This is a genomic window from Flavobacterium gossypii (assembly GCF_014138495.1).
GTDB classification, from domain to species: domain Bacteria; phylum Bacteroidota; class Bacteroidia; order Flavobacteriales; family Flavobacteriaceae; genus Flavobacterium; species Flavobacterium endophyticum.
Genome location: NZ_JACJIS010000001.1, coordinates 1092681 through 1257781, shown reverse-complemented (window position 1 = coordinate 1257781; position 165101 = coordinate 1092681). Strand labels below are relative to the sequence as shown.

The window sequence follows — 165101 nt, the reverse complement described above, 5'->3', positions numbered from 1 at the left end:
CACCGTCGTGTGCGCCAGGCTCCTCGCAGGACGTATGGTACAGGTTTACGGCTACCGAGCAGACGATGGCCATATCCGTTTCCAGGGCCACGACGGGCTGGACGATGTACTTTGCCATGGAAATCTACGAGGACAGCTGCACGGGCAACCGATTCAAGTGCATTACCTCGGACATGAATTCCGTGGGCTACTATAATACCGATTTTGTGGTGGGCAGGACCTACTACGTGCGCGTGCTGAATGCTTCCGCGACCATCCATACGCTGGGCTTCAACATCTGCCTTCAGGCCTTGCCGAAGCCGGCGAACGATACCTGCGCGAATGCCGCGCTGCTGGCACCTAATAGTACCTGCACGAATACCTTCGGCACGTTCAGCGGTGCCTTGCAGGACGGGGCAGCACCGTCGTGTGCGCCAGGCTCCTCGCAGGATGTCTGGTATAAATTTACGGCTACAGGACAGACCATGTCGGTCAATATTGCCAGAATTTCGACGGGCTGGACGATGTATTTCGCTCTAGAGATTTATGAAGAAAGCTGTACTGGAAACCGACTCCAATGTACTCCATACAATACGGATGGTATAAGCTATTCAAGTAGTAATTTTGTTGTCGGCAGGACGTATTATGTACGTGTACTGAATGCTTCGGCGACCATCCATACGCTTTCTTTTGCTATTTGCTTGATCGGACCGCCCCCGGTGGCTTGCACGCCTTCTGTGGCAATCAATGCTTCGGCCACTTCGATCTGCCAAGGACAAAGTGTTGTCTTTACGGCAACACCTACCAATGGCGGTACTGCGCCGTCCTATCAGTGGAAAGTCAACGGAAATAATGTCGGGACAAACAGTCCGTCTTACACTAGTACGACATTGGCAAACGGAAGCAGTGTTACTTGTGTAATGACAAGCAACGCTTCTTGTGCCTCTCCATTAACTGGCACGAGCAATGCTGTTGTGATGAATGTTTCTGCTCCAGTTGTTCCTGCTTTTACGCAAGTAGCGCCAATTTGTTCAGGGGGATCCTTTACGCTGCCAGCCACTTCTAATAACGGAATTACGGGAACATGGAGTCCTGGCATGAACACAGCCGCAACGACAACCTATACCTTTACGCCAAACACGGGACAGTGTGCTTCGACAGCAACAATGACGGTTACGGTGACTTCGATAAATACGGCGACCTCTGTTCAAGGTAGTACCATTACGGCAGCTGCAACCGGAGCTGCGTATCAATGGATTAATTGTGCGAATAACCAGCCAATAAATGGAGCAACAAATGCTTCTTATACAGCAAGCGGAAATGGTTCTTATGCAGTAATCGTGACTCAAAACGGATGTTCTGCAACGTCAAACTGTGTTCAGATAACCAATCTGGACGTGGACACATTTGAACAAAACAGATTGAAAATTTATCCAAACCCGGCTACTCATCAATTGTTTATCCAATTGAACGAAGCTACCGAAATTGTAATTGTAGACATGACAGGAAAAACAATCCAGCAGGAATCTCTGAAAGCTGGGAATAATGCAGTCGATGTAAGTTCGCTAGCTTCTGGAATGTATTTTATAAAATCGGTATCGGGAGCCAATGCGAAATTTGTGAAGAAATAAAATAGTTTTATCGCTTACTAAAAAAGCCTCTTTTCGAAAGATTAGGGGCTTTTTGTTTATAACTGCGGCAATAAAATTTGTTAAACTAAAAGCCTGCTGCCATAGGGTTGTCACCTGAGGTACTTTATTTTGTGTACTAATCGCAAATACAACTACCAATGGAAAAATTAAATTTAACACAGCAGTACAAGACGTACTTCACCTCTAAAACAACGCCTGAAATTGTTGAGATCGAACCGGCACAATTCCTTTCCTTGACAGGAAAGGGCGATCCTTCAGAAAAATCTTTTTCAGAAAAGATACAAGCGCTTTATACAGTTGCCTATGCCATCAAGTTTATGTGCAAGCAATTGGACAAAGATTTCACGGTTTCAAAATTAGAAGGTTTATGGTGGTATGACGAGAATAGGTATGGAAATGTTTCTATGGAGGAAGCACCCAAGGTAATTGCCAGAAGCGAGTGGGAATATCGGTTATTGATAAGAATGCCCGACTATGTAACCGAGAATGATGTGAATAGGGGAATTGAAACTGCTTTCGCAAAAAAGAAACTAGAGCTTGTAAAAGAAATCGAATTTTTCCGAATGAACGAGTGTAAATCCGTTCAGATGCTTCATGTAGGCCCGTTTTCAAAAGAAGTAGAAACATTGCAGGAAATGAAGAAAGTTATAGAAGAAAACGGATTCCAAAAAAACGGACTGCATCACGAAATATATTTATCCGATTTTAATAGGACAGCTCCAGACAAGCTAAAGACTATTTTAAGGGAACCGGTGAAATAAGATGTTGCTTTAAAGTATATCCAATGTCAGTAAAATAAAAACCCTGAGAGTGTTAACTTTCAGGGCTTTTGTAAAATACGGGTTCTCTTATTTCTCTGATAAATCCTTGATGATTTTTAAGGCGGCATCCCACATGGCACCGTGATTTTGGACATATTTTTTTGCTATCGGGCCAGACTCAACGTTTAATACAAAATCTCCATTATCAGCTTTTGTCAATGTATAGTTCTCTTTATAATCTCCTATTTCTGCATTGGGCGCAGGATTAACTTCATCGTACATTTGAACTTGAAGGTATTCCATCGGATCATGTTCTTTCACAATTCCGTAAGCACCAATATTACCCTCTAGGTCGGTCCAAACTACATCAGAACCTACTTTCCAATCGGTCTTTACCAATGCTCCACCGCCAAATGCTATTCCCCATTGGTCGTTTGGATGAAGTAAAATATCCCATATAGTTTCAGGCTTGGCTTTAATAACAACCGATTTCTTGATGACTTCTGTTTCTACAAAAGCAGGAAGCGCCTCGTTGACGAAGTAGTTCCAACCGCCAGTAAAGCTTTCGACTCTGAAGTTTGGATTTTCTTGAGGGAAGCTCTCAAGTCCTTCATGAGTTAGCCTTAGCCTAGTCCTGTTTTCTGCTTCGCTAAAAAGCTCCCATGTCAGCACTGAATATCCTTTGTATTCGGGATACCTCCATGAATAACTGATTTTGTTAGGAGGATCGCTTACCAATACTTCACATTCGTGAAGGTACTGTACCTTTTCATCTCCTCCGGTAAACTGAAATTTGAATCCTTTTTCGGGCTTAAATTCTTCAAAATCAAAATACCATTCCTTCATCTGGTCTCGGTTGGTGATGGCATCCCATACCTTTTGGATTGGCGCGTTATACGTACGCTCTAAAACAAGTGGTTTTGTTTCCATAATTTATTTGTTTTTAAGATGATTTTTGTCTTGCGGCAGATCAGTATCGTCTTGACGTTCAAGGTAAGTACCAAGGGCATCGAGTTTCTTGTTCCAAAATTCCCTATAACGATTCAGCCATATATCTACTTCTTGCAACTTGTGCAGGTCTGTCTTGCAGTAGCGTTCCCTTCCTGTCTGCTTGATAATAATCAATCCGCATTCTGTTAGTATTTTGATGTGTTTTGAAATGGCCGGACGGCTGATGTCAAAATGACCAGCAACACTATTAAGGTTCATAGACTGATTGCTTAGTAAATCGATAATTTCTCTTCTTGTCGGATCGGCAATTGCCTGAAACACATCTCTTCTTAATTCCATATAAGTTACCATTTGGTTACAAATATATATGATACCATTTGGTTACGCAAATTTTAAATGAATTTTTTAGTGAAATTGTACAAAGAATTTATGGTTCGAATTAAGTAGCGTAATAGCACAAAATGATACCTATTTTGAATTTTTATTTCGTAAAATAATTAGGCAGGGTGAATTTGCTCGTAAAAAACAGACCATTTTTTCGAAAATTTGACGCTTTTAAGCTGTTTTTTACCCCTAAAAAGAGGGCAGCAAAAAACAGTTACACCAAAAAAGTGACCAGTTACGCCCGTATTTGACCACTTATTACTTCTCGCTATTAAATCTCAAACAAACTTCTAACCTTTGTTCCGTAGATGAGCAATCAAAGATTTATAACCTATTTGCACTCATAGATTGTTTCATTTTAAGCTAGCCCCAGCTACTTTCTAAACTTGTCCTGCTTAATTGTTGAGGAGAAAACTCAATGCTTATAAATAGTTGTTTTTTGATGATCCAATCATTGAAAATTACTTCAACGCGCTAGAGTTGTGTTTTAGTTATTATTATAAAAACAATATGAAAAATATGATAAATAAAAGTGAGCCGAAGATGTATCTGAAGGATAACTGTCCTGCATCTGTGCTGTATTTGTGGTAGAAACGCACATGGCCACTTCAGGTAGCGGCGGCAGGAATATCGATACGGTTTTAGGGGTAAAATTTTGGTGTCGAGCCTGCCGCAACGCGCCTAACAGATTTAGAAAGATAATTATAAAATCGTTTACAAAGGCAAAAAAATATGAAGATGAAGACAATGACAATCAGGAGCCTACTTTTTTTCTCGCTATTCTTTAACACGAAGGCGATTGCACAGACAGTAAATACGGGAGAGATGTCAATCCTACCAGGAACCGTAGTTTCAACCCGGTTTGATTTTGGCAATACGCCAACTGCAACGTTTACAAACGATGGAGAATTTTACGTATTCGGCAACTTCAATAACGACGGCCTCGTAAGCTTTACTCCCGGACAGAGAGGCTATACGATATTCCAAGGCAATGCAGCACAGTCTATTTCAGGAAGTGCTCCGAGTGATTATTTTAAGTTCTACGACGTACTTTTTAATAACGAATCGCCACAGCCTGCTTTCCAGCTTTCCGCAGATATCAGTATCACAGGAAATTCGGATTTCCTGAATGGAATTGTCAGGATTAATGAGACTGAGGGACTTGTAGTGTATGAAAATAATGCAACCCATTCTAATACAGACAATGACGGCCACGTCGACGGGTATGTACAGAAAAATGGCAATGAGGAGTTCACATATCCTATAGGGAATTCTAGTTTTTTCAGGCCCGCTAAGATTCTTCCGACAGCTCCAAATGCTGCCACCGATGCTTTTACGGGAAAATATTTCCTTGAAAACTCCAATCCACTTTATCCGCATGCCAGCAAGGTCGGAAACCTAGAACTGATCGATGACAAGGAATATTGGACACTAGATAAGACAGAGGGAAATACGGAAATCATGCTCACGCTGTCTTGGGATCAGGCAACCACGCCAGGATTTATATGGCAGGATCTCGACCCGTCGTCTCCAGAAGCAATGGAGAAACTCACTATCGCCCGCTGGGATGAAGAAAAGAGACTTTGGGTAGACGAGGGTGGCATTGTCGAAATCGGTGCTGGCGGAATACAAACAGGAACCGTGACGTCTTTTTTTGCTACTCAGGAGTCAGTCCCGTGGCGTTATAAGGGTTTCCTATAGACGAGACCATGGTTCCTGTGCCTTGCGTGAATCCAGCAGGACCGTATTCTACGTCGAACAGGGTTCCGCTGCCAGTCCAAGAAATTTGGGCTGTAGTAAAGGTCAGGTTTCCGGCACCGAGATTGGTAGGCGGTCGGCAGGACGGAGGCGCCACCACCACAAAGGTATAATCTTCGGCCTCTCCGCTTCCGTTTGCGGCAAAAAAGCTGCACGGATTGTTCGGGTTGTTGCTGTTTCTGTCGGCCAGCACTCTCATGCGGTAACTGCCGATCGGAGTTCCTGCAGGCACGGTGATGCTTCCTGTAGTTGAGGCAGCAAGTGCGGTCGTATTGAATACTCTTTCGCCGGTATCAAAAATCATATTGTTATTCCAGTCGATCCAGATAGCAAGGCCCAAGGTCGCGCTGTTGTAGACCGCGCTGAAATTGACTGATGCACCTTCGTATTGGCTGACTGTCATAGCCGTGTGGTTGGCATATCCGCTCGTGCCTTGGCCCGTATTTAGGTTGCTGATGTTGCTGCCGCCGCCCGTAGTAGAAAAATCCTTGATATAGCTGGTTGCTACTGTGGCAACAGGAAGGCAGTACCCTGTATAGAATCGGAACGGCCCAACCCACGTACTTTTGCCATTAACACCGCAGTCCATGCGTACATAATAGTGATACGATGTCTCAGGGGTCAGCCCTGTGGTATTGTATGGATTTCCTACAGACGAGATCATGGTTCCTGTGCCTTGCGCGAACCCAGCAGGGCCATATTCAATGTCAAACACGGTTCCGCTGCCAGTCCAAGACAGCTGGGCTGTCGTAAAGGTCAGGTTTCCGGCACCGAGATTGGTAGGCGGTCGGCAGGACGGAGCTGCGACTATCTCAAAGGTATAATCTTCTGCTTCTCCTCTTCCGAGAGTAGCGAAGTTGCAAGGATCAGCCGGGTTAGTGTTATTACCATCTATGCGGATTCTCATTCGGTAGTTTCCGACCGGAGTTCCGGCAGGAACAGTAATAGTTCCTGTTGCTGCGGCACCGCTAGCCGTAGTATTGAATACTCTTTCGCCTGTATCAAACAGCATATTGTTGTTCCAGTCGATCCAGATTGCAAATCCGCAACCGCTGGTATAGGCCGCACTAAAGCTTACCGATGCGTTTTCGAAGTAGCTTACCTTCTGGGCGGCATAGTTGGAATAGCCTCCGGCCCCTAAGGTTGTGCCTGTATTGTTGATGTTGGTATAGCCTCCTGTTGTAGTGAAGCGGTTGATAAAGTAGCCTGTTGTAGTCGTGGATGGAAGGCAGTACCCGGTATAGAAGCGGAACGGACCGGCCCATGGGCTCTTGTCTCCGGTTCCGCAGTTACTGCGTATATAAAATTGATACCACGTGTCAGGAGTCAGTCCCGAAGCATTGTAAGTATTTCCGACAGACGTAGCCATGGTTCCCGTACCTTGTGTAAATCCGGAAGGGCCGTATTCTACGTCAAACGAGGTTCCTTCGCTTGTCCAAGTAAGCTGTGCTGCGGTTAGGGTCACGTTACTGGCACCCAAAGCTGTTGCAGGCAGGCAGCTAGGAGGAGCGATTACCTCAAAGGTATAGTCCTCGGCCTCTCCGCTTGTGTTTGCGGCATTGAAACTGCACGGATTGCTTGGAACGGCAGTGTTGTAATCGGCTAGCACTCTCATGCGGTAGTTTCCGACAGGAGTTCCTGCAGGAATCGTGATGGTTCCGGTGTGCGAGGCAGCAACTGCGGTAGTAGCAGACATCATTTCGGCAGGCTCAAATGTCTCGTTGTTATTCCAGTCAATCCAAATGGCAAGACCGAAGTTCCCACCGCTGTAGACCGTACTGAAATTGATTGTTCCGCCTGAGCTCTGGCTCACTTTCTTGTCAGTATGGTTGGCATATCCTCCGGTTCCTATGCCAGTATTGGCATTGTAGATGTTGGGAAAGCCGCCCGTAGTACTAAAATCTTTGATAAATCTGATTGTTGAAGAGGCTGCAGGCGTACAGTAGACGAGGGAGCCTGCGTCAGCATCTGGATTTGAATTGGCAAGCAGTACTGGACTCGTGCAAGCGAAGGACAGCAACGCTAGCCATCGCTTTACTCGGGGCAGGCCCCGATACGGAAAAGTAATTTTTTTCATGATTTAAGTATTAAATTGGTTAAAGTTAATAGGCACTATCCAGCGCTATGGGTTTTTGACTTTTTGCTTTAGTAGTCTATTCGTGTATTAAATAGTTGACACTAAATAAGATGTACTCTTTTTGCAAGAAGTTTTAACCAGACAAATATTGGTGTTTGAAACAAAAAAGACAACCGAGAAGTAATAAGTGGTCAAATACAGGCGTAACTGGTCACTTTTTTGGTGTAACTGTTTTTTTGGATACTAAAAAAGCCATCAGATTTGGTGTCTGATGGCTGCTTTTTTTGTCGTAAAGCAAAAAAAATATGCTTGTAGTTAATTTTTGATCTTGAGAAAGACGTTAAAGTCGTCTTGCTTTCTTTTGGAGACAGGCAATAATACGCCACCAGCCATCTCGCAGTAGCTTCCGTCTCTTTTTACGATTCTGAGCAGGTGCTGGATATTGACGATATAGGAGTGGTGTATCCTAAAAAAGAGCAAGGGATCTGCGACGCTCTCAAAATACTGCAAGTTTTTGCTTGAGATGTATTTCTTGCCTTCTGTAGTAGTATGTAGGATAGTATATTTGTTATCGGCTTCAATGTATACGATATCACTGTTTCTTACTAAATCAACAGCATCCATAGAAGGTATGGCCAAATAGTCTTTGTTTTCTGTCACGAGCGATTGGAAATCGCTGGACATGTTTTTTTGGAAATCAAAATACTGTTTCTGCTCGATGTTTTTTATGGCTTTGTTTACGGATAATATAACATCTTCGATCAGGATCGGCTTTAGGATATAATCAACGGCATTGTATTTAAATGCTTTTATGGCATATTCGTCATAAGAGGTGACGAAAATGACCTGTGCCTTGATGTTTTCTATTTTGTCAAGAATATCAAAAGCGTCGCCTTCATTAAGCCGGATATCTAAAAAGATAATGTCTGGCTGTTTGCTGTTAATTTCTGAAACGGCTTGGGCTACAGTAGTCGCCTGGCCGATGACCTCGACATTGCGACAGTAGGTAGTAACAAAATGCTGTAGGATAGCACTGTTATTGACCTCGTCATCTACTATCAGCGCTCTATAAATGTTCATGTCGTACGAAATTAGGTTCTAATAAAAAGCTGGGCAATTGTTTTTTTAAAATTAAAAAAATTTAACAGATGTCAAACATTAAATCAATTTATTTTCAAGCGTATAACAACCTTGGTTCCTGACGGCACTCCTTCTTTTTCTAGGTCGATGATTTCTAGGCTTACGGAGTCTTTATAGGAATCGTTCATTATCTTGATGCGTTCATTTACGATGGCAGTTGCCCAAGACTTGTGCGTTTCTTTTTTGTTTTGGGTCAACAGTGCGGCGGCGGCCCTGCCAATACCATTATCTTCTACGGTCACTATAAGGTAGTGGTCTTGAATCGCAAAGTTAAGAGCCAGCGTGCGGTCTTTTTTTCGGGATAATCCGTGGAGGATTGCGTTTTCGACAAAGGGCTGTATTAACATCCCGGGCAATGCTATGTCGGAAGTATTCTTGATGCTCTCTTCAACGACTATCGAATAGTCTAATTCATCATTCAATTGCATTTTATTGAGCAGCAGGTAATTGGTAATGTAGTCTATTTCGTCTTTCAGCGTCACTAGCTCCTGTTTTGACATGTCTAATGTCAGCCTGAGCAGTTTTGAAAAGGCACCAAAGTATTTGTTGACTTCTCTTTCGCCTTTTAATATCAAGACGCTTTGCATGTTGTTGAGGATGTTAAAGACAAAGTGGGGGTTCATCTGGGCTTTTAGCGCGCTCGCTTTGAGTTCGATGATTTCTTTTTCTCTTTCGAAAATTCTTTTCTGCTTCTTGCTGCGCCTGATAAACAGATAGATAACAAGAGCCAAGACAGAAAGCAGGGCCAAGCCCATAAAAAGAGGGGTCTTGTAAAATAGCTGTTCTACATGCAGGCGAATTTTGATTTCGTTGGCAGTTTCTATTCCTTTGGCATCTTTTCCTTTTACGCGCAGCACATAATTGCCAGGCGGCAAGCTGGGAAGTTCTATAGAGCCTGAGGTTCCGGCATCGATCCATTCTTCCCTGAGTTCTTCGATCTTATATAAATAGGTGTTCTTTTCAATAAAAAACAGTTCGTTAATAGAAAAGATAGCCGAAAAGTAATTCTTGTTATAGGGAAGGCTGATGGTCTGTTGGTCAAGATTTAGATAATCTGTTATGTTTTTATTTTTGTCTTTTGAAAAATAGGAGGAGCTGTATAAGAAAAGAGTATGGGGGTGTTTGGAACTGATTTCTATTTTTTCGGGATTGAATTCTACAATACCATTGAGGCCTCCGAAATAAAAGGAATTATTGTTTTTCTTATAGGAAGATCTTACATTAAATTCATTCTCACTGAGTCCGTCTTCCTTATAATATACTGTAAAAAAGGCTTTCTGCTTGTCGAATCGTGACAATCCGTAATAGGTAGAAAACCACAGCGCGTCCTTGCTTTCTATTATGCCGCAGACGATGTTGTTGGAAAGCCCGTCTGATTGGGTCAGGTTTTTGAATCGTTTGGTTTTAGGATCTAAGAAAACAATCCCTTTGCCATCAGTACCCATCCATAAATTGCCTTTTTCGTCTTCGTGCAGTACCAGCAGGTTTTTATAATCAAAAGACGGATTTAGGGTATGGTAGTTGATAAAATCCTTGCCTTTTTCTTTCACGAACAGCCCTTGTCGGGTCGCGATCCATTTTTTTTCGTTTCTTGCTTCTGTAAAGCCGAATACAGAAGTGTTCCCCAAGAAATAGCCATCTTCTACATAAGGACTTGTTTTTCCGGTCTTTTTATCGAAAACAAATAGGCCCTGATTTGTTCCTAGCCAAAAGGCATCGGATGATTTTTCTTTTAGGCACTGAATCGCCAAGCCGTCTGTCTGTTCGAATCGTTTTTTTGTATGCGTATTCAGATTCACTCTTTTGATCCAGTTGTATCCTTCTGTAGCCCATAAGATAGAATCATTTTTTTCTAAAAACAAAATATCATAGACTCCGTTTTTTTCGCCCTTGACTACAACTTCTTTAGCTTTTTTGTGTCCGTTCTCTTGCGTATAAAGACCTTCGTAGGTTCCGATGTAGAGGTTGTTTTTTGAATCCGCCACGATGCCTCTGGTACTGAGCTGCCTGTTGTTGAATTGCAAGATTCTTTCGAAATGGCTCGGTGTCACCAATAGCTTGTATAGCTCATCATAAGTCGATATCCATATAAAATTAGGATGGTGCTTGTTGGAAGCTATGGAAATGGGCTTTTTGAAGTGCAGGGTATCGATAGTGCGAATCTCATTCGTATTCTTATCAATCTCGTTGACGAAGAGATTGGAGTCGTCTGCAATAAAAAGCTTAGAATCGGCAATGAGCGTATTGTTACTCCAATCGCAATTGCCTAGATAACAGTCTCCTTCGCCATACGAATAATTGAACAGCTGCAGGTCTAATCCTTTTAAGTAGATATACTTATAGGCAGTTGTGTTGTATTTATAATAGCCGCTGCTGTTTTTTGCCGCAATTTTACCATTTTCAAAAAGAGCAAAATCATAATTGATGTCTTTGTCTATGGCTTTAAGGTCGCCAAAAAAGTGCAATCCTTTGGCATCGATATAAAAAAGACGGAATCCTGATTTGGCGATGATCCTGCCATCGTCTAAGATCTTCATTATATCAAAGCTTTCTTGTTTGTTTTCTAATATAGGATGGGTCACCTGAGTCACTTGTCGGTCAGGAGCTATTTTGATTAAAAACCGTGATCCATTGCTGATCCATAAGTTGTTTGCCTTGTCTTTGGCAATAGAAGATTTGACTCTTAAGCCCTCTGTTGGATATTGGATGCATTCTACTTCAAGCTTGTCTGGCGTTATAAGGTAAGCCTTGTTCAGTTCGGCAGCCCAAATCGTATTGTTGGAGTCTTGTATCCAGGCATGGCTTGAAATATAAAAGCTATCATAGTAGTTGTTTTTATCTTTATGAAAGCGGTACCGAAGCTTATTCTTTCCGTCAAACCTATAGAAATCGCCATCACGATTGGTAGCATACCAGACAAATCTGTTGTTATCAACAAATGGGGCGCTGCTTAAAAGATAGGTGTTGTCTTTGTCTCTGATCTGCGCTTCCTTTAAAGCAAGTTCCTGTCCAAAACCTTGGATGAAGTACAGCAACGCTACTATTAAGATTCGGACGCGCATAAATATAAATTATGAAGCCAAAATAGTTATTTTTAGGTAAATAAATACATTTAGAAGGTTTGAGAGATAAAAAAGGATTCAATCCTATAATTTTTTCTGGTCTATTCCATAATTGGTAAAAAAGGTACCAGCTGATATAGTACCGATAGAACATAAAAAACCCCGCTAAAGGCGGGGTTTTAAGGTTAAAAACTATAGTAATCTATCAAAAATTAGTTCTTTTTAAGAGCCAGTTTTTTAGTAACCGACTTATTCTGATAATCTATTTTTACATAATAAATACCTTCTGCAAAACTATCAATTGATAAATCCGATTTTGATAAAGAAGGTTTGAAAGTAGTGATTACTCTTCCAAGATTATCTGTAATTGTGATAGTATCAGCCGTTACACTTCCGGTTTCGACAGTAAATTGTCCGTAACTTGGATTCGGATAAATGGTAACGTTATTTTGAGCAAATTGCTCATCAATACCAAGAGGATTTCTGCATGTAATCGATTTTAGTCTGACAGAATTTTGAGAACCACAGTTTGCATTGGTGTGTACATAATAACGGATAACACCTACATTGCTGCCAGATGACCAGTTCAGTGGAGTAGGTCCGCTAGCCAAAATTGTCATTCCATTATCATCTGTGATAGTAATATAATCCGTTGCTACTGAGCTTGAGAAGGTATATTGCTGACCAAAATTGATATAAACTTTTGCATACTCTCCCGCATAGCCTTCAGAAATGATCTCAGCAGTTCCCATACAGCCAATCTGCACAGCTTCTACAGGATGAGGTCCGTATACAGCACCATTACAACCAACAGCAGGAATCGCATCAAAACTTCCGCCATAAACCCAGTCTCCTTTTGTAGAACCACAATTAGCGCGTACCCAATAAGCATAATTCGTTGCAGGGCTCAGTCCGCTCACAACCGTTGAAGTGTAGTTGTTAGAAACTGTATGCGTAGGAGTGGTATTGTAATTAGGAACAGTATTGCTGTTTACAACATACAAATCATATCCTGCAGAAGGTGTTGGAACTGGAGGTGTCCAGCTGATTAGAGCAGAGTTTGACGTTACGTTAGATGCCGAAACATTGGTTGGCAGACCGCAACCTCCAATCGGAGTGCTGCTGCACGTAACCGATTTTACTCTGATAGCATCTTGAGCCCCGCAGTTTGCATTGCTATGTACATAAAAACGGATAGACCCCAAATTGGTTCCTGATGCCCAGCTTAGTGGCGTAGTTCCACTTGCATACACTGTCATTCCAGAGGCATCCGTGATCGTGATATAATCCGTTGCTATTGAACTTGAAAAGACATAATACTGACTGAAATTGATATACATTTTTGTAAACTGACCGGCAAGACCTTCAGCAACTATTTCAGGGCTTCCAGTACAAGCGATCTGAAGGGTATCTACTGGATAAGATCCGTATATAGCACCATTACAACCAACAGCAGGAATAACATCAAAACTTCCGCCATACACCCAGTTTCCTCTTGTTGAACCGCAATTCGCTCGTACCCAATAGTTGTAATTTGTTGCAGCACTCAGTCCGCTGATAAGTCTTGAGTTAGTAGAAGATAGGTGCGTAGGAGTAGTATTTGCCGTAGGAGCAGTATTACTTTGCACAACATACAAATCATATCCCATAGGTGTCGGAGTCGGAGCCGTCCAGTTAATTCGACATGAGTTTGATGTCACGTCAGTTACTGAAAGATCGGTTGGCGCACCGCAACCTGCAGGAGCAGCGACACATTTAATAGAACGTATTCTCGATGTGTTCGCAGTTCCACAGTTTGCATTGGTGTTCAAGTGGTATCTCACAACTCCCGAAGTAGAACCTGAACTCCAGTTTAAAGGCGTTACTCCGCTAGCCAAAACTACCGTTCCTGCGGCATTTGTAATCGTAATGTAATCTGTAGCAACCGAACTTGTAAACGTGTACTGCTTGTTGTCCATTACATTGATATTGGAATATTCCCCTGCCCAGGCATCAGTAACTATTTGTTCATTAGCTCCTGTACACGCTGGCGTGAAAGTCGCATTAGGATACAATCCGTTGATAGCGCCGTTACAGTTCAGGGCAGCAATGGTCGTAAAATTCCCGCCAGATACCCATGCGCTTTTTGTAGCACCACAATTAGATCTAATCCAATAATAGTAAGTTGTAGCCGCTGTCAATCCGCTTAGAACGCCCACACCTGCAGTAGTACTTGTAACAGTAGCAACAGTATTAGCATTAGGAGCGGTATTTGCAGTAACGATGTAAAGATCATATGAAGCAGGCGCAGTTGCAGGCGCAGTCCAGTTCAATCGGCTTGAATTTGATGTTATGTTTGTAACCGATAAAGCAGTTGGTACACCACAATTTCCTACTGGAGCATCAACACACTTAATAGAACGTGTTCTTATTGCGTTCGCAGTTCCGCAGCTTGCATTGGTATTCAAGTGATATCTCACAACTCCTGTAGTAGAACCCGAAGTCCAGTTTAAAGGTGTTACTCCGCTTGCCAAAACTGTGGTTCCCTCGGCATTTGTAATCGTAATATAATCGGTAGCAATTGAACTCGTAAATGTATATAGCTTATTTGCCACTACGTTTACATTTGAATATTCTCCTGCCCAAGAGTCAGTAGCTATTTGTTCATTAGCTCCTGTACACGCTGGTGTGAAAGTTGCATCAGGATACAATCCATTGATAGCACCGTTGCAGTTTAGGGCAACAAGGGTCGTAAAATTCCCACCAGATACCCATGCACTTTTTGCAGTACCACAATTAGATCTGATCCAATAATAGTAAGTTGTAGCAGCTGCCAATCCGTTAAGAGTGCCCACACCTGCAGTAGTACTTGTAACAGTAGCAGCAGTATTGTCATTCGGAGCTGTATTTGCAGTAACGATGTAAATATCGTATGAAGCAGGAGCAGTTGCAGGTGCCGTCCAGTTCAATCGGCTAGAATTTGAGGTTATGTTAGTAACCGATAAAGCGCTAGGTGCACCACAAGTTGGAGTAGCGGCACATTGGATATAACGCTGTCTGTTGATGTTCTGTGTACCACAGCTTGAATTAGTATGTATGTAATATCTGATGACACCAGATGTTGAACCTGAATTCCAAACCAGTGGAGAAGGACCGGTAGCCAACGCTACATTTCCAACCGGATTCGAAATAGTGATAAAATCACCTACTTTCGAACTTGAAAAAGTATAGTCTTTGTTAGCCGTTACATTGATATTGGAATATTCACCCGCATAGGCGTCGTTAACAACCAATTCAGTAGATCCGGTGCACGCTGGAGTAAATGTGGCTTGTGGATGAAGATCTCCACTGGTACATCCTCCTACAACACCACCGCATTTAATTGATTTGATTCTTGGTGAAGCCTCAGTACCACAGGAAGAATTACTATGCAGATAATATCTGATGCTTGCCCAATTCGAGTTGTTAACCCATACAAATGGTGTTTGTCCCGAAGCATAAATGGTAGCTCCGGTAGGATCGGTAATAGTGATAAAGTCTGTCGATACAGAACTGCTAAATGTGTATTGCTGATTGCTGCTTACAGAAACATTTGTATATTCTCCTGCATGAGCATCGGTAGCGATTTGCTGCACAGTTCCGTTACAGGTTACATTGACAGTAGCTTGAGGATACAGTCCGTAAGGAGCGCCGTTACAGCCAGCACCAGCAGGATTGGTCCTGAAAGAACCGCCAGGAACCCAAATTCCACCATTGGCAACACATCTAGTTCGTACCCAATAATAATGTGTTGTATTGGCGGCTAATCCCGACACTTGAGCTTCTCTAGAACCTGCTGCCTGTACAGTTGGAGTTGTATTTTCAACAGGAGCAACTCCCGTAGTGTTCACATAAACATCATAGGACGTAATCTGCCCTATAATTTGAGCGTTCCAACTCACTTTACAAGAGTTCGACGTGATATTCGAAACCGAAAGTGTATTAGGAGAATCACAAGAATTGTCTATTGTTGTAGTCTTTAAAACTAGATCTGTTGTTATAAACGGATTAGTTTCGCACTGTGCATTGGTGTGAACGTAAAAACGAATCGTTTGAGGATAAGGTGGTGTAAAGCTTACTCCATTCGAACCATTTAATCCGCTTGCAAATATCTGTGAACCGTTAGCATCGGTAATCGTAATATACTCTGTAGGACGGTCACTTTTGAAAGTGTATCGGGTAGCCGTTGAAAATGTATTCACCCGGAAGTATTCACCCGGATGGGTATTGCCACTGATGATGCGTTCATTGTTGTCATGAATGGGGGTGTATGCTTGTGACGAAGATGGACCTCCGTTAGTGCATTGCGCACTGATCTTCTGGATAAAGCATATAAGTGCCAGAAGGTACAGAAAAGTAATTTTTGTTCTCATAGTTTGTATTTAAGGTTTGCTTTTTAATTTTTAAATGCTAAAGTAAACCGACATGATTTTGATGGCGAGGCAATCTAATTTCATTATTTACAGTTTAATCGCATGCAATAATAAATCAAAGAAAAAATATAATTTCAGCTAATGAATAAGCGAAGCTTTTTTGGATATAAGCGTAGCGAATTAGAGTAAAATCGTTTTTATGAGAAAAAGAATTTTACAATTTTGGAGGTACAAGTATTATTTTAGCATTGAGTAGATACGGATTATGGTTTTCAAACATTCATCAATACTTGATGATTTGGATATTATTTCAAAGGATTTTTTACGATAGAACTCGAAAAAATACAACATAAAAAAAAGACGATTTAGTTTGATCAAACTAGATCGTCTCTTGTGGTGGAGAAGATGGGATTCGAACCCACTACCTCTTGGCTGCCAGCCAAGCGCTCTAGCCAAGTGAGCTACATCCCCAAAGCTGAGGCAAATTAAGGCAATTAATTTTCAAAAAGCAAATGCCTTGGAGTGAATTTATTTCTCAAAACCGTAACTTTACGGACAAATTTTTTTTTATGACAACAGAAAGGCAAAACGGTTCGCTCTATACCACTATCGAAAATAAAATAGCAACCGTTGAATTTGGACATCCGGCCAGCAATTCTTTTCCTAGCGAGCTGCTGCAGCGACTGACAAAAGAACTCAATGATTTAAGCAATAATCAACAAGTCAATCTGATAATTCTTAAAAGCGAAGGCGAAGGCGCTTTTTGTGCCGGAGCTTCTTTTGATGAGCTGCTGGCTGTTTCCAATTTAATTGAAGGAACGAGCTTTTTTTCAGGCTTCGCCAACGTAATAAATGCGATGCGAAAATGTTCCAAGCTGATTGTCGGACGTATTCATGGTAAAGCTGTAGGAGGAGGTGTAGGACTTGCTTCAGCTTGCGATTATGCATTTGCAACTGTAGACAGCGCCATAAAACTTTCAGAATTGGCAATAGGTATCGGGCCATTCGTCATCGAGCCAGCCGTTTCCAGAAAAATAGGAAAGAGCGCTTTAGGCGAAATGACTTTAGCCGCTCATGAATGGAAAAACGCCTATTGGGCTCAAGAAAAAGGTTTGTATGCCAAAGTTTTTGAGACTAGAGAAGAACTGGATAAGGGACTCGAAATTTTTGCTTCAAAATTAGCGTCCTACAACCCTGAAGCATTATCAGAAATGAAAAAAGTACTTTGGGAAGGAACTGAAAATTGGGATACGCTTCTCTATGAAAGAGCTTCAATTTCAGGCAAGTTGGTTTTGTCAGATTTTAGCAGAAATGCCCTGAACCAATTCAAAAAGTAACTAAATTTGCATCTAAATAAAATAGAATGAGCAAAATCAGAATTACCAAGCAATTCAGTTTCGAAACGGGACATGCGCTTTATGGCTACGACGGAAAATGTAAAAACGTGCACGGACATAGCTATAAATTATCGGTAACCGTTATCGGAACTCCAATTTCAGACAATACAAACGTGAAATTTGGAATGGTGATTGATTTTTCGGACTTGAAAAAGATTGTCCGCGAAGAAGTTGTAGATGTTTTTGACCACGCTACTGTCTTTAATAAAAATACGCCCCATATCGAACTGGCCGAGGAACTCAAAAGCCGCGACCACCACGTCATTTTAGTAGATTATCAGCCGACAAGCGAAAATATGGTGATTGATTTCGCCGCGAAAATCAAAAGCAGGCTGCCCGAAAACATTACATTGCATTCCTTGAGGCTTCAAGAAACAGAAACCTCATTTGCAGAATGGTTCCAAAGCGATAATTAATTGTGCTGGAAGCAAATCTTTGTAATAAATCTTCTTCAAACGTATGAATCTGAATAAGTTAAATAAATACGATAAGGCCTATCTTCGTATCGCAAAAGAATGGAGCCGGCTGTCGTATTGCAAAAGAAAACAAGTTGGCGCAATTATTGTGAAAGACAGGATGATTATTTCTGACGGATACAATGGAACGCCATCCGGATTTGAAAATTCCTGCGAAGGTGCCGATGGCTTGACATTATGGTATGTGCTTCATGCCGAAGCCAATGCGATTCTGAAAGTGGCCGGTTCGACACAATCTTGCGAAGGTGCTACATTATATATTACGTTGTCGCCTTGCAAGGAATGCAGCAAATTGATTCACCAATCAGGAATAAAACGCGTCGTTTATCAAGAAGGTTATAAAGACGATTCAGGAATACAATTTTTAAAAGATGCAGGCGTTGAGGTAGTTCATATCTCCGAAACCGAAATGAATGAAAAACAATAAGATATATTTGCCTTTTATCATTTTTGCCGCTCTGGCGATTGGAGTGGTCTTGGGAGGAATGCTTAATTTTCCGTCCCAAGGCGTAGCGTTTTCCAAAGCCAATCCTAAAAATAAACTCAACAAGCTCCTCGATTTTATTGATCGAGAATATGTCGATAATGTCAATACCGATTCGATTGTCGATTTGACCGTAACAGGTATCTTGGACAGGCTGGATCCGCACTCTGTCTACATAGCGAAAAACGAATTTGAGCAGGTTTCGCAAAGCATGAAAGGCGATTTTGTAGGCATTGGCGTCAATTTTTATATGTATAATGATACTGTTGCTGTAATAAAACCTGTCGAAGGTGGGCCTTCTGAAAGAGCCGGAATCAAATCGGGCGATAGGATTCTTTTTGCCAACAACTATAAGCTCTTTGGAAGAAAAATCACCAACGATACGCTCTTTTCCAAACTAAAAGGAAGCGTGGGTTCTGATGTAGAGCTGACGATTTACAGGAAAAACGAAAACAAAAAGCTGAAGGTAAAAGTGAAGCGCGATATCGTTCCGATAAAAAGCGTTGATATTGCCGTAATGGTAAATCCTTCTGTCGGTTATATAAAAGTGAATCGTTTTGCCGAAACTACTTATGATGAGTTCGAAACCGGACTTTTAAACCTCAAAAGGCAAGGAGCTAAGACACTTATTGTGGACGTACGCGATAATGGAGGTGGCTATTTAGACAAGGCGATCGATATTGCGGATGACTTTTTGAAAGACGATGCCTTGATCGTATTCACGAAAAATAAAAAAGGAAGAATCGACAAGACCTATGCTACAAGCGATGGCAGTTTTGAAAACGGAAAAGTATATATCCTGATCAACGAAAACAGTGCTTCTGCCAGCGAAATTCTTGCAGGCGCCATTCAAGATAATGACCGCGGACTAATTGTTGGAAGACGTTCTTTCGGAAAAGGACTTGTACAGCGCGAAATGCCTTTGGGCGACGGATCTGCCGTACGTTTGACCGTGGCGAGATACTATACTCCAACCGGACGCTCGATCCAAAAATCCTACGAAAAAGGAAGCGAAGAATACTTTAAGGAATTTGAAAAACGCTTCGAATCCGGAGAATTATATAAGTCGGATAGCATTAAGGTAGCCGATACCCTAAAATTCAAAACGCCAAAAGGGCGCATTGTATATGGCGGCGGCGGAATCGTTCCGGATATTTTCGTGCCTTTAGAAGTAGAACATGGCGAAGAAAGCATCGCTTATATGATGCAGTCGGGTTTGGTAGGTTATTTTGCCTTTGAAGAATTGGATAAGAAACGCGATGATTTTAAAGGCTTGAGCTTTGAGCAATTCCAAGCAAAAATGCATAATTCCGATGCTTATTTCAATACATTTCAGAAATATTTGATTAAAAACGGCGTGCTTTTGGACTTGAAACATACCAAAAATCTTGTAAAACGCTACCTGGCTGCCGAGTTTGCACGACAATTGTATGGCGACGATAAATATTATGAAATCGTCTTGAAGGAAGATGCCATGATTAAGGCCGTTTTGGAAAGAAAATAATTTCATCAAACAAAATAAAAAAGCATCCGTTATGGATGCTTTTTCTGTTTATATAAATCATAAATTTATTTTCGAATACTGTCGTGTACTTGCGAATGATTGCCGTTATTCCATAATGTCAAGATATCGGTAGCTACTGAAGCTCCGCTTCCTGCCGCAATAGACAATTGGCTTCTGAGTCCTGCCAAGGTCCCAGCCACATAAATTCCTTCTGCAACTAGATGATCTTCGTTTTTTAACTGGATTCGGTTCTTTTCTACAATTGCTTTTTTGTGCGGTATTACATAGTCCATTAAGCCCTCAATCGCAAAAGTATTGGTAGCGTTAATCGCGACTACGATGATTTTTGTCTGGTAAGAATTTTTGTTGGTCGTAACCGTAAAGTTTGGATATTCGCCTTCCACGCTCATGACTTTTTCATTTTCAATCTGCGCCACATGAGGATAAAGCGATGCCAGTTGCGCTTTGCTTTCTTCCAATAATTCCGAGCCTAATTTCCCTGCCGCAATTCCGTAAGCATTATTAAAAACAGCATCTTGAAGATTTGATGCTTTTTGGTGCGTAAAAATTCCGATTTTTTTATCTGCCGCAAAAGCTTTGTTTCTCGCAGAGCCCAAAACCAAGGCGCATGACATTCCTGAAACACCGCCTCCAATGATTAAAACGTCAAACATAAACTATTTGTCTTTTGTTTTTTCTTCAATCATTTTTGACATCCTGAATATCAAAAGGATAAAGATAGCGCAGAAAGAAGCTGCAATTCCAATCAATCCAACTACGCTGTCTCCTTCGAATAAGTGGTCGAAATCTAGGATCGTGATGTTGAAAATGATTAATGCTAACGCTAAAAATATTAATATATAAGTAAAAATTTTCATTATAAGAAGGGGTTGTCTAATTATGAATTGTGAAATTAATAAAATCTATTTTAGATGAAAAGTCCTTTAACATTGGCGCCAAATAATTTAACAGCAATAGCCAGCAAAATCACGCCGAAAATTTTTCGGATAACGCCAAGGCCGTTTTCGCCAAGCAGTTTCTCGATTTTTGAAGACGACTTTAAGACGGCGAAAACTACGATTATATTTATGATTATGGCAACAATTATGTTTATTTTTTCATACTCCGCTCTCAAGGAAAGAATAGTAGTCATCGTTCCAGCTCCGGCAATTAAGGGAAAGGCAATCGGAACGATAGAAGCGGTGCTGGGATTGTCTTCTTTATAAAGACGGATTCCTAAAATCATTTCTAAAGCCAGGAAAAACAATACGAAAGAACCCGCCACAGCAAATGAACTTGCGTTGATGCCGATCAGTTTCAAGATTTCCTCGCCTACAAAAAGAAAAGCAATCATAATAACACAGGCTACGATTGAAGCTTTTTCAGATTGAATATGTCCTACTTTGGAACGCAAATCGACAATAATCGGAATGCTTCCGACAATATCGATAACAGCGAACAAAACCATGCTAACAGTAAAAATCTCTTTCCAATCGAATCCCATAACGATACTTTTTGAAGCTGCAAAATTATTTTATTTAAAATGGAAATACGCTAACGATAAGTTAATTTTTTGTTGGTATTATATTCTGAAAATTAGACACTTAAAAGTTTAACATCAAATCTAAAGTCTAAAATCTGAAATCTGAAATCCAAATTGTATCTTTGCAACATGTTTCAATTAGGAAAAACCATTGTCTCTGAAGACATACTAGAAAAAGAATTTGTGTGCAACCTTTCGGCTTGCAAAGGGGCTTGCTGTGTTGATGGCGATGCCGGCGCACCTTTAAATGAAGAAGAGACAAAAATTTTAGAAGCTATTTACCCTAAAGTAAAGCCATTTCTTCGCAAAGAAGGAATTGCAGCAATCGAAGCGCAAGGCACTTGGGTAAAAGGCACGGATGGCGATTTGGAAACGCCGCTAATTGATAATAAAGATTGCGCCTATGTGATCTTTGACGGAAAAACCGCGCTTTGCGGTATCGAACAAGCCTATAATCAAGGTATTGTAGATTGGAAAAAACCAGTTTCTTGCCACTTATATCCGATAAGGATCAAGGATTTCACCGAGTTTGCCGCTGTCAATTATGATAAATGGGAAATCTGTGACGATGCTTGCTCTTTGGGTAAAGAATTAGAAGTGCCCGTTTACAAATTCGTGAAAGAAGCGTTGATTCGCCGCTTTGGAGAAGACTGGTATATGGAGCTCGAAAAGGTCGCTCAAGAACTTAAAAATCAATAAGTTTTTTTAATCTCAAATTTTAAATTTTCGGATGTGTCAGTTCCTATATTCTATAGGAGTTTACAGTGTTTTTTACTTTCTAATTGCTTGTTTTTCAGTTAATTGAAAAAATGTAAAAAAGTAAGAATTAAATTACCTCTTGTTAAAAACTATGTCCAATTGTGGATAAGTTTGACTTTCATTTACCAATACAAATGACAATCTTTGTAGTGTAAAGAAATCAAAGAATAATTTCCTATAAAACAATAAACGTCAAGATAGTATGGTAGCGATAGAACCAATTTTACAAGAAAACAAGAATAGATTTGTCATTTTTCCTATCAAACACCACGATATTTGGGAATGGTATAAAAAAATGGAAGCTAGTTTTTGGACAGCTGAAGAAATTGATTTGTCACAAGATTTAAATGACTGGAATAACAAGCTTAATAATGAAGAGAAATATTTCATCAAGCATATTCTAGCTTTTTTTGCCGCATCTGACGGGATTGTAAATGAAAATCTTGCCGAAAACTTCGTGAACGAAGTGCAATATGCAGAAGCAAAATTTTTCTACGGGTTTCAGATTATGATGGAGAACATTCATAGCGAAACTTATTCGCTTCTGATTGATACTTACGTTAAAGATGAAGCCGAAAAAGACGAATTATTCAATGCTTTGGAAGTTTTTCCAGCCATACGAAAAAAAGCAGACTGGGCTCTAAAATGGATAGAATCTGACTCATTTGCTGAAAGGTTAATCGCTTTTGCAGCTGTTGAAGGAATCTTTTTCTCAGGCGCTTTTTGCTCGATTTACTGGTTGAAAAAACGCGGTTTAATGCCAGGTTTGACATTCTCAAACGAATTAATCTCTCGCGATGAAGGTGTTCACTGTGACTTTGCAGTGCATTTGCACAACCACCACTTGGTCAATAAAGTTTCAAAAGCCAGAATCAGAGAGATAATTGTTGAGGCATTAAACATTGAAAGAGAATTCATTACCGAATCGCTTCCTGTAAGTTTGATCGGAATGAATGCGGGACTAATGACACAATATCTGGAGTTTGTAACTGACAGGTTATTAGTAGAATTAGGATGTGAAAGAGAATACGGAACGGCAAATCCTTTCGATTTCATGGACATGATTTCGCTTCAAGGAAAAACTAACTTCTTTGAAAAGAAAGTGTCAGAATACCAAAAAGCTGGAGTTTTAAACAGCGGAACAGGGAACGACAGCGAATCGCAAAAAATTAGTTTCGACGCCGATTTCTAGATACTTAGAAGCCAGACACCCTTTTGTCCTTTAAACCATTTTCTGGATGATGCAGACTATTTTCTTTTTGAGAAAATAATTCTTCTTTCATCAAGACCAAGAATCCATTTCGATGGATTTTCTTAACCTTTTTAATAATCCCGAATGGTCTTCCATTCCCTAACCAAATTTGTAAACTTATGTATGTAGTAAAAAGAGATGGCCACAGAGAGCCGGTAATGTTTGATAAGATTACGGATAGAATTAAAAAATTATGCTACGGCTTGAACGATCTTGTTGATCCGGTAAAAGTAGCAATGCGCGTTATCGAAGGGTTGTATGATGGTGTTACAACTTCAGAATTAGATAATCTCGCAGCAGAAACAGCAGCTTCTATGACGATTGCCCATCCGGATTATGCCCAATTGGCAGCAAGGATTGCAATTTCGAACCTGCACAAAAATACCACAAAATCGTTCTCAGAAACGATGAAAGAAATGTTTTTCTATGTAAATCCAAGAACCAATCAAGAAGCGCCTCTGCTTTCGGAAGAAGTGTATAACGTAATCCAAGAAAATGCGGCTTTCCTTGATTCTCACGTGATTTATAATAGAGATTTCAACTACGATTATTTCGGTTTCAAGACTTTGGAACGTTCGTATCTGTTGAAAATAAACGGAAAGATTGTAGAAAGACCACAGCATATGCTAATGCGTGTTGCTGTCGGAATTCACTTAAATGACTTGGATGCGGTGTTAGAAACCTACGACCTGATGTCGAAAAAATTCTTTACGCACGCGACTCCTACATTATTCAATGCTGGAACTCCAAAACCTCAAATGTCTTCTTGTTTCCTTTTGGCAATGCAGGACGACAGTATCGACGGGATCTACGATACGTTGAAACAAACCGCAAAAATCTCGCAATCGGCAGGAGGAATTGGTTTGTCAATTCACAACGTTCGTGCGACAGGATCATATATCCGCGGGACTAACGGAACATCAAACGGAATCGTTCCGATGTTGCGTGTCTTCAATGACACGGCTCGTTATGTAGACCAAGGCGGCGGAAAACGTAAAGGAAGCTTTGCGATTTATATCGAAACTTGGCATGCCGATATCTTTGAATTCCTAGATCTGAAAAAGAATACAGGAAAAGAAGAAATGCGTGCGCGTGACTTGTTTTTCGCTATGTGGACATCAGATTTGTTCATGAAACGTGTTCAGGAAGATTCTACTTGGACATTGATGTGTCCAAACGAATGCCCAGGATTGTATGATATTTATGGTGACGAATTCGAAGCACTATATACATCTTACGAAGCGCAAGGCAAAGGAAGAAAAACCATCAAAGCAAGAGAATTATGGGAGAAAATCTTGGAATCTCAAATCGAGACAGGAACACCATACATGCTTTATAAAGACGCAGCAAACCGCAAATCAAACCAAAAAAATCTTGGAACGATTCGTTCGTCTAACTTGTGTACCGAAATCATGGAGTACACTTCAAAAGACGAAATTGCAGTTTGTAACTTGGCATCCTTATCATTGCCAATGTTCGTTGAAAACGGAAAGTTTAACCATGACTTGCTTTACAGCGTAACAAAACGCGTGACAAGAAACTTGAACAAAGTAATCGATAGAAACTATTACCCAGTTCAAGAAGCAGAAAACTCAAACCTACGTCACCGTCCAGTTGGATTGGGAGTTCAAGGTTTGGCAGATGCTTTCATCTTGTTGAGAATGCCTTTCACGTCGGATGAGGCTAAAAAATTAAACCAAGAAATCTTTGAAACGCTTTATTTCGCTGCAGTAACTGCTTCGATGGAAATGGCGAAAGAAGAAGGTCCATATTCAACTTTTGAAGGTTCTCCAATTTCTCAAGGTGAATTCCAATACAATCTTTGGGGATTAAAAGACGAAGAATTGTCTGGTCGTTGGGATTGGGCTTCTTTGAGAAAAGAAGTGATGGAAAACGGTGTGAGAAACTCTTTATTAGTAGCTCCGATGCCGACAGCTTCTACTTCTCAAATCCTTGGAAACAATGAAGCTTTCGAGCCTTATACTTCAAACATCTACACAAGACGTGTTCTTTCTGGCGAGTTTATCGTCGTGAACAAACACTTGTTGGAAGATTTAGTGAAATTAGGACTTTGGAACGAAGACTTGAAACAAGAAATCATGCGTCATAACGGATCAGTACAAAATATTGATGCGATCCCACAAGATTTGAAAGAACTTTACAAAACAGTTTGGGAAATGTCTATGAAAGACATTATCGACATGTCACGCCAAAGAGGTTATTTCATTGACCAATCACAGTCGTTGAACTTGTTTATGCAAGATGCAAACTATGCAAAACTGACTTCGATGCATTTCTACGCTTGGCAATCTGGATTAAAAACCGGAATGTATTATTTGAGAACTAAATCTGCAGTAGACGCAATTAAGTTTACATTGAATAATGATAAAAAAGCAGAGCCTGTAGCAGTTGAAGCTGTTGCAGAACCAGCAATTGCTGTTGATGAATTCAGAGCAATGCTAGAACGTTCTAAAAATGCAGAACCAGACGATTGCGAAATGTGCGGTTCATAATAATAGCATAAAATACCATTTCAAGAAAACAGCCGTCATTTGATGGCTGTTTTTTATAGCAATAGTTTTAGTCTTAGTATATTTGCTTGCAAAATTAAGAGCGCTTGAGTACTTTATATTTCAGAGATCGGGAAAATGTAAATTTAGAAGATGTTGTTTTCGAAGCATCTGTGTCTGAACAGATCGGTCAGTTTCTAAAAGAACATCAGTTTTCTGAAATCTTGCACCATTATGAGCTTCCTGTTGCCAATAAAATATTCTTGTACGGAAAGACCGGATGTGGCAAGACCATGACGGCAAAGGCTATAGCAAAAGAATTGGACAAGAAGATTTTTATAGTGAATCTGTCGACTATCGTATCTTCAAAGTTAGGAGAGACGGCAAAAAACATTCATAATATCTTCAAAGAATCCAATCACGAAAGCTCAGTGCTGTTTTTTGATGAATTTGATTCCTTAGGACAGATCAGGGATTATGACAACAAGGACAGCAGCGAAATGAAGCGTGTCGTGAATGCCCTATTGCAATTGATTGATAATTTTCCAAAGAATTCGATATTGATTGCGGCAACCAATCAAATCCAGATGATTGACGAAGCACTGCTTCGAAGATTTGAGCTCAAGCTGGAGTTCATATCGCCATCCGACCAAGTTTTAGACGGCTATTACGACAAGTTATTGTCGAAGTTTCCAATAAAATATCAAAATGTAGAAAGAAAGTATGCTATTTCTTTTTCCGAAGCTAAAGACTTCCTCTTTAGTCAGGTGAAAAACAATATTATTCTAGACGAAATGTCGAAACTTTCCTAATCAAAACAAATTATTTACTTTAATCTCAAACAAAATGTCAAAAGAAAAAAAAGGAGTTTATACAGGAATCATAGAAAAAGATGAAAACGGAAATTATTTCTGCGGACCGTACCTTCTAGATTACCAATACACCGAAGCCAATTTTAAGATTGGAGACGAAGTAAATATCAAGTCGATAATTGAAAATCCTAGCGATAAGACGTATCAGCAATATCCAAAGAAATCTAAGAATTTCTTTTTGTCGAACTTAAAAGAATAATTTCAAAAAATGGACTATAGAACTTCAAGGCAATTTACGTTGGATAATGATTTGTATGCAAGCCAAGGTACTCGTCTAGCAAATTATATTATAGACTATGTCTGTCAGCTGGTATTGCTGTTCGGCCTTGTGATAGTGCTGACGATTATCGCCCTTATTACTGGAAACGATGGTATCCTTGCGCGAATTGAAAGCATGAATATGATCGAAGAATATGCTTTAGGAGCTGTGACTGCACTAATCTACTATAATATATTCGAAATCTTTTTTTCAAGAACGATAGGAAAATTTATCACAAAAACAGTTGTTGTTGATATTTACGGCGAAAAGCCAGACAGCCAAGAAATATTAGTACGCTCGCTCTGCAGGCTGATTCCTTTTGACGCTTTTTCTTTTTTGGGAGCTCCAAACAAAGGCTGGCACGACAGTATTTCCAAAACCTATGTCGTAAACAAAGAACTATTAGAAAAGAAAAAAGAACTGTTTTATTCTTTAGATGAAATAGGAAATAATACCAACGAATTATGATGAACTGGGAACAGCTTTTATCCCTGAAAAGACAAGGCGATAAAGGAAAAAGATTGCGCAAAGAGCAAGACGATACGCGTTTGGGCTTTGAAGTTGATTACGATAGGATTATATTTTCTTCAGCATTCAGAAGCCTTCAAGATAAGACGCAGGTAATTCCGCTTTCAAAAACAGATTTCGTGCATACAAGACTTACGCATAGCTTAGAAGTGTCTGTTGTCGGACGCTCTATCGGTAGGCTTGTCGGAAAAAAAATTATCGAAAAATACCCGCATCTGCGAGAAGTTCATGGCTATCAGCCGAATGATTTCGGAGCTATAGTTGCTGCGGCTTCATTGGCTCATGATATTGGCAATCCGCCATTTGGCCATTCGGGTGAAAAAGCAATCGGCGAATATTTCAAGATTGGAAATGGCAAACAATTCAAAGACCAGCTTTCTGAAAAAGAATGGCAAGATTTGATTGATTTTGAAGGCAACGCCAACGGTTTTTCACTATTGACGGCATCTCGCCCAGGTATTGAAGGCGGGCTTAGAATTTCGTATGCTACTTTGGGAGCTTTTATGAAATACCCAAAAGAATCTTTGCCTAAAAAGCCGACAAGTCATATTTCTGATAAAAAATACGGCTTCTTCCAGACTGATAAGGAATTCTTCTCTGAAGTCGCCAATGAGTTGGGATTGATTCCTAATAAATCAGGAAACGATATTGGTTTCGAAAGACATCCGTTGGCCTTTTTGGTCGAAGCAGCCGACGATATCTGCTATACGATTATTGATTTTGAAGACGGAATTAACCTCGGATTGGTTTCGGAAGATTTTGCGCTAGAATATCTTATCAAGCTAGTCAAAGACAGTATCGATACCAAAAAATTCAATGCGTTGATTACTAAAGAAGACAGGATAAGCTATCTGAGAGCTTTGGCAATTGGAAGCTTGATCAATGATGTCGTGCAAGTTTTTATCGAAAACGAAGAGCAGATCCTGCAAGGAAAATTCCATTATGCTTTGACAGAAAAAAGCAAGTATACGGCCCAGATGAACGATATTATCAGCTTGAGCGTGAAAAACATTTATCAAAGCAGGGAAGTCATTGAGAAAGAATTAGTAGGATATCAAATTATCCAGACGTTATTGGATAAATTCATCACAGCTTTTAACAATAAATTCCATGACCAAGCCTCGAATTACGACAAATTGCTGTTAAAGATGCTTCCGGAAAAATTCCACAACGAAAAGGACAACCTTTATAAAAGGCTATTGCATATCTGCCACTACGTATCGCTTCTGACGGATGGAAACGCGCTCGAATTGTTCAACACGATAAACGGAAGAAAGAAGCTATAATAAGCCTAGAAGCTGTAAATCAGCCCGACGCCAAGCATCTGCTTGAATTGTACTTTTGGCCCAACAATAACCTGCTCGCCATTGATTTCTTCTTTGGCCTTGATGTCGTGATCGTAAATTAAGTGGGTATTGATGTTTGCACGTACGTATTTGTTGACGATAAAATCCAGCTGTACTTGCCAGTCCACGTCAATATTTCCGAAATTATTGATGTAATCAGTATAAAGATTCAGCTTGTTTTCAAAATTTATATTCTTGAAAAGCTCTTTTTTATAACCGCTGGTAAAAAGGAAACCAAGCTTTGTTCGGGAGTTTTTTCCTTCGGAAATCATTGCCCCGGTCACTTCATCATAAACGGCTTTATCAACCCCGAATGCTCCTTGATCAGCCAATCTTTGATCCAAAACCAAAGTGTTTTTTAAGGTAAGTGGCGAAATATACAATTGCAGGTTTTTCTTTTTGTTATTGTATTCGGCTCCGACCCCAAGGAAAGTGTAGGCTGGAGCAAAAGGTTTCGAAATCGCCAGATCTGTATTTGGATACGCATAACCACTTGTGAATTGCGTGTTGAAATTGAATTTCGCACTATGAAACCAATTCGAAGTAGTATCTCTTCTGTAACCAAAAGTGGAATTGAATTGGAAAGCATCGTCAGTTTTTCTTAATTCGACACCATCTTGCTTGCTAACGCCATAACGGACAATCAATTCGTTAAGCCATTTTACATTTCCGTTTTCATATTTTCGGGTAAACGTACCTTTTAAAAGTCCTGAAATAGCGCTGTTTCCACCCGCACTCCAATTGACAAAAGCAATTTCGTTTAAGTCAAATCCTATGACATTTTTCTTTTCCCAGTGCGTCACTTTTTTGACTATTGCTGAATCTAGCTTTTTGGATTGGATAGTATCTACCGACTGAGCGATAGAATTGATAGAAAAAAGTAAGAATAACCCTAAGGTTAGTGAAGATAATCTCATAACAGGCGCATTAAATTTAAGGAATATGCAAAAATCAGTAATTTTGGCAGTTTTCAAAAATTATTTGCAGGTTTTTTGAATCTATTTTACTAAAACGTTGTAGTTGGTCAATCGTTCCATGCTCGATAAATTCATCAGGAATTCCTAAAATTTGTATCCTTTTTGTATAGTTGTGGAATGCGGCAAATTCTGTTATAGCACTTCCGAAACCGCCCTTTGCCACTCCATCTTCGAGGGTGATAATAGTTTCGTATTTCTTAAAGATAGCATGCAGAAGCTCTTCATCTAAAGGCTTGACAAAAGCGAAATCATAATGAGAAAAATCTTCAGGATTCACTATGCCAGCCAAAGCAGGGATGACGTTATTGCCGATAAATCCGTTAGAAAGTATGGCGATTTTCTTCCCTTCTTTCAATAATCTACCTTTTCCGATGGCAATTTTTTCAAAAGGTCTTTTCCAATCTACGATGACGCCACGGCCTCTAGGATAACGAATAGCAATCGGATGATTCAATCCTAACTGTGCCGTATATAAAATATTTCGCAAGCCGATTTCATTCATCGGCGAATAGATAATCAGGTTCGGAATACAGCGTAAGTAAGCCAGATCAAAAACACCATGATGCGTAGCTCCGTCTTCACCGACTAATCCCGCTCGGTCCAAGCAAAAAATGACAGGAAGATTTTGAAGTGCCACATCGTGGATGACCTGATCATAAGCTCGCTGCAAAAACGTTGAATAAATATTGCAATAAACAATCATTCCCTGTGTTGCCATTCCTGCTGCCAAAGTCACGGCATGCTGTTCTGCAATTCCTACATCAAATGCGCGCTTCGGAAAAGCATCCATCATAAACTTAAGCGAACTTCCCGAAGGCATGGCAGGCGTAATACCAACAATTTTCTCGTTCTTTTTAGCCAATTCCAATAAAGTCAGTCCAAAGACATCTTGAAATTTAGGAGGCAGGTTTTCTTCTGATTTTAAGATAATCTCTCCCGTCAGTTTGTCAAATTTGCCAGGAGCATGGTATTTTACCTGATCTTTTTCGGCCTGTTCCAAACCCTTGCCTTTAGTAGTAATGATATGTAGGAATTTAGGGCCTTTTATACTTTTAAGCCTTTTTAATTCTTTAATAACCGCAAAAATATCATGTCCGTCGATGGGTCCTGAATAATCAAAATTCAACGACTTTATCATGTTGTTTTCACGGGGATTTTTTCCTTGTTTTACAGCTGTCAGGTAGTTTTTTAAAGCACCTACGCTCGGGTCAATTCCGATGGCGTTATCGTTTAAGATGACTAATAAATTGGCATCAGTTACGCCAGCATGGTTTAATCCTTCAAAAGCCATTCCTGAAGCAATCGAGGCATCGCCCACAACAGCAATATGGTTTTTGGCACCATCACCGTTTAAGTTGGAAGCAATCGCCATTCCTAAGGCGGCAGAGATTGCCGTAGAAGAATGTCCCACGCCAAAAGTATCATAAATACTTTCGCTTCTTTTTGGAAAGCCAGAAATGCCACCCCATTGCCTGTTTGTATCAAAATTATCTTTTCTGCCGGTAAGAATTTTATGTCCGTACGCTTGATGTCCGACATCCCATACCAATAAATCGTCAGGCGTATTAAAAACATAATGAAGCGCAATCGTCAATTCAATAACGCCCAGACTGGCGCCCAGATGTCCTTCCTTGACAGAAACGATATCGATTATAAAATCACGTAGTTCTCTGGCGAGAGTAGGTAATTCCGATTCTGCCAGCTTTCTTAGATCTTCAGGAGAATTTATATTTTGAAGGATGGTTTTGCTCATTTCTAGATTAAAAATCAAATTTACGATATTGTTTTCTATTTTTGGGCTATGGAAAATACCTACACCGACGAATATTTCATGAAAAAAGCGCTACAAGAAGCGGAGATTGCTTTTGAAAAAGGCGAAATTCCTGTGGGAGCGATTATTGTCGTTGAGAATCGCGTCATTGCGAGGAGCCATAATCTTACGGAAATGTTGAACGATGTTACGGCTCATGCCGAAATGCAGTCGATTACAGCCGCTGCTAATTTTTTGGGAGGGAAATATCTTAAAAACTGTACGCTCTATGTTACCTTGGAACCTTGCCAGATGTGTGCTGGAGCCTTGTATTGGAGCCAGATTTCAAAAATTGTTTTCGGTGCCAGAGACGAACAAAGAGGATTTATGGCTTTGGGCACAAAACTGCATCCAAAAACAATCGTAGAATATGGCGTTTTGGAAGCAGAAGCTTCTAGTTTGATGAAGCGTTTTTTTCTGGAAAAACGTAAATAGTCCTCTGTTTTAAGAAGAAAATCAAAACGTAATTTTTCTTACTAAAAATTTAAAAAATTAATCCTATATTTATTACAATAAAGACGAGCCATATTCAGTTATGGTGAAATGTCACTAAGGACAAAACCTACGTTCAACTTCTAATCAATCATTTTATGAAAACTGGAAAATTAATGCTGTTGGTTTCAGTATTTTTTTTGTTAAATGCATGTAAAAAATCTTCGCCTGAAGATTTTGATTCTGATTTTTCGCTTTATCGTGATTATGTTACCAGTTTTTCATCGGGAATGATTTCCGCCAATTCTGATATTCAGGTCGGACTGGCATTCTCGAAAGCAGAATGGAAACCAAATCAAGAATTGGACGAGGATATCTTTGATATTTCTCCTAGTGTCGACGGAAAAGTAGTCGTACTGCCGAATAATATTTTGGCTTTTCAGCCGAAGAAAAAGCTTAAGCAGAACGAGCAATACCAAGTAACCTTACATCTTGATAAGCTTATTGAAGTCCCAAAAGAACTTGCTGACTTTAAATTTACGGTGAAGACTATCGAGCAGGATTTTAAAATAGAAACCCAAGACTTGCAATCCTATACAAAAGACACACAATTCTTAAATGTACTTCTGAAAACTGCCGATAACATGGACTTGGCTACAGCCAAAAAACTTGTTTCAGCCCAGCAGAACGGAAAAGAACTTCCGATAAAATTTAATGAATCGGTCAAATCGGCAACAGAATTTTCTTTTGTCATCGACCAGATTCAAAGAGGAACAGAAGACAGCAAGATTATCATCAAATGGGATGGGAGCAATGCTGATATAAACCAAAAAGGAGAGAAAGAATTTGCGATTCCAGGCAAAAATAACTTTACAATTGTTGATGTAAAAATTGGCGATGAAAACAATCAGTCGGTTCATATTAATTTTTCAGATCCTTTAAAGAAAAGCCAAGATTTTAGCGGTCTCGTGGCGCTCGAAACAGCCAATAATCTACGTTATGCTGTTGATGGCAATGTCTTGAAAGTTTTTTCAGATGTTGCGTTAGATGGCAAATTACTGCTAGAGGTTTTCCAAGGAATTGAAAATACTGACGGCTTTAAGATGAAGAAAAGTTATGCTGCAAAAATCACCTTTGAACAAATCAAGCCAGAAGTGCGATTCGTAAAAAGCGGTACGATTCTGCCAAGTTCCAATAACTTAAAAGTAAATTTTGAAGCCGCGAACTTGAAAAAAGTAGATGTAAAAGTATTCCGCATTTTTGAAAATAACGTACTTCAGTTCTTGCAAGACAACGAATTGAATGGCAATTACGATTTAAGAAAAGTAGCTCTTCCAGTCGCTAAAAAAACATTGGAATTAACGACCAACAAACTAGCCAATTATAAAAAATGGAATACCTATTCTTTGGACTTGTCTACGTTAATCAAGCCAGAGCAGGGTGCTATTTATCGCGTAGAGTTTTCCATCAAAAAAGCCTATTCTCTATATACTTGCGATACTCCTACGGAAGAAGAACCAGCGGAAGAAGAAGACCAAGAACCAGAAGATTTTTCTACGTATGATTCTTATGATTATGACTATTATGACTATGATTATGACTGGAACGAAAGAGAAAATCCGTGCCATAAGTCCTACTATTCTAACAATAAAGTAGCTACAAACATATTGGCTACCGATTTGGGTGTCATCGTAAAACGAGGCGAAAACGGTTCCTATTTCTTTGCAGTGAATAATATCGTAACGACAGAGCCGGTTTCAGGAGCAACGGTAGACTTATACAATTACCAGAAGCAAAAATTAGCTTCTTACAGTACGAATGGTGAAGGTGTTGTCAACTTCAGTATCGATAAAAAAGCCTTTTTTGCCATTATCAAAAAAGATAAAAATACAACCTATGTCAAGCTAGACGATGGAAATTCCCAGTCCGTCAGCAATTTTAATGTTGATGGCGAAGCACTTCAAAAAGGACTGAAAGGTTTTATTTATGGAGAACGAGGCGTTTGGCGTCCAGGTGATACGATCTATTTATCGTTCCTTCTGAATGATAATTCTAGCCGATTGCCAAATACCCATCCGATCAAGCTGAAATTGTCTGATCCGAATGGAAAAGTAGTATATCAAAAAGTCCAAAAATATTCGGATAAGAACCACTATAAATTTGCTTTCAAGACGCAGCCAAATGCACCGACAGGCAATTATGAAGCAGTTATTTCTGTTGGCGGTGCTCGTTTCTATAAATCTGTAAAGATTGAAACCATCAAGCCAAACCGATTGAGAATCAAAAATGGTTTTGAAGGGAAAATGCTTTCGGCCTTTCATAAAAATGATGCTAGGGTAGATGTAGCATGGTTGCACGGTGCCATTGCAAAAGACTTGAAATTAGAAATGCAGGCGAAATTTACGCAACAGCCAACAACATTCAAAAATTACAGCAAGTATGTTTTTGATGATCCTTCCCGTAAGTTTTCTACAGAAGAGGTAAATATCTATTCTGGAAAAATTGATGAAACAGGAAAAGCCAATGTAAGCATCCAGCCAAGATTGCAATCACAAGCACCTGGAATGTTGAAAGCTGCTTTCATCACAAAAGTCTATGAAAATGGAGGTGATTTTAGTACCGATGTAATTACAGCGACCTATTCTCCGTTTCAAACCTATGTTGGAGTTAAAGCTCCAGAACCAAACAAATATGGCATGCTGGAAACTGGAAAAAGTAATGCTTTTGATGTGGTTACGGTAGATGAAAACGGAAGGCCTAAAGCAGTCAGAAATTTAGAAGTAAGAGTCTATAAAGTAGAATGGCGCTGGTGGTGGGATGCTACTGATGATTTGTCAAACTACAGTAGTTCGACAACCAATACGCCTTTTTATTCTCAAGTAGTAAATACCGATGGTTCAGGAAAAGCCCGTTTTCAATTCAAGACAAACGAGGACGAATGGGGACGTTATCTCGTTAGGGTAACAGATCCGAACGGCGGACATTCTGCTGGAGAAACCGTAATGATAGACTGGCCAATCTGGTCTGGAAAAACAAGAAATTCAACTGGAGCCGAGGCAAAAATGCTAGTCTTTTCTTCCAATAAGGAAAAATACAACGTGGGCGAAAAAGCTATCGTTTCGTTCCCGTCGAGTGAAGGAGGACGTGCCTTGATTTCTCTTGAAAACGGCTCTCAGGTAGTGCAAACCTTATGGGCTGAAACTAAAAAAGGAGAAACGCAGGTAGAAATTCCGATTACCGCTAAAATGACTCCGAATGTATACATTCACATCACGTTATTGCAACCGCATGCTTCAACGAAAAATGATTCGCCGATTCGCTTGTACGGAATTATTCCGATAGAAGTAGTCGATAAAAATACGGTTCTAGAACCACTGATAGCCATGCCGAATGTTCTAAAGCCAGAACAGAAAACAACAATAAAAGTAAGCGAGAAAAACGGCAATGCCATGACCTATACAATTGCGATTGTAGATGAAGGCTTGCTAGATCTGACGCGATTCAAGACACCGAATGCTTGGAATAGTTTCTATTCTCGCGAAGCCTTGGGCGTAAAAACGTGGGATATTTATGATGATGTAATTGGGGCTTATGGCGGTAAAGTAAACCAGATTTTTAGTATTGGTGGTGATGAAGATTTAGGCGGTGGAGCAGCTAAAAAAGCCAACCGATTTAAGCCAGTCGTGATTTACCTCGGACCATTTGCGTTAGCTAAAGGACAGACAAAAGCCCATGAAATTACCCTTCCAAAATATGTCGGATCTGTTAGGACGATGGTAGTAGCTGGTGATGCCAAAACCAGCGCTTATGGTAGCGTTGAGAAAGCAACTCCAGTCAGAAATCCTTTGATGATTTTGGCATCATTGCCAAGAAAGGTTTCTCCAGGAGAAAAAGTAACCTTGCCGGTGACGGTATTTGCGATGGAAAAACATGTCAAAAATGTTTCCTTGCAGTTGAAAACGAATAACGGTTTTCGTGTAATCGGAGCTTCAAAACAAGCGATGTCTTTTGCGCAGCCTGATGAAAAAATAGCCTACTTTGATTTGGAAGTAGGAGATCTGACGGGCATCGGAAAAGTAACTGTTGTTGCCACTTCTGGAAAAGAAAAAGCAAGTTTTGATGTCGAATTGGATATCTTGAACCCAAATCCGGTAACGCAAGATTATAAAGAACTGGTATTGGAACCGAATAGCTCAGGGACAATTAATTGGAATGCTTTTGGGGTTGCAGGAACAAACACGGCTAAGCTTGAAGTTTCAGCATTCCCATCTATGGATTTCAACAAGCGTCTGGATTACTTGATTCAATATCCGCACGGATGTCTAGAACAGACAACGTCTAGCGTTTTCCCACAATTGTATTTGGCCGACATTGCTGATGTCGACGCGACTCGTAAAGCCAAAATCCAAAAGAATATAACAGCAGGAATTCAGAAATTAGCGCAATTTCAGTTGGCAAATGGAGGTTTTGCCTACTGGCAAGGAAATCAAACTCCTGACGATTGGAGCACGACTTATGTGGGACACTTTTTGATTGAAGCGGAAAGAAAAGGCTATGCGCTTCCGGCAAATCTAAAAAAACAATGGATTGCCTATCAATCGAAAACAGCCAAACAATGGCGTTATAATGAAGGATACCACAATGACTTTCCACAATCGTATCGATTGTATGCCTTGGCCTTGGCAGGTTCTCCAGATTTGTCTTCGATGAACCGATTGAGAGAAACTTCCGGTATTTCAAATGAAACCAAATTAAGGCTGGCAGCGACTTATGCCTTGGCTGGACAGAAAAATGTTGGAATGACATTGCTAAGCCAAAGCAGCATAGACGAAGAAACACAATACGGTTATTACTATTATTATGGCTCGAGCGAAAGAAACCGCGCGATGGCATTAGAAACATTATTGTTGTTAGGACGAAAAGGCGAAGCATTTACGATGGCGAACAAATTGGCAAAACAAATGTCATCAAACCAATGGATGTCAACACAGACTACGGCCTATTGCTTGTATGCTATGTCGAAATTCGCACAGCAAAATGGAACGAAAGGCATTGACGTAAGCTTCACAAGCAAAGGCAAATCACAAGCTATTAAGACCGCAAAAACATTTGCCGACAGAACATTACAGGTTTCAGGCAGCGGAAATTCCGTAACAGTTAAGAACAACAAGAACACGACGCTTTATGTAAAAGTGATCACTAGTGGTATTCTTCCGATCGGACAGGAACAAACCGAGCAAAGAGGACTTGCTACCGATATTGTTTTCCGCGATAGAAAAGGAAATGCCATTAATGTAGCTTCTTTGGCACAGGGCACTGAATTTGTTGCTGAAGTCACAGTTTCCAATACCAAAGGCGAATCTGTCGAGAATGTTGCATTGACGCAGATCATTCCGTCAGGCTGGGAAATCGTCAATACGCGTTTCACAGATTATGGAAGTTTTGCCGACAACAAGGTCGATTATACAGACATTCGCGATGACCGTACGAATTTCTATTTTACGTTGAAATCGAATGAAACGAAAACGTTCAAGATTCTTCTGAATGCCTCATATCTCGGGAAATATTATCTTCCGGGCGTGCAATGCGAAGCCATGTATGACAACTCTTATTATGCGAGAACGCGAGGACAATGGGTCAATGTCGTAAAATAAATTTCCGCTCAATAAAATGTTTTTGGAAGGGGAATTATATAATGAAGTAAGAATTGAAGAGTAAAATAAAAGCGTTTCTGAAACGCATTATTGATAAAATAAAACGCAATCCGAAGAAATCCATTTTTTTCGGATTGCTTTTAATTGCCTATTATTTCTGCTTGCCAAGAACGCTTTTCGAGCAACCTTATTCAACGGTTATCGAAAGCGAAGAAGGCGAACTCTTAGGTGCTAAAATAGCTCGGGACGGACAATGGAGATTTCCGGCTCAAGATTCCATACCCGAAAAATTCAAAAAATGTATTGTCTATTTTGAAGACGAGCATTTCTACCAGCATCCCGGATTCAATCCTGTCGCTATGGTAAAAGCCGTAAAGCAAAATCACGAAGCAGGAAAAGTGGTGCGTGGCGGAAGTACGCTGACACAGCAAGTCATCCGACTTTCCAGAGACGGAAAAAAACGAAGCTATTTTGAAAAACTCATCGAATTGGTTTTGGCGACGCGTTTGGAATTTCGCTATTCCAAAGAAAAAATCATTGAATTGTATGCCGCGCATGCTCCTTATGGTGGTAATGTCGTGGGTTTAGAAATGGCTTCTTGGCGTTATTTTGGCGTACAGCCGCACCAATTATCTTGGGCTGAAACTGCAACTTTGGCGGTACTTCCAAATGCTCCAAGTTTGATTTATCCTGGTAAAAATCAGCAACGACTTTTGAATAAGCGCAATGGGCTGCTCAAAAAACTATATGAGGAAAAAGTAATTGATAAGACGACTTACGAACTTTCTATATTGGAAGACTTGCCACAAAAACCCTATGATTTGCCACAAATTGCACCGCATTTGCTACAGAATGTCGCCAAGAAGGAAGAAGGGCAACGAATCAAGACAACAGTCAAATTTGCGTTGCAAAATAGGGTAAATCAAATCGCAGGACAATATTACAATCAATACCGACAGTCTGAAATTTACAATCTTGCGATTATTATTGTAGATGTAGAAACAAGAAATATTATCAGTTATGTCGGGAATTCGCCGACGGATAAAGATCATCAAAAAGATGTCGATATTATTACAGCACCAAGAAGTACGGGAAGCATCTTAAAGCCATTTTTATACGCTTCTATGCTCGATGCTGGTGAAATATTGCCGAATACCTTGGTTCCGGATATTCCAACGCAGATAGCGGGTTATAGCCCTAAAAATTTCGACTTGACGTATGACGGAGCTGTTCCAGCCCATCGCGCCTTGTCGCGGTCGCTGAATATTCCGTCGGTTTTAATGCTGAGAGACCATGGCGTTTATCGATTTTATGACCAATTGCAGCAGTTTAAATTGCGGGATATTAACAAACACCCGAACCATTACGGACTTTCGCTGATTCTCGGCGGCGCAGAAAGCAATCTTTGGGATTTGACAAAAACCTACGCAGGACTGACTTCTACCGTGAATTATTTTACGACACATTCTGCAAAATATCGTACCAATGAATTTACAGAATTGAATTGGACGCTAGGAAAGGAAATGGATTTTGGAAAAGAATCGTATGACAAGAAAAATTTAGGAGCAGGATCTATTTGGCTGACTTATAATGCCATGAAAGAAGTCAATAGACCAGAAGGAGACGAAGCTTGGAAGTTCTACGATTCTTCATTAGAAATCGCCTGGAAAACAGGTACAAGTTTCGGAAATCGTGACGGCTGGGCCATCGGCACTAATTCGAGATATGTCGTAGGCGTGTGGGTTGGAAATGCTTCCGGAGAAGGAAGACCCTCTTTGACTGGCGTTGGAAGTGCGGCGCCTATTTTGTTTGACGTATTTAATCTATTGCCACGAAAAAAATGGTTCGCAACTCCGTATGATGATTTGGAAGAAGCCGAAGTCTGCCAATTGAGCGGTCATATTGCTGGAGAAAACTGTCCTAAAATCAAACAATGGATTCCGCTAAAAAGCAAGCAGACTACCGTTTGTCCATATCATAAAATGATACATTTGGATGCTTCGCAACAGTTTCAGGTGAATAGCAATTGCGAGGATGTAGACAAGATGGTGACGAAGCCTTGGTTTGTTTTGCCTCCCGTAATGGAGCTGTATTACAAGACCAAACATATTGATTATGTTTCATTGCCGCCGTTTCGAGCAGATTGCTTAGGAGCATCGTCCTATACGATGGATTTTATTTATCCGAAAGAAAACGGAAAGGTTTATCTGACCAAAAATTTTAATGGAGAAATACAGCCGTTTGTGTTGAAAGTGGCACATTCTGACGAAAGAGCAAAACTATTCTGGTATCTGAATGATACGTTTTTAGGAACCACGCAGACGTTTCACGAGATGTCTGTAGAAGCAAAAACCGGAAAATATTATATTACAGTGACAGATGAAGCAGGCAATGAAATCAGCAGAAGAATCGAGATTGTAAAAGAATAATCTACTTAAAAGAAACAAAAAAACCGCCAATCTCACGAAAGGCGGTTTTTTATTTAATCTCTAATTTCATTTCCATGTTTGTCATAGAAATGGTATTCTAAAAACGTGTAAGCGTCACGAGGTATTATTTTCACCCATTTTTTATGTTCAAAAAACCATTTTGAACGTAATGATGGAAAACCTTTAGTAAGGTATGCTGCCACAAAAGGATGTGCATTAAGCACTACTTTTTTATGGGCTTTCAATAGTCGTTCGACATCTGAAGAAATCTTATCGACAATCAGGATTGGAGCTTCAATTTCCCCATTTTCATTGTTGGGATCTTCTTCTCTGGTCTTGATATTTACTTCAGGTCGTACTCTTTGCCGCGTAATCTGGATCAATCCAAATTTGCTAGGTGGCAAGATTTTGTGTTTGGCTTTATCATCGCTCATTTCTTCTCTCAAGAAATCGTAAAGGACTTTACGGTTTTCTGGATTGGACATATCAATAAAATCGACAACGATGATGCCGCCCATATCTCTCAGGCGGAGTTGTCTTGCCACTTCTGCAGCGGCGATGAGGTTTACTTCCAGGGCAGTATCTTCTTGATTCGAAGCTTTGTTTGAACGGTTTCCGCTATTGACGTCGATGACGTGCAACGCTTCAGTATGCTCAATTATCAAATAAGCTCCTTTGCTCATCGATACTGTTTTTCCGAAGGAAGTCTTGATCTGTCTCTCTATGTTATATTTTTCGAAGATAGGCGTGTCTTTTGATTGATAAAACTTCACTATTGATTGTTTTGAAGGTGCAATTTCTTGCAGATAATCCTTCGTTTCGTTGTACAACTCTTCATCATCAATGTGAATACCGGTAAAGGTATCATTAAATACGTCTCTTAAAATTGAAGAAGCTCTGTTGAGCTCTCCTAATATTTTTGACGGATGATGAGCAGTTGGTAATTTTTTACACATTGCAGTCCATCTGCTGAGCAGATTTTGCAAATCTTTGTCTAGTTCGGCTACTTTTTTGCCTTCTGCTACTGTTCTCACAATAACACCGAATCCTTTTGGACGGATTGATTGTACTAAGCGTTTAAGACGATCTTTTTCTTCTTTGGATTCTATTTTTTGTGATATAGAAACTCTATCAGAAAAAGGAACGAGAACAATAAATCGACCGGCAAGAGAAAGCTCAGAGCTAATTCTTGGGCCTTTTGTCGATATAGGTTCTTTGACGACTTGTACTAAAATGGACTGGTTGGCACTAATTACATCAGTGATAACGCCATCTTTGTCAATCTCTTTTTCAAAAGGAAAGCTTTTTAGGGAGAAATCTTTTATTTTACCTGCGCTTACAAGTTTGATGAATTTCAATTGGGAAGCTAAATTTGGGCCTAAATCGTGATAATGTAAAAAGGCATCTTTTTCAAAGCCTACATTTACAAAAGCAGCGTTTAATCCCGCAACGGGCTTTCTGATTTTGGCAATAAAAATATCGCCAACCTGAAAGTTGCTTTTTTCTTCTTCCTTGTGTAATTCAACTAGTTTTCCATCTTTTAATAAGGCAAAATCTACGGCTTCCGAACCAGATCGGATGATCAGTTCTTTATTCACACTGTAAATTTTTATCTGTTTTTTCAGAAAATAGAATATAGAAAGAAGAGTATAGATTTAAAAACCTAAAAATCTAAAATCTAAGATCTAAAATCTTATTTACAGATGGATTAAACAATTATTTAACAGGTATTGTACCCGGAGAAAATAGTCTTGAGAAGAAAAAACCAAGGGTTAAGAAGCTTAGCCCTTGTCTTTGTTCTATTCTTTTAATCAGTCTATTTTCAAATTTCAATGAACTATTGTAAATATTCTTAAAAAAGAAAAAAGTAGTCAGACTACTTTTTCTTCTTGTGACGGTTAGCTCTCGCTCTCTTTTTACGTTTGTGAGTCGCTACCTTATGTCTTTTTCTCTTTTTACCACTTGGCATATTTTGAAAATTTAGTGATTAATAAATTAGTTTACTTTTGCTTCAGTATTCGTTTTAACTCCTTCAACAAAAACCTTTGCTGGTTTGAATGCAGGAATATTGTGTGCAGGAATTTTAATTGTAGTGTTTTTTGAGATATTTCTACCTGTTTTTTCAGCTCTTGTTTTGATGATGAAACTACCAAAACCTCTTAAGTAAACATTATCACCAGTTTCCAAAGAGTTTTTTACTTCGTCCATAAAAGACTCAACTGTTGCTTGAACGTCTCCTTTTTCAAGACCTAATTTTTCTGAAATTTTCGCAACGATATCTGCTTTCGTCATTTTCTTTCTTATTTTAAATTTATTGTGTAAAATTTTGAGGTTGCAAATATATGAATTAAAAAAACAATATTTCAACCATAAACGATTAAAATTTAATAACATAAACTTTTACTTTTGCTAACCAATTTTATCTGATGAATTTTTCTAACTCGTTAATCCAATGGTATTTACAGAATAAGCGTGATTTGCCTTGGCGAAACACGGTCAATCCATATCATATTTGGCTGTCGGAAATTATGCTCCAGCAGACCCGTGTTGCGCAAGGATTGCCTTATTTTTTATCATTTACCGCTTCATTTCCAACTGTTTTTGATTTGGCCAATGCTGATGAAGAGCAGGTGTTAAAACTTTGGCAAGGATTAGGCTACTATTCTAGAGCCAGAAACCTTCATAATACCGCAAAATATGTGGCTTTTGAATTGGGCGGAATTTTTCCGGATAACTATAAGGATTTGCTACAGTTAAAAGGAGTAGGAGAGTATACTGCAGCCGCTATCGCTTCTTTTTCGTATAATGAAGTAGTTCCTGTTGTCGATGGAAATGTTTTCAGAGTCTTGTCAAGATATTTTGATATTGAAACAGATATCGCTTCCAGCGGAGCGAAAAAAGAATTTACGGAATTGGCCGCTGCATTGATTCCGAAAGACAAACCGGCGCTATTTAACCAAGCGATTATGGAATTTGGCGCATTGCAATGCGTTCCTAAAAATCCAGACTGCGAAATATGCGTCTTGAATTCAGGCTGCCTGGCTTTGCAGAAGCATAAAGTAAATCAGCTTCCGGTTAAGTTGAAAAAGACAAAAGTGAGAAATCGCTATTTTAATTATTTGGTTTTTTCTGACGATAACGAGCAGTATGTTTTACGAAAAAGAACCGAAAAAGGGATATGGCATAATTTATATGAGTTTCCTCTTATTGAAACCGAATCTGAAATCGATTTTGATGAAATTTCAAAATTGATTTCTGAGGAATATGGCTCAAAATTTGAAATCTTGTCAATAAAGCCGTTAAATAATGAGAGTATCTTGCATAAATTATCACATCAGCATTTGTATATACGTTTTTTAAAGGTGAAAATTCAAGGTATGGCTGAAAATGCAATATCTTATGAATCAATGATTTCTTTTCCATTTCCGATAGTAATTCACAATTTTATTGAAAAAGATTTGCTTTGATAAGCCAAATTTGATAGAAATTATTATATTTGAAGGTTTCTACTAACTCCCCACGAAAAATGAATGGTACGTTAAATAAAGTGATTTTGATAGGACATTTAGGCGATGATGTCAAAATGCACTATTTTGAAGGCGGTAACTGCATCGGCAGATTTCCCCTTGCAACAAATGAGATTTACATAAACAAGCAAACTAACGAAAAGATTGCTTCTACCGAATGGCATAATCTCGTTGTTCGTAACAAAGCCGCCGAAATCTGCGAAAAATATCTGTCAAAAGGAGACAAGATATATGTTGAAGGAAGGATAAAATCCCGTCAATGGCAGACTGAAGAAGGCATTACAAAATACACCACAGAAATTCAGGTAACTGAATTTACTTTCTTGACCACAAAGAAAGATATTGATGCTGGAAAACAAGGATCTTCAGTTGATGTAAAATCTGCTAATTTTGATTCAAGCTCCCAAGAAGAAGATCTTCAATACTAATAATGTTTAGGAAAAGTATAGCACTTTTAATTTCTGGATTTATTGTCGTTTCGGTATTTAGCTGCCAAAACGATACAGTTCCAAAGCCTGCTGGCCAGTTGAGGCTGGAATATCCTATGGCTGAATACGTGCATTTTGAAAATAATTGCCCTTTTACATTTGATATGAACGAGGATGCTGTTATTTCAGATAAGGGAACTTGTAATTTTACGATCAGTTATCCTAAAATGAAAGCTACCATTTATCTGACGTACAAGCCTGTAAAAAATGATATCGAAGCGCATTTAAGAGATGCTCAGACTCTAACTTACAAGCATACAATTAAGGCAGATGATATTATGGAGCAGCCTTTCATAAATGAAAAGAATAAAGTGTATGGTATGTTTTATAAGGTAGGAGGCAATGCGGCTACTAACGCGCTGTTTTATGCTACTGACAGTACCAGGCATTTTGTGACGGGTTCGGTATATTTTTATGCAAAGCCCAACTTTGATTCGATAATGCCTGCTTCGAGTTATGTCAAGAATGACATGCAGGTCTTAATGGAAACCTTACGATGGAAACAATAAAAAAAGAGAACCAAATCGGTTCTCTTTTTATTTGTATATAGGCTAAGACTTAAGCGCTTTTTGCTTTTTTCTCATCAGCTGAGCAAGATTTTTTTCCTGAGCAGCATCCGCCAGCTTTTGCATCTTTTGATTTCTCATCGTGGCAAGAAGCTTTTTTGTCGTCTTTTTTCTTTTTCTCTTTTTCCTTTTCTTTCTCTTTGTAAAGCATTGCTTTATCTCCAGACGATTTTACGTTTGAAACTTTATAGGTTTCACCGCCTGCAACAGCTTCTACTGTTTCTACTAATGTTTCTGGGGTCTGTTTTGCCGCGTCATAAGCTACGGTTGCTGTTTTTTTCTCGAAGTCGACTTTAGCCTCTTGCACTCCGTCAAGGCTGGCCAGTTTTTTCTCGATTGTTTTTGAGCATCCTACAGCACAAGACATACCATCAATTTGGAAGCTTGCGGTCTGAAGATTGGCAGCAGTTGTTTTTTCAGCTGTTGAATCTTTTGCAGTTTCTGTTGGTTCTCCAGCTTCTGTTGCTTTTGGCTCGTTCTTGCAGCTAACGAACATGATTCCAGAGAGTGCAAGGACTAATAATGATTTTGAGAAATTCATAGTATTGTATTTAAAATTTGAATTAACAATTCCTTTGACTTATAAAGGTTTACAAAATTAATAAAAAAAGAAACCTGAAATTCATTAAAATAGCAGAATTTTGGGCAACAAAATAATAGCTATGAAAGCAATCCAGTCCAAATGGTTTTTCTTGATTTTTCTTTCCTTGATTTGGGGAAGCTCTTTTATTCTTATAAAAAGAGGTTTGGTTGGATTGACGCCTTTTCAATTGGGGTCGCTGCGTATGATTTTTGCTGCTGTTTTTTTGCTGTCTGTTGGCTTTAGAAGCCTAAAGAATATCAAACAGCATCAATGGAAATATATCGCTTTGACTGCCATGATGGGGACATTTTTTCCAGCTTATCTTTTTTCCATCGCTCAGACGCAGATTGACAGTTCGATCAGTGCTATCTTAAATTCGTTGACACCATTGGGGACTCTTGTTTTAGGTGCCTTGGTTTTTGGACTGAGTTTTCAAAGGAGGCAAGTTTTCGGCGTGATAATTGGTTTGCTTGGAAGCGCTTTGCTGATCTTAAACGGTGCAGTCAATCATCCCGGACAGAATTATTGGTTTGCTACTTTGGCAATCTGCGGTGCAATCTGTTATGCTATTAATGTAAACTTGATTAAAAAATATCTTTCAGATCTGAATCCGTTAAGTATTACGGTCGGTAATTTTACGGTTCTGCTGATTCCGGCTTTTATTATTTTGTGTTGTTCGAATTTCTTTGAAGTGGCGCATCTTCCGAACGTAAGAACATCAATGCTTTTTGTCGGAGTCTTGGCTATTTTTGGGACCTGTGTTGCGAATGTGATTTATTTTAAGCTAATACAGATTTCATCGCCAATTTTTGCTTCTTCAGTTACGTATATGCTGCCTGTAGTGGCTTGCGTTTGGGGAATTTTAGATGGTGAGAGCCTGACTTTGGTTCAAGCTTTGGGTGCTTTTATTGTCTTAATCGGTGTTTATCTGTCGGCTAGGAAATAGCTAAATAAAAAAAGGCTGTCAGAAATGACAGCCTTTACTTTTTATGATCGAGTTTGATTATTTGAAATCTGTTTCAGAAACACCTTCGTTGATTTTTACATCAGAAGCTGTTAATTCGATTTCGATACCAACGTTCAAAACTGTTTTGAAAGGAACTTTCACGCCTTTTACATCTTTGTAGTCAGAGAATGTAACTACTTGTGTCATTTGCTGTCCTTGTGCTTCTTCAACGTTTGATTCTGCAATTTTCAATCCTGTTTTTACATCGTAGAAAAGCGTCTTTTTGCCGTCTTTGATCGCATAAGCATCTTTTCCATCAATTGATTCGATTCCAGATAATGTGATTCCTGGTTTTGAAGCCAAAGTCAATTCTGGGAAAGGTGCAGCGTAGAATTTAGCATCAGCAATTTTAGCCGCATCGTAGTCTTGTTTTTGACCTTGAGCAGACTCGTATCCTTTTGTTCCGTCAAAAACTTCTTTGCTCAATGTTTGTCCCATGCCTGTAACTTCGTCAGCTTTTTTACCGCTAGCAGAAGATTTTCTAGTCATAGTTACTGCAATTCCTTGAACATTTCCAGTTAAAGTAGAGAATACAGTTTTTACCGCTTTTGCGTTTTTATCACCACCGATAGCTTTGATATAGTTTTCAAAAACTGTTTTAGCAGTTACTCCAGCAGGAACTTCTTTTTTTGCAACTGGTTTTTCTATTGGGTTTCCGAATTTGTCAAAATAGAACATCGGGATTCCTAATTTTTCAAGACCTGGCAATACTTCGCTTCCTTTTCCTGTAATTACAACTCTTGTGTTGTCGGCAAGGAAGTATTTATTTGCTACTCTCATGATATCATCTGCAGTTACAGCATTGATGTTTTTGATATAGTTTTCGTAGAAATCAGCTGGAAGACCTTGTGTTTTAGTCAATAAAGCATAACGTGCTACAGTTCCAGGTTTTTGGATTTGCATTACAAAATTTCCAACATAACCCGCTTTTACGTTTTTCAACATATCTGGAGCTACTTTCTCCGTTCTGATTCTTTTTAATTCTTTGAAGAATTCAACTACGGCACTGTCTGTTACAGCATTTCTAACTTGAGTATTCGATTTGAATTTTCCAACATATTTGTCACCGCGAATGCTAGAGCGAGCACCGTAAGTCCATCCGTGAGCCTCTCTCAAGTTCATGTTAAGGTAGCTGTTGAAATCTCCTCCGATAACTTGGTTTGCCAAAAGAACTGCGAAATAATCTTTATCAGTCATTTTAAGGTTAGAAACATTTACCAAAGCAATTTCTGATTGAACTGCATTAGGCATGTCTACAAAGTTGATTTGAGTGTATTGAACGTCTTTTGGATCTGAGTAAATCACTGCAGGAGCGCTTGCTTTTTTCCATGAACCGAAATATTTTTCAACTGCTTTCTTAACGTCTTTGAATTTTACATCTCCAATAACAACTAGGTATGCATTTGCAGGCACGTAGTAGGTATTGTAGTTTAAGATAGCGTCGTTTAAAGTTACTTTGTTGATTCCTTCTTCTGTAAGGTATTCTCCGTTTGGATGGTTTTTTCCATATACCAAAACGTCCTCAACTCTTGAAGCTACAGCTTGAACGCTTTTCTCTTGCGTTTTAAGACCTTCAATAAGTTTTGCTTTTTCTTTGTCGAATTCTTCTTGAGTGAAAACAGAGTTTAGGGCTCCGTCGGCCATCAATTCAAGGATTCTGTCAGAATATTTAGAAAGCCCAGAAGCATAAGCTCCGTTAGAGCTGAATCCGATGTTCGCTCCTAAAAAGTCAACTTCTTCGTTGAAAACGTCTTTAGACATTTTTTTAGTACCGCTTCCGATCAATGCGCTTGTGATATCAGCAACTCCTTTTTTGTCGCCTTCTGCATAAGGAGCATTGTCTAATGTCAGGTTATAAGAAACTCTTGGAAGCTTGTTGTTTTCGACAACCATTACTTTCAATCCGTTTTTCAATTCAAAAGTCTCAGGCTTCCCGATATTGATAACTGGAGCTGGACCTGGTTTTGGCTGTGGTCTGTCTTGTGCTTGCATAATTACTGTTAAAAACAAGCTTGATAAAATGAATATTGTTTTTTTCATGATGTATATCTTAGTTTTGAGCTTTGTCTTTTGCTGGTACGTAATCCAAAATCAATCTTTGGTTTGGGTTCAAGTATTTTTTTGCAACGTCTCTGATTTCTTCACGAGTGATAGAGCGGTAGATTTCGTTCTCTGTGTTGATCAAGTTGATGTCGCCATAAAGCAAATAGTATGTAGCTAGATTTTCGGCAATTCCTTCAACAGAAGAGTTGCTGTTTACATATTGATTCTCAAATTTGTTTTGCAGTTTTTGGAAATCTTTCTCAGAAATCAATTCAGTCTGAAGTTTTGTAACTTCCTCATCAATTTCTTTTGTAAGACTTTCAAGCGTAGCATCTCCCATTGGCAAACCGTAGATGAAGTAAACGCCGTAGTCTTCTTGGCTATAGTTGAATGCGCCAATTTCTAGAGCCATTTTCTTTTGGTCAACGATTTTTTTGTACAATCTAGAGCTTTTTCCATCGCTCAAGATAGAAGAAATCATGTCCAAAACTTTCGCATCACGAGTTTTCATTGAAGGCGTTCTGTAAGCAGTTACCAACATCGGAAGCTGAATGTTCGGATCTTCGTAAGTTGCTTTGATAGGTTGAGTGATCGGGTCTTCCGTAAAAGTTTGTTTTGTAAGATCAGTTTTTCCTTTTGGAATTGAACCGAAATATTGTTTTACCCATTTAATTGTTTGAGCATAATCAATATCACCTGCCACAACAAGAACTGCGTTATTAGGAACGTAGAATTTTTTGTTGAAAGCTTGGAATTCTTCTAAAGTAGCTGCATCAAGGTGTTCCATAGAGCCGATTGGAGCCCAACGGTAAGGGTGTTTCTTGAACATGTTTTGTTTTACAGCTGTAAAAAGATTTCCGTATGGCTGATTGTCAACACGAAGTCTTTTTTCTTCCTTAACAACTTCATTCTGAGTGTCAACGCCAATCTGGTTGATTACAGGGTGCATTAATCTTTCAGATTCCATCCACAATCCTAGTTCAAGGCTGTTTGAAGGGAAAATTTCATAGTAGTACGTTCTGTCGTCAGAAGTATTTGCGTTATTGGTACCACCGTTTCCTGAAACGATTTTGAACCATTCTCCACGACCGATATTTTTTGTTCCTTCAAATAAAAGGTGTTCAAAAAAGTGAGCAAAACCAGTTCTTTCAGGGTTTTCATCTTTTGCACCCACGTGATACATTACAGACGTAATTACAACTGGAGCTGATTTGTCTTGATGCAAGATAACATGAAGACCATTTTCTAGTGTATATTCTTCAAAAGCTACTTTTTGAGCTGAAGCGACACTTCCGAGCATGAGAACTGAACCCAAAGCCATTAATGATTTTTTCATAACGATTAATAATTTGTTATTGATTTTGACATTTGTATGTCAAATGTGTGTTTTGTTACGCCAAATGTAACTTTTTTTCAAGATTTTTTTAAGAAAAGATAACTTTTTAACGGGACTAAATCCGTACTTTTCAGGATTATCCTTCAAAAGCGCTTCTTTTGAGGCTAAAAGGCTGTCTTTTTGGAGGTTGAAATTTTTTTCTCTGTGAGAATTGCAGGATTAATATTTAATTGTATATTTGCATCCTTAAAAATTAACTAAACATCATTGTTATGTACGCAATCGTAGAGATAGCAGGGCAACAATTTAAAGTAAGCAAAGACTTAAAGGTTTATGTTCACCGTTTGGCTGACAAAGAAGGAGATGCAATTTCTTTTGCAAAAGTTCTTTTGTTGGATGATAACGGAACAATCACTTTAGGCGCCCCGGCTGTAGAAGGTGCTTCTGTAGAAGCCAAAGTGTTACAACACTTAAAAGGAGATAAAGTAATCGTTTTCAAAAAGAAAAGAAGAAAAGGTTACAAAAAGAGAAACGGACACCGTCAGTACTTGACTCAAATCCAAATCTCTGGAATTACTGCTCCAGGTGCAAAAAAAGCTGCTGCTAAAAAAGAAGCTGCTCCTGCAACTGAAGAAACAGTAGAAGCTCCAAAGAAAAAAGTTGCTAAGGCTAAAAAAGAAGAAACTCAAGAATAATTAACATTTAAAACTAATACGTCATGGCTCATAAGAAAGGTGTCGGTAGTTCCAAGAATGGTAGAGAATCAGAATCGAAACGTTTAGGTGTTAAGATTTATGGTGGTCAAGCTGCAATCGCTGGGAACATCATCGTTAGACAAAGAGGTTCTAAACACAATCCAGGAGAAAACGTTTACATGGGTAAAGATCATACTTTACATGCAAAAGTTGATGGAGTTGTTAAGTTCCAAAAGAAATCAGATAACAAATCTTTCGTTTCTGTTGTTCCATTTGAAGCATAAGAACAAGATTTTTTGATATTAAAAAGCCCATTCGAAAGAATGGGCTTTTTTTTGTTCTTTTTTATTCGACTTTAGCTTTCTCTAAAGTATTATTATAGCCTTCTTTCATATCTTCTTTGGCCTTTTTTGCTCCTTCTTTAATATCTTCAGAAGTTTCTTTTATGCCATCTTTTGTAGCTTCCCAAGCACTTTTCGCTTTGTCTACAGCCGCTTGAGCTATTCTTTCGGCTTCTTTATCGCCTTTTGCTTTTGCTTCGGCTAACTTCTTTTCGGCTTCATCCAGATTCGCTTTTGCTTTTTCGCTCAATTCGAGATCCAGATTGCTTTTGGTTGTCGTTGTTGTTACGGTTGTATTGCCATCACCATCTGTAGTTGTAACAGTTTCTTCTTTTTTGCAGGATGTAGCGAGTAACATACTGCCTATCGCTACCGTAAAAATTAGTTTTTTCATAAGGTTATAATTTAGTTTTTTATAAAAATAACAAAAAAACGATAAGATAAAATAAATTTCACGAAATTCTTATTGGCCTAAGAATAGATAATCCTGAAAGGAACTATGTTTATTGCTCGGTTTTCAATCATCAACTTTAAATCTTCGCTCAAGAAATACCATTCTTCTTCATTATAATATTCCTTGTCTTTTCGTTCAAGATATATGTCGATGGTAGGCGTGTAGCCCACGTTGCTGTCTAAGCTCGTCTGTATGCCGTTTTTTACATCGACTCTAGTAATGGCATCGCCAAAATGATTCTTGCAAAGAATGATGATGTCTTGACGTGTTACGACTCTTTGATTGGAGACTAAATTTTCTCGATACGCATAGATTTTCTCCGAATTCGAAAGTTCGTCTTTTCCGCCTTGGGTAGTGGATAAGAACATAATGTTGTCTCTTTCAAAATCAGAACCTTTATGTGAAACCAATCTTGAAAACGTATTGATTTTATTAGCACTTTCTCCGTTTGTCGTCCAATATTTGGCAAATAAGGTGCCTTTATTGGTATTGCTCGCTGTATTCAGGATTAAGTAAGGATTGTTGATATTCTGCATACCAACCTGCGACATCTTATTCCTAAAACGCGAAATGATTTGGTTGATTTCTTTCAGGTTATTGTCCGTAAAATCGTGGCCAAGCCTAGAAAAAGCTGCCGCTTCATCGCGAATCAAATCAATTAAATAGTTGATTTCTTCAGTCGCGTTTCTTTCGTCAAAACGAGCTATTCCACCAAATCTGAGATACGCATAATCATTGTCGCCTTTTTCATCATCATTTTTGATTACATCGAATTCCTTGTTCTTGTCGTCTGCCACTGAAAAAAGTTCTAGAAAAAACTCCTCATTCAGATGTAAAGGATAAATGTTCAGCAGGCTTTTGATGTTTCCTTGAACTTCATTTAGTTTTTTATTGATGACCGGAAAGCAGTTATTGGCACAAAAAACTTCAGAAAGTATGTCTTTTCCGATTACGTTAGGAAACTCGATACGAATCCATATCAGCTTTTCATCGGCCATAACTTTCAAATCTTCTGCAGGGATAAAACTGCTGAGTTCTGATGGGATGGAATAGTGACTGTCGCCGATATTGATGATGTCTTTTATCGTGATGAAATTCTTTCTGTAATAATCATTCGTGTGTTCTTGAGTCCTTTCAATATGATAAAATTCTTCCTGAATCAATTCACCATAATTGTTGTCATACTTTTCGTCATTATTGTATCCTTGGACCGTCATTAGCTGATGGTCGCCCAAATACCATTTTGCTCTTGGCAGGAAGTGGAAAAAAGTATTGCGGTCATGAATGTTTTTCAAATAAAAATAAAACATCAGGTCTTTGATTATTCCGTCACCTTGATGTTTCAGTCCAAGCCAAATGGTTCCGTGAGGAGCAGGCTTTATATAATTATTGCTGCTTACAGTTTCCCTGAATTGCTCCTTTACGACCTGTTGTACGCCGTTTGGAAGTATGACATAATTGAGCTTATTGCGGTTTAATTTTACAGGTTTTGTAGGCCCGAAAAAATAATTTTTGATTATATTTTCGGTAGGATTATAAGGATTTGCTTCCTTTTTTTGGAAATAAAACTGATGGTAATCGTTTAAAGTTACTTCATTTTCTACAGGATAAGCTCTTACAATGGCGCGTGCCGGAGTAGCTTTTGCCGAAGCTGTCGGAGTCAAGATGTCTACCAAACGCTCGGTAATTCTTCTTCGGCTAGAAAAAACTTCATTGGAAATTTTCTCCAATTCTTTGGCGCAGACATCAAAAAGCAGGTTAACGATCGGGTCAAAGACGTTTTCCAGCTCCACATCGGAATAGCCCCATTGTTTGGCAGCGCGCTTGAGTAATCGGTCCTTAATTTGGTCTTTTGATAATTGGTTCATCGATGCTTTTTATTTAAATGAAAACGGCGCTAAAAAATAGGAGCTTTTATAATAGTACGGCTGGTTTGTTTTTTTGATTACGCCATAAACTACAATGTCCAAGCGTTTTTTTACGCGGATGTTGGCTTCATAGCTTACGGTGTCTTCGCTTACGCCTAAAGTTACGTCGGTAACAATAAGGCGCTTTTCGTATTTTTTTACTTTTTCATGAACAGATTCTTTGATCATGTCTTTCAGCTGATTGGCATTCGCCAAAAGATTGAAATCGGTTTCCCAGATAACAGTTCCAAACTCGTCATCATATTTGTATTCTCCGAAAATCGTTGTAATGATCAGGGAAATATATTGCGCCAGAGATTCTTCGATAGTGACTTTCCTCAAATCTTCGCCGCTTGATAATCGCTTGAAATCAATTGGAATCTTGTAGAATAGGTCTTTCATTTTCTATCGTAAATTTAATTTCTCCTTCTTCATTCAATGTGACTTTGAGCGTGTCGCCTTTTTTGATTTCGTTGGAAATAATCATGCGTGAAAGCGGTCTTTTCAGCTGATTTCGGATTGTTCCTTTGATTGGTCGTGCTCCGTATTCTGGCGTGAAGCCCATCAAGGCAATCTGTTCTTTGTCTTTTTCGTCGATATGCAGCGTGATGTCCAATTTTTCTAGTAATTGCAACAATTCTTTCTTTAAGTGAATGTCAAAAATCCTCGAAACGCTTTTTCTGCTGATTGGCGCAAACGGAATGATTTCGGTTAGACGTCCTAAAAATTCAGGCCTGAAATACCCGGTCATCAATTGAATCAGATCATTTGATTTTGGAATGATCTCTTTTTCAAACGATTTGACGATAAAATCAGAACCGATATTTGACGTGAAAAGAATCACCGAATTCGAAAAATCACCTTCTTTGCCCAATCTGTCGTGCAATTTTCCCTCATCCAAAATTTGAAGAAAGACGTCAAAAACAGACTTATGTGCTTTTTCAATTTCGTCAAAAAGTACAATGGAATAGGGCTTTTGTCTGATTTTATTAACCAAAAGTCCGCCTTCTTCATAGCCTACATAGCCAGGAGGCGCACCATATAAAAGTGCAGCAGAATGTTCTTCTTTGAACTCTGACATGTCCAAACGAATGATCGCATTTTCATCTCCGAAAAGGAAATCAGCCAGCGATTTTGCCAATTCTGTTTTTCCAGTCCCTGTTGGTCCAAGGAAGAAAAAAGAGCCGATTGGTTGCCCAGGCTTGGTCAATCCTGAACGGGATTCTAATATGGCATCTGAAACTACTTTTACGGCATGATCTTGGCCGATAACTCTCTTTTTTAAGGTGTTTTCTATGTCAAGCAGGCGTTCGCGTTCATCGGATTTTACTTTTCCTGCTGGAATTCCTGTAATGCCTGATACGACGTGCGACAGGTGAGAAGAAGAAACAATATTTTCTTCGTCATTCAATCGTTCCATATTGGCCAAAAGCCCTTCTAGGTGCGCGATTTTTTGTTCGTTTGCAACGGATGAAAAGTTTTCTTCGCTGTCGCTGAAAAGCTTTCCGGTCTTATTTTGGATATCGGAATGGAGCCACAGAATCTTTTCTTCTCTCTCTAATTCTTCAATGATATCGTTAATTGCCTCAAGCTGTTTTTTTAGCTCTGGCAGTTCTTTTTTGATGGTTTCTTTGGCAACTTTTAAAGAAGACATCGTCCTGTCGATTAAGTCTAAAGCCGAATCGGGGAGGGATTTTTCTTTTAGATAGCGTTTTGAAAGTCGAATGGATTCTTTCAAGCCTTCTTCGTCTATGCTAAAATCGTGATGCGTCTGGTAATGAGAAATCACGTTCTTTATCATTCTCAAAGCCAGATCTTGATTCGGTTCATGGACTTCCAGCGTTTCAAATCTTCTGGAAAGCGCATCATCCTTGCCTAACGATTTTCTGAATTTTTCTGTAGTTGTAGCTCCGATAAACGTAATGTCGCCTTTGGAAAGTTCTGATTTGATGATGCTTCCGATTCCATTTCCTTGATTGGAGTCGAATAATTCGTGAATGTCATCGATGAAAAGTATCGGCTTTTCGTAGTTTTTTACTTCATTGAAAATCTTCTGAAGGCGGTCTTCCACTTCTCCTTTGTAGGAAGCGCCGGCAAATAAAGGACCGATGTTGATTTCAAAAACATTGGCGTTGTTAAAGGCGGCCAATATAGTCTTATCGGCAATTTTTCCGCAGAAACCTTCAATGAGTGTTGATTTCCCGACACCAGATTCGCCGATTACGATTACGTGTGGCTTTAATTTTCGGTTTAGGATTTCTGTAATTGTTTTCAATTCTTCATCGCGGCCGATCATCGGAATTGATTCTTTCGACTTATAATGTTTTATTTTGTCCGTACAATATTTGTCTAATGTGGACGAATTTCCTGTTGGATTGATTTTTGTTTTTTCAGAATTGGACTGCGTGTTTGCAGTTCCGGAACCATAAAGTGATGACAAATCTGTCGGAGTCAACGGCAAGGATTTTAGCTGGTCGTGCGAAAAGCCAACGCCTGGAGTCACCAATGCTTTTAGAATAGGCACAAAACTGATTTCATCGCCTGATTTTTTTGCAATTTCTTCTGCTTCGGCAAGAATGGCATTCATGCCGCTGTCTGGAGCCGGATCGTCGCTTGGCTTTGAAGCTTTTGCGTATTCACTGATTCGGATATCAGCCCATTCGTCAAGATAGAAAACATCAATTCCTTTAGAATCAAGCTCTCTCATAAAGTTGAACTGAGGATTCAAAAGTGCCTTTAGCAAATGTGCCGGAGAATATTTTTGATTGAAATTGTCTTTAGCGTATTGCTTTGCAATGTGGATTGCCTGCAAGATGTCTTCTGTGATCATAATTCTCGAATTTAGTTAGTTCTTCTCAATTGTTGTGTCAATCGCAGATCACGGAGTAATTCTTTGTTTTCTTCTTCGTATTCTTTCAATTGTTTGTTCAGCAAATCGATTTCTTTTTTAGAATCGTTGACTTGCAACAGAAGCTTTTTGGTTTTTACCAAATCATTGATGGTTATGATTACATTGTCGTATAGCTTCAGGCTTTGGTCAGAATCAGCAGGAATTTTTTCCTTTAGATCTACCAGCTCAAAGCTGATGTTCTGTTCGATAAACTGAAAGCTTTCAGGAGCCTTGTCCAGCGAATCAATCAACACGCCGATATGCTCGATCTTGTCGGAAAATTGTTTTTGGAAGTTAAACTCGGTCAGGATTCGGTCGTTTTCGCTTTTTAAGACCTCATTTTCTTTTAGAGGCAATTTGTAGTTAAAAAATATCGCAAAAAACAATACTCCGGTCGTGATGATAAACATCAGCAGGAACAGTAGGAATGCGGAAGTTCGTTCTTTTCTATTTAAGATATCCATTGTTGGTGTAGATTTTTGGGTTGGTTTATTCTGCTAAAAAAGTTGGCGCTGAGTTTGGCGGATTGTTGTCTTTGTCGTCGTTGCCGAAAAAGCTAACTCTTTCGTTTCTGACAATGTTTTCATTAACAAAAATTCCGGCATCGCGTTTTTTGCCGATATAATCTAGCTGGTTTAAGATATTGAACAGGTAATCTATTTTTGAAATAAAATTATTCACTTGGTGTACGGTTGGCTCAATATCATACGCTTTGTATTTGGTATTGATAGTTTCTGAAAAAAGCCTTTCATAATCCCCGCTGGAAATTTCTGTCCATTCTGAAAAATAGTTGAAAAGCATTTCTTTTCCATCTCCAGAAAAAGAGTCAAAGCTGTTCTTGATGATTCGTGCCAGGCTTACTGTGTTTTCTAGGACTTCCATCGGTTTCATGGAGAAGTTTTCCCATTTGCTTCTGGTGATATTCTGCGCTACGTAGCTCAGGATTTTTTCGCACGCTTCAAAAACCATGTTCGCGATTAAGTTTTCGTCTTCTGTACTGTTCCTAAATCTGATTTTTTGAGAAATCTGAACGGCATTGAACTCCATCTGTTTGAAGAACGATTCGTAATTCTCAAACAAGGTAATCAATGTCGGATGGCTGTTGACCGTCAAGCTAGGCGGAATATAATCCGTCAAGATTTCATAACTGTTGGCCGAAGTCTTGAATTTCGCCAACGGAAATTGCAAAGCGCCGATATTATTTTGGTTTACTTCGCTTTCGATAACGCTTGTCAGGAAATAGCGCGACATCGCATTCGGAAAACGCGGCGGTACTTCCTCCATGTTCTGCTCGCCGGTCGGTATTCTTTGAAATGGATCAACATTCAGCAAAAGAAAGTAATTGTTTTCTTTTAGGTCAAAATCTTTCAATTCGATTTTCTCATTGAACTCTCCTGTATAATCGGTGATTTCAATTCTTCCTCCTCCAGGTGTCACTGCTTTGATAAGCTTGATGCTTACGCTCAGTTCATTATGCGCATCTATAGAGATCGAATATTGGAAAGGCCGTGTCAGGTTGGTAGACATCAAGCCATAATTCAGTTCGTTTACGCCTAAATTTCGCGCATCTCGGACCAAATCTTCAATATTGTCCTGCAAGGTGATGAAGTGATTTTTGTTTATTTTCATTCCATCAATCCAGTTTACTGGAAAGTGTTTAATATTTTCAGCCATAATTAAAAAATTATATTCGTTGACAAATTATCGTTGCTCCGTCTTTGATGTTGTTGGTGTCTATTGCTAAATCAGGATCGATGTAATCGGATGAGCTGAACCATTTTGGTTTGGTGTAGAAATACCATCCATACGGCTGGTTTTTGTCGTCCAGATAACGGACTTGGCTGTTAGGATTCTTCTCGTTGTAATCGTTTATGAAATAATAAAACAGTTTTCCGAAGTCAAAAGCACGTGGCGCTTTTACTTTGAAATTTATAATTGTTGAATCATTTGCTTTTTTCGTGAATACTAAATTTACGATAATTATATTTCTCATTTCAGAAATTTGCGGCGCAGGATATTTCGTATTTACAGGATAGAACCATCTTTTGTGAAGCTTTGCCGGAATCGAAATAGCGGTTTTGAAAAGCGTAAAACAAAATGTTGGAACCAAAAAGAACAACATCGTCCCAAGATAATAGTACATGTAAACTAACTCTTGGAAATGTCCTATAAGCATGATTACAAAGGCTTCCAAGAAAATTCCGGAAACAATGGCTATGAAGATTTCTTTATAGAGTTCTTTGGCTTCGAATTGCTTGAAATACAAATAGAAAAAAGTTAAATGTACGGCTCCAGCAATCAGCAGGTATACTTGAAATGAGATGAATCGGATATTAACTGTCGTGTCTTTTAAATTGAATAAAATCGCGCCGAAAATCAGCAGCATTAATCCTTGGCAAATAATATAGATGAAGAAGCTTTTTTTCTCTTGTCTGAATTTTGGCGTTTTCATGCCAATAAACATGCTGATAATCATCGCTATTGCAATGGCTAAAAAGATATAGACAAGCGTTTCGCCCCCGCCAATTTGATTTAGATATTTTCTCATATTACTGTTGATATTCCTAGTCTTGATTTATAAATTGTGTCATCCATTGCAAATAGCTCGTCTTCTGAATTTAATTGGATTTCAAAAGAATATTGTACTTGAAACGGAAGAAAAAGGTTAAAGAACGTGGTTAAAAAATTTTCTAGAACTTGATCATTGAAATAATTAGGGAGGTTGTCGGGATTCGTTAAAGGTCCGATAGTGAAATTATATTTCTTTAGAAAAATTTCCTGATTGCTCTGCAAGGTTGTCGTGATTCCCATAATCATCTCTCCCGAATCTTCTACGACATCATGGCCGTTTTCCAGTTGGATATTTTTAGACGTATACGAAATCTTTTCGCCCAATATTTTTTCAAGAATTGCAGTAATATCAGAGATATTCTGTCCAGAATTTCCTTTGAGCTTCATCAAAGCGTAAAACATTTTTACGGTCAAGAGATCGGGAATGTTTTTTTCGACGCCAAGAATCATCCTGATAATATCGGCAATTCCGTTCGTGCTTAGTTTTGAAAAGAAATCGGACTCGTATCGTTCAATCTGGTGTCGGAATCGGAATAGCTCATTTTCTAGAGGATTATAGAAATGGCGGGCTTCTTTTTCTTCCTTTTTACGGATTTTAAATTCTTGCGAAGCATCATTTCTTTGATCACGATTTCTGTAATTGTGCGTGATGCTTTCAGGCAGGATATCATAGAATCCATCACGACTGATATCGATGTTCAAGATGTCTGAATCATTTACATCAGTAGTAATATTCATCGTATCCTTGCTGAATTTCCTGTAAAAAACGCCACTCGGCTTAAGAACCACATCTAGGTCGTCGGTCCTGTTTTTTAAAAGCGTATCAAATAACAGCTCAACCCTTAAGTCAAAAGGCGTCAAGTTTCTGTAATTTTCAACAAAAAAGCGATTTTTTATCATACCCCAATTATTGTTTAAATCTGCCGGCGGCTACGAAATTTTTTTTCCAAAAAGCTTTTTTTAAGCTTGAGATTTCAACTCCTCCAACTTGATTTGCCGCAAAAAACTTGTTGTTTTTAAGATAAATTCCAACATGGGAGATTATTTTTTCTTCAGTAATTCTGAAGAAAACCAGATCTCCTTCGCGCAATTTTTCGTTAGACTTAAACAATTCAATCCTATTGTCCATGCTCATTTCTGAAGCGGTTCTCGGAAGGTCTTTTTTATACACATACGTATAAAGCTCTTGCATTAAAGCGGAGCAATCGATTCCGTTTCGCGTTTCTCCTCCATAAACATATTTTGTGCCTTCCCAGCTTTTTATAAAATTATATAGTTTCTCATTTAATATTTCTGTTTCGCTGACTTCTAATTTTTTTGCGAAATATTTTTTGTCCTCATTGCTCAAAACAGTATTGTAAGTATGTTTGTTGCCAGCTCCTTTTTTTGTGCTTCCAGCTTGCGAAGCCACAAAATCATCGGTGATAGCAAAGTCTTTTTTAGGCAGACAAGAAACAAAACATATAGGCATAAGGCTTAAAAAAACAATCTTTTTAAACATAATTAACGGCGGTTTAGTTCAGAAACTTTACTAAAATAGCTAAATAATCTTTTGTGCTTTTGAAGGGGGAAGCTGATTATTTAAACCTAAAAATTTTGGGAACTAATTTATACATTTAGGATTTAAAATCCTTTTCTATGATGTTAAATTAATACTTTTTACCCACAAAACTCACAATTAACATTTGGATAAAGCGAATTTAACAAAATATTATCATTAATTATGAAGGTAGTAAAATCAAGCATTGACGGTTTAAATATATGTTAATTCATTGTCACTTTAACAATAATTTTTTTGATAAAGTATTTTAACATGAAAAACGAAAGGAAATTTTTATAAATTTGGAATAAGACAAATTTCGCTTATTTATCGCCCCCAGCAGTTTATAATTTACCAATATTATAAAATGAATAAGAGTAATCAAATAAAAACCCACTTTGATGGAAAAATTATATTGTTCTTCATTATAATTTTTGTCATTTCTTGTGGCTTACTGGCCTTCAAAATAAACAACAAAGCGATTTGTACTGTTAAAGAGTTTAAGATTGATGCTCCAACCTTTAAAGCGGGGGAGCTCATTACCTTTTCAGATAATACGCCTAACTCGTATGAGTGGAGGTGGTATTTTGGCGACGGAAGTAAAATCTCGTACCGCTCAAAAGTCGCGCATTCCTTTTCCAAACCCGGAAAATATACTGTAAAGCTTTTAATCAATAACAATTGTACTATTGAAAAAACAATCACAATTCTTCCGAAAAATGATGTGATTGATGAAAGTCTATTGCCTAAATTTTATGCCCCAAAAGTAGTGTATGAAGGAGAAAAAGTGCAATTCAAAGACTCTACTTCACATGCTAAATCGTGGGAATGGAGATTTGGAGACGGAATCAAAATTGATGCAATTGACCAGAATCCTACTTATGTATATAGAATTCCAGGTGAAAAAATAGTTTCGTTAGTCGTTAATGGCGACATAAAATACGTAAAGCAGGTAAAAATAACAGTACTGCCTGCCAAAAAAGAAGTAAAAGATGTTGTTTCTGAAAGATTAGAAAGAAGAAGCAATTCTAGAGCAGATATCGTTGGCGATTATTTCAAGCAATTGCCCGATGCTCCAAAACGCAGTCCGGAACTTGCCGGGTTGAATGAAGAAAAGTTTAAAGCAATACTTTTAGGCATCAGCGAAGACAAGCTTTCTTTTGAAAACGTAAAAAGATATTTCTGTGAAGACGACCTGCCGCTAGTCAAGCTACGCAATGGCAAGACGATTTCTTTAAAAGATTTAGATGAAGCAATCAGAGACAGGAATATCAATATTAAAAAAATCGAATTGCAAAAAGACCAAGATGGTTGTGTGACTATAATCAACTTGAACTACAGATATAAGACAATTTTTTAAAGCTCTTTTTCTATACTAACATTAACATTTAATACTAGACAGCATGGCGAATTCATTTTCAAACAGTTATGGAATTGGGGGTAACGAAGTCAGACAAGAAGGTCAGGAAAGTATCCTTGAAATCCCTCAAAATAAAACTTTAATCGCTCAGAAATTAACACCTAATACGCCTGTACGGCCAGAAATTGTTACAGGATTAAAAAATATGGACGAAGTTTTCGAACACTTTGACCCAAAAATCAACGTGGCTTTTGAAGATGACGAGGGAAGAATTACCCGCGAAGAATTAGGATTTAAAAATATTGGCGATTTTTCAATCAATGGACTCATTGCACAAAGTCCGTTTTTGGCTGACTTAAAAACTAAAAATGAGCAATACCAAAAAATGATCAAACAGCTTAAGACCAACAAAGTCCTAAAGCTGGCGCTTCAAGATCCAGAAGCTAGACAATCAATCATCGAAACAATCGAAGCATTAATAAAAGAAATCGAACAAACTGATAAATAAGTAAGCCATGGCAAATCAAGAAAACACTAAAGCAACGAATAATACATTGGCGAGTCAGGAACGTTCAACGAGAACTCTGGAGCAAAATGTTGAATCTTTTATACAGTACGGAGGCTTTGACCTTCTGGAGGGCGCCATCGAAGGCGTACAAAACTTAAATCCAGAAAGAAAGGCACGTAAAAATATTTTCTTAAGCGAAAGCAGCAAAAAAGCCGAGCGCCAAGCGTTGAAAACAGTCTTGAAACTTTGGGCTGATTCTTTAAAAACGACAGACAATTTATTAGACTTGGTTTCTGAAAGCACTAAAAAATCAGAACTTGCAGAACAAGCCTTAAAGAAAAATCTTTCTATCGCTGTTGCTGAATCCAAAGAATTAGAAGAAAACTACAGAACAATCTCTCTTTTCTATAAAAATACAGAAGAAAGCAAAGTCAAAAATATTTCCATCATGAACGCTGAGCTGGATCAGTTAAAAGATCTTGACAATTCGCGTTTCATCGATAACATCCAAGAAGAATTGGTAAATGGCTTTGACCGTTTAGATTTGCGTCAGAATTACTCGCTTTTGGTTATTCCAGGTTATTTGGGATCCAACAAAGTGATTGAAAAATGGGCCAAAATTGCCTATGACAATAAAGTAATGTTGATTACAGATTTCCAACATTTAGACGAACCGGATGATGTAATGGAAATGTTCGAATCGGCAAACCTAACAGGAGGTGATACCTACCGTTCCAATGTCATGATGGCGTGCAACTGGCTTGTGGGTCGTGGCAAACATGATGAGATTGAAGAAGCCGATCACTTATACATTCCACCTTCCACGGCTTTGGCAGGAAAAGTTTATAATACTTTGATGTCGCAAGTAACGGCCGGTAAAAAATACGGAGGAATCAACGAAGTTGACGGTGTTAAGTTTGACTTGAAGAAAAGCGAAATTGCCAATCTTGAAAACTTGGGATTGATTCCGATGGTAAACGAATACGGAAAAGTAATGGCTTTTTCTGGAAAGACGCTTTTCAACGGAGACAACCTTGGACTTCAGACGTATTCTGTAGTGCGTGTTTTTGACTATGTGACGAAAGTTTTGATGGATTTCTTAAACCGTAGAGCTTTTGAAAACTTCAATGCAAAAACCAGAAAAGAAATCTTGAATCAGATCGTGAAATTCTTAGACAATGTTGCGGGACCAGATAAGTTGATTGAAGATTTTGAAATCAAAAGGTTTGAGCAAGACCCAAATCAAAAAGACAGAATCTTTTTGGATATCCGATTGAAACCGTATTTCCCGGCTAAAAATTTCCTTATTAAAATGGACGGCCAAAAAGGCGATGACGGAAACGATTGGGATACTGAATATGCAGAATCAAAATAATATAGCAAATTTCAAAATAACAATTTTATAATATTAATATACAAGGTATTGCAGATTAATTTTTGATAATTTAACGTCGAATTAATTGTATTTGTATCAAAAAAATGCTATCTTAGAATACCAAAATATAAAAGTAAAATAGAATAGAAAATCCCCCCAACTTCTATCACAATTAATAAATTTTAATCTTTAAATTTTTTTATTATGTCATTCAAATCAAAACTAAAAGTTGGCGGAAAGGAATTAAACATTTTGAACGCTTCGTATGATTTGCATCAAGAAGTAGATGCTAGTGGTCGCCCATCATCTGTTACCAGAGGGGGAACAATCAATTTAACTGTCGAATCAACTGGAGATTCATTCTTTTTTGAATGGATGACCAATAACTTCGAAAGAAAAGACGGATCAATCCAGTATGTAAAGCGTGATACTGACGCTAAACTTAAAGAAATGAACTTCAAGGAAGGATATCTGGTAAAATACAGAGAATCTTTCGATGCTCAAGATGGTAATCCATTGACCGAGACTTTCACAATTTCTGCAAAAGAAATTTCAATGGGCGGCGGTGAGCACATTAATGAATGGGTTTAATTCAATTAGAATTACTTTAAAGTTTTTAATGATGAAGGGTTTGTAATACTGCATTCCCTTTATCATTATATCTTACTATTTGCAGTTTTTTTAATTATTTAAATCTATCTACTTATGTCATTTTTAGCAAAGCTTGAAATTGACGGAGAGGTGTTGAATGTCTTAGAATTTCAATGCACTCTTGGTCAAGATACTGATAAAAGCGGTAAGCCATCTGCCGATCCGGCCGGTGGAAAGATCCGAATTGTTGTAGAATCTACAAAAAGCACAATGCTGTTTGATTGGATGGTTAGTAATTCGCAGACCAAAAATGGAAAATTGACCTTTTACAGGCGAGATGCTATTTCAAAAATGCGCGAGCTCCAATTCAAAGAAGCCTATTGCATCCGATATGATGAACTTTTCATTGCCTATAATACGATGTCTATGAAAATAGAGATCGTAATTTCGGCTAAAGAAATAAACATGAACGGTTCACAATTTGCCAGAAACTGGCCATTGAAATTCTAAAATAAAGTTTTATGGACGAACTTAATACTAAATTTTTTATAGGGTTGAGTTGGCATTTCGGCGGAGGTCCAAAATCTTATTTCAGCGGTACGGCCGGCGTTGGCGTTAGTCGAAGATTTGGCCCGGTTGAACCAGGTATCAATATTGCTATCAATGCCTATAATGGAGGTATTGGTACGCGCTCCGACAGCAATGCCATGAATTTTGACACTGTCTTGACAGGCAAGATTACGGCTGGTGGAGGACATGCAAACCCAATGTCTGTGTATCCTTTGCATATGGAGAGCGGAACCGGAATGGAAGATACCTATAGATATTCGGCGACACTCGGAACCAGCTTGATACTAAACAATAATAACAGAAACCAGCAGGTCGGTTTTTTGCAATTAAGAGCCAGTGATTTTGGATTCCAATTTTATAATGATTTTGGAGGCTTCAAAAAAATAGGCATTGCAGACGGACATGATCGTTGGTGGACAGGAGGCGGAAAAGTCATTGTCGGAAACAACAGAAGCAGCTACCAAATGATAGTAGCTAGCGACGTTTTTACGGCTGATACCGATTCTGAAAATATTCTGGATTCTGAAGCTGCAGATCGTAGCCTTAAAGAATTTGAGCAAAGACATATCGGAAACAGCGGATTTGAAAAATTCTCTGATAAAGCATTCAATTATACTCCGACCTCGGCTTCAGAAGTGGGTCAGGAATTTTTAAATGCAAAAAGAGGCGGAGTCGCTTGGAATCCGAATGCCCATTCTTTTGATTTAAACCAAGGAAGGACTTCTTTTCATGCCAGAACGCCGCAAGGTAGTTTCGGAATCAATGGTCTTGGACAAAGCCATATGTATTCGCAAGACTTGATCCACCGATTTATTAACTTTCATCTGATTCCATCCGAAAGGCCAAATTATTGGGAAGTACAGACCGGACCAAATATAAACACAGGATTTTGATGAAAAAAAAAATAGGAATCATGTTGCTGGCAGTCGCATTTTTCTCTTGTTCAAAAAGCATGTATACCAAACAAGACTACCGTTTGTTTGAAGAAAATTTTCTTCTTTCCCCAAATACGCCCCTACGGACTGATGGGGTTTACGTTTTAGAATCTGTTTGGAATAAAGACACAGGAGAGCGAAAAGCTGACGAACATATTTTCTATAAATTTTATAATACAGGACAAGCAAATCTTACGGTTGACTTGGATAAGTCGATAAATACAAGTCAAGAATATCTTGAAAGCATTAAGAAGCATATTGCTTCTACAAATAAAGGTGGATTCAAGACACATTTGGAAGGATATTATCATTTAGAAGGAAATAAAATTGTAATCGAACGCATCACAGTTCCTAGAGATGTGGCCGTTTACAGCTATGGTTATGTAGAAAATGGGAAGCTGGTAATTGTTACCGAAACCATCGAAGGTAAAGGCAAGCTAAATAATAAATATTTTACAGATTTTTATAAGGCAACCTATGTGTTTCTTCCACTGGAAAAATCAGAGCTTGAAAACTTGAAGCCAGGTTGGTAAAAATTATAAACTATGAAGATTAGAAAAATATATACACTCCTATTTTTTTTGTTGATTATGCAATCGTATGGTCAAGAAAAAAAATATGTCGTTTCTGATTTTGATAATGCTTATCTTCAAGAAATAAAAGCGGAAAATTCAGAACTCACTGCGAGAATCAAAACCTTTCCCCAAGAAATTCAAGACCTAAATAAAAAAGTAGCGCAGGCCATCCGAAATAATGATGACGCCAAAGCCTTAGAGCTCGCAATCGAGATGGATAAAAAATTTCCAAAAAATGCCGATATAAAAAATTTCATCGGCAAGCTGCAAGCCAAAGCACTGAAATATGATGAAGCCTTAGTCTTTTTTGACGAAGCTTTACTGATAAATCCAGACAATAAATGGTTTTATATAAACAAAGCCACAGCCTTGGCAGAAAATAATAAAAGCCAAGAAGCCATGAAAACCATCGAAAAGTTGAATTCTAAATTCCCGAACTGGAGCATTGGCTATAATTTCAAAGCCTCTCTGTTTCGCGATATGAATCAGCAAAATGAAGCCTTAAAAGCATACGATCTTGCCATAATTTCAGAACCCAAAAGCGCCCAGATATTTACAAATAGAGGTGACTTTTTGTTAGAACTAAGCAAAGAAGAACAAGCAATTGCCGATTATAAAAAAGCATTAGAAATCCAGCCTGATTATGCCAGAGCCCAAGAGAAGCTGAAATCGATTTCAAAGACAGTTTCTGAAAAGAAATAACACAAGTTTAAAAAAGTAGCATCATGCCAATCAGTACCCAGATAAAAATAGAAATTGCAGGAGAAACTCTTACCCGTTTTTCAAAATTAGTGATTGACCAAAAAGTACACACACACCACAGGTTTTCGCTATTGCAACCGTTGCCTAAGGAATTTGTAGGCGAAGCCATCGACAAAGCCCAAAACTATATTGGACAGTCTATAAAGATCATGATCAGTCCGTCAAATATGATGACAGCTTCGCCATTGACCTTCAACGGTATTATCACAGAAGCACAGATGGTTAGAACAGCTGGAGCTTCGGGAGGCATAATTATCAATGGATACAGCCCGACTATTTTATTAGAAGGAACACCAAATATCAAATCGTATACAGATAAATCACTTTCTGATATCGTTCAAGAGGTATTGAGCGGTTATTCTGCAGATAGCTTGAAACCTGCTGTTTCTGTTCAAAAAGACGCTACTTTGCCGTACACTGTCCAATATTCTGAAAGCGACTTTTCGTTTTTATGCAGGATTGCACAGAAAAAAGGACAATGGTTCTATTTCAATGGCGAAGAACTGGTTTTTGGCAAGCCGAAATCCAAAGATTTTACTTTAGAATACGGAAGGACATTGCATTCGTTCAATATCGAAATGCGAGCAAAGTCGCTCGGATTTGAATATCTAGGTTATGATCCTTCAAATGGAGAAGTCCAAACTGCAAGCTCGTCCGAAGTCAACTATGAGCCAAAAGGCTACTCGAAATCTGTATTTGAATCCTCAAAAAAACTATTCCCAAATACTTCAACGATGCTGTATTCGCATTCTTTGGAAGAAGGAAATTCTAAAACACATCTGACCGACCGTGTCACAACCCAATTGCAATCTCGATCTGCAGACTTAGTGACTGCTAAAGGAGATTCTGATGAAACCGGACTTCGAATAGGCGATGTCATTAATATCAAAGAACCTGCTTTTTCATTGACGGGCAACCTGTCTGACGGATTGCAGGAGCAAAATTTCGGAAGCTATATTATTACTGATATCATGCACATTTGCGATGAATCGGGCAATTATCATAATAGCTTTGATGCCGTTCCAGATTCCGTCGCTTCGCCGCCTTATGGGAACGTACACAGTTTTCCGGTCGCCGAATCACAACCTGCAACGGTAATTTCAAACGATGATCCTGCTGGTCTTGGACGAGTACAAGTCGCTTTTGCATGGCAGAAAATTTCAGGCACAAATACGCCTTGGATTCGAATGACAAACCCGCATTCTGGCGGAGGAAAGGGATTTTATTTTATCCCTGAAGTCGGAGAAGAAGTACTCGTGGCTTTTGAAAGCGGCAATGCTGAAAAGCCTTTTGTATTAGGAGCAATGTATAATGGAGCCGCCTTGAGCGAATACCATACCTCTGGAAATGATAAAAAAGTAATCCAGACCCGATCGGGCACAAAAGTAATCATGAACGATGCCGAAGGAAGTATTTTTATTGAAGATCCGAGTGGCAATACGTGGTTGATGGATGGCAAAGGCAACATCAACGTGAATGCTCCCAAAAATATGACATTTACCATTGGAGAAAACTTTAATATTTCTGTAGGAAAAGATATGATTACGAATATTGGAGAAAACAGGACTACCAACGTTACTATGAAAGACCGACTGCAAGCCCAAGAAGCTTTCGAGACAATCAACGAAAACAAGACGGTCAAAGTAAACGGCGATCTGAAAGAAAATACCGGAACGACAACACACAAGGCAGAACAAGGAGATATATTTTTCCAAAGCGCAGGCGTTGCCAAGGTGCTCGGAGCTATAGATGCCAAAGTAAATAAAGGCTAATTCGGCAAAAAAATGAAACTAATACGACCTTCTTTTTTCGTTTTACTGCTGCTGTTGGCCTGCAGTAGTTCCTGCAAAGAAAATAACGCAAAAAACACAAATACAGCTAACACAAATAAAGATCATAGCACAAAAATAATGGATATAGAAAAATTTTACTGGGAAGAAAACATCAATAGTCCATTAGGGTATCCGATTGAAGTCTACAAAGGAGGCCTCGAAGCAGAAGACGGAAGCTACGTAAGCCTAAGTCTTGGTCCAGACGCAGGCAATTGGGGCGAACTCGGAAGCGGTATGAGCTCTGGAGAAAAACCAGTTCCTAATCGACTTAATGTGACTTGGATTTCTTATGCAGAAAATGTTTTTTACGATATCGATACTGAAATTGACCATGACAAAATGGTGAAGTTGTTCAAAGAAGGTTATGAAGAAAATAATAAAAAGTGGGGCAGGAAAAAAGAAAATTATAGAACCATAATCGTAGGTTTTGCTCCTGGCGGAGTTGCTGTCATTTGGCTGGCTGGCGCTGCAAAACAAGTAGAAATTGGCAGGTATCAAGCGTCTAAAATCAAAATTTCTCAAGAAGAAATAAGCAAGCTTGACGACCATGATAAGCTTCTTTTTGATGAAGCCAATGTCAAAAGGATTATGTCGAAAGAAAGCTTTGTCCCATTGGAAGTCCAAAAAGCAAACCAAAATAAACCGATCCCTTTTGGATTATGGGACACCTACAGAAAAACATACGATTGGAAAATTGATTTTGTTGTCGATAACGGAGGAAAGGTAGCCGATTTTAGCTATATTTTGTTTAATGGTGAACGCGATGAAATTTTTCCTGAAAACCTTCCTGAAAAATCAGTTGCAAAAAGAGCCATTCCAAAACAGTTAAGTCTTGGCTGGCACGATCAAGCTGGACAGCTTTACGGCGGTTCTCTCGATTTTAATGAAAAAGAAATTTTCAATGCATTTGCATCTATTTATGAAAGCGACCCGAATGCAAAAGCAACCTTGGTGCTTACCGTAAATAAGACAAATACGTATGTAACTGTAGCGTTAAAAACCGACGATAAGACAATACCATTAAAAGAAAACAACATCAATATTTTTAAATCTCGTAAAAAATAGATTGAAAATTTTGGACTGCTACAATTAATAGAATGACCATGGGTAAAAGTTTTGTATATAACACTGGTGAATCAAAAGCTCCTGAAGAAGAGCTGGAACTGACTTTTGGTGTCTTTATCGATGGAACATTGAACAACAAGACAAACACAGAGCTTAGAAGAAAATATAGGAATGGCGGTGTTGAAAATTTAACCGACGACCAGATTTCTGAGTCCGTAAAAAGAGACGAAGAAGCCTACAAAAAGCTAATGAAAAGAGGCGTGCCTGCAAATCCTACCGAATATGAACAATATTTGATTGGCTCCCATAGAACCTACATGGATAAGATGGGAACTGATAACAGCTATAGCAACGATTACACCAACGTAGCCCGGATGTGGAAATATTGCGACAAGGAATATCGTATTTATGTCGAAGGTATGGGGACAGATGACAAGCAGAAAGACAGCCAAGATGGTTTTGCCTTCGGAGCTGGATTGACGGGAGTCAGAGCCAAAGTAAGAAAGGCCTGCGAAATCATGTCCAACAAGATTAATGAAGAAAAAAGAAAAGGGAATAACCGAAATAAAGTTCTGACCAAAATAACCATAGATGCGTTTGGTTTCAGCCGTGGTGCAGCTTCTGCCCGAAATTTTGTCCATGAAGTAAATGTCAAAAAAGAATACGAGCCAAAACCGTTTAGTATGCCTGATGGCTATTATCCAATTAACCCGTATTCAGAAGGCATGCCGGTCAGAAAATACAGAAGAACTATAGGCGATGCAGACGGCTTGGAAATAAATTCTGAAATTCTGGTGGAAGGAAAACTTCCAAGAATGGGGCATTTGGGATACAGCATTCTTAAAAATACCGACATAACCCCCGAAGAACTAGAAGACATTACACTCGTTGTAAGATTTGTAGGTATTTATGACACGGTTTCTTCCTACGGAGAATCTGGAGGAAGGCTAGGCGAATACGACGTCAATGGCGAGCTGAAAGACGACGGTTTTTTTAAGAAAGCGGCCACAGAGGTAGTTTCAACTCATTTCGATGACGATGTAGAAGAACTGCAATTGAATAACTTAGGCTATTTTCAAAAAATGGTGCATTTTACGGCAAAAGACGAACATCGAAAAAATTTCTCGCTGACAAGAATCCGCCAAATTAAAGATAGGGCGATTGAAAAGAACCTTCCTGGTGTGCATTGCGACATCGGTGGCGCTTATGAAACAGAAACAGAATATAAAGACGAAATAGAAACGTCCAACCACAAGCCGCTTTGGCAGCTCAAGAGTTATATGAACGAGCTGATTGCCGGAGGCTGGTTTAAGGATGATCAGATAGAAATAAACAATAAGTTTTGGAATTTCATGACGAGCGGCCTTGTGTATAGAAAGCTAAGCGGAACGCGCTATCTTAAAAAAGAATACAGTTATTTGCCGTTGCATTTTATGGAAGAATTCGGCAAGGAGATAATGAAGACGAAAGAAAAAAGCAATGCCCTGATCGATGATTTGACAATTCAATATAGTGTGGAAGGCCATCCGCTGTTAGTAAGCGCAAAATCCTATATGGAAGGCTATATGAAAGATGAAATTCCAGAATGGGATTTCGTAAGCGATGAAGAACTGGCAAAAAGAAAACAGGACAGAATCAATAGAGAAAATCTCGAGAAGATGCTCGAAGAAATGGAAAAGAACAAAATCTATCAAGAACAAAATTCGTCTGGATTTGATGGACAAAGACAATATTGGCCTACAATGCCTCCAGGATTAGGAGAAGACCCACAGCCACAACTAGAACAAGACGAAAATATACGAACAACTACTTTAGAAGAAGTTGTAGTAACAGCCTATCATCCTCAGACGCTTTTGAGAAAATTGCGAAATGAATATTTCCATTGGTCGGCATCCAGAGATTGGTTTGGAATGGAGCCTAATAACGACAGAAAGCGAAGAGAACATTAAAAGATTTAAAGTCAATGATTTCTATAGTCCACGGATTAAAAGAATACCACCTCCAGCCAAAGGTTGGAGCTCGATATAGTTACCGATTTGAAACCATAGTAGATGATTTTTCGATTGAAAAACGTCCTATACAAAAATCGTATATCAGGGACGTACAGATTATGCCGATTGGAAAAGCAGAATATTTGGATGTTTATCAGATTTTTACAGCTAAAATCTCGATAAAAAGCAATGTAGCCGTAGCCGATGAATATTTGATAAAACAGATTGGATACGCTTTCGACGAAATTGAAGCCGGCGTTGATTATACTGGAAAGATTGTTCGTATTTTTAATAAGGCAGAACTAAGTTCCCGATGGCAAAAGACCAGCCGAGAGCTCGAAAAAGAATACGAAGGAAGCTTTATACAAAGCTATTTTAGTGAGATTGCTATGATTCTGAAAGACGAAGTCAAGCTGATTGAATTTTTGTCAAGCTATAAGATGTTCGGACTTTATTTTCATGGTTTATTTGGGAACTATCTTTTATGGGAAATGCCAATTGTCAGAAAAAAAATAGCTGAAGATTTTAAAAATAGCGAAGTTACAGAGCAGATTCATCCAGAAAAGAAAGATTTTGTAAGATATAAAATAAACGGCAGATCAAATGCCTTATACAAATATGAAGGCGAACTAGTATACAAAGAATATCAATTGCAAGAGGGTTTAATTAAGCTTGAAGACAGTACGCAATCTATCAAATATGCCACGCTTTTTTTAGGTTAAAAAAGCAAAAAACATGCAGCCATGGAAGATGTCAAAGAAAATAATAAGAAAGAAATAGCCGAAAAGCGAGAAGAACGCGAAAAAGAGGACAAAGTCTCCGAAGACCTTAAACTTGTCATCGATATGGCTAAAATTGAATGTAAACTTTGCACGAATCCTCAAGGAATCCTCAAGGTGAACTTCGACACGCCAACAACCCAAGATAAATTGACAGCTACGGTTGTCGAAAAAGATTTCAGAAGCTTGATCTTTACAGGAACCTGTACCAAAAGCCCGAACAGTGCCGCTCCGTGCGCTTCCGTAATGCAGTTGGGAGAATGGAAAGATGTCGGAACGCTCAAAGTGCAGGATCAATTTCCGTTATTAAAGAAAAGCACCATTCCATGCAATTATGGCGGAAGCACGATTGAAATTACAGATAGCGGCCAAAAAAGCGAGCCTGCCCAAGTCCCGCCTGCTGCACCGCTGCCTAAAAAAGACGAACCGTATAAATGCAAGCATTGTGAGGAAGAATTTACATCAGCCTTGATTTTAGATACGATAGGATTAAAAAAACCTACCGCAAAACAGACAGAGATTATAGATTCTATTCTTCCATATTTGAACCAATACCGAAAAGACTTTGGTCTAGATACTTGTTTGAGAAAGGCGCATTTTGTTGCTCAGATTGGTGTTGAGAGCGCTAATTTTAAAACATTTTCAGAATACGAAGACTATTCAAATCCGCCTGGAGTCTTCAGTTCAAAAGGTATTACTATAGACGAAACCATAGTAAAATCATTAAAAGACAATCTGACTTCTATTTTCAAGATTGTGGATGCTAAAGGTGCTGAGGTAGCAAAAACCAACGATCAGCTCAGTACATTATTGCTTAGCGAAAAACCAACGGTTGTAGATATTCAGCTGTATGCAAAATATTCTGGCGAAGCTGATCCAAAAGATAAAAAGAAACGCAATGATAAGTTGCTTAAAACAGTTCTGAAGGCAGATAAAACAGTAGACTATCATATCTATTTGAAACCACATTCTAATTTTGGAGTTCCGCTGATGTCCAGAGCCTATGCTCCTTATCCGGGAGACAAGCGTGGTTTAGGAAACGGAGACGAGCTGACAAGGGATGGTTGGAAATTCAAAGGAAGAGGCCTCAAGCAATTGACCGGTCGCGGCAACTATGTCTCATTTACGAATTATAGAAATAAAAACACATTTACAGGAGATACTTCTGGCGCTATCGATTTTACAGAAGAAAAACCAGGAGTGGCACTACAAGGAAAATATCTGTTGCTTTCAAGCAATGCTATGTATGCTACGCAGTCGGCCCTTTACTTTTGGAACGACGGAACAAAGAAGAATAAAAAATATGCCAAAGATCACGCTCAAGATGACAACATTGATATGGTAATCAACTGTGTCAATCAATATGACGGGGCCAGCGGAAAGAAAAATCGTAAAAGCAATTACGCAAGAGGAAAAGCCAAAGGCGTGTTTGATATCATCAGGCACTTTGATCTAATGCTTCAGAATGGAAACGAGGCCCAAAAAATTGAAGCAAAAGCCTACCTAGAAAAACAAAAAGCAGCAAAAGATCCAGAAGCGACAAAAATTCTGGAAGAATACGAAAAGAAAAACCCACCACAAAAGAAGTAATTGATGAAAAATAAAATGCTTAAAATAGCAACCTTGTTTCTATTGCTCTTATCCGGCAGTCTTAAAAGCCAGACAGTCCAGATTTTAAAAGATTCGGTACTTTTTGAATCGAACTATTATGTTTTGGAAGAGGTGAAATTTAATACAGGGAATCAGCATACTGTTGCTATTTATAGTGAAATTCAAAACGCGTTTGATATATTCAACAAGCCTTCTTTTGAAGCTCCTGAAAAAAGAATTCAGGCAAAAAAAGACACGCTTTTGGAACTCATATCCAATAACGAGCTACGCCAAGCCAACTATGGATTTGAACAGTACAATATTTTTTACGATAAAAATCAGCTGTTGAACCTCTCTGTTCATTTGCAATCCTATGGTTCTCCTTTTGAAGCCACTCGTTATTACTGCTTCGATTTAAATACCGGAAAAAATATAGGCTCGCAACTGTTCATAAACCATACTGCACTTTTGAAATGTATCAAGTCAAGACTTAAAAAGCAAAATGGAAAATTACAGCCAAACCTAAAAGCACTTCAAGATTTTAAGATAACAACCGATTCTAAAAATAAGATCACAGGAATTTCTTTTATGGTAGCAGATTCAGAAAATTATAGAAACAGTGGCTATGAACAATTTGAAGTTGTTTTTACATGGAAAGAAATTCAAAAATACATAGCGCCTTCTTTTAAAAAACGTATAATCTGAACAAAATAGATTTTTAATTGTGATTTTAGTATCGATTTTAAAATCAGAATATTAAAAATTATTTTAACTTAATTTAATGTTAAAGAAAGGCTTTTGAAACAAGAAAAATACTAAATTCACTATAACATATTCAGCATCTTCCCCCGAGATCTATTTTAACTTTTAAATCCTAGTGCCATGCCAATAAGTACGCAGATTAAAATAGAAATTGCGGGAGAAAACCTTACCCGATTTTCAAAACTGGTCATCAACCAAAAGGTACATTCGCACCATCGTTTTTCAATTTTGCAGCCGCTGCCTAAAGAATTTGTCAGCCAAGCAATTGACAAAGCGCAAAAATATGTAGGACAATCAGTCAAGATCAGCATCAATCCTACAAACATGATGACTGATTCTCCATTAGTTTTCAACGGAATTATTACAGAAGCACAAATGGTCCGAACATCGGGGGCTTCGGGCGGCATAATCATCAATGGCTTCAGTCCAACGATTTTAATGGAAGGACCTCCAAATATCCGCTCATTTAACGACCAGACGCTGTCAAGCATTGTCAAAGAAGTCCTGAAAGACTATTCTGGCGATAGCCTAAAGCCTGCTATTGAGGTTCAAAAAGATACTTCCTTGCCTTATACGGTTCAATATGGCGAGAGCGATTTTGCGTTCCTTTGCAGGATTGCGCAGAAAAAAGGACAGTGGTTTTACTATAATGGCGAAGAACTGTTATTCGGAAAGCCAAAATCTAAAAATTTTACATTAGAATACGGCAGAAGCCTCCATTCTTTTAATATCGAAATGAGGGCGAAATCTCTCGGATTCGAATATTTGGGCTATGATCCTTCCAATGGAGAAACCCAGAAAGCCAATTCGATGGAAGTAAATTACCAGCCAGAAGATGCCTATTCAAAGGCTATTTTCGAATCTTCGAAAAAACTTTTCCCAACGAATTCTACGATGCTTTATTCGCACTCTTTAGAAGAAGGAAATTCAAGAACGCATCTTATTGACCGAGTAACTACCCAGCTTCAGTCACGAACTGCCGATATGGTTACGGCCAAAGGCGATTCTGACGAAACAGGCTTGAGAATTGGCGACGTAATTTCCATCAAAGAACCATCGTTTTCATTAACTGGAAATATTTTAGACGGGCTTCAAGAACAAAATTTCGGAAATTATATCATTACTGACATCATGCATGTTTGCGACGAATCAGGTACCTATCACAATACTTTTGATGCTGTGCCAGATACTGTCCTTTCGCCACCTTATGGAAATGTTCACAGCTTTCCTACGGCAGAATCACAGCCTGCTACTGTAATTTCAAATAGCGATCCAGCAGGATTGGGTCGTGTTCAAGTAGCTTTTGCTTGGCAGAAGGATGCAGGAAAAAATACGCCGTGGATCAGGATGGTGAATTCACATTCGGGCGGCGGCAAAGGCTTTTATTTTGTTCCAGAAGTCGGTGAAGAAGTATTAGTGGCGTTTGAAGGAGGAAATGCTGAAAAACCTTTCGTGCTCGGAGCGATGTACAATGGAAGTGCTTCTAGCGGCTATAGTACCTCGGGCAATGATAAAAAAGTAATCCAAACTCGATCCGGTACCAAAGTAATCATGGACGACGCAGCTGGAAGTGTTTTTATCGAAGACCCAAGTGGCAATACTTGGCTCATGGACGGGCAAGGCAATATTAGCGTGAACGCTCCGAACAATATGAAAATAACTGTTGGTAAAAATTTGGACATCAACGTAGGAGAAAATATGGCTACCAAAATAGGAGCTAACGAAGACATTTCTATTGGAAACAATAAGACAGAAACCATCGGAAAAAATTATGTCCAATCTTCTGAAAATAAAAATGTCACGGTTAAAAACGACAAGACCGACAATGTTGGAGAAAGCTATAGACAGATTACAGGAAATTCCGATATCCAGACTTCTAAAGGAGATCTAAAACTGAGGGGAACTACGCTTACCGTAATACAGGGAGGCAAAGATGTGAAAGTAAGTAAAGGATAATCTTGTTTTATATTAGAAGTTATGGCTACCCAACAACATAATGCTAGACTCAACCAAAAAAGAGCGGAACGAGAAAAGAAAGATTCCGAAGACTCTCCATCAGAGAAGAGAGAAGTAGTCATGCATGGCGCCAAGCTAAAGTGCGAATATGCACAACAACTCGGCGAATTAAAAGTTACTTCAAATGAACTGATGTTACAAGACAAGCTTTGGGCAACTCAAGGCGATGGAAACAATATGGTCAACCTTCAGTTTAAAGGAACCTGCGGTCATCCTAAATGGCCTGCCCAGAACATGCAGCCTCCACCTTGCATGAGCGTCATAAAATTGAGCCCTTGGGAAAACTTGGGAACATCAATTGTTCAAGAACAGAAAGTTTTAGTCAAAGAATCTACTATTACTTGCAATCCTGATTTTAATACGGCAGTGGCTAGTCCAATACCCAATGTTGAAAGCATTGCGATTAAGGCCGCTCCACTAATTATAAATGCATATTTCGCAAAATTTAGCCTAACGACGGCTCGAAATGTTACCACTTTAGACTTAACAAAAGTAGAAGAACGCGGATTAAGTTACGGTGTTGCCTTGGTTATTGAAACCGTTGGATTAGAAGGAAAAAAATTAAAAGTAAAAATAAAAAGCGGCGTAAGAAAAGTACTTTCAGATGTGGATGCCGCAATAAGTTTTATTGACTTAAAAGACATTGACGCGGTTACAAATCCTGCGAATTATAAAAATGTAGCCGCAAAAGAGGAATTTGAAGTTGAGGTAGGAAAATTAGCGTCTGATGCTTCATTATCTAATAAAGACAGTTTTAAAGATAAAGCTGTTTTAAAATTAATGCTAAACCAAAAGCCTGATAATTTGTCGTTTGATTTGGCAAAACTCATTGCAAATGATACTAGTAAAGAAGCGTTGGTGTATGTAGAAATCAATTGTTCAGAACCGGATGTAGAATATATGGGAATTGATAATGGTTCAGGCACCAAAAATGCCTTTTTAAAAGAAGAAGGCAAGTATTTCAAAATAAAAAATAAAGAACAAGTTTGGCTGACCACGGCGAGAGGAGAAATGGAAAAAGGAGTAACCGAAGCTACGCATTGTAATACTATTATTAATGATTATCATCAAGTAAATCGAGAGCACAAGCCTTCTGGATGTGCAACGATTACAAATGCATGGTGCGCTTCATTTATAGGCTGGTGTTTGACCCAAAACAATTTTTCGGCTCAATGTGATCCTGGAGCTTATACTTATGGACACATTAATACAAGATATAGAAATAAAAGAGTTGTAAGAGACGGAAAGACAGTCACATTACCAGACCATTTTGATGATCCCGTTTGGGCGAAAAATACAGATGCTAACAAATTAGCATTAGGTTCAATATGTGTCGTAAATAATAGAAAGCACGTCACTTTTGCTGTAGCAAAAAATAAGGAAGGCACGCACTTATTTGGATTAGGTGGAAACCAAGGAGATGCCGTTAAGATCAGTGCTTACAGTGCCAGAGTTTCAAGTGTTTATCCGATCGAATATACAATAAACGAGGAAGATTATGAATTACCAATCTATTATAGAGAACTTACAAGTGAAAGTGTTACTTAGATTCTTCTTTCTTATTGCTTTTTTCCCAAATAAAGTTGAATCACAAGTTGTAAAAGTGGATTCGATTTCAATTTCTAAAGAATGGAAAGATTGCAATGGAATGAATAGGCTAACGGTAAACGTAAATGCCTTATGTAATCCTAACGAGCCTCCTTTTGATGGCCATAAGACAATGATTGATGTAAGTCTAAAAAACAAAAAACATTCATTAAATGTACAATTTGATGATCCCGATTACCAAATGGAAATGATTGCTTTTAGCGAAAAAAATATTTGGTTTTATAACTTAAAAAAAACTCAGGTAGTTTTTATTCCGTTCACCTATTGTAGTAATTCCGATTCAGAAAAAAAGCTTTCGTATATTATTTTATATAACGATAAAAAATATTTGTATCACATTCCTTTTAAATGCACCGAAGACGATGATTGTGTTTTGAACGAAGATTTAAATAAGTCCATGAGCGATTTGAATCCCAAAATAAGGACGGAGCTCATAAAAAAAATCCAATCTCACTATAAAAAAGGAAGTGACTTCAACTAAAAAACCAAATTGCAATGGCACAAAGTGAAGAACAAAATAACGAATCGTATTCAGCAAATCCGAATCAAAAAGTATATGATACGCCACATGTTGTTGATCATTTAGTGGACGTTATTGCTATTTATTTTGCCGAAAAAAAGAAAAAATATAAATGGACGCCAAAGGAAGAAACCTATACGGTAAAGAGTGGCGGAAAAATTGCGGATGTTAAAAAAAAATACACAGATAGCTTTAAGACCGAAAAAAAGACCATCCGAAATTTAGCAACCGATCCCGATCATACGGCCGCCTTAAAACCCAATGATCAAATAAAAGTAACTTGGGAAGAACAAGAGGAAGATGGATTTGAAATGGTGAAAATTCCAAAAGCAACAATCGGTAATAAGATTTATATCGTGGTAAGATGCAATGGAGATAAGGCAAAATTGACTGTCCAAATCAATGAAAACAAATTGGCAAATCCTGAAGCAGTTTATGACGCCCCAGTAAAATTTCTGATTGGAGATCAACAAAAAGACAAAGTTGAATTTTCAATTACAAAAGATAAAAATGAATACGAGCAAGAAATTACGTTACGACCGAAAGCGGATGCAGATTTAAAAAAGCTAGTAGAAAAATTTGAAAAAAGAACCGATAAAAATGCTTTTGTATATTTAAAAGGCGAAGTAACAGAAACCACAGACGAAATAAAATTTCCTGATGAAACACAAGAGTTTTTAAATCAACAACAGCAACAATTTGAAGTTTTGGGTACGCCATGTTATTGCAATAGAGATATTACTGTTGATGAAATGATAGACCTGATTTATCATCTGAGAGACAAGCAGAATTATGTCAGCAAGAGAGATCATTTCTTTAATAGTGGAGGCGAAAAAATAACCGAAATTTCAATTTCTACTGGCAAAATTTCAGACAATCGAGATAAAATCCAATTATTCGTCAACGAAATGAATGCCATGTTTAAAAAGTTTGGCATAAATACATGCAAAAGAAAAATTCACTTTATCGGTCAAATGTATTTAGAAACAATAAGCTTTACCTATACGTATGAAAGTAGATCCAGCGTGCCGAGCAATTATAAAGGAGGAGTAGATTTCCAAGGTAGAGGTATGAAGCAAATAACGCACGATTACAATTATTTGGCCTATTATGATTATATAAACACAACAACCTTTTCTCAAACGTATATGACCACAAGAAGCGGTTATGAAAGCGTTGGCGAATGTGTTGCCAACAGACCGGCTGCCAATACTGCCGGATTAGACACGGCTTTTTATGATGGTTTAAAAACGTTTGCAAAAAAAATATCTCAAGAATTATTTCATGCTTTTAATTCGGCAGGATGGTTTTCAACGGTCTACAAGCCAACCACTCTAGCTGAAATGGATAAAGGACTTGAAAACGAAAATATAACATTAGTTACTGTAGCGATTAATGGTGGCGAAACTAATTTAGCAGAAAGACAGAATTATACGAAATGGACCAAAGAATTTTTTAAATACGATACCGAATGCGTAAGAAGATAACGACTAGCTTATTAATTACTTGTATGATTTTGCTTTCATGCAAAGCCCAGAATCACAGCATGACAGAGAAAAATAGTCTTGCTGCAGATTCAACTTTGGTCTATGTAAACAATAAAGTTATTGGCAAAATTTCTCAGCCGACAGAATACAATTGCAAGGCATGTTATACGATCAGCAACAGTGGAACTATAAAAATTAAAGTTCCAGTTTCAAATAGAGTGATAAATAATCAGTCCCTATTGCAACATGATTTTGCAATTGATAAAATTGTAACGGATAAAAATAATACAGTAATTAAATATTCAAGCACTTCATCTTCCAAAGCGTATGAGATGGTAGTGAATAATAAAGACGGTTATATTGTTAAGTTACTTACTTACAGCTATGGATCGAAAGACATAAAAATTGGAGAAAATGATTATGAATCATTTCAAGCCAATGCTATATGCCAAAGTGAAAAGAAAATTAAAATTAAAGATACAATTACATTAAATGACGGCTATGCTTTTACAAAAGAAGATTGTTTTGATTGTCCGGTAAAATATACAATTGAAGAATGCATAGCCAATAAAAAGAAAGGTGTTAAAATGGATTGGCAGTAATTGATTTTTAAATTCAATTCAATTTAATTCAAAAGCAAAAGTCTTACTATGCGAAATATTACCGATACAATTGAAGGCATAAAAGAGTTAGATATCTGCTTATACCTTGAAGAACATTTGCAGTTTTATGAATTTTCGATGATGGAAATAACAACAGAAAACGGCAGTGTTTTAAAAAGCGAAGTTAATAAAACAATACATTCAACAGTATTAAAAAAAGATTTTGAAACGTATTTGATACAATTAGAAGTCTTTGATATTGAGTATAAAAACAGAACCGTTTCTTTGGCAGAAAAAGATTTTTTAGCACGAATTGCGGAGGTAAATGATGATATAATTTTAGAAACAGACCGACATTTAAATATCAATAAATTAGTAAATCAACATCAGATTCAAAAAAGGCTAGAAGAAAAAATAGAAAGATTAGCCAAAAGCAATGTCGGGCCGAAAGTAGAAGAAATGTTTCAATATCTCAGAGATTTCTATAGTAACGATAGGAGAATTCTTTTAGATATAAAAAATTACAGGCAACATGGCCTGTTTCTGAATCCGTTTTATGATAGCTATACGCCTCTGTCAATTAAAAAAAGAAGCGTGAGATATTTGAATTTTGTTGAAAATGCTGTTGTTAACATCGGAGAAGAAGCTCGGGTAAAAAAAATAAAATTAAAAGAACGAGAACTTGAAGTTATAGTAAAGGGAAAAATGATTACGCCATTTTACAACGACATGATTTTTAAATCAATAAAAAATAAAGGAATTTTATTTGATTCAGCAAAAGATAGGCCCAACCTAGACAAATATGATGGCAGTTTTATTTTTGATATGAATACAGGAACAGTTAAAAAAGCAAGTATTTCGATTGAATTTTCATTCGGAGAGAATTATAAAAAAACAATAAGTTATCAATTAAATGAATTAAACGATGCCGATAACAATTGATGATACAGGACAAACAGTAACGCTCAATCCGCCTTATTCTCCGGTTACGCCAGATGATAGCTTGCAAAAGATAACCCGTGTTTATTTTGCAAAAAAGACCGTTACCCAACAAGGAGCGAATGTGGCATTTACTCGGATAGATTCCCTTCATGCACAGCAGGAAGGCGGACAAAACACGCCATTTGATTCTGTTTTAGGCAAGACCGTTTATCTGGTTATCGAAACGGAAAATATGGCAACCTTATCCATTGACGCTGTCATAAGGCCAAGCGACAACACTTTGACCGGAAATACAGAAACCCTGAATCTGATGTGGTTTAATCCAGAAACTCAGAATTTTGAAGTCAGGAGAAAAATGACTGCTATTGTCGGCAATTTCGATGCCTTAAACAATAAAGGAACAACCGAAAATCCATCGGGAACACACGACCATTATACGAATCTTGCCGACCATGAAAATAAAGCGATTATAAAACTACAGCTTAGGCCATCCTTACGAACTGATTTCAATACTTGGGCAACCAATATAGCGGCTGCGGCAACACACACGGCCAAGTTGGAAGTAGTGGTAGAAAGAACAGATAATGAGCCTTGTGCTTATGGTCCAGATAGCACAGAAGAAGTCAAAGAAGCAGGCGTTTTCCTGAATAGTGATGCACAAGGAAGGTTTAGGGTAGGGAACAGGAATTTTTATGAAATCTATGCTAGGGTTCAATCTGGAACTACCTATACAGACGGAACGTATAATTTCCTCCCTATGAATGGTACAGTCAGAAGGAAAATCAGCAAACTTGAAAATCCAAGTTCTACACAAGTAACCTATTATCATTACGATATTTACGGTAATGAAATATTTATTGCAACATGCAATAAAACCTCTGTCATGGGCAGGAATAATGGACAGCAGCTTGGAGCAGTGCCTCAAGGAGCGCTCCGTACAGAAAATGCTCCTGCCGGTGGAGCGGCACAAACCAATCATATTTTTGCAAATGCTATCGTAACGACTGGAACACACAGAAATGATAGAAATGCTAGAGCTTTTCCAGGCGCCTTGAGAATTGTCCGCTATACGGCTTCCGGAACTAACGTGCCTTTGGTCAGAATGCCGGATACGCTAAATGTTGCCGTAAATGGCCGTGTTATTGCTTATGGATTTTCCAATACGCAAAGGCGATTCTGCAACCCGGACTGTTTTGCAGCATTTGTCGGCGTTTTATCGCAATACGGATTAGCAGGCGTAAACTCAACAGGAATGTGTTTTGGCGATGCGACGAGCTACCCGAGTTTGGCGCACCCGAACGGAGATAGTGTTGACACGAGCTATCTGGCTAATCGACAAAACGAACAGAATTTATTAAATGCCTTTGTAGATTGGAATTTTGCCCAAGTAATAGCCGGAACAACGCAGCAAGCCTGGTTGCGAAATGCACACAGGTATGCTACAGATCACAACGACCATTTGCATTCTGGAGATTTTGACGGCAACTCGATTCATAACATATACCAATAGAATGAAAAAAATAATTCCCATACTCGTTTTTCTAGCCACGCTTTCTTGCAGTAAAAGCATCAGCCAAGTAAGTACTGTTAAAGGAATAAGCGAATCTTCTAAAGTAAGCCTGCCGTATGGCGATAAAGACGTGCTTCATGAATTCCCTGCAGATTGGTCAAAGGATAATTCTCTCCAAGATTCTTTATACAACAAATTGAGCCTGTTTTTATTTCAGGATAGAGATAATCCTGCCAGAAGTACTTTTAAAGTCGATTATCCGGAAGCAAAAACTTTTACAGCTAAAGAATTTGTTCCTTCTGGAGACATGAAGAATAAAAAATCAAAAATAGAATTAAAAAGCGCCAAGGTTTTCGACGGTAAAAACTTTAAGATAGTATCTGTGCTATACGAAGGAAAAATAGACTGCAAGACCTGTGAATATCCCGAAAGTCAAACCCAGAACGTATTGTTGAGCATCAGAGACGGGAAAGTGATAGACAAATTGCCTATATCTTATCTTAACGGAAGCGATTTAGGACAATCATCACGATATTTCTATATTGATTCAGACAAGACTATTCATCTTAAGGACTTTAAGTCGGATGAATCAGGCGTTACTTTTGCCCAATATCTCAAATATAAAATTACTCCTGACGGCAAATTTGCCAAACTCTAATAAAATAAAAAACCTCGCTTTCGGCGAGGTTTTTATCTTAAATCTAAATTCAGAAATCTGAAATAGATTAATATCTGTAATATTCAGGTTTAAACGGGCCTTGAACTTCAACACCAATATAAGCGGCTTGGTCTTCTCTCAAAGTTTCCAATTCAACGCCTAATTTAGCCAAGTGCAAAGCAGCTACTTTTTCATCTAAATGTTTTGGTAGCATGTATACTTCGTTTTTGTATGCTGCGCTGTTTTTCCACAATTCGATTTGAGCCAAAGTTTGGTTTGTGAAAGAGTTGCTCATTACAAAACTTGGGTGGCCAGTAGCACAGCCAAGGTTTACTAAACGACCTTCCGCCAAGATGATAATATCTTTTCCGTTGATAGTATATTTATCAACCTGAGGCTTGATTTCGATTTTTGAAGCACCGTGGTTTTTGTTCAACCAAGCCATATCGATTTCATTGTCGAAATGTCCGATGTTACAAACAACAGTCTTGTCTTTCATTTTTTCGAAGTGGCTTCCCACAACGATATCTTTGTTTCCAGTAGTCGTGATGATAATATCAGCTGTAGCAATAACAGTATCTAATCGTTTCACTTCATATCCGTCCATAGCCGCTTGCAATGCACAGATTGGATCAATCTCAGTAACAGTTACGATAGAACCAGCACCTCTGAAAGAAGCTGCAGTTCCTTTTCCAACATCACCATAACCGCAAACGATTACTCTTTTTCCAGCCAACATCAAGTCAGTTGCACGACGGATTGCGTCAACAGCAGACTCTTTACAGCCATATTTGTTATCAAATTTAGATTTAGTAACAGAATCATTCACGTTGATTGCAGGCATTGGTAGAGTTCCAGCTTTTACTCTCTCATAAAGTCTGTGAACACCTGTAGTTGTTTCTTCAGAAAGACCTTTGATTCCAGCAACTAATTCTGGGTAACGATCAATAACCATGTTTGTCAAATCACCACCATCATCTAAGATCATGTTCAATGGTTTTCTGTCTTCACCAAAGAATAAAGTTTGTTCGATACACCAGTCAAATTCCTCTTCATTCAAACCTTTCCAAGCATATACTTGGATTCCAGCAGCAGCAATAGCAGCAGCAGCCTGATCTTGTGTAGAGAAAATATTGCAAGATGACCAAGTCACTTCAGCTCCAAGAGCAATCAACGTCTCAATCAAAACTGCAGTCTGGATCGTCATGTGAAGACAACCTGCAATTCTAGCACCTTTTAACGGCTGCTCATCTTTATATTCTCTGCGAAGTGCCATCAAACCTGGCATTTCAGCTTCCGCCAATTCAATTTCTTTTCTTCCCCAAGCCGCAAGAGAAATATCTTTCACTTTATAAGCTACAAAAGGTAATGTCGTTGTACTCATCTATTTGTATATATTTGTATTATCAAAATTTTTGCAAATTTACGGAATTACTTTTTATTAAAATAATCCAAAAAATTATTTAAGGTTTGTTTAATAATGGTAATTGTTTGAATAAGAAGCAAATCCTTTTTTTGATACTCAATATTAGCGAAATCGGTCATCTAAAAAAAGAATGCTCTACAAAATCACCCAATATAATCCGACTACTAAAATCCTGATCTGGAAAATCACGGAAAGTTTTGATGAGCTTTTTTCACAGGTAATTTTAAAAGAAAAAACGTTGGACAGGCTTCAATCGATGAAATCGGAAGTACACCAAAGAGCTTTTTTGAGCGTCAGGAAATTGCTTCAAGAATCTGGACATAATGATTTGCAGCTTCACTATGATCAGTTTGGGAAGCCCCACCTTGAAAACGAGACCCATATTTCGATAACACATTCTTTTGATTTTTCTGCCATAATTTTGAGTGATGAAAACGTGGGAATCGATATCGAACTCCGACGTGAAAAAATAATATTGATTGCCAATAAGTTTGTCGATAATAGCGAATTTGGCTTTTTAGATAAAAAAAAGGAAGAAGATTACGTTTCAAGATTAACCGTAATCTGGGGCGTAAAAGAAGCAATTTTTAAAATCAGGAATGAAAAAGGAATCAGTTTCAAGGATCATATTTTTGTCGCACCATTCGAGATGAAAGATCAGAAAACAAAAGCGCTTCTGACTTTTGGAAACCTAAACATAGAATTTGATATCTGTTTTGAAGAAATTGAAAACTATACGCTTGTCTATGCCTTCCAAAAAGGGAATCGATGAGAATCTATATCTTAAAATCGTTCAAGTTTATTTCTTTAATGTAGCTTTGTGAAAATCTTCGAATTTCCCTAAACAAAAATGCAGAATATCTACAACGAAATACTCCAGTCGAAAATTCAGGGCAAAAAGCTTCTGGCAATTCTTCTCGATCCCGATAAAGTTGCTTTAGATTCACTAGAGAATATCATCCCGAAAATAAACCAATCTCCAGCTACGCATATTTTCATTGGCGGAAGCCTTGTGCTTACAAATACGATTGATGCAATTATTCGCGAACTAAAAGAAAAGACAAAACTTCCGATAGTGCTGTTTCCAGGAAACCCGTCTCAGATTTCGATAGAAGCCCACGGTATCTTGTTTTTGACTTTATTATCAGGACGGAATCCAGATTTTTTGATCGAACATCAGGTCAAAGCAGCGCCAATTTTAAAAAAATCCAATCTCGAAATTATTTCTACAGGCTATATTTTGATAGAAAGTGGCAATCAGACTGCCGTGGCTTCGGTCAGCAAAACAATACCCTTGCCAAGGCATAATACAGAGATTGCCGTAGCAACATCGCTGGCAGGAGAATTTCTAGGAAACAAGCTGATTTATTTGGAAGCGGGGAGTGGTGCAGAACTGCCTGTTCCTTTGGATACGATTTCTTTAGTCTCAAAAAATATAAAAATTCCTTTGATTGTCGGCGGCGGCATTAAAAACATACAGGGCATTAAGGATGCTTACACAGCTGGTGCTGATTTGGTGGTAATAGGAACAGCTTTTGAAAATGATCCTGATTTTTTTACAAATTCCTAATCTCAAAATATAATGATTGATTTTTTTCTCGAAGCCTATAAAGACAAACCGACCCTCGATATTATTCTCGAAGCCATTGTTTTTGTTTTTGGCATATTGAGCGTATATTATGCCAAGAAAGAAAACATTTTGGTCTATCCAACAGGAATTATAGCCACGGTCATCACTGTTTATCTTCTTTATAAAGCAGGTTATTTTGCCGATATGACGCTTAATATTTATTTTTCGATAATGAGTGTGTATGGCTGGATTAACTGGTCAAGAATGAAGGAAAACGATTATGTCGTAAAAATTTCGAGAACGAATAGGAAGCAAAAAGCTATTGGAGTATTATTATTTTTTCTTACTATTGTTGTAACATATTTTGTGTACCATTTGTTTGGCAAAGAAATCAAGCCTGAAAACTATATCGATATTTTTACTTCAGGATTGTTTTTTACGGGCATGTGGTATATGGCAATGAAAAAGATTGAAAATTGGACGCTGTGGATCATAGCAGATATCATCGCTGTCCCATTGTATGCCTATAGGGATTTGGGAATGTTGGCATTGCAGTATGTAATTTTTACAATTTTGGCTATTTTAGCTTACATAGAATGGAGGAAAATCTTAAACAGCAGGCAACAGATAAAATCAGAATAGCATTGTACGGACCGGAATCTACCGGGAAAACTACATTGGCAAAACAATTAGCAGAGCACTTTCAATCCACTTGGATTCCAGAGTTCGCTCGCGAGTACCTACAAGAAAAATGGGACCGCTCGCAACAAATTTGCGAACCAGAAGACTTGCTTCCGATTGCAATAGGCCAAATGAAGCTCGAGAATCAAGCCTTGGCCAATACTACAGGTAACTATCTTTTTGCAGACACCAATCTGATGTGCACTAAAGTGTTTTCGGAAATCTATTACGGTTTTTGTAATCCTGCTTTGGATAAGGCTGCACGAAAACATAAATACGAACTGTTTTTTCTCACAGATATCGATGTTCCTTTCGAAAAAGACGATTTGCGCGATAAGCCAGACGAACGTGAAATGCTATTGCAGAAATTCGAAGAAGCGCTAATTGAAAATAAAAAACCTTACATTTTGCTTACAGGAAGCAAGGAAGAAAGACTTGAAAAAGCGATTACGATTCTTAAAGATTTAGCAAAAATAAAAGCTTTAGGCTTTACTCCCTATGATTTCATTCAGATTTACAACCAAGGAATAAGTGTTGATGATGTAGCGGCTCAACTACAGACATTTAACGTCGGAATTCCAAAAGCGATATTGGAAAAGCCGGCTTCCATTGCTAACGGAATAATGCCTTTGTCTGAAAGTGAAGCGATATATTATTCTAATCTATTCGATTCTAAAAAGAACAATCTCAAGCTTCAGAAATTTGTTCCAGCATCCGGCGCTGCTAGCAGAATGTTCAAGTTTTTAAGCGAATTTATTAATGAGTTTAAGCTCGGAAGCGAAACAATCAATGCGTATATCAACAGAAAACATTGCAGTTCCATTTCTATTTTTTTAATCGGAATAGAAAAATTTCCCTTTCATAAAGCAGTCTTAGAATACACCCAGTCCAAATATCCAGAATACAAGCAATGGGACAAAGATACCAGAGTTTTTTATTTTATAAAATCCCTCTTGTCATTAGGTCATTTTGATTTTGCTTCAAAACCAAAAGCCGTATTGCCTTTTCATCAATATGGAGATTATATTGCAACGCCTATCGAAGAACATTTAAATGAGAGCGGTTTTTACGCTTCTTCTAATGATGTTTCCAACCTGCATTTTACCATTTCAGAAGAACATCAAGACTCTTTCGATCGGATTATAAACGAGGTCAAGCCTAAAGTTGAAGCAAATTCAAATATAAAGATTCACGTCGATTATTCTTACCAGCATAAAACGACAGACACGCTAGCGGTGGACTTAGAGAATAATCCTTTTCGTCAAGACGACGGAAGATTGTTTTTTAGACCGGGAGGACATGGCGCTTTGATTGAAAACTTAAATCAGCTTTATGCCGATATTATTTTCATAAAAAACATTGATAACGTAATCCAGAATCATATACAGACTATTGGATTGTACAAGAAAGCTTTGGCGGGCATCTTGCTGGAATTTCAGGAAAAAATTTTCGCCTCTCTTAAAATCTTGTCTGCTGAAAATATCCAAAAGGAAATGATTGATGAGATCGTAGAATTTGTAAAGACAAAGCTGCAGATTTCTATAACTGCAGATTTTCAGAAATATACTAGGGAGAATAAGGTTGTATATCTTCAAGAAATTCTCAACAAGCCGATTCGTGTTTGCGGTATGGTAAAAAATGAAGGAGAGCCAGGAGGCGGGCCGTTTTGGGTAAGAGATAAAAAAGGAAATGTTTCTTTGCAGATTGTCGAATCATCGCAGATTGATACTCAAAACCCGACACAAGCCAAATTGCTGGCTAGTTCGACGCATTTTAATCCAGTTGACTTAGTCTGCGGTACAAAAAATTATAGAGGCGAAAAATTTGACCTCAAAGAATTTGTTGATATTGACAGCGGTTTTATCGTAGAAAAAAATAAAAATGGGAAGCCGATTAAAGCGTATGAACTGCCGGGACTATGGAATGGCGCTATGGCAAAATGGACTACTATTTTTGTAGAAGTGCCTTTGATTACTTTCAATCCAGTAAAAACAGTTAACGACTTATTGAAACCGGCGCATCAGCCACAATACTAGTGGATACCGAAAAAATCATATCAGAATTAAAATTTAAAGCAGTCAGAAGCAGCGGAGCGGGAGGACAGAATGTCAACAAGGTTTCCTCTAAAGTGGTGCTGTCTTTCGATCTGCCGAACTCAAAAGCGCTTTCAGAGGAAGAAATAACCCTTCTGGAAGATAAACTAGCGCCAAGACTGACTAACGATAAGATACTAATTTTGAATTGCGATGAAGACAGAAGTCAATTAAAAAACAAGGAAATTGTTGTTAAGAGATTTCTTCAACTGCTTCGAGAGAATTTAATCATTCCAAAAGAACGCAAAGCCACGAAAGTGCCAAAATCTGTAATCAAAAAACGCATCCAAAACAAAAGAAATCTTTCCAAGAAGAAGCAATCCAGAAGAAAACCTGATTTTTGATTAAAAAAGATGAATTATAGAGACTATTGTCTCAATACTTTTCTATCTTTGCCCCGTCTCAAAGGGGTGCTCCAAATAACGAGCTGAGATTATACCCAAGGAACCTGGGCGGGTAATGCTGCCAAGGGATGAAACGACATTTTTTTCGAGTGCACGCTTAAAATTTGTCGTTAAGTACAATCAATTAATTTAAACAATAGAATAATTGCCCCTTTTATTCGTAAGAAAATTTACGAATGAAAACTTTATTCAAAAAAAATGAGTCCAGACAGAAAGACAGGCACAAAAACCGTAGTCAAAATCATACGTCTGGATCCTTTCTTCATGCAAGAACTCTTTTAGGACTTGCGTTTTTTACATCAGGATCTCTTTTTGCTCAAGAAAAAGTGGTTATTGACACCACAAAAACCAACAATCTCGATGAGGTTTTGGTTTCCGCTGTCCGTGTTACGGCGCAAACGCCAGTTACTTTCAGCAACATCAGCAAAAAAGAATTAGAATCTAGGAATTTAGGTCAGGATATTCCAGCTTTGCTAAACTATCTGCCATCAGTAGTAATTACGTCGGATGCGGGTAACGGCATCGGATATTCTGCCATCAGTGTGAGAGGTTCCGATTCCCGAAGGGTTAACGTGACGCTTAACGGAATTCCGTATAATGATTCTGAATCGCAAGGTACTTTTTGGGTAAATATGCCTGATTTTGCCTCTTCAGTCCAGAATATACAGCTGCAGCGTGGTGTCGGAACTTCTACAAATGGAGCCGGAGCCTTTGGTGCTAGTTTAAACTTGCTGACAGATTCCTATGCAACAGAAGCAAATGGCGAAATTTCCAATTCTTTCGGAAGCTTTAATTCTAGAAAGCATACCTTAAAGTTCAGCACCGGATTGATAAAAGATCATTTTGAACTGGCTGGGCGCGTTTCTAATATCAAATCAGATGGTTATATCGATAGAGCGTCGTCAGACCTGAAATCTTACTTTTTTCAAGGGACTTACATAGGAAAAACAACCCTGATAAAGGCATTGGTTTTTGGAGGAAAAGAAAAAACATATCAAGCTTGGAATGGGCTGGAAGATCCAGATAAGCTTGAAAATGACAGGACTTATAATACTTCCGGAGAATATGTCGATGACAATGGCGTGACGCGTTTCTATGATAATGAAACGGATAATTACAACCAAGATCACTACCAATTACACTGGAATGAGCGTTTTTCAGACAACTGGAGTACGAATCTGGCTTTTCACTACACTAAAGGGAAAGGCTATTATGAAAACTATAAAGTAGACGAAGATTTATCCGAATATGGAATTCAACCGCAAGTTGTTGAAGGGGAATTGATCGAGTCAAGCGACTTGATTCGTAGAAAATGGCTTGATAACGATTTTTATGGAACGACATTTTCTGCCAATTATAAAAATGAGAAGTTCGATTTCATACTTGGAGGCGGCTGGAACAAATATGAAGGCAAGCATTTCGGGAATATTCTTTGGACAAGAAGCTTCATTTTGCCAGAATACAATTTCAAATATTATGATGACTTTTCTACAAAAACCGATTTCAACGTTTTTGCAAAAGTAAATTACAAGTTTAATGAAAATTGGAGCCTTTTCGGAGACTTACAATACAGAAATGTAGGCTATAAGACCAAAGGAGCAGACACAGGTTCTGTAGATGATAATTTTAATTTCTTCAATCCGAAAGCAGGAATTACCTACATCGTTAACGATGAAAATAATATCTATTTCTCTTATGCAAGAGCAAACAGAGAGCCCAACAGAAGCGATTACGAGTCTGGAAATCCAAAACCTGAAAAACTTAACGATTTTGAGCTAGGATGGAGGTACAATGCGCCAAAGACAAAACTGAATGTGAACGGTTATTATATGCGATACCAAGACCAACTGGTATTGACTGGAGCTTTGAATGATGTTGGGGCGCCTATCCGTCAAAATAGCGGAGAAAGTTATAGGCTTGGATTGGAAATTGATGCCACTCTTTTTGTGGCAGATAAATGGATTTTCCGCCCGAATGTAACTGTAAGCACAAACAAAAATGAAGATTTTGTCTTCCAAAGAGATGGCGCATTAGAGAAACTAGGAAATACGAATATCGCCTTTTCGCCTAATGTGATCGTTGGGAATGCAATTACATTTTTACCCATCAAGAACATGCAAGTTTCTCTTCTGACGAAATTTGTTGGAGATCAGTATATGGGAAATATTGATTCTAAAGGATCAAAATTAGAAAGTTATTCTGTGAGCGATTTTAATATTTCTTACGAAATCAAAACCAATTCTGTTTTCAAATCAATCATTTTTTCAGGTTTAGTAAACAACGTTTTTGACTACAAATACGAGTCTAATGGTTATTTCTATACGTATGATGATGATTTTTCAAATCCAGGTACTATAACAACAATGGAAGGCGCTGGATATTATCCGCAAGCCGGAATTAATTTCTTGGCCGGAATGACCTTGAAGTTTTAAAAGAGAAGTTTTTTAATTATTTTTCCCAAAGCCTGGCAAATCTATCATGACTTGTCGGGCTTTTTTTCTTTCAATACTTTTTGCCATTTTTCTGACTCTGCAAAATCCTTTATGATAAGATTCCTTCTTTCTAACAGATTGCTGAGGTATTTTTTTAAGAAAACGAAGTCGGCTAATTTTCCGAAGAATCCAAGAGGAGATTGATACGTAAAAACATCAATCATCAAAGTCGTATTTTCATGACGCTCGAAAAGATGCTCATGGCGGAATTCTTTGAAAGCTCCTTGAATCATCTCATCTGCAAAGAAAAACGGATAGTTATAGTCTGTTATTTTAGAGGTGAGATTTTGAGTAAATCCTAAATGTTTTGCACGCCAAGTCACTGTTTCGCCTAATGCAATTAATCCGGAAGTTTTGCCGGCAATCGCTTCTTCTTTGGTATGCTCAGTTGAAATTTTATGCAAATCGATGCTTCTTGACAAATCAAATACAATCTCTATAGGTGCAGAAATTCTTGTTTCAAGATAAATTCGAGGCATTTTTAGTTATAAACTCGGATGATGTTTCCGTTTACTTCAACGCGGTAAGGTTTCATAGGGTATTCCACATCGGCATCCGCAAGGCCTGTAAACAAGCTGTATGCCACATCATCGCATGGGCAGACAGCATTGATGCCTTCTACTTCTAAACGCGAACAGCTGCTAGGATACTGGTTAGGACAACTGGCATCATAAGCCCTAAAATTTCCTGATCCGGCATTAAAAACGATAATGCCGTTAGCACCTGCGCCATTTAGCGTAATCAGCTTGCCATTTCCGGTGTATTGAAGATCACTATACAAAGGGAGATTGGTATTGATCTCAACGGTAAAAGAATAATTCGGAATATAAGGGTTTCTATTGTTGAAATTGCTGTCAGAGCATGCTGCAATTGCGATACTGATAAATAAAAGGGCAATAATCTTTTTCATCTTAAAAATTCCATTGTATAATTTGTAGAAACAAATTTAATTTAATTAACTTTGGTTTTGTATACGAATAGTATATAAATATCGATTTGAATTAAAAATACTATCTTTGTGGAAAGAAATCCCGTCGTGATGGGATTTTTTCTATTTTATATATAACGATGAAATTATGAGTAACGTATCTTATTATACAGCAGAAGGCTTAAAAAAATTGAAAGAGGAACTAGAACAGCTAAAAAGTATTGAGCGCCCAAAAGCGTCTCAAGCAATTGCTGAGGCTAGAGATAAAGGGGATTTGTCTGAAAATGCAGAATACGATGCGGCTAAAGAGGCCCAAGGTTTGCTTGAAATGAGAATTTCAAAATTAGAAGAAGTTTATGCAAATGCCCGTCTGATTGACGAATCGCAGCTTGACGTTTCCAAAGTATTGGTGCTGTCAAATGTGAAAATCAAAAACCAATCAAATGGCATGGAAATGAAATATACATTGGTAGCTGAAAGTGAAGCCGACCTTAAGACAGGAAAGATATCTGTTACTTCTCCAATCGGAAAAGGATTGCTAGGGAAATCAGTAGGCGAAATAGCCGAAATTACAGTGCCGAACGGTATCTTGAAATTTGAAATTTTAGAAATCTCAAGAGACTAAGTTTTAACCCAGAATTCTGAACCAATGAGCTCAATTTTTACAAAAATAATCAACGGAGAAATTCCAGCTTATAAAATTACCGAGGACGAAAACTATCTTGCCTTTCTGGATGTAAATCCAAATGCTAAAGGACACACGTTATGCATTCCAAAAAAAGAAATCGATAAGATTTTTGATATGGACGAAGAGCATTATTTGGGATTGATGAAATTTTCTAGAAAAGTAGCCAAGGCCATAGAGAAGACAGTTCCTTGCAAAAGAGTAGGTGTAGCCGTTATTGGTTTGGAAGTTCCGCATACGCACGTACATTTAATTCCGTTAAATGAAATGGACGAAATGCGTTTCCAGAATAAAGTAAAATTAACCCAAGAAGAATTTGAAGTATTGGCAAAAGAGATAGCAGCCAACTTATAATCTTTTTTTTAAAATATTTGCAGCCGTAGATTCAGTAAATATTGAATTTGCGGCTGTTTCTTTTTAGAGTTTCCTCAGACTTACCAACATGCAGGTGCCTTTTCCTGTTTCTGACGAAAAGACCTTTATTTTTCCGTCATGATACTCCTCTACGATTCTTTTGGTTAACGAAAGTCCTAATCCCCAACCACGCTTTTTAGTCGTAAATCCTGGCTCGAAAATCCTCTTGAATTGTTTTTTAGGAATTCCTTTTCCAGTGTCGGTTACTTTTATTTTTACGAAGCGAGAATCTTCTTCAATGACAATAGATAAATTTCCTCTTCCTTTCATGGCATCAATCGCATTTTTAACAAGATTTTCAATCGTCCAGCTGTGTAATATTGGGTTGATGGAAGTCATGATCGCGTGGTCTGGAGCTTTGAAAGAAAAATTAATCTGATTCGAAAATCTTGATTTTAGATAATCATAGGACTGTTCTGTTTCCGCAATAATATCTTTTTCTTCTAAAACAGGTTCCGAACCAATTTTTGAAAAACGATCAGCGATGGTCTGCAACCTGAAAATGTCTTTTTCGACTTCAGTTACCGTTGTTTCGTCGACATTATCAGCTTTCATGATTTCAATCCAGCCCAGCAATGAAGAAAGCGGCGTGCCTATCTGATGTGCAGTTTCTTTCGCCATACCCGCCCAAAGCTTGTTTTGTGTTGCCATTCTGCTGGCACGGTAAAAGTTGAAGATAAGTAATCCAAACAAGACTAAAATAAGAAACAGCGCAATCGGATAATATTTTAAGTTGTTCAAAAGTGAAGAATTTCCATAATAAATGTACTGGATTTCTCCTGGCAGGTATTCTATCGGAATCGGCTCATTTTCATTTTTAAAATTTTTGAAAAAGGCTTTGGCTTTAATAGAATCATTCGCGATTTTTTCGTCGATATTTCGCATTCCCATAATATTTCCGGCTTGATCAGTAAGCACGATAGGAATGGTAGTGTTTTTGTCTACAATCTGCCTTGGTAATTCAATGTCGTCATTTTCTAAATCGGCCTTATTGATTGTCTTTAATGAAGTCGCCCAAATCTGCATTTTTAGATGCTCTTCATTTTTAAAAATTTGGAAAAAAGTATAGGTATTCCAAAGGATGAGAGAAATTATGATGAAAGAGATCATGATGATGATCCATCGCGTGACATTTCTTTTTTCAGAAAACTGCATAAATCTTATTTTGAGGTATAAATATAAGCAAAAGAAACAAAGTCAAAATCTTAAACTGTTTATAAGTCTTAAATACTTCATTCTTTCCTTATGATTCAATTTATTACTTTTGTTTAAACGGAGAATTTTATGATTAGTATAGAGCCGAAAGAAATTTCGACAGCAAAATTACAGGGTTATCTTCAAGGATCAGTAGGCCCTAGGCCGATTGCTTTTGCAAGTACTGTTGACCGTAACGGAAATCCGAATTTATCGCCCTTTAGTTTTTTTAACCTTTTTAGCGCTAACCCGCCAATTTTAGTTTTTTCGCCTTCCCGACGTGTCCGCGACAATACGATAAAGCACACATTGATCAATGCCGAAGCTACTCGAGAAGTTGTGATTAATGTAGTCAATTTTGATATGGTGCAGCAGGCTTCCCTATCGAGTACAGAATATGGCAATGGTGTAAATGAATTTTTAAAAGCCGGATTTACACCAATTCCGTCTGATTTGGTAAAGCCTTTCCGTGTAAAAGAATCTCCCGTTCAATTTGAATGTAAGATACAAGAAATTATCAGTCTTGGAAGCGAAGGCGGTGCAGGGAATCTAATTATCTGTGAGATTGTAAAAATGCATATTGATGAGAAGATTTTGGATGAAAATGGTGCTGTTGATCAATATAAAATTGACTTGATCTCTAGGCTAGGCGGCAATTGGTATTCGCGTTCAAATATGGGATTGTTTGAAGTTGAAAAGCCATTGACCACATTAGGAATCGGTGTTGACCAAATACCAGATTTTATAAAAAATAGTCCGATTTTCGACGGCAATGATTTAGGTAAATTAGGCAACGTTGAAGCATTGCCTACAAGCGAAGAAGTTGCTATATTTGTAAATCAGAATTTTGCCGTCAAAGGCGTTTTGAGTTCCGATGATCAGGAAAAAGTACACTTGAAAGCAAAAGAATACTTGGATAATAATGAAGTGATTGCTGCATGGAAAGTGCTGCTCTCTGAAAAAATATAATGAAAGGGCTGAATTACAAGCCATATAAATAAACAAAAACAATAGAGATTATGGAAGTTACTGGAAAAGTTAAAGTAATAAATGCCGAACAGCAAGTTAGTGCGTCATTTAAAAAAAGAGAATTGGTTGTTACTACTGAGGAGCAATACCCGCAACATATCATGATTGAATTCACGCAGGACAAATGCGATCTATTGAATAACTATTCAGTAGGTGAGCCTGTGAAGGTTTCAATCAACCTAAGAGGCAGAGAGTGGGTAAATCCTCAAGGAGAAACTAAATATTTCAACAGCATTCAAGGCTGGAGAATCGAAAAACTGCAAGCCGAGGCTCCTTCTGCTCAAGTTCCTCCAATGCCGGCAAGAGAAGCTTTTGAACCAGCAAATAATTTTAAAGAAGAAGAGCACGACGATTTGCCTTTCTAATAAATAAAGCAGAAGTATCAAAAACCGCAGAAATTCTTGCGGTTTTTTTATGAAGTAAAATAAGTTATAAATGTATTTCCTTACCAAAGAATTGTTTTTCCCTCCAGTAAATGAAACGGATGAGGATGGTATCTTAGCTATTGGCGGAGATTTGTCACCAGAACGCCTGCTTTTGGCCTACAAGAGCGGTATTTTTCCATGGTTTGATGAAGACGAGCCAATTCTTTGGTGGTCGCCTGAAGAACGAATGGTTTTGTTTCCGAATGAATTTTCGGTTTCAAAAAGCATGAGAAATATACTGAACAGAGGTGTTTTTAAAGTAACATTCAACCAAAATTTTAAAGAAGTAATTTCAAATTGCAGTTCTATCAAAAGAGATGGACAGCGTGGAACTTGGATTACCGACGGAATGATTGAAGCCTATTCAAAGCTAAATGAAATGGGAATTGCAAAATCTGTCGAAGTGTGGCAAGAAGATATTCTTGTTGGCGGACTTTATGGAATCGATTTAGGCCATATTTTTTGCGGAGAAAGTATGTTTTCTAAAGTTTCTAATGCTTCGAAAGTAGCCTTCATTTCTTTAGTAAAAAAGTTAAAGGAAGAAAATTATAAGCTTTTGGATTGCCAAGTTCATAATGATCATCTAGAAAGCTTGGGAGCAAGAGAGATTCCTAGGGAAGATTTTATTGCGATTTTAAAATCCAAATAATGACTTACTTCATTGTCCAGCATGCCTCAATGTGATCATTGACCATTCCTGTGGCTTGCATGTGTGCATAAATTACCGTCGAACCTACAAATTTAAATCCTCTCTTTTTTAAATCTTTGCTGATTTTGTCAGAAAGCGGTGTTGTGGCTGGAACTTCAGATAGTGATTTTGGACGGTTTATGATGGGATTGCCATCTGTGAATTTCCAAATATAATTAGAGAAGCTTCCAAATTCTTTTTGGGTTTCCATAAAGGCTTTTGCATTGGTAACGGCAGAACGGATTTTTAGCTGGTTGCGAATGATTCCGATGTCTTGGAGAAGATCTTGGATTTTTTCTTCATCATAGTTAGCGACTTTTTTATAATCGAAATTGTCAAAGGCCTTTTTAAAGTTCTCCCTTTTTCTGAGTATGGTAATCCAGCTTAATCCGGCTTGGAATGTTTCTAGGATTAAGAATTCGAATAGTTTTTGGTCGTCATATACAGGAACGCCCCATTCTTCATCATGGTATTTTTCGTATAACGCATCGCCAATACACCATCTACATCTTATCTTTTCTTCCATTGCTCAGATTTTAATCCAAATATAAATAAAATCCCGCTTCGGTTGGAAGCGGGATTGTATATGTGGAACTATTTTAGAAGATTATCCTAAAGCAGCTCTTTTGAAACCAGTAACTGTCAAGTTTGCGTCAACAGATTTTACATATCCAGAAACGCTAACAGCGCCGTCTTTAATGTAGTCTTGGTTTACTAAAGTATTGTCTTTGTAGAAACGTTGGATTTTACCTTTAGCGATGTTATCTAGCATAGCTTCTGGTTTTCCTTCTTGACGCAATTGGTCTTTAGCGATTTCTACTTCTTTTTCGATGATAGATGCATCAACACCAGCCTCGTCTAACGCGATTGGGTTCATAGCAGCAGCTTGCATTGCCACGTTTCTAGCTGCTTCTTCAGCACCAGGAACATTAGCAGAAAGAGAAACTAAAGTAGCGATTTTGTTGCCAGCGTGGATGTAAGATCCAACGAAAGCACCTTCTAATCTTTCGAAAGAACCGATTTCGATTTTTTCTCCGATAACTCCAGTTTGCTCGATCAATTTATCAGCAACAGTGATTCCGTTGAAATCAGCAGCTAAAAATTCTTCTTTAGTTTGGAAGTTTAAAGCAAGGTTAGCCAAATCTGTAGCCAACTTTACGAAACCTTCATTTTTTCCAACGAAGTCAGTCTCACAGTTCAATGAGATCACAACGCCAGCAGTTTTGTCTGCATTTACAACAGCGATAGCAGCACCTTCAGTAGATTCTCTATCTGATCTGTTAGCAGCTACTTTTTGACCTTTTTTACGTAGGTTTTCGATAGCTAGATCGAAATCTCCGTCAGCTTCAACAAGAGCTTTCTTGCAGTCCATCATTCCTGCACCAGTCAAGGTTCTTAATTTATTTACATCTGCAGCAGTTATAGTTGCCATTTTAGTATTTTTTTTAAGGGTTAAAAATAAAAAATTCCAAGATTTAAATTCCAAATCCCAAGTTTATTAAATTATCAACGTATTGTAATTTATTTGGAATTGGAATTTAAAAATTGGAACTCTAATTTAATTTATTCTTCTGTTGAAGTTTCTACAGTTTCGCTTGGAGCGTCTGCAACTTCGCCAACTGGCTGCTCAGTCTCTTTTTCAGAAGTTGTGTTTCTGTCAGAAAGACCTTCGATAACAGCAGTAGTTACTAAAGATAAAATTTTATCGATTGATTTAGAAGCATCATCATTTGCAGGGATTACATAATCAACCTCTCTTGGGTCAGAGTTTGTATCCACCATTGCGAAAACTGGAATGTTTAATTTTTGAGCTTCTTTAATTGCGATGTGTTCAGCTTTAATGTCTACAACGAACAATGCAGCAGGAAGTCTTGACATATCAGCGATAGAACCTAAGTTCTTCTCTAATTTTGCACGAAGACGATCAACCTGTAAACGTTCTTTTTTAGATAATGTCATGAAAGTACCGTCTTTCTTCATTCTATCGATAGAAGCCATTTTTTTAACCGCTTTTCTGATAGTTACGAAGTTAGTCAGCATACCACCTGGCCATCTTTCAGTGATGTAAGGCATGTTTGCAGCAGCTGCTTTTTCAGCTACGATATCTTTTGCTTGTTTTTTGGTAGCAACGAATAATATTTTTCTACCAGATGCAGCGATTTTTTTCAAAGCTTCATTAGCTTCTTCGATTTTAGCTGCAGTTTTATATAGATTGATAATGTGAATTCCATTACGCTCCATATAGATGTAAGGAGCCATGTTTGGATCCCATTTTCTAGTCATGTGTCCGAAGTGAACACCTGCTTCTAGTAATTCTTTAACTTCTACTTTGTTTGCCATTTTAATGTAATAGTTTACGTTCTGTTGAATTAGCAATGTTCCTTTTTGGCTTTAAGCTGAGCTTTAGGCTTTAGGCTTCATTTAGATGCTAAACTAATTTCCTGCCTCGGCAGGGAATAACAACATTGTTTTTAAATAATAAATGAACGAGGTCTTTTCCAATACAGAAAAGACGGTAATATTAACGTTTAGAGAATTGGAATCTCTTACGAGCTTTCTTCTGACCGAATTTTTTACGTTCAACCATTCTTGGGTCTCTAGTTAATAAACCTTCTGGTTTCAAGATTGCTCTGTTTTCAGCATTTACTTCACACATTACGCGCGCTAATGCCATTCTTACAGCTTCTGCTTGACCAGTTGAACCACCACCATAAACGTTTACTTTTACGTCAAAGTTAGATGCGTTCTCAGTCATAGAAAGAGGTTGCAATACTTTGTACTGTAAAGTTGCAGTCGGGAAGTAAGTTGTAAATTCTTTTTTGTTTACCGTGATGTTTCCAGTTCCTTCTGTAACATAAACACGAGCAACAGCGGTTTTTCTTCTACCGATTTTGTGAATTGTAGCCATTACTTAAGATCGTTAAGGTTAACAGTTTTAGGTTTTTGAGCTTCTTGTTTGTGCTCTGGACCTACAACAACATTTAAATTTCTGAAAAGTTGTGCTCCTAATTTGTTTTTAGGCAACATTCCTTTTACTGCTTTTTCCACTAAAGTAGCTGGATTTTTTGTCTGTAATACTTTAGCAGTTAAAGTTCTTTGTCCTCCTGGGTATCCTGTATGACGCATATAGATTTTGTCATCCATTTTGTTACCTGTAAGGTTGATTTTTTCTGCATTGATAACAATTACGTTATCTCCACAGTCCACGTGCGGTGTATAACTTGGTTTGTATTTACCTCTAAGGATCATAGCGACCTTTGAAGCAAGACGGCCCAAGTTATGACCTTCAGCGTCAACAACAATCCACTCTTTAGTTACAGTGGCTTTGTTAGCTGAAATTGTCTTGTAGCTTAATGTGTTCACAATAATTTATTTTAATTAAACATTCCATCCCCAATAAAGGGGTTGCAAAAGTACAATAATTTATTTTAAATGCAAACACCTATAAAAGATTATTTTAGAGGCTGATTATCAGATTGAAAATCTATAAATGGAGAAGGCAAATCTACGGATTATTTTTGGTTTAATGGCTCAGTAGGAGTGTCGGCTTATTTAAAAACAAAAAAACCATCTAAAAATACGCTTAGATGGTTTGCTGGATTTTAGGGATAAATGGTTTATACAATAAACAAATTGGCAATATTGACAGACTGTTGTGTAGTCAAAGGTTCATCATAAGATTCTGATCCTGCCGTTCCTGGAATAGCAGGCCCTAATGAGCCATTACTTACTGTGCTCGTATTAAATCCAGCCTGCATTACATTTTCTTCTCCATCATAAACGGCTTGAGTTGCAGACGGCATTCCAGTTCCTCTTTGGTTTCCGGTAATCCATCCTTTGAGCCCTCGTAGTCTTCTTACTTCTGATGCATGGCGCGCTTCAACGGAATGAATCTGCAAAGCGGCCGTCAGTAAATCAGGTGTCGATATAAGGTTGGCGGCCTGGCCTTTGTAGGCTCTTACTCCGGTGTCTTCAAATGCTTGTGCCAATATCAAAAATTGTTGGTATGCGGCGGCATTTCCTATTCCTGTCGCATTGAAAGGATCAAACGCGCCTCCGACCGTAAAGTCAAATGTTGGTTTGGCAACAGCATTGGCTCCGAGTCCGGCAATCAGAAATTCCACATGGTCGGCTTCGTGTTGTGCAATCTGCATGAATACTTTTTCATCTCTTCCTCCTGTTGGAATAACGCCAGATTCTAATCCTAAGCGATAAAATTCATCTTCAAGATATTCTAGCGTGAGGGCAAGCTGGAGCGCTCCAATTGGCGTGCTTGGTGTCGGACCTATATCTGAAGCAAAGGCTTTGTTAGTGAATGCTGCCAATCCTAATGGAATAGAGGCAAGGGCTAAATTTTTGCCCAATTGTCCGAACTGTCCAAAACTATCTCTTCTGGAGCCCGTGCTTTTCATGAAGTTTTCATCAGTGAAGGACTCTATAAATTTTAATAGATTCATAATTTCTAAATTTTTGTTGGTTAGTATTTAAGGTAGGTAGACGGCTGAAAATTCTGTCGTAATAAAGCTACCCGCTACAGGAAGTATCTGTGATGGATTTTTGGCTACATCCAGTCCGTTTGATGCACTTACGATATCATCGCCAGCAAAATCATCCGAATTTGGATTGATTAAGCTTCTTATCGCGGATGCATGTCGTGCTTCGACAGAAACAATTTTCCCTGCTAATAATAAATAGTCAGCGCTTGTAATTAGTTTTCCTGCTCCATTATATGCGGCAACACCTGTGTCTTCTAAAGCTTTAGCTGTTCCTAGGATAGAATCTCTGCTGCCAAAGTTTACGGTGCTGAAATCAAATTCCAGTGTTGGTAGCAATTGTGTGGAAGGATTGCTCAAGGCTCCTGTCAAAGCCGTCTTGAAGAATTCTCTGTGGATTACCTCGTGGGCATATAAATCAGAAAGTACTTGTTGTTCTTCGGAATTGAACAGTGCTCCAAAATTATTGAGGTTGACAACTCGCGTATAAAAATCGGCTTCAAGTTGTTCCAGCGCATACGCATACGTCAAAACTCCCAGATCGCCGCTTCCTAGATCAAATACGCCATTGCGTATTCCTGGAGCATACGGGCCGTTGTTTTCAGAATCATCATCGTTGCTGCAGCCCGTGAGGAGTAGTCCTGTAGCCGCCATCGTGAGTCCGCTGATTTTTAAGAAGCTTCTTCGGTTGGTTTCCGAAGTAAGCTGTTCTTTTACAGTTACTGCATTTTTCATAAGTAGACATTTAAAAGGTTAATAATTAATCGGGTTGATTTTAGGTTCCCGTTGGGAATCTATGTAGACTACTTACGTTGAAATTATGTTGGCGGTTTTGATAAAATTTTATATAATTACAATGTGAAAATTGTTTTTGCTATGTAATTGTTTGTATGAAGATGTTTTTTATTGCTAATTTTTTAGTTTGCACAGGCGTGCGAAGAATGCCAGCAGTACTTGGCATGAAATAAACTAGTCTTTAGTATTTAAAAATTCCGAATAATGTGCCGTAGTTTTTGTCTTTCTATTTTTAAGTTTACTGTAAATTTTAAGAATATTTTCTATTTTTTCACTTACTTTACATTTCTTTTATACTGAAAATGATGAAACCAAAAGCAACTTTAAAGCAAATAGCCAAAGAATTAAATGTATCTGTTTCGACAGTTTCTAAAGCGTTGAGCAACAGCCCGGAAATTAGCGAGCCTACAAAAATTAAAATTCAGGAATTTGCGAAGCTTAAAAATTACAAGCCGAATAACATCGCCATCAATCTGAAAAATCGCAGCACCAAAACTATCGGAGTTATTATTCCTAATATTCTGAATCCGTTTTTTGCGAAGGTTTTCAGTGGTATCGAAAAGATGGCAAATGAAAAAGGCTATAATGTGATTACTTGCATTTCTAACGAATCGCTAAAGAAAGAAATTCATACGATGGACATGCTCAGCAATGGAACGATTGACGGTTTTATTTTGTCTATTTCGGAAGAAACTCAGAAACAGCAGGAGTTTAAGCACTTTAAAGAGATTATTTCCGAAGGCATTCCGATCGTAATGTTCGACAGGATCTCTGACGAAGTAAATTGCGACAAGGTAATCGTTGATGATTTCGATTCTTCGGTAAATGCCGTGAACCATCTGATAACATTAGGATGTAGAAAAATCGCATTGCTTACTTCTATCGACAATCTAAGCGTAGCCAAACTGAGAGCGCAAGGCTACGTGAAAGCATTAAATGATAATGATATTACTATAAATAAAGATTTGATTATACGGACTGATAATCCAGATGAGTTTGATTTCAGGTTGAAAGACCTGATCGACAATCAGGAGATTGACGGAATTTTTGGCTTAGACGAACACGCTTCGACCATGGCTATGAAGATGGCTATCAAAAAAGGAATCAAGATTCCCGAAGAACTTTCTGTAATTGGATTTGCGGATGGAGTCTGGTCGCGAAGACTGACGCCAAGTCTTTCTACAATCAGCCAGCATGGTATTGAGATTGGCGAAGAAGCAGCTAAAATGCTTATCGAAAAACTGGAAAGCAAAGACGAAGAATATGCTTATAGGACTACGGTCATCAAGACGGAACTCCGCCAGAGAGATTCTACTCGAAAATTATAAAAAATAGCCCATTCAATCGAATGGGCTATTTTTTTATTTTTCTTTCGTGAGCTTAAACTCGTTGCCGCCTTGCAGTATTGTCATGGCGTTTGGCGAGAAAACCAATTCTAAACCAGCCGGCTCGAAATTAAAATTCGTATCACTTAGCGGATTCAGCGGAAAAGAGCTTTGCCCAGTTGCCTGGCAGATAAGCACGCCTTTTTCTTCCTTGATTGAGATTTTCATCGGGAAATTAGGGTCAGAATAAATGCCTTCATATTTTTTCAAGATCGAGAGTTCTACGACCGCAGTTTTTAGGTTCGGAAAACGGTACGGCATCTTGTAATAGATACTTAAGATTCCAATCATTATTCCGTCCATTTCGTACCCTTGTCCGTTATCAAGCAAGGCGATGCTCAGTTTTTCTTTTGGATAGTGCGTCAAGGAAGACGTGAAGTTTTCGATTCCTCCTTCATGTCCGTAAAATTTTCTTTCCGCGAAAGGCATGGCAAAAATTCCTTTGCCGTAACCTTTGTCCATAGTTGTCATGATGTCTAAGGAAGCTTGTTTTAACAATTTTCCTGAAAACAAGCTATTGATAAAATTGGTCAAGTCTGAAGCAGAGGAAAGGATAGCTCCGGCGCCACCCGGAATTGACATGTCTTCTTTTTGAGCTTCCTGCCAAGTTTTTCCATCCCAAGCATACGAAATGGCTTCGTTTTTAGCGCCAGAAGCAAATCCGGTATTTTTAAGTCCCAGCTTCTTTACAATACGGCTGTCGATGTTTTCGGCATAACTTTTTTTCGTAAGATCTTCAATAATCCAACCCAGAATCACAAAATTAGAATTGCTGTATTCTGCTTTTTCTCCAGGTTCAAAAACAGGCTTCCCTGCTTTTATCTTTTTCATCAGCTCGCTTCGGGTTTTCGGCAACTTTGCATATACAGCATAATCAGCATCGTTCGTAAAACTGTAAATACCGCTCGAATGGTTTAGCAGGTTTTCGATCGTGATGTTCTCTGAATTTTTTATTGTCGGGAAAAACCGAGAAAGCTTGGTGTCAAGCGTCAGTTTTTTTTCTTCAACCAATTGCAAAATGACAACCGAGGTAAATGTTTTGGTAATAGAGCCAATCTTGTATCGGGTATCTGCACCCGCTTTTATTTTGTTTTTTACGTCGGCAAAGCCATAATTCTTTTCAAAAACGACCTGGTTGTTTTCTTGGATGGCCAGGCTTCCCATAAATTTATTGTTCGAAGCCAGATAATTTAAAAGGCTGTCGATCTTGTCGAACCTTGTCTCACTTTGCCCGAATGAATGTAGGGATAAGGAGAAGAATAGAAATAAGAATATTTTTTTCATGAGATTAATTTTGTTTAAAAATAGAATCCTAATTATTGATAATCATATTTTTTTTCTGGATATCAATCGTAATTTTATTTCCCAGCCAGTTGATGCTTCCAATAGCTTCGTAAATCAATCCGTCAATAAAAGTAGCGTTGAAATCTGTAGCTTTGATTTTGTCGTTTGTTTGTGTGTTTATTTTGGAAAGGGTAGTGAAATAATATGTATTTCCTTCTGTAGGCTTAAAATCACTTTTTTGGTATTTTGTTTTTACTTGCGAAGAATCAATGGCAAGTGGTTTCATATATCTCGAATTGAATCGGAAGATGTTGAAGCCAGCACCGCTGTCGAGATTCATTTGTACCGTAAGCTGGTCATTGAGCCTGACGTAAGTAGCAATTCCCAATGTCTTTTCTAAATCGTCAGAAATTTGAATCGGAATTGAAGCGCCAGTCTTGATTAATTGCTGTAAAGATTTGTCCGTTTCTAAGGTTAATATTTTATTCTTATAATCGATCGTAATAGGAATGTGTCTAAACGGGAGTAATGAAATCAAGCCATCCACAGGAAAATCTAAATCAATTAGGGTAAATTTTTCGTGGTTTAATTTTAGAGTACCAATTTCAAAATTTTCAGTATCCCAAAGATCTGCTATTATTTGTTCGCCAGTTGCTCTATGGCCTGTATAAAAACCATCCGTTTTCTTCAGATTTTCTATTTTGTCAGCAAATTTCTTGGTCATTAAATTGAGTCCGGCGCCAGTATCAAAAATGAAATTCCCTTCTAGATTGTTTATTTTGGCCTTGACTAAAATATGTCCGCTTTCCAGTAAAGTAAACGGAATCGTTATTGTTTTTGAAATTTTATTTTGCCCGAAAGAATTTAGGCAAAAACTGATGCATAAGAATAGAATTAACTTTTTCATAGTGAATGGTGTCCTATCTGGATAATAGACTTTTGATTGTTGCTTATTTGACGTAATTTTCTGTTTGTGTTACGACTCTTTTAATGCGCTTGAAGCCAATCGTGTCCTTTTCCTAAGTCAACAATTAAAGGCACATCGAGCTTGAACGCATTTTCCATTTCGTGTTTGATCATAGGCTGAATTTTTTCTAGCTCACTATTATGAACGTCAAAAACAAGCTCATCGTGTACTTGAAGTAACATTTTGCTTTTCCAATTTTCGGCATTCAGGCGTTTGTGGATGTTTATCATCGCGATTTTGATGATGTCGGCAGCACTTCCTTGGATTGGCGCATTCACGGCATTTCGTTCGGCACCGCCACGCACGACTGCATTTTGCGAGTTGATATCTTTAAGGTAACGTCTTCTTCCTAAAATCGTCTGTACGTAGCCGTTTTCTCTGGCAAATTCGATCTGTTCTTGGATGTAAGCTTTCAATCTTGGATAAGTCAGATAGTAGGCGTCAATCAAGTCTTTAGATTCAGAACGCGATAGTGATGTCTGGTTGCTCAATCCGAAGGCCGATACACCATAGATGATTCCGAAGTTTACGGTTTTGGCGTGGCTTCTTTGCTCGCGGGTTACTTCTTCTAATGCTACGTTGAAAACTTTTGAAGCAGTTGAAGCGTGAATGTCTTCTCCTTTCTGGAACGATTTGACCATTTCTGGGTCTCCGCTCAACGCGGCTATGATGCGCAATTCTATTTGAGAGTAATCGGCAGAAACTAGAGTATAATTTTCGTCTCGAGCAATAAATGCTTTTCGAATCAGACGGCCTCTTTCTGTACGAATTGGGATATTCTGCAAGTTAGGATTGTTGGAACTCAAACGTCCGGTTGCGGCAACGGTCTGCATGTAATCTGTATGGACTCTTCCTGTTTTTGCAGAAACCTGCAACGGCAAGGCTTCCACATAGGTGTTTTGCAGTTTTACCAATTGGCGCCAGTCTAAAATGTCTTGGACGAATGGGCTCGATAATGCTAAATAGGAAAGTACTTCTTCGCCTGTTGCATATTGTCCTGTCTTGGTTTTCTTTTGTTTTGCACCTCCAATTTTCAGCTTGTCGAATAAGATTTCTCCTAGCTGTTTTGGTGAAGCCAAGTTGAATTTTTCTCCGGCATTCTCATAAATTTGGTTTTCCAGCTTCTGGATATCGCCTTTTAGTTCTTGAGATAAATTATGAAGAAAAGGTACATCGAGGTTTACGCCTTCTTTTTCCATGTCGGCAAGAACAGGGACCAACGGGACTTCAATTTCTTCGAATAGCTTTTTCGTATTGGTAGTGTCTAATTCTTTGCTGAAAAAATCTTTAAGCTGTAATGTCACATCGGCATCTTCTACAGCATATTCCTTGACGTCTTCGACAGGAACTTCTCTCATTGTTTTTTGATTCTTTCCTTTCTTTCCGATTAATTCTTCGATAGACTGTGGCGAATATTGGAGGTAGGTTTCGGATAAAATATCCATGTTGTGTCGCATATCTGGATTGATGAGATAATGCGCGATCATCGTGTCGAAAATTTTTCCTTTGACTTCGATGTTGTAATTGGCTAATACTTTTAGGTCGTATTTTAGATTTTGGCCGACTTTCTCAATTCCTTCTGCTTCAAAAAACGGAATGAATTTGTCGACGATTGCCTGTGCTTCGGTTTGGTTTTCTGGAACTGGGACATAAAATCCTTTTCCTTTTTCCCATGAAAAAGACATTCCGACTAATTCTGCGGTCAAAGGGTCGATTCCTGTAGTTTCGGTATCAAAGCTTACGCTTGGCTGCTTTAATAAATTCTGCAATAGGAACTTGATTGCCATGTCACCTTCGACCAATTGGTAGAAATGCTCGGTGTCTTTTAGTGTTTTGTAAAAACTAGTTTTGGTCTCTCCTGTGTTTTCATCAGAAGTTGCTGAAGCAAAAAGGTCGAATTGGTCTTCGTTTTTTGCCTGCGGTTTTTTATACAGTCTTGCTTCTGCCGGGTTGTTGGCGACTGGAGCATTATGGTCGATTCTGAATAGATTGTCGAACTGCTCTGCCATTCTCCTGAATTCTAATTCTTGGAAAATCGCTTCGGTTTTTTCAATATCGGGACGTGTAAGTTCATAATCCGTTTCATTGAAAGTCACGTTACAATCGGTAATGATTGTCGCCAGTTTTTTAGATAAGATTCCTTTTTCTCTGTTGGCTTCGATATTCTCTTTCATCTTGCCTTTCAGCTGGTGCGTGTTTTCGAGCAGATTCTCCATGGTGCCGAATTCCTTCAGCAGTTTTTTTGCAGTTACTTCTCCAACACCAGGAAGACCTGGAATATTATCGACAGCGTCGCCCATCATTCCTAAGAAATCAATTACCTGTTCAGGCCTTTCGATTTCGAATTTTGCCAATACTTCAGGAATCCCCCAGATTTCAATTCCGTTACCCATTCGAGCCGGTTTGTACATGAAGATGTTTTCCGAAACTAATTGGGCAAAATCTTTATCAGGAGTGACCATAAACACTTGATAGTTTTGCTTTTCTGCTTGTTTGGCAATGGTTCCAATTAAGTCGTCGGCTTCGCAACCTGCTACTTCTATGATAGGAATGTGCATGGCTCTTAACAAGTCATGGATATAAGGAATGGCTATTTTTATGGCTTCGGGAGTAGCGTCGCGATTTGCTTTATACTCGGCAAACATTTCGGTTCTTACATGACTGCCTTCTTTGTCAAATGCCACAGCAAGATGATCCGGTTTTTCTCTTTTGATTACATCCAAGAGGGAGTTCATAAATCCCATGATTGCGGAAGTATCCATTCCTTTGGAGTTGATTCTTGGGTTTTTTATAAATGCATAATAGCCTCTAAAGATCAAAGCATAGGCATCAAGAAGAAATAGGCGTTTTTGTTGTGACATAAGAATTTGTTTGTATAGCTTCCAAAAATACAAAACTTAAGATGTAAAACAGAAAAACCGATGCTAAATAAATCGGCATCGGTTTCTCAAAAAAACAAAAAACTAACTAAAAAAGGATATGGATATAAGCAAATGGTTGGTTTATTTTTTGACTACTTTTTTAGTAGCAGTCTGTCCGTTTTCAAAATCTACGCGAATCATATAGATCCCGCTTGAAAGGTTTGCTATGTTTATTTGAGAAGCTTTTTGTGTGGCGATAAGCTGTCCTAAATGGTTATAGATAGTTATGCTTTTGATTTCTTGGTTTGCTTGGATGTTGATGATGCCTTCTGTCGGGTTTGGATACAACTTGAAGTCATTTTTGTTGAAATCAATCGTGCCCAAGCTTTCTTGAATGTTTATGGTATAATCTTCTATTTGTCCGTAATAAGCATTTAAGCAGGCGTCGAATTCTCCTTCTTCATATACATTCCATTGGTCTTTGATGACTCTCATTCTTGTATCACCGATTGTCGCTGTTGCTGGGATAGTAATACTCACAGTTGCTTCTATAGCATCAATTCCTGTAGATGGAGTCAGTACGGCTGGATAGTATTCTGTCTGCATGTCAAAAACTCCGTCTTTGTTCCAGTCAAAGAAAGCTCTTATATCGTGCTCAAACTGTCCAACGGTATTTCCTTTTACGGTTAATTGGTAGGTGTTTCCTCTTACAACATTTCCGACTATTGCCGTAAAGTCTTCATACGCAGGAGTGCCATTTACAGTTTCTGAAGTCAGGTTGTTGATGTCTGAAAAATTTACCATCGTAATCGGCTCAACGTCAAAATCTACAGATGCATTACAATAGCTTGATGCCTGCGGGTATTTTAAGCATCGGATTGCGGCAGATTGACTTCTTGGAGCTCCCGCTGATGGATTTGCGATAGTTGTGCCTACATAAAAATATTTTGCGCCAGATGAGCTTGTTGTCGAGCTCCAGAAATAGCCTCTCGTTCCAACGAAGCTAAATGATCCCGATGCTGCTCTGTATCCCGAAACTGGCAATTTTAAGACGCTTTGAAAAGCAGTAGCAGGATTTGAGATGTTTTGCGAATCTTTTATAGCGGTCCATTCTGCTTCCGTCGGAAGTTTCCAGCCATTTCCTAATGCTTTGCATGGATCACAACCGTTTATTTCTGTAGCTGCTGCTGGAGTAGCTGCTTCCCATTTGTCAGATAAAGCATTTGGCGACCACCAGCCGGTATAGAAAGTATCATTTCCTGTAGCAAGTCCGGCCGGATTGTTTGGCGTTGGTGCTGTGCCTAGAGCAGAGTTTCTTTTTTGGTGACCATCGTCCCATCGTCCCCATTGGAATAAATCTCCGTAAGAAGCTTCATCGTTTTGAGAAGTTGCTACACTGGCGCTGCCCAAGTTTTGTTGTAGCCATACATTTCCGTCGCTACCGCGGACAGTAATATAGGTCACGCTTGTTCCTTCATAATTAAAAGTCACACAGCCTAAATCGCCAGTATTGTTTCCAGGTTCTCCACAAGTTTCTTGGTTGATGGTGCTATTTCTGTAAAGCCTTGTTTGAGCTACATCAGCTCCTTCAAAACCTATAGTAAGTAGGTCTAAATCGCCGTCATTATCAAAATCAAGCCATTCGCCTTTAGACATATTTACGCCAACAATAGAGGCGCTGTTTACGGTATCTTCCGTATAGGTTCCGTCAAGATTGTTTTTGTATAATAGGACAGTGTTATCTCCAGCGGCATTGCTTCCGATAGCAAATATATCAATCAGGCCGTCTTTGTTGTAGTCGACGAATTTTGTGTTGCCGTTATAGATTCCTGTGAAGTTGTTTGCTTGCGCTGTAAAATTTCCGAAACCATCATTGGTATAAATCGTAAGGCTGGTAGTGGGAGTGTAGTCTGTCCCAGAAATAAGCAAATCTAAGTGGCTGTCGTTATTAATGTCCAGAGCATCAATAGACGAAAAATAAATGCCCGGAATTGTAATCGGCTTTTCGGTAAAAGTTCCAGTTCCTGAATTGATATAAAGCTTGGTTTCAGGAGTGAAATTTGTACTGAATCCAGTTACAAGAAGATCGTTAATTCCGTCGCTATTGGCATCAAAAGCCTTGATGGCGCTAAAATAAGTTCCCATCAATCCAGCGTTTAAGTCGGTAAATGTGCCACCTTCGTTTTGTTGATAGACTTTTGTAATATATTCTGACCCTAGATTTCCATTAACGATGATGTCGGCAATCCCATCATTTGTCATATCGGCAATTTGGACAGAACCGAAGTTCACGCCAGGAATTCCAGAATTTTCATTCTTTGTAAACGTACCATCTCCATTGTTATAATAAATTTCAAAAACGACAGACGAATTTTCTCCAGTTTTTGTCCCAGTAATGATGATGTCTTTTTTATTATCGCCGTTAAGGTCGCCAACAGCAATCGAAGAGTACATGATCTGGCTTAAGCAAGCGCCTATATTTTCTGTAAAAGCACCATTGTTATTTTTGAAAAACCCTGAATATCCTGTATATCCTGGTTTGGCTCCTGAAATAATAAAGTCTGTTCTTCCGTTATTGTCAAAATCCGCTACAGCGCAGTCGCCATAAAATACGCCTTGGAAAGTCTGATTGCTGACTTCTTGGAAAATTTGGCCATGCATCAAGCCACTGGTTAGGATAGCGATTAGTATAAAGTATGTTTTTTTCATAATGAGATATTTGTAATACGCTCGCAAAGTTATTTATTTAGATTAAATAAAAATAAGTGACGGTTTAGTTTTGCTGAATTTTCTTTTTACGGCTTTCCGTATTTGCGATTTCTAAATATTTTAACATACAAATTTTATTATGTGATAATTCAATTATAAAATTTGCTGTGGATTCTGTTAGTCATATGGTGTTATAGTTAAAATTTATCCAATTAAATTACCAACAGCTTCATTATTTATTTACTTTGCTTAAATTCTAAATCATACTATGCTTCGTTGGATATTTTTTATTGCTTTTGTGGTATTGGTTGAGCTTTACGCTTTTCAGGCTTTTAAGACCATTACAAAAGCAAAGTGGATTCTGATTCCGTATCAACTTATTTCGCTGGCCGTAATCATCTTTGTGATCTATTCTTTTACGCAATTTGACAGGAGCGTAGGCCAAAATAAACAGTCATTAATTACGTTAGGTTTAGTCTTGCTGACGTTTTTACCGAAACTTGTCGTGACATTCTTCTTATTCGGGGAAGATATCTACCGTGTTTTTTCGGGAATTATTACTCATTTTTTAGGCAATAATGACAAAGGGCATTTTCTTCCAGACAGAAGGAAATTCTTGAGTCAAGTGGCGCTGGGCGCTGCGGCTGTTCCCTTTATTTCACTTTTGTATGGAATGACGGTCGGGAAATATAATTTTAAGGTTATCAAACAGACACTATTTTTTCCAGATCTTCCGGATAGTTTTGATGGAACTACGGTCACTCAAATTTCAGATGTGCACAGCGGCAGTTTTGATAATCCTGAAAAAATTCAATATGCGATTGATTTGATTAATGAACAGCAATCGGACATTGTTGTTTTTACAGGCGATATCGTAAACACGCATGCTGTGGAAATGGATCCGTGGATTAAGACTTTCAAGAAGATTCATACTCCTAAGCTGGGCAAGTATTCCGTTTTAGGAAACCATGATTATGGAGAATACGTTACCTGGCCTTCTGAAAAAGATAAAAACGACAACTTTGAAGCAATTAAGGACTTACACCGTCAAATTGATTTTAAATTGTTGCTTAATGAAAATGTAAAAATCAACAACGGGACAGATGAAATTGCTTTGGTTGGAGTAGAAAACTGGGGGCATAATTTCAAAAAAGCAGGCGATTTAACCAAAGCATCGGAAGGCTTGAAAGATTCTGATTTCAAGATTTTGATGAGCCATGATCCTTCACATTGGGAATATGAGATAAAAAACCACCAAACAAAATACCATCTGACATTGAGCGGGCATACGCACGGCCTTCAGTTTGGGATTGAAATTCCAGGATTTTTCAAATGGAGTCCAGTTCAATATGTTTATAAGCAATGGGCTGGTTTATACGAAAATGCAGGGCGCTATATTTATGTAAATAGGGGCTTTGGGTTTCACGCTTATCCTGGCAGGGTTGGTATTTTACCCGAAATTACGGTCATCACGCTAAAAAAAGGTGAAAATGTAGCATAATTCAGTAAATATGCTACATTTGTATTAAAAATTGTTGTAATTTAGGAATAAAGTCAAAGTAAATTTTCAATTATGTCAAAATTTGGAGAACTTATCAACGCCTCAGTACCAGTCTTAATTGATTTTTATACAGATTGGAATGAACAGTCTGTATCGATGCATCCTGTTATCAGAGACGTAGCTGCTGCTTTGGGTGACAAGGCAAAAGTGATTAAGATTGATGTGGACAAAAATCAAGAGTTGGCAGACGCTTTGCGTATTAAAGGGCTCCCTACGCTTATGATATACAAAGAAGGACAGATGATCTGGAGGCAATCTGGAGAACTTGATGCGAACACCATTATCGGCTTGGTTCAAGAACAGCTTTAATCAATCCTGTCAAAAACAAATCCTTTATTTTTTAGATAGCGTATTGCTTCGGGCAATGCAAATTTAAGGTTTTCGAATGCCTTTATGCTGTCATGGAAAACAATCACGCTCCCAGAAGTTGTGTTTTTTGTAACATTCTTCAGACATTTTTTCGGCGAGATGTTTTTATCATAATCTACGCTTATTACATCCCACATTACAATCTTGTATCCTAATTGTCGCAATATTTTGGCCTGCGAGAATTTTATCTTGCCATAAGGCGGACGGAAAAGCTTTGATCGTCGATCACTATCTTTGGTTTGCTCTTTTATAATTCGCTCGCACGACTTGGTGTTTTCAATATAATCTTCCTTAGCTGTTTTCCAGCCTTTAAGATGATTGTAGGTATGGTTTCCAATAGCATGTCCATCTTGAAGCACTTTCTGAAAGATATCAGGATACTTTTCGATATTATTCCCTATGCAGAAGAATGTCGCTTTTATATCTTGCTCTTTCAATAGTTTTAAAACCCATTCTGTGATTTCGGGAGTAGGTCCGTCATCAAAAGTAAGATAGATCTTATTCGCGTTGTTTGGAATGTCCCACGTATATTTTGGAAAAAGCCACTTGATCAATCGATTTGTTTTTACCCAGAGTAAATCCATATCACATCTTTTTAAAGAAAAAATGTGCCAATTTGTAATTTCAAATTGGCACATTTTAGGATTTTAATTTTTATTCGTTGTCTCGTTCAAAACGCTTGAACATGGTGTTGTAAGAGTTGAAGTCTTTTCGGTTTGCTTCATAAAACTCTTTATCGCCACGATCTTTCATGACTTCTAACAGTCCTCTATAGCGTTCGATATCGGTAACGATGTCTACGTAATAATCATTCTGTTCGGTTGCTGAGAACGTTTTGTAATACGTCAGGTTTTCTTGGTATTTCTTCATCAGTTTTTTCAAGATGTCCCTAGCTTTTTCTTTTTCGCCTATTTCATAATAACCACCAGCAAATGGTTCCACAAAAGCATAATAACCATATTGGTCGATTGGCATTTCTTTCATAGCCAGATCAATAATGTCTTTTGCTTTTTTAGGCTTGCCTTCGTTGATAAGCTGTTCCATCAATCGCGCCAGATTCGTTCTGTAGCTGATGCTGTTCTTGCGTGTTTCTGGGTCATGGTAGATTTTTGTGCTTCCGCCATTGCCCCAGTCCCATTTCATTACAATGTCATACATCTTGTCTGAATCAATCTGTCCCATATCCATCGGACTTGGTGCTTTTTCCATAGATGTTTTTACCGGTACCAGCTTGTAAACCATTCCGTCTAATTGGAGGTAGTTTTTCATCCAAAGATAATCGTCGTCTCCAAAGCTTCCGCCTGTGAAATAGATTGGGCGTTTCCAGTTATTGTTGGCTACGACATTCAACATCATTAATCGGTTTTTGTATAAGGCATTATCTTTAATGTCAATGTCGATATACGGCACGATCGAATCGTAATATTTAGGAGAAACTACTTTGTTGGCTATAATTTCTTCTTTGTTAATAGGAATCCTGATCTTGTTTGTTGGGAAATAATGGATTTTTTGCCCATTAGGAATCTCATACAGCGCTCTAGGATCGTTAAGAGAAAGGAAGTTCATAAAGTCGTTGATGTTCCATCTCTTCTCGGTCTGTGGCCTGTGGATGGAATAATCCAGCTTGTCGCCGACATATTGTTCGTGCTTGAAAGTTATCGGCAATGGTTCCGATTCATACGCTTTAGCCTTCATTTGGTCGATATACCAATCTGTCATGAAAAGGCTGGTGTTTACGATACGGATATCTGTACGTACTTTTTCAATTTCTTGAGCATACCATAACGGGAACGTATCGTTATCACCAATGGTGAATAGAATCGCATTAGGTTCGCAAGAATTTAGATAGGCTTTTGCCATGGCAATTGCGGTATATTTTCCAGAACGGTCATGGTCGTCCCAGTTTTGAGAAGCCATCAGGGCTGGAGCTGCCAATAGGGTAGTGGCGATAACAACTGGTCCTGCAATCTTTGGATTGAGCCATTTTTTGATAAAATCGAATATTGCATAGACGCCAAATCCGATCCAGATTGCAAAAACATAGAACGATCCTACCAAGGCGTAATCTCTTTCGCGAGGTTCAAACGGCCTTTCGTTAAGATAAATTTTCAATGCCAGTCCAGTGAATAAAAACAGGGCAAGCAATACATAAAAGCCTTTAAGGTCTTTGTTGGCGTGATAGATTAATCCAATGATTCCAAGTATAAAAGGCAAGAAAAAGTATAAATTTCGTCCTTTGTTGTTTAAGACATCTGCAGGAAGATTCTCCTGAGAGCCCAAACGAGCTTCGTCAATAAATTTGACACCACTCATCCAGTTTCCATCTAGATTGTCATATTTTCCTTGGTTGTCGTTTTGCCTTCCTGTGAAATTCCACATCAAGTATCTCCAATACATATAGCCGAATTGGTATTCAAACATGAATTTGATGTTGTCGGCAGTTGTCGGCTTGTCAATAATCAGATAATCGCCATAAGATTTCAGGAATTTGTGGTATCCTTCCGTATCAATTTGTCCAGAGGCATACGCTCTTCTGAATTCGGCCACGTTTTTCTCCATTTCGCCACGCAATTGTGACGTATAGTGCGCCAATTCTTCTTCAGACAAATCATTAGGATTGATGCCATATCTTGGCAATTCTTCTTCGTAAGCATAGTTAGGATCCATTCTGAAATTCAAGACATGCGTGAATGTCATATAGTTTTCGGCATGTTCCGGGCTCCACATTCTTGGGAGAAATGTCTTGTGATTGTCGTCTGTATTCTGTTCAGCATTTTTGTAATTGTTTACAATCACATATTTTCCAGTTTTGTAATCTCTTTCGTAGTTAGGCGCTTTGTCTAAATACGGGTTTTTCTTGTCTAATCCGGCATAGGTATCAGAAAACTGTGGTCCGTAGAATAATGGATTTACTCCGTATTGTTCCCTGTTATAGTAAGCCAAAACCTCTCTAGCATCCGAAGGCTTGTTCTCGTTGATAACGGTGTTTGCGTTGGCGCGAATCGGAAGCATCATCCATGTTGAAAATCCGATTAAAATAAACAGGATGCACAAAATCATCGTGTTGTATTGTACATAACCTTTTTGCTTCGTGTATTTTAATCCGAAATAGAAAGCGGCAACGAATAAAAGCGCTACAAAAATTGTCCCTGAATCAAATGGCATTCCTAGGCTGTTGACCATAAAAACTTCAGTTTTTCCGAAGAATCCCATCGTCAATGGCAAAAGCAACTTGAATATGAAAAGCAAGATAGAAACTACTACGATATTTGCAATGATGAAATTTTTGACCGTAACCGTCTTGTAGTGTTTGAAATAGTATAAAAATCCAATAGAAGGAATCGTAAGCAAGGCCATGAAATGGACACCGAAAGAAAGTCCTACGATTAATGAAATCAGCAATAGCCATCGGTTTCCGCGTGGCGTATCCATATCTTGTTCCCAACGCAATCCAAGCCAGAATAATGCGGCTATCAGCAAACTTGCCATGGCATAAACTTCAGCTTCTACAGCGTTAAACCAGAAACTATCAGAGAAAGTATAGGCTAAAGAACCAACAAAAGCACTTCCTAAAATGGCAATAGCGTTGTTGGTATCGATTTCTGAAAACCTAGAAACAAGCTTTTTTAATAACATGGTCAATGACCAAAACATAAAAAGAATGGTAAATGCACTTGAAAAAACGGACATCATATTGACCATTAATGCGACTTTTGAAGCATCTGTAGCAAACATGGCAAAGAAGGCGCCCATCATTTGATAAAGAGGAGCTCCAGGAGGGTGTCCTACCTCAAGTTTTGCTGCTGTAGAGATGTATTCGCCGCAATCCCAGAAACTTAATGTGGGCTCAACAGTCAGGGAGTAAGTCACCAATGCAATCGCAAAAACCGACCATCCCAAAATTGTATTCCATTTTTTAAAGTTGAAAGATACCATAGAGAACTAATAAAATTTATACTTGCAAAGAAAATGCTTTTTTATTTAACGAAAAGCCAAAAAAAAAATATTCAATAAAAATTGAAGAAAAATTTGCGCAATATATTTTTTGTACTAAATTTGCACCCGCAATCAAGCAGTATTGGCTTATGGTGTAATGGTAACACAGCTGGTTTTGGTCCAGTCGTTCTAGGTTCGAGTCCTAGTAAGCCAACAAAAAACCTCTCAAGAAATTGAGAGGTTTTTTTGTTTATAATCGGTATTTTTTAGATCTTAAAAGTGACAACCGGTCTTTGTGCATGATTCACCAGATCTTCGCTGATACTGCCGTTGAAAAAGTGAGAAAGACCTTTTCTTCCGTGAGTACTCATTCCAATCAAATCGGCATCGATGCTTTTTGCGAAATTGAGGATTCCTTTTTCAATATTCGTGTCGTTATAGATATGTGTGGTAAAATTGCTGACATTAAAGCTGGAAACAAAATCGTGCATTATTTTCTTAGCCACATCGGTTGGCTTGAAGCTGTTCGGAGTGTTGATCATTACCAAATTAAGATGCGCATTGAATTTATTGGCAAACTCTACGACTTTTGAAAAAGAGCCTTTTATTTCTTCAGAAAAATCAGAAGCAAACACGAATTTTTCTACGCTGAATTCGCCTTCTTCTTTTTTGATGACCAAAACAGGAATGTCAGAAGAACGCACTACTTTTTCAGTGTTAGACCCGATGAACATTTCTTGGAAGCCACTCGCTCCATGAGAACCCATCACGATTAAATCTACGTTATTTTTTTTGCTGATATTGATGATTCCTTCGAATGTTTTTTCAAACTGTATGATTTCAGAAACAGAGATTCCTTCAAGATAGCTGATGTCCATCAGGCTTTCTAATTTTTCAATAGCCTTGTTTTTGAAAAACATGATTTCAGGGATGTCGCTGCCAGATCCAATTGCATCGCTTCCTTGTCCTGGAAGCTCCAGCATGTGAAGGAGAACGATCTCGCCATTGTTGTTTTTTGCTATCTGTGCCGCAACTTTTAAAGCATATTCTGCATGATCAGAAAAATCGGTTGGAACTAAAATTTTTTTCATAATTTTGAGTGTAAGGTTGTATGAAAGATAGTTTGTTTTTCTTACATAAAGGTAAGAATTTAATTTAACATGGCACAATATACTACAATGATTTTCAATATAGAAAAAAAACACTATATTTGCACCGTTATTTATTAAAACTTAAATAATGAGGGGACTAATTGTCCCCTCTTTTTATAAAAATATGACATTTAAAGAAAAAGTTAGCGAGTTATTAAATGCAGGTCTTGAAGAAAAGCCATCGATTTTTCTTATTGATCTTACAATTACAGATGCTTTCAAAATTATTGTTACTTTAGATGGAGATAATGGCGTAACTTTGCAAGACTGTATTGATATCAGCCGTGCTATTGAACATAATCTCGATAGAGAAGAACAAGATTTTTCTTTGGAGGTAGCCTCAGGAGGTGTTTCAGCTCCATTGAAATTAGTAAGGCAGTATAAGAAAAATATCGGTAGAACTTTACAAGTGAAGACTGCAACTGAAATCATAACTGCAGAACTTGTTGATGCGAATGATGAATTTATCACATTGACATGGACTGCCAGAGAACCAAAAAAAATAGGTAAAGGAAAAGAAACTGTTGAAAAAAGACAAGAACTTCCGTATACCGACATAAAAGAAGCAATTGTTACAATAACATTTTAATTTAAAGAATAGGCATGGAGAATATTGCATTAATCGAGTCATTTTCAGAGTTCAAAGACGACAAGCTAATTGATCGTGTAACGCTTATGGCGATTTTGGAAGATGTGTTTAGAAATGCATTGAAAAAGAAGTATGGTTCTGATGATAATTTCGATATCATTATCAATCCTGATAAAGGCGATATGGAAATTTGGAGAAGAAGAGTTATTGTTGCAGACGAAGATCTAGATTTCGAAAATGAAGAGATTACATTAACTGAAGCAAGAAAGATTGAGCCGGATTTCGAGATTGGAGAAGAAGTTTCTGAAGAAGTAAAATTAATCGATTTAGGAAGAAGAGCTATCTTAGCGTTGCGCCAAAATCTGATTTCAAAAATACACGAACACGATAATACGAATCTTTATAAGCAATTTAAAGATTTAATTGGCGATATTTATACTGCCGAAGTACATCACGTTCGTCCAAGAGCTGTAATTTTGGTGGATGATGAAGGGAACGAAATCGTACTTCCAAAAGAAAAACAAATTCCATCTGACTTTTTCAGAAAAGGAGATAATGTTAGAGGAATCATTGAAAATGTGGAATTAAAAGGAAATAAGCCTCAAATTATCATGTCTAGAACTTCTGAGAAGTTTTTAGAAAAATTGTTTGAGCAAGAAATTCCTGAGGTTTTCGACGGTTTGATTACGATCAAAGGCGTGGTTAGAATTCCAGGTGAAAAAGCAAAAGTAGCTGTTGATTCGTATGATGACAGAATTGATCCAGTTGGAGCCTGCGTAGGTATGAAAGGTTCAAGAATCCACGGCATTGTTCGTGAACTTGGAAACGAAAATATCGACGTTATCAATTATACAACAAACACGCAGCTGTTTATAACAAGAGCATTAAGCCCTGCAAAAGTTTCTTCAATCAAAATCAACGAAGAAACCAAAAGAGCTGATGTTTTCTTGAAGTTAGAAGAAGTGTCGAAAGCCATCGGTAGAGGAGGTCATAATATCAAATTGGCTGGACTTTTGACAGGATATGAATTGGATGTTATCCGTGAAGGTAATATCGCTGAAGAAGAGGACGATGTTGAATTAACTGAATTCTCTGACGAAATCGAAGCTTGGGTAATCGAAGAATTCGCCAAAATCGGATTGGATACCGCAAGAAGCATCTTAAAACAAGATGTGAATGATTTAGTCAGAAGAACCGATTTAGAAGAAGAGACGATCCTTGATGTGATAAGGATTTTGAAAGAAGAGTTCGAAGACTAAATTCACAACAACACAACAAAAAAGGTAATAATAAAAAGGTTTTATGTCTGAAGAGAGAGTAATAAGAATTAACAAGGTTTTAAGGGAATTGAATATTTCGTTAGATAGGGCCGTTGATTATCTAAAAGATAAGGGGATTGCTATTGATGCAAACCCAAACGCGAAAATATCTGACAAGGAATACGATATTCTGCAAAGTCAATTTGCTGGCGATAAAGGGAAAAAAGAGGCTTCAAAAGAAGTTGGAGAAGAAAAAAGGAAAGAGAAAGAAGCATTGCGTGTAGAAAGAGAGCGTGAAATAGAGGAGAAACGCAAGCAAGAAGAAGAGCGCCAACGTCAAGAAGTTATCAAAGCTAAGGCTGTTTTGTCTGGTCCGAAGCAAGTTGGAAAAATCGATTTGGAGCCAAAATCTCCTGCGGTAGAGCCAGCGCCAAAAGCCACTGAACCGACTCCAGCTCCAGAAAAACCTGCTGAACCTGTCAAAGAAGCTCCTGTTGAAAAACAAGAAGTTTCAAAACCGGTTGAGCCAAAACCAGTTGTTGCTCCAAAGGCTGAAACCGTAAAAGAAGAAGCGAAACCTGAAGTTGCTCCTGTTGCCAAAAAAGAGGACAAAAAAGAAGCTCCTGAAGCAAAAGCCACGCCAGAAGGTGATCAGCCTGCTGAAGAAGCAATTGCTACACAATACCAAAAATTATCGGGTACTACTTTTACTGGACAGACTATTGACTTATCGCAATTCAATAAGCCTAAAAAGAAAAAAGAAGAGCCGAAAATTGTTCCAAACAAGCCAGGTGCTCCAGGAGCAGCAGGTGCCAATGCGAACAATAATAATAAAAACAAGAGAAAAAGAATTCCAGGAAAGCCAGGCGCGCCACAAACAGGCGGACAGCCAGGTCAAGGCGGCGGAAATGCTATTCGTCCGAACAGCAATAATAATGCTGGCGGAAACAATGCAAACAGAAGCGCTAGGCCAGGTTTCGTAAAAGGTAACAGACCGGCTATTGTAGCAAAAGTTGAGCCTACGGAAGAAGAAGTTAAAAACCAAATTAGAGAGACTTTAGAGAAACTTCAAGGAAAAGGAAGCAAATCTAAAGCGGCTAAATATAGAAGAGATAAAAGAGATACGCACCGTCAAAAATCGGATGACGAACAAAGAGCATTCGAAGAAGGAAGCAAAACAATCAAGGTAACAGAATTCGTTACTGTAGGAGAAGTTGCCATCATGATGGATGTGCCGATTACTAAAGTAATTGGAACGTGTATGGCACTTGGAATCATGGTTACCATGAACCAGCGTCTAGATGCGGAAACTCTGACAATTGTTGCCGATGAGTTTGGTTATGATGTTGAATTCATCACGACAGAACTTGAAGAAGCAATCCAAACTGTTGAAGACAAGCCAGAAGACTTAGTTTATAGAGCGCCTATCGTAACCGTAATGGGTCACGTCGATCACGGTAAGACATCTTTGCTGGATTATATCCGTGAAGAAAACGTAATCGCTGGCGAGTCTGGTGGAATCACGCAGCATATTGGTGCTTACGGTGTTACTTTGGAAAACGGACAAAAAATCGCTTTCCTTGATACTCCAGGTCACGAGGCGTTTACCGCGATGCGTGCCCGTGGTGCTCAGGTAACCGACGTTGCGATTATCGTAATTGCAGCGGATGACGATATCATGCCACAAACGAAAGAGGCTATCAGCCATGCGCAAGCAGCTAATGTGCCAATTATTTTCGCAATCAATAAAGTGGATAAGCCTACGGCAAATCCTGAAAAGATAAAAGAAAGATTAGCAGGGATGAACTTGCTTGTAGAAGACTGGGGAGGAAAAATCCAATCTCATGATATTTCTGCAAAAACAGGTTTAGGCGTAAAAGAATTGCTAGAAAAAGTATTGCTTGAAGCAGAACTTTTAGACTTGAAAGCAAATCCGAACAAACCTGCAACTGGAACTGTTGTTGAAGCCTTCCTTGATAAAGGTAGAGGTTATATTTCTACAGTTTTAGTTCAAGACGGAACTTTAAAAGTAGGTGATTATATGCTTGCCGGTAAACACCACGGTAAAGTAAAAGCAATGCATGATGAACGTGGAAACGTAATCAAAGAAGCTGGGCCTTCGACTCCAATATCTGTTTTAGGTTTGGATGGAGCGGCGACAGCAGGTGATAAGTTTAATGTTTTTGAAGACGAAAAAGAAGCGAAACAAATCGCCGCAAAACGTACGCAGTTGATGCGTGAGCAGTCTGTACGTACGCAAAGACATATTACGTTGGCCGAAATCGGACGTCGTATTGCGCTTGGCCAATTCAAGGAATTGAACATTATCTTGAAAGGTGACGTGGATGGTTCTGTGGAAGCATTGTCTGACTCGTTCTCTAAATTATCGACAGAAGAAATCCAAATCAATATTATCCATAAAGGAGTTGGTGCGATTACAGAAACCGATGTTATGTTGGCGTCTGCTTCAGATGCGATCATTATCGGATTTAACGTAAGACCGGCTGGTAATGCGAAACAATTAGCTGACAAAGAAGAAATCGATATCCGTAACTACTCGATCATCTATGATGCAATCGATGACTTAAAAGATGCGATGGAAGGAATGTTGTCTCCAGAAATGAAAGAAGAGATTACTGGAACTGCCGAAATCCGTGAAACATTCAAGATTTCTAAAGTCGGAACAATTGCTGGATGTATGGTTACAGATGGTAAAATATTCAGAAGCTCTAGAATCCGCTTGATCCGTGAAGGTGTGGTAATTTACACAGGTGAATTAGCAACGCTGAAACGTTTCAAAGACGATGTGAAAGAAGTAGCTAAAGGTTATGACTGTGGTATCCAGATCAAAGGTTACAACGATATTGAACAGTATGATATTATCGAAGCCTTCCAAGAAGTAGCTGTTAAGAAAAAACTGAAATAATTTAGGTTGTTAAGCAACCAATAAAAAATCCCGATGGAAACATCGGGATTTTTTTGTTTTATAGGCTTTAGAAGCCTACTATTATTACTTGCTTGGCTTTATAACCAATGCATTTGGGTATTTTCTTTTCAAGTCCATAAGATTGCGTTCTGCCTCGATTTTTGTCTTAAAATTTCCGATCCAAACTTTATAAGTTGGCGTGTTGAAAACAATCGTACCATCGAGATTTTTAAACTCCTTTTTGAATTCCTGAAGCATTTTTTTTGCATTCTCGCTGTCGCCATTAAAAATTTGGATTTTATAACGCTCGTTAACTGTTAAAGAAGAGTTGATTTTGCGCTTTTCATTCAACAATTGCTCGAATTTTGGGTCTTGTGTGACCTTAATATTTCTTTCTTGTGAATGAGCAGAAATTGTTAAAAACGCTATGAAAGAAGCATTTATGAATAGGGATTTTTGACTTAAAATTCTCATAATGAAGTTAATTTTATACAAATGTAATATTTCTGCTTTTAACCAAATCTAAAAAAATTATTTAGAATTAATATAAATTGATATTTAAGACTTATTTAAGGTTTTGAGAATAGTTCATAAGTCGTATTTTTGTGCAAAGTTTTAAAGAACGTATTGAATTTTCTCATTTTTCTGTAGAGAAAAAACCATACCAAATTTAGTCGATAATCATTTTAAATATGAAAAAGGTGGGTAACCATAATTCGATTTCAAGAATATTACTGTTCAGTTTAGCGCTAATGCTAACATTTTCCGTTTCATCTTTTGCTCAAGAACCAGCTGCTGCTCCAGCTGCCGAAGCTGCAGCTCCTGCTGCGGGTGCCGGCGATGCTGCTGCAGGTAAAGCTCTTTTCAATGCCAACTGTGCTGCGTGTCATAAATTAGACGCGAAGATGACAGGTCCTGCTTTGAGAGGCGTGACTGAAAGACATGATAAAAAATGGCTTCATGCTTGGATTAAAGATAGCCAGGCTATGATTAAATCAGGAGATGCTGCTGCGGTAAAAGTCTTTAATGAGAATAACAAGTCTGTAATGACTGCATTTCCTCAATTGTCTGATGCTGATATTGATAATATTTTAGCGTATACGTCTGAGCCAAAAGCTGAAAAGCCTGCTGTTGCTGGTGGATCTGAAGCAGGAGGAATGGAGCAAGGCGGTGTAGGTGTTTCTAATAACGTTATACTTGGTGCTTTAGCTCTTGTTATGGTGATGTTGGTTGTAATGTTGTTCTTGGTGAACAATGTTCTAGGCAAGATTGCTAAAGCAAATGGAGTGGAGCCAGTTAAAAAAGAGCCTACAACTCCAATTTGGGTAGCTTTTGCTAGAAACCAATTCTTGGTTTTGGTTACTGCAATCTTCTTGTTGTTGGCTAGCGGATACTTTGTGTATGGTTATTTGATGCAGGTTGGTGTTGATCAAGGATATCAGCCAATCCAGCCAATCCACTATTCTCACAAAATCCACGCTGGAGATAACGGTATTGATTGTAAATACTGTCACTCTTCTGCTCGTGTTAGTAAAAATGCAGGTATTCCTTCTTTGAATGTTTGTATGAACTGCCACAAAAATATCTCTGAAGTTGCTGAAACTACTGGGACTCCAGAACACAGCAAAGCATTCTATGATGGAGAAATCCAAAAATTATACGATGCAGTAGGCTGGGATAAAGCGACTCAAAAATACACTGGAAAAACACAACCTGTGAAATGGGTTAGAATTCATAATCTTCCTGACTTTGTGTACTTCAATCACTCTCAGCACGTTTCCGTTGCTGGTGTTGAGTGCCAAACTTGCCACGGTCCAGTTGAAACATTAGAAATCATGGAACAACATTCTCCATTGACAATGGGATGGTGTGTTGATTGCCACCGTAAGACTGATGTGAAAATGGAAGGTAATGCTTACTATGACAAAATCCACGCAGAACTTGCTAAGAAATATGGCAAAGACAAACTTACTGCCGCTGAAATGGGCGGATTGGAATGCGGTAAGTGTCACTATTAATCAATTATTAAGTAGCTAATATATATATACGATGTCATCAAACAAAAAATACTGGAAAAGTGTTGAAGAACTAAACGATAATAGTTCTATTGTTGAGACGCTCAGAAATAACGAATTCGCAGAACCAATTCCTGTCGAAGAGTTTTTAGGAGACAAAGAATCATTATCAGCATCATCAACATCACGTCGTGATTTCTTAAAATATGTAGGATTTAGTACAGCAGCAGCCTCTTTAGCAGCTTGCGAAGGTCCGGTAATTAAGTCGATTCCTTACGTGGTACAGCCAGAAGAAATTATTCCTGGAGTTGCAGATTTCTACGCAACAACTATGGCTGACGGATTTGATTTTGCTAATATCTTAATCAAGACACGCGAAGGTCGTCCGATCAAAGTTGAAAATAATACAATCGACGGAGTAAAACTTAGCGCAAACGCCAGAGTTCATGCTTCTGTTCTTTCTTTATATGATAATACTCGTTTAAAACAGCCAAAAATTGCAAAAAAATCAGCTTCTTGGTCTGATGTTGATGCAAAAGTAAAAGCGAGTTTAAACGATGCTAAAGCAAAAGGCGGTCAAGTAGTATTGCTTACGAATACTATGGCAAGCCCATCTACAGATAAATTGATTGCTGAATTTATCGCAAAAAATCCATCTGCAAAACATATCGTATACGATGCTGTTTCTGAATCAAATGCCTTGGATGCTTTCCAAATGGTATACGGAGAAAGAGCTTTGGCAGATTACGATTTCTCTAAATCAGAGGTTATCGTTTCTGTAGGAGCTGATTTCTTAGGAGACTGGCAAGGTGGCGGATTTGATTTTGGATATGCAAAAGGACGTGTTCCGAAAAACGGAAAAATGTCGAAGCACATCCAATTGGAATCAAACATGTCTTTATCAGGAGCGAATGCTGATAAACGTATTCCATTGACAATTACTGACCAAAAGCATGCTTTGGTTAAAATTTATAATATCATTACAGGATCTTCTGTTGGAACTCAAAAAGTAGCAAGAGAAGAAGAAGTAATGAAAGCGGCACAGCAACTTAAATCAGCAGGATCAAAAGGAGTTTTGGTTTCTGGTTTAGATGATTTGAATGCACAATTGCTTGTATTTGCAATTAACAATGCATTAAAATCAGAAGCATTCAATCCTTCTGGTGCTAGATTGACTAGAAAAGGAAATGCTAAAGCTGTTGCGCAATTAGTGGCTGACATGAAAGCTGGAAGCGTTCACACGTTGATCATGAGCGGTGTGAATCCAGTGTATACATTAGCTGCTTCAAAAGATTTCGCTGAAGGCTTGAAAAAAGTAAGCTTGTCTGTGGTATTTTCTTTAAAAGAAGATGAAACAGCGGTACTTTCTTCTATTGCTGCTCCAGCGCCTCACTACTTAGAATCTTGGGGTGACGTAACAATTTCTAAAGGAAATTATAGCATCACGCAGCCAACGATTCGTCCTTTATTCGATACAAGACAGTTTCAGGAAGCTTTATTGCTTTGGTCTGATAACAGTACTGCATATTACGATTACCTTAAAGCGGTTGCGACTTCAATCGCTACAGGAACAACTTGGAATAAATTAGTCCATGACGGAGTTTATTCTACACCTATAACTGGTGCTACAGCTGGTTCAGCTGATTTCGGAGGTGCTGCTTCAACTTTGGCACAAGCTAAAAAGGCAGGCGATTTCGAATTGGTATTGTATACTAAAACAGGAATGGGAGACGGTCAGCAAGCCAACAATCCTTGGTTGCAAGAGTTCCCTGACCCAATCACGCGTGTTTCTTGGGATAACTACGTTACGATTTCAAAAGCTGATGCTACAAGATTAAGTTTAGAAAACTATAATGTTGCTAACGGTGGTTTGAATGGTAGCTATGTTGACATCGAAGTTGGCGGTGTGAAATTGGAAAAAGTTCCGGTAATCATCCAGCCAGGGCAAGCTGTAGGAACAATCGGTGTAGCTCTTGGTTACGGCCGTAAAGAATCTTTGAAAGAAGAAATGCAAATAGGTGTTAACGCCTATACATTATATGCAAATTCAAATGCAAATCAAGCTGCAAAAGTTACGAAAGTAAGCGGCGATCACGAATTTGCTTGTGTTCAGTTGCAAAGAACCTTGATGGGTAGAGGTGATATCATTAAAGAAACAACGCTTGATGTTTTCGAAAAAGAAGATGCTTCTGTTTGGAATCCAGCTCCGATGGTTTCTCTAGATCACAACCCGGTTAAAGCAAATACTGTCGACTTATGGGATTCATTTGATCGTTCAGTTGGACACCATTTTAAATTATCAATTGACTTAAATTCATGTACAGGTTGTGGCGCTTGCGTTATTGCTTGTCATGCAGAAAATAACGTTCCTGTTGTCGGAAAAGCCGAAGTTAGAAGAAGCCGTGATATGCACTGGTTGCGTATCGACAGATACTATTCTTCTGAGGATACTTTCGAACAAGACAACGAGAAAAAAGAAGGATTCGAAGGATTGTTCGGTGACAAAGGCTCTTTAGGAGGTTTTGGCGAAATGGAACATCCATCAGATAACCCGCAAGTTGCATTCCAGCCTGTAATGTGTCAGCACTGTAACCACGCGCCATGTGAAACTGTTTGTCCAGTTGCGGCAACTTCACACGGACGTCAAGGTCAAAACCACATGGCTTACAACAGATGTGTTGGAACTCGTTACTGTGCAAACAACTGTCCTTATAAAGTACGTCGTTTCAACTGGTTCTTGTACAACAAAAATTCAGAGTTCGATTACCACATGAATGACGATTTAGGTCGTATGGTATTGAATCCAGATGTTGTAGTTCGTTCAAGAGGGGTTATGGAAAAATGTTCTATGTGTATTCAAATGACTCAGGCAACAATCTTGAAAGCAAAACGTGATGGTAGAGCAATTAAGGATGGCGAATTCCAAACTGCTTGTTCAGCTGCATGTACATCAGGATCTATGATGTTTGGTGATGTAAATGATAAAGAAAGTAAAATTGCAGATTTAGAGCAAGATAACAGAATGTATCATTTGTTAGAGCACGTTGGAACAAAACCGAACGTATTCTATCATGTAAAAGTTAGAAATACCTAGTCAATAAATAATTAATTAAGAAACAAGATAAAGGATTATGTCGTCTCACTACGAAGCACCCATTAGAAAACCTTTAGTTATAGGTGATAAATCTTATCACGACGTAACAGTAGATGTAGCTGCACCTGTTGAAGGTAGAGCGAACAAACAATGGTGGATTGTATTTTCAATCGCACTAGTCGCTTTCCTTTGGGGACTCGGCTGTATCATATACACCATATCTACTGGTATCGGTTCATGGGGATTAAATAAAACAGTTGGCTGGGCTTGGGATATCACGAACTTCGTTTGGTGGGTTGGTATCGGTCACGCAGGAACTCTGATTTCCGCAGTACTTTTATTATTCCGTCAAAAATGGAGAATGGCGATTAACCGTTCTGCAGAAGCAATGACCATTTTCTCGGTTGTTCAAGCAGGTTTGTTCCCCATTATCCACATGGGTCGTCCATGGTTAGGATACTGGGTATTGCCGATTCCAAACCAATTCGGATCCCTTTGGGTTAACTTTAACTCGCCGTTGCTTTGGGACGTATTTGCGATTTCTACTTACCTTTCCGTATCGCTAGTTTTCTGGTGGACAGGTTTGCTTCCGGATTTCGCAATGCTAAGAGATAGAGCAATCACTCCTTTCACAAAAAGAATTTATTCCATCTTGAGCTTCGGTTGGAGCGGAAGAGCAAAAGACTGGCAACGTTTCGAAGAAGTATCTTTGGTTCTTGCAGGTTTGGCAACGCCACTTGTGCTTTCTGTACACACGATCGTATCTTTTGACTTCGCAACATCCGTAATTCCAGGATGGCATACAACAATCTTCCCTCCATACTTCGTTGCTGGAGCGGTATTCTCAGGATTCGCGATGGTAAACACCTTGCTGATCATCATGAGAAAAGTTTCTAACCTAGAAGCTTACATTACACTACAACATATCGAATTGATGAACATCGTAATCATGATTACAGGTTCTATCGTTGGTGTGGCTTATATCACTGAGTTGTTCGTTGCATGGTATTCAGGTGTTGAATACGAACAATATGCCTTCTTGAACAGAGCAACAGGTCCTTATGCTTGGGCTTACTGGGCGATGATGACTTGCAACGTGTTCTCTCCTCAGTTCATGTGGTTCAAAAAATTAAGAACAAGTATCATGTTCTCTTTCGTTATCTCGATTGTGGTAAACATCGGTATGTGGTTTGAGCGTTTCGTAATTATCGTAACATCATTGCACAGAGATTACCTTCCATCTTCTTGGACAATGTTCTCGCCAACATTCGTTGATATTGGAATATTTGTCGGAACAATCGGTTTCTTCTTTGTATTATTCCTTCTATATGCTAGATCTTTCCCTGTGATTGCTCAAGCAGAGGTTAAAACAATCTTGAAATCTTCTGGAGAAAACTATAAAAAACAAAGAGAAGAAAATAAACATTCACACCATGAGTAATAAAGTTATATACGCTATTTATAATGATGATGATGTGCTTATGGATGCCGTTAAGAAAACACGTGCTGCTCATCACCATATTGAAGAAGTTTTCACGCCTTTTCCAGTTCACGGATTGGACAAAGCAATGGGAATAGCTCCAACTCGATTGGCAATCTGCGCCTTCTTATACGGATTAGTAGGTCTGTCTGTGGCAACAACAATGATGAACTATATCATGATTTCTGACTGGCCGCAAGATATCGGTGGAAAACCAAGTTTCAGCTACATCGAAAACATGCCAGCTTTCGTTCCGGTTATGTTTGAGATGACAGTATTCTTTGCTGCCCACTTAATGGTTATTACTTTCTACATGAGAAGTAAATTATGGCCATTCAAAAAAGCAGAAAATCCAGATGTTAGAACTACTGATGACCATTTCTTGATGGAAGTTGCAGTTCACGGAGACGAGAATGAATTAGTTACATTCTTCCAAAATACTGGAGCAGTAGAAGTTAAAGTAATAGAAAAGCATTAATAGGAGATATGAAAAGTTTATATAAAATAACACTTTTGGTAGGAATTGCGATAACGGCCGTTTCTTGTCACAACAAGAAAAAGCCAAATTATCAATACTTTCCTAATATGTATGAAGCAGTAGGTTATGAAACCTATTCTGAATCTAATGCTTTCAAAAACGGCAAAGAAGGACAGTTGCCTGCAAAAGGATCTATTCCAAGAGGCTTCGAGCCTTATGAATATGAAAATACGACTGCTGGTTATGAATTGGCTAAAGCGAATTTGAAATCTCCTTTGGATTCTATTGCTAGAAATTCTGATAAAGGAGCAAAGCTCTTCGCAATTTATTGTGCAATCTGTCACGGTGAAAAAGGCGATGGAAAAGGAAATTTGGTGAAGAGAGAGAAATTCTTAGGAGTTCCTAGCTATGCCGATAGAGTTATCACTGAAGGTAGTGTTTTTCACGTAGAAACTTACGGATTAAATGCAATGGGTTCTCATGCTAACCAACTTACTAAAGAAGAGCGTTGGATGGTTGCAGCTTATGTGATGAAACTAAAAAGCGAATTATAATTGTAGAACAAACTGATCTTAATAGATATGTACACATTTTCAAGCAAATTAAAAACTCTTTCTATTATCCTTATGGTGTTAGGTATCCTTGGGGTAGGATATAGTTTTTTAACTGCACCAAAAAATACAGCTGAAGTAGAGGAAATCCTTAAGAAAGAAGCAGAAGAGCACGGTGGGCATCATCAAGCGGCAGGCCATGAAACGCATGACGCTCATGCAGCTACTACTGAGGTTCATGAAACTCCAGTTGCAACAGCTGAAGTAAAGCCTGAAGCTAGTATGGCAGATTCAGTGCACGTTGATACAATTTCAATTTCAAAAGATACAGCACATGCAGTTGCTGCAACTGAAGAACATCATTCAGATAAAGACCACGCTGCTGTTGCGGCTCACGGTCATGACAAAGCTGAAGGCGGACACGATGTGGCACATGCAGAGCATGCAAAACACGTAGAGCACGTTTTTCACCAATTAAAAAACAAGCCATGGGCAGCAGTTTTCGTTGCGGCATTGTTTTTCATGCTGATTTCATTGGGTGCTTTAGCATTCTATGCAATCCAGCAAGTAGCTCAAGCAGGCTGGTCTCCAGTTTTGTTTAGAGTAATGCAAGGAATCACGGCTTATTTGCCATGGGGTTCTATTATCGTATTTATTCTTTTAGCATTGGGAGCTTTCCACGTTCACCACTTATATGTTTGGATGGATGCTGACTTATTAGATCCTGCAAATCCAAAATACGATAAACTAATCGCTAACAAATCAGGTTACCTTAACGAATACTTCTGGTTAATCAGAGCAGCAGTTTTCATCATCGGATGGAACCTTTACAGATATTTCTCTAGAAAAAACTGTTTGGCTCAAGACGAAGCAAGCGACAACGCTTTCTACAAAAAGAACTTCAAGATGTCTGCGGCATTCTTAGTATTCTTTATCGTTACAGAATCAATCATGTCTTGGGACTGGATTATGTCTGTTGACCCTCACTGGTTCAGTACATTATTCGGATGGTACGTTTTCGCAAGTTTCTTCGTAAGCGGTATCACAGTAATTGCAATGGTTACTTTGTACTTGAAATCAAGAGGATATTTAGAATATGTAAATACAAGCCACATCCACGACTTAGCGAAATTCATGTTCGGTATCAGTGTATTCTGGACGTACTTATGGTTCTCACAATTCATGTTGATCTGGTATGCAAATATCCCTGAAGAGGTAACATACTTCATCACAAGAATCGAGCAATATAACTTGCCTTTCTTCGGAATGGTTGCTATGAACTTCCTTTTCCCAGTATTGATCTTGATCAACACAGATTTCAAACGTCTGACTTGGATTGTTGTTATGGCAGGTATCGTAATCTTGGCAGGTCACTATATTGATTTCTATAACATGATCATGCCGGCAACTGTTGGTGACCGTTGGTTCATCGGAGCAGGCGAAATCGGAGCAGTATTTTTCTTCCTTGGGTTATTTATTTTTGTAGTCTTTACAGCACTTACAAAATCACCTCTATTGGCGAAAAGAAATCCATTTATCGAAGAAAGTAAACATTTTCATTATTAATATTTAAAGAAAAAACAGATGACAAGTTTGTTGGTAATTATAGTTTTAGTTTTATTAGCTGTTGCAATTTGGCAATTAACTAAAATTTTCGATTTGACTCAAATTGGCGGTCTAAGTGATAACTCACAAGTTGCTAATGATAGAGACAATAATATTAATGGATATATGATGTTTGCCTTCTTAGGTTTCATATATGTTACAACAATTTATTGCATAATTGAGTTTGGACACTTCCCGTTAATGAGCAATTCGGCTTCAGAGCACGGACAGGATGTAGATAACTTGATGTGGATTTCGATGATTTTGATTTTCATAGTTCAATTCATTACTCAGGCTCTTTTGCACTACTTTGCATTCAAATACAGAGGAAAACAAGGAAAAAAAGCATTATACTTTGCTGATAACGATAAGTTAGAGTTTATCTGGACAATCATCCCGGTAATCGTTTTGGCAGGTTTGATTTTATATGGACTATACGCTTGGACAAACATCATGTTTGTTGACGAAGACGAAGATGTAATTGTTGTGGAGCTTTATGCAAAACAATTCTCTTGGGAAGCTAGATATTCTGGTGAAGATAATGTGCTTGGAAAAGCAAACGTAAGATATATTGAAGGTGTAAATACTTTAGGTGTTGACGTTTCAGATCCAAATGCGCAAGATGATAAAGTAGTGAACGAGCTGCATTTGCCAAAAGGTAAGAAGATCTTGTTCAAGATGCGTTCTCAAGACGTATTGCACTCTGCTTATATGCCTCACTTTAGAGCGCAGATGAACTGTGTTCCAGGTATGGTGACTCAGTTTGCCTTCACGCCAAACAAGACTACAGTTGAAATGCGTCAGCATCCAGATATCGTTGAAAAAGTTGCGCACATCAATGAACTTAGAGCGAAGAAAAGCGTTGATTTAGTGAAAAAAGGCGAGCCAGGATTGGATCCTTACAACTTTGATTTCCTTTTGCTTTGTAATAAAATTTGCGGACCTTCTCACTACAACATGCAGATGAAGATTGTTGTTGAAAGCGAAGCTGATTTCAAAAAATGGTTAAGCGACAAGCCAACATTGGTTTCTGCTGTAAAAGCTGAAAAAGAGCCTAAACCAGAAACAGTTGGACCAACAGCGCCACTTGATACAACAAAAGCAGCAGCAGACACGACTAAAGTTGTAGCAGCCAATTAATAATAAGTATATCTTTTAAATAAAATTTAAATTATAATATATGTCAGCAGTAGGTCACGATAACGATCACGGACACGATCAGGAACACGAACACCACCATAAAGATACCTTTATCACGAAGTATATCTTTAGTATCGATCACAAGATGATTGCAAAACAGTATTTAATTACTGGTATCATCATGGGAGTTATCGGTGTGGGAATGTCAATGCTTTTCAGAATGCAATTGGCTTGGCCAGAAGAATCTTTTGGCGTGTTCAAATTTTTCCTTGGTGAAAAATTCGCTCCAGGAGGAGTTATGAGAAACGACGCATATCTTGCCTTGGTTACGATTCACGGAACGATCATGGTCTTCTTTGTTTTGACAGCCGGTTTGAGTGGTACGTTTAGTAACCTCTTGATTCCGTTGCAAATTGGAGCACGTGATATGGCTTCTGGATTTATGAATATGATATCGTACTGGTTATTCTTCCTTTCGAGTGTAATCATGGTTATTTCTCTTTTCGTTGAATCTGGACCAGCTTCTGCAGGATGGACAATCTATCCTCCGCTTTCAGCATTGCCGCAAGCAATCCCTGGATCAGGAACAGGTATGACACTTTGGTTGGTTTCTATGGCTATCTTCATCGCATCTTCTTTGATGGGATCATTGAACTACGTAGTAACCGTAATCAACTTGAGAACAAAAGGTATGTCTATGACAAGATTGCCGCTTACAATCTGGGCTTTCTTCATTACTGCTGTAATTGGTATCGTATCGTTCCCAGTATTATTATCTGCTGCATTATTATTGATTTTCGATAGAAGCTTCGGTACTTCTTTCTTCCTTTCTGATATCTATATCGCTGGAGAAGTATTGCACTACCAAGGTGGTTCGCCAGTATTGTTTGAGCACTTGTTCTGGTTCTTAGGTCACCCTGAGGTGTATATCGTATTATTGCCAGCTCTTGGTATCACATCTGAAATTATTGCAACCAACTCTCGTAAACCAATCTTTGGTTACAGAGCGATGATTGCCTCTATATTAGCAATTGCTTTCCTTTCGACTATCGTTTGGGGTCACCACATGTTTATCTCAGGAATGAACCCATTCTTAGGATCTGTGTTTACATTCACAACATTGTTGATTGCAATTCCTTCTGCTGTAAAAGCATTTAACTACATCACGACACTCTGGAAAGGTAATCTGCAGATGAACCCTGCAATGCTTTTCTCTATCGGATTAGTTTCTACGTTTATCACAGGTGGTTTGACAGGTATTATCCTTGGAGATAGTACTTTGGACATCAACGTTCACGATACGTATTTCGTTGTAGCGCATTTCCACTTAGTAATGGGTATCTCTGCACTTTACGGAATGTTTGCTGGAATCTACCACTGGTTCCCAAGAATGTTCGGTAGAATGCTAAACAAAAACTTAGGATATATTCACTTCTGGGTAACTGCAATCTGTGCTTATGGAGTATTCTTCCCAATGCACTTTATCGGTATGGCAGGTCTTCCAAGACGTTACTATACTAACACTGCATTCCCTTTGTTTGATGACTTGCAAAACGTAAACGTATTGATTACTGTTTTCGCTTTAGTAGGTGGAGCTTTCCAATTGGTTTTCCTTTGGAACTTCTTCTCAAGCATTTTCTACGGAAAAAGAGCGCCTCAAAACCCTTGGAGATCAAATACATTGGAATGGACTGCACCAGTAGAACACATTCACGGAAACTGGCCAGGAGAACTTCCAGAAGTTCACAGATGGCCTTATGATTACAGCAAGCCAGGTTTTGATGATGACTTTGTTCCTCAAACCGTGCCGATGAAAGATGGCGAAGAAGAACTTCACCATTCATAAGCAATATAAAAAGACTATAAAAATCCGTTTCAAGCAATTGAAGCGGATTTTTTTTTGACGCCAACGGCCGTATTCAGGACAATTCAAAAAAAGAGTATTTTTTTTCTGAAGTTTTGTCCAATTTTAAAATCTCGATTGTCATTACAGTATATAACAATTAAAACTTTACATAAAATGGAACAAAGAATCAACGTCCATGTAAAAGGACAAGACGCAATGAAAACGCTTTTCGGTATCGGAGCTTATCTGAAAAAATCTCCTGTTGAGCTACAACTTTTAGAACTGGTGTACTTCAGAGTATCGCAAATCAACGGCTGTGCCTATTGTTTAGACATGCATTCAAAAGATGCGCGTGCCAAAGGCGAAACAGAACAACGCTTATACGGTTTGAGTGCTTGGAGAGAAGCACCCTATTACACCGAGCGTGAAAGAGCCGCATTTGCTTGGGCCGAAGCCGTAACAAAATGCGAGGTGACCGATGCCGTGTATGCTGAGGCAGCGGCGCAATTTTCAGAGCAAGAATTCATCGACCTTACGCTGGCGATTACAACAATCAACACTTGGAACCGAATCAATATTGCATTCCCTCACGGTGTAGGAACTTACAAAGTCGGTCAATTTGGGTGATTCCAAGTTAGAAACATTTATTACTTTTAAGAACCACAAAAAATAACAAGATGAACGAATTTGTATTAATTATCAGAAGAGATATGGTCAGCAAAGACGCTGTGCCGTCCCCAGAGCAAATGCAAGCCGCTATCAAGCCTTTTCAAGACTGGATCGGAGGTATCGCTGCCCAAAACAAATTGGTAAGCCCTCCAAAGCGATGGGATGCTGACGGAAGAGTCGTAAAACAAGACAATCTAGTAACCAACGGACCTTATGCCGAAATAAAAGAATCCGTAGGAGGCTTGTTTCTTATTAGAGCCAAAGATTATGACGAAGCAGTCGAAATCGCGAAAGGATGTCCGATCTTAAAATGGGGAGCCACTGTAGAAGTACGAATGGCTATTCCGACAGAGTAATAGTAAAATAGATGGAAGACCAGCTCTTGCACAACTTATTCAGGACAGAGTACCGAAAGATAGTTTCGGTACTCTGTTATTTGTTTGGAATCAAGCATATCGAAATAGCCGAAGACATTGTCAGCGATACGTTTTTGGCAGCAACCGAAACCTGGAGCCTGAAAGGTATTCCGGAAAACCCGACCGCTTGGCTCTATACCGTTGCAAAAAATAAGACCAAAAATTACCTCAAGAGGGATGCTTTTTTTGACCAAAAGCTTTCGCCCGAAGTAAAGTACGCTTCTGAAAAGTCTGAAGAACTCGTTGTCGACCTGTCCGCCAAAAATATCAGCGACAGCCAGCTGGCCATGATTTTTGCCGTATGCAATCCTAATATCTCTGCAGAATCACAAATAGCCTTGGCCTTGAACCTGCTTTGCGGTTTTGGAATCCAAGAAATTGCCGATGCTTTCCTGACCAATAAAGAAGTAATCTACAAAAGAATCAACAGGGCCAAAGAAAAACTGAAAGCAGAGAACATCAAAATCGAACAGCCAACAGTAGCAGAAATTAACGAAAGACTAGAGCCGGTGCTGACGACCTTATATCTGTTGTTTTCCGAAGGTTATTATTCGACTTCCCAAAATACCATCTTGCGCAAAGACTTATGTGCCGAAGCGATGCGACTGACTTTCCTCCTTATAGAAAACAAAACCACCAACAAGCCGTCCGTGAATGCGCTGCTTTCGCTGATGAGTTTCCATTCGTCCCGATTTGATGCGCGGACTAACGAAAATGGCGAAACTATTTTATACGAAGACCAAGATGAAACCCGCTGGAACCAAGACCTAATCTTTCAAGGAACTCACTTCCTAAACCAAGCTTCCACCGGAAACAGCGTAACAAAATACCATCTCGAAGCAGGCATTGCCTATTGGCATACGCAGAAAGAAGATACACTTGAAAAGTGGGACAACATCTTGCAACTCTACAACAGCCTGCTTATTTTAGAATATTCGCCCATAGCCGCACTCAACCGAACCTTTGCGCTGGCAAAAGTGCACGGCAAGCAGCAAGCCATACAAGAAGCAGAAAAACTGCAGCTAACAGACAATCACTTCTATCATTCGCTCTTAGGCCACCTGCATACTGGTCTTGATAACAAGAAAGCCTTAGCTCATTTTCAAAATGCATTGAAATTGGCCATCTCGGAAGCAGATAAAACAACAATAGCTAAAAGTATTGATCGATTTAAAGTATAGTGTGTAGTAGCAAGTTAATTTTTAGGTGTTTTTTTCTTTCCCCAAGCGATAACCTGTACACCTTTAGAATAATTAGCTAAATCAGGTTTTCTTCCAATCAGTTTTTCGAATCTCGGATAAGACAATGTGATGTTTTCAATCAATGACTCATTCATAAGCCATTCTTGATGATGAATTTCATATTCGTTGATGTAGCCTCCGTCGTTTTGAAAAAGAGCATACCGTTCTGTCAGCCATCGATCTAGATCTGTTTTGTAGAGAGGCTTTCCTATTTTAAACAAGATGTCTAATTCATCACCAAATTCGCTATTCATAGAACGGTAAAATTCCTTTTCTCGTTTTATTTTTGAATAGCGATAAGGAAGCCTAGAGATAAGCTTTGCTACTTTACAAGATAAGATTTTCCCGCCTTCCATGCTGAGAAAATAAACTCCCGATTTGTCTTTTGTCTTGATATATGTGCGAACATTGATTTCTAAAAAGTTTGAAATTGGCGTAAAAGCAGGCATATATCTGGGGCGAATTTCTTCCATTGCAAAAGCAACTATAGAAACCCAAGGCTTGCCTTCAAACAAATCGATTTCCAATTCTTTTGGCACAAACCTTTTTAGCTCTTCTAAATCTACTTGCCAATGTAAAAATAAAACATCATTCCATTCTTGATAAAATCGCCAGCCGCCTTTTGGAATTTCCCAAGGCCGATGCGAAGTCTGTTCTAAAATTTCCTTTAGCTTCATCCAGATTAATCTTCTTGCGTCTTTGGCTTTGTAAAATAATAAACAGGAATCCCTGCCAGCATAATCAACACGCCCCAGCCGCAAGTCTCAAACCTCGTAATCAAAAGCGAAATACATAAAGCAGAAGCCGCGATGATATAAAGCATCGGCAAGAACGGATAGCCAAAAGCTTTATAAGGCCTTTCGGCATCGGGCATTTTCTTTCTAAGAATAAAGATTCCGTAAATCGTCAAGATGTAAAAGATGATAACGATAATCATCACAAAGTCCAACAAAGCGCCATATTTTCCTGTCAAGCATAAAGCAGAAGCCCAAATGCATTGCGCCCATAAAGCCCAAGCCGGAACACTGGCCGTATTCAACACAGCCGCTTTCTTGAAAAACAATCCATCTTTTGCCATCGTATAATAAACCCTTGCGCCGGCCATAATCAAGCCGTTATTACAAGCGAAAGTCGAAATCATGATCATGATCGCAATAATCAAGGTACCGATGTTTCCAAAAATATAAGTAGAAGCCACTACCGCAACCCTGTCCGACTTAGCAAAAGCAATCTCTTCAAACGGAACCACGGCAAGATACATCAGGTTGGCCAAGATATACAGAATCGTCACGATAAAAGTGCCCAAGAACAAACTCAATCCTACATTGCGTTTCGGATTTTTCATCTCTCCAGCAATAAACGTCACGCCGTTCCAAGCATCGCTCGAAAACAAAGAACCCACCATTGCGGCAGAAATTCCAGTAATCAAGGCAGTACCGCTAATCGGCAGCCAAGAACCCGATTTTGCATCAAATGATTTCGTATTCCAAGCATCTGCCCAGTTCGCGTTCCAGATATCTGCTTTGGCAGCAAGCAGCAGTCCAAAGACAACCAGCCCCAGTAAAGACAAGATTTTAATAATGGTCAAGACGGTCTGCAACGTCTTGCTGTTTTTTACGCCTCGGCTGTTGATATACGTTAGAATAATAATAGTAATAATAGAAACAATCTGTGCCGCATTCAATTGAAAGGAACCGATAGACAACAAGATATTCTCATCGCTCAAAGGCTCATACAGATACGCCGCAAATTTAGAAAAGGCAACACCAACAGCCGCAATGGTACCCGTTTGGATTACCGCAAAGAAACTCCAGCCATATAAAAACGCGATCAGCTTGTTGTAAGCCTCTTTTAGATAGACATATTGTCCGCCCGCTTTCGGAAACATCGAGCTCAACTCTCCGTAGCTTACGGCAGCGATGACGGTTATCAATCCAGAAATGACCCAGATCAAGGTCAGCCATCCGGCCGAACCTACCTGTCTGGCGATATCTGCACTTACGATAAAGATTCCCGAACCGATCATCGAACCAACGACCAGCATGGTTCCATCCAATAATCCTAATTCTCGTTTTAAATGATTGTCTTCTTGCGGGTTTTCCATATAAAAGTTTAAAGTTAGCTTGTTAATTTCTGTTAAAGATATTAAAAAATCCTTATTTTGATAGAAGTCATTTTTTGTGTACCTTTCCTCATACCTATAAACTTAAAATTTTTACCATGAGCGATAAATATGCTGCTATAGAATTAGTGAAAAATCCAGACAAAAGAAGATTTGAGATGGAAGTCGAAAATCATACCGCCTTTATTGAATACATCATCAACAAAGACAACATCATGTACCTTACACATACTGAAGTTCCAAAATCTTTAGAAGGCAAAGGAGTAGGAGGAAGCATGGTCAAAAAAGCCCTGAACTACATCAAAGACAACGGCTATACTTTAGCGCCCCTTTGTCCGTTTGTAGCTGCTTACCTAAAAAGACATCCAGAATGGCAATCTATTTTAGCCAAAGGCTATAATGTCGGCTAATTAGCAAATTCTCAAATCAACATTTTCTCTATCTTTGCCAGATGAATACGAATCTAGATCCAACAAACAGCAACTACAATCCCGAAGAACTTGATTTAGAGAAAAAATTAAGGCCACTCTCCTTTGATGATTTCACAGGACAGGAACAGGTATTGGAAAACCTGAAAGTATTTGTACAGGCCGCCAATCTTAGAAGCGAAGCACTTGACCATACGCTTTTTCACGGGCCTCCGGGCTTGGGAAAAACTACATTGGCGAATATCTTGGCCAATGAATTAGGCGTCGGCATCAAGATTACGTCAGGCCCTGTGTTGGACAAGCCGGGCGACTTGGCAGGATTGCTGACCAATCTAGAAGAACGCGATGTGCTTTTTATTGATGAGATTCACCGTCTGAGCCCAATTGTCGAAGAATATCTCTATTCGGCTATGGAAGATTTCAAGATTGATATCATGATTGAGTCAGGTCCGAATGCAAGAACCGTTCAGTTGAATCTGAATCCGTTTACGCTTGTCGGAGCTACAACACGTTCCGGATTGCTAACCGCACCGATGCGTGCCCGTTTCGGAATCCAAAGCCGACTGCAATATTATACGACAGAACTTCTGACCGCTATTGTCGAAAGAAGCTCGGCCATTCTAAAGATGCCGATTACCATGGAAGCCGCCATCGAAATTGCGGGCCGTAGCCGAGGTACTCCGCGTATTGCCAACGCATTACTGCGTAGGGTGCGAGATTTTGCTCAGATCAAAGGCAACGGAAAGATCGATATCGAAATAGCTCGTTTTTCCTTAAAAGCACTCCATGTCGATGCCCACGGCCTTGATGAAATGGACAATAAAATCCTGACGACTATTATTGATAAATTCAAAGGAGGTCCGGTTGGACTGTCTACTTTGGCAACCGCTGTTTCCGAAAGCGGCGAAACCATAGAAGAAGTGTACGAACCGTTCTTGATTCAAGAGGGTTTTATCATGAGAACGCCGAGAGGAAGAGAAGTAACGGAGAAAGCCTATAAGCATTTAGGGAAAATCAGGACGAATATACAAGGTGGTCTTTTTTGAATTTAGGAGTTAGGATTTTTGATTGATGTTGAAGCTGTTTGTTTGAAGAGATACGATATAAGCCATTTAAAAAGAATGTACATGACCTCGGAAGAATTAAAAACAAGAACAAAGAAATTTTCTTTGCGGATAATTGATGTGGTAGAAAAATTACCAAATTCAATATCAGGAAGAACTGTTGCTAACCAGATTGTCAGAAGCGGTACTTCGGTTGGAGCTAATTATAGAGCCGTATGCAGGGCAAGAAGCGATAGGGAGTTTATTTCTAAAATGGCTATAGTTATTGAAGAAGCCGACGAAACGTTATTTTGGCTGGAAATCAAGCAAGAGAAAAAATGGATGGATGACTCCGAACTAAATGTACTCTGGAAAGAAGGCAACGAACTAACCGCAATCTTCGTCAGCACAATAAAAAAGATAAAATCCCGTCTAAACGAATGATAATCCTAAATCTAAAATCATAAATCCTAAATCAAAATACACGCAATTCATAAAATCCGAAGCCCAGCGCCTCGGATTTATTTCTTGTGGTATATCTCAAGCTGGATTTCTTGAAGAAGAAGCACCTCGTTTGGAAACTTGGCTCAAAAACAATGCACACGGCCAAATGTCCTACATGGAAAACCATTTTGACAAAAGACTTGATCCCACATTATTAGTAGATGATTCCAAAAGCGTGATTTCCCTATTGCTCAATTATTATCCAGAGCAGACCCAAGTTTCTGACACCTATAAAATCTCCAAATACGCTTACGGACAAGACTATCATTTTGTCATCAAAGAAAAACTAAAAGAATTCCTCTTTTCCATCCAAGAAAACATAGGCGAAGTTTCAGGACGTGCCTTTGTCGATTCGGCACCCGTCTTAGACAAAGCATGGGCAGCCAAAAGTGGCTTGGGTTGGATCGGAAAAAACAGCAATCTGCTGAGCAAACAAGTCGGTTCCTTTTTCTTTATTGCCGAATTGATTGTCGACTTAGAACTAGAATACGACACTGCCGTAACCGACCATTGCGGCTCCTGTACCAAATGTATCGATGCCTGCCCCACCGAAGCCATCGTAGCGCCCTATGTCGTAGACGGAAGCAAGTGCATATCCTATTTCACGATAGAACTAAAAGAAAACATTCCCCAAGAGATGAAAGGGAAATTTGACGACTGGGCTTTCGGCTGTGATGTCTGCCAAGACGTCTGTCCGTGGAACCGATTTTCAAAGCCGCACAGTGAACCCCTGTTTAACCCGAATCCGGACTTGCTTTCCATGACCAAAAAAGACTGGGAAGAAATCACAGAAGATACGTTTCGTGCCGTTTTTAAAAACTCTGCCGTCAAACGTACTAAATACGATGGCTTGAAACGCAATATTAATTTCTTGAAATAGACGTTATTATACTAATTCGTATAACCAAAAAATAAGTCATGAAAGCATTCTTTTTGATTCTAACCATCTTCTTTGCCCATATTGCAGTTTCGCAAGACAATACCTATGAATTGAATAAAAAACTGGAAATCAGCTTTATCAGGCTTGAAATCAATCGTGGTAACTTATATCCCAATAAAGAAAAAAGACTGACGGAAGTCGTATTCTATAAGATAAACGATACGATTAGTTACGTACACAGACACTATACAGTAAACAATCAAACCAACGATGAAGAGTCGTCGATTCCCAGTTCAGTTTTCGATAGGTTTGTAAGCAAGTTAAAACTCTTGGATGCTGAAAGACTAAATCATACCAATTCCAATATAATGGATGGCATAAATTATAATCTAGAATTTGGAGACAATACCTATTCGATCCATATAAGAACAAATGATCCTGAAGAAGAATATTTGAAATCCTTCCTAGAGATGTACTGGTTTAAAAACCAATAAGATGCTTAGGTCATTTGGTATTTTGTACGAACAATGCAATAGAAAAGGCCTTCCTGTTTTTATTTCTTACTCGCAATCCAAGCGTTGATTTTATCCTCCAAAACCTTTAAAGGAAGACAGCCCGAATCCAACACCTGATTGTGGAATTCTTTGATAGAGAATGCAGCACCCAATTCTTTTTCCGCCTTCGCTCGCAATTCTCTAATCTTCAATTGTCCGATTTTATACGACAAGGCTTGGCCCGGTATTGCCATATAACGCTCGATCTCTGCCACAATACTTTCGGCAGGTTCCGCTTCGTTTTCCATAGAATATTGTATCGCCTGTTCCCGCGTCCAACCTTTGGTGTGCATGCCCGTATCTACGACAAGACGGATGGCGCGGTGCATCTCGGCGCTCAGCATTCCAAAATATTGGTAAGGATCTTGGTACAAGCCCAATTCTTTTCCAAGCGATTCGGTATACAACGCCCAGCCTTCGCCATAGGCATTAAACCAGATGGTTTTCCTGAATTCCGGCAGGCTTGTGTTTTCCTGCTGTAAAGAAATCTGATAATGATGCCCCGGAATCGCTTCGTGCAGGAACAAATCCTCATCGGCATAGAAATTATATTTTTTTACATCCGGAATCGGCACATAAAAAACGCCTGGCCTTGTTCCGTCAACAGAACCCGGATTGTATTCGGCACTGGCCGAGTTTTCGCGGAAAGCTTCCGTTCTTTTTACGACAAAAGGCGTTTTAGGTTTTAGGTCGAAAAGCTTTTCCAAGTTCGGCTTCATCTTTTCGTGTATCGCATTAAAGTTGTCGATCACCTGCTGCGGCTCCGTAAACGGCATCAGCTCTTTTTTCTCGCGGACATAATTGAAGAAGTCTTTCAGCGGTCCTTTAAATCCTACCTGATTTTTCACCTTTTCCATTTCAGCCAAAATTCGCGCTACTTCGCTCAATCCTAACTTGTGGATTTCATCAGTAGTCAAGTCGGTGGTCGTATAACGTTTGATCAAATGCTTGTAATACGCATCGCCTTGCGGGATAGCAGCAATACCGCTTGTCGTTCTGCTTTTTGCCAGATAATCAGTGCTGACATACGCATAAAGATTTTTAAGCGACGGTACCAGTTTCTCAGTAATCAACTGCGTATACTTATCAGTAATTGTCTTTTTCTCTGCTTCGGTAAATGTTTTCGGAAAAGCATTCAGCGGCGCATAAAAGATATGCGTCTTGTCCTCTTTAGCCAGATCTTTCAACTGCGGGATTACTTTTAACGTCAGCGCTTTCGGCAGTACATATCCTTTTGAAACGCCTTCCTTCATTTTTGCCTCGGCCGTAATCACCCAGTCATTAAAGCCCTTTAGTCGTTCCAGCCAATTATTATAATCTTCCACCGTCTTAAAAGGCTGGGCGCTCGAACCACTGGCATATTGGCCGATGGTTAACGGAATGCCTTCAAACTGGTTGATCGGCATCAGGTCTTTTCTGAAAGTCAAGGCTTCTAGATTCACATCACATTCCCACGCCAAGATGGCTTTGCTCAACTTGTCGTTTTCAGACAAATCTGCCTCATCAAATGCTGCGATTTCCTCTTTGTATTTCGTGAAAAAGGCTTTCACCTTCGCCAGATAATCGTCACTGATATCATTCGGGAGCAAATTGTTGTAGCGGTTGTCGCCTGCACTTGTCGCTTCCAAAGGAAAAAGCTTTAGCCTTTCCTGATAATAATTTTCTACTACTGTTTTCAATTTTTCATCTTCTTTTTTAGAAGCTTCCCCCTTTTCTTTCTGGCAAGATTGAAGACTGGAAGCAAGGACACATAATACTAAAAGCAGTTTTTTCATAATGATAACGAATTTGTGGACGATCGGCAAAGGCCTATTCTAGACACAATGTTAGAAAATATTAATCATAATTCCTAGATAAGACGTCTATATCTGATGCTTGTACTGTAGCAGTCGTGCGGGTCTTTATAACACTCCGTCGGTATAGTGCTATATAGAACAGGTGCTATAAGACATCTTGCAGATGGAGTACTGCAACAACTCCTTTCAGCATGACATCACTCCGGTTCAGCATGGTATTTTACCAAATGCTGTGTAGCACCAGCATCATGCTATATAGCATCGCACTGACTCCGTATAGCATTTTATAGAATGCTGTACGGAATGCCGCTGTTATCATACGGTATTCTACTAAATGCTATACAGAACCCCACTGATGTTGTATGCATTGGATAAGATGCTATAGTGCACCGCATCAGTTCCATGCAGGGTTTTGCGCTTTTTTATGCCCATCTTCCCGTAAAAAGCATAAAGAGACAGGCCGTTTTTCAGAAAGCAAGTAAGGGCTGCTGTCAAACAAAAGTCTTTTTGAAGCCGCTATAGTTTTATAAAAAAAATCCTAATAAGCAGGGACAATAAACTTTATAAAAGAATAGCATTAAAAGTTTCTCAGTTTCATTCAGACTTTTACCTTTGTAAGTCCGAATAAAATATACAAAGATGAACAAGTACAGCAAAAGAAGAGAAGCGTTATTATATCATGCAAAGCCATCGCCGGGGAAAATCGAGGTGGTTCCTACAAAAGCATACGCAACTCAAAGAGATCTGTCATTGGCCTATTCGCCTGGCGTTGCCGAACCTTGCCTAGAAATCGTAAAAGACGTAAACAACGTTTATAAATATACAGCCAAAGGAAATCTGGTGGCCGTAATCTCAAACGGTACCGCCGTTTTAGGATTAGGGGATATCGGTCCGGAAGCCTCAAAACCAGTAATGGAAGGAAAAGCATTGCTGTTTAAGATTTTTGCCGATATTGATGTTTTTGACATTGAAGTAGATACAAAAGATATCGAAAAGTTTATCGAAACCGTGAAAAATATAGCGCCGACTTTTGGAGGAATCAATCTGGAAGACATCAAAGCGCCAGAATCATTTGAAATCGAAAAAAGGCTGGTAGAAGAATTGAACATTCCGGTAATGCACGACGACCAGCATGGAACTGCAATCATTTCTTCTGCGGCATTGCTCAATGCCCTAGAATTAGCCGATAAAAAAATAGAAGATGTAAAGATCGTAGTCTCAGGAGCCGGTTCGGCTGCTTTGGCTTGCGCCAACTTATATGTGTTGTTGGGCATCAACCCAGACCATATCATCATGTTCGACAAAGACGGTGTCCTTTCTTCCGACAGAACCGACTTGTCTGACCTACAGAAAAGATATTCAAAAGGGCCTAAAAACATCACCTTGCAAGAAGCCTTGGTAGGTGCCGATGTGTTTCTTGGACTTTCTGCCGGAAACATCATGTCGCCAGAAATGTTATTAGGAATGGCAGCCAACCCGATCGTGTTTGCCATGGCCAACCCGATTCCAGAAATCGATTATAACGTGGCTATCGATACGCGCGAAGATATCATCATGGCTACAGGACGTTCTGACCATCCTAACCAAGTGAATAACGTATTAGGTTTCCCTTATATATTTAGAGGAGCGCTTGACGTTCGTGCTACAAAAATCAACGAAGCCATGAAAATGGCTGCGGTAAAAGCATTAGCCTTATTGGCAAAAGAATCCGTTCCGGAGCAGGTAAACATTGCTTACGGAGAAACCAAGCTGATTTTCGGAAGAGATTACATCATTCCAAAACCATTTGACCCGAGATTGATTTCGGTTGTAGCGCCTGCTGTTGCTAAAGCAGCGATGGAATCAGGTGTCGCTCTTAATCCGATACACGACTGGGCAAAATACGAAGAAGAATTGATGGAACGTCTGGGTTCTGATAACAAGATGGTGCGTCTGTTGGCCAACCGTGCCAAGACCGATCCAAAACGCGTGGTTTTTGCAGAAGCAGATCACCTGGACGTATTAAAAGCGGCCCAGATTGTTTTGGAAGAAAAAATAGGAATCCCGATTCTTCTCGGAAACCGAGAGATCATCCTAGAACTAAAAGACGAATTAGGCTTTGATGCCGATGTCGTGATTATCGATCCAAAGACTTCAGAAGAAGACGAAAGAAGATTGCGCTATGCCAATTCGTTCTGGGAATCCAGAAGACGCAAAGGAACGAGCTTGCTCGATGCCCAAAAGTGGATGCGCGAAAGAAATTATTTTGCGGCAATGATGGTCAATGAAGGCGAAGCCGATGCGTTGGTTACCGGCTATTCGCGAAGCTATCCGTCTGTCGTGAAGCCGATGATGCAGCTTATCGACAAAGCGCCTGGCGTTTCCAGAATTGCCACCACCAACATGATGATGACCAAGAGAGGCCCTATCTTTCTTTCGGATACCGCTATCAATCCGAACCCTACCGCCGACGATTTGGCAAAGATTGCCTTGATGACGGCAAAAACGGTACGCCTGTTTGGTATGGAACCGGTCATTGCGATGGTGTCGTTCTCTAATTTTGGTTCGTCTAACGACAAGAGCGCCCAAAAAGTGTCCGAAGCCGTTTCGTACCTTCACAAATACTATCCAGATTTGACCGTAGACGGAGAAATCCAAGCCGACTTTGCATTGAATCCAGAGATGTTGCAGAAAAAATTCCCGTTTTCTAAATTAGCAGGCAAAAAAGTCAACACCCTGATTTTTCCTAATTTGGAATCGGCCAACATCAATTACAAAATGCTGAAAGAATTAGATAAAGTTGTGTCTATCGGGCCCATCATGATGGGAATGGACAAGCCGGTGCATATTTTCCAATTGGGAGCCAGTGTGGAAGAAATGGTGAACATGGCAGCCGTTGCAGTCGTGGATGCACAAGAGAAAGAAAAAAAGCACAAATCTATAAAAGTGAATTTTTAGCGTATTTTTCTGCTGATAAGCAATTAGATGAGGCACAATAAAACTTTTTCGTTACATTTGGATTTATTTAACAATTGATGATAGCGCATTTACAAGGAAAATTAGTGGAAAAGAATCCAACAGACGTAGTTATTGACTGCGGCGGAGTGGGTTATCATATCAATATTTCGCTTCATACCTATTCTTTACTTCCCGATACAGAAAACATCAAGCTTTACACGTATCTTCAGATCAAAGAAGACGCGCATACACTGTTTGGATTTGCCGAAAAATCAGAAAGAGAAATCTTTAAGATGCTTTTGTCTGTTTCCGGCATCGGAGCCAGCATTGCCAGAACGATGCTTTCTTCTTTAGAGCCAAAACAGATCATTCAATCCATAGCTTCGGGAGATGTGGCGACCATACAGTCTATTAAAGGCATCGGAAGCAAAACAGCACAGCGAGCCATATTGGATTTGAAGGACAAAGTGTTAAAAGTGTATGATTTAGATGAAGTTTCTATTTCAGAGTACAATACAAACAAAGACGAAGCGTTATCTGCTTTGGAAGTTCTTGGATTTAACAGAAAATTGGCGGAAAAAACTGTAGAAAAGATTGTTAAGGAAAATCCAAATGCAAGCATTGAAAACATTATTAAACAAGCCTTAAAAAACTTATAATACTTGAAAACAAACTATACTAAAGGCATTACCTGTAACTTGAAAATTAGCCTATGGCTGATTTCGTTATTTTTTAGTGTAACCATACAAGCACAAGAAGATGAGGAAGTTCAGGATACTACTAAAACTGGATATTCGGTAGGAAAAGTCGAACTTAAAAACCCACCTAGTATTATTGAGGCATACACGTATGACCCGATTACCAATCGTTATATTTATACCAATACCGTAAACGGTTTTAATATAAATTATCCTGTAGTACTTACGCCAGAAGAGTATGAAGAATTGGTGCTGAGAGAATCGATGCGCAAGTATTTCAAGGAAAAATCAGATGCCATAGATGGCAAGAAAGACGGCAGCGATGCCAAGAAAAAAGACCTATTGCCCCGGTACTATGTCAATTCCAGTTTCTTTGAGACTATTTTTGGAGGAAACACGATCGACGTAAAACCGACGGGTTCTGTGGAGATGGATTTAGGAATCCGCCACACCAAACAAGACAACCCTTCCCTGTCGCCTAGAAACAGGTCGACAACCACTTTTGACTTCGACCAAAGAATCAGCATGAGCCTTACCGGTAAAGTCGGAACAAGGCTGAATGTAAATGCGAATTACGATACCGAATCGACCTTTGCTTTCCAGAACTTAATCAAATTAGAATATACTCCGACAGAAGACGATATCATACAGAAAATCGAAGTCGGTAACGTAAGCTTGCCGTTAAACAGTACGTTGATTCGTGGTGCGCAAAGCCTTTTCGGGGTTAAGGCGCAATTCCAGTTTGGAAAGACTACGATTACTGGAATTTTCTCCGAGCAAAAATCACAAACCAAAACGGTTACGGCCCAAGGCGGAGGAACGGTACAAGAATATGAATTGTTTGCTTTGGACTATGATGCCGACAGACACTTCTTCTTATCCCAATATTTTAGAAACCAATACGACAGGTCGCTCCGAAATTATCCTTTGATCGACAGCCGTGTGCAGATTACAAGAATTGAGGTTTGGGTGACCAACCGCCAAAACAGAGTCAGCACTACAGACAACAACTTAAGAAACATTATCGCGCTTCAAGATTTAGGAGAAGCACAATTGACGGGGCAAAACGATAACGAAGTCGTATCGGTTACGCCAGTTCCTGCAGGCTTCTTTACTGCCGCTGCGAATACGCCGTCAAAAAACTCGAACAACCGATTTGACCCAGGGAAGATTGGAACGACTGGAGTCTTAAACTCCAACATCCGTGAGATTTCTACAGCGAGTTCCGGATTTACAGGCGTTACGGTAAGCGAAGGAACAGACTACTCTAAATTAGAGAATGCAAGAAAACTAGCAGCAAACGAATTTACGTTCCATCCGCAATTGGGTTATATCTCCCTTTCGCAACGACTTTCAAATGATGAGGTCTTGGCAGTTGCCTACCAATATACGATCGGAGACCAAGTGTATCAAGTAGGTGAATTTGGTACAGACGGAGTAGATGCTACGCAAGTAAGCGACGGAATTCCGACAACACAAAGCTTGATCTTGAAAATGCTGAAAAGCAACCTGACCAACGTAAACAAGCCGGTGTGGAATTTGATGATGAAAAACATCTATTCGCTGCCAGGTGCATACCAATTAGAGCAGGAAGATTTCAAACTGAACATCATGTACACGGATCCTTCTCCGTTGAACTATATTACGCCAGCTTCTCCAGCAGCGTCTAACCCATTGCCGCCCGATGTAGAACAAACACCTTTATTGCGTGTTTTCAACGTCGACAGGCTGAATTACACGAATGACCCGCAGCCTAACGGTGATGGATTCTTCGATTTCGTGCCAGGACTTACGGTCGACCAGCAAAACGGCAGGATCATCTTTACCACAGTAGAGCCTTTCGGGGAGCACCTTTTCAACAAATTGAGAACCAGCCCAACGGAAGATTACGACGCGCCAGCTATAGGAAACTACAACGGCAACCAAAACAAATACGTTTACAGAACGATGTATCGCAGCACGCAGGCTGCCGCACTTCAAGATAGCGACAAGAACAAGTTCCAATTAAAAGGAAAATTCAAATCGACCAGCGGCGACGGAATTGCGATTGGTGCGTTCAACGTACCGCAAGGTTCGGTTACTGTAACTGCTGGAGGAAGAGTTTTAGTAGAAGGCGTTGACTATACCGTAAACTACCAATTGGGTAGAGTAAACATCCTAGATGCGTCACTACAATCAACACCGATTGAAATCTCGTTAGAAAACAATTCTGTTTTCGGACAGCAGACGCGAAGATTCTTCGGGGTTAACGTAGAGCATAAATTCAATGATAAATTTATTGTTGGTGCGACCTTGCTGAAAATGAGCGAAAGACCATTTACGCAAAAATCAAACTACGGACAAGAATCTGTAAACAATACAATCATAGGCTTAAATACCAACTTCTCTACAGAAGTTCCGTTCTTGACGCGATTGGTAAACAAGCTGCCGAATGTGGATACCGATGTTCCTTCGAATATCTCGTTTAGGGGAGAGATTGCCTACTTAAAGCCAGATACCCCGAAAGCAGATCAATTCCAAGGAGAATCTACTATATATGTAGACGATTTTGAAGGATCGCAGACTACAATCGATATGCGTTCTCCGTTTGCATGGAGCCTTTCGAGCGTACCAGAAAAACCTACGATAAGCGACTATAATGATTTTGGAGGTTCTTTGACGACGATAAACTACGGTTTCAAAAGAGCGAAACTGGCTTGGTATTCTATCGATCCGACTTTCTACGTACAAAGACCGGGCGGCGTTACTGAAGACGACCTGAAGCTGTACAGCACCAGAAGGATTTATAGCCGAGAGCTATTCCCTGTAACGGATATTGCCGTAGGACAACAGACCGTTATCAATACATTAGACTTGACGTATTTCCCTCGCGAAAGAGGTCCTTATAACTTTAATCCTCAAGCGCAAGCCACCAACAGTTTCACGCCAGAACAGGCAGTCGATAACTTTGGAGGTATCATGAGGGCGATCAACTCTACGAACTTTGAGCAGTCGAATGTGGAGTATATCCAATTCTGGCTTCTGGATCCGTATTATAATGACCAGAGAGGTTCTGCCAATCCGGCCAATACAGGAAAAGTATATTTCAACCTTGGAGAGATTTCGGAAGACGTATTAAAAGACGGAAGAAAGCAATACGAGAATGGACTTCCAGGTGCCGGTTCAACACAGCAAACGTTTTCTACCATCTGGGGTAAGATTCCGATTTCGCAATCTTTGATTTATGCATTTGATACCAACAACGGTAACAGACAATTCCAAGATGTCGGTTTCGACGGTTTGAACGATGCAGAAGAAGCAGCGCAATTTCCTGCTTTTGCCTCTAATCCCGATCCAGCGGCAGATAACTACCAGTATTTCTTAAGCGCTACGGGTGATGTTATCCAGCGTTACAAAAACTACAACGGTGTTCAAGGAAACTCGCCGGTAGATTTGAGCGATACAAACAGAGGTTCTACAACTTTGCCAGATACAGAGGATATCAACAGAGACAATACGATGAACGAAATCAATGCGTATTACGAATACAGCATTGACGTACAGCCTAACATGGTTGTAGGTTCTAATCCATACATTACCGATATTAGAGAAACTACGGCAAGCATCCCTGGACAAGAAACTACGGGAGCGCGTTGGATTCAGTTCAAGATTCCAGTATCGCAGCCAGAAAATACGGTCGGAAGCATTTCAGACTTCAGATCGATCCGTTTTATGAGAATGTTCGTGACCGGATTTAACGACCAAGTGACGTTGCGTTTCGGAGCTTTAGACTTAGTTCGTGGGGAATGGAGACGATATGTGAAAACATTAGATCCAAACGAACAAGACGACGACATCAACAATGCTGATGATACCGCTTTGGATGTATTGGCCGTAAACATTCAAGAAAATGGAGATCGTTCTCCAATCAAATATGTTACGCCTCCGGGAGTTGTGAGAGAGCAGTTGTATAACAGCAACACTATCATAAACCAAAACGAGCAGTCGCTTTCTCTACGAGTGACCAAAGCAAGCCCAGGTCTTCCAGGATTGGGAGGTTTGGAGCCAGGAGATTCTAGAGGTGTCTTTAAAAACGTAAGCGTTGACATGCGTCAGTTCAAGAAATTAAAAATGTTCTTGCATGCTGAAGCGCTTCCTGTGCCTACAGACGTGCAGCCTTTGATAGATGACCAGATGGTAGCCTTCATCCGTTTTGGTAATGACTTTACGCAGAACTTCTACCAAGTAGAGATTCCATTAAAAGTAACGCCGCAAAACCAGTCGCTCTCAGCAGAACAAGTCTGGCCAGAAGCGAATGAGATTGACTTGGCGTTGTCATTATTGACGAAGCTGAAAATCTTAGCCATGGATCCGAACAACACCTTGTTGGTTGAAGATGCCTTGGGAGTTAAATACGTAGACGATTTTGCATTAGATCCTTCATTGGCCGGAAGAGTGAACCCATTGCGATTAGGTATCAAAGGAAATCCTAACTTCGGATTGGTAAGAACCTTGATGGTTGGTTTGAAAAACCGCCATACCGATGATATTCGCGGAGAGGTTTGGTTCAATGAGCTTCGTTTGGCAGATATGGACAACAAAGGCGGAATGGCAGCTATCGCAAGTTTGGATAGTAACTTGGCCGATTTTGCAACCATTTCTGCAACAGGTAGAATGAGTACGCAAGGTTTCGGTTCGTTAGAGCAAGGCCCGAACGAAAGAAGCCGTGAAGACATCAAGCAATATGATATCGTGACGAACGTGAATTTAGGCAAGCTGCTTCCTAAGAAATGGGGCATCAACCTTCCGTTCAACTATGCGATCGGTGAAGAAAAGATTACTCCAGAATACGATCCGTTCAACCAAGATATTCGTTTGGATCAGTTATTAGATAATACTGCCGATGCTGCTGAAAGAAGCAACATCGAAAGCAGAGCGATTGATTATACGAAGCGAAAAAGTATCAACTTTATCGGTGTCAAAAAAGAAAGAGGAGCAGAGCAGAAGCCGCACTTCTATGACCCAGAGAATTTGACGTTGTCATATTCATTCAACGAAACAGAGCACCATGATTATGAAATCGAGAACTTGCTAGACCAGCAAGTAAGAACGTCTGTCGATTATACTTTTGCCTTCCAGCCAAAAGCAGTCGAGCCGTTCAAGAAGACAAAATTCATGAAGAAAAGCCAGTATTGGAAACTGTTGAGCGACTTCAACTTTAATTACCTGCCTTCTACGATTTCGTTCAGCTCGAATATTATCAGACAATACAACAAGCAAGAATATAGAGACGTAGATATTCAAGGAATTGGATTGACGCCGTTGTACAGAAGAAATTATATGTTCAACTACCAGTACGGTTTCAACTATAACCTGACCAGAGCATTGAAGATTAATTATACAGCTTCTACTAATAATATTGTCCGTAATTATTTAGATGAGAACGGAGTTCCGATGGAAGACTTTACCATCTGGGATGATTTCTGGAATATTGGTGAGGCCAACCAGCACATGCAGCAGTTGGTTGTTAATTATGATTTGCCGTTGAACAAAATTCCAGCTCTTGGATTTATAAAATCGACGTATTCGTATACAGGTGATTACAGCTGGCAGCGTGCAACCGATGCGATGGCGAATATTGAGGTTGGTGGCGAAGTCTTTAGTTTAGGAAATACCATCCAAAATGCAGGAGCGCACCGATTGAATACAGCCTTGAATATGGATGTGTTGTATAAATATATCGGACTGACTAAAAAGCCAAAAACGGCAACAAGACCAGCAACACAAGCGCCTCCAAAACCAGGCGAAAAAATCACAAATACGAATAAGCCGCCAACATCTGGCAACAGCGTATTCATGGATGGATTGATTGGCGTCTTGACCAGCGTTAAGAACGTACAGATTAACTATACACAAAATGAAGGTACAGTACTGCCAGGATTTACGCCAGGCGTAGGTTTCTTAGGAACGACCAAACCTTCACTAGGATTCGTTTTAGGTAGCCAGGCTGATATTCGATACGAAGCAGCAAAAAGAGGCTGGTTGACGAATTATGAAGAATTCAACCAAAACTTTACGCAGGTTTCTTCTAAAGTATTGAACATAACTGCAAACGTAGATTTGTTCCCTGACTTTAAGATCGACTTGACAGCAGACCGTTCGTATACAGAAAACTTCTCGGAGCAATTTGATGCGGCTGACGGTAACTACCATTCAAGATCGCCTTACAATTATGGTAACTTCTCGATCTCGACGGTAATGATCAAGACGTCGTTCGGAAAAAGCGATGAGAATTCATCAGCGGCTTTTGATGATTTCAGAACCAATCGACTTGTTGTAGCAGATCGTTTGGCAACCAACTATTACGGAACTTCTGATTTCCCTAGAACAACAGACGGTTTCCCTGTCGGTTTCGGAAAAAACAGCCAGTCAGTATTATTGCCTTCGTTCTTGGCAGCCTATACAGGAGCAGATGCTGGCGGAATTTCGTTAGGTGCTTTCAGAAATGTGCCGATTCCAAACTGGAATGTGAAATACAACGGATTGATGCGCTATAAATTCTTTAAAGACCGATTCAAGCGTTTCTCTTTACAGCACGGCTATAGAGCATCGTATACGATCAACTCGTTCCGTTCTAATTTTGAGTACGACCAAAACCGTGATGCGGTTGATGCAAGCGGTAACTTGTTGAGCAAGACAATCATTTCGAATGTCAACCTTGTAGAACAGTTTAATCCACTGGTAAGAGTCGATTTTGAGATGAAGAATTCGTTCAAGGTGTTGGCTGAGGTTAAAAAAGACAGAACGCTTTCCATGAGTTTTGACAACAACCTTTTGACGGAAGTAAAAGGAATGGAGTACATTATCGGTCTAGGGTATCGATTCAAAGATGTCGTGATCACGTCGCAATTGGCAGACAACCCGACAAATACGATTCGAAGCGATATCAATATCAAAGCCGATTTCTCTTTAAGAAAAGCAAATACAATCGTAAGATATCTAGACTATGATAACAACCAGCTTGCTGGAGGACAGAATATCTGGTCGCTGAAATTGACAGCAGATTACGCATTCAGCAAAAACCTGACAGCGATATTCTATTACGACCATTCGTTCTCAAAAGCAGTAATCTCGACTTCTTTCCCATTGACCAATATCCGCTCTGGTTTCACATTGCGATATAACTTTGGAAATTAATGTCGAAAACATTTTAAAAATTTATAAGTTAATAATACATTTGCCCAAAACAACAAACAATGAATATACCAGCAAATTTAAAGTACACAAAAGACCACGAGTGGGTAAGTATTGAAGGCGATATCGCAACTGTAGGAATTACAGATTTTGCACAAAAAGAATTAGGAGATATCGTTTATGTAGAGGTTGAGACTCTTGACCAGACATTAGATAAAGATGAGGTTTTTGGTACAGTAGAAGCCGTAAAGACCGTATCGGATTTATTCTTGCCGCTTTCTGGCGAAATCGTTGAATTTAACGAAACGCTTGAAACTTCTCCTGAAAAAGTAAACACAGATCCTTATGGTGACGGTTGGATGGTAAAAGTGAAAATCTCTGACGCTTCTGAAGTGGAAGGTTTGTTGGATAGCGAAGCATATAAAAGCCTAATTGGAGCCTAACAAAAAAAGAACGCTGTTTCTCATCTTGGCACTTTTTTGGACTATTTCCATTACAGTAGCCTGCTTGGTGAGCATGACAGAAGTTCCAGTAGTTAACGTCGACCAAGCCGACAAGATTGTACATCTCTGCTTTTATGCCGTTTTTTCAATCTTATGGTTTCAGTACCTGAAATCAAGCATACAAAATACAAGGACGCTTTTTCTTTCCGTGTTTTTTCTTTCTGTTTCTTTCGGGATATTGATCGAAGTATGTCAGTCTCTTTTTACCGAAAATAGGCAGGCAGATTTGAAAGATGCTATTGCGAATACGATTGGCGCGTTACTAGGACTAGCAATAATGGCGCTTTACAATAAAAGATTTAAAAATTAATCTGAAAATGTCCCGCTTCGGTGGGATTTTTTTATTTTTATCATATGGATATCAAGCAATATTTAGATTCAACCTACCTAAAGACGCCTGAACAGGCAGGAATCAGCGAAGCAGAAAACGAAGTGATTGTCAAAGGCTTTGTGCAAGAAGCAATTGATGAAGGCTTTAAGCTGATCATGATTCGCCCTGATCAAGTCAAGCTGGCAAAAAAAATGATTGTTAATGCCGGATCAAAAGTTTTGGTCGGAACGGTTATCGGTTTTCCAGAAGGGAATTATTCTTTAGAGCATAAGTTGGAAGAAGCCCAAAAAGCAGTGGAGGATGGTGCCGACGAGCTGGATTTTGTATGCAATTATGAAGCCTTCAAAAAAGGAGAAATCGATCTGGTAAAAGAAGAGGTACTAAAAGGAACCCAATTGGGACTTTCCAATCATAAGATCGTAAAATGGATTATCGAAATTGCGGCCTTGAACAGCCAGCAGATTATGCATCTTTCCTGCTTGGTGAAAAATGTAGTGATATCCAATTTCTCAGAAGACAACTATGCTTCTGTTTTTGTCAAGTCATCGACAGGATTTTATAAGACAGAAAACAACCTTCCGAACGGAGCCACAGTTTCTGGAATCATCATGATGCTGGAGAATGCGTCGCCGCTTCCGGTAAAAGCAGCAGGAGGTGTAAGAACCCATGAAGAAGCCAAAGAAATGATTCGATTGGGCGTGAAAAGAATCGGAACTTCCTCTGCGAAAGCGATTGCAAACGGAGAAGCCGCAGATAGCGATTATTAAACGACAAGCAAGACGAGACATGAAAAACATCCTAAAGATTGCCATCTTGCTTTTATGCGGCCATTCCCTATTGGCTCAAAATAGAATTGGAGAAAGAGAGCAGTTTCCTGTTTTTCCAAAGTGTGAAGGACAGCAGTCGAAAGATCTAGAAGCTTGCTTTTACAACGAGCTGCAGGATTTTGTGTTTAACAATTTCAAGATCCCACAAGAGGTTACAGATAAAAAGTATGTCGGTAAGGTCATCGTCCTTTTTGAAGTAGATACGGCAGGAGTTTTTAAAGTGCAGTATGTAGATGCGGTCCATGCTTCATTGGCAGACGAAAGCAAAAGAGTTTTTGCTCAGCTGCCCAAGATAAAGCCGGCTACGTATAACGGAAATCCTACGTATGCAAAATATACGATCAAGATTGCCATTCCATTAGAAAAGCAAGAAGCGGTTGTGTTTGCTGCTGAAAAAGAAAAAACAAATTCTATTATCAAAGACAGAAGCAAGGAGCTTACGGAATTTGATAGCATCATCTATAAGAAATTCAACAATCCGCAGTTGGAAAGCCATCTGAATATTCCTTTTTCGCATAGCTTGTATGCGCAATTCGACAGGGCTTTGAATCAAGTAGGAGCGAATAATCATACGGCGTCTAAGCCATATACCTATGCTGATGTTTCAAAATATTATGATCTGAATCAGGCCAATCAAGCCATCCAAAAAAACAAGCAAGGCTGGTGGGGAAGAAAATTGTGGAATGAAAACCTCGTAGCGATTCAAGGTGAAGGCTATTGGTTTACGATGAATCCTATCTTGGATTTGAGATTGGGGAAAAGCGATCCAAGCCAGGCAAATTACACCTATCAGAACACCCGCGGTATTCAAGTTCAAGGAGAGATAGGTAAAGAGTTAAGCTTTACGACAACAATCTACGAAAGTCAAGGCCGTTTTGCCGATTACTATAATCGTTATGTCGAATCTATAAAGCCTTCTGGAGGAAATCCGGCTGTTATTCCTGGAATTGGAATAGCTAAGCGATTCAAGGAAGATGCGTATGATTTTCCAATGGCGGAAGCCAACATTACATATACTCCGAGCGAATTCATTAATCTGCAGCTGGGTTATGGCAGGAATTTTTTAGGCGACGGATACCGTTCGCTATTGCAAGGCGATGGAACTAGTCCGTATCCTTTCTTTAAAATCAATACCCGTTTTTGGAAGATAAAATATACGAATACATATATGTGGCTGAAGGACGTGCGCCAAGAAGCTACGGAAGACAATACCTATGCTACAAAATTCATGGCAAACCACTACCTGAGCTGGAACATAACAAAAAGATGGAATCTTGGTTTCTTTGAATCCGTAGTATGGTCGAACCAAAATGACCGTGGTTTTGATGCTAGTTTTATAAACCCGATAATTTTTTACAGAGCGGTTGAATTTTCATCGTCGTCAAAAAGCGGGAATGCGCTTTTGGGGCTGACATCAAAATACAAATTCAGCAATCAAATTCAGTTCTACGGACAGTTCTTGCTGGATGAATTTTCAGTTTCAGACATGAAAGCAGGAGAAAAAAGCTGGAAAAATAAGTTTGGCTACCAATTAGGTGCGAAATATTTCGATGCTTTTAATATTGATAACCTATTGCTGCAGTTGGAATACAATCACGTGCGTCCGTATGTGTATGCCCATAGCGATCCTTTGACGAATTATGCGCATAGCAACCAAAGCATGGGGCATCAATGGGGAGGCAATTTCAAGGAGTTTATCGCAGTGGCTAGATATTTCAAAGGAAGATGGTTTGCCGATGCGAAATTGACATACGGTAAAAGAGGCTTAGATTTCGATACCGAAGACAATAATTTCAATTACGGAGGGAATATTTATAAGGACTATGAAATCGGAAGACCTTTTGATACCGGAGTCAAGACGGGCCAAGGAAACGAGACAACGATTCTTATTGCAGACTTGCAGGCTGGTTATCTCATCAATCCGTCAACAAACCTGAAGCTTTTTGCTGGTTTGGTGTACCGAAACTTTAACCCGAAGATGGACACAGCAACTACTTTTAAAGAAAATACGACCTGGTTTTCTGTAGGTTTGAGGGCTGATATCTTTAACTGGTATTTTGATTATTAATTGATTTTTAGAGTTTCTAAAGCGTCTTAAAGAAAAATAGTTTTTCATTAAAAAATCTGTTTTTATAAAACCTTTGTTTTTTGTGATTAGTTTTTTGTGATTTTCTTTCTGAACCAGTATCTTTGCGCAAGATTTCAAAATCCAAATGAAAGCAGCATTGAGCACTACAGCAAATAACTTTTCCTTAAAATCCCTCTATATAGATTTCAGAGAAATCACGAAGGCAAGATTGGCGGTTAGCGTAGTTTTTTCTTCTATTGCCGGATACCTGCTTGGTTTTGATGAAAACCATCCATTTCAATGGTCGCTTTTGATCATGCTTTCGATAGGAGGCTACTGCATGGTTGGTGCTTCTAATGCATTCAATCAAATCATCGAAAAAGACTTAGATGCTTTGATGGATAGGACTAAAAACCGTCCTGTTCCTTCAGGAAGAATGTCTGTGAATACAGCTTTTATCATTGCCTGTGCCTTGACTATTCTTGGTTTGGTGATTCTTTACAATATCAACCCTAAGACGGCAATGTTTGGGGCAATCTCAATTTTTCTATATACCAGTGTCTACACGCCTTTAAAAACAAAGACGCCTTTGTCTGTTTTTGTAGGTGCTTTTCCAGGAGCCATTCCGTTTATGTTGGGCTGGGTTGCTGCAACAGATGATTTCGGAATTGAAGCTGGAACGCTTTTCTTGATTCAGTTTTTCTGGCAGTTCCCGCATTTTTGGGCCATAGGCTGGTTTTTATTCGACGATTATAAAAAAGCAGGCTTCTTTATGCTTCCAACAGGAAAGAAAGACAAGACTACTGCGACTCAAATTATATTGTATACGATCTGGCTTATTGTTGCCTCTCTTTTTCCGGCCTTCTTTCCGCTCATCGGATTGGTAGGAAGCAAGCTGCAATTGAGTCCGGTTGCTGCGGTTATCGTACTTCTATTAGGAATATGGATGTTGGTTTACGCAGTAAAATTATATAAGTCTAGAGAAACAAAAGCGGCGCGAACATTAATGCTTGTGAGCGTTTCATATATCACCCTGCTACAGATTGTTTATATAGCAGATAAATTTTTACGATAATGGAAATGGCAATTAAAGGAATGACTGCTACGGAGCATAAAGAAAGAAAAGCAAGATCGTATAAACTGATCTTGTGGTTTGCTATGATTAGCATGACGATGATGTTTGCTGGTTTGACCAGTGCGTATGTTGTTAGTGCTTCAAGACCAGATTGGCTTAAAGATTTTGATTTGCCAAGCGCATTTATTGCTAGTACAATCGTAATCATTGTGAGTAGTTTGACATTTCATTTTGCAAAGAAAGCTATTCAAAAAGACAATAGAAGCTTGACGACTTCGCTGTTGCTGGTGACTTTTGCATTGGGATTGCTTTTCGTCTTCTTGCAATTTGAAGGCTTTAATCAGATGATCGCAATGGGCCTAAATCCTACAGGTCCGACAAGTACCGTGACTACTTCTTTTATCTATGTTGTAGTGCTGGTTCACTTTGCCCACCTTTTCGGGGGCTTGATATCGCTTTTAATCATAATTTATAATCATTTTAAACAAAAATACAATTCAAGTCAAACCCTTGGAATAGAGCTAGGTGCGATGTTTTGGCACTTTCTTGACTTCTTGTGGCTGTATTTGTTTTTATTTTTATATTTCTTTAAATAAGAAAAAAACGTAAATTTGGGAACTTTTTAACTAATAACTTTTATGGGAGCGACTGTTACTACTGCAAATAGTGAAGGTAAAACTTGGGGAGGCGGCAATGAGCCGATGGGAATTAATTATGGCAAAATGATGATGTGGTTTTTCATCGTTTCTGATGCCTTAACATTCTCTGGATTTCTTGCTGCGTATGGTTTTTCAAGATATAAATTCATTGAAACTTGGCCTTTGGCGGACGAGGTTTTCAACCACTTTCCATTTATGCACGGCGTGAACGCTCCGATGTACTATGTGGCCTTGATGACATTTATCTTGATTTTCTCTTCTGTAACGATGGTTTTGGCTGTTGATGCCGGACACCAAATGAAAAAACAGAAAGTGGCAATCTATATGTTTCTTACCATTATTGGTGGTGGAATTTTCTTGGGCTCGCAAGCTTGGGAGTGGAAAAACTTCATTAAAGGTGAATATGGTGCTATCGAAACTAAAGGAGGAAGCATCCTTCAATTCGTAAATGCAAAAGGCGAAAGAGTAAAATTAGAAGATTTTGCAGCAACGCTTCACGAAGATAGAGAGCAATTGACAAGAAATAAAGGTGTTTGGTTTTCAAGCGAAAGCTCATTGCCTAGATATTCTGTTAATGAAGTAGTAGAAGGATTCAAGGCACGTCCAGATCTTTTGGTTAGAACTGAAATTATCTATCACCCAACGCAAGCCAATTTAAAAGATACAAGATTACATCCAGAATTAAATAAATCAACTCACAAGCACAAGACAATCTTGACTAGAGAAGAATCTCTAAAAAGACTTGCAGATGCTCACTATGTTGTTGAAGGCGCTAACTTGATCAGAAACGAATACGGCCAAAAATTATTTGCCAACTTCTTTTTCTTTATTACAGGTTTCCACGGATTCCACGTTTTCACAGGAGTCTTGATTAACGTTTTGATTTTCTTAAATGTCGTTCTTGGAACGTATGAAAAAAGAAGAAGCTACGAAATGGTTGAGAAAGTGGGACTTTACTGGCACTTTGTCGATTTAGTTTGGGTATTTGTATTTACATTCTTCTACTTAGTTTAATTTTTTAGAATTATTATTATGGCACACGAGCACGTTTCTAATACGAAAAGAATTTGGTTGGTTTTTGCAATATTGTCTGTTGTAACCATCGTAGAGGTCGCATTTGGTATATTCAAGCCAGCTATTTTGCACGACACATTGTTTCTTCAAATGAATTTGCTGAACTGGCTTTTCATCACGTTGACAATATATAAAGCATATTATATCGTTTGGGCATTTATGCACCTTGAAGGCGAGAAAAGTAATCTTAGGTGGAGTATTGTGGCACCTTTAGTTTTCTTAATTATCTATTTAGTGTTCATCTTACTAGTTGAAGGTAATTATATTTTTGATGTGTTCAAGAGTTCTCAGATAAAATGGAATTTTTAACAGCATATTAAATCACAAAAAAAGACGGTATTACACCGTCTTTTTTTATTTTTGCACTGCAATAACCTCTTCATTCCAATGAAAAAAAATATAGTCCTTTTCACGCTGTTTATACTTCCAATTGTTGCTTATCTTTTTTTTGCTTCCGGTATCAATAGTTTTGCAAAACTTCCGACTATAACTGAAAAAATTCCTGACATTTCGCAATGGAAAACGGCTGATGGGAAAACCGTAACCCTTAACGATAAGATTACGATTTTAGGCTTTACAGGAAGCAAGGTCATCTATAACGAAGGAAACTTTTTTAACCTAAACCAGAAGATTTACAATAAAAATAAAAATTTTAAGGACTTCCAATTTGTAATGGTTGCTCCAAAAGGAAGCGAAGGCCAGGTTCAGGAATTAATGGATAAGCTAAAACCGATTGCAGAAGACAAAGATATTTCTAAATGGATTTTTGTTTTTGGCGCTCCAGACGAAATAAAAGACTACTATTCGAAATTAAATTTGGTCGGGCAGCTTGATGCGAATTCAGGAACTGCCAATGTCTATATCGTTGACAAGGAAAGAAACTTGAGAGGAAGAAAAGGAAAAAACCTTGAAGGTAAAAACGAATACAAAGAAGGCTATAATACCATTTCTGCTGCCGATTTGCATAATGAGATGAGCGACGATGTCAAGATTATTCTTTACGAATATCGCGCTGCCTTGAAAAAGAACAATCCAAAAACAGAAATGAAAAGGAAGATATAACTAACAAGATGAAAAATAAATCATACATCGGCATTTCGTTTATTATTTTGGTTTTCGGAATTTATGCGATTCCAAAAATCATCGACAGAATAAAAAACCATGACATTTCGGTACAAGACAGGCTGAATGTTCCTGTGAAAGGGAAA

The 165101-nt window shown here is 38.8% G+C and carries 138 protein-coding genes and 2 tRNA genes (1 of these 140 only partly in view); 92 read left to right on the top strand and 48 right to left on the bottom strand.

Annotated elements, in window-relative coordinates; all coding sequences use genetic code 11:
• Both GGR22_RS05890 and GGR22_RS05885 read left to right on the top strand, forming a co-directional pair.
• On the top strand, window positions 1-1610 hold a 1610-nt coding region (locus GGR22_RS05890), incomplete at its 5' end, for a T9SS type A sorting domain-containing protein (protein ID WP_182492911.1).
• 158 nt (window positions 1611-1768) lie between these two features.
• Complete coding sequence (locus GGR22_RS05885; RefSeq protein WP_182492910.1) at window positions 1769-2392, top strand: GyrI-like domain-containing protein; 624 nt, start codon at window positions 1769-1771, stop codon at window positions 2390-2392.
• Between the two features lie 87 nt (window positions 2393-2479).
• On the opposite strand, the gene GGR22_RS05880 is transcribed toward GGR22_RS05885, so the two are convergent.
• Both GGR22_RS05880 and GGR22_RS05875 read right to left on the bottom strand, forming a co-directional pair.
• Window positions 2480-3322, bottom strand: coding sequence for an SRPBCC family protein (locus GGR22_RS05880; RefSeq protein ID WP_182492909.1), 843 nt, complete (start codon window positions 3320-3322; stop codon window positions 2480-2482).
• Between the two features lie 3 nt (window positions 3323-3325).
• Entirely contained in the window at window positions 3326-3682 is a 357-nt protein-coding gene (locus GGR22_RS05875; protein ID WP_182492908.1) for an ArsR/SmtB family transcription factor, read from the bottom strand.
• A gap of 783 nt (window positions 3683-4465) precedes the next feature.
• Between GGR22_RS05875 and GGR22_RS05870 the strand changes: the two genes are divergently transcribed.
• Window positions 4466-5428 (top strand): hypothetical protein, encoded by a 963-nt coding sequence (locus GGR22_RS05870; protein ID WP_182492907.1) that lies wholly within the window; start codon window positions 4466-4468, stop codon window positions 5426-5428.
• Here the strand turns inward: GGR22_RS05870 and GGR22_RS05865 are convergent.
• From GGR22_RS05865 to GGR22_RS05845, 5 genes are all read right to left on the bottom strand, one after another.
• The gene (locus tag GGR22_RS05865) at window positions 5385-7562 is read right to left on the bottom strand and encodes a GEVED domain-containing protein (RefSeq protein ID WP_182492906.1); all 2178 of its coding nucleotides are present in this window, start codon (window positions 7560-7562) and stop codon (window positions 5385-5387) included. The genes GGR22_RS05870 and GGR22_RS05865 overlap by 44 nt on opposite strands.
• A gap of 315 nt (window positions 7563-7877) precedes the next feature.
• Window positions 7878-8642 (bottom strand): LytR/AlgR family response regulator transcription factor, encoded by a 765-nt coding sequence (locus tag GGR22_RS05860; RefSeq protein ID WP_182492905.1) that lies wholly within the window; start codon window positions 8640-8642, stop codon window positions 7878-7880.
• Between the two features lie 83 nt (window positions 8643-8725).
• Entirely contained in the window at window positions 8726-11764 is a 3039-nt protein-coding gene (locus tag GGR22_RS05855) for a sensor histidine kinase (RefSeq protein ID WP_182492904.1), read from the bottom strand.
• A gap of 212 nt (window positions 11765-11976) precedes the next feature.
• Complete coding sequence (locus GGR22_RS05850; RefSeq protein ID WP_182492903.1) at window positions 11977-16155, bottom strand: fibronectin type III domain-containing protein; 4179 nt, start codon at window positions 16153-16155, stop codon at window positions 11977-11979.
• A 394-nt stretch (window positions 16156-16549) separates the two neighbouring features.
• Window positions 16550-16626: transfer RNA gene (locus GGR22_RS05845), tRNA-Ala, on the bottom strand.
• Between the two features lie 98 nt (window positions 16627-16724).
• Between GGR22_RS05845 and GGR22_RS05840 the strand changes: the two genes are divergently transcribed.
• From GGR22_RS05840 to GGR22_RS05825, 4 genes are read left to right on the top strand one after another with little or no spacing between them, the layout of a single operon-like run.
• On the top strand, window positions 16725-17492 hold the full coding sequence (locus GGR22_RS05840) for an enoyl-CoA hydratase/isomerase family protein (RefSeq protein ID WP_182492902.1): 768 nt from the start codon (window positions 16725-16727) through the stop codon (window positions 17490-17492).
• Between the two features lie 26 nt (window positions 17493-17518).
• Window positions 17519-17968, top strand: a complete 450-nt coding sequence (locus GGR22_RS05835; protein ID WP_182492901.1) for a 6-pyruvoyl trahydropterin synthase family protein — start codon at window positions 17519-17521, stop codon at window positions 17966-17968.
• A 43-nt stretch (window positions 17969-18011) separates the two neighbouring features.
• Entirely contained in the window at window positions 18012-18455 is a 444-nt protein-coding gene (locus tag GGR22_RS05830; protein WP_056067869.1) for a deoxycytidylate deaminase, read from the top strand.
• Window positions 18442-20016, top strand: coding sequence for a S41 family peptidase (locus GGR22_RS05825; RefSeq protein ID WP_182492900.1), 1575 nt, complete (start codon window positions 18442-18444; stop codon window positions 20014-20016). Before GGR22_RS05830 ends, GGR22_RS05825 begins: the two co-directional genes overlap by 14 nt.
• A 65-nt stretch (window positions 20017-20081) precedes the next feature.
• On the opposite strand, the gene GGR22_RS05820 is transcribed toward GGR22_RS05825, so the two are convergent.
• The 3 genes from GGR22_RS05820 to GGR22_RS05810 are packed head-to-tail and all read right to left on the bottom strand — an operon-like array spanning window position 20082 to window position 21520.
• A complete protein-coding gene (locus tag GGR22_RS05820) occupies window positions 20082-20690 on the bottom strand; it encodes an FAD-dependent oxidoreductase (RefSeq protein ID WP_182492899.1) in 609 nt (202 codons plus the stop codon).
• Window positions 20691-20693: 3 nt separating this feature from the next.
• Window positions 20694-20894, bottom strand: coding sequence for a hypothetical protein (locus GGR22_RS05815; RefSeq protein ID WP_056067874.1), 201 nt, complete (start codon window positions 20892-20894; stop codon window positions 20694-20696).
• A 50-nt stretch (window positions 20895-20944) separates the two neighbouring features.
• On the bottom strand, window positions 20945-21520 hold the full coding sequence (locus GGR22_RS05810; protein WP_121375399.1) for a MarC family protein: 576 nt from the start codon (window positions 21518-21520) through the stop codon (window positions 20945-20947).
• A gap of 168 nt (window positions 21521-21688) precedes the next feature.
• Between GGR22_RS05810 and GGR22_RS05805 the strand changes: the two genes are divergently transcribed.
• The 7 genes from GGR22_RS05805 to GGR22_RS05775 all read left to right on the top strand — a co-directional run bounded on the left by GGR22_RS05805 (window position 21689) and on the right by GGR22_RS05775 (window position 29025).
• On the top strand, window positions 21689-22258 hold the full coding sequence (locus tag GGR22_RS05805) for a DUF3109 family protein (RefSeq protein ID WP_121375398.1): 570 nt from the start codon (window positions 21689-21691) through the stop codon (window positions 22256-22258).
• Window positions 22259-22520: 262 nt separating this feature from the next.
• Window positions 22521-23510, top strand: a complete 990-nt coding sequence (locus GGR22_RS05800) for a ribonucleotide-diphosphate reductase subunit beta (protein WP_182492898.1) — start codon at window positions 22521-22523, stop codon at window positions 23508-23510.
• 179 nt (window positions 23511-23689) lie between these two features.
• Window positions 23690-26083: a ribonucleoside-diphosphate reductase subunit alpha gene (locus GGR22_RS05795; protein WP_121375396.1), complete on the top strand. Its 2394-nt coding sequence runs from the start codon at window positions 23690-23692 to the stop codon at window positions 26081-26083.
• 104 nt (window positions 26084-26187) lie between these two features.
• Window positions 26188-26892, top strand: a complete 705-nt coding sequence (locus tag GGR22_RS05790) for an AAA family ATPase (RefSeq protein ID WP_182492897.1) — start codon at window positions 26188-26190, stop codon at window positions 26890-26892.
• Window positions 26893-26926: 34 nt separating this feature from the next.
• Window positions 26927-27151, top strand: coding sequence for a hypothetical protein (locus GGR22_RS05785; RefSeq protein WP_121375394.1), 225 nt, complete (start codon window positions 26927-26929; stop codon window positions 27149-27151).
• Window positions 27152-27160: 9 nt separating this feature from the next.
• Entirely contained in the window at window positions 27161-27679 is a 519-nt protein-coding gene (locus GGR22_RS05780; RefSeq protein WP_182492896.1) for an RDD family protein, read from the top strand.
• Window positions 27679-29025: a deoxyguanosinetriphosphate triphosphohydrolase gene (locus GGR22_RS05775; RefSeq protein ID WP_121376234.1), complete on the top strand. Its 1347-nt coding sequence runs from the start codon at window positions 27679-27681 to the stop codon at window positions 29023-29025. Before GGR22_RS05780 ends, GGR22_RS05775 begins: the two co-directional genes overlap by 1 nt.
• 5 nt (window positions 29026-29030) lie before the next feature.
• Here the strand turns inward: GGR22_RS05775 and GGR22_RS05770 are convergent, their stop codons facing one another.
• Together GGR22_RS05770 and GGR22_RS05765 are read right to left on the bottom strand one after the other, a co-directional pair.
• A complete protein-coding gene (locus GGR22_RS05770) occupies window positions 29031-30002 on the bottom strand; it encodes a DUF3078 domain-containing protein (protein WP_182492895.1) in 972 nt (323 codons plus the stop codon).
• 34 nt (window positions 30003-30036) lie between these two features.
• Window positions 30037-31815: a 1-deoxy-D-xylulose-5-phosphate synthase gene (locus GGR22_RS05765; RefSeq protein ID WP_182492894.1), complete on the bottom strand. Its 1779-nt coding sequence runs from the start codon at window positions 31813-31815 to the stop codon at window positions 30037-30039.
• 48 nt (window positions 31816-31863) lie between these two features.
• Between GGR22_RS05765 and GGR22_RS05760 the strand changes: the two genes are divergently transcribed.
• The 3 genes from GGR22_RS05760 to pbpC all read left to right on the top strand — a co-directional run bounded on the left by GGR22_RS05760 (window position 31864) and on the right by pbpC (window position 40387).
• Window positions 31864-32307, top strand: coding sequence for a nucleoside deaminase (locus tag GGR22_RS05760; RefSeq protein ID WP_121375390.1), 444 nt, complete (start codon window positions 31864-31866; stop codon window positions 32305-32307).
• 155 nt (window positions 32308-32462) lie between these two features.
• Window positions 32463-37958, top strand: a complete 5496-nt coding sequence (locus GGR22_RS05755; RefSeq protein ID WP_182492893.1) for an alpha-2-macroglobulin family protein — start codon at window positions 32463-32465, stop codon at window positions 37956-37958.
• A gap of 53 nt (window positions 37959-38011) precedes the next feature.
• Window positions 38012-40387, top strand: coding sequence for a penicillin-binding protein 1C (gene pbpC, locus GGR22_RS05750; RefSeq protein WP_182492892.1), 2376 nt, complete (start codon window positions 38012-38014; stop codon window positions 40385-40387).
• Between the two features lie 53 nt (window positions 40388-40440).
• On the opposite strand, the gene GGR22_RS05745 is transcribed toward pbpC, so the two are convergent.
• Window positions 40441-41985 (bottom strand): Rne/Rng family ribonuclease, encoded by a 1545-nt coding sequence (locus GGR22_RS05745; protein WP_121375387.1) that lies wholly within the window; start codon window positions 41983-41985, stop codon window positions 40441-40443.
• 397 nt (window positions 41986-42382) lie between these two features.
• Window positions 42383-42781: an HU family DNA-binding protein gene (locus GGR22_RS05740; protein ID WP_262671438.1), complete on the bottom strand. Its 399-nt coding sequence runs from the start codon at window positions 42779-42781 to the stop codon at window positions 42383-42385.
• Window positions 42782-42813: 32 nt separating this feature from the next.
• On the opposite strand from GGR22_RS05740, the gene mutY reads away from it, so the two are divergent.
• Genes mutY through gldD form a run of 3 tightly spaced genes read left to right on the top strand, consistent with a single transcriptional unit; the run spans window position 42814 to window position 44911 of the window.
• A complete protein-coding gene (gene mutY, locus GGR22_RS05735) occupies window positions 42814-43854 on the top strand; it encodes an A/G-specific adenine glycosylase (protein ID WP_182492891.1) in 1041 nt (346 codons plus the stop codon).
• Between the two features lie 59 nt (window positions 43855-43913).
• The gene (locus GGR22_RS05730; protein WP_121375385.1) at window positions 43914-44342 is read left to right on the top strand and encodes a single-stranded DNA-binding protein; all 429 of its coding nucleotides are present in this window, start codon (window positions 43914-43916) and stop codon (window positions 44340-44342) included.
• 2 nt (window positions 44343-44344) lie between these two features.
• Window positions 44345-44911 carry a gliding motility lipoprotein GldD gene (gene gldD / locus GGR22_RS05725; RefSeq protein WP_121375384.1) on the top strand — a complete coding sequence of 189 codons (567 nt, stop codon included), beginning with the start codon at window positions 44345-44347 and terminating at the stop codon, window positions 44909-44911.
• Between the two features lie 49 nt (window positions 44912-44960).
• On the opposite strand, the gene GGR22_RS05720 is transcribed toward gldD, so the two are convergent.
• Complete coding sequence (locus tag GGR22_RS05720; RefSeq protein WP_182492890.1) at window positions 44961-45509, bottom strand: heavy-metal-associated domain-containing protein; 549 nt, start codon at window positions 45507-45509, stop codon at window positions 44961-44963.
• A 121-nt stretch (window positions 45510-45630) separates the two neighbouring features.
• Between GGR22_RS05720 and GGR22_RS05715 the strand changes: the two genes are divergently transcribed.
• Window positions 45631-46497 (top strand): DMT family transporter, encoded by an 867-nt coding sequence (locus GGR22_RS05715; RefSeq protein WP_182492889.1) that lies wholly within the window; start codon window positions 45631-45633, stop codon window positions 46495-46497.
• A gap of 57 nt (window positions 46498-46554) precedes the next feature.
• On the opposite strand, the gene GGR22_RS05710 is transcribed toward GGR22_RS05715, so the two are convergent.
• On the bottom strand, window positions 46555-48597 hold the full coding sequence (locus GGR22_RS05710; protein WP_246336915.1) for a M16 family metallopeptidase: 2043 nt from the start codon (window positions 48595-48597) through the stop codon (window positions 46555-46557).
• Between the two features lie 10 nt (window positions 48598-48607).
• A complete protein-coding gene (locus tag GGR22_RS05705; RefSeq protein ID WP_121375380.1) occupies window positions 48608-49936 on the bottom strand; it encodes a M16 family metallopeptidase in 1329 nt (442 codons plus the stop codon).
• Between the two features lie 272 nt (window positions 49937-50208).
• Between GGR22_RS05705 and rplU the strand changes: the two genes are divergently transcribed.
• Window positions 50209-50631: a 50S ribosomal protein L21 gene (rplU, locus tag GGR22_RS05700; protein ID WP_121375379.1), complete on the top strand. Its 423-nt coding sequence runs from the start codon at window positions 50209-50211 to the stop codon at window positions 50629-50631.
• 23 nt (window positions 50632-50654) lie between these two features.
• The gene (rpmA, locus tag GGR22_RS05695; RefSeq protein ID WP_056067915.1) at window positions 50655-50915 is read left to right on the top strand and encodes a 50S ribosomal protein L27; all 261 of its coding nucleotides are present in this window, start codon (window positions 50655-50657) and stop codon (window positions 50913-50915) included.
• A gap of 61 nt (window positions 50916-50976) precedes the next feature.
• Here the strand turns inward: rpmA and GGR22_RS05690 are convergent, their stop codons facing one another.
• The 9 genes from GGR22_RS05690 to GGR22_RS05650 all read right to left on the bottom strand — a co-directional run bounded on the left by GGR22_RS05690 (window position 50977) and on the right by GGR22_RS05650 (window position 60295).
• A complete protein-coding gene (locus GGR22_RS05690) occupies window positions 50977-51366 on the bottom strand; it encodes a hypothetical protein (protein ID WP_121375378.1) in 390 nt (129 codons plus the stop codon).
• Between the two features lie 77 nt (window positions 51367-51443).
• On the bottom strand, window positions 51444-53294 hold the full coding sequence (locus GGR22_RS05685; RefSeq protein WP_182492888.1) for a type VI secretion system baseplate subunit TssF: 1851 nt from the start codon (window positions 53292-53294) through the stop codon (window positions 51444-51446).
• Between the two features lie 9 nt (window positions 53295-53303).
• Window positions 53304-53735, bottom strand: coding sequence for a GPW/gp25 family protein (locus tag GGR22_RS05680; RefSeq protein WP_121375376.1), 432 nt, complete (start codon window positions 53733-53735; stop codon window positions 53304-53306).
• Window positions 53704-56163, bottom strand: a complete 2460-nt coding sequence (locus GGR22_RS05675; protein WP_182492887.1) for an AAA family ATPase — start codon at window positions 56161-56163, stop codon at window positions 53704-53706. Before GGR22_RS05675 ends, GGR22_RS05680 begins: the two co-directional genes overlap by 32 nt.
• An 11-nt stretch (window positions 56164-56174) precedes the next feature.
• On the bottom strand, window positions 56175-56687 hold the full coding sequence (locus GGR22_RS05670) for a type VI secretion system transmembrane protein TssO (RefSeq protein WP_182492886.1): 513 nt from the start codon (window positions 56685-56687) through the stop codon (window positions 56175-56177).
• A gap of 25 nt (window positions 56688-56712) precedes the next feature.
• Window positions 56713-57897 (bottom strand): hypothetical protein, encoded by a 1185-nt coding sequence (locus GGR22_RS05665; protein WP_121375373.1) that lies wholly within the window; start codon window positions 57895-57897, stop codon window positions 56713-56715.
• A gap of 10 nt (window positions 57898-57907) precedes the next feature.
• The gene (locus tag GGR22_RS05660; protein WP_121375372.1) at window positions 57908-58771 is read right to left on the bottom strand and encodes a TssN family type VI secretion system protein; all 864 of its coding nucleotides are present in this window, start codon (window positions 58769-58771) and stop codon (window positions 57908-57910) included.
• A complete protein-coding gene (locus GGR22_RS05655) occupies window positions 58768-59694 on the bottom strand; it encodes a hypothetical protein (protein WP_182492885.1) in 927 nt (308 codons plus the stop codon). The genes GGR22_RS05660 and GGR22_RS05655 overlap by 4 nt, the downstream gene beginning before the upstream one ends.
• Before the next feature lie 7 nt (window positions 59695-59701).
• Entirely contained in the window at window positions 59702-60295 is a 594-nt protein-coding gene (locus tag GGR22_RS05650) for a C40 family peptidase (protein ID WP_182492884.1), read from the bottom strand.
• 406 nt (window positions 60296-60701) lie between these two features.
• Here GGR22_RS05650 and GGR22_RS05645 point away from each other — a divergent pair, with 406 nt between their 5' ends.
• From GGR22_RS05645 to GGR22_RS05540, 22 genes are all read left to right on the top strand, one after another.
• Window positions 60702-61694, top strand: a complete 993-nt coding sequence (locus tag GGR22_RS05645; RefSeq protein ID WP_121375369.1) for a PKD domain-containing protein — start codon at window positions 60702-60704, stop codon at window positions 61692-61694.
• A gap of 43 nt (window positions 61695-61737) precedes the next feature.
• Window positions 61738-62202: a hypothetical protein gene (locus GGR22_RS05640; protein ID WP_121375368.1), complete on the top strand. Its 465-nt coding sequence runs from the start codon at window positions 61738-61740 to the stop codon at window positions 62200-62202.
• A 7-nt stretch (window positions 62203-62209) separates the two neighbouring features.
• Entirely contained in the window at window positions 62210-63577 is a 1368-nt protein-coding gene (locus GGR22_RS05635) for a DUF5458 family protein (RefSeq protein WP_121375367.1), read from the top strand.
• 204 nt (window positions 63578-63781) lie between these two features.
• Complete coding sequence (gene tssD / locus GGR22_RS05630; RefSeq protein WP_056067940.1) at window positions 63782-64168, top strand: type VI secretion system tube protein TssD; 387 nt, start codon at window positions 63782-63784, stop codon at window positions 64166-64168.
• Window positions 64169-64282: 114 nt separating this feature from the next.
• The gene (tssD, locus tag GGR22_RS05625) at window positions 64283-64678 is read left to right on the top strand and encodes a type VI secretion system tube protein TssD (protein ID WP_121375366.1); all 396 of its coding nucleotides are present in this window, start codon (window positions 64283-64285) and stop codon (window positions 64676-64678) included.
• Between the two features lie 11 nt (window positions 64679-64689).
• A complete protein-coding gene (locus GGR22_RS05620) occupies window positions 64690-65631 on the top strand; it encodes a polymorphic toxin type 23 domain-containing protein (RefSeq protein WP_182492883.1) in 942 nt (313 codons plus the stop codon).
• Window positions 65631-66206, top strand: a complete 576-nt coding sequence (locus tag GGR22_RS05615) for a hypothetical protein (RefSeq protein WP_182492882.1) — start codon at window positions 65631-65633, stop codon at window positions 66204-66206. Before GGR22_RS05620 ends, GGR22_RS05615 begins: the two co-directional genes overlap by 1 nt.
• A gap of 12 nt (window positions 66207-66218) precedes the next feature.
• Entirely contained in the window at window positions 66219-66950 is a 732-nt protein-coding gene (locus tag GGR22_RS05610) for a tetratricopeptide repeat protein (protein WP_182492881.1), read from the top strand.
• Window positions 66951-66973: 23 nt separating this feature from the next.
• Window positions 66974-68782, top strand: coding sequence for a type VI secretion system Vgr family protein (locus GGR22_RS05605; RefSeq protein WP_182492880.1), 1809 nt, complete (start codon window positions 66974-66976; stop codon window positions 68780-68782).
• Between the two features lie 12 nt (window positions 68783-68794).
• Entirely contained in the window at window positions 68795-69907 is a 1113-nt protein-coding gene (locus GGR22_RS05600) for a DUF2931 family protein (RefSeq protein WP_182492879.1), read from the top strand.
• A 32-nt stretch (window positions 69908-69939) separates the two neighbouring features.
• Window positions 69940-71856, top strand: a complete 1917-nt coding sequence (locus tag GGR22_RS05595) for a phospholipase effector Tle1 domain-containing protein (RefSeq protein WP_182492878.1) — start codon at window positions 69940-69942, stop codon at window positions 71854-71856.
• A gap of 14 nt (window positions 71857-71870) precedes the next feature.
• A complete protein-coding gene (locus GGR22_RS05590) occupies window positions 71871-72620 on the top strand; it encodes a hypothetical protein (protein WP_182492877.1) in 750 nt (249 codons plus the stop codon).
• A 21-nt stretch (window positions 72621-72641) separates the two neighbouring features.
• Window positions 72642-74267, top strand: a complete 1626-nt coding sequence (locus GGR22_RS05585) for a PAAR-like protein (protein WP_182492876.1) — start codon at window positions 72642-72644, stop codon at window positions 74265-74267.
• Between the two features lie 3 nt (window positions 74268-74270).
• Window positions 74271-74972, top strand: coding sequence for a hypothetical protein (locus tag GGR22_RS05580; protein WP_182492875.1), 702 nt, complete (start codon window positions 74271-74273; stop codon window positions 74970-74972).
• 177 nt (window positions 74973-75149) lie between these two features.
• Complete coding sequence (locus GGR22_RS05575; RefSeq protein WP_182492874.1) at window positions 75150-76985, top strand: type VI secretion system Vgr family protein; 1836 nt, start codon at window positions 75150-75152, stop codon at window positions 76983-76985.
• A gap of 21 nt (window positions 76986-77006) precedes the next feature.
• Window positions 77007-78593: a PAAR-like protein gene (locus GGR22_RS05570; protein ID WP_182492873.1), complete on the top strand. Its 1587-nt coding sequence runs from the start codon at window positions 77007-77009 to the stop codon at window positions 78591-78593.
• Window positions 78594-78648: 55 nt separating this feature from the next.
• Complete coding sequence (locus GGR22_RS05565) at window positions 78649-79134, top strand: hypothetical protein (protein ID WP_182492872.1); 486 nt, start codon at window positions 78649-78651, stop codon at window positions 79132-79134.
• A 14-nt stretch (window positions 79135-79148) separates the two neighbouring features.
• On the top strand, window positions 79149-80660 hold the full coding sequence (locus GGR22_RS05560) for a hypothetical protein (RefSeq protein WP_182492871.1): 1512 nt from the start codon (window positions 79149-79151) through the stop codon (window positions 80658-80660).
• Window positions 80645-81262, top strand: coding sequence for a hypothetical protein (locus GGR22_RS05555; RefSeq protein WP_182492870.1), 618 nt, complete (start codon window positions 80645-80647; stop codon window positions 81260-81262). The genes GGR22_RS05560 and GGR22_RS05555 overlap by 16 nt, the downstream gene beginning before the upstream one ends.
• A gap of 48 nt (window positions 81263-81310) precedes the next feature.
• Window positions 81311-82204, top strand: a complete 894-nt coding sequence (locus GGR22_RS05550; protein WP_182492869.1) for a hypothetical protein — start codon at window positions 81311-81313, stop codon at window positions 82202-82204.
• A complete protein-coding gene (locus tag GGR22_RS05545; protein ID WP_182492868.1) occupies window positions 82188-83714 on the top strand; it encodes a hypothetical protein in 1527 nt (508 codons plus the stop codon). Before GGR22_RS05550 ends, GGR22_RS05545 begins: the two co-directional genes overlap by 17 nt.
• Before the next feature lies 1 nt (window position 83715).
• Entirely contained in the window at window positions 83716-84372 is a 657-nt protein-coding gene (locus GGR22_RS05540) for a hypothetical protein (protein WP_182492867.1), read from the top strand.
• A gap of 67 nt (window positions 84373-84439) precedes the next feature.
• Here the strand turns inward: GGR22_RS05540 and ahcY are convergent, their stop codons facing one another.
• Window positions 84440-85756 (bottom strand): adenosylhomocysteinase, encoded by a 1317-nt coding sequence (gene ahcY / locus GGR22_RS05535; protein ID WP_121375348.1) that lies wholly within the window; start codon window positions 85754-85756, stop codon window positions 84440-84442.
• Between the two features lie 172 nt (window positions 85757-85928).
• On the opposite strand from ahcY, the gene GGR22_RS05530 reads away from it, so the two are divergent.
• From GGR22_RS05530 to GGR22_RS05505, 6 genes are all read left to right on the top strand, one after another.
• On the top strand, window positions 85929-86570 hold the full coding sequence (locus tag GGR22_RS05530; protein WP_182492866.1) for a 4'-phosphopantetheinyl transferase family protein: 642 nt from the start codon (window positions 85929-85931) through the stop codon (window positions 86568-86570).
• Window positions 86571-86648: 78 nt separating this feature from the next.
• Entirely contained in the window at window positions 86649-87368 is a 720-nt protein-coding gene (locus GGR22_RS05525; RefSeq protein ID WP_182492865.1) for a geranylgeranylglyceryl/heptaprenylglyceryl phosphate synthase, read from the top strand.
• Between the two features lie 12 nt (window positions 87369-87380).
• On the top strand, window positions 87381-88010 hold the full coding sequence (pnuC, locus tag GGR22_RS05520) for a nicotinamide riboside transporter PnuC (protein ID WP_182492864.1): 630 nt from the start codon (window positions 87381-87383) through the stop codon (window positions 88008-88010).
• Window positions 87965-90085 (top strand): DUF4301 family protein, encoded by a 2121-nt coding sequence (locus GGR22_RS05515; RefSeq protein WP_182492863.1) that lies wholly within the window; start codon window positions 87965-87967, stop codon window positions 90083-90085. Before pnuC ends, GGR22_RS05515 begins: the two co-directional genes overlap by 46 nt.
• Complete coding sequence (arfB, locus tag GGR22_RS05510) at window positions 90085-90486, top strand: alternative ribosome rescue aminoacyl-tRNA hydrolase ArfB (RefSeq protein WP_182492862.1); 402 nt, start codon at window positions 90085-90087, stop codon at window positions 90484-90486. The genes GGR22_RS05515 and arfB overlap by 1 nt, the downstream gene beginning before the upstream one ends.
• 236 nt (window positions 90487-90722) lie before the next feature.
• Entirely contained in the window at window positions 90723-92978 is a 2256-nt protein-coding gene (locus GGR22_RS05505; protein WP_182492861.1) for a TonB-dependent receptor, read from the top strand.
• Between the two features lie 44 nt (window positions 92979-93022).
• Here GGR22_RS05505 and GGR22_RS05500 read toward each other — a convergent pair whose 3' ends face one another.
• Both GGR22_RS05500 and GGR22_RS05495 read right to left on the bottom strand, forming a co-directional pair.
• Window positions 93023-93517, bottom strand: coding sequence for an SRPBCC family protein (locus GGR22_RS05500; RefSeq protein ID WP_182492860.1), 495 nt, complete (start codon window positions 93515-93517; stop codon window positions 93023-93025).
• 2 nt (window positions 93518-93519) lie between these two features.
• Window positions 93520-93948, bottom strand: a complete 429-nt coding sequence (locus tag GGR22_RS05495; protein ID WP_182492859.1) for a Rieske (2Fe-2S) protein — start codon at window positions 93946-93948, stop codon at window positions 93520-93522.
• A gap of 166 nt (window positions 93949-94114) precedes the next feature.
• Between GGR22_RS05495 and greA the strand changes: the two genes are divergently transcribed.
• Window positions 94115-94591, top strand: a complete 477-nt coding sequence (gene greA / locus GGR22_RS05490) for a transcription elongation factor GreA (RefSeq protein ID WP_121375339.1) — start codon at window positions 94115-94117, stop codon at window positions 94589-94591.
• A gap of 24 nt (window positions 94592-94615) precedes the next feature.
• Complete coding sequence (locus tag GGR22_RS05485) at window positions 94616-95005, top strand: HIT family protein (protein WP_121375338.1); 390 nt, start codon at window positions 94616-94618, stop codon at window positions 95003-95005.
• A gap of 63 nt (window positions 95006-95068) precedes the next feature.
• On the opposite strand, the gene GGR22_RS05480 is transcribed toward GGR22_RS05485, so the two are convergent.
• Window positions 95069-96220 carry a sensor histidine kinase gene (locus tag GGR22_RS05480; RefSeq protein WP_182492858.1) on the bottom strand — a complete coding sequence of 384 codons (1152 nt, stop codon included), beginning with the start codon at window positions 96218-96220 and terminating at the stop codon, window positions 95069-95071.
• A 129-nt stretch (window positions 96221-96349) separates the two neighbouring features.
• On the opposite strand from GGR22_RS05480, the gene GGR22_RS05475 reads away from it, so the two are divergent.
• The 3 genes from GGR22_RS05475 (at window position 96350) to aat (ending at window position 98362) form a co-directional block, all read left to right on the top strand.
• Complete coding sequence (locus GGR22_RS05475) at window positions 96350-97228, top strand: flavin reductase family protein (protein WP_182492857.1); 879 nt, start codon at window positions 96350-96352, stop codon at window positions 97226-97228.
• Between the two features lie 50 nt (window positions 97229-97278).
• Entirely contained in the window at window positions 97279-97653 is a 375-nt protein-coding gene (locus GGR22_RS05470; protein ID WP_121375335.1) for a DUF3127 domain-containing protein, read from the top strand.
• A 70-nt stretch (window positions 97654-97723) separates the two neighbouring features.
• The gene (aat, locus tag GGR22_RS05465) at window positions 97724-98362 is read left to right on the top strand and encodes a leucyl/phenylalanyl-tRNA--protein transferase (RefSeq protein ID WP_182492856.1); all 639 of its coding nucleotides are present in this window, start codon (window positions 97724-97726) and stop codon (window positions 98360-98362) included.
• 4 nt (window positions 98363-98366) lie between these two features.
• Here aat and GGR22_RS05460 read toward each other — a convergent pair whose 3' ends face one another.
• The 7 genes from GGR22_RS05460 to GGR22_RS05430 form a co-directional block, all read right to left on the bottom strand.
• The gene (locus tag GGR22_RS05460; protein WP_182492855.1) at window positions 98367-98927 is read right to left on the bottom strand and encodes a DNA-3-methyladenine glycosylase I; all 561 of its coding nucleotides are present in this window, start codon (window positions 98925-98927) and stop codon (window positions 98367-98369) included.
• Window positions 98928-99008: 81 nt separating this feature from the next.
• Entirely contained in the window at window positions 99009-99833 is an 825-nt protein-coding gene (gene tsf, locus GGR22_RS05455; protein ID WP_182492854.1) for a translation elongation factor Ts, read from the bottom strand.
• A gap of 131 nt (window positions 99834-99964) precedes the next feature.
• Window positions 99965-100741: a 30S ribosomal protein S2 gene (gene rpsB, locus GGR22_RS05450; protein WP_121375331.1), complete on the bottom strand. Its 777-nt coding sequence runs from the start codon at window positions 100739-100741 to the stop codon at window positions 99965-99967.
• Between the two features lie 181 nt (window positions 100742-100922).
• Window positions 100923-101309: a 30S ribosomal protein S9 gene (rpsI, locus tag GGR22_RS05445; RefSeq protein WP_121375330.1), complete on the bottom strand. Its 387-nt coding sequence runs from the start codon at window positions 101307-101309 to the stop codon at window positions 100923-100925.
• The gene (gene rplM / locus GGR22_RS05440) at window positions 101309-101764 is read right to left on the bottom strand and encodes a 50S ribosomal protein L13 (RefSeq protein ID WP_121375329.1); all 456 of its coding nucleotides are present in this window, start codon (window positions 101762-101764) and stop codon (window positions 101309-101311) included. The genes rpsI and rplM overlap by 1 nt, the downstream gene beginning before the upstream one ends.
• Before the next feature lie 254 nt (window positions 101765-102018).
• Complete coding sequence (locus GGR22_RS05435; protein WP_121375328.1) at window positions 102019-102858, bottom strand: ferritin-like domain-containing protein; 840 nt, start codon at window positions 102856-102858, stop codon at window positions 102019-102021.
• 27 nt (window positions 102859-102885) lie between these two features.
• The gene (locus GGR22_RS05430) at window positions 102886-103629 is read right to left on the bottom strand and encodes a ferritin-like domain-containing protein (RefSeq protein ID WP_182492853.1); all 744 of its coding nucleotides are present in this window, start codon (window positions 103627-103629) and stop codon (window positions 102886-102888) included.
• A 365-nt stretch (window positions 103630-103994) separates the two neighbouring features.
• Between GGR22_RS05430 and GGR22_RS05425 the strand changes: the two genes are divergently transcribed.
• Entirely contained in the window at window positions 103995-105017 is a 1023-nt protein-coding gene (locus GGR22_RS05425) for a LacI family DNA-binding transcriptional regulator (protein ID WP_182493513.1), read from the top strand.
• Between the two features lie 33 nt (window positions 105018-105050).
• Here the strand turns inward: GGR22_RS05425 and GGR22_RS05420 are convergent, their stop codons facing one another.
• The 4 genes from GGR22_RS05420 to GGR22_RS05405 all read right to left on the bottom strand — a co-directional run bounded on the left by GGR22_RS05420 (window position 105051) and on the right by GGR22_RS05405 (window position 112895).
• Window positions 105051-106358 carry a serine hydrolase domain-containing protein gene (locus GGR22_RS05420; RefSeq protein ID WP_182492852.1) on the bottom strand — a complete coding sequence of 436 codons (1308 nt, stop codon included), beginning with the start codon at window positions 106356-106358 and terminating at the stop codon, window positions 105051-105053.
• 28 nt (window positions 106359-106386) lie between these two features.
• Window positions 106387-107265, bottom strand: a complete 879-nt coding sequence (locus GGR22_RS05415) for a retropepsin-like aspartic protease (protein WP_182492851.1) — start codon at window positions 107263-107265, stop codon at window positions 106387-106389.
• 80 nt (window positions 107266-107345) lie between these two features.
• Window positions 107346-110186 carry a DNA polymerase I gene (gene polA / locus GGR22_RS05410; RefSeq protein ID WP_182492850.1) on the bottom strand — a complete coding sequence of 947 codons (2841 nt, stop codon included), beginning with the start codon at window positions 110184-110186 and terminating at the stop codon, window positions 107346-107348.
• A gap of 141 nt (window positions 110187-110327) precedes the next feature.
• The gene (locus GGR22_RS05405) at window positions 110328-112895 is read right to left on the bottom strand and encodes an FG-GAP-like repeat-containing protein (protein WP_182492849.1); all 2568 of its coding nucleotides are present in this window, start codon (window positions 112893-112895) and stop codon (window positions 110328-110330) included.
• Window positions 112896-113163: 268 nt separating this feature from the next.
• On the opposite strand from GGR22_RS05405, the gene GGR22_RS05400 reads away from it, so the two are divergent.
• Both GGR22_RS05400 and GGR22_RS05395 read left to right on the top strand, forming a co-directional pair.
• The gene (locus GGR22_RS05400; RefSeq protein ID WP_182492848.1) at window positions 113164-114396 is read left to right on the top strand and encodes a metallophosphoesterase; all 1233 of its coding nucleotides are present in this window, start codon (window positions 113164-113166) and stop codon (window positions 114394-114396) included.
• A 72-nt stretch (window positions 114397-114468) separates the two neighbouring features.
• Window positions 114469-114765 carry a thioredoxin family protein gene (locus GGR22_RS05395; protein WP_121375320.1) on the top strand — a complete coding sequence of 99 codons (297 nt, stop codon included), beginning with the start codon at window positions 114469-114471 and terminating at the stop codon, window positions 114763-114765.
• On the opposite strand, the gene GGR22_RS05390 is transcribed toward GGR22_RS05395, so the two are convergent.
• Window positions 114762-115409 (bottom strand): polysaccharide deacetylase family protein, encoded by a 648-nt coding sequence (locus tag GGR22_RS05390; protein WP_182492847.1) that lies wholly within the window; start codon window positions 115407-115409, stop codon window positions 114762-114764. The genes GGR22_RS05395 and GGR22_RS05390 overlap by 4 nt on opposite strands.
• A 70-nt stretch (window positions 115410-115479) precedes the next feature.
• Complete coding sequence (locus GGR22_RS05385; RefSeq protein ID WP_182492846.1) at window positions 115480-118761, bottom strand: glycosyltransferase family 117 protein; 3282 nt, start codon at window positions 118759-118761, stop codon at window positions 115480-115482.
• Window positions 118762-118904: 143 nt separating this feature from the next.
• Here GGR22_RS05385 and GGR22_RS05380 point away from each other — a divergent pair.
• Window positions 118905-118975 (top strand) — tRNA-Gln (locus GGR22_RS05380).
• Between the two features lie 52 nt (window positions 118976-119027).
• On the opposite strand, the gene GGR22_RS05375 is transcribed toward GGR22_RS05380, so the two are convergent.
• Window positions 119028-119852, bottom strand: coding sequence for a universal stress protein (locus GGR22_RS05375; RefSeq protein ID WP_121375318.1), 825 nt, complete (start codon window positions 119850-119852; stop codon window positions 119028-119030).
• A 184-nt stretch (window positions 119853-120036) separates the two neighbouring features.
• Here GGR22_RS05375 and rimP point away from each other — a divergent pair, with 184 nt between their 5' ends.
• From rimP to infB, 3 genes are read left to right on the top strand one after another with little or no spacing between them, the layout of a single operon-like run.
• Window positions 120037-120501 carry a ribosome assembly cofactor RimP gene (gene rimP / locus GGR22_RS05370; protein ID WP_182493512.1) on the top strand — a complete coding sequence of 155 codons (465 nt, stop codon included), beginning with the start codon at window positions 120037-120039 and terminating at the stop codon, window positions 120499-120501.
• A gap of 14 nt (window positions 120502-120515) precedes the next feature.
• On the top strand, window positions 120516-121760 hold the full coding sequence (nusA, locus tag GGR22_RS05365) for a transcription termination factor NusA (RefSeq protein ID WP_121375316.1): 1245 nt from the start codon (window positions 120516-120518) through the stop codon (window positions 121758-121760).
• Between the two features lie 43 nt (window positions 121761-121803).
• Window positions 121804-124686, top strand: coding sequence for a translation initiation factor IF-2 (infB, locus tag GGR22_RS05360; RefSeq protein ID WP_182492845.1), 2883 nt, complete (start codon window positions 121804-121806; stop codon window positions 124684-124686).
• A gap of 84 nt (window positions 124687-124770) precedes the next feature.
• Here the strand turns inward: infB and GGR22_RS05355 are convergent, their stop codons facing one another.
• Window positions 124771-125160 carry an SPOR domain-containing protein gene (locus GGR22_RS05355; protein ID WP_182492844.1) on the bottom strand — a complete coding sequence of 130 codons (390 nt, stop codon included), beginning with the start codon at window positions 125158-125160 and terminating at the stop codon, window positions 124771-124773.
• A gap of 218 nt (window positions 125161-125378) precedes the next feature.
• Between GGR22_RS05355 and GGR22_RS05350 the strand changes: the two genes are divergently transcribed.
• From GGR22_RS05350 to GGR22_RS05300, 11 genes are all read left to right on the top strand, one after another.
• Window positions 125379-126704, top strand: a complete 1326-nt coding sequence (locus GGR22_RS05350; RefSeq protein WP_182492843.1) for a c-type cytochrome — start codon at window positions 125379-125381, stop codon at window positions 126702-126704.
• A 31-nt stretch (window positions 126705-126735) separates the two neighbouring features.
• Window positions 126736-129795, top strand: coding sequence for a TAT-variant-translocated molybdopterin oxidoreductase (locus GGR22_RS05345; RefSeq protein WP_182492842.1), 3060 nt, complete (start codon window positions 126736-126738; stop codon window positions 129793-129795).
• A gap of 37 nt (window positions 129796-129832) precedes the next feature.
• Entirely contained in the window at window positions 129833-131236 is a 1404-nt protein-coding gene (gene nrfD, locus GGR22_RS05340; protein WP_121375311.1) for an NrfD/PsrC family molybdoenzyme membrane anchor subunit, read from the top strand.
• Window positions 131229-131753, top strand: coding sequence for a DUF3341 domain-containing protein (locus tag GGR22_RS05335; RefSeq protein ID WP_121375310.1), 525 nt, complete (start codon window positions 131229-131231; stop codon window positions 131751-131753). Before nrfD ends, GGR22_RS05335 begins: the two co-directional genes overlap by 8 nt.
• 8 nt (window positions 131754-131761) lie before the next feature.
• Window positions 131762-132307: a c-type cytochrome gene (locus tag GGR22_RS05330; RefSeq protein ID WP_182492841.1), complete on the top strand. Its 546-nt coding sequence runs from the start codon at window positions 131762-131764 to the stop codon at window positions 132305-132307.
• 27 nt (window positions 132308-132334) lie between these two features.
• Window positions 132335-133870 (top strand): quinol:cytochrome C oxidoreductase, encoded by a 1536-nt coding sequence (locus GGR22_RS05325; RefSeq protein ID WP_182492840.1) that lies wholly within the window; start codon window positions 132335-132337, stop codon window positions 133868-133870.
• An 18-nt stretch (window positions 133871-133888) separates the two neighbouring features.
• Window positions 133889-135049, top strand: a complete 1161-nt coding sequence (locus GGR22_RS05320; protein ID WP_121375307.1) for a cytochrome c oxidase subunit II — start codon at window positions 133889-133891, stop codon at window positions 135047-135049.
• A 40-nt stretch (window positions 135050-135089) separates the two neighbouring features.
• Window positions 135090-136895 (top strand): cytochrome c oxidase subunit I, encoded by a 1806-nt coding sequence (locus GGR22_RS05315; RefSeq protein WP_121375306.1) that lies wholly within the window; start codon window positions 135090-135092, stop codon window positions 136893-136895.
• A 174-nt stretch (window positions 136896-137069) separates the two neighbouring features.
• Window positions 137070-137522, top strand: a complete 453-nt coding sequence (locus tag GGR22_RS05310; protein ID WP_121375305.1) for a carboxymuconolactone decarboxylase family protein — start codon at window positions 137070-137072, stop codon at window positions 137520-137522.
• 50 nt (window positions 137523-137572) lie between these two features.
• Entirely contained in the window at window positions 137573-137920 is a 348-nt protein-coding gene (locus GGR22_RS05305) for a YciI family protein (protein ID WP_121375304.1), read from the top strand.
• Between the two features lie 11 nt (window positions 137921-137931).
• A complete protein-coding gene (locus tag GGR22_RS05300; protein WP_182492839.1) occupies window positions 137932-139161 on the top strand; it encodes an RNA polymerase sigma factor in 1230 nt (409 codons plus the stop codon).
• A 14-nt stretch (window positions 139162-139175) separates the two neighbouring features.
• On the opposite strand, the gene GGR22_RS05295 is transcribed toward GGR22_RS05300, so the two are convergent.
• Together GGR22_RS05295 and GGR22_RS05290 are read right to left on the bottom strand one after the other, a co-directional pair.
• A complete protein-coding gene (locus GGR22_RS05295) occupies window positions 139176-139898 on the bottom strand; it encodes a YqjF family protein (RefSeq protein ID WP_182492838.1) in 723 nt (240 codons plus the stop codon).
• A 5-nt stretch (window positions 139899-139903) separates the two neighbouring features.
• Window positions 139904-141325 carry an APC family permease gene (locus tag GGR22_RS05290; RefSeq protein WP_182492837.1) on the bottom strand — a complete coding sequence of 474 codons (1422 nt, stop codon included), beginning with the start codon at window positions 141323-141325 and terminating at the stop codon, window positions 139904-139906.
• Between the two features lie 116 nt (window positions 141326-141441).
• Here GGR22_RS05290 and GGR22_RS05285 point away from each other — a divergent pair, with 116 nt between their 5' ends.
• The 5 genes from GGR22_RS05285 to GGR22_RS05265 all read left to right on the top strand — a co-directional run bounded on the left by GGR22_RS05285 (window position 141442) and on the right by GGR22_RS05265 (window position 144692).
• A complete protein-coding gene (locus GGR22_RS05285; RefSeq protein ID WP_182492836.1) occupies window positions 141442-141753 on the top strand; it encodes a GNAT family N-acetyltransferase in 312 nt (103 codons plus the stop codon).
• A gap of 41 nt (window positions 141754-141794) precedes the next feature.
• Entirely contained in the window at window positions 141795-142817 is a 1023-nt protein-coding gene (gene ruvB / locus GGR22_RS05280; RefSeq protein ID WP_121375299.1) for a Holliday junction branch migration DNA helicase RuvB, read from the top strand.
• A gap of 75 nt (window positions 142818-142892) precedes the next feature.
• Complete coding sequence (locus GGR22_RS05275; protein ID WP_246336914.1) at window positions 142893-143258, top strand: four helix bundle protein; 366 nt, start codon at window positions 142893-142895, stop codon at window positions 143256-143258.
• Window positions 143259-143274: 16 nt separating this feature from the next.
• Window positions 143275-144198 (top strand): tRNA epoxyqueuosine(34) reductase QueG, encoded by a 924-nt coding sequence (gene queG, locus GGR22_RS05270; protein ID WP_182493510.1) that lies wholly within the window; start codon window positions 143275-143277, stop codon window positions 144196-144198.
• Window positions 144199-144236: 38 nt separating this feature from the next.
• A complete protein-coding gene (locus GGR22_RS05265) occupies window positions 144237-144692 on the top strand; it encodes a hypothetical protein (protein WP_182492835.1) in 456 nt (151 codons plus the stop codon).
• 59 nt (window positions 144693-144751) lie between these two features.
• Here GGR22_RS05265 and GGR22_RS05260 read toward each other — a convergent pair whose 3' ends face one another.
• Complete coding sequence (locus tag GGR22_RS05260) at window positions 144752-146527, bottom strand: DUF885 domain-containing protein (RefSeq protein WP_182492834.1); 1776 nt, start codon at window positions 146525-146527, stop codon at window positions 144752-144754.
• 660 nt (window positions 146528-147187) lie between these two features.
• Between GGR22_RS05260 and GGR22_RS05255 the strand changes: the two genes are divergently transcribed.
• From GGR22_RS05255 to GGR22_RS05195, 13 genes are all read left to right on the top strand, one after another.
• Window positions 147188-149485 (top strand): NADP-dependent malic enzyme, encoded by a 2298-nt coding sequence (locus tag GGR22_RS05255; protein WP_121375295.1) that lies wholly within the window; start codon window positions 147188-147190, stop codon window positions 149483-149485.
• 77 nt (window positions 149486-149562) lie between these two features.
• Window positions 149563-150144: a Holliday junction branch migration protein RuvA gene (gene ruvA / locus GGR22_RS05250; protein WP_121375294.1), complete on the top strand. Its 582-nt coding sequence runs from the start codon at window positions 149563-149565 to the stop codon at window positions 150142-150144.
• A 3-nt stretch (window positions 150145-150147) separates the two neighbouring features.
• A complete protein-coding gene (gene sov / locus GGR22_RS05245; protein ID WP_182492833.1) occupies window positions 150148-157359 on the top strand; it encodes a T9SS outer membrane translocon Sov/SprA in 7212 nt (2403 codons plus the stop codon).
• 59 nt (window positions 157360-157418) lie between these two features.
• Window positions 157419-157799 (top strand): glycine cleavage system protein GcvH, encoded by a 381-nt coding sequence (gcvH, locus tag GGR22_RS05240; RefSeq protein WP_121375292.1) that lies wholly within the window; start codon window positions 157419-157421, stop codon window positions 157797-157799.
• Window positions 157789-158169, top strand: coding sequence for a VanZ family protein (locus GGR22_RS05235; RefSeq protein WP_170148747.1), 381 nt, complete (start codon window positions 157789-157791; stop codon window positions 158167-158169). The genes gcvH and GGR22_RS05235 overlap by 11 nt, the downstream gene beginning before the upstream one ends.
• Before the next feature lie 44 nt (window positions 158170-158213).
• Complete coding sequence (gene deoC / locus GGR22_RS05230) at window positions 158214-158957, top strand: deoxyribose-phosphate aldolase (protein WP_182492832.1); 744 nt, start codon at window positions 158214-158216, stop codon at window positions 158955-158957.
• A 19-nt stretch (window positions 158958-158976) separates the two neighbouring features.
• A complete protein-coding gene (locus GGR22_RS05225; RefSeq protein WP_182492831.1) occupies window positions 158977-161085 on the top strand; it encodes an energy transducer TonB in 2109 nt (702 codons plus the stop codon).
• A gap of 145 nt (window positions 161086-161230) precedes the next feature.
• Window positions 161231-162160: a heme o synthase gene (gene cyoE / locus GGR22_RS05220; protein WP_121375289.1), complete on the top strand. Its 930-nt coding sequence runs from the start codon at window positions 161231-161233 to the stop codon at window positions 162158-162160.
• On the top strand, window positions 162160-162756 hold the full coding sequence (locus GGR22_RS05215) for a cytochrome c oxidase subunit 3 (protein WP_182492830.1): 597 nt from the start codon (window positions 162160-162162) through the stop codon (window positions 162754-162756). Before cyoE ends, GGR22_RS05215 begins: the two co-directional genes overlap by 1 nt.
• 42 nt (window positions 162757-162798) lie before the next feature.
• A complete protein-coding gene (locus GGR22_RS05210; protein WP_182492829.1) occupies window positions 162799-163833 on the top strand; it encodes a cytochrome c oxidase subunit 3 in 1035 nt (344 codons plus the stop codon).
• An 18-nt stretch (window positions 163834-163851) separates the two neighbouring features.
• On the top strand, window positions 163852-164202 hold the full coding sequence (locus GGR22_RS05205; protein ID WP_121375286.1) for a cytochrome C oxidase subunit IV family protein: 351 nt from the start codon (window positions 163852-163854) through the stop codon (window positions 164200-164202).
• 78 nt (window positions 164203-164280) lie between these two features.
• The gene (locus GGR22_RS05200; protein ID WP_182492828.1) at window positions 164281-164955 is read left to right on the top strand and encodes a hypothetical protein; all 675 of its coding nucleotides are present in this window, start codon (window positions 164281-164283) and stop codon (window positions 164953-164955) included.
• Between the two features lie 8 nt (window positions 164956-164963).
• A protein-coding gene (locus tag GGR22_RS05195; RefSeq protein ID WP_121375284.1) for an SCO family protein crosses the window boundary here: on the top strand, window positions 164964-165101 show its beginning. 600 nt of this gene lie beyond the right edge of the window; only the first 138 of its 738 coding nucleotides appear in the window; its start codon is at window positions 164964-164966; its stop codon lies beyond the right edge, outside the window.

Coding starts and splice junctions, on each gene's coding strand:
- GGR22_RS05315 (WP_121375306.1), top strand. CDS start 135,090: ATGTCAGCAGTAGGTCACGATAACGATCACGGACACGATCAGGAACAC.
- GGR22_RS05800 (WP_182492898.1), top strand. CDS start 22,521: ATGGTAGCGATAGAACCAATTTTACAAGAAAACAAGAATAGATTTGTC.
- GGR22_RS05575 (WP_182492874.1), top strand. CDS start 75,150: ATGCCAATAAGTACGCAGATTAAAATAGAAATTGCGGGAGAAAACCTT.
- GGR22_RS05295 (WP_182492838.1), bottom strand. CDS start 139,898: ATGAAGCTAAAGGAAATTTTAGAACAGACTTCGCATCGGCCTTGGGAA.
- GGR22_RS05310 (WP_121375305.1), top strand. CDS start 137,070: ATGGAACAAAGAATCAACGTCCATGTAAAAGGACAAGACGCAATGAAA.
- GGR22_RS05215 (WP_182492830.1), top strand. CDS start 162,160: ATGGAAATGGCAATTAAAGGAATGACTGCTACGGAGCATAAAGAAAGA.
- tssD (WP_056067940.1), top strand. CDS start 63,782: ATGTCATTCAAATCAAAACTAAAAGTTGGCGGAAAGGAATTAAACATT.
- GGR22_RS05560 (WP_182492871.1), top strand. CDS start 79,149: ATGGCACAAAGTGAAGAACAAAATAACGAATCGTATTCAGCAAATCCG.
- GGR22_RS05880 (WP_182492909.1), bottom strand. CDS start 3,322: ATGGAAACAAAACCACTTGTTTTAGAGCGTACGTATAACGCGCCAATC.
- GGR22_RS05550 (WP_182492869.1), top strand. CDS start 81,311: ATGCGAAATATTACCGATACAATTGAAGGCATAAAAGAGTTAGATATC.
- GGR22_RS05655 (WP_182492885.1), bottom strand. CDS start 59,694: ATGATAAAAAATCGCTTTTTTGTTGAAAATTACAGAAACTTGACGCCT.
- GGR22_RS05850 (WP_182492903.1), bottom strand. CDS start 16,155: ATGAGAACAAAAATTACTTTTCTGTACCTTCTGGCACTTATATGCTTT.
- GGR22_RS05780 (WP_182492896.1), top strand. CDS start 27,161: ATGGACTATAGAACTTCAAGGCAATTTACGTTGGATAATGATTTGTAT.
- GGR22_RS05265 (WP_182492835.1), top strand. CDS start 144,237: ATGAAAGCATTCTTTTTGATTCTAACCATCTTCTTTGCCCATATTGCA.
- rpsB (WP_121375331.1), bottom strand. CDS start 100,741: ATGGCAAACAAAGTAGAAGTTAAAGAATTACTAGAAGCAGGTGTTCAC.
- GGR22_RS05255 (WP_121375295.1), top strand. CDS start 147,188: ATGAACAAGTACAGCAAAAGAAGAGAAGCGTTATTATATCATGCAAAG.
- cyoE (WP_121375289.1), top strand. CDS start 161,231: ATGAAAGCAGCATTGAGCACTACAGCAAATAACTTTTCCTTAAAATCC.
- GGR22_RS05645 (WP_121375369.1), top strand. CDS start 60,702: ATGAATAAGAGTAATCAAATAAAAACCCACTTTGATGGAAAAATTATA.
- GGR22_RS05815 (WP_056067874.1), bottom strand. CDS start 20,894: ATGAAAATTTTTACTTATATATTAATATTTTTAGCGTTAGCATTAATC.
- GGR22_RS05260 (WP_182492834.1), bottom strand. CDS start 146,527: ATGAAAAAACTGCTTTTAGTATTATGTGTCCTTGCTTCCAGTCTTCAA.
- GGR22_RS05855 (WP_182492904.1), bottom strand. CDS start 11,764: ATGCGCGTCCGAATCTTAATAGTAGCGTTGCTGTACTTCATCCAAGGT.
- GGR22_RS05305 (WP_121375304.1), top strand. CDS start 137,573: ATGAACGAATTTGTATTAATTATCAGAAGAGATATGGTCAGCAAAGAC.
- GGR22_RS05615 (WP_182492882.1), top strand. CDS start 65,631: ATGAAAAAAAAAATAGGAATCATGTTGCTGGCAGTCGCATTTTTCTCT.
- GGR22_RS05530 (WP_182492866.1), top strand. CDS start 85,929: ATGCTCTACAAAATCACCCAATATAATCCGACTACTAAAATCCTGATC.
- GGR22_RS05785 (WP_121375394.1), top strand. CDS start 26,927: ATGTCAAAAGAAAAAAAAGGAGTTTATACAGGAATCATAGAAAAAGAT.
- GGR22_RS05635 (WP_121375367.1), top strand. CDS start 62,210: ATGGCAAATCAAGAAAACACTAAAGCAACGAATAATACATTGGCGAGT.
- nusA (WP_121375316.1), top strand. CDS start 120,516: ATGGAGAATATTGCATTAATCGAGTCATTTTCAGAGTTCAAAGACGAC.
- GGR22_RS05650 (WP_182492884.1), bottom strand. CDS start 60,295: ATGTTTAAAAAGATTGTTTTTTTAAGCCTTATGCCTATATGTTTTGTT.
- GGR22_RS05325 (WP_182492840.1), top strand. CDS start 132,335: ATGTACACATTTTCAAGCAAATTAAAAACTCTTTCTATTATCCTTATG.
- GGR22_RS05200 (WP_182492828.1), top strand. CDS start 164,281: ATGAAAAAAAATATAGTCCTTTTCACGCTGTTTATACTTCCAATTGTT.
- GGR22_RS05820 (WP_182492899.1), bottom strand. CDS start 20,690: ATGTTTGACGTTTTAATCATTGGAGGCGGTGTTTCAGGAATGTCATGC.
- GGR22_RS05205 (WP_121375286.1), top strand. CDS start 163,852: ATGGCACACGAGCACGTTTCTAATACGAAAAGAATTTGGTTGGTTTTT.
- GGR22_RS05555 (WP_182492870.1), top strand. CDS start 80,645: ATGCGTAAGAAGATAACGACTAGCTTATTAATTACTTGTATGATTTTG.
- GGR22_RS05385 (WP_182492846.1), bottom strand. CDS start 118,761: ATGGTATCTTTCAACTTTAAAAAATGGAATACAATTTTGGGATGGTCG.
- GGR22_RS05865 (WP_182492906.1), bottom strand. CDS start 7,562: ATGAAAAAAATTACTTTTCCGTATCGGGGCCTGCCCCGAGTAAAGCGA.
- GGR22_RS05705 (WP_121375380.1), bottom strand. CDS start 49,936: ATGAAAAAATCATTAATGGCTTTGGGTTCAGTTCTCATGCTCGGAAGT.
- rpsI (WP_121375330.1), bottom strand. CDS start 101,309: ATGGCTACAATTCACAAAATCGGTAGAAGAAAAACCGCTGTTGCTCGT.
- pnuC (WP_182492864.1), top strand. CDS start 87,381: ATGATTGATTTTTTTCTCGAAGCCTATAAAGACAAACCGACCCTCGAT.
- GGR22_RS05870 (WP_182492907.1), top strand. CDS start 4,466: ATGAAGACAATGACAATCAGGAGCCTACTTTTTTTCTCGCTATTCTTT.
- GGR22_RS05350 (WP_182492843.1), top strand. CDS start 125,379: ATGAAAAAGGTGGGTAACCATAATTCGATTTCAAGAATATTACTGTTC.
- GGR22_RS05225 (WP_182492831.1), top strand. CDS start 158,977: ATGAAAAACATCCTAAAGATTGCCATCTTGCTTTTATGCGGCCATTCC.
- GGR22_RS05775 (WP_121376234.1), top strand. CDS start 27,679: ATGAACTGGGAACAGCTTTTATCCCTGAAAAGACAAGGCGATAAAGGA.
- ruvA (WP_121375294.1), top strand. CDS start 149,563: ATGATAGCGCATTTACAAGGAAAATTAGTGGAAAAGAATCCAACAGAC.
- GGR22_RS05485 (WP_121375338.1), top strand. CDS start 94,616: ATGAGCTCAATTTTTACAAAAATAATCAACGGAGAAATTCCAGCTTAT.
- GGR22_RS05435 (WP_121375328.1), bottom strand. CDS start 102,858: ATGAATCTATTAAAATTTATAGAGTCCTTCACTGATGAAAACTTCATG.
- ahcY (WP_121375348.1), bottom strand. CDS start 85,756: ATGAGTACAACGACATTACCTTTTGTAGCTTATAAAGTGAAAGATATT.
- GGR22_RS05210 (WP_182492829.1), top strand. CDS start 162,799: ATGGGAGCGACTGTTACTACTGCAAATAGTGAAGGTAAAACTTGGGGA.
- deoC (WP_182492832.1), top strand. CDS start 158,214: ATGGATATCAAGCAATATTTAGATTCAACCTACCTAAAGACGCCTGAA.
- GGR22_RS05795 (WP_121375396.1), top strand. CDS start 23,690: ATGTATGTAGTAAAAAGAGATGGCCACAGAGAGCCGGTAATGTTTGAT.
- GGR22_RS05840 (WP_182492902.1), top strand. CDS start 16,725: ATGACAACAGAAAGGCAAAACGGTTCGCTCTATACCACTATCGAAAAT.
- GGR22_RS05730 (WP_121375385.1), top strand. CDS start 43,914: ATGAATGGTACGTTAAATAAAGTGATTTTGATAGGACATTTAGGCGAT.
- GGR22_RS05605 (WP_182492880.1), top strand. CDS start 66,974: ATGCCAATCAGTACCCAGATAAAAATAGAAATTGCAGGAGAAACTCTT.
- GGR22_RS05810 (WP_121375399.1), bottom strand. CDS start 21,520: ATGGGATTCGATTGGAAAGAGATTTTTACTGTTAGCATGGTTTTGTTC.
- GGR22_RS05690 (WP_121375378.1), bottom strand. CDS start 51,366: ATGAAAAAACTAATTTTTACGGTAGCGATAGGCAGTATGTTACTCGCT.
- GGR22_RS05460 (WP_182492855.1), bottom strand. CDS start 98,927: ATGGAAGAAAAGATAAGATGTAGATGGTGTATTGGCGATGCGTTATAC.
- GGR22_RS05480 (WP_182492858.1), bottom strand. CDS start 96,220: ATGCAGTTTTCTGAAAAAAGAAATGTCACGCGATGGATCATCATCATG.
- GGR22_RS05680 (WP_121375376.1), bottom strand. CDS start 53,735: ATGAAAGACCTATTCTACAAGATTCCAATTGATTTCAAGCGATTATCA.
- GGR22_RS05415 (WP_182492851.1), bottom strand. CDS start 107,265: ATGAAAAAGTTAATTCTATTCTTATGCATCAGTTTTTGCCTAAATTCT.
- GGR22_RS05515 (WP_182492863.1), top strand. CDS start 87,965: ATGGAGGAAAATCTTAAACAGCAGGCAACAGATAAAATCAGAATAGCA.
- polA (WP_182492850.1), bottom strand. CDS start 110,186: ATGTCACAACAAAAACGCCTATTTCTTCTTGATGCCTATGCTTTGATC.
- GGR22_RS05585 (WP_182492876.1), top strand. CDS start 72,642: ATGGAAGATGTCAAAGAAAATAATAAGAAAGAAATAGCCGAAAAGCGA.
- GGR22_RS05660 (WP_121375372.1), bottom strand. CDS start 58,771: ATGAGAAAATATCTAAATCAAATTGGCGGGGGCGAAACGCTTGTCTAT.
- GGR22_RS05290 (WP_182492837.1), bottom strand. CDS start 141,325: ATGGAAAACCCGCAAGAAGACAATCATTTAAAACGAGAATTAGGATTA.
- greA (WP_121375339.1), top strand. CDS start 94,115: ATGAGTAACGTATCTTATTATACAGCAGAAGGCTTAAAAAAATTGAAA.
- GGR22_RS05805 (WP_121375398.1), top strand. CDS start 21,689: ATGTTTCAATTAGGAAAAACCATTGTCTCTGAAGACATACTAGAAAAA.
- nrfD (WP_121375311.1), top strand. CDS start 129,833: ATGTCGTCTCACTACGAAGCACCCATTAGAAAACCTTTAGTTATAGGT.
- GGR22_RS05590 (WP_182492877.1), top strand. CDS start 71,871: ATGATTTCTATAGTCCACGGATTAAAAGAATACCACCTCCAGCCAAAG.
- GGR22_RS05620 (WP_182492883.1), top strand. CDS start 64,690: ATGGACGAACTTAATACTAAATTTTTTATAGGGTTGAGTTGGCATTTC.
- GGR22_RS05640 (WP_121375368.1), top strand. CDS start 61,738: ATGGCGAATTCATTTTCAAACAGTTATGGAATTGGGGGTAACGAAGTC.
- gldD (WP_121375384.1), top strand. CDS start 44,345: ATGTTTAGGAAAAGTATAGCACTTTTAATTTCTGGATTTATTGTCGTT.
- aat (WP_182492856.1), top strand. CDS start 97,724: ATGTATTTCCTTACCAAAGAATTGTTTTTCCCTCCAGTAAATGAAACG.
- GGR22_RS05600 (WP_182492879.1), top strand. CDS start 68,795: ATGAAACTAATACGACCTTCTTTTTTCGTTTTACTGCTGCTGTTGGCC.
- GGR22_RS05670 (WP_182492886.1), bottom strand. CDS start 56,687: ATGGATATCTTAAATAGAAAAGAACGAACTTCCGCATTCCTACTGTTC.
- GGR22_RS05675 (WP_182492887.1), bottom strand. CDS start 56,163: ATGATCACAGAAGACATCTTGCAGGCAATCCACATTGCAAAGCAATAC.
- GGR22_RS05885 (WP_182492910.1), top strand. CDS start 1,769: ATGGAAAAATTAAATTTAACACAGCAGTACAAGACGTACTTCACCTCT.
- GGR22_RS05320 (WP_121375307.1), top strand. CDS start 133,889: ATGACAAGTTTGTTGGTAATTATAGTTTTAGTTTTATTAGCTGTTGCA.
- infB (WP_182492845.1), top strand. CDS start 121,804: ATGTCTGAAGAGAGAGTAATAAGAATTAACAAGGTTTTAAGGGAATTG.
- GGR22_RS05860 (WP_182492905.1), bottom strand. CDS start 8,642: ATGAACATTTATAGAGCGCTGATAGTAGATGACGAGGTCAATAACAGT.
- GGR22_RS05525 (WP_182492865.1), top strand. CDS start 86,649: ATGCAGAATATCTACAACGAAATACTCCAGTCGAAAATTCAGGGCAAA.
- GGR22_RS05390 (WP_182492847.1), bottom strand. CDS start 115,409: ATGGATTTACTCTGGGTAAAAACAAATCGATTGATCAAGTGGCTTTTT.
- GGR22_RS05770 (WP_182492895.1), bottom strand. CDS start 30,002: ATGAGATTATCTTCACTAACCTTAGGGTTATTCTTACTTTTTTCTATC.
- tssD (WP_121375366.1), top strand. CDS start 64,283: ATGTCATTTTTAGCAAAGCTTGAAATTGACGGAGAGGTGTTGAATGTC.
- GGR22_RS05495 (WP_182492859.1), bottom strand. CDS start 93,948: ATGAAAAAGATTATTGCCCTTTTATTTATCAGTATCGCAATTGCAGCA.
- GGR22_RS05685 (WP_182492888.1), bottom strand. CDS start 53,294: ATGAACCAATTATCAAAAGACCAAATTAAGGACCGATTACTCAAGCGC.
- GGR22_RS05710 (WP_246336915.1), bottom strand. CDS start 48,597: ATGAAAAAAACAATATTCATTTTATCAAGCTTGTTTTTAACAGTAATT.
- GGR22_RS05545 (WP_182492868.1), top strand. CDS start 82,188: ATGCCGATAACAATTGATGATACAGGACAAACAGTAACGCTCAATCCG.
- GGR22_RS05500 (WP_182492860.1), bottom strand. CDS start 93,517: ATGCCTCGAATTTATCTTGAAACAAGAATTTCTGCACCTATAGAGATT.
- GGR22_RS05825 (WP_182492900.1), top strand. CDS start 18,442: ATGAAAAACAATAAGATATATTTGCCTTTTATCATTTTTGCCGCTCTG.
- GGR22_RS05400 (WP_182492848.1), top strand. CDS start 113,164: ATGCTTCGTTGGATATTTTTTATTGCTTTTGTGGTATTGGTTGAGCTT.
- GGR22_RS05505 (WP_182492861.1), top strand. CDS start 90,723: ATGAAAACTTTATTCAAAAAAAATGAGTCCAGACAGAAAGACAGGCAC.
- GGR22_RS05835 (WP_182492901.1), top strand. CDS start 17,519: ATGAGCAAAATCAGAATTACCAAGCAATTCAGTTTCGAAACGGGACAT.
- GGR22_RS05755 (WP_182492893.1), top strand. CDS start 32,463: ATGAAAACTGGAAAATTAATGCTGTTGGTTTCAGTATTTTTTTTGTTA.
- rimP (WP_182493512.1), top strand. CDS start 120,037: ATGACATTTAAAGAAAAAGTTAGCGAGTTATTAAATGCAGGTCTTGAA.
- GGR22_RS05580 (WP_182492875.1), top strand. CDS start 74,271: ATGAAAAATAAAATGCTTAAAATAGCAACCTTGTTTCTATTGCTCTTA.
- GGR22_RS05760 (WP_121375390.1), top strand. CDS start 31,864: ATGGAAAATACCTACACCGACGAATATTTCATGAAAAAAGCGCTACAA.
- GGR22_RS05395 (WP_121375320.1), top strand. CDS start 114,469: ATGTCAAAATTTGGAGAACTTATCAACGCCTCAGTACCAGTCTTAATT.
- GGR22_RS05715 (WP_182492889.1), top strand. CDS start 45,631: ATGAAAGCAATCCAGTCCAAATGGTTTTTCTTGATTTTTCTTTCCTTG.
- GGR22_RS05300 (WP_182492839.1), top strand. CDS start 137,932: ATGGAAGACCAGCTCTTGCACAACTTATTCAGGACAGAGTACCGAAAG.
- GGR22_RS05765 (WP_182492894.1), bottom strand. CDS start 31,815: ATGAGCAAAACCATCCTTCAAAATATAAATTCTCCTGAAGATCTAAGA.
- mutY (WP_182492891.1), top strand. CDS start 42,814: ATGAATTTTTCTAACTCGTTAATCCAATGGTATTTACAGAATAAGCGT.
- rplU (WP_121375379.1), top strand. CDS start 50,209: ATGTACGCAATCGTAGAGATAGCAGGGCAACAATTTAAAGTAAGCAAA.
- GGR22_RS05540 (WP_182492867.1), top strand. CDS start 83,716: ATGAAAAAAATAATTCCCATACTCGTTTTTCTAGCCACGCTTTCTTGC.
- GGR22_RS05330 (WP_182492841.1), top strand. CDS start 131,762: ATGAAAAGTTTATATAAAATAACACTTTTGGTAGGAATTGCGATAACG.
- GGR22_RS05355 (WP_182492844.1), bottom strand. CDS start 125,160: ATGAGAATTTTAAGTCAAAAATCCCTATTCATAAATGCTTCTTTCATA.
- GGR22_RS05420 (WP_182492852.1), bottom strand. CDS start 106,358: ATGAAAAAAATATTCTTATTTCTATTCTTCTCCTTATCCCTACATTCA.
- GGR22_RS05830 (WP_056067869.1), top strand. CDS start 18,012: ATGAATCTGAATAAGTTAAATAAATACGATAAGGCCTATCTTCGTATC.
- GGR22_RS05285 (WP_182492836.1), top strand. CDS start 141,442: ATGAGCGATAAATATGCTGCTATAGAATTAGTGAAAAATCCAGACAAA.
- GGR22_RS05275 (WP_246336914.1), top strand. CDS start 142,893: ATGTACATGACCTCGGAAGAATTAAAAACAAGAACAAAGAAATTTTCT.
- GGR22_RS05740 (WP_262671438.1), bottom strand. CDS start 42,781: ATGTTATTAAATTTTAATCGTTTATGGTTGAAATATTGTTTTTTTAAT.
- GGR22_RS05335 (WP_121375310.1), top strand. CDS start 131,229: ATGAGTAATAAAGTTATATACGCTATTTATAATGATGATGATGTGCTT.
- GGR22_RS05405 (WP_182492849.1), bottom strand. CDS start 112,895: ATGAAAAAAACATACTTTATACTAATCGCTATCCTAACCAGTGGCTTG.
- GGR22_RS05430 (WP_182492853.1), bottom strand. CDS start 103,629: ATGAAAAATGCAGTAACTGTAAAAGAACAGCTTACTTCGGAAACCAAC.
- rpmA (WP_056067915.1), top strand. CDS start 50,655: ATGGCTCATAAGAAAGGTGTCGGTAGTTCCAAGAATGGTAGAGAATCA.
- GGR22_RS05375 (WP_121375318.1), bottom strand. CDS start 119,852: ATGAAAAAAATTTTAGTTCCAACCGATTTTTCTGATCATGCAGAATAT.
- GGR22_RS05720 (WP_182492890.1), bottom strand. CDS start 45,509: ATGAATTTCTCAAAATCATTATTAGTCCTTGCACTCTCTGGAATCATG.
- tsf (WP_182492854.1), bottom strand. CDS start 99,833: ATGGCAACTATAACTGCTGCAGATGTAAATAAATTAAGAACCTTGACT.
- GGR22_RS05665 (WP_121375373.1), bottom strand. CDS start 57,897: ATGGCTGAAAATATTAAACACTTTCCAGTAAACTGGATTGATGGAATG.
- GGR22_RS05345 (WP_182492842.1), top strand. CDS start 126,736: ATGTCATCAAACAAAAAATACTGGAAAAGTGTTGAAGAACTAAACGAT.
- GGR22_RS05470 (WP_121375335.1), top strand. CDS start 97,279: ATGGAAGTTACTGGAAAAGTTAAAGTAATAAATGCCGAACAGCAAGTT.
- gcvH (WP_121375292.1), top strand. CDS start 157,419: ATGAATATACCAGCAAATTTAAAGTACACAAAAGACCACGAGTGGGTA.
- GGR22_RS05425 (WP_182493513.1), top strand. CDS start 103,995: ATGAAACCAAAAGCAACTTTAAAGCAAATAGCCAAAGAATTAAATGTA.
- GGR22_RS05475 (WP_182492857.1), top strand. CDS start 96,350: ATGATTAGTATAGAGCCGAAAGAAATTTCGACAGCAAAATTACAGGGT.
- ruvB (WP_121375299.1), top strand. CDS start 141,795: ATGAATACGAATCTAGATCCAACAAACAGCAACTACAATCCCGAAGAA.
- GGR22_RS05875 (WP_182492908.1), bottom strand. CDS start 3,682: ATGGAATTAAGAAGAGATGTGTTTCAGGCAATTGCCGATCCGACAAGA.
- GGR22_RS05570 (WP_182492873.1), top strand. CDS start 77,007: ATGGCTACCCAACAACATAATGCTAGACTCAACCAAAAAAGAGCGGAA.
- GGR22_RS05595 (WP_182492878.1), top strand. CDS start 69,940: ATGACCATGGGTAAAAGTTTTGTATATAACACTGGTGAATCAAAAGCT.
- GGR22_RS05610 (WP_182492881.1), top strand. CDS start 66,219: ATGAAGATTAGAAAAATATATACACTCCTATTTTTTTTGTTGATTATG.